Raw genomic sequence first — 230,249 nt, 5'->3', positions numbered from 1 at the left:
GACCGTCGCACGTCGTCGGATCGCCCGCCGCGCCGCGATGACGACTCCCGCCCGCGCCGCGCAGGTGGTGACGATTACAAGCGCCCGTCCTATCGCGACAACGCAGCCGGCGAAGGTGCGAAGCGCAGCTTCGGCGAGCGCCGCACGTCGTCCGATCGCCCGCCGCGCCGCGATGACGATGCGCGCCCGCGTCGCGCAGGCGGTGACGATTACAAGCGCCCGTCCTATCGCGACAACGCAGCCGGCGAAGGCGCGAAGCGCAGCTTCGGCGACCGTCGCACGTCGTCCGATCGCCCGCCGCGCCGCGATGACGATGCACGCCCGCGTCGCGCAGGTGGTGACGATAACAAGCGCCCGTCCTATCGCGACAACGCAGCCGGCGAAGGTGCGAAGCGCAGTTTCGGCGACCGTCGCACGTCGTCCGATCGCCCGCCGCGCCGCGATGACGATGCGCGCCCGCGTCGCGCAGCCGGCGACGACAGCAAGCGTCCGTCGTACCGGGACAAGGCAGCCGGCGAAGGTGCGAAGCGCAGTTTCGGCGACCGCCCGGCGCGTCCCGCACGTGACGGCGAACCCCGCGCGTTCGGCGCGGTAAAGACCGCTCAACCGGTCAAGCGCCCGGCGGCCGACATCGACCGTGGCGACGAAACAGGCCTGATGCGCCTGTCGAAGCGCATGTCCGAACTTGGCCTGTGCTCGCGCCGCGAAGCGGACGAATGGATCGAAAAGGGTTGGGTGCTCGTCGACGGCGAACGTATCGATACGCTCGGCACCAAGGTCCGTCCGGACCAGAAGATCGAGATCGACGAACGCGCCAGCGCCGCCCAGGCCGCACAAGTGACGATCCTGCTGCACAAGCCGGTCGGTTACGTGTCGGGTCAGGCGGAAGACGGCTACGAGCCCGCGGCCGTGCTGATCACGCGCGCGAACCAGTGGAGCGGCGACCGTTCGCCGATACGCTTCTCGCCGCAGCACCTGCATGCGCTCGCGCCGGCCGGCCGGCTCGACATCGACTCCACCGGCCTGCTCGTGCTGACGCAGAACGGCGTGATCGCAAAGCAGCTGATCGGCGAGCAGTCGGACATCGACAAGGAGTATCTGGTGCGCGTGCGTTTCGGCGACCGGCTGCTCGACATCGACCAGCACTTCCCTGCCGAATCGCTCGCGAAGCTGCGCCACGGCCTCGAGCTCGACGGCGCGCCGCTGAAGCCCGCGATGGTGAGCTGGCAGAACGGCGAACAACTCCGTTTCGTGCTGCGCGAAGGCAAGAAGCGCCAGATCCGCCGCATGTGCGAACTGGTCGGTCTCGAAGTGATCGGCCTGAAGCGCGTGCGAATGGGCCGCGTGATGCTCGGCGCGCTGCCGCAAGGCCAGTGGCGCTATCTGTCGCCCGACGAGACCTTCTGACGGCCGGCACGATGGCCAGCACGCGCCTCGTGCGTCGCAATGAAAAAGCCCGCGCGAGCGGGCTTTTTCATTGCCGATACGGCGACAAGTACGACGATGCCGCCGGTCAGTCGTCGTCGGCCGGATCGAGCCCGGGGAACAGCACCTCGGTGAAACCGAAGCGCGTGAAGTCGGTTATCCGCATCGGATACAGCTTGCCGATCAGGTGATCGTATTCGTGCTGGACGACCCGCGCGTGGAAGCCTTCGGCGACGCGGTCGATCTTCGCGCCGAACTGGTCGTAGCCGCTGTAGCGCACCTTCGCATAGCGGCTGACGACGCCGCGCATGCCCGGCACCGACAGGCAGCCTTCCCAGCCCTCCTCCATGTCCGGCGGCATGTACTCGAGCTTCGGGTTGATCAGCACGGTCTCGGGCACGGGCGGCGCATCCGGATAGCGGTTGTTGCTGCCGAAGCCGAAGATGATGATCTGCAGCCCGATGCCGATCTGCGGCGCGGCGAGCCCCGCGCCGTTCGCATGGTGCATCGTCTCGAACATGTCCGCGACGATCTCGTGCAGGTCGGGGGTATCGAACCGCTCGACCGGCGCGGCGACTTCGAGCAGGCGCGGGTCGCCCATCTTCAGGATCTCGCGAATCATGGCGTGTTGCCCTCCAGGAGTTGGTGCAGTCCGTCTTCGTCCAGCACAGGGATACCGAGTTCCTCGGCCTTCGCGAGCTTGCTGCCGGCTTCGGCGCCCGCGACCACGTAATCCGTCTTCTTCGATACCGAGCCCGCGACTTTCGCGCCGGCCGCTTCGAGCATCTCCTTCGCCGCGTCGCGCGTGAGGTTGGGCAGCGTGCCCGTCAGCACGACGGTCTTGCCGGCCAGCACGCCCTGCGGCGCCTTCGGCGCGGGCGGACCTTCCGGCCACGTGACCTTGCCGGGCGCGCGCAGCTGCTCGATCACCGTGCGGTTGTGCTCTTCCGCGAAGAACTGGTGGATCGACTCGGCGACGATCGGCCCGACGTCGTTCACTTCGAGCAGTTCCTCGATCGACGCGTCCATGATCGGCGTCAGCGACCCGAAATGCTTCGCGAGATCCTTCGCGGTCGACTCGCCGACATGGCGGATCCCGAGCCCGTAGATGAAGCGCGCGAGCGTCGTGTGCTTCGCCTTCTCGAGCGAGTCGAGCAGGTTCTGCGCGGATTTCTCGGCGAACCGGTCGAGCTCCGCGAGCGTCGCGAAACCGAGATTGAACAGGTCGGCCGGCGTGCGCACGAGATTCAGTTCGACCAGCTGATCGATGATCTTCTCGCCGAGCCCGTCGATGTCGAGCGCGCGGCGCTGCGCGAAGTGCCACAGCGCCTGCTTGCGCTGCGCCGGGCAGAACAGCCCGCCCGTGCAGCGCGCGATCGCCTCGTCCGGCAGGCGCTCGATCTTCGAGCCGCACACCGGACACTCGGTCGGCATCACGAATTCGGCCGCATCGTCGGGCCGGCGCTCGAGCAGCGCGCCAACCACTTCCGGAATCACGTCGCCCGCGCGCCGCACGATCACGGTGTCGCCGATCCGGATGTCCTTGCGGCGTACTTCGTCCTCGTTGTGCAGCGTCGCGTTGGTCACCGTCGCACCGCCGACGAACACAGGATCGAGCCGCGCCACCGGCGTGATCGCGCCGGTGCGACCGACCTGCACGTCGATCGCGACGAGCCGGGTCAGCGCTTCCTGCGCGGGGAACTTGTGCGCGAGCGCAAAGCGCGGCGCGCGCGACACGAAGCCGAGGCGATCCTGCTCGTCGCGCCGGTTCACCTTGTAGACGACACCGTCGATGTCGTACGGCAGCGACTCGCGCTTCTCGCCGACCTTGCGGAAGAAGCCGAGCAAGCCGTCGGCACCGTGCACGACCGCGCGCTCGCGGTTCACCGGCAGGCCGAGCGACGCGTACCAGTCGAGCAGCGCGCTGTGCGTGTCGGGCATCGGCATCCCGTCAAGCACGCCGATCCCGTACGCGAAGAACGACAGCGGGCGCTGCGCGGTGATCTTCGGATCGAGCTGGCGCAGGCTGCCGGCCGCCGCGTTGCGCGGGTTCGCGAATTCGCGCTGCTCGGCCGCGCGCTGGCGTTCGTTCAGGCGTGCGAAATCGCGCTTGAACATCAGCACCTCGCCGCGTACGTCGAGCAGCGCCGGCACGTGCGCGCCCTTCAGCTTCAGCGGGATGGAACGGATCGTGCGCACGTTCTCCGTCACGTCCTCGCCGGTCGTGCCGTCGCCGCGCGTCGCGGCCTGCACGAACACGCCGTTCTCGTAGCGCAGCGAGATCGCGAGCCCGTCGAACTTCAGCTCGCACGCGTATTCGACGGGGTCCGTGACCGAGCCGGCGAGATCGGTCGTCTTCGCGAGTGCGTCGGCGACGCGCTTGTCGAATGCGGCGATGTCCTCGTCGGCGAAGCCGTTGTTCAGCGACAGCATCGGTGCGTCATGAACGACCGGCGTGAAGCCGCTTGCCACTTCGCCGCCGACGCGCTGCGTCGGTGAATCGGGCGTCACGAGTTCGGGATGAGCGGTTTCGAGTTGCTGCAGCTCGCCGAACAGCCGATCGTATTCGGCGTCGGGCAGATCCGGCTGGTCGAGCACGTAGTAGGCGTAGTTCGCCCGCTCGAGTTGGTCGCGCAGCCACGCGGCACGCGCGTCGGGCTGGCTGGCTGGCGGTTCGGCTTGGGTTCGGGCCATGCTGGCGGCAGAGTCGTTCTGAAAAATCGGATGTTCGATTATCTCAGTTTGACGCCGCGCCGGGGGCACGCGAATGCGCGCCGCGCAGGCCCGCTGCAGCGCATGCACGCGGCGTGTGTGCACTGCAGCAGCGACGTGCGGCGGCAACGAAGGCCGCCGCATTCGACACGCGTTACTGGCTGAACAGGCGCCGAGTGACCGGCGAACCGGCCGGGATGCCGGCTTCCTCGAGCTTCGCGTACAGCTTCATCAGTTGCTGGTCGATCGCGACGAGCGTCGATTCCGGCAGCGGCCGGCGCGAATCGTCGACGACCCGCGCGCCGATCCGCTCGGACAGCGACTTCGCGTAATCGCACATCAGCCGGAACGGCAGGATGTCCTCTTCGGCGACCGGCACGTCGAGCACCAGCGTGATCATGTTGCCGCCCTTGTACGTCAGGTCGTCGCGCAGGAAGTTCGTGTCGCCGAACTGCAGCATGAACACGGGGTTCTGCTTCGCGTCGAGCTTCACGAAGCGCGTGCCGTCGCGCGACAGCAGCAGCCCGTCCTGGGAAGCGACGGCCTGCACGTAGTTCGCCGACCACGGCGCGCCGTCCGACATCACATTGATCGACAGCTGCGCATCGCACTGCGCGGCGAAACCGTCGAGCTCGCGCGCCATCGCGACCGTTTCCATCATGTCCGGGAATTCCGGCGCGCCGTCGATCGCGTCGGCGAACTGCTGGACGCCCGTCACGAACTCGGAGAACTCGAGCTCGTTCAGCGCGCCGCTGCGGTTCGCCAGCTGCGCGGCCGCGCGCAGTTCTTCATAACGCACGCCGTTCTGCAGCAGCTCCCACTTGCCGCCCTCCGGCTTGCCCTCGATATGCACGGGCTTGCTGCCCGCACGACGCAGCCGCTGCGCGACCGGCAGGATCTTGTCGCCCGGCAGCGATGCGCCGAGGCGAATCGGCACGATGCAGTCGATCCGGCGATCGACGATCGCGGGCGGCGCCGACGAGATCGTCGTCGCGGCCGGCAGCACGGGTTCGGCGGGCTCGTGGTTCGCTGCGTCGGCAGCCGGCGCGTCCTGCGCTGCGGCAACCGACCCTTCGTCGACGGCCTGCTCGACCGCACCGCTCGATTCCGACGGCGTGTCGGCCCCGGTGGCCTCGGCCTGCAGATCGGCCGGCATGTCGGCAGGCGCGGCGCCACCCGAGGCGGCTCCGCCGAAGGTCGGCTCGACGCGCGCGGCTTCGGCCGACGCACTCGCGGTGGCAGCAGCACCGGCCGGCGCCGCAGCCGTTGCGGCGGGTTCGCGGCGCACGGGCTGGCGCACCGGCTCGATGAACGGCCGTTCATCGTCGCGTTCGGGGCTGCGATTCATCGCCTCGACCGCCTCTTCAGGCATCGGGCGCGGCATCCTGCGCCGCACCTTCGCGCCCTGCCATGCGTTGTAGACCACGACGCCGCCCACCACGACGGCACCCGCGCCGATCAAACCGAGTGTCAACTCGTCCATGCACGCTCCATCAGCAATTCTTTGTCGTCGGAACCGCGAACGGGCGCCCATGCGCCGCGCGAACGCGGTCCGGTTTCGTCAAACGTCAATTCTGGGCAAAACCCGCGGCGGTTTCCATGTCCACCGCGACGATCCGCGACACACCCTGTTCCTGCATCGTCACGCCGATCAGCTGCTGCGCCATCTCCATCGCGATCTTGTTGTGCGAGATGAAGAGGAACTGCGTCTTGTCGGACATCGCGCGCACGAGGTTCGCGAAACGCTCGGTGTTCGCGTCGTCGAGCGGCGCGTCGACCTCGTCGAGCAGACAGAACGGCGCCGGATTCAGCTGGAACATCGCGAACACCAGTGCGGTGGCGGTCAGCGCCTTCTCGCCGCCCGACAGCAGGTGGATGGTCGCGTTCTTCTTGCCCGGCGGCTGCGCCATCACCTGCACGCCCGCGTCGAGGATTTCGTCGCCCGTCATGATCAGCTTCGCCTGGCCGCCGCCGAACAGACGCGGGAACAGATCGCTGAAGTGACGGTTGACCTCGTCGAAAGTGCCCTGCAGCAGCGTGCGGGTTTCCTGGTCGATCTTGTGGATCGCGTCCTCGAGCGTCGTGATCGCGTCGGTCAGGTCGGCCGACTGCGCATCGAGGAACACCTTGCGCTCGCTCGCGGCCTTCAGTTCGTCGAGCGCGGCCATGTTGACCGGGCCCAGCGCATTGATCGCGTTGTTCAGGCGTGTGACCTCGCCCTGCAGGTACGACGGCTTCAGGTCCGGCGTCAGTTTCTCGCGCAGCGCTTCCTCGTCGACCTCGGCCGCCGTGAGCTGCTCGGCGAACTGCTCGACGGCCAGGCGCGCGGCCTGTTCCTTCAGCTGCAATTCGGTGATGCGGTCGCGCAGCGGCTGCAGCGAACGCTCGGCGACGAGACGCTGCTCGTCCGACGCACGCAGCTTCGCGGTCAGGTCGTCGAGTTCGATCCGCGCGGCCTGCAGCGCTTCTTCCTTCACCGCGCGAATTTCGAGCGCGTCCTGCAGGCCCGTGTGCGCGGTCTGCTCGTTGATCGTTTCGAGTTCGGCGCGCGCGTCTTCCAGCGATGCCGCAACGCGCTCGCTCTGCTCGTGCGCGACCTGGATGCTGCGCTTGAGCTCGTCGATTCGCGTGACCGCATTGCGCGCGGCGAAGCGCGCGTCGTTCGCAGCGCGCTCGAGGTCGCGCGCTTCCTGGCGCGCCTGCGTCAGCGATTCGTCGAGCGCCTCGAACGCGAGCTGGTTGTCTTCGAAGCGCGCCTGCAGTTCCGCGAGTTCGCCGTCGAAACGTTCGAAGTTCGCTTCCGATTCCGCGCGCAGCGCACGCTGTTCGTCGATCTGCGCGCCGATTTCCTCGAGCTCCTCGCGGATCTGCGTGCTGCGCTGCGTGTAGCGCTCATGCGCCTGCGCAAGCTTCAGCACGTCCATCTGCAGCGCGTGCACGCGCTGCGTCGCGCGTTCGGCCTGCGCGCGCACGTCGCCGAGCGCCTGCGCGGCCTGCGTGTGCGCGGCTTCCGCCCGCACGGCGGCGGTGCGCGCGTCGTCGGCGAGGAGCGCCTGCGCACGCACCTGGCGCGTGAGGTTTTCGATTTCCTGCTGGCGGGCCAGCATCCCGGCCTGCTCCGAATCGGCCGCGTACAGCTGCACGCCGACGCGCGTGACGATATGGCCTGCCTTCACGACGAATGCGCCGCCTGCCGGCAGTTGCGCGCGCGTCGCGAGCGCCTGCGCGATGTCGTCGGCGACGTACACGTTGCCGAGCCAGTCGTTCAGCACCGCACGGATGCCCGCGTCGTCGATGCGCACGAGCGACAGCACCGGACGCAGCCCGGCCGGCGCGGCCGGCGCTTCGCCGGCCGGCGGCGGCGCGTAGAACGCGAGCTTCGCAGGCGGCGCATCGGTCGCGAACGCCTTCACCCAGTCGAGATTCGACACTTCGAGCGCCGCGAGCCGCTCGCGCAGCACGGCCTCGAGCGCCGCTTCCCAGCCGGCTTCGACGTGCAGCTTCTTCCACAGCCGCGGCAGCGCGCCGAGCTCGTGCTTGTCGAGCCACGGCTGGATCTTGCCTTCGGTCTGCACGTTCTCCTGCAGCTGCTTGAGCGCGGCGAGGCGCGCCTCGAGCTGGTGGATCTGCGCGCTCTCGGCCTGCACGCGCTCCTGCGCGGCGCGGCGTTCGCCGTCGAGGCGCGGCAGCGTTTCCTGTGCGTCGGTGAGGCGTGCCTGCGCTTCGGCGAGGATTTCTTCCTGCTCGGCGAGCTGCATGCGCAGCTCTTCGAGCTGCGCTTCGTCCGGCGCGTCGAGCCCGCCCGCCTCCGACTTCAGGCGCTCGTGGCGCTGCTGAAGCTGCTGGAGCTGCTGGTCGGCGTTACGCTGGTGCGCGGCCTCGAGCTTCAGCGACTGTTCGGTCTGCGCGATCCGCGCGCGTTCTTCGTTGAGCTGCGCCTGCGCATCGCGCCACTTTGCTTCGAGCGCGGGCAGCGCGTCGTGCTTCGCGGCTGCGTTGTCTTCGGCGAGCGCGGCCTTCTCGTCGGCCATCGCGCGCGCCTCTTCGGCTTCCTCGAGCTCGTCCTGCGCCTTCTCGGCCTGCGCGCGCCATTGCTCGCGCTGCGCGTTCAGCGCGGCGATCTGCGCCTGCACGCGGTTGCGCGATTCGACGATGAACTTGATCTCGGCCTCGAGGCGGCTCACTTCGGCGTTCGCCTCGTAGAGCGCGCCCTGCGCGCCCTGCATCGCGTCGCTCGCCGAGTAATGCGCGACCCGCAGCGTCTCGAGCTGCGACTCGACTTCGCGCAGCTTCGCCGTCTGCGCCTCGAGGTCGATCTGTGCCTGCTCGATCGCGCGCTGCTGCTTCTGCTGCTCGCCCGCGGCCTCGTTCTTGCGCAGCAGCCACAACAGGCGCTGCTTCTCCTCGCCGTCGGCGACGAGCTCCTTGTATTTGGTCGCGACAACCGCCTGCCCCTGGAGCTTCTCGAGGTTCGCGCTCAGTTCGCGGACGATGTCCTCGACGCGCGTCAGGTTCTCGCGCGTGTCGTGCAGGCGGTTCTCGGTCTCGCGGCGGCGTTCCTTGTACTTCGACACGCCCGCGGCTTCCTCGAGGAACACGCGCAGCTCTTCCGGCTTCGCCTCGATGATGCGCGCGATCATGCCCTGCCCGATGATCGCGTACGCACGGGGCCCGAGGCCCGTGCCGAGGAAGATGTCCTGGATGTCGCGGCGGCGCGCCGGCAGGTTGTTGATGTAGTAGCTCGACGTGCCGTCACGCGTCAGCACGCGCTTCACGGCGATCTCGCCGTACTGGCCCCACTGCCCGGCCGCGCGGCCGTCGGAGTTGTCGAAGATCAGTTCCACGCTTGCCCGGCTGCCGGGCTTGCGGGCGGTCGAGCCGTTGAAGATCACGTCCTGCATCGACTCGCCGCGCAACTCGGACGCGCGCGACTCGCCGAGCACCCAGCGCACGGCATCGATGATGTTGGACTTGCCGCATCCGTTCGGGCCGACCACGCCGACAAGCTGGCCCGGAACCTGGAAATGCGTGGGATCGACGAAGGATTTGAAGCCAGCGAGTTTGATCGAGCTCAGACGCACGGCGGTATCGGATGTGAAGAAGGTGTGAAACGGACGGGGCCGCGACGCGCGGGGCCGGACGGCCCGTGTGCGCGGTGCGCCCCGGAATTCAAAAGCGGGGCCGCGCGCATCTCAAGCGTTGGGCCCCGCAAACGGCTTCCATCATACCATCGCGCGTGCGCCGTCCCGCCCGTCGCCGGGTTTGCCCGGTGCCGGCGCGGCACGATGGACCCGGCTCGACAGCAGCGTCGCGAGCACGATGCACGCACCGCCCGCCCACTCGCGCGCGCTCGGCAGTTCGTTCGCGAACACCCACGCGGACAGCGCGGTGATCACGATCTCGAACAGCATGATGATCGACGCGCGGTTCGCCGGCACGCGCGCGAGCCCGTATTGAACGAGCAGGTTGTTCGCGGCCATCGTCACGCCGATCGCGGCGACGATCAGCGCGGCGACGCCCAGCGACCCGCTTGCCGGCACGGGCGGCAGCCCCTCGAACAGCGACGCGATCGCGCCGAACACCGCCGCGCCGCCGAATAGCGTCGCGGTACGCATCTCGGCACGCAGGTCCGGCAGCTCGCGGCTCGCCTTGATCACCAGCACGTTGCTCATCGCGAAACTCAGCCCGGCCGCGAGCCCCGCCCATTCGGCCGGGTTGGCCGGCAGCGGCACGCCGAGCGTCGGCGACCACAGCATCAGCATCGCGCCGCCAATCGACAGCGCCGCGAGCCCCGCGCCGGCCCAGGTGAGCCGCTCGCGCAGCAGGAAATGCGCGTAGATCGCGGTCCAGGCCGGCGTCAGGTAGAACAGCAGCATCACGCGCAGCACCTCGCCGTGGATCGTGCCCCACACGAAGCCGAGGTTGGTCACGCCGGCCGTGATCGCGATGCCCGGCAACACCCAGTGCCAGCGCAGCGTCGCGATCGTGCGGTGCCGCACGACGATCACGAACAGGAACGCGACGACGCTCGTCAGCGCGCTCGCCAGCGTGCCGGTGAGGCCGAGCGACGCGAGGATCCGCAGCGGATACCAGATCAGGCCCCATACCGAAGCGCCGATCAGGATGGCGAGCGTCGGCAGGCTGCCGCGTACCGCGTTATTCATTTGGTTCGATACCCTTTATTGCACCGGCCCGGCCGCCGTTCCGGCAGGCCGTGACCGCATTGCGTCACGCTATAATCGTCCGTTGCGACCCGCGCGCCGTCGGCGCCCGTTCGCAGCCGTGCGGCAGCTGCGCCGCCCCTTTCGCTCCAACCGGCCGCGATGGCCGCTTCGCCCGTGAACCCACGACTCGACTCGCTCCAGCCCTATCCCTTCGAAAAGCTGCGCGCCCTGTTCAAGGACGTGACGCCCTCTGCCGACCTGACACCGATCAGCTTCGGCATCGGCGAGCCCAAGCACCCGACGCCGGCATTGATCCGCGACGCCGTGGTGGGCGCGCTCGACGGCCTCGCGTCGTACCCGGCCACAGCCGGCTCCGACGCGTTGCGCACGTCGATCGCGCACTGGCTCGAACGCCGCTACGGGCTGCCGGCGATCGATCCGGCCACGCAGGTGCTGCCGGTATCGGGCTCGCGCGAGGCGCTGTTCTCGCTCGCGCAGACGGTGATCGACGCGCGCCCGAGCGCGGACGGCAAGAAAGCGATCGTACTCTGTCCGAATCCTTTCTATCAAATTTACGAAGGCGCGGCGCTGCTGGCCGGTGCCGAACCCTATTTCGCGAACAGCGATCCGACGCGCAATTTCGCGTGCGACTACGCGGCCGTGCCCGATGAGGTCTGGGCACGCACCCAGCTGCTGTACGTGTGCTCGCCGGGCAACCCGACCGGCGCCGTGCTGACGCTCGACGACTGGCGCGAGCTGTTCGCGCTGTCCGACCGCCACGGTTTCGTGATCGCGTCCGACGAGTGCTATTCGGAAATCTATTTCGACGAAGCGGCGCCGCCGCTCGGCGGCCTCGAGGCCGCGCATCGCCTCGGCCGCGGCTTCGAGCGGCTCGTGATGCTGTCGAGCCTGTCGAAGCGCTCGAACGTGCCGGGCATGCGCTCGGGCTTCGTCGCCGGCGACGCCGCGCTGCTGAAGAAATTCCTGCTGTACCGCACGTACCACGGCGCCGCGCTGTCGCCGGTCTGGCAGCACGCGAGCATCGCCGCGTGGAACGACGAGGCGCACGTGCGCGAGAACCGCGCGCTGTATCTGCAGAAGTTCAACACGGTCACGCCGCTGCTCGCCGACGTGATCGACGTGAAGCTGCCCGACGCCGCGTTCTACCTGTGGGCCAACGTCGCGCGCACCGGCCTGTCGGACACCGAGTTCGCCCGCCGCCTGTACGCCGACTATAATGTGACGGTTCTGCCCGGCTCGTACCTGGCGCGCGACGCGCACGGCACGAATCCGGGCCGCGATTTCATCCGGATCGCGCTCGTCGCGGGCACCCCCGAATGCGTCGAGGGCGCGCAACGCATCGTCGATTTCTGCCGCTCTCTCGCGCGGTAAGACATCCATCCCGATCAATTCCATTCATCTCCTGCGAAAACGAACATGTCGCAACAACTTCAGCAAATCATCGATACCGCCTGGGAAAACCGCGCCGAGCTGTCGCCGAAGGCCGCGCCCGCCGACGTCCGCGAAGCCGTCGCTCACGCGATCGAGCAGCTCGACAAGGGCGCGCTGCGCGTCGCCGAGAAGATCGACGGCAACTGGACCGTGCACCAGTGGCTGAAGAAGGCCGTGCTGCTGTCGTTCCGCCTGGAGGACAACGCACCGATGCCGGCCGGCGGCTACTCGCAGTTCTACGACAAGGTGCCGTCGAAGTTCGCGAACTACACGGCCGAAGACTTCGCCGCGGGCGGCTTCCGCGTCGTGCCGCCGGCCATCGCGCGCCGCGGCTCGTTCATCGCGAAGAACGTCGTGCTGATGCCGTCGTACACCAACATCGGCGCATACGTCGACGAAGGCACGATGGTCGACACGTGGGCGACGGTCGGTTCGTGCGCGCAGATCGGCAAGAACGTGCACCTGTCGGGCGGCGTCGGCATCGGCGGCGTGCTCGAGCCGCTGCAGGCGAACCCGGTCATCATCGAAGACAACTGCTTCATCGGCGCGCGCTCGGAAGTCGTCGAAGGCGTGATCGTCGAGGAGAATTCGGTGATCTCGATGGGCGTGTACCTCGGCCAGAGCACCAAGATCTACGATCGCGAAACGGGCGAAGTCAGCTACGGCCGCATCCCGGCCGGCTCGGTCGTCGTCGCCGGCAACCTGCCGTCGAAGGACGGATCGCACAGCCTGTACTGCGCGGTGATCGTGAAGAAGGTCGACGCGAAGACCCGCGCGAAGGTCGGCCTGAACGAACTGCTGCGAGGCGACTGATGGCCAAGCCGCACACCGTGGTCGTCTACGGCATTCCGAACTGCGACACCGTGAAGAAGGCCCGTGTGTGGCTCGACGATCACGGCGTCGAGTTCGAGTTCCACGACTTCAAGAAGCTCGGCGTCAGCGCACCGCTCGTCGAGGACTGGCTGAAGGACGTGTCGCTCGACGCGCTCGTGAACAAGCGCGGCACGACGTGGCGCGGCCTGGACGACGCCATGAAGGCCGCCGCGGAAACGAAATCCGGCGCGGTCGCGCTGATGATCCACAAGCCGTCGGTCATCAAGCGCCCGGTGCTCGTCGTCAACGGCCGCGTGAAATCGCTCGGCTTCGTGGCCGATCAGTACGCGGCGCTGTTTGCCGCCTAGGGCCGCCCGCGCCGCGCCCGCGCTGCGCACGACGCCTCATCGCTGCCGGCCACCGCGCCGGCATTTTTTATCGAAAGTGGTCCGAACCATGTCCGCCACCCTAGCCCTTACCGAACAGCTGATCGCCCGCGCGTCCGTCACGCCCGACGATCAGCACTGCCAGCAGATCATGACCGAGCGCCTCGCCGTGCTCGGCTTCGAATGCGAGACCATCGCGTCGCACGGCGTGACCAACCTGTGGGCCGTCAAGCGCGGCACCGACGGCCGCGACGGCAAGCTGCTCGCGTTCGCGGGCCACACCGACGTCGTGCCGACCGGCCCGCTCGAGCAGTGGACTTCGCCGCCGTTCATTCCCGCGCATCGCGACGGCAAGCTGTACGGCCGCGGCGCGGCCGACATGAAGACGTCGCTCGCGGCGTTCGTCGTCGCGTCCGAGGAATTCGTCGCGGCCCACCCCGACCACCGCGGCGCGATCGCCTTCCTGATCACGAGCGACGAGGAAGGCCCGGCCACCGACGGCACCGTGAAGGTCGTCGAACTGCTCGAAGCACGCGGCGAGCGCCTCGACTACTGCATCGTCGGCGAGCCGACGTCGACCGCTGAGCTCGGCGACGTCGTGAAGAACGGCCGCCGCGGCTCGATGTCGGGCGAACTGGTCGTCAAGGGCGTGCAGGGCCACATTGCGTACCCGCACCTCGCGAAGAACCCGATCCACCTGCTCGCGCCGGCGCTCGCCGAGCTCGCTGCCGAGCAGTGGGACGAAGGCAACGAATACTTCCCGCCCACCACGTGGCAGGTGTCGAACCTGCACGCGGGCACCGGCGCGACCAACGTGATCCCCGGCCACGCCGACCTGATGTTCAACTTCCGCTTTTCGACGGCGAGCACCGTCGAGGGCCTGCAGGCCCGCGTGCACGCGATCCTCGACAAGCACGGCCTCGAATACTCGCTGAAGTGGTCGGTGAGCGGCCTGCCGTTCCTCACGCCGCGCGGCGAACTGTCGAACGCGCTGGAGCACGCGATCCGCACCGAAACCGGCCTCACGACCGAGCTGTCGACGACGGGCGGCACGTCCGACGGACGCTTCATCGCGCGCATCTGCCCGCAGGTGATCGAGTTCGGCCCGCCGAACGGCAGCATCCACAAGATCGACGAGCACATCGACGTACGTTTCATCGACCCGCTGAAGAACGTGTATCGCGGCGTGCTTGAACAACTGATCGCCTGACGGAGCCTCGCATGACGACACCTTTTGCAACTGTTCGCGATCTGCTGCGCTACGCAGTCACGCGCTTCTCGAAGGCGAAGCTCGCGTTCGGCCACGGCTCGGACAACGCTTACGACGAAGCCGCCTACCTCGTGCTGCGCACGCTCGACCTGCCGCTCGACACGCTCGAACCGTTTCTCGATGCGCGCCTGCTGCCCGATGAAATCGCGGCCGTGCTCGCCGTGATCGAGCGCCGCGCGACGGATCGCGTGCCGGCCGCGTACCTCACGCACGAAGCGTGGATGCACGGCCACCGCTTCTACGTCGACGAGCGCGTGATCGTGCCGCGCTCGTTCATCGGCGAGCTGCTCGACGACGGGCTGCAGCCGTACGTTGCCGACCCCGAGCAGGTCGGCGCGGTGCTCGAGCTGTGCACGGGCTCCGGCTGCCTCGCGATCCTCGCGGCCAGCGCGTTCCCGAATGCCGAGATCGACGCGGTCGACCTGTCCGACAAGGCGCTCGAAGTCGCGGAGATCAACGTGCGCGACTACGGCCTCGACGATCGCATCACGCTGCATCGCGGCGACCTCTACGCGCCGCTGCCCGCGTTCCGCGCGGAACCCGACGCGCGCTACGACGTGATCCTGACGAACCCGCCGTACGTGAACGCGACGTCGATGGCGGCGCTCCCGCCCGAGTACCGGCACGAGCCGGAGATGGCGCTCGCGGGCGGCGCCGACGGGATGGACATCGTGCGGCGGATCATTGCTGAAGCGCACAAATGGCTGCACGACGATGGCGTGCTCGTCGTCGAGATCGGCAACGAGCGCGAGAACGTCGAAGCGGCATTCGGCGGCCTCGAACTCACGTGGCTGCCCACCAGCGCCGGCGACGACACCGTGTTCCTGATCCAGGCGTCGGACCTGCCGCGCAAGGCCTGACGGCGCGCCGCAATCGAACCGTGCGGTACGGCTCACCGCTCGTCCGCACGGTTGGGTAAGATGCGCGTACGCGGCCGTCGCGCCGCACGACTTCAGGAGTCCGTCACGCGCCCATGACCCTCGACTGGCTACATCTCGGTACCCTGATCCTGGCCGTCCACGTGCTCGGGATCATCGCGGCATGTCACGCGCTCATGAACACGCGCACGTCGCAGGGTGCGATCGCGTGGGCCGTGTCGCTCACGGCGATGCCGTACCTGACGCTCATCCCCTACCTGTTCCTCGGCCGCAGCAAGTTCTCGGGCTACGTCGACGCGCGGCGCCACGAGATGGAAGCGCTGCGCACGCACACGCAGCGCGCACGCTGGCTCGATGCGGACGCAACCGACGGGCTGGCCGCCGACGCGATCGGCCGGGCCGCCGTGCTCGCGCTCACGCGGCTCGGCGGCATGCCGTTCGTCGGGGGCAACGCGGTGCGCACGCTCGTGAACGGCGATGCGACCTTCGCGGCGATCCTGTCGGCGATCGACGCCGCGCGCGATTACGTGATCGTCCAGTTCTTCATCGTGCGCGACGACGCGCTCGGCGAAATGCTTCGCGACGCGCTGCTCGCCCGCGCGGCAGCCGGCGTGCGCTGCTACGTGCTGTACGACAGCATCGGCAGCTTCGACCTGCCGCACCGCTACGTCGACGCGCTGCGCCGCGGCGGCGTCGAGGTCTCCCCGTTCGCGACGCACCGCAAGTTCGTCAACCGCTTCCAGCTCAACTTCCGCAACCATCGCAAGATCGTCGTCGTCGACGGCAATCGTGCGTTCGTCGGCGGACACAACGTCGGCGTCGAGTATCTCGGCGCGAACCGGCGCCTGTCGCCGTGGCGCGACACCCATATCGAGATCCGCGGCCCGGTGGTCGCCAGCATCCAGTACGTGTTCGCCGAAGACTGGCACTGGGCCACGCAGACGCTGCCGCCGCTCTCCGCCCCGCCGCCCGCGCTGCCCGACGACGCGATGCATTGCCTCGCGGTGCCGATGGGGCCGGCCGACAAACAGGAAACCGGCTCGCTGTTCTTCGTCGAGGCGATCAACGCCGCGCGCGAACGGGTGTGGATCACGACGCCGTATCTCGTGCCCGATGAAGCGGTAGTCGCCGCACTGAAGCTCGCGGTGATGCGCGGCGTCGACGTGCGGATCCTGATCCCGTGCCGGCGCGACCACTACGTGGTGTTCGAGGCGTCGAAGCTCTATGCGCGCGACCTCGTCGACGCGGGCGTGAAGGTGTTCCGCTACCGGCCGGGCTTCCTGCACCAGAAAGTCGTGCTGATCGACCGCATCGCGGCCGCAGTCGGCAGCGCGAACCTCGACAACCGCTCGTTCCGGCTCAACTTCGAGATCATGGTGCTGACCGTCGACCGCCCGTTCGCCGACGAGGTCGAAGCGATGCTCGACGCCGATTTCGCGCAGGCATGCGAGGTCGATGCGAACGAGTATCGGCACTCGCCCGCGTGGCGGCGCATCGCGATGCACGTCGCGCGCCTGTTCGCGCCGATCCTGTAGCGGCAGCGGTAACGCGAGCGGCCGCCCGCGCCGCCGGCATGGCGACACACGGTTGCCCGCCGTTCGGCCCGGCGCTGCCGACGCGGCCGGCTCGATCCGACACGCCCGCGCGCCGTTTCAAACGCTCAAAGCAGCTTGTCGATATCCGCGGCGATTTCCTCGGGCTTCGTCGACGGCGCGTAGCGCTTGACGATCCGCCCGTCGCGGTCGATCAGGAATTTCGTGAAATTCCACTTGATCGCCTTCAGGCCCAGGATGCCGGGCGCCTCGTCGGTCAGGTAGCGGTACAGCGGATGCGCGTGATCGCCCTTCACGTCGATCTTCGCGAACATCGGGAACGTGACGCCGTAGTTGCGCTCGCAGAACGCGCCGATCTGCGTGGCATCGCCCGGCTCCTGCTTGCCGAACTGGTTGCACGGGAAGCCGAGCACGAAGAAGCCGCGCGCCGCGTACTGGTCGTACAGCTTCTGCAGCCCCGCGTACTGCGGCGTGAAACCGCACTCGCTCGCGGTGTTGACGATCAGCAGCACGTTGCCGCGATACACATCGAGCGAAACCGGCTGGCCGGCGAGCGTCTCCGCGCTGAACGAATACAGGGTGGACATCGGGCACTCCTTTTACGAAACCGGATCGACGTGGAGTCTAGGCGAAATCGGGCCGTTACGGCACCTGCCGAACGGCCGATATCCGGCGCGACGCGCGCGCAGTCTAGAATAACGGTTTTCGCTAGTCATTCCCGCCGTGATCCGTTTCAATCAGTTCAGTCTTGCGCGCGGCACCAAGCCGCTGTTCGAGTCAGCCTCGTTCGTGCTCAATCCCGGTGAGAAGGCCGGCCTGATCGGCGCGAACGGCGCCGGCAAATCGACGCTGTTCTCGGTCCTGCGCGGCGAGCTGCATTCCGACGCCGGCGATTTCTCGATGCCGCCGTCGTGGCGGATCGCCCACGTGTCGCAGGAAACGCCCGCCGTCGACCGCTCGGCGCTCGACTACACGCTCGACGGCGACACCGCGCTGCGCGAGATCGAGGCGCGCATCGCCGCCGCGTCGGCGGCCCATGACGGCGCGGCCGAAGCCGACGCGCACGCGGCGTTTGCCGACGCCGACGGTTATACGGCCCCCGCGCGCGCCGAAGCGCTGCTGCTCGGCCTCGGCTTCACGCTCGCGCAGACGCGCGAATCGGTCGCCAGCTTCTCCGGCGGCTGGCGCATGCGCCTGAACCTCGCGCAGGCGCTGATGTGCCGCTCCGACTTGCTGCTGCTCGACGAACCGACGAACCACCTCGACCTCGACGCGATCGTCTGGCTCGAAGACTGGCTGCACCGCTACGCCGGTACGCTCGTCGTGATCTCGCACGACCGCGAATTCCTCGACTCGATCTGCAACGTCACGCTGCATCTGGAAAATCGCCAGGTGAAGCGCTACGGCGGCAATTACTCGCAGTTCGAAGTGCTGCGCGCCCAGCAGCTGGCGCTGCAGCAAAACGCGTACGAAAAGCAGCAGAAGACGATCGAGCATCTGCAGAGCTTCGTCGATCGCTTCAAGGCCAAGGCGACCAAGGCCAAGCAGGCGCAAAGCCGGATGAAGGCGCTCGAGAAGATGGAGCTGATCGCGCCCGCGCACATCGCGTCGCCGTTCACGTTCGAGTTCCGCACGCCCGACGCCGCGCCGAACCCGATGATGGTGATGGAAGACGTCCGTTGCGGCTACCACGGCGACGACGGTGCGGAGATCCCGATCGTCGAACGGGTCGCGCTGTCGATCCAGAACGGCCAGCGCATCGGCCTGCTGGGCGCGAACGGCCAGGGCAAGTCGACGCTGATCAAGACGCTGGCCGGCACGCTCGCGCCGCTGTCGGGCCACGTGCGCGACGGCAAGGGGCTGACGATCGGCTATTTCGCGCAGCACCAGCTCGAAACGCTGCGCGAGGACGATTCGCCGCTCGCGCATCTCGCGCGGCTCGCCCCCGATACGCGCGAGCAGGAACTTCGCGACTTCCTCGGCGGCTTCAATTTCTCCGGCGACATGGCGACGAGCCCGGTCGGCCCGTTCTCGGGCGGCGAGAAGGCGCGGCTCGCGCTCGCGCTGATCATCTGGCAGAAGCCGAACCTGCTGCTGCTCGACGAACCGACCAACCACCTCGACCTCGAGACACGGCACGCGCTGACGATGGCGCTCGCGCAGTTCGAAGGCACGCTGATCCTCGTGTCGCACGACCGCCACCTGCTGCGCGCGACCACCGACCAGTTCATGCTGGTTGCGAAGCACCGCCTGCAGCCGTTCGACGGCGACCTCGACGACTACCGCGACTGGCTGCTGCAGCACGCCGCCGAGCAGCGCGCAGCCGCGAAGGCCGACAGCGCGGCCGCCGCGGGCGCCGATCCCGGCGTGAACCGCAAGGACCAGAAGCGCCAGGCGGCCGAGGAACGCCAGCGCCTGTCGCAGCTGAAGAAGCCGCTGCAGAACCGCATCACGAAGCTCGAAAAGGAAATGGAAACGCTGCACGCCGAGAAGGCGCGCCTCGACGCGTTCGTCGCCGATCCGGCGAGCTATGAAGCCGCGCGCAAGACGGAGCTGACCGAAGCGATCCGCAAGCTGGGCGAGGTCAACGCGCGGCTCGAGACGGTCGAGGCCGACTGGCTTGCCTTGCAGGAAGAGCTCGAGCAGATCGGCTGAACACGGCCCCGGGTGCCGTCCGCCGATCCATTCATCGGCTGCCTCGCGGCTCGGGGCGATCAACGGCCGCGCGAACCGGTCACGCCACGCCGGGCCCGGAAACGACAAGGCCGGGCGCCCTGGCCCGGCCTCGTTGCTTCGCTGAATTCGACGGTGTTGCGCCGGCCGTCTGCCAGCCATCTGCCAGTCGTCTGCTGGCCGCGCTACCGCTCAACGCCGCGGCAACGTATCGCGCGGCATCTGCTCGTCGTCGCCCATCAGGTGACGCCGCCCTTCGGGCGGCCGGCGGATCGCCGCGGCGACCTCCGCTTCGGTCACGTCCTCGGACACGACCCGGCGCGCCAGGCGCCCTTCGTCGTCGATCCATTCGACGATCCGGCATCCGCCGCCCCACGGCTGGACGATCGGCTCCGATACGCGGCAGCCGCGCAGGTTGTAAAGGCGTCCGCTCGGCGCTTCCCCATACTGTTTCAACATAGGTTCCCTTCGCATTGCGCGGTTCGACAATCGCCAAAGGATAGGGAAAAGCGATGTCCGGCGGGTTACAGCAGCCTACATATTCTTTACAGTCAATTACGCGACAGATCACCGCGAGCCGGCGCGCGGCGGAGCGCGCCACGCGTGGTCATTCGAGATCGCGCACGCGGTCGATCGCCTGCTCGAGCCGCTCGACGGCCATCACGTTCAGCCCTTCGATCGGCTGCTTCGGCGCATTCGCCTTCGGAATCAGTGCGGCGGTGAACCCGAGCTTCGCCGCCTCGCGCAGCCGCTCCTGGCCGCGCGGCGACGGCCGGATTTCACCGGCCAGCCCCACTTCGCCGAACACGATCAGGCCCTTCGGCAGTGCCTTGTTGCGCATCGACGAATGAATCGCGAGCAGCACCGCGAGGTCGGCAGCCGGTTCGGTGATCTTCACGCCGCCCACCGCATTCAGGAACACGTCCTGATCGAAACACGCGATGCCCGCGTGCCGGTGCAGCACCGCGAGCAGCATCGCGAGCCGGTTCTGCTCGAGGCCCACCGCCAGCCGGCGCGGGTTCGGCACATGCGCGGTATCGACGAGCGCCTGGATCTCGACCAGCAGCGGACGCGTGCCCTCCTGCGTGACGAGCACGCACGAACCCGGCACGACCTGCTCGTGCTGCGACAGGAACAGCGCGGACGGATTCGCGACGCCGCGCAGCCCGCGCTCGGTCATCGCGAACACGCCGAGCTCGTTTACCGCGCCGAAGCGGTTCTTGAACGCACGCACGAGCCGGAACGACGAATGGGTGTCGCCCTCGAAGTACAGCACGGTGTCGACGATGTGTTCGAGCACGCGCGGGCCGGCGAGGTTGCCCTCCTTCGTCACGTGCCCGACCATGATGATCGCGGTGCCCGACTGCTTCGCGATGCGCGTGAGCTGCGCCGCGCATTCGCGCACCTGCGCGACCGAGCCGGGCGCCGACGTCAGCGCTTCGGAATAGACGGTCTGGATCGAGTCGATGACGGCGACGTCCGGCCGTTCCGCGTCGATCGCGGCCTGGATCTTCTCGAGCTGGATTTCGGCGAGCAGCTTCAGTTCGGCCGCCGGCGCGCCGCCGTCGAGCAGCGCGAGCCGTTGCGCGCGCAACGCGATCTGCGCGGCCGATTCCTCGCCGCTGATATAGAGGGCGCGCCGCACGCTCGCGATGTCCGCGAGCGACTGCAGCAGCAGCGTCGACTTGCCGATGCCCGGATCGCCGCCGATCAGCACGACGCCGCCCGGCACCAGCCCGCCGCCCAGCACACGATCGAATTCGCCGATGCCGGTCGAGAAGCGCGGCACGTCGGCCGCCTCGATGTCGACGAGACGCTGCACGGGCGCCCGCTTCGCGAGCGACTGGAAGCGATGGGCGGCCGGCGACTCGGCGACCGATTCGACGAGGGTGTTCCAGGCCTGGCACGACGGGCATTGCCCTTGCCACTTCGGGGTTTGTCCGCCGCACTCGCTGCAGACGTAGACGGTTTTCTGTTTCGCCACGCGTGCTGCCCTTATTCCGCGCGCACCGGCACGCGGCCGGCGACCGCGCACATCAGTTCATAGCCGATGGTCCCGCAATGACGCGCGACGTCGTCGATCGGCAGTGCATTGCCCCACAGCTCGACCCGAGCGCCGACGCCGGCCTGCGGGCACGGGGTCAGGTCGACGGTGATCATGTCCATCGACACGCGGCCGACGATCCGCGTGCGGATGCCGTCGACGATCACCGGCGTGCCTTCGGGCGCGACGCGCGGATAGCCGTCCGCGTAACCGCATGCGACCACGCCCACGCGCATCTGCGCGGGCGCGGAGAACGTCGAGCCATAGCCGATCGCCTGCCCCTTCGCGATCGTCTGCACGGCGATCAGCTCGGACGTGAGCGTCATCGCGGGCTTGAGCCCCGTGTCGGCGATATCGGCCGACAGCCCCGACGGCGATGCGCCGTACAGCACGATCCCCGGCCGCACCCAGTCGAAGTGCGTATCCGGATGCCACAGCACGGCCGCCGAATTCGCGAGGCTGCGCGCGCCCGCGATGCTTTCCGCGCCGCGCTCGAACGTCGCGAGCTGCTCGGCGACGCCGCGCTCGTTGTCGGCGTCCGAAAAATGGGTCATCAACGTGATCTGGCCGATGCCGGGGCACGCACGGGCGCGCTCCCACGCGGCGCGGTATTTTTCCGGCGTATAACCCAGCCGGTTCATCCCGCTGTTCATCTTCAACTGCACGTTGACGGGCTTCGACAGCCGCGCCGTCTCCAGCATCCGCATCTGCTCGTCGTTGTGGACGGTGGTCGTCAGGCTGTAGCGGTCGATCACGTCGATGTCGGTCGAGCGGAAGAACCCTTCCAGCAGCAGGACCGGGCCGGCCCAGCCGAGCTCCCGCAGCTTCACGGCCTCGTCGAGGTCGAGCAGGCCGAAGCCGTCGGTGCCGCGCAGGCCGGGAAAGACGCGCGCGAGACCGTGGCCGTACGCGTTGGCCTTGACGACCGCCCAGACCTTGGACGGGCCGGCAAAGCGGCGGACGACGGAGAGATTGTTCGCGAGAGCGGCGGTATGGATGGTGGCGGAGATCGGGCGCGGCATGGGAAATTTACGTAAAGACGCTTGCGAATCATCAGCTTACCGCGCCTTTTGAGCACCGAAGCCGACAATTTGCGGAACGATCGGGGAATCTTGCTAGTCCGAATTGCTGTATTTTCGTGTTATAAAGCCGTGCGCACAACCCATTTCGAACGGAATAAGCCGATCGCATACCAGGCGGCCTACGCGGCCCTGCCGCAGCGACGAAAGCATCGCATCAGATGAAAAAAGGTTTTTACACCATCATGGCCGCGCAGTTTTTCTCGTCGTTGGCCGACAATGCGCTTCTCATCGCCGCCATCGCCCTGCTGAAAGACCTCCACGCCCCCAACTGGATGACACCGCTGCTCAAGCTGTTCTTCGTGTTGTCGTATGTGGTGCTGGCGGCTTATGTCGGTGCGTTCGCCGATTCGCGCCCGAAGGGGCGCGTGATGTTCATCACCAACACGATCAAGGTGGTCGGCTGCATGATCATGCTGTTCGGCGCTCACCCGCTGATCGCATACGGGATCGTCGGGTTCGGCGCCGCGGCCTACTCGCCCGCGAAATACGGGATCCTGACCGAACTGCTGCCGGCCGACCGGCTCGTCGCCGCGAACGGCTGGATCGAAGGCACGACCGTCAGCTCGATCATCCTCGGCACCGTGCTCGGCGGCGCGCTGATCAGCCCGCACATCGCGTCGCACGTGATCGCGCACACGCCCGCCTGGATCGGCACGCCGGCCGAAGCGGCGATGGTGATCATCATGGCGATCTACGTGATCGCCGCGATCTTCAACCTGCGGATTCCCGATACCGGCGCGCGCTACCCGAAGCAGGAGCGCGGCCCGGTCAAGCTCCTCACCGATTTCGCCGACTGTTTCATGGTGCTCTGGCGCGACAAGCTCGGCCAGATCTCGCTCGCGGTCACGACGCTGTTCTGGGGCGCCGGCGCGACGCTGCAATTCATCGTGCTGAAGTGGGCCGAAGTCTCGCTCAACATGTCGCTGTCCGAAGGCGCGATCCTGCAGGCGGTGGTGGCCGTCGGCGTCGCGGGCGGTGCGATCGCCGCCGCCGCGCGGATCCCGCTGAAGAAGTCGCTCTCGGTGCTGCCCGTCGGCATCATCATGGGTATCGCGGTCATGCTGATGGCGTTCTACACGCGCGACCTGTTCCCCGCGCACTGGGCCGTGCACTTCGGCCACCTCCGCCTGCCGGCGTACCTGATCGTCGCGTACATCTTCCTGATCGGCGTCGGCGCGCTGTCCGGCTACTTCGTGGTTCCGATGAATGCGCTGCTGCAGCATCGCGGCCACGTGCTGCTGTCGGCCGGCCACTCGATCGCGGTGCAGAACTTCAACGAGAACCTGTCGGTGCTCGTGATGCTGTGCCTGTATGCGGTGCTGGTGTGGCTCGACGTGCCGGTCGGCGTCGTGATCGTGCTGTTCGGCACGTTCGTGTGCCTGACGATGTGGCTCGTGATGCGCCGCCACCAGGCGAACCAGCGTCAGTTCGACTCGGTTGCGCTGATCGGCGAATCGCGCCACTGACGCTACACTTGCCGTTCCTTCCGCTTCCGTCCGTCGGCGCCGGTCTTCGAACCGGCGCGTTGCCATCATGACGCACCCGATACCCAACGTCCTGACGATCGCCGGCTCCGACTCGGGCGGCGGCGCAGGCATCCAGGCCGATCTCAAGACCTTCTCCGCGCTCGGCGCGTATGGCGCGAGCGTGATCACCGCGCTGACCGCGCAGAACACGCGCGGCGTGACCGGCGTGCACGCGCCGGACGCCGCGTTCGTGACCGCGCAGCTCGACGCGGTGTTCGACGACATCCGCATCGACGCGGTGAAGATCGGCATGCTCGCGAACGCTGCGATCGTGCACGCGGTAGCCGACGCGCTGCGGCGTTACACGCCGCGCTTCGTCGTGCTCGATACGGTGATGATTTCGAAGAGCGCGCATGCGCTGCTCGCGCCCGACGCGGTCGATGCGTTGCGCGACGCGCTGCTGCCGCTCGCGACCGTCGTCACGCCGAACCTGCCCGAAGCGGCGGCCCTTCTCGGCGACACGCCCGCGACGACCGAAGACGACATGGTCCGGCAAGGCCACGCGCTGCTGAAGACCGGCGCGCGCGCCGTGCTGATGAAAGGCGGCCACCTGCCCGACACGGCCGCGAGCCCCGACTGGCTCGTCGATGCCGCGCATGCGGTGCGGCTCGACGGCGCCCGCGTGCCGGTCAGCAATACGCACGGCACGGGCTGCACGTTGTCGTCGGCCATTGCGGCGCTGCTGCCGCAGCAACCCGATCTCGACAGCGCGGTGCGCGAAGCGAAGGTCTACCTGACCGGTGCGATCGCCGCGAGCGGCCAGCTCGACGTCGGCCGCGGCGTCGGCCCCGTCCATCACTTCCATCGCTGGTGGTAAGCGCCGGCTGACGCGGCGTCAGTGGTCCTGCGCGGCGAACGCCTGCGCGCGCGCCGGCCAGTCGTCCGGCACGATGAAGCCGCGCGCCGTCTCCCGCCATACACCGTCGCCGTCCTGTCGGTGCACGCCGATCAGCGCCGGCGCCTGGCGCGCGGTCAATACGGACGGCAACGCAAGCGCATCCGCCAGCGGTTCGGGCGTGCCATCGGCCGCGGCGCGCCGCGGCGCGAGCCACGCGAGCCGCGCCAGCACGTTCCACCCCGCACCTTCGGGCTGAGCGGCCGCCCAGGCCGGCCACTGCGCGTGCGTGAGCCAGAAGCCGCGCGGATGATCGGCCGCGATTTCCGCTGCCACCGGCGGCAGCGGCACGCCGTGCGGATAGAACAGCCAGCCCTTGATGAACATTTGCGCATCGGACGGCGCGCCGTAGCCGAGCAGCGCGAACCCGTGGCGATCGCTCAGCCGCAGTTGATGCTCGAGCAGCCGGCTGCGCTTGCGGTCCAGGCGATCGACGAGATTCGGGCCGACGAAATCCGCGAGCGATGCATCGCCCGCCACCGGCGCGCACAGATAGCACTTCACCGCGAGTTCCCAGTGCAGGCGCTGCCCGCCCGGCGCATCGACGAGGAAATCGACTTCGCCGAGCGTCTTGCCGTTGGTGCGCAGCGGCAGATTCGCGGCGACGAGCCGCAGCGACGGCCCGTGCGTGAGGAAATATTCGAGCAGGCATTCGGCATAACGGCCGAGCCGCACAGGGCGCAAGCCGTCGAGCGCGCGGTGCAGCGGCTCGGGTGCGGCATCGAGCGCGGTGAGCCACGCTTCGACGGCCACGCGCTCGACCGCGTCCGACCACGGATGCGCGAGCGGTGCGCCGGGGGCGGCAGTGAGCAGGCTCGGGCTCGCGAGGAGCCAGCCCAGATCGCGAACCGCGGCATCGCGCAGCGTATCGACGAACGCGCACGCCGCGCCGTGCGTCATTGTCCGGCCGGCCCGTTCGTGTCCGCGTCACCGGCCCGCCGGAACGTATCGCGCGCCAGGCACAGGTCGGCCCACGCCTTCGACTTGTCCTGCAGGCTGCGCAGCAGGTACGCCGGGTGGTACGTGACGATCACCGGCACGCCTTCGTACGTGTGCACGCGGCCGCGCAGCGATGCGATGCTCGCGTCCGTCTTCAGCAGCGTCTGCGCGGCGAAGCGGCCGAGCGCGACGATCAGCCTGGGCTTCACGAGCGCGACCTGGCGCTGCAGGTACGGCTCGCAGCGCGCGACCTCGTCGGGCTCCGGATTGCGGTTGCCGGGCGGCCGGCACTTGATCACGTTCGCGATGTAGACGTTCTCGCCGCGCTGGAGCGCGAGCGACTGCAGCATGTTGTCGAGCAGCTTGCCGGCCTGGCCGACGAACGGCTCGCCCTGCTTGTCCTCGTTCTCGCCCGGCGCTTCGCCGATCAGCATCCAGTCCGCTTCGCGATCGCCGACGCCAAACACGGTATTGGTGCGCTTCTCGCACAGTCGGCAGCTCGTGCAGTCGGCAACGCGTGCGGCGAGCGCATCCCAGTCGAGCATCGCGACCGGTGTCGCGGCAGGACGCGCTTCGTCCGGCAGCGGATCGCCGGGCGGCGCCGCGTCGAACCACGCGAAATCGTCTTCGGTGACGGGCGGCATGTCGTCCGCGGCAGCGGCCGGCGCGGGACGGACCGGTGCACGATCGTCGTCGATCGCGGCACGCGGTGCGCTGCCCGCTTCGCTGCCGGTTTTGCCGCCGGTTTCGCCGGCCGTTTCGCTGCCCGTTCCGCCGGCCAGCGCCTCGTCGCGTGCGGCTCCGTCAGCCGGCAACGTATTGCCGCGCGGAGACGTTCGGGTAGGCGGCTGCGTATTGCGCGGCGGCTCTGCCGCCGGGCGCGACGCTGGCGTTGCCGCGACGGTTGCGGCCGCAACGGCCGGCACATCGTCCGCCACGCCCGATCCCGCAGCGGGCGCCGCGTTCGCCCCGCCCGCTTCACCGCCTTGCGCGTGCTGCCCGCGCCGCACCCAGACCTGCGCGAGTCCCATTTCCTCGAGCGCTGCTTCAGCCCACGCCATGCGCGTCCCCTTCGTCCTTGTTCAGCGTCAGACGCATCACGATCGCGTCCTCCCGGCTGCGATGCCGCGCCGGATAGTAGTTCTTGCGCCGGCCGATCGTCACGAAACCGAAGCGCTCGTACAGATGAATCGCGCGCGGATTGGACGGCCGCACCTCGAGCAGCACGCCGTCGAGCCGTTCCGCGCGCGAGATGCGCACGGCTTCGCGCAGCAGCGCGAGGCCGGCGCCCGACTGCTGCGCGGCCGGCGCCACGCACAGGTTCAGCAGGTGCATCTCGTCGACCACCGGCATCAGCACGCAATAGCCGACGAGCGCGCCCGTCACGTGCCGCAGGCATACGCCGAAATAGCCGTTGCGCAGCGAATCCTCGAAGTTGCCGCGGCTCCACGGGAATTCGTACGCGACCTGCTCGATCGCGACGACTTCGTCGAGATCGGTGTCGGTCATCGGCGACAAATAGCGGTCGCTCAACAGTACGCCCGTCATCCTTGCGCTCCGCCCTTCTGCACGGCGCGCGCCGCGATGCGTTCGGCGGTGGTCTGCGCGACCTTGTCGCGCACGTATTCGGGCGCGGCCTGGTCGGCCGGCACCGTCCGGCCGGCGCGGAACGCCCGCAGCGCCGCATGCGCGACGGCCAGCGCATGCGGCAGCGCTTCGCCGTCGATCACGGCCGCGGCCGCGGCGGCCGGCAGCTGCGCGCCGAACGCGGCGGCCGCGTTGCCGGCGAGCGTGAACGGCGCGTCGGGCACGCCGACGGCAGCCGGTGCATCGAGCGACGCCGGATGCACGGTGCGCCAGTCGCCCGCCGCGTCGTCCCATGCGAAGTCGGCCCAGTACGCTTCGTCCATCCGCGCGTCGAGCGCGGCCAGCACGCGGGTCGTGCCCGGCGCGCGCAGCCGCGCATGCTCGGCGCATGTCAGCAACGTGCCGACCGGCACGACCGGCAGCCCGCGCCCGAACGCGAGCCCCTGGGTGATGCCCGTCGCGGTGCGCAGCCCGGTGAACGAGCCGGGGCCGGCGCCGAACGCGATCGCGTCGCAGTCGGCGAACGTGAGGCCCGATTCGGCGAAGAGTTCCTGGATGGCCGGCAGCACGCGGGTGCTCGACACGGCGCCCGTGAGCTCGTGGCGGACCCAGGTTTGCAGGGTTGAAACGGCGTCATCGGCCGGAGCCGAGCGCAGCAGCGCGACCGAGCAGTATTCGGTCGACGTATCGATGGCGAGGAGCACTGTTTGCGTCATGGCCGACATTGTAATGCGGCGCCCCGCTCCCACGGGCGATCGGACCGGATCGCGATGCGCGCGCCGCGCACGCGGCGGTTTGGAAGGATCGCTCGACCCCGCGCGGCGCGGCGCTTGTTAAGATCGCCCGACCTGAAACCCTTACGGAGACACACGATGAGCGAACTCACTACCCAATTCGACCAGGCCCAGGTCGACGTCAAGCAACTGACCGAGCGGCCGGGCAACCTGACGCTACTGCGTCTGTACGCGCTGTTCAAGCAAGCGACCGACGGCGACGCGCACGGCGACAAGCCGGGCTTCACCGACATCGTCGGCAAGTACAAGTACGATGCGTGGGAAGCGCTGAAAGGCACGTCGCAGGACGCGGCGAAGCAGCAATACATCGAACTCGTCGAATCGCTGAAGAACGGCACGGCGTCCTGATCTGCCCCTCCCGCCGCACCCGGCACGCCCCCGGTGCGCCCCCGGTGCGCAATAGGCAATCAAATCAGTGGCGCGGCGCAGCAAATCTCTTTATAATGCTCGCTGCGTCACCTCCCGCGCTCGGCTCGAAGCCGTTCCGGCCTGACGCCTCGTAGCGTTAAGCTCCAATCCGGTTTAGAACCTGTCCCCTCCTGCTTCGACCCTCGCGGTCGTCAACTAGGCTGGCGGCCTCGCTCCAGAAAGCGCGCCGCACCCAAAACAGCTTCTAATGCCTCATCCGCCGAAGGTTCGGCGGATTGCACCCGTTTCCCGATTTGCTCGCTGAATCCGACGACTTGGGTATGCGCGATTGGCGCCGACGTTTCACCCACTGTGTTTCAAGGATTGTTATGACTTCGAGCATCAACACCAGCCCGCTCAACGCGATCGCCGACCAGGCGCTCGGTCTCGACGACGCCGCCGTACCGGCCGCGGTCGAACCGGCGTCGGACGAGCCGACTTTCGCGTCGCTCGGGCTGTCGCCGGAGATCGTCTCCGCGCTGCAGGCCGCCGGTTACGCCAAGCCGACGCCGGTCCAGCAGCGCGCGATCCCGGCCGGCATCGCCGGTCGGGATCTGCTGGTATCGAGCCCGACCGGTTCGGGCAAGACCGCCGCATTCATGCTGCCCGCGATCGAACGTTTCGCGCAGGAGCAGAAGGCGCAAGCGCAGCAACCGCGCGCGCCGCGTGAACCGAACCAGGGCGACCGCCGCGTGCGCCGCCCGCAACCGGTCGCCCGCCCGGGCCTGCTCGTGCTGACGCCGACCCGTGAACTCGCGATGCAGGTCACCACGGCCGCGTCGACCTACGGCAAGCACCTGAAGCGCCTGCGCACGGTCAGCATCCTCGGCGGCGTGGCCTACGGCCAGCAGCTGATGCTGCTCGCGAAGAACCCCGAGATCCTGGTCGCCACGCCGGGCCGTCTGCTCGACCACCTGGAGCGCGGCCGTATCGACCTGTCCGAGCTGAAGATGCTCGTGCTCGACGAAGCCGACCGCATGCTCGACATGGGCTTCATCGACGACATCGAGACGATCGTCGCCGCCACGCCCGCGTCGCGCCAGACGATGCTGTTCTCGGCCACGCTCGACGGCAAGATCGGTTCGCTGACGAGCCGCCTGCTGAAGGATCCGGAACGTATCGAAATCCAGCAGCGCCTCGAATCGCGTGCGAACATCGCGCAGACCGTGCATTACGTCGACGACCGCGACCACAAGGATCGCCTGCTCGATCACCTGCTGCGCGACGATGCGCTCGACCAGGCGATCATCTTCACGGCGACCAAGATCGATGCCGACCAGCTCGCAGGCCGCCTGGCCGATGCCGGCTTCGAATCGGCCGCGCTGCACGGCGACCTGCCGCAGGGCGCGCGTAACCGCACGATTCGTGCGCTGCGCGAGCGCCGCGTGCGCGTGCTGGTCGCGACCGACGTCGCGGCCCGCGGCATCGACATCCCGGGCATCACGCACGTGTTCAACTACGACCTGCCGAAGTTCGCGGAAGACTACGTGCACCGTATCGGCCGCACGGGCCGTGCCGGCCGTTCGGGCACCGCGGTGAGCCTCGTGCACCACGCCGAACAGGGCGCGCTCAAGCGCATCGAGCGTTTCGTGCGCTCGCCGCTGCCGGTCAACGTGGTCGAAGGGTTCGAGCCGCGCAAGGCGGCCCCGCGCAACGATCGCGGCACCGGCGGCCGCGGCCGTCCGGGCGGCGGTAACGGCGGTCGTCGTTTCGGCGGCAAGCCGGGCGGCGGTTATGGCGCCAACGGCGGCGGCAATGGCGGTCGCAGCTACGGCGGCGGCAATGGCGGCGGCTGGAGCGGCAAGCCGAGCGGCAGCCGTGACGGCGGCCCGCGCCGCGACGGCCAGCGCAGCGGCGGCCCGCGTCGCAGCAATTCGGCGTCGTAAGCACGCCCGGGCGGCCTCGGCCGCCCCGCCCATCCGGCAGACCGGCGCATCCGCGCCGGTTTTTTTTCGTTCCGACGCAGATTTCACAATGCGGAAAATTTTTTGCGTCGTAAAAAATCATGCTGCGCGGCACAAGCCGACAATTGCGAGATGGGAAAAACCGTTTCTTATTGCGAAACGAAAACGCCAATACATTGATTAATAACGATTAAAATTTCTCGAACTTCCTGAGCGAACCCCTGTTTCGCGTCGACCGGTTTGCCTAGACTCTTATACAAGACCTCACGAAACGACCCGCAACGCGCGCCGGGTTCGTGAACGGCATCAGCACCGTCCGATTCGACTCACCAGGCAATACACCGCATCAAGGAGCTCATCATGTCGCGACAGCAACAGGCACAGGAACTGCAGCAGCAATGGGAAACCGATCCGCGCTGGAAGGGCGTCAAGCGCAGCTACACGGCTGAGGACGTGGTCCGCCTGCGCGGCTCGATCGCCGTCGAGCACACGCTCGCCAAGCGCGGCGCCGAAAAGCTGTGGAACCTTATCAACGAAGAGCCGTTCGTCAACGCGCTCGGTGCGCTGACCGGCAACCAGGCGATGCAGCAGGTGAAGGCCGGCCTGAAGGCGATCTACCTGTCCGGCTGGCAAGTGGCCGGCGACGCGAACGTCGCGGGTGAAATGTATCCCGACCAGTCGCTGTACCCGGCGAATTCGGTGCCGCTCGTGGTCAAGCGCATCAACAACACGCTGACGCGCGCCGACCAGATCCAGTGGTCGGAAGGCAAGAACCCGGGCGACGAAGGCTACGTCGACTTCTTCGCACCGATCGTCGCGGACGCGGAAGCCGGCTTCGGCGGCGTGCTGAACGCGTTCGAGCTGATGAAGGCGATGATCGAGGCCGGCGCATCGGGCGTCCACTTCGAGGACCAGCTTGCGTCGGTGAAGAAGTGCGGCCACATGGGCGGCAAGGTGCTCGTGCCGACGCGCGAAGCGGTCGCGAAGCTGTCGGCGGCGCGTCTCGCGGCCGACGTGATGGGCACGCCGACCGTGCTGGTCGCGCGGACCGACGCCGAAGCGGCCGACCTGATCACGTCCGACGTCGACGACAACGACAAGCCGTTCCTGACGGGCGAGCGCACGGTCGAAGGGTTCTTCCGCACGAAGCCGGGCATCGAGCAGGCGATCTCGCGCGGCCTCGCGTATGCGCCGTACGCCGACCTCGTCTGGTGCGAAACGGGCAAGCCGGATCTCGAGTACGCGAAGAAGTTCGCGGAGGCGATCCACAAGCAGTTCCCGGACAAGATGCTGTCGTACAACTGCTCGCCGTCGTTCAACTGGAAGAAGAACCTCGACGACGCGACGATCGCGAAGTTCCAGAAGGAACTCGGCGCGATGGGCTACAAGTTCCAGTTCATCACGCTGGCCGGCTTCCATGCGCTGAACTACTCGATGTTCAACCTCGCGCACGGCTACGCCCGCACGCAGATGAGCGCGTTCGTCGAACTCCAGCAGGCCGAGTTCGCGGCCGCCGACAAGGGCTTCACGGCCGTCAAGCACCAGCGCGAAGTCGGCACCGGCTACTTCGACGCGGTCACGCAGACGGTCGAGCGCGAAGCGTCGACCACCGCACTGCATGGCTCGACCGAAGACGAACAGTTCTTCGACGGCAAGAAGGTCGCGTAACACATCGGCGCGCGAGCGCGCCGCGCCGATGCCGGCCCGTCACGCGACGACGCGGCATCGGCCGCACAAGACAAAAATCAGGGAGGAGACGGAAGGCGCGCGGCGATCCGCGCGACCCGCCGCGCGGCTTACGGCCGCCTGCAACGACGCGCGCCGGCTTCGTCCGGCGCGCCCTTTTTTCAGCGGCGCTGCCGCGCCGCCGCTCGCGCGGCCGCACACGGCGCCGCGTCTACCGATAGACGATCACCGGAATTTTCGTATGGGTCAGCACGCGCTGCGTTTCGCTGCCGATCAGCAGGCTGCCGAGCCCGCGGCGTCCGTGCGACGCCATGAAGATCACGTCGCAGCCGCCGCGCTCGGCCGCCTCGATGATGCCGAGGTACGGCGACGGATGCACGCTCGTCCAGCTGTCGCAGACGACGCCGGCCGCCTTCGCGGCCGCCTGCACGTCGTCGAGGTGCGCGCGCGCCTCGCGCTCGCTGCGCGCCCGGAAGTCGGCGGGCGGCTCGATGATCACTTCGGAAAACGGCGAGTACGGATACTGCGGCAGGCACGCATAGGCGGTGACCTGCGCGCCGACCGCGCGCGCCAGGTCGATCGCACCGTCGACCGCCTTCTGCGACAGTTCGGAACCGTCGGTTGGAACGAGGATGTGCCGGAACATCGCGCCCTCCTGCGTCAGTCGCACCGCGCGCGCCACGAACCCATGCGGGCCGGCCCCGGCGCGTCGCGCATGCCAGCTTCGATTGTAGTGCGCGAATCCGGGCGGCCGCAGCCGGCAGCGGGTTCGCCCTCATATCGGAAACACGCGGGCGAGCGCGCGCTGTTCGCCCCGCTCTTCGTCCCGTTCTTCGCCCCGCTACTCGCCCCAATATCCGGGCTGCTCGTACGTATGTTTCAGGTAATCGAGAAACAGTCGCACGCGCAGCGGCAGGTGGCGGCGCTGCGGAAACACCGCGTGGATGCCGATCGGCGGCGCCGCGAACGCGTCGAGCACGCTGACGAGACGGCCGGCGGCAATGTCGTCGCCGACCTCCCACCACGAGCGCCATGCGAGCCCGTAGCCTTCGAGGCACCACTCGTGCAGCACCGCGCCGTCCGAACATTCCATCGTGCCGTTCACGCGGATCGACACGACCTTGTCGTCCTCCTGGAACGTCCAGCCGCGCTGCTGGTTCGCGTTCGCGGCAAGCGCGAGGCAGTTGTGGCGCGCGAGCTCGGCGAGCGTCGCGGGTGTGCCGCGCCGCTCGAGGTAGGCGGGCGACGCGACGCACACACGCCGGTTCTCGCCCAGTTTCAGCGACACCAGCGACGAATCGGGCAGCTCGCCGAGCCGCACCGCGCAATCGAACCCTTCGTTGACGAGATCGACCATCCGGTCGGACAAGTCGAGCGTGACCGACACGTCCGGATGCGCGCCGCTGAATTCGGGCACGAGCGGCGCGACGTGGCGCCGTCCGAAGCCGGCCGGCGCCGAAATGCGCAGATGGCCGCTCGCCTTCACGCCGCCCGCGGACACGCTCGCCTCGGCGTTCTGCATGTCGTTGATGATCCGCTGGCAATCCTCGAGGAAGGCCGAGCCCTCGAAAGTCAGCGTCAGCTTGCGCGTCGTGCGCACCAGCAGCTTGACGCCGAGCCGCTCCTCGAGCGCGTCGAGGCGGCGGCCGATGATCGCCGGCGCGACCCCTTCCGCGTGCGCGGCCGCCGACAGGCTGCCCTTCGCCGCGACGGCGGCGAACGTTTCGATCTGTTTGAACCGGTCCATGACTCGTCGGGGCGGCGCTGCGCCCTTCAAAAAGCTTAAACCGGTCAAGATTAGGTATATGAAAGTAAAAGATCAAGTGATGATTAGCGTCTTTTTTAGCACCTGCGATCACGAATAGAATCCGCTTGACCTCTGAAACTGGAGCGCAAGGCTATGTCGGCCACAACGACACTCTCCTCTCCCGACGCAATCCTCTTCGACGCATTCGGCACGTTGTTCGACGTGCGTGCGGTGCTGGCCGCGGCGGAGCAGATGTTTCCCGGCCACGGGGAACGGTTGTCGCAGCTGTGGCGACGCAAGCAGATCGAATACTCGCAGTTGCGCACGCTCGCCGATCCTTCCGGCGCCCGCTATCGCCCGTTCCGCGACATCACGCTCGACGCGCTGCGGTTCGCCGCACGCCGGCTCGGCCTGACGCTGAACAGCGCGGCCGAAAAGCGGTTGATGGACGAATACGCGTGCCTGTCCACCTATCCCGACACGGTGCCGGCGCTGCGCAAGCTGCGCGCGCTCGAACCACGGCCGCCGCTCGCGATCCTGTCGAACGGCACCCCGCAGATGCTCGACATCGCGATCAAGAGCGCCGGCATGACGGGCCTGTTCGACCGCGTGCTGTCGGCCGACGCGGTGCGCGCGTACAAGCCGAGCCCGGTCGCGTACGCCCTCGGCACAGCCGCGTTCGGCGCGCATCCGCGCGACATCGTGTTCGTATCGTCGAACGCGTGGGACGTCGCGGGGGCCGCCTGGTTCGGCTACACGACGTTCTGGCTCAACCGCACGGGCGCGCCCGCCGAAGAACTCGGCGTGCCGCCCGACGGCACCGGCAGCGGCATGGCCGACCTGCTCGCATTCCTCGCCACCCCGGCTCCGTCCGGCAAACCCGCGAACCGCGCGCGCCCCGGCCCGGGCGCATGAGGTTCGCAGCGTTGCCGCCTTCCCCCTTCACCGAAACCGCAACTGACCGACCAAGGAGATGAGACTCATGAGCACCCCGATCACGCTGCCGCAAGGCATGACGATCACCGGCGAAATCAAGCCGGGTTACGAAGCGATCCTGACGCCTGAAGCGCTCGGACTCGTCGCTGCGCTGCACCGCACGTTCGAGCCGCGCCGCCAGGCGCTGCTGCAGGCCCGCGTCGAGCGCACGAAGCGCCTCGATGCCGGCGAACGCCCGGATTTCCTGGCCGACACGAAGGCGATCCGCGAAGGCGACTGGAAGGTCGCGCCGCTGCCCGCCGACCTGCAATGCCGCCGCGTCGAGATCACCGGCCCCGTCGAGCGCAAGATGATCATCAACGCGCTGAACTCGGGCGCCGATTCGTACATGACGGACTTCGAGGATTCGAACGCGCCGAACTGGACGAACCAGATCGACGGCCAGATCAACCTGAAGGACGCGGTGCGCCGCACGATCTCGCTCGAGCAGAACGGCAAGTCGTACCAGCTGAACGACAAGGTCGCGACGCTGATCGTGCGTCCGCGCGGCTGGCACCTCGACGAGAAGCACGTGACGGTCGACGGCCAGCGCGTGTCCGGCGGCATCTTCGATTTTGCGCTGTTCCTGTTCCACAACGCGAAGGAACTGATCGCACGCGGCTCGGGCCCGTACTTCTACCTGCCGAAGATGGAAAGCCATCTCGAGGCGCGCCTGTGGAACGACATCTTCGTCGCGGCACAGGAAGCGGTCGGCGTGCCGCGCGGCACGATCCGCGCGACGGTGCTGATCGAGACGATCCTCGCTGCATTCGAGATGGACGAGATCCTGTACGAGCTGCGCGAACACAGCTCGGGCCTGAACGCCGGCCGCTGGGACTACATCTTCTCGGCGATCAAGAAGTTCAAGAACGACCGCGACTTCTGCCTGGCCGAGCGCTCGAAGATCACGATGACGGTGCCGTTCATGCGCGCGTATGCGCTGCTGCTGCTGAAGACCTGCCACAAGCGCAACGCGCCCGCGATCGGCGGGATGAGCGCGCTGATCCCGATCAAGAACGATCCGGAAGCGAACGACAAGGCGATGGGCGGCGTGCGCTCGGACAAGCAGCGCGACGCGACCGACGGCTACGACGGCGGCTGGGTTGCGCACCCGGGCCTCGTGCCGATCGCAATGGAAGAATTCGTCAAGGTGCTCGGCGACAAGCCGAACCAGATCGCGAAGCAGCGCGACGACGTGCAGATCGAAGGCAAGAACCTGCTCGACTTCCAGCCGGAAGCGCCGATCACCGAAGCCGGCCTGCGCAACAACATCAACGTCGGGATCCACTATCTCGGCGCGTGGCTCGACGGCAACGGCTGCGTGCCGATCCACAACCTGATGGAAGACGCGGCGACCGCCGAAATTTCCCGCTCGCAGGTGTGGCAATGGATCCGCTCGCCGAAGGGCGTGCTCGACGACGGCCGCAAGGTGACCGCGGAACTCGTGCGCGAATTCGCGAAGGCCGAGCTCGACAACGTGAAGCGTTCGGTCGGCGGCAACACGCAGCCGTACGAGCGCGCCGCGGCAATCTTCGAACAGATGTCGACGTCGGAAGGCTTTACCGAATTCCTGACGCTGCCGCTGTACGAGGAAATCTGACGTCGACGACCCGGTCCAGCCGGACCGGGTGATCGACTCCCTGCCCGCCGCCGGTCGTTCGACACGGCGGCACGAAAAAAGCGCCCCGCGGGCGCTTTTTCCTTTGCTGCGCGGCGGTGTGCCGCGCGCGCTTACGCGGCTTCCCGCTCGCGCCGGTGCTGGACCCAGTCACCCGATGCGATGCGCGGGCGGTCGGCTGCCGCATGCGCGGCGACCGGATAGTAGACGCACGCGTACGCACGCCCGCCGAGCTCGACCGTGACCGGCTCCTGTCGGAACAGCGTGTCGACACCCGGATAGATGCGCTCGATTTCGTCGAGCACCGGCATCAGCTGCTCGTCGATTTCGTAGACGTCGCCCCACACGAGCGACCGGCCGGCCGATCCTGCGATCATGCCCGGATACGTGCCGAAATCGTACAGTTCGCCCGGCAGCGCGGCCGCCCCGAGCAGCGTCGGCGCGGCGATCCCGTGCCGCGCGGCCACCTGGCCGATGTCGTTGGCTTCTCCCGCTCTCAATGTGCCGTAGACGAATACGTAGCGCATCGTGGTTCTCCTCTTCACTTCAGGTGTTGCCGTGCCGTCGCGGCTGCACCGCTCGCGCGGCGACTCACCCGCATCGCCGGACTGCGTCGGAGTGCGCCGGCGGTCCGATGGTTCCGTTCGGCACACGGTGTCATGCAGACGCCGGTTCGGGCCTCGACCAGCGCCGGCCGAATTCCGCGCGGCCCCATACAAAGTTCATTTGAACGGTGCATTATCGGCCGAAAAACCGCCGCATGCGCCCGCGCGGCGCCTTCTAAAATAACGGCATCGCCGCCGCGCCGACCCAATCGTCCATGAATCCGCCTGCCCAAGCCGACGCATCGAACCCCTACGACGTCATCGACATCCCGCCCGAGTTCGCGCCGACGCGCGTCCACCCGATGCGCGTCCGGGCGCGCCAGGTCGACGCCGGCCGCCGGATTCCGCTGCACACGCACGCGTGGGCGCAGCTCGCGTATGCGTCGCGCGGCGTGCTGCGCGTCGCGACCACCGGAACGACATGGATGGTGCCGCCGTCGCGCGCGATCTGGGTGCCGCCGCACGTCACGCACGAGGTCGTGATCGTCGAGGACGCGTATCTGCGCACGCTGTATATCGACGAGTCGATCGTGCCGGACGGGCTCGACGCATGCCGCGTGGTCGAGGTGACGGGCCTGTTGCGCGAACTGATCGTCGCGCTCGACGCGCGCGACCTGAGCGACGCCCGCGAACGGCTGCTGTGCGGGCTCGTGCTCGACGAGCTGAGCCACGCCGAACCGCTGCCGCTCGCGGTGCCGATGCCCGACGAAAAACGGCTGCGCATGTTGTGCGAGGCGGTGCTCGCGCAACCGGCGCATTCGGAATCGCTCGAACACTGGGCGAGCGAGGTCGGCGCGAGCACACGGACGATCTCGCGGCTCTTCAAGCAGGAACTGGGCGTGAGTTTTTCGCAGTGGCGGCAGCAGGCGCTGCTCGCGCGCGCGATTCCGCTGCTGAATCAGGGGCGTCCGCTGTCGCATATCGCGCGCGAACTCGGCTACCAGAGCCAGAGCGCGTTCTCGGCGATGTTCCGGCGCGCGTTCGGCGAAAGCCCGCGCGCGTTCATGCTGCGCGGCTACGAGCATCGCGGCGCGGATGACAGCCTCGCGACCGACGAAGTGCCCGACGACGATCTGCCCGACGACGACGCGCTCGGCGTGGCGCGCTGACCGTCGCCGTGTAGCGCCCTGCGTCATGCCCCGCGTTGTACGGTCACGCACTCAGACCGCGCACACCATGTGACGGATCGATCCAAGCTGCGCGAACTTCGGCCCGGTGATGCGGTAACCCATGCGCTGGTAGAGCCGCGCAGCCGGATTGTCGACGAACACGCGCAACTGCAGTTCGTGCAGCCCGCGGGCGCGTGCCCAGCGGCGGGACATGTCGAGCATGTAGGTGCCGGCGCCCTGCCCGCGATGGCCGGCCGCGATCTGCACGTCGCGGATATGCAGCGAATCGCCCTCTTCGGTCACGCGCAGCACGCCGATCCGCTCACCGTCGGCTTCCAGGATGAAGTTCTCGGATTCACGCCAGCTCGCATAGAACAGGTCGCTGCGCCAGACGAGCCCGTGGCGCTTGTAGTAGCCGCCCATGTTGCCGTGCGTCAGCGCCTCGGCAAACGGAAAATCGCCAGGCTCCGCGGGCCGGAGCTGATACAGCAGTCGCAGGTCGGTCGGATCGAGCATCGCGCGGGGGTCAAGTACGCATCCCGCCACGATAGCGCAGTCGCGCCCGGATGCAATCGCGGATTTCTCGTAGCGGCGCAGGCAGAGGCAGGAAGCGGCGACACAAATGAAAAAGCCCGCACAAGGCGGGCTTTCTCATTTCTGGCGGAGCGGACGGGACTCGCCTACATCCCGCAGGCCGCGGTTGCGCGTGCACGCGCAACCCTTCTCGTCCCACCGGAAGCCGCGCAGGCGGCTTCCTCCGCTCCGCAGTCATGCGCACGCAAGCGAGCGCAATGGACGATACAAATGAAAAAGCCCGCACAAGGCGGGCTTTTTCATTTTTGGCGGAGCGGACGGGACTCGAACCCGCGACCCCCGGCGTGACAGGCCGGTATTCTAACCGACTGAACTACCGCTCCATTCTTGCTTCTTGCCTGGCAGGCGTCGGTTACTTCCTGCCGGCGCATCGTTTGTTCGAACGACGCCGAAATCTGGCGTCCCCTAGGGGATTCGAACCCCTGTACTCACCGTGAAAGGGTGATGTCCTAGGCCTCTAGACGAAGGGGACAACGTACTGCTTACATCCTTAATACAAAAGCCCGCTCAAAAACGTCTTGAACGGGCTTCGTTCTGGCGGAGCGGACGGGACTCGAACCCGCGACCCCCGGCGTGACAGGCCGGTATTCTAACCGACTGAACTACCGCTCCAATTCCTGCACCGTTACCTGCAGGACGTCGGTTACGTTCCTGCAAGCCTCGCGACACTTCTATGAAACGCCGCTGAATCTGGCGTCCCCTAGGGGATTCGAACCCCTGTACTCACCGTGAAAGGGTGATGTCCTAGGCCTCTAGACGAAGGGGACATGATCTTTTCAGATCCGTCTGACTTTCGCTATTCACTTAACGTCAACAGCGAAGGCCGAAATTCTAACTGCTTTAAATCATTTTGTGAAGCATTTATTACTACTACCACTGCTTCGCAAATCAATCTTTTTGTTCTGATGGTGGAGGTAAGCGGGATCGAACCGCTGACCTCTTGCATGCCATGCAAGCGCTCTCCCAGCTGAGCTATACCCCCTTGCAGAACAGAAATGAGATTATATGGACCGAATTTGAACTTGTAAATACCCTTTTTGCGATTCGAGCGAAATTTTTTGCGAAGCCGCCGCGACATCACGCACGGACGGCCCCGCACCGCCCCAACCTCAGGCCAACGCTGCCTCGATACGCGACACCACGGCATCGCGACCGAACAGCACGAGCACCGCATCGATCGACGGCGTGTGCGTCGTACCGGCCACGAGCAGGCGCACCGGCATCGCGAGCTGCGGCATCTTCAGCTTGTGCGTCGCGAGCGTCGCCTTCAGCGCGGCGGACACCGCCTCCTTCGTCCAGTCGGCCGCCTTCAGCGCGGCAACGAGATCGGCCAGCGCCGGGCGCACCACGTCGGTCACGTGCTGCGCGAGCGCGTCGGCGTCCGGCGCCGGCACGCGATAGAACATCGCGGCGCCTTCGGCGATTTCCTTCACCGTCGTCGCACGGTCCTTCATCAGGCCGACCACCGCATCGAGTGCCGGGCCCGTCGCGATTGCCGTGTCGTCGACACCGAGCGCATCGAGGAACGGCTTCGCGAGCGCGGCGAGGCGCGCGTTGTCGGCTTCCTTGATGTAGTGGGCGTTCAGCCAGCTCAGCTTGCTGTGGTCGTACTGCGCGGGCGACTTGCCGAGGTGCTCGAGGTCGAACCATTCGACGAACTGTTCGCGCGAGAAGATTTCGGCATCGCCGTGCGACCAGCCGAGACGCGCGAGATAGTTGACCACGGCCTCCGGCAGGAAGCCCGCGTCGCGATACGCCATCACGCTCATCGCGCCATGCCGCTTGCTCATCTTCTCGCCCTGCTCGTTCAGCACGGTCGGCAGGTGCGCATAGACGGGCGGCTCGCCGCCGAGCGCGCGCAGGATGTTGATCTGGCGCGGCGTGTTGTTCACGTGGTCGTCGCCACGGATCACGTGCGTGATGTTCATGTCCATGTCGTCCACGACCACGCAGAAGTTGTAGATCGGCGTGCCGTCCGGACGCGCGATCACGAGGTCGTCGAGCTCCTCGTTCGAGATCTCGACGCGCCCCTTCACGGCGTCTTCCCACACGACCGTGCCGGTCAGCGGGTTGCGGAAACGCAGCACCGGCTTCACGCCGGCCGGCGGCTCGGGCAGCACCTTGCCCGGCTCCGGACGCCACGTGCCGTCGTAGCGCGGCTTGAGGCCGGCCTCGCGCTGGCGTTCGCGCAGCGCGTCGAGTTCCTCTGCCGACATGTAGCACGGGTACGCGAGGCCCTGCTCGAGCATCTGCGCGAGCACCGCGCGATAGCGGTCCATGCGCTGCATCTGGTAGATCGGGCCTTCGTCGAAATCGAGGCCGAGCCACTGCATCCCTTCGAGGATCGCGTCGACGGCTTCCTGCGACGAACGTTCGACGTCGGTATCCTCGATACGCAGCACGAACGTGCCTTTCATCTTGCGGGCGAACGCCCACGGATAAAGCGCGGAGCGGATGTTGCCGAGGTGGATGAAGCCGGTGGGACTCGGCGCGAAGCGGGTACGGACAGGACGGGTCATAAACGGTAACTCGAACGCCTGGGGCGCATGAATGATTCGACGCGGGATCGACGGCGACAGCCCGGACAGCAAGGGGCCGGCCGCGCCCGGGACGGGAAAGAAGCCGGAATTATACTCGCGCCGGTCATCGCGCCAAGCGCGCCGCTTGCTTTATGATGTGCGCGCCGCGGCCGCCAGCCGGCGCCGCGCCGGCCGCCCGGATCCCGCCGCACGGCCGCACGGAACCTATCGCCGCCGCGGGCCGCACGACCCGCCGCCAAGCCGCCGGAGAACCATTCGATGTCGTCCCCTCGCCTGTCGCGCCGTCACTTCACGATCGCGTGCGCGTCCGCCAGCCTCGCCGCCTGCACGTCGTTCGGCGACAAGTCCCGTTCCGACAACGCCGCGAATTCCGCGCAATCGCACGAGAAGCCGGTGAAGATCGGCATCGCGCTCGGCGGCGGCGCCGCCCGCGGTTTCTCGCACATCGGCGTGCTGAAGGCGCTCGAGGCGCGCGGCATTCCGGTCGAGATCGTCGCGGGCACGAGCGCGGGCTCGGTGGTCGGCGCGCTGTACGCGTCGGGGATGACCGGGCTGCAGATCAACAAGATCGCGCTCGACATGGACCAGGCGGCGATCAGCGACTGGGCGCTGCCGTTCCGCTCGCGCGGACTGCTGCAGGGCGTCGCGCTGCAGAACTTCCTGAACAAGACGCTCAGCAACCGGCCGATCGAAAAAATGGCGAAGCCGCTCGGCGTCGTCGCGACCGACCTGCAGAGCGGTCAGCCGATCCTGTTCCAGCAGGGCAACACGGGGCTCGCGGTGCGCGCGTCGTGCAGCGTGCCGTCGGTGTTCGAGCCGGTGAAGATCGGCAACCGCGAGTACGTCGACGGCGGCCTCGTGAGCCCGGTGCCCGCGTCGTTCGCGCGCAAGATGGGCGCGAGCTTCGTGATCGCGGTCGATATCTCGTCGCGGCCGGACGGCGCGGCGACCAGCAACCCGATCGAGATGCTGCTGCAGACCTTCACGATCATGGGCCAGACCATCAAGACGTACGAACTCGACAAATACGCGGACGTCGTCATCCGTCCGAACCTTGCCGCGATGGGCGGCAGCGACTTCAACCAGCGCAATGCGGCAGTCCTCGCGGGCGAGGAAGCCGTCGCGCGCATCATGCCGGAACTGCAGCGCAAGCTCGCGGCGGCCCGCGGCGTCGCGGCCGCGTAAGCGGACAGAAAACGGGGCGAAGCGGTGCGTGGCGCGTCACCGCGCGCCACCAATGACAGCCTACCGCGCGCCCCAAAACAAAAAAACCCTGCCGCCTTTCGGTGACAGGGTTTTCTTGATCCGGCCGATCGCCGGCGAGCGTCAGTTGCTGCCGTTCGCCGCGTCGTCGCCGAGCGTCGCGCGCACGCGCTGGCGCAGGTCGTCGGCCTTCATCGGAAACTCCGATTCGAGGCGGCGCGCGCCGGTGAAACGCTTTTCCCAGTAGCCGCTGTCGAGATCGTCGACGCGAATCGTGCTGCCCGTCGACGGCGAATGCACGAACTTGTTGTCGCCGATGTAGATGCCGACGTGCGAGAACGTGCGGCGCATCGTGTTGAAGAACACGAGGTCGCCCGGCTTCAGGTTGCTCATGCTCACCTTCTCGCCGACGCGGCTCATTTCTTCCGCGCGACGCGGCAGCGACATGCCGAGGGTGTCCTGGAACACGTAGCGGACGAAGCCGCTGCAGTCGAGGCCCGAATCCGGCGAGTTGCCGCCCCAGCGGTAACGCACGCCGATCATGTTGAGCGCGCCGACGACCACGTCGCCTGCCTTGCCCGCCATGCCGGCGAGGAACGACTTCGCGCCGCCGCTCGACGGCTGCGCAGTGGTCTGCTGGAGGGAGGAAGCCGACCCGATTTGAGTCGAATTCGTGACATTCTGGTTAAAACTGCTGACTTCGTCGGCGAACGCGCCGGGAGCTGCTGCGAACAGGGCGCCGATGAACAGCCCGGCGAGGGTGCGCGCGCATGCCTGGGTCAGGGATCGATGCTGCATTGGTCGATGGAATGTGCTTAAAAATCAGCTGATTGGCGGAAAATTTCGGTCGATACTAGCCAGCGCGTAATCGTTTGTCAAAACAAATTAATAAATACAATCGAGATGGTCAGACCATTGGACGCCTATCACGCTTTCCAGACCGCTTTCAACAGCTTTTGTGTGTAAGGATGTGACGGCTTCGCGAAGATATCGGCCACCTCCCCGGACTCCACGATCGCCCCGTCCTGCATGACCGCGACGCGGTGCGCCATCGCGCCGATCACCTCCAGGTCGTGGCTGATGAATACATAGCCGAGGTTGTATTTCTGTTGCAAATTCGCGAGCAGCTTCAACACCTGCTGCTGGATCGACACGTCGAGCGCGGACGTCGGTTCGTCGAGGATCAGGATGCGCGGCTCCAGCACGAGCGCGCGCGCGATCGCGATCCGCTGACGCTGGCCGCCCGAGAATTCGTGCGGATAGCGATGCAGCACCGTGCGGTCGAGGCCGACTTCGCGCAGCACGGCCAGCGACTTCGCACGGCGCGCGTCCGGGCCCAGCTCCGGGCGATGCAGTTCGAGCCCCTCGCCGACGATCCGCTCGATCGTGTGGCGCGGCGACAGCGAGCTGAAGGGATCCTGAAAGACGACCTGCATGTTCGAGCGCAGCGCGGTTTGCTCGCGGCCGCGATAGGTCGACAGCGCGCGCCCCTGGAATTCGATTTCGCCGTGCGCCGTCTTCTGGAGCCCGAGCAGCGCCATCGCGAGCGTCGACTTCCCTGAGCCGGATTCGCCGACGATCCCGAGCGTCTCGCCCTGCCGCACCGACACCGACACATCCGCGACCGCCGTCACCGGCACCGTGCCGAACCAGCCCGCGAAACCCGGCCGCTTGCGCGCGAACTGCACGCTGACGTGGCGCGCATCGAGCACGACGGGCGCGATCGGCATCACCGGCGCGACCGCGCGCTGCGGCCGACTGTTCAGCAGCCGCTGCGTATACGGATGCTCCGGCTCCGCGAAGATCCGCTCGACCGGCCCGCTTTCGACCAGCTTGCCGCGCTCCATCACCGCGACCCGCTCGGCGAAGTGCCGCACGAGGTTCAGGTCGTGCGTGATCAACAGCACCGCCATCCCGCGCTTTGCCGCCTCCTCGCGCTGCAGTTCGAGCAGCAGGTCGACGATCTGCGCGCGGATCGTCACGTCGAGCGCGGTCGTCGGCTCGTCCGCGAGCAAGAGGCGCGGCCGGCACGCGAGCGCCATCGCGATCATCGCGCGCTGCCGCTGCCCGCCGGACAACTGGTGCGGGTAGCTGTCGACGCGCCGCTCCGGCTCCGCGATGCCGGTGCGCGCGAGCAGCGCGATCGCGCGCTTGCGCGCGTCGGCCGCCGTCACGCCGTCGTGCAGCACGATCGTCTCGCCGATCTGCGCGCCGATCGTATACAGCGGGTTCAGCGCGGTCATCGGCTCCTGGAAGATCATCGCGATGTCCGAGCCGCGCAGCCCGCGCATCTCGCGCTCGCTCTTGCCGGCGAGGTCGTGCCCGGCAAAGCGGATCGTGCCGCTCACGTCGGCGTCGCGCAGCAGCCGCAGGATCGACAGCGCGGTCACGCTCTTGCCCGAGCCCGACTCGCCGACGAGCGCAACGCGCTCGCCGCGGCCGATCGCGAGCGTCACGTCGTCGACGGCCACCGTGTCGCCGAAACGCACGTGCAGATGCTCGAGCGACAGCAGCGGTTCGCCCGGGTTCGCGTTCGCTACGATCGGCTCGCTCATCGCTGGCCTCCCGCCGCGCGCACCGAATCGGCAATCCGCGTGTCGAGCGCGTTGCGCAGCGCGTCTCCCATGAAGGTCAGCAGCAGCAGCGTCGCGACCAGCACGCCGAACGTCGACAGCGAGATCCACCACGCGTCGAGGTTGCCCTTGCCCTGCGCGAGCAGCTCGCCGAGGCTCGGCGTCGGCGGCGGCACGCCGAGCCCGAGGAAGTCGAGGCTCGTCAGCGCCAGGATCGCGCCGCTCATCCGGAACGGCAGGAACGTGATCACGGGCGTCAGGCTGTTCGGCAGCACGTGGCGCCAGATGATCTGCCAGTTCGTGAGGCCCATCGCGCGGGCCGCGCGCACGTAGTCCTGCGTGCGATTGCGCAGGAATTCGGCACGCACGTAGTCGGCCAGGCCGATCCAGCCGAACAGCGACAGCAGCACGATCAGCAGCAGGAAGCTCGGCTCGAAGATCGACGCGAAGATGATCAGCAGGTAAAGCTCGGGCAGCGAACTCCAGATCTCGATCAGCCGCTGCCCGACGATGTCGATGCGCCCGCCGAAGAAGCCCTGCACCGCGCCCGCGGCGATCCCGAGCAGCGTGCCGATCACCGTGAGGATCAAGCCGAACTCGACGGACACGCGGAACCCGTACACGAGCCGCGCAAGCAGGTCGCGGCCCTGCGCGTCCGTGCCGAGCCAGTTCGCGCGTGACGGCGGCGCCGGGTTCGGCACGGTCGAGAAGTAGTTCAGCGTGTCGTAGTAATAGCGGTTCGGCGGATAGACGACGAAGTTGCCGGGCGCCTCGAGCCGCTTGCGCACGTACGGGTCGAGATAGTCGGCCGGCGTCGGGAAATCGCCGCCGAAGTTCGTCTCCGGGTACGCATGGAACATCGGGAAATAATACTGGCCGTCGTAGCGCACGACGAGCGGCTTGTCGTTCGACCATAGCGGCGCGGCGAGGCTCGCGGCGAACGCGACGACGAAGATCACGAAGCTCCAGTAACCGAGGCGCTGCTGGCGAAAGCGCTGCCAGACGCGGCGCGCGGGCGACGGCGACACGCGCGCACGCGCGGCGTCGATGCGGGACGACACGACGGCCCGGTTCATCGCGTACCTCGCCCGGCGAGCGCGGGCATGCAGATGAACATGCCGGCGAGCAGCGTGCGGACGGACGGTTTCATGTCAGCGCTCCAGGTTGTCGAATTGAATGCGCGGGTCGACCCACACGTAGCAGAGGTCGGAGATCAGCTTGGTCGCGAGCCCGATCAGCGTGAACAGGTACAGCGTGCCCAGCACGACCGGATAGTCGCGCCGCACCACCGACTCGTACGACAGCAGCCCGAGGCCGTCGAGCGAGAACAGAGTCTCGATCAGCAGGCTGCCGGTGAAGAACGCGCCGATGAACGCGGCCGGGAACCCGACGATCAGCGGCAGCATCGCGTTGCGGAACACGTGCTTCCACAGCACCGTGCGCTCGGCGAGCCCCTTCGCGCGTGCGGTCAGCACGTATTGCTTGCGGATCTCGTCGAGGAACGCGTTCTTCGTGAGCATCGTGACGACCGCGAAGCTGCCGACGACCGACGCCGTGATCGGCAGCGCGATATGCCACAGATAGTCGAGCACCTTCCCGATCAGCGACAGCTGCGCGAAGTTGTCCGACGTGAGCCCGCGCAGCGGGAACAGCTGCCAGAACGAGCCGCCGCCGAACAGCACGAGCAGCAGCACGCCGAGCACGAAGCCCGGAATCGCATAGCCGACCAGCACGACGAGGCTCGTCGCGACGTCGAACGGCGAGCCGTTGCGCACGGCCTTCGCGATGCCGAGCGGCACGGAAATCAGATAGGTGATGAAGAACGTCCACAGCCCGATGCTGATCGACACCGGCAGCTTCTGCACGATCAGCGACCACACGCTCTGGTGGCGGAAGTAGCTATCACCGAGATCGAAGCGCGCGAAGCGCTTCAGCATCAGCCAGTAGCGTTCGAGCGGCGGCTTGTCGAAGCCGTACAGCGCCTTGAGCTGCGCGAGCTGCTGCGCATCGACGCCCGTATGCGCGCGCATCCCGAACGGCGTCGCCCCCTGCTCCGTCGCGCCCTTGCGCAGTTCCTGCACGGCCTGTTCGACCGGGCCGCCCGGCACGAACTGGATCACGGCGAACGTGAGCGTGAGCACGCCGACGAGCGTCGGGATCATCAGCAGCAGGCGTTTGAGGATGTAGCTCCACATAGGGCGGCGACTCGCGATCGATAGGCTGGATTGAACGAAGGGCCGGCAGGCTTCAGTGACCGGGATTGGCCCACCAGGTCGACACGACCCAGCCCTCGGCCGAATAGTACAGCGGCAGCGTCTGCGGATAGCCGAGCGTGCGCTTGTATGCGATCCGGTGCGTGGTGCTGTACCACTGCGGGACCGCGTAGTAGCCGTGCATCAGCACGCGGTCGAGCGCATGCGTCGCATCCAGCAACTCCTCGCGCGTCTGGGCGGTGCCGAGCGCGTGCAGCAGCGTGTCGACCGCCGGCGACTTCAGGCCGATCAGGTTGTCGGAGCCCGGTTCGTCCGCGAACTTGCTCGCGTAGCGCGAGTATTGCTCGGCGCCCGGCACCTGCACGCCCGGCAGCCGGACCGTCGTCATGTCGTAGTCGAACGCGTCGAGCCGCTTTTGCAGCAGTGCGTAGTCGGCCGTGCGAAAGCGCGCGTCGATGCCGAGCTTCGCGAGATTGCGCTGATACGCGGTCACGATCCCTTCCATCGCCGCGCCCGAGTCGTCGAGGATCTCGAACGTGAACGGCTCACCTTGCGCGTTGCGCAGCGCGCCGTCGCGGTAGGTCCAGCCGGCCTGCGCGAGCAGCGTCCGCGCCTTCAGCAGGTTCGCGCGCAGCGAGCCGGGCGGGTTCGTGCCCGGTTGCGTGACCATCGGGCCGAACACGGCCGGGTCGAGCTGTGCGCGCAGCGGTTCCAGCAGCTTCAGCTCGCCGGGGCCGGGCGTGCCGGTCGCCTGCAGGTCGGTGTCGGCGAAATAGCTGTCGAGGCGCGTGTATGCGCCGTAGAACAGCTGGCGGTTCAGCCATTCGAAGTCGAACGCGAGATCGAGCGCCTCGCGCACGCGCACATCGCGAAACAGCGGCCGGCGCTGGTTCATGAAGAAGCCCTGCATGCCCGCGCCGTTGTGCTGGCGGAATTCGCGCTTGACGAGCTCGCCGCTGTCGAAGCGCTTGCCGACGTCGCGCCGCGCCCAGTTGCGCGCGATGTATTCGACCAGCACGTCGTATTCGCCGGCCTTGAACGCCTCGAGCCGCGCGACGCCGTCGCCGTACAGCTTGTAGACGATCCGCTCGAAATTGTGGGTGCCGACCCGCACCGGCAGGTCGGCACCCCAGTACGCGGGATTGCGCCGGTACGTGATGGTGCGGCCGTTGTCGTAGCGCTCGATCTGGTACGGGCCGCTGCCGATCGGTTGCTCGAACGCGAGCTGGTCGAACGGAATCCGCGAGCCGTCCGCGCGCAGCCCCCACTTGCGCGAGAACACCGGCATGCCGCCGGCGATCAGCGGCAACTCGCGGTTCGTGCTGCGGAATTCGAAGCGCACGGTCGAACGATCGATCACCTCGGCCTTCGCGATATCGGCGAAATACGCACCGAATTGCGGCGCGGCCTGCTTGCTCTTCAGCGTATCGAACGAAAACTTGACGTCGTCGGCCGTGACCGCGTCGCCGTTCGAGAAGCGCGCGCGCGGGTTCAGGTGGAACGTGACCGAGCGGCGGTCCGGCGCGATCGCGATGTCGTCGGCGAGCAGCCCGTACGCGGACGCCGGTTCGTCCGAGCTGCCGGTCGCGAGGCTCTCGAACAGCATGTCGATGCCGGGCGCGGGGTTGCCGCGCATCGTGAACGGGTTGAATTTATCGAACGACGTCAGCCGGCTCGGGTTCGCGAGCACGAGCGTGCCGCCCTTCGGCGCATCCGGGTTCACGTAATCGAAATGCTTGAAGCCCGGCGGATATTTCGGCTCGCCGTACTGCGCGATCGCATAAGCCGCGTGTGCGGCGGTCGCGGCCAGTACCGCCTGCAGTGCCCATACCGCCGCGATGCGGCCGGCGGCCCGTGCCGCATGCGCGGCGCCGAAGCGGATGCGTGCGGCGGTGGTCCGGGGCGAACCCTTGGTCATAGAGTAGAGGCTCTGTCGGTCGATTGAGGGATGGAACGTGGGTCGATTCTACCCATTCAATTCGACGTCGAGCCAACTCGCGGGTTTTCATGCGTGGCGCCCGCGCGTCGCGCCCGCTGCCTCTCACCCGCGCAGGCAAAAGAAAACCGCCACGCGGGCGGTTCTCTTTCACTGCGCGCACGCGTCGGGCGTGCGCCGCGTGCCGGTCAACGCCAGCCGTTATGGCGGCCGTTATCCCAGTGACCGCGATCGCGATCGCCGCCCCAGCCGCGGCCATGATGACGATACCAGTCGTCGCGGCCCCAGTAGCGGCGGCCGTCCCAGTAGCGATCGCCGTGCCAGCCGATCACGATCGCCGGTGCCGGCGCATAGACGGGCGCCGGTGCATAGACAGGCGCCGGCTGGTAGACGACCGGCGGCGGCGGCGGCGCATACACGGGCGCAGGTGCGACGTAGACCGGAGCCGGCACGCCGACGTTGATCCCGACATTGACTCCCGCCATTGCTGCGCCCGACACGAGCAAGGCCGTCATACCGGTCAAGAGCGAGGCAACACGCAAAGTCTTCATGGATTCCTCTTCGAGTTGTTTCATGTGTGATTCGACTATAGCGGCAAGCACCGGCCCCGCATATTTCAAGTTTGTAAGAACTGATGCGCGGCATCGCAACCGGAAGGGTGCGCTAACGTCTTGTAACAATTGGCGGCCCGGAGCGGAGGCTGCAGCCTCTCCCCGCCGCCGCGCCTTGGCGTTCGGGCCTGACGCGCCGCTCGAATGCGTGCTCGCCGCGCCGCATCATACTGCTTCCGGCCGGTTCGTCGCGTCCGTAGGCCAACGCCGTCGAAGGTGCGCGCCGGGATCCCGCGGACGAAAAAAAAGCGGCACGTGCGTGCCGCTTCTACATGACCGGCGCATCGCGCCGCGACGCCGCTCAACGCGACATCATGTTCATGCTGACGTTGTGCATCACCCACAGCGTGCCGACGATCAGGATCGCCGCGGTGAGCACGGTGTAGCTGAACGCCATCACGTTCCAGCGCTGGCCGGACGAAGCGTTCATGTGCAGGAAGTACACGAGGTGCACGACGATCTGCACGAACGCGAGCGCGGCAAGCGCGATCAGCGACGCGTGCGGCGACAGCACGCCGCCCATCACGAGGCCGAACGACGCGGCGGTGAGCAGCACCGACAGGATGAAACCGGCGACATAGCCGCCGACGCTGCCGTGCCCTTCTTCGAGTTGAGACGAATGCGAATGGGCCATTTAGATCACGCTCGCGAGATAGACAAAGGAAAACACGCAGATCCACACGATGTCGAGGAAGTGCCAGAAGAGGCTCAGGCACGTGAGGCGCCGCAGGTCGCGATCGGTCAGGTCGCCGCCGCGCATCACGATCTGCCCGGCGAGCACGAGCATCCACAGGAGACCTGCCGTCACGTGCAGCCCGTGCGTGCCGACCAGCGTGAAGAACGCCGACAGGAACGCGCTGCGCTGCGGGCCCGCGCCTTCCGCGATCAGGTGCGAGAACTCGCGCAGCTCCATCGCGAGGAACGCCGCGCCGAGCACGAACGTCACCGCGAGCCATGCGAGCAGCGCACCGCGCCGCTGCTTGTATGCGGCAAGCATCGCGAAGCCGTAGGTGATGCTCGACAGCAGCAGCGCGGCGGTTTCCACCGCGACGCCCGGGATGTCGAACAGGTCCTTCGCGGTCGGCCCGCCCGCGTACTGGCTGCCGAGCACCGCGAAGGTCGCGAACAGCGCCGCGAAGATCACGCAGTCGGTCATCAGGTACAGCCAGAAGCCGAACACCGAGTGCGACGGCGGATGGTCGTCGTGCTCGAGCAGGGTTGCACTCAAGGTTTTCTGCAACATCAGTTGGCCTCCAGTTCCACGTCGTCGACATGCGTGGCCACGCGCGCCGCCGGTTGCTTCTCTTCGATCTTGCGCACCTTCGTCGCCGGGATGTAGTAGCCGTCGTTGTCACGCGAGCTGTAGACCACCAGCGTCGCGACGATGCCGACCAGCCCGCCGATCGCCATCCACCAGATGTGCCACACCAGCGCGAAGCCGAGCACCAGGCTGAAGATCGCGACCACGAGGCCCGCACAGGTATTCGACGGCATGTGGATGTCGCGGATCGCCGCCGGGTTCGGCCGGCCGTCGCCGCGCGCCTTCATGTCGGCGTACGCGTCGAGCGTGCGCACGTGCGGAATCACCGCGAAGTTGTAGTCGGCCGGCGGCGACGAAGTCGCCCATTCCAGCGTGCGGCCGCCCCACGGATCGCCCGTGGTGTCGCGGTATTCCGGCAGGTTGCGGTTGCGGATGCTGACGACCAGTTGCAGCAACTGGCACGCGATGCCGATCGCGATCAGCACGGCGCCGAACGCGGCGACCAGCAGCCACGGATGCCACGCCGGGTTGTCGTAGTGGTTCAGGCGCCGCGTCATGCCCATGAAGCCGAGCACGTAGAGCGGCACGAACGCGACGTAGAAGCCGACCTGCCAGAACCAGAACGCCGCCTTGCCGAGCTTCTCGTTCAGCTTGAAGCCGAACGCCTTCGGGAACCAGTAGTTGAAGCCCGCGAGATAACCGAACAGCACGCCGCCGATGATCACGTTGTGGAAGTGCGCGATCAGGAACAGGCTGTTGTGCAGCACGAAGTCCGCGCCCGGGATCGCCATCATCACGCCCGTCATGCCGCCGAGCGTGAACGTGACCATGAAGCCGATCGTCCACAGCACGGGCGTCGTGAATTCGATCCGGCCGCGGTACATCGTGAACAGCCAGTTGAACACCTTCACGCCGGTCGGGATCGCGATGATCATGGTCATGATGCCGAAGAACGCGTTCACGTTCGCACCGGAACCCATCGTGAAGAAGTGATGCAGCCACACGAGGAACGACAGCACCATGATCGCGCAGGTCGCGTACACCATCGTCTTGTAGCCGAACAGCGGCTTCTTCGAGAACGTCGCGATGACTTCCGAGAAGATGCCGAACGCGGGCAGGATCAGGATGTACACCTCCGGATGGCCCCACGCCCAGATCAGGTTCAGGTACAGCATCGCATTGCCGCCGGCTTCGTTCGTGAAGAAGTGCATGCCGAGGTAACGGTCGAGGCCGAGCAGCGCGAGCGTCGCGGTCAGGATCGGGAACGACGCCATGATCAGCACGTTCGTGCACAGGGCCGTCCACGTGAACACCGGCATCTTCATCAGCGTCATGCCGGGCGCGCGCATCTTGATGATGGTCACGAAGAAGTTCACACCGGTCAGCAGCGTGCCGACGCCCGAGATCTGCAGCGCCCACAGGTAGTAGTCGACCCCTACCCCCGGGCTGAATTGCAGCTCCGACAGCGGCGGATACGCGAGCCAGCCCGTCTGCGCGAATTCGCCGATCACGAGCGAGATGTTGATCAGGATCGCGCTGACCGCCGTCATCCAGAACGACAGCGAGTTGATGAACGGGAACGCGACGTCGCGCGCGCCGATCTGCAGCGGCACGACCAGGTTCATCAGGCCGACCATGAACACCATCGCCATGAAGAAGATCATGATCACGCCGTGCGCCGTGAAGATCTGGTCATAGTGGTGCGGCGGCAGGTAGCCGGGCGCGTTGTACGCGAGCGCGAGCTGCATGCGCATCATGATCGCGTCGGCGAAGCCGCGCAGCAGCATGATCAGCGCGACGATGATGTACATCACGCCGAGTTTCTTGTGGTCGACCGTCGTCAGCCATTCCGTCCACAGCCACTTCCACCGGCCGGTGATCGTCAGCGCGGCGAGAACGCCCAGCACGGCCAGCCCCATGAAGGCACCGGCCACCATGATGATGGGCTGATCGAACGGGATCGCCGCTAATGTGAGTTTGCCGAACATGCGTTACCCCTTCGTGCCGCAGGCGGCGTCCTTCAGATCGAGGACGTGGCCATCGTTGTATTTCGCGATGATGTTGTGGAAGAGCCGCGGGTCGACCGACGAGAAGTAGCGCACCGGCGCCTTCTCGCTCGGTTGTGCGACGGTGCCGTACGCGGTCGCGTCGAGCCGGTCGGGCGAAGCCTTGACCTTCTGCACCCATGCGTCGAACTGCTCGCGCGGCTCGGCGAGCGTGCGGAACTTCATGTCGGAGAAGCCGCGGCCGCTGAAGTTGGCGGACGTGCCCGCGTAGTCGCCGGCTTCGTCGGCGATCAAATGCAGGCGCGTCTGCATGCCGGCCATCGCGTAGACCTGGCCGCCGAGCTGCGGAATGAAGAACGAGTTCATCACCGAATCCGACGTGATGCGGAAATTCACCGGCGTGCCGACCGGAATCGCGAGCTGGTTCACCGACGCGATGCCGAGTTCCGGATAGATGAACAGCCACTTCCAGTCGAGCGCGACGACCTCGACGTCGATCGGCTTCACCGACGACTCCAATGGCTTGTACGGATCGAGCTCGTGCGTGGTCTTCCACGTGAGCACGGCGAGGAACAGGATGATCAGCGTCGGCACCGTCCAGATCACGACTTCGATCGCGGTCGAGTGCGACCAGTTCGGCGCGTAGGTGGCGTTGCGGTTCGATGCGCGGTAACGCCACGCGAACCACAGCGTGAGCAGGATCACCGGCACGACGACGATCAGCATCGCCCATGTCGAGGTGGCGATCAGCGCCTTTTCGGCGGCGCCTATGCTTCCTTTCGGATTTAGTACATCTAAATTACAGCCTGACAGGCTCAGCGCCGCGCCGATCGACATCAGCGCCGTACAGCCTCTTGAAGCTCTTCTTTTCATCACACAGCCCGAGGGTCATTGAATCCGTTTGCGTATGCCCGATGCGCATTCGATCCACGAAAGTGGCCGAATCATACGTCGCGCGGGCGCGATGAAAAACCGGCGACTGCGGCAAATCATCATTGCAAAATCTGCTGTGAGACAGATTGTCGCGGGGCGATTTCACGCAGCCAAAAGATGGCCGCAAGCCGGCCGCAGATCAGCTGCCGGCGGGATCGCGTCTGCCCCGCCCCGATGCAGGTGCGCGACGACGGCCGCATCGGCGCGCGATGCGACCCGACGTGCGCGACGTCACGCGATCAGCCGTGCACCGCTGCCATGAACGCCGGCTGCGCGGGGGCGTCGGCGTCTCCGACCGGCACCTTCGAATGGCTCGCGTCCTGGATCAGCCGTCCGACGGTCGGATCGATCGCATCGGTGAACGGCTTCGGATCGACGCCGACCATCAGCACGATCAGCGCGAGCGACGCGAACATCACGATCTCGCGGCGACTCAGGTCGGCCAGCTTCGCAACACGCGCGCTCGCGACCTTGCCGAACACCACGCGCTTGACCATCCACAGCGTGTACGACGCGCTGAGGATCAGCGTCAGCGCGGCGATCGCGCCGATCCAGAAGTTGAAGCGGATCGCGCCCATGATGACCATGAACTCGCCGACGAAGCCCGACGTGCCCGGCAGGCCGACGTTGGCCATCGCGAACAGCACCGCGAACGTCGCGAAGCGCGGCATCACGCCGGCCACGCCGCCGTACGCGGCGATCTCGCGCTGCTTCGTGCGATCGACCAGCACGCTCACGCACAACAGCATCGCGCCCGCGACGAAGCCGTACGACACGAGCTGCACGATCGCGCCTTCGACGCCGATCCGGTTGAACAGGAACAGCCCGAGCGTGACGATCCCCATGTGCGCGACCGTCGAATACGCGAGCAGCTTGCCGAGGTCGGTCTGCGCGAGCGCGATCAGGCTCGCGTAGACGATCGCGAACAACGACAGCGCGATCACGGCCGGCGCGAAGAAGTGGCTCGCGTCCGGGGTGATCGGCAGCGCGAAGCGCAGGAAGCCGTAGCCGCCGAGCTTGAGCATCGCGAGCATCAGCGCGGCGCCCGTCGGGCCGTCCGTGTAGACGTCGCGCAGCCATGTATGAACGGGCCACATCGGCACCTTGACCGCGAACGCGGCGAAGAAGCCGAGGAACACCAGCAGTTGCGGCGCGAAGCCGAGCTGCAGCGTGCGCCATGCGTTCATGTCGAACGTATGCGCCTTCGCGAACAGGTACAGCATCGCCATCAACAGCAGCAGCGAACCCGCGAACGAGATGAAGAAGAACTTCACGGCCGCGTACACGCGATGCTCCCTGCCCCACGTGCCGATCAGCAGGTACAGCGGAATCAGCGTCGCCTCGAAGAAGATGAAGAACAGCAGCCCGTCCTGCGCGACGAACACGCCGACCATCAGCCCCGACAGGGTCAGGAACGACGCGTAGTACTGCGCGACGCGCACGGTGACCGATTCCCACGACGCGATCACGACGATCAGCGTCGTGAATGCGGTCAGCACGACGAGCCAAAGCGACGCGCCGTCGATTCCGACGCGCCAACCGGCACTGAAGGCCGCCAGCCAGTCGCGCGTTTCGACGAACTGCATCGCGGCCGAGTGCGAATCGAAACCCGTGATGAGCGGCACGACCGCGGCGAGGCCGGCGAGCGCGCCGACGAGTGCGAGCAGTCTCGTGCGCCGCGGATGACGGTCGGAACCGGCACGCAGCAGGCACGCGCCGAACAGGATCGGAACCCAGATCGCCAGGCTCAGAAAGGGAAAATCATGCATGTCAACAGGCCTTGAGAAGGTCGCGCACTGCATCGGGAACAGGCGTGACGAAGGGAACGAAATCAAATCGACAGATAGATTTCGTGGATCGCCAATGTTGGCAAAATGTAAAGCGGAATCAGGGCAAACCTTGACGCCGCTCAAGCGCAATCGGGTTAACCAGCATACGGCGATCGAATATTTTTTGCAGCGCAGCAGGAGTTCATTTTGCACCGCGTAGCTAGACCAATGATTTTTATGCGTAATTTTTTGTATTGGTCAATGCTGCCGTTGGTATAAATCGGTGCAACGCCGCATTTTTTTCTGAGGGGTCGCTACGGCGGGCGCAACGACAGAATGTGGGGAGCGATGACGAGAGCGATTTAAACCTTACATTGATACTTTCGTTTTTATTGCAATGCGCATCGATCGCCGCGATTCCGGACTTCGGAAATCGCGGCACCCTCTGCGTTCAATCCATTAGCGGTCATGGCTCAACCGGTCCCACACGCGCATCGTCACCGCACGATAGTGGTTGTGTTGCGCGGGGAAATGGACGAAGCGGCTGTCGCGCGTTGCATAGACCGGCGACGAGGCGAGCGACATCGCGTCGACGATGTAGCGGGCGTCGATCATGCCCGCGTCCAGCAGTTCGACATAGATCGCCTGCTGGTCGCCGCCGCTCGCGTAGACCGACGATCGATCGTCGAAGCTCTCGATGCGCGCGCAGATGCGCTCGACCAGTTCGCGCATCGGCGCGACATTGCGCACGCCGATCATGCAGGAGTTGATCGCCCACGCCGTGTGATCCGTGCCGATCACGAAATCGCGACCGTCGATCACGCTGTCGACCGTCTGGCGCTGGTCGATCGCCAGGATGTCCGCGTCGACCCAGAACACGAACGCGTGATCCGCTAGGTGCGCGCGGATCAGGTGCAGCTTCGCCCAGTTCGCATCGACGCCGGCCGGCAGGAACGCGGGCGGTTCGCGATACGCGTGGTACGCATAGCCGTGTCGCGTGCAGTAGCGCACGAAGTTCTCTTCGTGAAGGTCGCCGTAGCCGGCAATGTGCGACGTGTGCAGGCTCACGAATGCGATGTCCGCATCCGGGTTCAGATGCCGCGCCGGCTCGCGCATGCGTTGTTGCGCGGCGCGCCAGTCGTCCATTGCGCGCGGCTGATCGCCCCGCCGCACGCGCGTCGCATCGTCGACGAGCGCGACCACGTAGCGAAAATCGTAGTCGGGCGTCGGCGCCCACACGCCGTCGACGTGCCGCCATTCGGGCGCCTGATGCGCAACGAGCGGCCGCGCGTCGACGACCGCGTCGATCGCATGACCGTCGCCCCACACCGTCTGGGCCGATGCGTAATACCCGTTCGCGAGCGGCTGGTCGAACGGCAGCGGCGGAAAGGTCTCCGCCAGCAGCGTCGCTTCGCACCCGTGCTGCCGCTCGGGCACGCGCATCGCCCATTTGCCCAGCTCGAGCGCCAGCGTGCGCAGGCGTTCGCGCACGTCGGGCACGTTGCGAAAGATCATGCCGCTCGCCGCGGGCAACGGCGACTTCGACGTCTGCGTCGTGACGATCGCGTCATAGCCGTGCGCGACATCCGGCAACGCATGCTCGCCGAACACGACCGAGAACGGATCGAGTACGAGCAGCAAAGCGCCCTGCTTCATCGCGGCGAGCTGCGCGATGATCGCGTGGTACTTGTGCAGCACCTGCTGGCGCTCGCCGTAGACGTGCGTGCCGTCGACGATCGCGTGCCGGTAGCCATGCTCGTGCGCATAACGCGCGTGATTGTCGACGAGCCCGTCGACGGGCCGATGCGAAAGAATGGTCAGGACGGAATGCATGCGTGCCGGAACTCCAACGTGAGCCGCGCGAGGCGATACGCCTATTTAGCGCATGCGCGTCGCTGAAGTCGAGCATTGATTGGCTGTGCGGACGAAGCGTGGCACCGCGCGAGCGGCGAGTGGGAAACGGCGGCGGAAAAAGAAAAAGCCCCGCAAGTCCGAGAACTTGCGGGGCTTTGTCACCGCTTTTGGCGGAGACGGAGGGATTCGAACCCTCGATCCAGGTTTTGGCCCAGATGCTCCCTTAGCAGGGGAGTGCCTTCGACCTCTCGGCCACGTCTCCCAAACTTTCGCTCGCACCAGGGAGGCAGTGCGACGAGAACGAGATAATATAGGGTTTCGAACCGTGCGTCAATTTCCGTGATGCATTTTCTTCAATGCATCACGAGCAAGTTCACGCGGGCTGGTCGAGCTCGAATGCCTTGTGCAGCGCGCGGACGGCCAGCTCCATGTATTTCTCGTCGATCAGCACCGAAATCTTGATTTCGGACGTCGAGATCATCTGGATGTTGATGCCCTCTTCCGACAGCGTGCGGAACATCTTGCTCGCGACACCGACGTGCGAACGCATGCCGACGCCGACGACCGACACCTTCGACACCTTCGGGTCGCCCTGCACGCGCTCGGCGCTCACATGGCCCTGCACCTGGTTGGTGAGGATGTCCATCGCCTTCTGGTAATCGCCGCGACCGACCGTGAACGTGAAGTCCGTCTTCCCTTCGACGCTCTGGTTCTGGATGATCATGTCGACGTCGACGTTCGCGTCGGCGACCGGGCCGAGGATCTGATACGCGATGCCCGGCTTGTCGGGCACGCCCATCACCGCAATGCGTGCTTCGTCGCGCTGGAACGCGATGCCGGAAATGACTGCCTTTTCCATGGTCTCGTCTTCTTCAAAAGTAATCAGGGTGCCCGAGCGCATTTCTTCGTCGAGCGCAATCAGCGGATCGGTCAGGCTCGACAGCACACGCGTCTTCACCTGGTATTTGCCGGCGAATTCGACCGAGCGGATCTGCAGGACCTTCGAGCCGAGGCTGGCCATTTCCAGCATTTCCTCGAACGTCACGCGATCGAGGCGTCGCGCCTCTTCGACCACGCGCGGGTCGGTCGTGTAGACACCGTCGACGTCCGTATAGATCAGGCACTCTTCGGCATCCAGCGCGGCCGCGACCGCCACCGCCGACGTGTCCGAGCCGCCACGGCCCAGCGTCGTGATGTGGCCGTCGGGATCGACGCCCTGGAAGCCCGTGATAATCACGACCTTGCCGGCGTTCAGATCGGCCTTCACGCGCTCGTCGTCGATCGAGTGGATGCGCGCCTTCGTGAACGCGCTGTCCGTCTTGATCGGTACTTGCCAGCCGGCGTAGCTCACGGCCTCGACGCCGATTTCCTGCAGCGCGATCGACAGCAGGCCGACGCTGACCTGCTCGCCGGTCGACGCGATCATGTCGAGCTCACGCGGGCTCGGCTGGCTCGAAATCTCTTTCGCGAGACCGAGCAGACGGTTGGTTTCGCCGGACATCGCGGACGGCACGACCACCATCTGGTGCCCGGCCTGATGCCATTTTGCGACGCGTTTCGCGACGTTCTTGATGCGCTCGACCGAGCCCATCGAAGTGCCGCCGTATTTGTGTACGATGAGTGCCATTGTCGTTCTGAACTGGAGGAGAAGCCGCACGGGCGCGCTGGGCAGGCCGCGTTGCCGTTCGGTCACGCGGCTTGTGGCTGTGGACGGACGACGAGGGGGACGGCTGGGACGCAACACGCAAGCGTGACGGATTTTGCCCGGAAGGCCGATCAGGCCGCGCAAACCGGGTACGTCACGCGGAAAACCTGCACAAAACGCTCAAAAATCGAGCCGAGCAAACGTCCGAGCGTACCCGATAGAGGCCCGCTTGACAAGCCGCTCGCCGGTTTGGCAGGCGTTCCGGCGCTGTTTACCAAATGGTGAAAACCGGCGCACGATCGTGCTGCCGGAAGCGCGACGCCGCTACGCGATCAGCAGGTCGGGACGCCATTCGATCCGCCGCCACCCGCCTTCGCCGGATTGCCCGTCGCCGGTAAGCCCGTCGCCGGCAAGCCCGTCGCCATGGTTCACACCGAGCCGCGGCACGTAGACGAGCCGCTCGCCCGCGAACAGCAGCGGCACGTCACGCTGCCAGGCCGGCACGCCGCGCTCCTGGAACAGGTTCTTCAGCGTACGGCCCGGGCCACCGGGCGACGTGCGCAACCGTTCGCCGCCCGCGCGGGCGCGCGCAACGAGCGCCGCGCCGCGCAGCAGCGCCTCCGGCACCGCGCCGGCGCTGCCGGCCTCGGCCGGCGCGAACACGAAGGTGCCGCGCCATGCCGGCACGTGCCAGACTTCCTGTCCGTCCCATGCCAGCGAGGACTCGGGATGCGGCGAGCCGGTGCCGTCGTCGGCCGGCTCGGCACTGTCGCCCGCTTCCCAGTACACGGTATCGCGATAGAGCCGCAGGCACTGCCCCGCGTGATCGACGCGCAGCGCATGCGCGTCGTGCGCGGCGCGCAGTTGCCGCATCATGTTTGCAAGCCGGCCGGCCGATGCGCTCGGCAAGCCGAGGCGGCGCATCCAGAACCGCAGCAGGTTCGCGCCGCGCGTGTCGTCGAACGCAACCAGCGCATCGCGCGACAGCGCGCGGCCGTCGTCGCGCGCGGCGCCGGCGAAATCCAGTTCGGCGAGATCGTCAAGCAGCCGCTGCGCGGCGGCCGCGTGCTGGGCCGCGCGGCCGAGTGCATCGCGAAAGCCCGGGAAATGCACGGCGAGCGTCGGCAGCACGTCGATGCGCAACGCGTTGCGCGCATAGCGCGTGTCGCCGTTCGATTCATCGTCGATCCACGCGAGCTCGCGCTCGGTCGCATAGCGTTCCAGTTGCGCGCGCAACAATCGCAGCAGCGGTCGCACGCGCTCGATGCGCGCGCCGTCGGGCCGATAGCGCGGCGCCATCGCGGCCAGGCCCGCGATTCCCGCGCCGCGCAACAACTGCAGTAGCACGGTCTCCGCCTGGTCGTCCGCATGCTGAGCGACCCAGAGCGCGGCCACGCCGTGGCGCTCGCCCATCGCATCGAGCGCCGCATAGCGGCGCTCGCGTGCGGTCGCCTCGACGCCGAGCCCGCTGTCGCGCGGCACGTCGACACGCTCCGACTCGAACGCGACGCCGAGCCGTTCGGCCGTAGCCTGCGCATGCGCGACCCATGCGTCGGCGTTCGCGCTCAGGCCGTGATGCACGTGCAGCGCGACGCAACGCGACGCACCGGCCACGCGCACGGCCGCGTCGAGCAGCACCGTCGAGTCGAGGCCGCCGCTGTACGCGATCGCAATGCGCGCATCGGCCGGCAGATCGGCAAGCGCGACGCCGACCGCATCGAGTACGACGCGGTCGGCGGAGAATTCGGTCGGGGGGATCACGAGAGAAGCGCGCGCCGGACGGCGCGCGATGAGAACACGCCGGTCATGCGCCGGGCGTGGTTTCCTTGAACTTGCCGTAGGCCATCAGGCGCTCGAAGCGGCGCTCGCGCAGCGCATCGATGCTCATGCCCTGGAACTGGCGCAGCGAATCGGCGAGCGCGCGACGCAGCAGCGCGGCCATGCCCTTCGGATCGCGGTGCGCGCCGCCGAGCGGCTCGTTGATGATCTTGTCGATCAGGCCGAGCGCCTTCAGGCGATGCGCGGTCAGGCCCAGCGCTTCCGCGGCCTCGGGCGCCTTCGCGGCGCTCTTCCACAGGATCGACGCGCAGCCTTCCGGCGAGATCACCGAGTAGGTCGAGAACTGCAGCATCATCACGGTGTCGGCCACCGCGATCGCGAGCGCGCCGCCCGAACCGCCCTCGCCGATCACGGTCGTGATGATCGGCGTCTTCAGCTCGGCCATCACGTACAGGTTGCGGCCGATCGCTTCCGACTGGCCGCGCTCTTCCGCGCCGATGCCCGGGTACGCACCCGGCGTATCGACGAACGTGAAGATCGGCAGGCCGAACTTCTCGGCGAGGCGCATCAAACGTTCGGCCTTGCGATAGCCTTCCGGACGCGGCATCCCGAAGTTGCGCGCCGCGCGTTCCTTCGTGTCGCGGCCCTTCTGATGGCCGATCACCATGCACGGATGGCCGCCGAAGCGCGCGAGACCGCCGACGATCGACACGTCGTCCGCGAACGCGCGGTCGCCATGCAATTCGTGAAAGTCGGTAAACAGTTCCGCGACGTAATCGAGCGTGTACGGGCGCTGCGGATGCCGCGCGATCTGCGAGACCTGCCACGGCGACAGGTTCGCGTAGAGGTCCTTCGTCAGTTGCTGGCTTTTCTTCGAAAGCCGCTCGATTTCTTCCGAAATATCGACAGCCGAGTCGTCCTGCACGAACCGCAGCTCTTCGATCTTGGCCTCGAGTTCGGCGATCGGCTGTTCGAAATCCAGAAACGTGGTCTTCATGTGTTCGAATCCTTGGGTCTTGCGGCAGCGCGTATTCTACCCGCGCGGACGATGCGCAAGACCGGTTCTCAACTATTGATGTTTAAAACCCGATAGCCGTCAATCGGCGTCGGCGTCGGACGCGTCGAGGCTGCGCCACATGTACCAGGTCGCGACGGTACGCCACGGCTCCCAGTTGGCGGCCACTTCGCGCGCCTCGCTGCGCGTGACGGGCTCTCCGCTGAAATAATTGACGCTGATCGCGCGGATCAGGCCCGGATCGTCGAGCGGCAGCACGTCCGGCCGCGACAGGTTGAAGATCAGGAACATCTCCGCCGTCCAGCGGCTGATGCCGCGGATCTGCGTGAGTTCCGCGATCACGTCCTCGTCGTCCATCGACGTCCATTTGTCGACGTGCAGCGCGCCGGACACGAAGTGCTGCGCGAGATCGAGAATATATTCGGTCTTGCGCTTCGACAGTCCGCACGCGATCAGTTTGTCGGCGCCGAGCCGGATCACCGGCTGCGGCGCGAGTTTCGGACACGCATCCTCGATGCGCGCCCACAGCGCCTGCGCCGACGGCACCGATATCTGCTGGCCGACGACCGATCGCGCGAGCGTGACGAACGGGTCGCCGCGCTTCACGAGATGCGCGGGGCCGAACTTCGGGATCAGCTTCTTCAGGATGCGGTCGCGCTTGACGAGATCGGCGCATGCCTTGTCCCAGTATGCGGGACGCACGACATCATCCGCGCCGTCGCCGGGCGCATCGGCTGCCCGCACCTTGCGGGCCGCGTCGGCAGCCGCCATCGCGACCTCCGGCTGCGCCGCGTCCGCGCCCTTCGTGCGCGCGGGCTTCGCATGACCGTTGAGCGCGCCATTCGGCACGGCGCGCGCCGCGTCCGCCTTCGCCGCTGGCGCGCGCTTGCCTGCCGGACGCGCGGCGAGCGGAGTCGCACGCCTGACCGGCGCTTTTCTGGCCGTTGCCATCTTGCCTCCTACCTGACGGATCGGTCAGTGGAACGCGCCGCGCTCATACGCGACGCCATTCGGTCGATCCGCCCGGTTTGTCTTCAAGTGCGATACCGGCGTCGAGCAGTTCCGCCCGGATCCGGTCCGCTTCGGCATAGTCCTTCGCTTGTTTCGCCGCAACGCGCGCGGCGATCTTCGCTTCGATTTCGTCGGCTGCGAGCCCGCCCACCTGCGCGGCACCGGTGCCTTGCTGCAGGAACGCGCGCGGTTCGCGGCCAAGCAGGCCCAGCAGGCCTGCCAGTTGTTTCAGTTGCCTCGCGAGCGACGCATCGCCCGTGCGATTGACTTCGCCCGCCAGCTCGAACAGCGTCGCCACCGCGACCGGCGTGTTGATGTCGTCGTTCATCGCGGCCGCGAAACGCTGCGCGTGCGGCTCGTTCCAGTCGAGCGCGAGCGTGTCGGGCGCGACATCCTTCAATGCCGTGTACAGACGCGTGAGCGCCGCGCGCGCATCGTCGAGGTGCACGTCGCTGTAGTTGAGCGGCGACCGGTAGTGCGTGCGCACGATGAAGAAGCGCATCACCTCGCCGTCGTACCGCTCGAGCACTTCGCGGATCGTGAAGAAGTTGCCGAGCGATTTCGACATCTTCTCGTTGTCGATCTGCACGAAACCGTTGTGCATCCAGTAGTTGACGAACGTCTGGCCGGTCGCACCCTCGCTCTGCGCGATCTCGTTCTCGTGGTGCGGGAACTGCAGGTCCTGCCCGCCGCCGTGGATGTCGAAATGCTCGCCGAGCAGCGTGCAGCCCATCGCCGAGCATTCGATGTGCCAGCCCGGCCGGCCCGTCCCGTACTTCGACGACCACGACGCACCGTCGGGCTCGCCTTCCTTCGCGCGCTTCCACAGCACGAAGTCGAGCGGATCCTGCTTCGCATCGTTTGCGGCAACGCGCTCGCCCGCGCGGAGGTCGTCGAGCGACTTGCCCGACAGCTTCCCGTAGTTCGCGAACTTGCGCACCGAGTAATTGACGTCGCCGTCGCTCGCCTGGTACGCGTAGCCGTTCGCCTCGAGCTTCTCGATCATCCCGAGCATCTGCGGAATGAATTGCGTCGCACGCGGCTCGAGGTCGGGCCGCTGGATGCCGAGCGCCGCTTCATCTTCGTGCATCGCGTCGATGAACCGGTCGGTCAGCGACTTGATCGTCTCGCCGTTCTCGACCGCGCGGCGGATGATCTTGTCCTCGATGTCGGTGATGTTGCGCACGTACGTGACCCGATAGCCGATCGCACGCAGCCAGCGCTGGACGAGGTCGAACACGACCAGCATGCGCGCGTGGCCCACGTGACAATAGTCGTAGACGGTGATCCCGCATACGTACATCCGCACTTCGCCGGACTGGCGCGGCACGAAAACTTGCTTGTCACGCGCGAGCGTGTTGTAGATGCGCAGTGATTCCATAGAGATGAACCGTGAGCCGAAGGAAACCGCCCTGGCGAAGCTCGCCCAGCATGCGAAACGGACGGACCACCTGCTACGGCACGACGCCGCGCGTCCTCGGTATCACATGGGGCGGTCAGGCTGCAAGCACAGCGGTGACGGCCACGAGAGGCAAAGAAAGACTGTCTGACGCTCGCCGGAACGCGCAGACGTTTTGTTAGAATGGCTCGGAGTATAACATTCCGATTTACGCCTATGAAACCTCATCGCGGCCGCGCGCCGAGCGCTGCGACCCTCGTTGCGACCGCCGTCATGGGCGTCGCACTGACGCTTTTCGCGGCCCCCGCGGCGCATGCGCAAAAGGCCCCGGCCACCGCCGACGGCACGCCCGAACTCGACGCGTCGATCGCCGGCAAGCAGTGGAAACAGGCGCTCGCGCAACTCGACGCGCGCATCGCGGCGAATCCGCACGACGTGCAGGCGCAGTTCAAGCGCGGCACCGTGCTCGCCCGCCTGAACCGCGACGACGACGCGATCCAGCAGTTCGTCGCGATCACGCAGGCCTACCCCGAACTGCCCGAGCCGTACAACAACCTCGCGGCGCTCTACGCGAAGCACGGCCGCTACGACGAAGCGCGCAGCGCGCTCGTCACCGCGACGCAATCGAACCCGAGCTATTCGCTCGCGTACGAGAACCTCGGCGATCTCTACCTGCGCCTCGCGGCCGAATCGTACAAGCGCGCGCAATCGCTCGGCCGCACGAGCGGCGCGACCGCGCAGCGCCTCGCCGATCTCCAGAAGATCGTGTCGCCGCCCAAGTCGGCCCCGAACGCGCGCGCCGTCACGCCGGCCACGCGCGCGTACACCGATCGCGCCGCCGCGAACGTGAGCACCACCACGCTGCCGATGTCGCCGACGTTCCAGTTCAGCGGTCCGTCCGGTGCATTGACGGCGCCGTACGTCGCGCCGTCGCAGTAAGAAGTAAACGGCGCAACCTTCCTTCTCTCCCAACCTGAGGATCGCAATGAAACGTCTGTTGCTGGCGCTTGGCGGCGCCGCCCTTCTCGCGACCGCGCCCGCGTTCGCGCAATCGGCTACCGCGCACCCCGTCGTGCAGCTGAAGACCTCGCAGGGCGACATCCGCGTCGAGCTCTACCCGGAGAAAGCACCGAAGTCGGTCGCCAACTTCCTCGATTACGTGAAGGCCGGCCAGTACAACGGCACGATCTTCCATCGCGTGATCAAGGGCTTCATGATCCAGGGCGGCGGCTACAAGACCAACTTCGAGGAGAAGCCGACCCGTGCGCCGATCCCGCTGGAAAGCCGCAATGGTCTGAAGAACCTGACGGGCACGATCGCGATGGCGCGCACCAGCGATCCGAACTCGGCCACCGCGCAGTTCTTCATCAACACGGTCGACAACAGCGGCCTCGACTACCCGAACCCGGACGGCAACGGCTATGCGGTGTTCGGCAAGGTCGTGTCGGGCCTCGACGTCGTGAAGAAGATCGAAGGCGTGGCGACGACCTCGCGCGGCCCGATGCAGGACGTGCCGGCCCAGCCGGTCGTGATCGAATCGGCCAGCATCGTCTCGAAATAAGCACCTGCCGGCATGTCCGGCGACACACGCGGCCGCGTCCTACGACCGGCCGCGTGCCATTTAAACCGCCTTACCGAAGGAATTCATCATGGTTGAACTGCACACGAACCACGGCGTGATCAAGCTCGAACTCGACGCCGCGAAGGCACCGAAGACGGTCGAGAACTTCCTCAACTACGTGAAGAAGGGCCACTATGATGGTACGGTGTTCCACCGCGTGATCAACGGCTTCATGATCCAGGGCGGCGGCTTCGAGCCGGGCCTGAAGCAGAAGCCGACCGACGCGCCGATCGACAACGAAGCGAACAACGGCCTGAAGAACGACAACTACACGGTCGCGATGGCGCGCACGAACGATCCGCACTCGGCAACCGCCCAGTTCTTCATCAACGTGAACGACAATGACTTCCTGAACCACTCGTCGCCGACGCCGCAGGGCTGGGGCTACGCGGTATTCGGCAAGGTCGTCGAAGGCCAGGACGTGGTCGACAAGATCAAGGCCGTCAAGACGGGCAACGCAGGCTTCCATCAGGACGTGCCGGCTGACGACGTCGTGATCGAGAAGGCCGTGGTGGTCTGACGCATAGTCCATAGTCGTTACGGAGGCACTTCGATGTTGCAGGAGAGTCCGCCGCGAAGCGTCTCCGCGGGCGTGCCGGGCGAGCGCGAATACGCGCAAGCCGCACGCCCGTTCCTGTTTCTCTCCGATCTGCATCTGAGCGACGCGATTCCGAAGACGGTCGCGGCATTCGAGCATTTCGTGAAATACACCGCCGACAGCGCCGACTCGGTGTTCATCCTCGGCGACCTGTTCGAATACTGGATCGGCGACGACATGCTCGACGACGATCCGTTCGCGGTGCGCATGGCCGCGCTGATGCATACGTTTTCCGAGCGCGGCATCGCGCTCTACGTGATGCACGGCAACCGCGATTTCCTGCTCGGCCGGCGCTTCATGAAGGCGGCCGGCGCGATGCTGCTGCCCGACCCGGCGCTGATCATGGCGTTCGGTCAGCGCATCGTGCTCGCGCACGGCGACGCGCAATGCACGGCCGATCGCGGCTATCAGATCTTTCGGCGGTTCGCGCGCAATCGCGTCGCGCAGGCGCTGTTTCTCGTGTGGCCATTCCGCTGGCGCCGCGCGCTCGCGCAGCGGATGCGCTCGAACAGCGAAGCAGGCCGGATGCGCCCTGCTTCCGCGGTCTACGACGTCACGCGTGAAGGCGTGGCGGCGCTGTTCCGCAAAAGCCGCGCGAGCGCGATCATTCACGGCCACACGCACCGCCCCGCGCGCCACCTCGAACCGGGCGGGATTCGCTGGGTACTGCCCGACTGGGATCTTGATCACGGCCAGCCGCGCGGCGGCTATCTGCGCGTCGATGCCGAAGGCATCCATGCGATGCCGCTCGACTGACGCGGTCGCGGCAGCCACGGCGATCGCCGCGGCCGCCTACATCCGCCGCCTGCGCCACCTTACGACTGGCGCTCGACCGCCTTGCCTTCCAGCACCGCCGACAGCCTGCGCAGGTCGAGACGCGCGGCGTCCGCACCCTGCAGCGTTTCCAGATGCGTGCCGAGCCGCTCGAGCGCCGCGACGATCTCGTCGACGCGGCGGCTTTCCTTCGCCGCATGATCGATCAGGCCGTGAACCGCGAGCGACATCGGGTCGTCCGCGTTCGGCGTGATCCCGTACGCGCAGAACGCCGCACGTTCGGCCTGTGGCTTCGGTTGCGCCGGCATCACGATGCGTGCCGGATTGCCGACCGCGGTGCCGCCCGCCGGCACCGGCTTCACGACGACCGCGTTCGAACCGATCTTCGCGCCCGCGCCGACCGTGAAGCCGCCGAGCACTTTCGCGCCCGCACCGACGATCACGCCAGCCTCGAGCGTCGGATGGCGCTTCGCGCCGCGCGTGAGCGACGTGCCGCCGAGCGTCACGCCCTGATAGATCGTGCAGTCGTCGCCGATGATCGCGGTCTCGCCGATCACGACACCCATCCCGTGATCGATGAATACGCGCCGGCCGATCGTCGCGCCCGGGTGAATCTCGATTCCCGTCAGAAAGCGCCCGGCCTGCGACGCGAAGCGGGCGAGCCAGTAGCGTTTCGCCCGCCAGCACGCATGCGCGAAGCGATGCAGCACGAGCGCGTGCAGCCCCGGATAACAGGTCAGCACTTCCCAGGCACTGCGAGCGGCGGGATCCCGCTCGCGAATCGTCGCAACGTCTTCGCGCAGTCTAGTAAACATGATCTGGTCTGGGCTGGGGAAAAGGCCGGCGCGCCCCGCCGGCATGGGCCGGCCGTTATCGTGCCGGGTAATTTGCTTATGACGTCCGGCGATTGTAGGGCCACTCGCGCACGGCCGCACAACGTCGCGCGTTCACCCCGCCGGCGGCACGGGTATTCGCGCGGAGGTGCTTGACGGCGGCCGCGCAGCCATCCGGCGAAGCGGCGCGAATCCGGCCGCGATCCGTCGGACGGCCGGTATGCCGCGGCTGCGTGCAGGCGACGGCGCAACCGCCGAGCGCCCGAGCGCCGGCACCCGCGCACGGGCTGCTTACGAATCGCCGTCGGCCGTGCCGGACTTCAGCAGGATATGCTTCGCAATGCCGCGCAGGATGTTGACCTCCTCGCGCTCGAGGCCGGTGCGCGCAAACAGGCGTCGCAGCCGCGGCATCAGCTTCTTCGGATTGCGCGGATCGAGAAAATCGAGCGCGACCAGCGCGTTCTCGAGGTGCGCGTACATCCGCTCGATCTCGTCGCTCTGCGCGAGCGTGCCGACGTCGGCCTGCGGCTCGTGCGACGAATCGCTGCCCTGCTCGAGGAACGCGACGCGCAATTCATACGCGAGCACCTGGATCGCCTGCGCGAGGTTGAGCGAACTGTAGGCCGGATTCGCCGGGATATGCGCGAGCGCGCTGCACTGCTCGACATGCTCGTTCGCGAGGCCCGTGCGCTCGTTGCCGAACACGAGCGCGATGTCGCCGCTGCCGACCTGCGCGCACGCCTGCTCGGCTGCCGCGCGCGGCGCGAGGCGCGGCGGCCCGTATTCGCGCGTGCGCGCGGTGAGCGCGATCGACCAGTGGACGCCGGACAGCGCGTCGCCCAGCGTGGGCACGACATGGGCGGACGCCAGCACGTCGTCGGCGCCGCTCGCCATTGCGATCGCGTCGGGGTCGCTCTGCACGTGCGGCACGCGCGGCGCGACCAGCACGAGCCTCGTGAAACCCATCGTCTTCAGCGCACGGGCGGCCGCTCCGACATTGCCGGGATGGCTCGGCTCGACGAGCACGAAACGGGTGGACGTAAAGCCGCCGGACGGCGGCAAGGACGAGGCGGCGCCCGATTCGGACGGTGCGGCGGGGTTCTGCGGAGTTTCCACTACATGAGGCTCGGTTCATCGGAATGGCCGTATGGTATCGCCATCCCCGCGGCAAACCCACTCCTCCGGATGGCCAGCGGGGGTTTTCCCGTATTCCGAACCCCGAAACGCTCGAAAATCGGGTAAAATCATGCGTTTACGCGTCGCATCCCGTGCGGCGCGGTCGTACCCCGCTCTTTGTCAATTCGCGTCTCATTTCGCCCGGCACGTTTGCGCCAGTCCGGGCGGTGTGTTCCACTTCGTGGCGGCCCGTGCCGCCGGCTACAGGATCCAGGCTCATGCATCCCATGCTCAACATTGCTGTCAAGGCTGCGCGCCGCGCCGGACAGATCATCAATCGCGCGTCCCTCGACCTCGACCTGATCGAGATTCGCAAGAAGCAGCAGAACGACTTCGTCACCGAAGTGGACAAGGCCGCCGAAGAGGCGATCATCGAGACGCTGAAGACCGCCTACCCCGACCACGCGATTCTCGCGGAAGAATCGGGCGAATCCGAGAACGAATCGGAATTCAAGTGGATCATCGATCCGCTCGACGGCACGACCAACTTCATCCACGGCTTCCCGTACTACTGCGTATCGATCGCGCTCGAACACAAGGGCGTCGTCACCCAGGCTGTCGTCTACGATCCGAACAAGAACGACCTGTTCACGGCCACCCGCGGCCGCGGTGCGTACCTGAACGACCGCCGCATCCGCGTCGGCCGTCGCGACCGCCTCGCGGACGCACTGGTCGGCACGGGCTTCCCGTTCCGCGAAAAGGACGGCCTCGACGCGTACGCGCGCCTGTTCACCGAAATGACCCAGGCGTGCACGGGCCTGCGCCGCCCGGGCGCTGCCGCGCTCGACCTCGCGAACGTCGCGGCCGGCCGTCTCGATGCATTCTTCGAGCAAGGCATCAACGTGTGGGACATGGCAGCTGGCAGCCTGCTGATCACCGAAGCCGGCGGCCTCGTCGGCAACTACACGGGCGACGCCGACTTCCTGCATCGTCACGAGATCGTCGCGGCGAACCCGAAGATCTACGCGCAGATGATCCCGATCCTGAATCGCTACACCCGCGTGCATCCGGCCGCGGAGTAAGCCCGGGCCGCGCCCGCGCGGCGCGGCTTTTGCATCCGCCGCTCGGCGATACCGTCATGATGGAGCGCTCGCGGCCTTCCGGTTGTCCGGGCGGCGCAGTAATCTTCTCCATGCAGCGGGCGCTTCAGGCGCCCGACGTGACAGTGCCCGAGCGGTCCGGCCCGGCCGGTGTGCCGCCGCGCTTGCACAAGCCTGATGAACCGGCTTGCGCAATGCCCGCGCAGCGTGCGACACCGCCGGCATGCCGGCCCCGCCCGTTTCAACACCGCCACGGCTTCGTGGCGACCGTATCCGACCATTCATGTTACGGCTAAGCGAACTTAAACTCCCGCTCGACCATCCCGAGAGCGCCCTCGAAGCCGCGATTCGCGCGCGCCTCGAGGAGCTTGGCGTGGCGGCAGACGGGCTCCTCCGTTACACGGTGTTCCGCCGCGCGCACGATGCGCGCAAGCGCTCCGACATCAAGCTCACGTATATCGTCGACGTAGAAGTCAAGGACGAAGCCGCCGTGCTTCCGCGACTCGCCGGCACGCCGCATTGCGCCGTGACGCCCGACATGGCGTATCACTTCGTCACGAAGGCACCCGAGCACGGCAACTTCCTGCGCCCGGTCGTGATCGGCATGGGGCCGTGCGGCCTGTTCGCCGGGCTGATCCTCGCGCAGATGGGCTTTCGCCCGATCATCCTCGAGCGCGGCAAGGCCGTGCGCGAACGCACCAAGGACACCTTCGGCCTGTGGCGCAAGAGCGTGCTCAATCCCGAGTCCAACGTGCAGTTCGGCGAAGGCGGGGCCGGCACGTTCTCCGACGGCAAGCTGTACAGCCAGATCAAGGATCCGCACCACTACGGTCGCAAGGTGCTCGACGAATTCGTCAAGGCCGGCGCGCCTGACGACATCCTGTACCTGAGCCGGCCGCACATCGGCACGTTCCGCCTCGTCAGCATGGTGGAAAAGATGCGCGCGACCATCCACGAACTGGGCGGCGAGGTGCGCTTCGAAACCCGCGTCGAGGACATCGACATCGATCAGGGCAAGGTGCGCTCGCTGAAGCTGTCGAACGGCGAAACGCTCCGCTGCGATCACGTCGTGCTGGCCGTCGGTCACAGCGCGCGCGACACGTTCCAGATGCTGCATGATCGCGGCGTCTACGTCGAAGCGAAGCCGTTCTCGCTCGGTTTCCGGATCGAGCATCCGCAGGGGCTGATCGATCGCAGCCGCTTCGGCAAGTTCGCGGGGCACAAGCAGCTCGGCGCGGCCGACTACAAGGTGGTCCACCACTGCAGCAACGGTCGCGCGGTGTACAGCTTCTGCATGTGCCCGGGCGGCACGGTGGTCGCGGCGACCTCCGAGCCGGGCCGCGTGGTCACCAACGGGATGAGCCAGTATTCGCGCGCCGAGCGCAATGCGAACGCGGGCATCGTCGTCGGCATCACGCCGGAAGACTATCCGGGCGGCCCGCTCGCGGGCATCGCGTTCCAGCGCAAGTGGGAAGAGCGCGCGTTCGAGCTCGGCGGCGGCGACTACAGCGCGCCGGGCCAGCTCGTCGGCGACTTCATCGCCGGCCGGCCGTCGACGTCGCTCGGCTCCGTGGTGCCGTCGTACAAGCCGGGCGTGCGCCCGACCGACCTCAGCACCGCGCTGCCCGACTACGTGATCGAGGCCATTCGTGAAGCGCTGCCGCAGATCGACAGGAAGATCGCCGGCTTCGCGATGCACGATGCGGTGCTCACCGGCGTGGAGACGCGCACGTCGTCGCCGATCCGGATTCGTCGCAAGGACGATTACCAGAGCGTGAACACCGAGGGGCTGTATCCGGCCGGCGAAGGCGCCGGGTATGCGGGCGGCATCTATTCGGCCGCCATCGACGGGATCGAGGTCGCGCAGGCGGTGGCGCTCGACATGATGGCGACGCTCGCGTCCTGATCTGCATATGGCGAGACTCGGCGCACGGCAGTCCGTGCGCCGGGTGAAGCCGGCCTTTTTCATACCTGCCCGGGAACGTGACCGGATCATCGTGTCGGGCCGGCAGTCGCCGGTTGCGATCTCCGGCAACTGGCCGAACGGCGAACTTCGCGCTTGTGCACCGAAGCCACTGGTAAACTCGGGCAACTCAAGCAACAACTTTACGCCGGATCTATGACCACGCTGTCGCCCGAGGCCTTTGCTGGCCACACTCCAATGATGCAGCAGTACCTGCGCATCAAGGCCGATCACCCCGACACGCTCGTCTTCTACCGGATGGGCGACTTCTACGAGCTGTTCTTCGAAGACGCGGAGAAAGCCGCCCGCCTGCTCGACCTGACCCTCACGCAACGCGGCGCGTCGGCCGGCACCCCGATCAAGATGGCCGGCGTCCCGCATCACGCGGTCGAACAATATCTGGCGAAGCTCGTGAAGATGGGCGAGTCGGTCGCGATCTGCGAGCAGATCGGCGACCCGGCCACGTCGAAGGGCCCCGTCGAGCGCAAGGTCGTGCGGGTCGTCACGCCCGGCACGCTGACCGATGCCGCGCTGCTGTCCGACAAGAACGACGTCTATCTGCTCGCGATGTGCACGGGCCACAACAAGCGTGGTGTCGCGGTCAACATCGGCCTCGCGTGGCTGAACCTCGCGAGCGGCGCGCTGCGGCTCGCGGAAATCGAACCCGACCAGCTCGGCGCCGCGCTCGAGCGCATCCGTCCGGCGGAGATCCTGACCGCGGACGGCGCAACCGACGCCGTGCCCGCAGGCGCCGGCGCGATCAAGCGCGTGCCGGCCTGGCACTTCGACATCGCCTCGGGCACGCAGCGCCTGTGCGACCAGCTCGACGTCGCGGGCCTCGACGGCTTCGGCGCACACTCGCTGACGAGCGCATGCGGCGCGGCGGGCGCGCTGCTGCTGTACGCAGCGGCCACGCAAGGCCAGCAACTGCGTCACGTACGCAGCCTGAAGGTCGAGAACGAAACGGAATACATCGGCCTCGATCCGGCCACCCGCCGCAATCTCGAACTGACCGAAACGCTGCGCGGCACCGAATCGCCGACGCTGTATTCGCTGCTCGACACCTGCTGCACGACGATGGGCAGCCGCCTGCTGCGTCACTGGCTGCATCACCCGCCGCGCGCGTCGATCGCCGCGCAGTCGCGCCAGCAAGCGATCGGCGCGCTGCTCGACGCGCCCGCGAATGCGAGCCTCGACGCACTGCGCAGCGCGCTGCGGCAGATCGCCGACGTCGAGCGGATCACCGGTCGTCTTGCCCTGCTGTCCGCGCGGCCGCGCGACCTGTCGAGCCTGCGCGATACGTTCGCCGCGCTGCCGGCATTGCGTGAGCGCATCAGCGCGATCGTCGCGAACGCGGATGCGCTCGCGCGCGTCGACGCGGCGCTCGCGCCGCCGGCCGAATGCCTCGACCTGCTGACGAGCGCGATCGCACCCGAGCCGGCCGCGATGGTGCGCGACGGCGGCGTGATCGCGCGCGGCTACGACGCGGAGCTCGACGAGTTGCGCGACATCTCCGAGAACTGCGGGCAGTTCCTGATCGATCTCGAAGCACGCGAGCGCACGCGCACGGGCATCGCGAACCTGCGCGTCGAATACAACAAGGTGCACGGCTTCTACATCGAGGTCACGCGCGGCCAGACCGACAAGGTGCCCGACGACTATCGCCGCCGCCAGACGCTGAAGAACGCCGAGCGCTACATCACGCCCGAACTGAAGACCTTCGAGGACAAGGCGCTGTCCGCACAGGAACGCGCGCTGGCCCGCGAGCGCGCGCTGTACGACGGCGTGCTGCAGGCCCTGCTGCCGTTCATTCCCGAGTGCCAGCGCGTCGCATCGGCGCTCGCGGAGCTCGACGTGCTCGCCGCGTTCGCCGAGCGTGCGCGCACGCTGGACTGGGTCGCACCGACCTTCACCGACGAAATCGGCATCGAGATCGAACAGGGTCGCCATCCGGTCGTCGAAGCGCAGGTCGAGCAGTTCATCGCGAACGACTGCCGGTTCGGCACCGAACGCAAGCTGCTGCTGATCACCGGCCCGAACATGGGCGGCAAGTCGACGTTCATGCGACAGACGGCGCTGATCGCGCTGATGGCGTACGTCGGCACCTACGTGCCCGCGAAGTCGGCCTGCTTCGGCCCGATCGATCGCATCTTCACGCGGATCGGCGCGGCCGACGATCTCGCCGGCGGCCGGTCGACCTTCATGGTCGAGATGACCGAAGCCGCCGCGATCCTCAACGATGCGACGCCGCAAAGCCTCGTGCTGATGGACGAAATCGGCCGCGGCACGTCGACGTTCGACGGCCTCGCGCTCGCATGGGCCATCGCGCGCCACCTGCTCGCGCAAAACGGCTGCTACACGCTGTTCGCGACGCACTACTTCGAACTGACGCAACTGCCGGCCGAATTCCCGCAGGCGGCGAACGTGCATCTGTCGGCCGTCGAGCACGGCCACGGCATCGTGTTCCTGCACGCGGTCAACGAAGGCCCGGCGAACCAGAGCTACGGGCTGCAGGTTGCGCAGCTCGCGGGCGTGCCGGCGCCGGTAATCCGCGCGGCGCGCAAGCATCTCGCGTATCTCGAACAGCAGTCGGCCACGCAGCACACGCCGCAGCTCGACCTGTTCAGCGCGCCGCCGGCCGCGGCCGACGAACTCGAATGCGCGGATGCGCCGGCGCCCACCGCCGCCCCGCACCCGGCGCTCGACAAGCTGCGCGACATCGACCCCGACGATCTCAAGCCGCGCGACGCGCTCGACCTGCTGTACGAACTGCGCACGCTCATTCGCTCGCACGATGCCGACGGGCACGCCTGAACGCCGCCGGTCGGGCCGCCCGGCCCGCGCCGCCGCCGCGCTGGTCGCGGCGGTGCTCGCGCTGGCCCAGGCCGGCGCGTTCGCGGCGCCGCCCAAGCGCGCGGCCGCACCCTACTCGTTCGCGATCGTATCGAACGTCATCAATGTGCCGGCCGACGAGCCGGCCGCGCAACGGCTGTTCGAATCGATCGCGCGCGAGCGCAATATGGCCTTCGTCGTCTATGCAGGCGGCATCAAAGGCGCGAAGGAAGCGTGCCGCGACACGCTGTACACGCAGCGCGGCGCGATCCTGGACGCGTCGCGCGTGCCGCTCGTGTTCGTTCCCGGTCATGACGACTGGGTCACGTGCAACACGCCGGCGGGCGGTGGTTACGACCCGGTCGAACGCCTGGATTTCCTGCGCCAGACGCTGCTGGCCGACGCCGCGCTGCCCGACGCGGGCGCGTTGCCGATCACGCGCGAAAGCGAAGTCGCACGGTTCCGTCCGTATCGCGAAAACGTGCGCTGGATGCATGACGACGTCGTGTACGTCGCGCTGAACGCTCCTGCGCCGAACAACCACTATCTGACGGCCGGCGGCCGCAACGGCGAATTCGAGGACCGCATCGTCGCGAACGGGTTCTGGATCGACCACGCGGCCGAATATGCAAAGCGGCGCGAAGCACGTGCGATGGTGGTGATTGTCGAAGGCGATCCTCAATTCGATCGCTATGAGCGCGCGGAGCGCTTTGCGTGGCTGCGTTTCAACCGGCCGCGCAACCGCGACGGCTTCCGTGAACTGAAACGCACGCTGGTGAAGGCGGCGGCGACCTTCCGCGGCCCGATCCTGGTGATGCACGCGAGCAGCGAACCGCTTGCGAACGGTTTCCTGATCGATCGCCCGCTGCATGCGGACGATGGGGTACTCGTGGGAAATGTGACGCGCGTCGCGATCGGACCGCGCCATCCGGCGAATCAGTGGGTAAAGGTGAATGTGTCGCCGGCAAAACAGACGATCTTCAACGTGAGCCTGCAGGAGGTTCCGAAGAACCTGCCGGTTCCGCCGGCGCTGCCGGCCGCGCCGCGCGACGAGGTCCCGCTGCCTCAGATGCCGGAGATTCCGGCGATACCGGCCCTGCCCGATTCGTCGTCGGTCGCGCCGCCGCTGCAAGGCGACGGCACGACGCCAGGCGGCGCCTCGTGGCCCGCGCCGCCCGCTGCTTCAGGGCCGGCGCCTGGCCTGCCCGCCAGTTCAGTGCAGGGTACGCCCTGACGGCGTGTCGCCGTCGCCGTCCTCGTCATCATCCTCGTCGACGATTTCGAGGCCTTCCGCGCCGTGTGCGTGCTCATGCTCGATCTCGTCTTCGGTCGCTTCGCGCACGTCCTTGACCGTGAGCGCGAAGCGCAGCGCCATGCCCGCGAGCGGATGGTTGCCGTCGAGCACGACCTTGTCTTCGGCAATGTCGGTGACCGTATAGATCAGCGAATCGACTTCCTCGTCGCCGTCTTCCGGCGTGCCTTCGAACTGCATGCCCACTTCGATCGGCTCGGGAAAACGATCGCGCGGCTCGATCTTCACGAGTTCGGGATCGTAGTCGCCGAACGCGTCCTGCGGCTCGAGCTGAACCTGCGCCTCGTAGCCGGGCTCGTGGCCGTCGAGCTGTTCCTCGATCTTGGGGAACGTGCCATCATAGCCGCCGTGCAGATAAACCATCGGCTCGTCGCTTTCCTCGATCAGATTGCCCTGCGCATCCGACAGCTTGTAAGCGACCGACACGACGGTGTTTTTTGCGATTTTCATCCAATTCTCCCAAATACAAGTCTCATTATACGATGCGCAACCGGTCTCAAGCCGAACCGCGGGATGCCGCTCCCGCCCCGCTCGGCGCGCCGCCCTCCGATCTTCCCACGCCGCTGCTTGGCGGCCTCACGCCGGCGCAATTCATGCGCCGTTATTGGCAGAAGAAGCCGCTGCTGATCCGCCAGGCAATTCCCGGCGTGAAGCCGCCGGTCACGCGCGACGCGCTGTTCGAGCTGGCAGCCGACTATGACGCCGAATCGCGACTGATCACCCATTTTCGTAACAGGTGGCAACTCGCGCACGGCCCGTTCGAACCGGGGGCGCTGCCCGCCGTGTCGCGCAAGTCCTGGTCCTTGCTCGTGCAGGGACTCGACCTGCACGTCGATGCGGCACGCGCGCTGCTCGACCGCTTCCGTTTCGTCCCGGACGCGCGCCTCGACGACCTGATGATTTCGTACGCGACGGACGGCGGCGGCGTCGGCCCGCACTTCGACTCGTACGACGTGTTCCTGCTGCAGGTCGAAGGCCGGCGCCGCTGGCGCATCGGCGCGCAGAAGGACCTGTCGCTGCAGCCGGACGTGCCGCTGAAGATCCTCGAGCATTTCGAACCGAGCGACGAGTGGGTACTGGAACCGGGCGACATGCTGTACCTGCCGCCGCACATCGCGCACGACGGCGTGGCCGAAGGTGAATGCATGACCTGCTCGATCGGTTTCCGTGCACCGTCGGCCGGCGAGCTCGGCGCGCAATTCCTGTATTACCTGGCGGAACGCGGCGGGCTGCGTGACGAGCGCGGCGACACGCTCTACCGCGATCCGAAGCAGCCGGCCGTCGACGCGCCCGCGCAACTGCCGCCGGCGATGGTCGAGCGCGTCGCGGAGATCGTCGACGCGATCCGCTGGCGCAAGCGCGACGTCGCCGAATTCCTCGGCTGTTACCTCAGCGAGCCCAAATCGAACGTCGTATTCGAACCGCCGGCGCGTCCGCTGTCCGAGGACGCGTTCGTCGCGCAGGCGTCACGCCGTGGCGTGTATCTCGACAGAAGGGCCGCATTGATGTATAACGCGCGCTCGTACTTCATTAATGGCGAGGAAGAACCGCTCGAGCAGGCCAGCGAATGGCTGCCCGAATTGGCGAATCTGCGTCACATGGAGGCGAAACGGTTTGTAACACTATCCCGGGTTCCCTCAATGACAGCCTTACTGCACGAGTGGTATTGTGCGGGCTGGATACGGGTCGGAAGCCGGATTTAGTGAATCGCCCCGTATGCCCGTACGGATCAAATTCTGTATGGGAAAGACAACGTATTGACCCCGCATTTGTCGACGGTCGATAGGAAAGTGCATATAATTTCCGCCCAAGCCGTAGGGAAGATTCACGCTCTAGAAGTGCGTCTCCACCAGCGGCCCAGGTCGGTGTTGGAGCACATTACCGGTATTGTTTCGCGCTGTTGCTTACCTTTAACCATAAAAGGACGTGATCATGAAGAAATCCCTCCTCGTAGCTTCCCTGTTGGCTGCTGTTGCACTGGCTGCTTGCAACAAGAGCGCTGATCAAGCTGCTTCGTCGGCTGCTAGCGACGCATCGGCTGCTGCTTCGTCGGCTGCTTCGGCAGTTGCTGGTGCTGCGAGCGACGCTTCGGCTGCAGCTTCGTCGGCTTCGGCTGCTGCGAGCGATGCAGCTGCTGCTGTGGCGTCGGCTGCTTCGGCATCGACGGCTGCTCCGGCTTCGGGCGCAAGCCAGTAAGCCTCAGCATCAGCTGAAAAAAAACCGGCCCTTTGGGCCGGTTTTTTTATGCCTGTCGGTTGTGTGCATCGCGCCCGACGGCCAGGCCGGCCGAAAGCCGCCCTGCTCCTCCTTCTGCGCCCGCTCAGCCGAGCGTCAGCCAGTCGAAGCCCGCGTCCTGCGTGGCCACGACGACTTCCGCCCCATCCGTTCCCAGCACGCCGGCCAACGCCTGGCGGGCCAGTTCGGGCCGATTGTTCTGCTGGCTCAGGTGGGCCGCGACCAGGTGCTGCAGACGGCTGCGTTCGAGCGACGCGAGGATGCCGGCAGCGGCATCGTTGCTCAGGTGGCCGTGATTGCCGCCGATCCGCGCCTTCAGCGACTGCGGATAGCGGCTCCCGGCGAGCAGCGCGGTATCGTGATTGGATTCGAGCACCAGCGCGTCACAGCCGCTCAGGACGGTCGTGATGTGCGGCGTGGCCATTCCGACGTCGGTCAGCACGCCGAGCCGGCGGCAACCGTCCATGAAGACGAACTGAAGCGGTTCCCGCGCGTCGTGGGGCACCGTATAGGGCATTACGGCCAGATCGCGTATCGCGACCGTCTCGTCGCCCCACAGCACGTGGAGATCGACGTCGGCGTCGTCCGCGCCCACCGCGCGTGCCGTGCCCCAGCTCATGTAGAGCGGCAGCGAGCCGCGCCGCGCGAGCGTCAGCGCGCTGCCGACGTGATCGCTGTGTTCGTGGGTGACGAGGATCGCATCGAGATCGTCGATGCCGAGATTCAGGCGGCCGAGCCGACGCTCGACCTCCTTCGCTGAAAAACCGCAGTCGAGCAGCACGCGGGTGGTCGTCGTGCCATTCGAGACCTCGACGACCAGCGCATTGCCTTCGCTGCCGCTACCGAGGCTGGCGAAGCGCACGCGTTCAGTTCAGCTGCGCGTGCAGCAGCGAAATGATCCGCTGCGCTTCCGACGAGTTGTCGACCTGGCCGTTCGCGTCGACCACCGCGACCTGCGTGCCGCCGTTGCCCTGCGCGCGCACGTTGACCAGGTATTCCTTGCCCGGCTTGGCCGCCGCCGGGCCGCCGTAGAACAGCTTGCCGAACAGACCGTCGCGCTTCAGCTCTTCCATCGTGTTCGCGTAGCGGACCGTGTACAGGCCTTTCTCGCGGTCGCGATTGTCGACCGCGAAGTTGGTGCGGTCGAGTGCGAGACCGACGCGCAGCCATGCGCGGTCGAACGACTCCGCCAGCTGCAGCGTCGCGGCGCCGCCGCTCGTGTCGCCCACCTGCGCCGGTGCCGTCGCGGGACGCGCATCGGTCAGCAGCTGCTTCGCCTGCGCGTCGCTCAGGCCGAACTTCTGCATCAGCTTCGACAGGAACACGGCCTCGAGCACCGGGTTGCGCGGCCGCTCTTCCCAGCGCGACGACGTGCCGCCCTGCGGGCCGACCATCATTTCTTCCATCGCGCTGTGCGTGATCGAGATGTCGGTGTTGCCGTTCGCCGTGCGGTTCACGAGCGTACGGAAACGGTCGCGCGTGCCGGACGAATACGCGAAGTCGATGACCTTGCCGATCGTGCGGCGGAACCAGTCGTCGGGAATGTTCGCGCGGTTCTCGGCCCAGTCGGTGGCCATGATGCCGGTCGACGGCGCGTCGGTCTTCAGCGAGAAGCCGTTCTCCTGCCAGAACTCCTTCAGGATCGGCCACAGCTGCTCGGGCGTGCGGCCGTCGACGACGAGCCAGCGGCGGTCGCCGTCGCGCTCGATGTGCATGCCGAGCGGATCCTGCGCGCTCGGCACACCGTCGGTCGCGTTGCCGGCGGCCGTCGTCGCCCGCGGCGGCAGCGTGCCGAGGCCGGCATTGCTCGGCGGCGCGACGAACTGCTGGGTCGTCGGCACGGCCTTCAGGTCGCTCGGCACCGCGAGCGGCGGCGCCGAACCCGTGTTCTTGTAGTTGACCCGGTCAGGAGCCAGATAATCGTTCAGCGTATCGCAGCCGGCGAGCGCGCCCAGCGCCAGCGCCACCACCGAAACCTGGATGGCGCGAGAGGAAAAGGCGAAACGTTTCATGAAATCCTTCGTCTTGCTAGAACGCTCGTCAGGAGCGGCGCCGGACGGAGCCGGCCGGTGCGGGTTGATGAGGGGTCGAGCCGGCGGCCGCAGGACGCGGCCGCCAAGGCATCAGAGGACGCCGGCCTCGACGAGGGCCGAACGCACGACATCGTGGCAGCGCTCGTCGAGCGGCGTAAGCGGCAGGCGGATGCCGCCCTGCATCTTGCCCATCGCCTGCAGCGCCCACTTCACCGGAATCGGGTTCGCCTCGATGAACAGGTTCTTGTGCAGCGACAGCAGCTTCATGTGCAGCTCGCGCGCCGTTGCGACGTCGCCGGCCAGCGCAGCGCGGCACAGGTCGCTCATCGCGCGCGGCGCGACGTTCGCCGTCACCGAGATGTTGCCGTGGCCGCCGAGCAGCATCAGCGCGATCGCGGTCGGATCGTCGCCGCTGTAGATCGCGAAATGCTTCGGCGCGGCCTTGATCAGGTGCGCGGCGCGATCGATGTTGCCGGTCGCTTCCTTCACGCCGATGATGCCCGGCACCTGCGCGAGGCGCAGGGTCGTCTCGTGCGCCATGTCCGCGACCGTGCGGCCCGGCACGTTGTACAGGATCACCGGCAGGTCGACCGCTTCGGCGATCGTCTTGAAGTGCCGGTACATCCCTTCCTGCGTGGGCTTGTTGTAGTACGGCACGACCTGCAGCGTCGCATCGGCGCCGACGGCCTTCGCGTGCTTCGTCAGCTCGACCGCCTCGGCGGTCGAATTGCCGCCCGCGCCCGCGATGATCGGGATGCGTTTCGCCGCATGTTCGACCGCCGTGCGGATCATCAGGATGTGCTCTTCGACGTTGAGCGTGGCCGACTCGCCGCTCGTGCCGACCACGACGATTGCGTCGGTGCCTTCAGCGATGTGCCAGTCGATCAGTTTGCGAAACGCCGGCAGGTCGAGACTGCCGTCTTCGAGCATCGGGGTGACGATCGCGGGGATGCTGCCGCGGATTTGAATGCCGTCTTGGGTGCCGTTAGCCATGAAACGCGATTGATTGATGTACCGGTAAACGTTGAGATTGTAGCGGATTAGCCGGGCAGTTCGTAACGTGGAATTCCCGCCCCCGCCGTCGGGGTCGCGCCCTCGCGTACTGCACAGATGCGCTGCACGAATGCCTCGCGCGGCGCGGCGACGAATCCGTCCTCGTATGCGACCACCCGCAGATGGCCGCGCACCGCGTCCAGCAACTCGCCCGGGGCGAGCAGGAACGCGGGGTTGGACGGTTTGCCGACCGTTTCGTTTCCTCGCGCGAAGGTTTCGTAGATCAGCACGCCGCCCGGCGCCACTGCATCGAGCAGATGGGGCCAGAGCGGACGATGCAGATAATGGGTGACGATCACGGCCGCGAACGCGGCGCCCGCCGGCAACGGCCACGGCGCGCCCTCGAGATCGGCGTCGCGCGCGTCGACGCCGGGAATCGCGCGCAATGCGGCCAGCGCGTCCGGATCGCGTTCGAGCGCGACGACCGGATGCCCATGCGACGCAAACCAGCGCGCATGGCGGCCGCCGCCCGCGGCGACGTCGAGCACCGCGCCGCCCGCCGGGACGAGCCGCGACCAGCGGGTGACCCAGCGCGACGGTTCGGTCTGGGCGACGTGGCCGCCCGCGGCGGCAAGGACAGGTTCGCGCATGCCGTCAGGTCAGGTGTACGACAGGCCCATCGCGTCGCGCACGTCGCGCATCGTCTCGACCGCGTGCTTGCGCGCCTTGTCGCAGCCGTCCGCGACGATCGCGCGCAGCAGCGACGGATCGTCCATGTACTTCTGCGCGCGCTCGAGCATCGGCTGCTGTTCGCGCAGGATCCCTTCCACGACCGGCTGCTTGCAGTCGAGGCAGCCGATACCCGCCGTGCGGCAGCCGTTCTGCACCCACTCGTGCGTCGTTTCGTCCGTATAGACCTGGTGCAGCTGCCACACCGGGCACTTGTCCGGGTCGCCCGGATCGGTGCGGCGCACGCGCGCGGGATCGGTCGGCATCGTGCGGACCTTCTTCGTGATCGTCTCCGCGTCTTCGCGCAGGCCGATCGTGTTGCCGTACGACTTCGACATCTTCTGGCCGTCCAGGCCCGGCATCCGGGACGCTTCGGTCAGCAGCGCCTGCGGCTCGACCAGGATGATCTTGCGCGCGCCTTCGAGATAGCCGAACAGGCGCTCGCGGTCGCTCATCGACAGGCTCTGCGACTCCTGAAGCATCGCGCGCGCCTGTTCGAGCGCCTCGTCGTCGCCCTCCTGCTGGTACGCATTGCGCAGCTCGTGATACAGCTTCGCGCGCTTGCCGCCGAGCTTCTTCGCGGCTTCGAGCGCCTTCTCCTCGAAGCCCGGCTCGCGGCCGTACAGGTAGTTGAAGCGGCGCGCGATCTCGCGCGTCATCTCGACGTGCGGCACCTGGTCTTCTCCGACCGGCACGAGCGAGCCGCGATACAGCAGGATGTCGGCCGCCATCAGCACCGGGTAGCCGAGGAAGCCGTAGGTCGACAGATCCTTGTCCTTCAGCTTCTCCATCTGCTCCTTGTAGGTCGGCACGCGTTCGAGCCAGCCGAGCGGCGTGCTCATGCCGAGCAGCAGCGCGAGCTCCGCATGCTCGGGTACCTTGCTCTGGATGAACAGCGTCGCCTGCGCCGGATCGATGCCGGACGCGAGCCAGTCGATCAGCACGTCCCACACGTTCTTCTCGATGACCTCGGGCGTTTCGTAGTGCGTCGTCAGCGCATGCCAGTCGACCACGCAGAAGAAGCACGGGTACTCGGACTGCAGCTTCACCCAGTTTTTCAGCACGCCGTGGTAGTGGCCGAGGTGCAGCGACCCCGTGGGTCGCATGCCGGAGAAAATACGATCTGGGAACATGATTGTCGTTAGAAAAGCGAGGCGAAGGGAGACAGGATGGCGCTCAGCACGCCGGCTGCGGCGTTCACGAGCGGACGCAGCCAGAAATTCGTCAGCACGCCCGTCGTGACCAGCACGAGGACGATGATGAAACCGTACGGCTCGATGCGCGACAGCGCGATCGATTGCTTCGGCGGCAACAGCGCCGCCAGGATGCGGCCGCCGTCGAGCGGCGGCAGTGGAAACAGGTTCAGCACGCCGAGCACCAGGTTCGCGCTGACACCGGCATAGGCCATCCGCGTGAAGAACGGTTCGTCGACGCCGGCGGCGGGCAGCACGATGCTCAGCACGCCCCACACCAACGCCTGCACGAAGTTGCAGGCCGGCCCCGCGAGCGCCACCCACAGGCTGCCCCAGCGCGGATTGCGCAGGTTGCCGAACGAAACCGGCACGGGCTTCGCATAGCCGAACAGGAAGGCGCCGCCGGTCAGGAAATACATCGCGAGCGGAATCGCGATCGTACCGAGCGGATCGATGTGGCGCATCGGGTTGAACGACACGCGCCCCATCATGTAGGCGGTGTTGTCGCCGAGCAGGCGCGCGGCATAGCCGTGCGCGGCCTCGTGCAGCGTGATCGCGAAGATCACGGGCAGCGCGTAGACGGCGATGGTCTGTATCAGGGAAGCATCCATATCGCGTTATTGTAACAAGCGCACTCGCGCAAAAATGAATGACGCTTACGCGACCGAAAGCCCGAACGGTTCGAGCGCGCCGCGCCCCGGCCGCACGAGCTGCGGCTCGTCGCCCGTCAGGTCGATCACCGTCGACGGCTCGCGCGGACACGCACCGCCGTCGATCACGAGGTCGACCTGCTTCTCGAGCCGCGCGCGGATGTCTTCGGGATCGTTGAGCGGCTCGTCGTCCGGCGGCAGGATCAGCGTCGTGCCGAGCAGCGGCTGGCCGAGCGCCTCGAGCAGCGCGAGCGTGATCGCGTGATCGGGCACGCGCAGCCCGATCGTCTTGCGCGACGGGTGCGACAGCCGGCGCGGCACCTCCTTCGTCGCCTGCAGGATGAACACGTACGGGCCCGGCGTCACCGACTTGATCTGCCGGTACTGGCGGTTGTCCACCATCGCGAAGTTGGCGAGTTCCGACAGATCGCGCACCAGCAGCGACAGGTGCTGCTTCTCGTCGAGACCCCGGATGCGGCGCACGCGTTCGACCGCGTCCTTGTCGTCGAGGTGGCACGCGAGCGCGTAGCTCGAATCGGTCGGCATCGCGATCACGCCGCCCTTGCTGACGATGTCCGCGGCTTGCTTGATCAGGCGCGGCTGCGGATTATCCGGGTGAATCCTGAAGAACTGGGACATGGAAGCAAGTAAAGAGGGGGAATTCGGATGCGTACACCGGCGGCGACGCGAACGGCAAGCGCGCGGGGCGCGTCAGAGCCAGCGCTCCCAGACCGGTTTCAGGTCGGGCGGCAGCGCCGGCAGGCTGCCGAGCTCGATGCGGCCCTCGCCCGGCGCATGGAAATCCGAGCCGCGCGACACTTCGAAGCCGAAGCGGCGCGCGACGTCCGCGTATTCGCGGTACTGGTCGGGCGTATGGCTGCCCGTGATGACCTCGATCGCGCGACCGCCGAGATCGATGAATTCGCCGAAGAATGCGTCGAATTCGACCGGCGTATAGCGATAGCGGCCCGGATGCGCGACCACCGCCTCGCCGCCGGCTGCGCGAATCCAGCTGACGGCGTCGGACAGCGTCGCCCAGCGGTGCGGGACGAAGCCGGGCTTGCCGTCGCCGAGCAGCCGGTCGAACACGTCGGAAGTGGATTCGGCGTGGCCATTTTCGACCAGGAAGCGCGCGAAGTGGGTGCGCGAGATCAGGTCGGGATTCGAGACGTACTTCAGCGCGCCTTCGTAGGCGCCGGCGATGCCGAGCGTCTCGAGCTGCGCGGCGATCGCGTGTGCACGCGCGGCACGGCCGTGGCGCGTGCGATAGAGGCCGTCGACGAGCGCCGGGTTCGACGGATCGATGTGCAGCCCGACGATGTGCACGGTGCGCGATGCCCACGTGACCGAGATCTCGACGCCGCTCAGGTAGCGCATCCCGAGCGCTTCCGCCTCGCTGCGCGCCGCCGCCTGGCCGCCGATCTCGTCGTGGTCGGTCAGCGCCCACAGGGTCACGCCGCCGGCATGAGCGCGGCGCGCGACGTCGGCAGGCGACAGCAACCCGTCGGAAACATTGGAATGGCAGTGGAGATCGGCGTTCATTGTCGGTATGGCAGGTGAAGCTTCATTCTACTGCAATGCGGCAATTCCGCCGCCTGCCCTGGCCCCACCGCCGCCGGCCTACGCGCAGAACGCCTCGATCAGCGCCGCGATCTGCTCCGGCTGGTCGTGATGGACCATGTGGCCGGCATCCTCGACGAGCTTTTCGCGCCAGTCTGGGAACGCGTCGAAGCGGGCCTTGAACTCCGGCAGCGGGATCTCGCCTGCGATGTACGCGAGCGTCGGCGAATTGACGGCCTCCACGTGCAGCACCTTCGCGCGCACCTGCTTCCAGACCGCCATCACCTCGTCGAGCCGGTACAGCATCGGGCCCGCCATCTTGTGCGCGGGGTCCGCCAGCAGGTGGTAGAGGCCGTCGTCGCCGCGCTTGGACCAGTGCGCGGCCAGAAACGCGGCGCGGTGCGGATCGAGCCGCGGATTGGTCTTGATCAGCCGCGCCGCAACGTCGTCGAGCGATGCGTACGGACGCAGCGCCGGCGGCTCGCGCAACTCGTCGAGCCAGCCGCGCAGCCGGCGCGGCGCCTGCTCGGCCCGCGCGGGCGCAAGCCCGAACCCTTCGAGATCGACCACGCGCCGCACGCGCTCGGGCCGCGCGCCCGCGTACAGGCACACGACGTTCGCGCCCATGCTGTGCCCGACCAGGTTGACTTCGCCGGTCGGCGCGTAGTGGTCGACGAGCGCGTCGAGATCGGCCAGGTACTCGTGGAACCAGTAATGGCCGCCGCCCTGCCGTGCGACCGGCCAGTCGGACAGGCCGAAGCCCCGCGCATCCGGCGCGATCACCTGCCAGTCGCCCGCGAGCGCATCGACGACGAACTGGAACGATGCCGCGACGTCCATCCAGCCATGCAGCATGAACAGCGTCGGCGCATCGGGCCGGCCCCAGCGCCGTACGTGCAGCTTGACGCCGCGCACAGTGACGAAATCGGAAACGGAACTCGAGGCACTCATTGAAGCCGCCAGAAAAAAGAATGGTCGTTCGATTATAGCGATCGCGCGTCGGTTCCGGCGGCCGGCAGTCGAGGCAGTTCTCTAGCGGCAGGCCGGCGACCGCGCACAGAACCGGCGCGGTGCGCGCCCAACGATATGCGGCCGGTCAGTCGCAGGGGTCCGCTGCCCCCCGCTGCTCCAGCTGTTGCGCCGCAAGCCCGGCGCGTAGCCGCGGCGATCCGGCGCCCTAGCCCGCCGCCTTGCCGTCCGCTGCGTCCTGCGCGGCGAGTTCATCCAGTTCCGCCTGCTCGAATCCGGCGGTCCGGCGTGCATCGAAATTGAACGGCCCGCGCAGGCGCGGCGCGTGGTACTGCTCGGCCAGCTCGCGATAAGTCGGTACCGGATCGCGGTTCGCCGCGTCGCACAGATGCCGGAACCAGCGGTTCCCGATCGCGACGTGGCCGATTTCGTCGCGCAGGATCACGTCGAGGATCGCCGCCGATGCGTGATCGCCCGCCTGCACGAGGCGCGCGCGGATCGGCGGCGACGCGTCGAGCCCGCGCGCCTCGAGCGTGCGCGGCACGAGCGCCATCCGCGCGAGCACGTCGGCACGGGTGCGCTCGCACATCTCCCACAGCCCGTTGTGCGCGGGAAAATCGCCGTACGCATGCGCGAACCCGTCGGCGAGCCGGTCGGACAGCAGCGTAAAGTGATAGGCCTCCTCGGCCGCGACCTTCAGCCAGTCCGCGTAGAACGCGTCCGGCATCCCGGCGAAGCGCCACACGGCGTCGAGCGCGAGGTTGATCGCATTGAATTCGATATGCGCGAGCGCGTGCAGCAGCACCGCGCGCCCTGCTGGCGAGCGCATGCTGCGGCGCTCGAGCTGGCGCGGCTCGACGAGCGGCGGGCGCGCGGGACGACCGGGCAGGTCGGCCGGTTCGTCCAGCGCGAGCGCCGGCGCGATTACGGCCTGCCCGGCGAGCAGCGCGTCGTATAGCGCGCGGACCCGCGCGGCCTTCGCGGCCGGCTCGGACAGTCGCAGCGCGTCGAGCGCCGCGCGCCGCACACAGACCGGCGCGGCGGTGAAAGAAGAAGACTCCATGCTCATCGAACCAGGTACCGCCCGCGCGCATCGCGGGAGCGCATGCACGCGACGGTTTACAATATGCGTTTGTGCCGCGACACACCTGCGCACGGCACGCCAGACGCGCCATTCTACCGGCGCCCATCATCGAAGAGACCAGGAGACTCCGTGACGATCTACAAACTGGGCGAAACGGCCCCGACGATCCACGAAAGCGTGTTCGTCGCCGATACGGCGGCCATCATCGGCAAGGTCGTGCTCGAGGAAAACGCGAGCGTATGGTTCGGCGCGACGATTCGCGGCGACAACGAGACGATCACGGTCGGCGTCGGCAGCAACGTCCAGGAAGGCGCGGTCCTGCATACGGACCCCGGTTTTCCGCTGACGATTGCCGAAAACGTGACGATCGGGCACCAGGCGATGCTGCACGGCTGCACGATCGGCGAAGGTTCGCTGATCGGGATTCAGGCGGTGGTCTTGAATGGAGCGGTCATTGGCCGCAACTGTCTGGTTGGTGCCGGCGCGGTCGTGACGGAAGGCAAGACGTTCCCGGACAATTCGCTGATCCTCGGCGCCCCGGCGAAAGTCGTGCGCGAGCTGTCGGCGGACGACATCGCGCGGCTGCGCGCAAATGCGAAGACGTACGTCGAGCGGCGTGCGCATTTCAAGGAGCAACTCGTGCGAATCGGGTGATTCGCGCGGATTTCAAGGAAGAAGAGTGAGCGACCAGTTACAGAAATTCATGTTCAATTCGGCACCCGTGCGCGGCGAGATCGTGTCGCTGCGCAACACGTGGCAAGAGGTGCTTTCCCGCCGTGACTACCCTGCCCCGGTGCGCGCGGTGCTCGGCGAGATGATGGCCGCGTGCGCGCTGCTGTCCGCGAACCTGAAATTTCACGGCACCCTGATCATGCAGATCTTCGGCGACGGGCCGGTCCAGATGCTGGTCGTCCAGTGCAGCTCGGACCTGTCGATGCGCGCGACGGCCAAGTTCGCCGGCGATGCGGCGCAGACGATCGGCGACGACACGCTGTTCGCGGCGCTCGTCAACGCGAGTGGCCACGGCCGTTGCGTGATCACGCTCGACCCGGCCGAAAAGCTGCCGGGCCAGCAGCCGTACCAGGGCATCGTGCCGCTGAACGGCGTCGACGGCCCGCTCGAATCGGTGTCGCAGGTGCTCGAGCACTACATGCACCATTCGGAGCAGCTCGATACGCGCCTGTGGCTCGCGGCCGATCGCGACCGCGCGGTCGGCATGCTGCTGCAGAAGCTGCCCGGCGACGGCGGCATCGTGCCGCGCAACGCCGAGACCGACATCGACACGTGGGAACGCGTGTGCACGCTCGGCAGCACGCTGTCCGCGAAGGAACTGCTCGAGGTCGAGCCGGAAGTCGTGTTCCGCCGGCTCTTCTGGCAGGAAAACGTGCAGCACTTCGAGCCGGCCGGCACGCGGTTCCAGTGCTCGTGCTCGCGCGAGAAGGTCGGCGCAATGCTGCGCATGCTCGGTCGCGAGGAAGTCGACAGCGTGATCGTCGAGCGTGGCCACGTCGAGATCCACTGCGAGTTCTGCAACCAGCGCTACGAGTTCGATCCCGTCGACGTCGCGCAGTTGTTTGCCGCGCCGGAACTGGCCACCGGCATCACGCCCGCGACCGAACAGCGTCACTGAGCCGCGCGCCGGCGTCCGTGCCCGCGATGCGGGCGCGGGCGCATAATGACGCACAAGCGTCGCCCGCACGGCTCACGCACCGCAGGCCCGCGGCTTCGGTGCACGCGGCCTGCCGCGGTCGGCGCGCTGCTGGAGAGACACATGAATCGCTCGTTCCGTACCCTCGTCCTCACCGGCGTCGCCGCCGGTATGCTGGCCCTGGCGGGCTGCGCGGTACCGCCGCCTTCGTCGACGATCCTGAGCCGCCTGCCCGAACCGGGCGTATCCGGCGGCCAACCGCCCGCGCTATCGAGCGCGGAGCGCAAACGCTACGACGAGATCGACCGGCAGGTACTGCGCGAACAGAACGATGCAATGGCGGCCGAGGCCGCCGCACGCGCATGGACGTATTACTCGCCGCCACCGGTGACCGTCTACGGCGGCTATTACGGCGGTGGCTGGGGCAACCGGTGGGGCACCGGCATCGGATATGGCTATGGCTATCCGGGCTGGTGGTGGTGATGCTTCAGCGCATCGCCCTGCCCGATTGAACACCGGCAGGAAATAAAAAAGCGCGGCATTTCCCGCGCTTTTTCAATGGTTCGGACTGCCGCATTCAATGATGCGCGGCCTTCCCCTTCTCGCCGCCGTGATGCCGCGACGGCTTCGCGATCGACTGCGGGTTCGGCACGACACGCACGGGCGCCGCGGACACCGCACCGCGCGTCGACGTGTTCGACGGCGTGTTGTTGTTCAGCGGCACGGCCGGTGCATTCGGCGACACGAACTGCACGAATACTTCGCCGTCCTTCACCATGCCCATCTCGTAGCGCGCCCGCTCCTCGATGGCTGCGGTACCGCTTTGCAGGTCCTGCACTTCGCCCGCGATCCGCTCATTGCGCAGCTTCTCGTCCGCATTCTTCTGCAGCTGATCGCCGAGCTGCTGGCGCAATTCGTGCACCCGCAGCCAGCCGCCGTGTCCCCACCATAGGGGGTACTGAATGAGCGCCAGCAAGGCAATCAGGACGACAGTGACAAGCCGCATGTAAGAGACGCAGATATAAGAAGCGCCGCTCCGCGCGACATGCACAGAGCGGCGTTGAGATGACGAACCCGATAGTAGCGCGTTAGCGCAGGTTATAGAAAGCCGATTTGCCCGGGTAGCTGGCGATGTCGCCGAGATCTTCCTCGATGCGCAGCAGCTGGTTGTACTTCGAGATGCGGTCGCTGCGCGACAGCGAACCCGTCTTGATCTGACCGGCGTTCAGGCCGACCGCGATGTCCGCGATCGTCGAATCTTCCGTTTCGCCCGAGCGGTGCGAGATCACGGCCGTGTAGCCCGCGCGCTTCGCCATTTCGATTGCCGCGAACGTTTCGGTCAGCGTACCGATCTGGTTGATCTTGATGAGGATCGAGTTCGCGATGCCCTTCTCGATGCCTTCCTTCAGGATGCGCGTGTTCGTGACGAACAGGTCGTCGCCGACGAGCTGGACCTTCTTGCCGAGGCGCTCGGTCAGCAGCTTCCAGCCGTCCCAGTCGCCTTCGTGCATGCCGTCTTCGATCGACACGATCGGGAACTTGTCGGCGAGCGTCGCGAGGTAGTCGGTGAATTCGGCCGACGACAGTTGCAGGCCTTCGCCCGCGAGCTGGTACTTGCCGTCGTGGTAGAACTCGGATGCCGCGCAGTCGAGCGCGAGCAGCACGTCTTCGCCCGCACGGTAGCCGGCCTTCTCGATCGCTTGCAGGATCGTCGACAGGCACTCGTCGTTGCTGCCGAAGTTCGGTGCGAAACCGCCTTCGTCGCCGACTGCCGTGCTCATGCCGCGGTCGCTCAGGATCTTCTTCAGTGCGTGGAACACTTCCGCACCGCAACGCAGGGCTTCACGGAACGTCGGCTGGCTCACCGGGACGATCATGAATTCCTGGATGTCGAGGCTGTTGTTCGCGTGCGCGCCGCCGTTGACGATGTTCATCATCGGGACCGGCAGCTGCATCGCGCCCGAGCCGCCGAAGTAACGGTACAGCGGCAGGCCGGCTTCTTCAGCGGCTGCCTTCGCGACGGCCATCGACACGGCCAGCATCGCGTTCGCGCCGAGGCGCGACTTGTTGTCGGTGCCGTCCAGCTCGAGCAGCGTCTTGTCGAGGAACGCCTGTTCCGACGCGTCGAGGCCCATGATGGCTTCGGAGATTTCGGTGTTGATGTGCTCGACGGCCTTCAGCACACCCTTGCCGTTGTAGCGGCCGGCTTCGCCGTCGCGCAGTTCGATCGCTTCGCGCGAGCCGGTGGACGCGCCCGACGGCACCGCCGCGCGGCCCATCGTGCCCGATTCGAGCAGCACGTCGCATTCGACGGTGGGGTTGCCGCGCGAATCCAGAATCTCGCGGCCGATGATATCTACGATTGCACTCATGGGTTTCCTCTGAGAATGACGATGGATTCTTTCAAACTGCGACGGCACGCGTGCCGCAACTGCTTTCGCTACTGACGCGCGAAGCCGCCGCAAGGTTCATTCGATCTTTAGCTGAAATCGTTTTCCAGGAACGGATGGCGCTTCACCGCCTGGTCGAGCGTGACGAGAGTCTCCAGCAGCGCACCCATCCGGTTCAGCGGCACCGCGTTCGGGCCGTCCGACTTCGCTTCGGCCGGATTCGGATGCGTTTCCATGAACAGGCCCGCGACGCCCGTCGCGACCGCGGCACGCGCGAGCACCGGCACGAATTCGCGCTGGCCGCCCGAGCTCGTGCCCTGCCCGCCCGGCAGCTGCACCGAGTGGGTCGCGTCGAACACGACCGGTGCGCTCGTCTCGCGCATGATCGCGAGCGAACGCATGTCGGACACGAGGTTGTTGTAGCCGAACGAGACACCGCGCTCGCACGCCATGAAGCGGTCTTCCGACAGGCCGGCTTCACGCGCCGCGTCGCGCGCCTTGTCGATCACGTTCTTCATGTCGTGCGGCGCGAGGAACTGGCCCTTCTTGATGTTGACGGGCTTGCCCGAGCGCGCGCAGGCGTGGATGAAGTCGGTCTGGCGGCACAGGAACGCGGGCGTCTGCAGCACGTCGACGACCGACGCGACCTGTTCGATCTCGTCGATCGAATGCACGTCGGTCAGCACCGGCAGGCCGAGCTGACGCTTCACTTCGCCGAGGATCCGCAGGCCTTCGTCCATTCCGAGGCCGCGAAACGACTTGCCCGAGCTGCGATTCGCCTTGTCATAGGACGATTTGTAGATGAACGGAACGTTCAGCTTCTCGCAGATCTCCTTCAGGCGGCCGGCCGTGTCGATCGTCATCTGCTCCGATTCGACGACGCAGGTACCCGCGATCAGGAAGAAAGGCTGGTCGAGACCGACCTCGAAATCGCACAGCTTCATGCTTTCACTCCGCGCGCTTGCTTGTTGGCGAGCGCGGCTTCGACGAACGACTTGAACAGAGGATGGCCGTCACGCGGCGTCGACGTGAATTCCGGGTGGAACTGGACACCGACGAACCACGGGTGCATCGAACGCGGCAGCTCCATCATTTCCGGTAGATCCTCGCTCGGGGTACGGGCGCTGATGATAAGGCCGCCGGCTTCGAGCTGGGGCACGAAGCGGTTATTGACTTCATAACGGTGGCGATGGCGCTCGTTCACGTCCTTGCCATAGATCTCTTCGGCCATCGTGCCGGGCTTGATCGGGCAGCGCTGCGAGCCGAGGCGCATCGTGCCGCCGAGATCGGATTCCTCGGTGCGCGTCTCGACCTTGCCTTCGCGGTCGTACCACTCCGTGATCAGCGCGACCACGCGTTCCGGCGTGTCCGCGTCGAATTCCGTGCTGTTCGCCTGCTTCAGGCCGACGACGTCGCGTGCGAATTCGATCACCGCGAGCTGCATGCCGAGGCAGATGCCGAGATACGGCACCTTCGACTCGCGCGCGTAGCGAACCGCGGCGATCTTGCCTTCCGTGCCGCGACGGCCGAACCCGCCCGGCACCAGCACGGCGTCGAGATGCTTCAGGCTGTCGACACCGTTGGTCTCGAGCTCTTCGGAGTCGATGTATTCGATGTTGACCTTGGTCGACGTGTGGATCGACGCATGGCGCAGCGCCTCGATCAGCGACTTGTACGACTCGGTCAGGTCGACATACTTGCCGACCATGCCGATCGTCACTTCGTGCTTCGGGTTCTCGAGCTTCTCGACGAGTTCCGACCACATGCTCAGGTCGGCGTCCTTCGGCGACAGCTTCAGTTCCTCGCAGATGATCCGGTCGAGGCCCTGGTCGTGCAGCATCTGCGGAATCTTGTAGATGCTGTCGGCGTCCCACACCGAGATCACCGCGTCTTCCGGCACGTTCGAGAACATCGAGATCTTCTTCGATTCGTCGTCCGGGATGCGGCGGTCCGCACGGCACAGCAGCACGTGCGGCAGGATGCCGATCTCGCGCAGCTTCTGCACGCTGTGCTGGGTCGGCTTCGTCTTCAGCTCGCCGGCCGTCGCGACGTACGGCACGAGCGTCAGGTGCACGAAGCACGCGCTGTTGCGGCCGAGACGCAGGCTCATCTGGCGTGCTGCCTCGAGGAACGGCAGCGACTCGATGTCGCCGACCGTGCCGCCGATCTCGACGATCGCGACGTCCGGCTCGCCGCAGGTGGCCGATGCCGCCCCGCGCTCGATGAACGCCTGGATTTCGTTCGTGATGTGCGGGATCACCTGCACGGTCTTGCCGAGATAGTCGCCGCGGCGTTCCTTGCGGATCACCGATTCGTAGATCTGGCCGGTCGTGAAGTTGTTGGCCTTGCGCATCTTCGTACTGATGAAGCGCTCGTAGTGGCCGAGGTCGAGGTCGGTCTCCGCTCCGTCTTCCGTCACGAACACTTCCCCGTGCTGGAATGGGCTCATCGTGCCGGGGTCGACGTTGATGTAGGGATCGAGTTTGAGGAGGGTGACTTTCAGACCGCGCGATTCAAGGATCGCGGCGAGGGAGGCGGCGGCAATACCCTTGCCGAGGGAAGAAACTACGCCGCCGGTGACGAAAACATATTTGGTCATCGCTGGATGCTCGCGGGAAAAACGGATTATACCGTAAAGCCCGCCCTTCTCTCAGCATTAGCGCGATGATCGCGCCCTTTCGCACTGTGCCGCGCCGGCCGTGCGCAGCCGGGGCGAACCGGCCGCCCGGCCGGTGCAACCGCGCGTGCGCGGCGCGGTGCACCCGTTCGATCCGTCAGGCGCTTTTCGCGAGCGCCGCGCTGTCGAGCGGCACGCCGCCCTCCGCCGCCTTCAGCGAATTCAGCATCCGCTGCAATGCGCGGGCCGTCTCGATCGGCCGCTCCATCGGGAACAGATGGCTGCCCTCGAGCCATTCGATGCGCCCGCGCGCCGCCCGGCGCGTCGCGTCGAGCCCGACCTGCCGCACTTCGCGCGAGCGCGTGCCGGCGAGAAAACCGAGCGGCACCGGCGCGCCGTGCGCGAGCCGCGGGCCGAGCGTGTGCGGCAACGTACGGTAGATCAGGTATTCGACCTGCCGGTCGAAGGCGAGCACGCGTTCGCCGTCGGCGCCCGCCTGCGGGATGCCGTGGTCGATGTAGTCGGACAGCATGCGCTCGTCCCAGCGCGCGAATGCCGGCTTCTCGTGGAAGTGCCGCCAGGCTTCGTCGCGGCTCGCCCAGCGCGTGCGCCGGTTGCGCGTCGCGGCCGCCGGCGACAGCCGTTCGTCGAGTCCGGCCCACTGGCTCGCGCGCAATGCGCCGGCGCGCCATCCGGCGATGATCGGCGAATCGATCATCACCACGCCGCGCACCCATTGCGGCTTTTTCAGCGCGGCCATCAGCGACAGGTAGCCGCCGAGCGAATGGCCGACCAGCCAGACCGGGCGCTCGTAGCGTCTGCCGATGTCGTCGAGCAGCTGCTCGACGAGATGCGGCCAGTCGCGCGTCACCGGGTAGCGGCGGTCGTGACCGATGCGCTCGATGTAGCGCAGGTCGTAGTCGTCTGCCAGCTCGGCGAAGATCGTCCGGTACGTCGAGGCCGGAAAGCCGTTCGCATGCGAGAAGTGGAGGATGTCCTTCAAACGCCGATGTCTCCTTTGTCGGTCCCGTCTTTTCTTTCTTGCCGCGTGCCGGCGCGCCGCTCACTGGTCCATCCAGTAGCGGCGCTGCGCATCGCGATAGCGCTCGAATTCGAAACCGCCGGCCGCCGGCGCGACGTCGAACCGCACGGCCCCGTCGCGATCGGTGCGCGGCAGCGGAATCCCGCGTGCGTCGTAGCGCGCTAGGACCGTCCGGTGCGGATGCCCGAAGCGATTGCGATAGCCTACAGGAAATACCGCGACGCGCGGCCCGACCGAATCGAGGAAAGGCTCGACCGACGACGTGCGGCTGCCGTGATGCGGCACGACCAGAATCTGCGCGGCCAGTGCGTCGCGCGCGTCGGCCACGAGCCGCCGCTCGGCACGTGCCTCGATGTCGCCCGTCAGCAGCGCCGACGTGCCGCCCGCGTCGATGCGCAGCACGCACGATCGCTCGTTCGAAGGGCCCGCGCCCGCCACGCGCGGTGGCCACAGCATCGTGAACGCGACGCCGTCCCAGGTCCACCGCTGCCCGGCCGCGCAATGCAGCCGATCGGCCACGCCGGCCGCCTGCGCGTCGCGCCACAGCCGATGCGCGGGCGCAATGCCGGCGAGCAGCTGGCGCACCTCGGCGGCCGCATAGACGGCCGCCGCGCCGCCCGCGTGATCGGCGTCCGCATGACTGAGCACGAGCGCATCGACGGTCCGGATTCCACGTGCGCGCAACGACGGCGCCACGATCCGCGCCCCGGCATGGGTCGACTCCTCGCCCGGCCCCGCATCGAACAGCAGCGTATGTCGCGCGGTCTCGACCAGTACCGACGCGCCCTGCCCGACGTCGAGCACGGTCAACCGGAAGCCACCCGGCGGCGGCGCATCGGGCGCCGGCGCGATCAGCGGCAGCCATGTGATCGGTGCCGCCCAGCGCAACGGCCAGCCGCGCGGCATCAAGATCCATACGACACCGACGCATGCGAGCGCCAGCACCGGCCAGTCCGGCATGCGCAGCCAGAATACGCCGGCCGGCCAGTCGGCGAGATGCCGCAGCAGCGTCATCATCGGTTCGAGCGCCGCGTGCGCGAGCCGGAATGCATACGCGTCGAGCGGCGCGGGCAACCCGATCCCGGCGAGCACGATCGGCGTCACGACGGAGCTGACCCACGGAATCGCGAACGCATTGCCGAACGGGCCCGATACGGAGATCTGCGCGAACCACGCGGCCGTCAGCGGCGCGAGACCGATCGTCACCGCGTACTGCACGCGCGTCGCTTCCTCGATACGACGCCAGGCACGCCGGCACCGCGTGCGCAGCCAGCGCCAACGGTCGATCGGGTCCGCGCCGTCCGCCGCACTGCCGCCGCCGTCGTGGCCTTCGCCGCCGTCGAATTCGCGCACCGCGCGCCAGCCCGCCACCGCCATCAGGATCACGGCGACCGCGCCGAACGACAGCCAGAACCCCGCCGACAGCACCGCCCACGGATCGGCAAGCAGCACGCCGCCGAGCGCCGCGCACAGCACCGCGGACGTCGGCACGCTGCGTCCGGCCAGGTACGCTGCCGCACCGGCCGCGATCATCCACCACGCGCGCTGCGCCGGCACGTTGAAGCCGGCCAGCGCCGCGTAGCCGGCAGCGGCCGCCAACGCCGCAAGGGAAGCCACGTAGGGCGCCGGCACCATCAGCGCGGCCGCACGTGCGCGCCAGCGCAGACGCCGCCAGACCATCGACGCGATCCCGCCCGCGAGCGCGCCGACGAGCCCGACGTGCAGGCCCGAAATCGCGACCAGATGGCTCGTGCCGGTGTTGCGCAACACGCGCCAGTCGTCGTCGCCGATGCCGGATTGATCGCCGACCGCGAGCGCGGTCACGATGCCGCGATGGCGCGCGGTGCCGCCGAGCGCGGCGCCGATCCGCGTGCGCAACGCGTCGCGCAGCCGATCGACCGACGCGCGCCATCCCGATGCGCGCGCATCGAGCAGCGCCGCGCGCTCGGGCGCGACGACATAGCCGATCGCGCGAATGCCCGCGGCGAGCCATGCAGCCTCGCTGTCGCGCACGCCGGGATTCGCCTCGGCATGCGGGCGCTTCAGGCGCACGACGAGACGCCAGCGCTGCCCCGCGCGCCAATCGGGCATCGCGTCGCGCGCGGCGGGCGCACGGTACGCGCGCCACGACAACCGGATCACGGGAGGAAAACGGGCCAGCCGCGCGTCGTTCGATTCGACCGCGAACAGCAGTCGCGCACCGGTGTCGTCGATCACCGGCAACCCGCGGATCACGCCGGTGACGACGATGTCGCGCCCTTCCCGTTCGACGGGCAGGCTGTCACGCAGCCGCCATTCGGCACGCGCGGCCGCGTAGCCGAAGCCGATCGCACCGGCGACGCTTGCGCACAGCATCCAGCGCAGCACGACGATCGCGCGGGTTCGCGCGCGCCGCGCACACCATGCGAGCAGCACCCCACATCCGGCCAGCACGGCCGCCCCGCCCAGCCAGCCGCCCGCGCCCGGCAACGCCGCCTGCCGCTGCAGCACGACGACGCCGAGCGCGAACGCGATCCACCACACGCGCATCGCGCCTCCTCGTCGACCTGGCGCCGTCGTGATCGAGACGGCGCCTTCCGGCAACGATTATGCGGACGAAAGTGCGAGACGCGGCAGCGCGGCGCGCGCGTTAGCCGTTGTGGATAGGGACAGCGCGTGCGCGTCGATCCCGCGCAGTTCCGCGAGAACGGTGCCGATGCGCGGCACCTGGTCGGGCGCGTTGCGGGATTTGTACGCCCACTCGGGCGCGATGTCGGGGGCGTCCGTCTCGACGACGATCGCATCGAGCGGCAATTGCTCGGCGAGCCGGCGAATCTGCCGCGCGCGTTCGAACGTCACGTTGCCGCCGAAACCGAGATGCAGCCCCTGCGCGAGATACGCGTCGGCCTGCTGGAAACTGCCGTTGAATGCATGCGCGATACCGCGCCGCACGCCGAAGCGGCGCAGCCCGGCGAGCACGCGATCCTGCGACTTGCGCACGTGGCACAGCACCGGCAGGTCGAATTCGCGCGCGAGCTTGAGCTGCCCCTGATAGAAGAATTGCTGCCGTTCTTCGTCGAGCCCCGGCACGAAGTAGTCGAGCCCGATCTCGCCGATCGCGACGAAGCGCGGATCGTCGAGGCTCGCCTCGATCTCCATCCGCAGCCGGTCGAGATCCTCGTCGCGCGCATGCGGCGTGAAGAGCGGATGGATGCCGAGCGCATAGACCGCGCCCGGCGTGCGCTGCGCGAGCTCGCGCACCGTCGTGAAGTTGTCGCGCCCGACGCTCGGGATCACGATGCGCGACACGCCGGCCGCGCGCGCCGCCTGGGCGACCGCGTCGCGATCGGCGTCGAACTCGGCGGCATCGAGATGGCAATGCGTATCGATCCACATGTCGGCTTTCCTCACCCTCGCGGCGCGCCCGGGCATGGCCGGGTAGCGCGGCGAAGGCGTTGGTTCACACCGGCAGCGCCGGCTCCTCGTGCAGCACGCCGTCGCGCAGGCGCATGATGCGGTCGCAGCGCGCGGCGAGCTCGGGATCGTGCGTGACGATCACGAAGCTCGTTTCGAGCGTCTCGGACAACTCGAGCATCAGGTTGAACACCGTGTCGGCCGTCGTGCCGTCGAGGTTGCCGGTCGGCTCGTCGGCAAGCACGCAGGCCGGCTTCGTCACCAGCGCGCGCGCGATCGCCACGCGCTGCCGCTCGCCGCCCGACAGCTCGCCCGGCCGATGCTTCGCACGCGGACCGAGACCGACACGTTCGAGCATCGCTTGTGCCTGCTCGCGTGCATCCTCGGTCGTCATCCGGCGGATGCGCAGCGGCATCGCGACGTTGTCGAGCGCGGTGAACTCCGGCAGCAGGTGGTGGAATTGATAGACGAAGCCCAGCGCGCGATTGCGCAGCTCGTTGCGCTCGCGCTCGGCGAGCTGCGTAAACGGCTTGCCGAGCAGCGATACTTCGCCCGCGCTCGGTTCGTCGAGGCCGCCCAGCACGTGCAGCAGCGTGCTCTTGCCGGAGCCCGACGCACCGACGATCGCGAGCTTTTCGCCGCGCCGCACCGTCAGCTCGGCGTTGTTGAGCACCTGCACGTTGAAGCCGCCCTGCACGAAGGCCTTCGTGATCCCGCGCGCCTGAAGCACGTATTCCTGCATACCTGCCGAATCCTGTCTGATGGGTTGTCGTGTATCCGCGAATGCGGTCGCGCGGTCATTCATAGCGCAGCGCCTCCGCCGGCTTCACCTTCGCGCCGCGCCAGCTCGGATAGAGCGTCGCCACAGCCGACAGCACGAACGCGATCAGGCCGATCTTGATGACATCGCCCGCGACGAGCTCGGACGGCAGCTCGCTGATGAAGTACACCGACGGCGGCAGGAACTGCACGCCGAACAAATGCTCGATCATCGGGATCAGCCACGGGATGCTCCACGCGATCAGGCAGCCGAGCGCGACGCCCGACGCGGTGCCGACGAAGCCGATCGTCACGCCCTGCACGACGAAGATCGTCATGATCGAGCCCGGCTGCGCGCCGAGCGTGCGCAGGATCGCGATGTCGGCCTGCTTGTTGGTCACCGTCATCACGAGCGACGACACGAGGTTGAACGCGGCCACCGCGATGATCAGCGTGAGGATGATGAACATCATCCGCTTCTCGATCTGCACGGCCGAGAACCACGTCTTGTTCTGCTGGGTCCAGTCGCGGATGTACAGGCTTCCCGACAGCGTATGCGACAGCTCGATCGCGACCTGCGGCGCCTTCTGCATGTCGGTGAGCCGCAGCCGCACGCCGGTCGGCGCGGACATCCGGAACAGCGCCTCGGCGTCGCGGATGTTGATCATCGCGAGCGTGCTGTCGTATTCGTAGTGGCCCGATTCGAACACGCCGACGACCGTGAACTGCTTGAGCCGCGGCATCATCCCGGCCGGCGTGATCGTGCCTTCGGGCGCGACCAGCGTGACCTTGTCCCCGACCGTCACGCCGAGGTTGCCCGCGAGCGCGTCGCCGAGCACGATGCCGAACTGGCCCGGCACGAGCGCCGCGAGCTGGCCGCCCTTCATGTCCTTGCCGATGTCCGACACCTGCGGTTCGAGCGACGGCTCGACGCCGCGCAGCATCACGCCGCTCACCGCGTCCTGGCGCGTGAGCAGCGCCTGCGCGTCGACGTACGGCGCCGCGCCGGTCACCGACGGATTGCGGCGCGCTTCCTGCGCGGTCAGTTGCCAGTCGGGCATCGAGCCGGTCGGCGAGAACACCTCGACGTGCGCGAGCACCGACAGCATGCGGTCGCGCACCTCCTTCTGGAAGCCGTTCATCACGGACAGCACGACGATCAGCGCCGCGACGCCGAGCGCGATGCCGAGCATCGACACGAGCGCGATGAAGGAAATGAAGCCGTTACCGGTCGTGCGTTTGCCGGCGCGCGTATAGCGCCAGCCGATCTGCCATTCGTACGGAAGTTTCAAGCGAATCCTTTCTGCTGGTTACGGCGGGGATGGCGGCCTGCGGCCTGCCGCCCGGGCGCGGTCCAAAAAAGCGGTCGCCGGACGCGGGCAGGCCCGATCTGGCTCGATCGCACCGGCCCGGACCGTCAGCCGGCCCGATCACGCGCGCAGTTTGCCATACAATGCGCACCATCATGCACGACCGACGCCTCCATTTTCTCGTTCCGTTCGCGCTGCCGTCGGCGGCCGATGCGGGCTCGTCCCTGCACACGCTGGACAGTCCCGCGCTCGAAAAGTTGCTCGCCCGCGCGAGCCTCGTCGAGCGCGTGGCCGGCGAGGACTTCCAGCGCACGCTGCCGCACGAGCGCTGGCTGGCCCGCCAGTTCGGCGCGACCCAGGGCAACGCCGCCGACGAGGCGCCGCTCGCGCCCTACATGCTGCTGGCCGACGGCGGCGAGCCCGGCACGCAGGCCTGGGCGTGCGTCGAGCCCGTTCACGTGGAAATCGCGCACGATCACCTCGTGCTCGTCGATCCGGCAAGCCTCTCGCTCGACGACGGCGACGCCGCCGCGCTGCTCGCGGTCGCGCGCCCGCTGATCGAAGAGCTCGGCGTGCGGCTCGAAGCGCCGCAGCCGGCGCGGTGGTACCTGTCCAGCGAGCAGCTCGCCCGCCTCGCCGGCGCCGCGCCGCTGCGCGCGAGCGGGCGCAACATCGAAATCTGGCTGCCGCACGAGGCGCACACCGGCGAACGTTCGCGGATGTGGATGAAGCTGCAGAACGAAGTGCAGATGGCGTGGTTCCAGCATCCGGTCAACGAGGCGCGCGAAGCGCGCGGGTTGCCGGCCGTCAATTCGATCTGGTTCCATGCGCAAGGCACGCTGAAACCGGTCGGCAAGCCATTCGCGCGCGTGCTGTCCGCGTCGCCCGCGGCGCTCGGCCTCGCGCGCGCCGCGCAGGCCGAGGCCGGCGCGGTGCCGGCCGCGTTCGGCGCGCTGCCGGCCGCCGCCGGCGCGACGCTGGTCGAGCTGCCGGCGCTGTCCACCCCGTTCATCGAACAGGACTGGGCACGCTGGCACGATGCGCTCGCCGCGCTCGAGCGCGACTGGTTCGCGCCGTCCCTCGCCGCGTTGCGCAACGGCGAGCTGGCCGGCGTCGACTTCACGCTGTGCGGCGACACCAGCTCCGTGACGCTGCACGCGACGCGCGGCGACCTGCGCAAGTTCTGGCGCCGCCGCGCGCTGGCATCCCTGTTCGAATAACCCGACCTGTATGACCCGGATAGTTACCCGCCCCGTCGCGCCCGCCGACGCCGAAGTGCTCGCGCGCCACGGCCTGCATCCCGTCCTCGCGCGCCTGTATGCGTCGCGCGGCGTGCAGTCCCCGACCGACATCGAAACCGCGCTCGCGCGCCTCGTGCCGCCCACCGAACTGAAGGGCTGCGCGGACGCCGCGACGCTGCTCGCCGACGCGATCGCCGACCAGCGGCGCCTGCTGGTCGTCGCCGACTACGACTGCGACGGCGCGACCGCCTGCGCGGTCGCGGTGCGCGGCCTGCGGATGTTCGGCGCGCAGATCGACTACCTGGTGCCGAACCGCTTCGAATACGGCTACGGGCTCACGCCCGAGATCGTCGAACTCGCGGCCGCCCGCAAGCCCGACCTGCTGATCACCGTCGACAACGGGATCGCAAGCGTCGCGGGCGTCGACGCCGCGAACGCGCGCGGCATCGACGTGCTCGTGACCGACCACCACTTGCCCGGCGACGCGCTGCCCGCCGCGCGCGCGATCGTCAACCCGAACCAGCCCGGCTGCGCGTTCCCGAGCAAGCACATCGCCGGCGTCGGCGTGATGTTCTACGTGCTGCTCGCGCTGCGCGCCGAGCTGCGCCGCCGCGGCGCGTTCGCGAGCAAGGAAGCCGAGCCGCGCCTCGACGGGCTGCTCGACCTCGTCGCGCTCGGCACCGTCGCCGACGTGGTGCGGCTCGACGGCAACAACCGCGTGCTCGTCGCGCAGGGCCTGCAGCGCATTCGCAACGGCCGCATGCAGCCGGGCATCGCCGCGCTGTTCCGCGCCGCCGCCCGCGACGCGCGCACCGCGTCCGGCTTCGACCTCGGTTTCGGGCTCGGCCCGCGCCTGAACGCCGCCGGGCGGCTCTCCGACATGTCGCTCGGGATCGAATGCCTGATCACCGACGACATCGGCCGCGCGTGGGACCTCGCGCAGCAGCTCGACGTGATGAACCGCGAGCGCCGCGAGATCGAAGCCGGCATGCAGCAGCAGGCGCTCGCCGATCTCGCCGACGTCGACCCGGCCGACGCCTGCACGATCACGCTGTTCAATCCCGAATGGCACCAGGGCGTGATCGGCATCGTCGCGGGGCGGCTCAAGGAGAAATTCCACCGCCCGTCGTTCACGTTCGCGCATGCGGACGAAGCCGGCACGCGGGTCAAGGGCTCGGGCCGCTCGATTCCCGGCTTCCACCTGCGCGATGCGCTCGACCTCGTGTCCAAGCGCGAGCCCGACCTGATCGTCGCGTTCGGCGGCCACGCGATGGCGGCCGGCCTCACGCTCGACACCGACAACGTGCCGCGCTTCGCAACGGCGTTCGAGGCGGTTGCGCGCGAGTGGCTGTCCGACGACGCGCTCGCCCGCGTGATCGAAACCGACGGCGAACTCGAGGAAGCGTATTTCACGCCGCAGTTCGTCGGGCTGCTCGACGAAGCCGTCTGGGGCCAGGGCTTTCCGGCCCCGCTTTTCTCCGGCGAGTTCGACGTCGTGTCGCAGTCGCTCGTGAAGGAGAAGCACCTGAAGCTGCAGCTCGCGCGCGGCCGCCAGCGCTTCAACGCGATCTGGTTCAACCACACCGAGCCGCTGCCCGCGAGCGCGCTGATCGCGTACCGCCTCGTGGCCGACACGTGGAACGGCGTGACGCGCGTGCAACTGGTCGTCGAGCACGCGGCCGGCTGAGGGTCGGCCCGCAAGCCGACCGGCCGTCCGGCCGCTCAACCACCCCGCCCGCCACGTGCGCGGGCCGCATGCGCGCCGCCCCGACGGGGCCGCGGCGCGCATGCAAGCACACTCCGCGTCACCGGGAAACCCCGCCGATCGGCTATAATTCCGCTTTTTTACGAAGCAAGAATAGCGAACGATCATGGAAGCGGAACGTCTCAACGCGATCGAAAGCTCCCTGCTCGACCTGCGCACGCGCGCGGGCGAGCTCCGGGGGTATCTTTGACTACGACGCCAAATCTGCGCGTCTGATCGAAGTCAACAAGGAACTCGAAGACCCGAACGTCTGGAACGATTCGAAGAACGCCCAGGCACTCGGCCGCGAGAAGAAGCTGCTCGAAGGCGTCGTCACGACGCTGACGGCGCTCGATAGCGACCTGCGCGATGCGCTCGACCTGTTCGAGCTCGCACGCGAGGAAGGCGACGAAGACACCCTCATCGCGTCGGAAGAAGACGCCGCGAAGCTCGAGGCACGCGTCGGCGACATCGAGTTCCGCCGGATGTTCTCGAACCCGGCCGACCCGAACAACTGCTTCATCGACATCCAGGCCGGCGCCGGCGGCACCGAGGCGTGCGACTGGGCGTCGATGCTGCTGCGCCAGTACCTGCGCTACTGCGAGCGCAAGGGCTTCAAGGCCGAAGTGCTGGAAGAATCCGACGGCGACGTCGCCGGCATCAAGAACGCGACGATCAAGGTGTCGGGCGAATACGCGTACGGCTTCCTGCGCACCGAGACGGGCATCCACCGCCTCGTGCGCAAGTCGCCGTTCGACTCGTCGGGCGGCCGCCACACGTCGTTCTCGTCGGTGTTCGTGTATCCGGAAATCGACGACTCCATCGAAGTCGAGGTCAACCCGGCCGACCTGCGCATCGACACGTACCGCGCATCGGGCGCGGGCGGCCAGCACATCAACAAGACCGACTCGGCCGTGCGGATCACGCACATGCCGACCGGTATCGTCGTGCAGTGCCAGAACGACCGCTCGCAGCACCGCAACCGTGCCGAAGCGATGGCCATGCTGAAGTCGCGGCTGTACGAAGCCGAGATGCGCAAGCGCCAGGCCGAACAGGACAAGCTCGAATCGAGCAAGACCGATGTGGGCTGGGGCCACCAGATCCGCTCGTACGTGCTCGACCAGAGCCGCGTGAAGGACCTGCGCACGAACGTCGAAATGAGCAACACGAGAGCCGTCCTCGACGGCGATCTCGACGACTTCATCAGCGCGAGCCTCAAACAGGGCGTGTAAGCGCCGCGGCGCGGCCTCTCCGGCCGCGCCGCCGTTCCCGTTGAGTTGCCGCACCTACTCCGCGCACCTACTCCGAATTCCGACCATCATGACCGAATCGACCCAAACGCAGCCCGCCGTCGCGGCGGACGAAAACCAGATCATCGCCGAGCGCCGCGAGAAGCTGCGCGCGTTGCGCGAGCAAGGCATCGCCTATCCGAACGATTTCCGGCCGACGCACCACGCCGCCGATCTCCAGGTGAAATTCGCCGACTCGGACAAGGCCGCGCTCGAAGCAAACGAGGTCGAGGTGTCGGTCGCCGGCCGCATGATGCTCAAGCGCGTGATGGGCAAGGCGAGCTTCGCGACGGTGCAGGACGGTTCGGGCCAGATCCAGTTCTTCGTGACGCCGAACGACGTCGGCGCGGAAACCTACGACGCGTTCAAGAAGTGGGACCTGGGCGATATCGTCGCCGCCCGCGGCGTGCTGTTCCGCACCAACAAGGGCGAGCTGTCGGTCCAGTGCAAGGAGCTGCGCCTGCTGTCGAAGGCGCTGCGTCCGCTGCCGGACAAGTTCCACGGCCTCGCCGACCAGGAAATGCGCTATCGCCAGCGCTACGTCGACCTGATCGTCACGCCGGAAACGCGCGACACGTTCCGCGCACGCACCAAGACCATCGCGTCGATCCGCAAGTTCATGGACAACGCCGAGTTCATGGAAGTCGAGACGCCGATGCTGCACCCGATCCCGGGCGGCGCCGCGGCCAAGCCGTTCGTCACGCATCACAACGCGCTCGACATGCAGATGTTCCTGCGTATCGCGCCGGAGCTGTACCTGAAGCGCCTGATCGTCGGCGGCTTCGAACGCGTGTTCGAGATCAACCGCAACTTCCGGAACGAAGGCGTGTCGCCGCGCCACAATCCGGAATTCACGATGATGGAGTTCTACGCCGCGTACACCGATTACCGCTGGCTGATGGACTTCACCGAGCAGCTGATCCGCCAGGCGGCGATCGATGCGCTCGGCACCGCGACGATCCAGTACCAGGGCCGTGAGCTCGACCTCGCGAAACCGTTCCACCGCCTGACGATCACGCAGGCGATCCAGAAGTACGCGCCGCAGTACACCGACGGCCAGCTGTCGGACGACGCGTTCCTGCGTTCCGAACTGAAGCGCCTCGGCGTGGACGTGTCGCAGCCGGCCTTCCTGAACGCCGGGATCGGCGCACTGCAGCTCGCGCTGTTCGAGGAAACCGCCGAATCGCAGCTGTGGGAGCCGACCTACATCATCGACTACCCGGTCGAGGTGTCGCCGCTCGCACGCGCATCGGATACGGTGCCGGGCATCACCGAGCGTTTCGAGCTGTTCATGACCGGCCGCGAGATCGCGAACGGCTTCTCGGAGCTGAACGATCCGGAAGACCAGGCCGCGCGCTTCAAGAAGCAGGTCGAACAGAAGGATGCCGGCGACGAGGAAGCGATGTTCTTCGACGCCGACTACATCCGCGCGCTCGAGCACGGCATGCCGCCGACCGGCGGTTGCGGGATCGGCATCGACCGCCTCGTGATGCTGCTAACCGACAGCCCGACGATCCGCGACGTGCTGCTGTTCCCGCACCTGCGCCGCGAAGACTGACGGCCGGATCCGCGTGCGCGCCGCCCCCTTGCGGCGCGCACGCGTTCAGCTTTGTAACCACGCGTAAATCCCGCCAGCCGGCGCTCTCCGGCTTTCGATCCTCCCCCGTTTTATTCCCTCGTCGCGACGGCCTCCTGCGGGTTTTCCCCGGGTTTTCCCGGTAGCAAGCGCCGCTCCCGCGCTGCAATTCGTTACACCTTGATACGGCACCGCCCTCGCCCGTGAACGACACTCCTGTTGCGTCACCACGCATGACAACGGGACCAGAACGCGGCGCAGGAACGCCAAGTCTGCTCGCTCCCGAGCGTGGGATCCGGCCCGCGCCACCCGGCGAAACCGGATCGACACCGGAGAACAAAATGGACAACCAGAATCAGACCACGCCGCAAAAGCAACGCCTGCATCCGCTGATCGCCACCGCGGCAGGCGCCGTCATCGTCGCGAGCCTCGCGGCCACCGCCGCGATCACGGGCATCTTCCCGAAGGCCAGCAGCAACAACGCGCAGAACGGCCAGACCCAGGCCGCGCTGATCGCGTCGCAGCCGGCCGTCGATACCGCCGCAGCTGCCAGCGCCGCGCTCGCCGCGCAAGCGCAGCAACAGGCGGCAGAACAGGCCGCGCAGCAGAAACTGGCAGCCGAGAAAGCCGAGAAGGCGGCCGCCGCGCAGGCCGAACCGAAGCCCGCGCCGCGCCCGGTGCACCGCCGCCATACGCCGGCGCCGCAGCCTCCGCAATACGCTCAACAGCCGTCCGCGCCCGCGCAGCCGACCTATTGCCAGAACTGCGGCACGATCGTCGCGATCACCCAGTCGCGTACGCCGGGCCAGAGCTCGGGGATCGGCGCGGTCGGCGGCGCAGCGGCCGGCGGCCTGCTCGGCAACCAGTTCGGCCACGGCAACGGCCGCACCGCGATGACGATCATTGGCGCGCTCGGCGGCGGTCTCGCCGGCAACCAGGTCGAGAAGCAGGTACGCGCGGAAACCGACTACGAGGTGCAGGTCCAGATGGAAAGCGGCGCGACGCGCACGTTCACGTACCACAACCCGCCGCCGTTCGGCCAGGGCCAGCGCGTGCGGATCGAGAACGGCACGCTGGTCGGCGCGTAACCGCGCAACACGACTTGCCGGGCGGTCACTGCACCGCACCGGCGGAAATGAAAAAGGCTCGTGACGCGTCACGAGCCTTTTCTTTATGCGGGAACCCGGCGGGCGCCGGCGCGAACCTCAGTCTTCGTCGTCGAAATCGGATTCGTCGATCCAGTGGGCCTGGATTGCTTCGAGAATCTTCTCGCCCGAGTGAGCCGGATCGTCGGTAAAGCCGTCGAGCTCGATGACCCACTGGCGCAGGTCGACGAAATTGATCCGCTGCGGATCGACGTCCGGATGCTTGTCTGCCAGCGCGATGGCGATCTCGCGCGAATCGGTCCACTTCATGGCCTGCTCTCCCGTGTAGTCGACGAGCCCGTCGAGCGCGGCGCGTGTCGTGCGCGCCGCCCGACCCGCCGATCCGTCAGTGATTTTCCTTCGCGTGGTTGATCGAGTACTTCGGGATCTCGACCACCAGGTCCGAATCTTCCTTCACGATCGCCTGGCACGACAGACGCGACGTCGGCTCGAGGCCCCATGCCTTGTCGAGGAGGTCGTCTTCGTCCTCCTCGGACGGCGTGAGATCGTTGAAGCCCTCGCGGATCACCACGTGGCAGGTCGTGCATGCGCACGACTTCTCGCATGCATGCTCGATCTCGATGCCGTGATCGAGCAGGTTGTCGCAAATACTCTTGCCGGGCGTCGCGTCGATCACTGCGCCGTCCGGGCACAGTTCGACGTGAGGCAGCACCACCAGTTGAGGCATGTCCGTTCCGTCAGTCAGGTGCGGCGGCTCGCGCCGCACGGTTCAATATCGCGCGGGCCGTCGCCGGCCCGCGTGTACGTCGTTCGTTCAGATCTCGTCGAGCCGGCGGCCCGACAGTGCGCGCTTGATGCTCTTGTCCATCCGGCGCGCCGCGAATTCGTCGGTGCCGTCGGCCAGCGCCTTGGTCGCCGCTTCGATCGCGTGCGCGTCGTCGCCCTGGGCGATCGCGCGCAGCGCCGCGACCAGCGTGTCGACCTGCGTACGCTCGGCGTCGTCGAGCAGTTCGCCGTCGGCCGCCAGCGCGGCCTGCGTCGCCTCGATCATCCGCTCGGCCTCGACCTGCGCTTCGCGCAGCGCGCGTGCGCGCATGTCGATCTCGGCGGTCTTGAAGCTGTCCTCGAGCATCTTCGCGATGTCGTCGTCGGCCAGGCCGTACGACGGCTTCACGACGACCGACGCCTCGACGCCCGAATGCTGTTCGCGCGCGAACACCGACAACAGCCCGTCCGCATCGACCTGATAGGTCACGCGGATGCGCGCCGCACCGGCCGTCATCGGCGGGATGCCGCGCAGCTCGAAGCGCGCGAGCGACCGGCAGTCGGCGACGAGCTCGCGCTCGCCCTGGACGACGTGGATCGCCATCGCGGTCTGACCGTCCTTGAAGGTCGTGAATTCCTGCGCGCGGGCGATCGGAATGGTCGAATTGCGCGGAATGATCTTCTCGACGAGGCCGCCCATCGTCTCGACGCCGAGCGACAGCGGGATCACGTCGAGCAGCAGCCAGTCGTCGCCGCTGCCGCGATTGCCGGCGAGCAGGTCGGCCTGGATCGCCGCGCCGAGCGCGACGACCTGGTCCGGATCGAGATTGACGAGCGGCGGCTGGCCGAAATGCTTCGCGACGGCCTCGCGGATCACCGGCATGCGCGTCGCCCCGCCGACGAGCACGACACCCTTGATGTCGGCCGGCGTGACCTGCGCGTCGCGCAGCGCCTTGCGGGTCGGCGTCAGCGTACGCTGCACGAGCGGCTCGACGAGCGTGGCGAACGTGTCGTGCGAGATCGTCTGCACGAGGTGCGCACCGCTCGACAGCGTCACGTCGAGCGACGCCTGCGGCGCCGACGACAGCGCTTCCTTCAGCACGCGCACGCGATCGAGCAGCAGACGCACGTCTTCGGGGGCGAGCGCGTTCGCGTCGATACCGGCCTGCGCGAGCACGTGATCGAACAGCGCATGGTCGAAATCGTCGCCGCCGAGCGCGGAATCGCCGCCCGCGGCGAGCACTTCGAACACGCCCTTCGTCAGCTTCAGGATCGACAGGTCGAACGTGCCGCCGCCGAGGTCGTACACCGCGTAGAGGCCTTCGGCCGCGTTGTCGAGACCGTAGGCGATCGCGGCGGCGGTCGGTTCGTTCAGCAGGCGCAGCACGTTCAGGCCCGCGAGCCGCGCGGCGTCCTTCGTCGCCTGGCGCTGCGCATCGTCAAAGTACGCGGGCACCGTGATCACCGCGCCGACCAGCTCGTCGCCGAGCGTGTCTTCCGCGCGGTAACGCAGCGTCGCGAGAATCTCGGCCGACACTTCGACCGGGCTCTTCACGCCGTCGATCGTGCGGATCTGCACCATGCCCGGCGCATCGACGAATTCGTACGGCGCGTTCGCCGCGCCTTCGACCTCGGCCTTGCCGCGGCCCATGAAGCGCTTGACCGACACGATCGTGTTGCGCGGATCGGTCGCGGCCTGCTCCTTCGCTTCGTGACCGATGCGGCGGCCGCCCTTCTCCAGATAACGGACCACCGACGGCAGCAGCGCGCGGCCCGCCTCGTCCGGCAGCACTTCGGGCACGCTGTTGCGCACGGCGGCGACGAGCGAGTTCGTCGTGCCGAGATCGATCCCGACAGCGAGTCGCCGCTGGTGCGGCGCCGGCGCCATGCCCGGTTCGGAAATTTGCAGTAAAGCCATCTTGGTTGGTTCGGGCGCTCGGCCCGTTTGCTGCGCGTGCCGCGAGGCACGCGGTTAAGTTTCGAGGCGCTCGATCTGCGCGCCCACTTCCGACGCGACCCGTTCGATGAACATCAGCTGGCGCACGGCTTCGGCAGCGGCCTGGTCGGCGGCGCTGTCGAGCAGCGTGCCGAGGCGCTCGAGGCGCACGCGCTTTTCGTCGCGCAACTCGGCGAGCAGCGCATCGAGCGCATCGACGTTGCGGGCGGCCGCGGCATCCTCGATACCTTCGCGCCATTCCATCTGCTGCATCAGGAACGCCGGCTCCATCGCGGTGTTGTTTTCCGCACCGATGTCGACGCCGCGCAGCGCCAGCAGATAGGTCGCGCGCTTCAGCGGATCGCGCAGCGTGCGATAGGCTTCATTCGCACGCGTCGCCCATTGCATCGCGATGCGCTTTTGCGCGTCGCCGGCCGCCGCGAAGCGGTCGGGGTGCACCTGCGTCTGCACCGTGCGATACGCGCTGTCGAGCGCCGCCTCGTCGAGCGCGAATTGCGCCGGCAGGTGAAACAGGTCGAAGTGGCTGTCTTTCAGCGAAACCATCGTCGCGTTCAATTCCGGTTCGTCGCGCGGCAAACGCCGCACATTAAAAAGGCGGCCCGTGCCGCCTCTTGCCCGCATCGCGCGGAAGCCCGCGTCACACGCGGAACGATTCGCCGCAACCGCACTCGTCCTTCACGTTCGGGTTGTTGAACTTGAACCCTTCGTTCAGGCCTTCGCGCGCGAAATCGAGCTCGGTGCCGTCGATGTATGCGAGGCTCTTCGGGTCGACGATGACCTTCACGCCATGGCTCTCGAACACCTGATCCTCGGGAGCCAGCTCGTCGACATACTCGAGCTTGTACGCGAGTCCCGAGCACCCGGTCGTGCGAACGCCAAGCCGCAGGCCCATACCCTTGCCGCGACGGACGAGGTATTTCTGCACGTGCTGTGCTGCTTTTTCGGTCAGTGTAATTGCCATGATGTCCTTGCCGCGGCGCGCCCACAGGGCCCGCCGCGTTCCTTCACAAGCCGCTCGATGCGTCAGGCAGCTGCCTGGTCGCCTTCCTTGGTGTCGTGGCGCTTCTTGTAGTCGGCCACGGCTGCCTTGATCGCGTCTTCCGCGAGAATCGAGCAGTGAATCTTCACCGGCGGCAGGGCCAGCTCTTCGGCGATCTGCGTGTTCTTGATCGACAGCGCCTCGTCGAGCGTCTTGCCCTTCACCCATTCGGTCACGAGCGAGCTCGACGCGATGGCCGAACCGCAGCCGTACGTCTTGAACTTCGCGTCTTCGATCACGCCGTCCGCACCGACGCGGATCTGCAGCTTCATCACGTCGCCGCAGGCCGGCGCGCCGACCATGCCCGTACCGACCGCATCGTCGTCTTTCGCGAACGAACCGACGTTACGCGGGTTTTCGTAGTGATCCAGAACCTTGTTGCTGTATGACATGACTCAAACTCCTTGACTCGTTACGTCTGCGTGCGCAAATCCGCCCGCGAATGTATTCAATGCGGTGTTCAGTGTGCGGCCCATTCGATCGTCGACAGATCGATGCCTTCCTGGTGCATTTCCCAGAGCGGCGACAGTTCGCGCAGCTTTGCGATCTTGCTGTTCAGCAGGTTGATCACGAAGTCGACGTCCTGCTCCGTCGTGAAACGGCCGACCGTGAAGCGGATCGAGCTGTGCGCGAGTTCGTCGTTGCGGCCGAGCGCACGCAGCACGTACGACGGCTCCAGCGACGCCGACGTGCACGCCGAACCCGACGACACCGCGACGTCCTTGATCGCCATGATCAGCGACTCGCCTTCGACGAAGTTGAAACTGATGTTCAGGTTGTGCGGGACACGGTGCTCCATGTCGCCGTTCACGTACGTTTCCTCGATCTGCGACAGGCCGCGCAGCAGCTTGTCGCGCAGCATGCGGATGCGCTCGTTTTCGGTCGCCATTTCTTCACGCGCGATGCGGAACGCTTCGCCCATGCCGGCGATCTGGTGCGTCGCCAGCGTGCCCGAGCGCATCCCGCGCTCATGACCGCCGCCGTGCATCTGCGCTTCGATGCGCACGCGCGGCTTGCGGCGCACGTACAGCGCGCCGATGCCCTTCGGGCCGTAGGTCTTGTGCGCCGAGAACGACATCAGGTCGACCTTCAGCTTCGCGAGGTCGATCTCGACCTTGCCGGTCGATTGCGCGGCGTCGACGTGGAAGATGATGCCCTTCTCGCGGCAGATTTCGCCGATCGTCTCGATGTCCTGGATCACGCCGATCTCGTTGTTCACGTGCATCACCGACACGAGGATCGTGTCCGGGCGCAGTGCGGCCTTGAACACGTCGAGGTCGATCAGGCCGTCTTCCTTCACGTCGAGATAGGTGACTTCGAAACCGTCGCGCTCGAGCTCGCGGCAGGTGTCGAGCACGGCCTTGTGCTCGGTCTTCACCGTGATGATGTGCTTGCCCTTGCCCTTGTAGAAGTTCGCGGCACCCTTGATCGCGAGGTTGTCCGATTCCGTTGCGCCGGACGTCCAGATGATCTCGCGCGGATCCGCGTTCACCAGCGCGGCCACCTGCTCGCGTGCTTCCTCGACCGCGCGTTCCGCGTCCCAGCCGTACGCGTGGCTACGCGAGGCCGGGTTGCCGAACTGCTCGCGCAGGTACGGCACCATCTTGTCGACCACGCGCGGGTCGACCGGGGTCGTCGCGCTGTAATCCATGTAGATGGGCAGGTGGAGAGTCTCTTGGGTCATCTGTCGCTCCGGGAATTCTGTGCAGGGACTGTGTGCGTTATGGGGTATGCGGCGCGGGTGCGCGGCGCGTTCGCGTTCACGAACTCGCGATGTTGAACACCGAATTGGGACCGAGCGGCATCGTGCGCACCGGTTCGGCCGGCGCCGCGACGGGCTCCGGCGCGCGCCGGTCGCGCAGCACCGCAGGCGCGCCCTCGCGTGCGCGCTGCTGATCGACGAGATCCTGCAGCGACACCGAATCGAGGTATTCGACCATCTTCTGGTTCAGGGTCGACCACAGCTCATGCGTCATGCAATGGCCGTCGGGCTGCTTCGAGCCGTCGCACGTGCCTTTGCCGCCGCACTGCGTGGCGTCGAGCGGTTCATCGACCGCGATGATGATGTCGGCAACGGTGACGTCCTGCGCGCGGCGCGCGAGGTTGTAGCCGCCGCCGGGGCCGCGCACGGATTCGACGATTTCATGCCTGCGCAGCTTGCCGAACAGCTGTTCGAGATACGAGAGCGAAATCCGCTGGCGCTGGCTGATGCCTGCAAGCGTCACCGGGCCCTGCTCCTGGCGCAGTGCCAAGTCAATCATCGCCGTGACGGCGAAACGGCCTTTGGTGGTGAGTCTCATGGTGTCTAGGGGACTGCAATCTTGACGATTTTGGTCAAGTATAAATATTTGACGTTTTTAGTCAAGTATCCATGTCTGCGGCAGGGTATTCGCAGCACGCTGAATACCTTGCCGCGCTCAGCGTCCGGTACGGCTCCGGAGCGTGTCCAGCAGGCCTGCGCACGCGCGCTCGACCTGGTCGAGCACCTGTTCGAAGCCTTGCACGCCGCCGAAATAAGGATCGGCCACCTCGGTTTCGGCTACGCCCGGCGCATATTCCATCAGCAGGCGCACCTTGTCGCGATGCTCGGGCGGGCAGCGCCGGCGCAATTCCGCGAGATTGGCTTCGTCCATCGCGAGCAGCAGGTCGAAACGCTGGAAATCCGCCGCGCTCACCTGGCGTGCCCGCAGCGCCGACAGGTCGTAGCCGCGCGTACGGGCCGCCGCCTGCGCGCGCGTGTCGGGCGGCTCGCCGACGTGCCAGTCGCCGGTGCCAGCCGAATCGATCTCGATCCGGTCGGCCAGCCCGGCCGCATCGACCTGGTGGCGCATCACGCCTTCGGCCGTGGGCGAACGGCAGATATTGCCGAGACAGACGAAACAGATTGCAACGCGGGTCATCGCACTATCGGGAACGCGCGGCGAGCCGCGAGGGAGAAGAACACGCCATTATACAAAGGCGCCCGGAATCGCGCCGCCGCGCGAAGCGACGGCGGCGTGCCTTACAGCGCCTTGGGTGCGGCCAGCACCACGTCGGCGGTGGCCGCCGGCAACGGCGTCGCCGTGTCGCCGACCAGCCCGAGCGACACCGCACGCGCAAGTTCGGCCGACGCCTGATGAACGGCGATCGGGCCACGCGACGGCGCGTCGGCCATCGCATGCAGATAAGCCGCCGCGGCGAGCGGAACGACGATTGCCAGCGGCCAGTACATCGATATTGTCTTTTTCATGATGCGGCTCCTTGACCTCATTCCCCGAAACCACTTTCGGAGACTACAGGCCAGATTCTATAGACCGCATCTATCGGGATAAATACGTAAATAGTGAATGCACTGTTGCCGCCCGATGAACAGTCGTCAGCCGAGGTGGCTTTGCGATGCCGCGTAGAGTTCGCGGAACGTGCGGCCGGTCGGTGTCGGCATGTCGCGGGTATCCATCCAGCCGCCCATCATCGGCAGGCGCCGCAGCGTGCCGCCATTGCCGCCCAGCCGCTCCAGCACGCGCACCGCCAGCTTGGTCGTCAGCGCGTACAGCATCGGCCGGCGCGCGACAAAGCCCCACGTGGCGAGCGCGGCCCGCTCGCGCCACGGCCGCAGATGCCGCTCGACCTGCTTCTCGCGCAGCGTGCGCAACAGGTGCGACAGCGGGATCCCGGCCGGGCACACGCTGTCGCATTCGCCGCATAGCGTCGCGGCCTGCGGCAGGTCGAGTGCACGGTCGATGCCGACATAGCTCGGCGTCAGCACCGACCCCATCGGGCCCGGATAGACCCATCCATAGGCGTGGCCGCCGACCTTCTGGTACACCGGACAATGGTTCATGCACGCGCCGCAGCGGATGCAGCGCAGCATCTCCTGGAACTCGCCGCCGATCAGGCCCGTGCGGCCGCCGTCGACGAGCACCACGTAATTGTGCTCGGGGCCGTCCTCGTCGCCAGGGCCCCGCGGGCCCGTGAGCAGCGAAAAGTAGTTCGACGTCTTCTGGCCGGTTGCCGAGCGCGGCAGCAGGCGCATCGCGGTCGCGAGATCCTCGAGCGTCGGCAACACCTTCTCGATGCCCGTCACCGCGACGTGCACGCGCGGCATCACCGTGCACATCCCTTCGTTGCCTTCGTTCGTGACGACCGCGACCGATCCCGTCTCGGCGATCACGAAATTGCCCCCCGTCACGCCCATGTCGGCCGACAGGAAATGCGGGCGCAGCACCTCGCGCGCCTCGCGCGTCATGTCGGGGATCTCGGTCAGCCGCTCGCGCTGGTGCGTGCGTGCGAACAGGTCGGCGATCTCGTCCTTGTCCTTGTGCACGACGGGCGCAATGATGTGGCTCGGCGGCTCGTTGTCGTTGATCTGCAGGATGTATTCGCCGAGGTCCGTCTCGATCGACTGCACGCCCATCTCGGCGAGCACCGCGTTCAGGCGCATTTCCTCGGACACCATCGACTTCGTCTTGATGACCTTCCTCACGTCGTGGCGCCGCGCGATGTCAGCGACGAGGCGCGCCGCGTCGGCCGTCGTTTCCGCGAACAGCACCGTCGTGCCGCGCCGGGTCGCCTCGCGCTCGAACGCCTCGAGCCACACGTCGAGGTTTTCCAGCGCCCGGTTGCGGCGCGCCTTCAGCGCGGCGCGCGTCGCCGGAAAGTCGATCGCGGTCATCGCGTCGGCGCGCGCGGACACGAACTTCGTCGACAGCTTCTTCAGGTTCTGCTGCAGGCGCTGGTCGGCCAGCTTCTGGCCGGCGCGCGCCTTGAAATGCATCGATTGAACTTGCATCGCGGTATCGGGGAAAAGTGAGCGGAACCGGGCGTCAGACGTCGCCCGCCAGCACCTGCGCGACGTGCAGCACGCGCGTGTCGCGGTCGCCCGTGCGGCGCAACCGCCCTTCGATGTTCAGCATGCAGCCGAGATCGCCGAGCACGACGGCGCCTGCGCCGGATGCGCGCACGTTCGCGCATTTTTCGTCGGCAATCGCCGCCGAAATGTCGCCGTACTTGACCGCGAACGTGCCGCCGAAGCCGCAGCAGTGCTCGCAGTCCTTCATTTCGGTGACGGCCACGCCGCGCTGCGCGAGCAGCGCGCGCGGCTGCGCCTTCACGCCGAGTTCGCGCAGGCCCGAGCACGAGTCGTGATAGGTGACGGGCCCCGCGAATTCGCCGGGTGCGAGCGTCACCTTCGCGACGTTCGCCAGGAAATCGGTCAGTTCGTAGACCTTCTGCTGGAACCGCGTGTAGCGCCCCATCAGTTCGGGGTCGTCGCGGAACAGGTCGCCGTAGTGCGCGCGGATCATCCCGCCGCATGAGCCGGACGGCGCGACGACGTAATCGAACTGCTCGAACTCGCGAAGCGCCTTTTCCGCCAGGTCGCGCGCGAGCGCGCGGTCGCCCGAGTTGTAGGCCGGTTGGCCGCAGCAGGTTTGCGCGGGCGGCACGAATACCTCGTAGCCGGCGTCGCGAATCAGTTTCAGCGCGGAAAAGCCGATTTCCGGACGCATCAGGTCGACCAGGCAGGTCACGAACAAACCGACTCGCATACGCGCTCCTTCGAGAAAACGGCTCTCATTATCCGCCGTTTGGCCGGCAAGACCAACGCCGGCGCGCACGCAAGTGCGCACGCCCCGAAACGAGGACTTCCTCGAACAGCGTTCGCTTTTTTCACGATACGAGATACAATCGACGCAACACCGCTTGACGCGTCAACCGATTCTCCCCCGACATGAGCCAACCCACCCCGGATTCCAAAACGTCGATCCAGGTGATCGAACGCATGATGCGGTTGCTGGACGCGCTCGCCGCGCACAGCGACCCCGTCAGCCTGAAGGAGCTTGCGCAGCGCACGGAACTGCATCCGTCGACCGCGCACCGTATTCTCAACGACATGGTGACCTGCCGTCTCGTCGACCGCTCCGATCCCGGCACGTACCGGCTCGGCATGCGGCTGCTCGAGCTCGGCAATCTCGTGAAGGCGCGCCTGTCGGTTCGCGACGCGGCCCTGATGCCGATGCGCGAGCTGCACCGCCTGACCGGCCAGACCGTGAACCTGTCCGTGCGCCAGGGCGACGAGATCGTCTATATCGAGCGCGCGTATTCGGAGCGCTCGGGGATGCAGGTCGTGCGGGCGATCGGCGGCCGTGCGCCGCTGCACCTGACGTCGGTCGGCAAGCTGTTTCTCGCGGTCGACGAAACGTCGCGCGTGCGCGCCTACGCGACGCGCACCGGGCTCTCCGGCCATACGCAGAACAGCATCACCGACATCGCGAAGCTCGAGCGCGAACTGACGCTCGTGCGCCAGCAATCGTGCGCGCGCGACAACGAGGAGCTGGAGCTGGGCGTGCGCTGCATCGCGGCCGGCATTTACGACGACTCGGGCAGGCTCGTCGCGGGCCTGTCGCTGTCGGCGCCGGCCGATCGGCTGCAGGATGCGTGGCTCGGCCAGTTGACCCGCACCGCGCTGACCATCTCGGAATCGCTCGGCTACCGCCCCGCCCCCGCGAAGGACACGGAAGGCTTGCAACGGCACGGATGAGTTGCGCCGCCCGCCGTACCGCGCCACATGAAAAAAGCCCCGCGATTGCGGGGCTTTTGCTTTGCGGCGACCGGTACGGCGGCGAACCGCCGGGGCGCGATCAGGTGCCGCCTGTCGCGGTGTTGGCTGCCGTCAGGCGCTCGCCGCCGCCGGCATCGAGCCAGTTGCGCAGGCGCGCCGCGTCGGCGAAGCGCGAATACTTGCCGAACGAATCCAGCAGCACCATCACCATCGGGCGGCCGTGGATCGTCGCCTGCATCACGAGGCATTCGCCCGCCTCGTTGATGAAGCCGGTCTTCTGCAGGCCGATGTCCCATGAGCCGTTGCCGCGGATCAGCGCGTTCGTGCTGTTGTAGACCAGCGTGCGCTTGCCCGTATTGACGTCGTACGTGCGATCGGTCGAGAACTGACGAATCGTCGAATACTGGTACGCCGCGTTGACCATCTTCACGAGGTCGCGTGCGCTCGACACGTTCGAGCTCGACAGGCCCGTCGAGTTCTCGAAGTGGGTGTCGTTCATGCCCAGCGCCTTCGCCTTCGCGTTCATCGCGGCGATGAACGCCGGACGGCCGCCCGGGTAGTAGCGCGACAGCGCGGCCGCGGCACGGTTTTCCGATGCCATCAGCGCGATGTGCAGCATGTCCTCGCGCGACAGGATCGAGCCGACCGACAGGCGCGAGCCCGTGCCCTTCTCGTAGTCGCGATCTTCGTCGGTGACCTCGATCTGGTCGGTCATCGGCGCCTTCGAGTCGAGCACGACCATCGCGGTCATCAGCTTCGAGATCGACGCGATCGGCACGACGGCGTGCGAATTCTTGTCGAACAGCGGCTCGCCGGTGTTCTGGTCAACGACGTACGCGACGCTCGAGCGCAGCGCGAGCGCGTCCGGCGTATCGTGCAGGCCGAACGCCTGGCCGACCGTCGGGCGGCGCGGCTGGAACGCGACCTTGCGCACCGCGCCGTGGTGCCCGTGCACGTTCGCTGCGAGCGTCGCGCGTTTGCGCGATGCCTTCGCACGCGGTGCATCGTCCGACGCGACGTTGGCGGACGCGGCCTTCACCGTTTTCTTCGCGGACGAAGCGGAAGCGGCTTTCTTGGCGGCGTGGTGGGTCTTCGCAGTGGCGGCAAAGGCGTCAGCGGGCGTGACGGACGCGGCGGTCGCGAGCAACGCGACGGCGACCGACACAGCCGTGCCGAGCGTCATGCTCTGCAACAATCTGCGCGGTGAAAACGATTCGGCTTTCATTGGGGTCTGGACAAAGCGGGCGGGAGGTTCCCGCAAGTGTAGTTAAAGCTGAAAAAAAGAGCAATATTAGGCACTTACCGATCGTCGTTAAACCGGAATGTAAGAGTTGCCCTGCAATAAGACAATCAACCCTCCCGCACCCATCGAAAAAATCGATGAGCTGCGCTGCCCGACAGTACCCGCCTCCCGATTACCACACGGTTAATTGAGATAACGTCACTTTGGCGACAAATTAAAGCGGGGAAAGTACGTATCCGGCCCTCGGCGTGCCTCAGGCACCGGTCTCGACCGCGGCGGCGGCACACCGCCACGGCACGCGCATTGAAACGGCGCGCTTTTCGACAGGAACCCAAGCATAACGTTCCACATGCCTGTCAGGTTTACCTGGGAATGATCATGGTGCGCCGCGCCTTCCCCGGCGTGGTGCGCACCATGTGGGAACCGGCGTGAAACCGATTCCGAACGGCCGCGATAACTTGTTGTTTTATCGATAATTTGTCGTGATTGTGCGGCGCACAAAAAATGCTTGACAAGACTTTTCTGTGCCCTAAAATATGACTCATTGCTGCGTTGCACAAAGCACGCGGCTTCCGTGGTTCCCCAGCGTAGTGCCCTTTATCCCCTGCGATCGACGTGATCGCTTTTCAGGAGCTTGACATGTCCTTGCTGACCCCCGAGCAAATCGCCGCCGCCCAAAAAGCCAACCTCGAAAGCCTGTTCGGTCTGACGACCAAGGCATTCGAAGGCGTCGAAAAGCTGATCGAACTCAACCTGCAGGTCGTGAAGTCGTCGCTGACGGAAAGCCAGGAAAACGCACAGCGTCTGCTGTCGGTGAAGGACGCACAGGAACTGATCGCGCTGCAAGCGAGCCTGTCGCAGCCGGTCGCGGAAAAGGTGCTGTCGTACAGCCGTCACCTGTATGAAATCGCGTCGTCGACGCAAGCCGAGTTCGCGAAGGTTGCCGAAGCGCAATTCGAAGACCAGAACAAGAAGATCCAGGCCCTCGTCGACAACGTCGCGAAGAACGCCCCGGCCGGTTCGGAAACGGCTGTCGCCGCACTGAAGTCGGCACTGAACGCTGCGAACACGACGTACGAAACGGTTCAGAAGGCTGCGAAGCAAGCCGTCGAGATCGCCGAAACGAACTTCAACGCGGCTGCCGCTGTCGCGACGAAGGCTGCCACGGCTGCTGCATCGCGCCGTGCGAGCAAGCCGGCCGCGTAAGCGTCCCCTGCTCCTGAAAAGCCGCGCACTGCGCGGCTTTTTTGTTTCTGGCGCCGGAACGCCCGGCCGTCGCGTCGCCATCGGTGCATTGCGCGGGTCGCCGTCAGCCCCGGGCAAACAAAAACGCCGCCGCCCGGAATCCCCGGGCGGCGGCGTTTTTGCGTGACCGGCACGAAGCCGGCCGTGCCGATCGCGCTACTTCTTGCGTTGCGGCGGCAGGTCGGTACAGACGCCTTCGTACAACTCGGCGGCCATGCCTACCGATTCGCCGAGCGTCGGGTGCGGGTGGATCGTCTTGCCGATGTCTTCCGCGTCCGCGCCCATCTCGACCGCGAGACAAACTTCGCTGATCAGGTCGCCCGCGTTCAGGCCGACGATCCCGCCGCCGATCACGCGATGCGTTTCCTCGTCGAAGATCAGCTTCGTGAAGCCTTCGTCGCGGCCGTTCGCGATTGCGCGGCCCGATGCGGCCCACGGGAACACTGCCTTGCCGTACTTGATGCCTTCGGCCTTGCACTGGTCTTCCGTCTTGCCGGCCCACGCCACTTCCGGATCGGTGTACGCCACCGACGGGATCTGCAGCGCGTCGAAGTATGCCTTCTCGCCGTGGGCGGCCTCCGCTGCGACGTGGCCTTCATGCACGGCCTTGTGCGCAAGCATCGGCTGGCCGACGACGTCGCCGATCGCGAAGATGTGCGGGACGTTCGTGCGCATCTGCTTGTCGACGTCGATGAAGCCGCGCTCCGTGACCGCCACGCCGGCCTTGTCGGCACCGATCTTCTTGCCGTTCGGGCTGCGGCCCACCGCGACCAGCACGAGGTCGTAGCGCTGCGCTTCCGCCGGGGCCTTCTCGCCCTCGAACTTCACGTAGATGCCGTCTTCCTTCGCTTCCGCGCCGACCGTCTTGGTCTTGAGCATCACGTTGCCGAAGCGCTTCGCGTTGTACTTTTCCCAGACCTTCACGAGATCGCGGTCCGCGCCCATCATCAGGCCGTCCATCATTTCGACGACGTCGATTTCGGTACCGAGCGTCGAATACACCGTCGCCATTTCGAGGCCGATGATGCCGCCGCCGATCACGAGCATGCGCTTGGGCAGCTGGCGCAGTTCGAGTGCGCCCGTCGAATCGACCACGCGCGGGTCTTCCGGCATGAACGGCAGCTTCACCGCTTGCGAGCCGGCGGCGATGATCGCCTGCTTGAACTTGACGACATTCTTGCCGTTTTCGCCCTGCACTTCCATGTGATACGGATCGACGAACGCGCCGACGCCGGTGACCACTTCGACCTTGCGCGCCTTCGCCATGCCGGCGAGCCCGCCCGTGAGCTTCTTGACGACGCCCGACTTGAAGTCGCGCAGCTTGTCGAGATCGATCTGCGGCTTGCCGAAGGTGATGCCGTGCGAGCCGAGCGCTTCCGCTTCGTCGATCACGAGTGCCGTATGCAACAGCGCTTTCGACGGAATGCAGCCGACGTTCAGGCACACGCCGCCGAGTGTCGAATAGCGTTCGACCAGCACCGTCTTCATGCCGAGGTCGGCGGCGCGGAATGCGGCCGAGTAGCCGCCGGGGCCCGCGCCGAGCACGAGCATGTCGCACTCGATGTCGGCGGCACCGCTGTAGCTGCCGGCTTGCGGCGCGGGTGCCGGAGCGGCGGCGGCCGGAGCCGGAGCAGCGACGGCGGCCTTCGGCGCTTCGGGGGCTTTCGCCGGAGCGGGAGCGGCTGCACCTGCCGATGCTTCGACGATGGCGATGACCGTGCCTTGCGAGACTTTCTCGCCGGCTTTGACCTTGACTTCCTTGACTGTGCCGGCGACGTCGCTGGGCACTTCCATGGAGGCTTTATCGGATTCGAGCGTGATGAGCGTTTGCTCTTTTTCGATTACGTCGCCAGGTTTGACGTTGACTTCGATGACATCGACGCCGCTGAAATCGCCGATATCCGGAACCTTGACTTCGATGAGACTCATGACTGTCCCCTTCTTGATTAGCTGCAGAGAGAGAGGGAGGGACGGCGGAAAGACGGAACCTGCCTACATGCGGCCTGACGAGAGAACGCGAACCTGGGCAGGACCACCTTTGCCGTCCGCCCAAGGACGCGCCTTTCTTTTGGTTACTTTTCTTTGGAAGACAAAGAAAAGTGACCGCCGCCCCGCGCAGGGGCGACGCTAGCAGACCGTTAGCGAAACAGGTTCAACGACAAGGCGTGGAGAATCGACACAAAACCACGCGACAAAAACCCACGCCCCCGCGAGCCCCTCATCTCATCAAAGAATGATGCGACGGAAATCGGCAAGCAACGCGCCGAGATACGCATTGAACCGCGCGGCTTCCGCGCCATCGATGACGCGATGGTCATACGACAGCGACAGCGGCAGCGTGAGGCGCGGCACGAACTGCTTGCCGTCCCACACCGGCTTCATCTGGCCGCGCGACAACCCGAGGATGGCGACTTCCGGCGCGTTGATGATCGGCGTGAAGTTGGTGCCGCCGATCCCGCCGAGCGACGAGATCGAGAAGCAACCACCTTGCATCTGGTCCGGCTTCAGCTTGCCGTCGCGCGCGGCCTTCGACAGCTCGGCCATTTCCTTCGCGATATCGACGAGGCCCTTCTTGTCCGCATCGCGGATCACCGGCACGACGAGACCGTTCGGCGTATCTGCCGCGAAACCGACGTGGTAGTACTGCTTGAACACGAGGTTGTCGCCGTCGAGGCTCGCGTTGAAGGTCGGGAACTTCTTCAGCGCCGCGACGACCGCCTTGATCACGAATGCGAGCATCGTGAACTTCACGCCGGCCTTCTCGTGCTCCTTGTTCAGCTGCACGCGCAGTGCTTCGAGCTCGGTGATGTCCGCTTCGTCGTTGTTCGTGACGTGCGGGATCATCACCCAGTTGCGATGGAGGTTCGCGCCCGAGATCTTCTTGATGCGCGACAGCGGCTTCGCCTCGAACGGGCCGAACTTCGAGAAGTCGACCTTCGGCCACGGCAGCAAGTTCAGCTCGCCGCCGCCTGCCGGCGCGGCTGCCGCGGCAGGCGCTGCGCGCTGGCCCGTCATCACGCCCTTCACGAAGCCCGTGATGTCTTCCTTCGTAATGCGGCCCTTCGGACCGCTCCCCTGCACGCGTGCGACTTCGACGCCGAGTTCGCGCGCGAACTTGCGCACGGACGGCGATGCGTGGCTCGCGCGGTACTCGCCCGACGCAGCGGCGGCCGGTGCGGCAGCGGCCGGCGCCGGTGCAGCCTTCGCGGGTGCCGGTGCGGCAGCGGGCGCCGGAGCAGCGGCGGCCGGCGCCGGAGCGCTTGCCTGCGGTGCGGCTGCAGCCGGTGCGCCTGCGGCTTCGAGCAGCACGATCAGCGTGCCTTCCGATACCGAGTCGCCCACCTTGACCTTGATTTCCTTCACGACGCCGGCGGCCGGGCTCGGCACGTCCATCGTCGCCTTGTCCGACTCGAGCGTGACGAGCGATTGCTCCTTCTCGACCGTATCGCCGACCTTCACGCCGATCTCGATCACCGGGACGTCCTTGTAGTCGCCGATGTCGGGCACCTTCACTTCGAGCGTGCCGCCCGACGCGGCCGGTGCTGCGGCCGGTGCCGCGGCAGCCGGCGCGGCTGCTGCCGGTGCCGGTGCTGCCGCCGGAGCCGCGGCTGCTGCAGGTGCGGCAGCGCCGTTCACCTGCGCGCCGGCACCGCCTTCGAGCAGGACGATCAGCGAGCCTTCCGACACGGAATCGCCCACCTTGATTTTCACTTCCTTGACCGTGCCGGCTGCCGGGCTCGGGACGTCCATCGTCGCCTTGTCCGACTCGAGCGTGACGAGCGACTGCTCGGGCTCGACCGTGTCGCCCACCTTCACGAGCACCTCGATGACGGGCACGTCCTTGTAATCGCCGATATCCGGCACCTTCACTTCGATCGCTTGACTCATCTTTTTGTGTCTCCATGGCCGCGCGCGCCCCTCCCGGAAGCGGCGCGCGGCATCACACGGCGCGTGTGCGTTAAACGGTCATCGGGTTGGGCTTCGACGGATCGAGGTTGTACTTGGCAATCGCGTCCGCGACCACCTTGCGCTCGATCGTGCCTTCGTCGGCCAGCGCGTTCAGCGCGGCGACGGTGACCCAGTGACGGTCGACTTCGAAGAAGTGACGCAGCTTCTCGCGGGTGTCCGAACGACCGAAGCCGTCCGTGCCGAGCACGACGAAGCGGCGATCGATCTGGCCGCGGATCTGGTCGACCAGCGCGCGCACGTAGTCGGTCGACGCGATGACCGGACCCTGCGTGTCCTTCAGGCACTTCTGCACGTGCGACAGGCGACGCTCTTCGGTCGGATGCAGCAGGTTCCAGCGCTCGATTTCGTGGCCTTCACGCGCGAGTTCGGTGAAGCTCGGCACGCTCCACAGATCGGCCGCGACGCCCCAGTCGTTCTTCAGCAGGTCGGCGGCAGCGATCACTTCGTTGAAGATCGTGCCCGCGCCCAGCAGCTGGACGCGCGGCGCCTTCTGGTCGGCGTCGGCCTTCTTGAACGAGTACATGCCCTTGATGATGTCGGCCGCCACCTGCTCGCCCTGCGGAATCGCCGGGTGCTCGTAGTTCTCGTTCATCACCGTGACGTAGTAGTACACGTCTTCCTGCCCCTGCACCATGCGGCGCAGGCCGTCCTGGATGATCACCGCGAGTTCGTAGCCGAACGTCGGGTCGTAGCTCACGCAGTTCGGCACCGATGCCGCCCACAGCAGCGAGTGACCGTCTTCGTGCTGCAGGCCTTCGCCGTTCAGCGTCGTGCGGCCCGCGGTGCCGCCGAGCAGGAAGCCGCGCGAACGCATGTCGCCCGCCGCCCATGCCAGGTCGCCGATCCGCTGGAAGCCGAACATCGAATAGAAGATGTAGAACGGCACCATGATCTCGCCGTGCGTCGAATACGACGTCGCCGCCGCGATCCAGTCGCACATGCCGCCCGCTTCGTTGATGCCTTCCTGCAGGATCTGGCCGGTCTGCGATTCCTTGTAGAACATCAGCTGGTCGGAATCTTCCGGCACGTACTTCTGGCCTTCCTGGTTCCAGATACCGATCTGGCGGAACAGGCCTTCCATGCCGAACGTGCGCGATTCGTCCGGGACGATCGGCACGACGCGCTTGCCGAGCGCCTTGTCCTTCAGCAGGATGTTCAGGATCCGCACGAACGCCATCGTCGTCGAGATCTCGCGGCCTTCGCCCGTGCCCTTCAGCAGCGGCTCGAATGCGTCGAGCGCCGGCACCGGCAGCGACGTCGCCTTCTCGCGGCGATGCGGCAGGTAGCCGCCGAGGTCCATGCGCTTCTGGCGCATGTATTCGAGTTCCTTCGAGCCTTCCTCGAACTTCAGGTACGGCACGTCGGCGATCTGCTCGTCGGTGATCGGCAGGCGGAACTGGTCACGGAACTTCTTCAGTTGCTCGACCGGCAGCTTCTTCTGCTGGTGCGTGATGTTCATCGCCTGGCCCGACTCGCCCATCCCGTAGCCCTTGATGGTCTTCGCGAGGATGACGGTCGGCGCGCCCTTCGTGTTGGTCGCTTCGTGGAACGCCGCGTAGATCTTGTGCGGATCGTGGCCGCCGCGGTTCAGCGCCCAGATGTCGTCGTCCGACCAGTCGGCGACGAGTGCCTTCAGTTCAGGCGAGTTGAAGAAGTGTTCGCGAACGTACGCGCCCGACTCCGACTTGTACGTCTGGTATTCGCCGTCGACGCATTCCATCATGCGGCGCATCAGCGCGCCCGTCTTGTCGCGCGCGAACAGCGCATCCCAGCGGCTGCCCCAGATGACCTTGATCACGTTCCAGCCGGCGCCGCGGAATTCCGATTCCAGTTCCTGGATGATCTTGCCGTTGCCGCGCACCGGACCGTCGAGACGCTGCAGGTTGCAGTTGATCACGAACACGAGGTTGTCGAGCTTCTCGCGGCTCGCCATGCCGATCGCGCCGAGCGATTCCGGCTCGTCGGTCTCGCCGTCGCCGAGGAACGCCCAGACCTTGCGGCCTTCCGTCTTCGCGATGCCGCGCGATTCCAGGTACTTCATGAAGCGTGCCTGGTAGATCGCCATGATCGGGCCGAGGCCCATCGACACGGTCGGGAACTGCCAGAAGTCCGGCATCAGCCACGGGTGCGGGTACGACGAGATGCCCTTGCCGTCGACTTCCTGGCGGAAGTTGTCGAGCTGCTCTTCCTTCAGGCGGCCGAGCAGGAACGCGCGCGAGTACACGCCCGGCGACGAGTGGCCCTGCACGAACACGAGATCGCCGCCGTGCTGGTCGGACGCCGCGTGCCAGAAGTGGTTATAGCCGACGTCATAGAGCGTCGCCGCCGACGCGAACGACGCGATGTGACCGCCGACGTTCGTGTCCTTGCCCGCGCGCAGCACCATCGCCAGCGCGTTCCAGCGCGTGTACGAACGGATGCGGTGCTCGATGTCCTGGTCGCCCGGAATCTTCGCCTGGGCTTCGACCGGAATCGTGTTGATGTACGGGGTATTGGCGGAGAACGGCAGGTGTTCGCCGTGCATGCGCGCGAATTCGATCTGCTTTTCGATCAGGTAATGCGCACGGCCGGTGCCCACGGAGGAGATCACGCCGTCGAGCGACTCGAGCCATTCGACGGTTTCTTGCGGGTCGTCGTCACGTTCGGCGGCGACATATTTCATCACTTCGTTCGGTACAGCGGACATTCTCGTCTCCTGGGTCCTGGAATGTGAGGATCGCTCTCGTGCAGACGACGCGGCGCGACCGGCTGCGGGCAAGCTCCGACGGATTGTAATGAGCGTGGATGGCCCCGTGCAACACAATTTTCGAATTATGAGATCTTTTCTCGTAATGCGAAATATTGCTGCGGCGCACCCATCTTTCGGGGCTCTCCGGCACGCGCTGCGCAGACAAATTCGTTTCCGTTCAACATATCCGGTACCGGTTTTCCATGTATTGCGCTGCGCTACAATCCTGCCATGTTGACCGATCGGCTTTTCGCACGCTCGGCGCGACCGTCGGGCCCGCCGGCGGAGTCGCAGCCGTCCCGCTGGCACCACGGACCGTGGTGGTCCAATTCCTATCTGCTGACGCCGCTGCTGTCGATCCTGGTGTTCCTCGTGGTGATGAGCCTGATTCTGTGGAGCCTCAATCGCCGCGAACAGCAGCAGCAGGAAGACACGCTGTTCCGTAACGTCGCGTGGGCGCAGCAGCAGATCCGCCTGTCGATGACGGGCGCGCAGGAACAGCTGCAGGCGCTGTCGCGCGATCTCGCGGCCGGCCGCCTCGACCAGAACGCGTTCCAGATGGCCGTCGCGGACGTGATGCAGACGCATCCGGAAATTCTCTACCTGAACTGGTACACCGCGCCCGGCGTGCAGCGCTGGCCGACCGTGCATCCGCCGCTGCTCGGCCAGCGGCTCGCGAAGCCCGGCGACGCGCAGATGCAGGACGCCGTGCGCGGCGCGTACGACGAAGCGCGCAGCACGCGCCGCCAGGCTTATTCGCCGCTGATCTACGACGACTTCGGCAACGGCTTCATCACGCTGCAGACGCCCGTGATGCGCGGCGACCGCGAATATCTCGGCTCGCTCGCCGCGGTGTTCTCGGTCGAAGGGATCCTGAAGCACGACATCCCGCAGGAGCTGTCGTCGAAGTACAAAATCTCGATCACCGACTCGAACAACCGCGAGCTGTCGTCGACGTCGACGCGCCCGCGCCTGCCGCGCGACTCCCACTACGACCTGCCGCTCGATCCGCCCGGCCAGGGGCTGACCGTGCGCGTGTACGCGTTCCCGCAGCTCACGAACCTCACCAACAACACGCTCGTGTGGCTCGTGGCCGGCCTGTCGTGCTTCGTGCTGTGGAGCCTCTGGAGCCTGTGGAAGCACACGCGCCAGCGCTTCGAGGCGCAGCAGGCGCTGTACGCGGAAGCGTTCTTCCGCCGCGCGATGGAAAACTCGGTGCTGATCGGCATGCGCGTGCTCGACATGCACGGCCGCATCACGCACGTGAACCCCGCGTTCTGCCGGATGACCGGCTGGGACGAGACCGACCTCGTCGGCAAGGTCGCGCCGTTCCCGTACTGGCCGCGCGACGCGTACCCGGAAATGCAGCGCCAGCTCGACATGACGCTGCGCGGCAAGGCGCCGAGCTCGGGCTTCGAACTGCGCGTGCGGCGCAAGAACGGCACGCTGTTCCATGCGCGCCTCTATGTATCGCCGCTGATCGACAGCTCGGGCCGCCAGACCGGCTGGATGTCGTCGATGACCGACATCACCGAGCCGAAGCGCGCACGCGAGGAACTCGCGGCCGCGCACGAGCGCTTCACGACGGTGCTCGAAAGCCTCGACGCCGCGGTGTCGGTGCTGGCCGCCGATGAAGCCGAGCTGCTGTTCGCGAACCGCTACTACCGCCACCTGTTCGGGATTCGTCCGGACGGCCACCTCGAGCTGTCGGGCGGCGGCTTCGACCGCGCCCAGGCATCGTCCGACTCGATCGACATGGTCGATGCGTTCGCGGGCCTGCCGGCCGCCGCGCTGACGAGCAGCACGGCCGATGCGCAGGAGGTGTACGTCGAGAGCATCCAGAAGTGGTTCGAGGTGCGGCGCCAGTACATCCAGTGGGTGGACGGCCACCTCGCGCAGATGCAGATCGCGACCGACATCACGACCCGCAAGAAGGCGCAGGAACTCGCGCACCAGCAGGAAGAGAAGCTGCAGTTCACGAGCCGATTGATGACGATGGGTGAAATGGCGTCGTCGATTGCTCACGAATTGAATCAGCCGCTCGCCGCGATCAACAATTACTGCTCGGGCACGCTCGCGCTCGTGAAGAGCGGCCGCGGCACGCCCGAGACGCTGCAGCCCGCGCTGGAAAAGACCGCGCAGCAGGCGCTGCGCGCGGGGATGATCGTCAAGCGGATCCGCGAATTCGTGAAGCGCAGCGAGCCGAAACGCCAGCCGGCGCGGGTCGCGGACATCGTCGCGGACGCCGTCGGGCTCGCCGAAATCGAGGCCAGGAAGCGCAGGATCCGGATCGTCACGGAAATCCTCGCAAGAATGCCTATTATTTATGTCGACCCCGTGCTGATCGAGCAGGTGTTGATGAACCTGATGAAGAACGCGGCCGAGGCGATGGCCGACGTGAAGCCGGCGTCGGCGGACGGCGTGATCCGTGTGGTCGCCGACATCGATGCGGGTTTCGTCGACATCCGCGTGATCGACCAGGGTCCGGGCGTCGACGAAGCGAGCGCCGAACGCCTGTTCGAACCGTTTTACAGCACCAAGTCCGATGGCATGGGCATGGGGCTGAACATCTGCCGTTCGATCATCGAATCGCATCGGGGGCGTCTGTGGGTGGTCAACAATGTCGAACCGGACGGCCGCATTTCCGGCGCGACATTCCACTGCAGCCTGCCCATTGGGGAACCCGCTGATCTCGGCCAAGGGGGGCGCGAGGCATCGGCATCACATACCGTTACGGGAGAACTATGAATAGCCCTGTCACCACCACTCAGGAAACTGTCTTCGTCGTCGACGACGACGAAGCCGTACGGGACTCGCTGCGCTGGCTGCTGGAGGCGAACGGCTATCGCGTGCAATGCTTCTCGAGCGCCGAGCAGTTCCTCGATGCGTATCAGCCGGCGCAGCAGGCCGGCCAGATCGCGTGCCTGATCCTCGACGTGCGGATGTCGGGCATGAGCGGCCTCGAGCTGCAGGAGCGCCTGATCGCCGACAACGCCGCGCTGCCGATCATCTTCGTCACGGGCCACGGCGACGTGCCGATGGCGGTGTCGACGATGAAAAAGGGTGCGATGGACTTTATCGAGAAACCGTTCGACGAGGCCGAGCTGCGCAAGCTCGTCGAGCGGATGCTCGACAAGGCCCGAAGCGAAAGCAAGAGCGTCCAGGAACAGCGCGCCGCGAGCGAACGCCTGTCGAAGCTGACCGCGCGCGAGCAGCAGGTGCTCGAGCGGATCATCGCGGGCCGTCTGAACAAGCAGATCGCCGACGATCTCGGGATCAGCATCAAGACGGTCGAAGCGCACCGCGCGAACATCATGGAAAAGCTCAACGTCAACACGGTCGCCGACCTGCTGCGCCTCGCGCTGTCGAAGAAGCAGGCCTGAACGTTGCGCGCGGCCGCGGGGCACCAGCCCCGGCCGGCTGCGCCCGCAACCTTGCCGTGCCGCGCGATGCGGCCCACTCGCGCGGCATGGCGCGGCGCTTCCTCCCGGGGCGCCGGCACCGCCGCCATGACGCTTTCCTTGTATTCGCTGTCGGACGACAGCAGGCGCCCGGTATAATTGCGTGCTTTGCTGCGGCGTTTCGTGCGCCGCACACCCGCATTCCAACTTCCCGGCAGGACCACCACCATGACAGCCCTCCTCATCGACGGCAACGCCCTCTCGAAGACCTTGCGCGCGCAGGCCGCCGAACGCGCCGCCGCCCTGACCGCACGCGGCCACCAGCCCGGTCTCGCGGTGATCCTCGTCGGTGCCAATCCGGCGAGCGAAGTCTACGTACGCAATAAGATCAAGGCGTGCGTGGACAACGGTTTCTTCTCGCACAAGGATACGTACCCGGACACGCTGTCGGAGGCCGACCTGCTCGCGCGCATCGACGAACTGAACCGCGACCCGAAGATCCACGGCATCCTGGTCCAGCTGCCGCTGCCCGCGCACATCGACAGCCACAAGGTGATCGAGGCGATCGCGCCCGAGAAGGACGTCGACGGCTTCCACGTCGCGAACGCCGGCGCGCTGATGACGGGCAAGCCGCTGTTCCGCCCGTGCACGCCGTACGGCGTGATGAAGATGTTCGAAGCGCATGACATCCCGCTGCTGGGCGCGAACGCGGTCGTGATCGGCCGCTCGAACATCGTCGGCAAGCCGATGGCGATGCTGCTACTCGAAGCCGGCGCGACCGTGACGATCTGCCACAGCAAGACGCGCGACCTCGCCGCGCACACGCGCCAGGCCGACATCGTGGTCGCCGCGGTCGGCAAGCGCAACATCCTGACGGCCGACATGGTCAAGCCCGGCGCGACGGTGATCGACGTCGGCATGAACCGCGATGACGCGGGCAAGCTGTGCGGCGACGTCGACTTCGCCGGCGTGAAGGAAGTGGCCGGCCACATCACGCCGGTGCCGGGCGGTGTCGGCCCGATGACCATCACGATGCTGCTGATCAATACGATCGAAGCCGCCGAGCGCGCCGCCGCGGCCGCCTGAGCGCCGCCCGATCGCCCTGCCCGTCGAGCCGGCGCGCGCCTTCGTGCGCCGGCGCCCCGCCGGCCGCGTCGACGGCCGCGTCGACGGCCGCATCGTCACACCGCCGCGCCGTCCGGCACCCGCCCGTATCCGACCCCGCCGCACCCGCATCGAGCGCCGCCAATCGCTTCGTTAGAAACTAACGATTGGAAAGCGCGCGATGCGCCCCAATAATGTCGATATCGGGCGCCGCAGCAGCGCGCCTCACCCTTTTCACCCCGGTTCATCCGGCAACAGACAGGGAGTCTTAATGTCCGCCAGCGCCAATACCAATCCGCTTCTCGATTTCTCCGGCCTGCCCCGTTTCGGCGAGATTCGTCCGGAACACGTGACGCCCGCGCTCGACACGCTGCTCGATGCCGCCAACCGCGCGGTCGACACCGCGAGCGCACCCGCGACGCCGGCGACCTGGGCCACGATCGTCGAGACGGTCGAGCAGGCGACGGAGCCGCTCGGACGCGCATGGGGTGTCGTCGGCCATCTGAACGCCGTCGCCGATACGCCGGAGCTGCGCGCCGCGTACGGCGAAAACCTGCCGCGCGTGACCGAATTCTGGTCGAGCGTCGGCCAGAACCTCGCGCTGTACGAGAAGTACAAGGCGATCGCCGCGAGCGCCGAATACGCGACGCTGTCCGCCGAGCGCAAGAAGATCCTCGACAACGCGCTGCGCGATTTCCGCCTGTCGGGCGCCGAACTGCCCGAAGACCAGAAGCCGCGCTTCGCGGAGCTTCAGGAGCAGCAGGCCGCGCTGTCGAAGGCTTTCTCCGACCACGTGCTCGACGCGACCAACGCGTATGCGTATTTCGCGCAGGACGAAGCCGAACTCGCCGGCCTGCCGGGCGACGCGATCGAAGCCGCACGTGAAGCCGCGCAGAAGGACGGCAAGGAAGGCTGGAAATTCACGCTGCACTTCCCGTCCTACTTCCCGGTGCTGCAGTACGCCGAGAACCGCGCGATGCGCGAGACGCTGTATCGCGCCTATGCGACGCGCGCGTCGGAACTCGGGCCGCAGTACGGCGGCGGCAAGGCCGAGTGGGACAACACAGCGATCGTCGCCGACGAACTGAAGCTGCGCCGCGAAGAGGCGCAGATGCTCGGCTACCGCAACTTCGCCGAAGTGTCGCTCGCGCCGAAGATGGCCGAGTCGCCGCAGCAGGTGATCGCATTCCTCGAGGATCTCGCCACGCGTGCGCGCCCGCATGCCGACAAGGACTGGGACGAGCTGCGCGCGTTCGCCGCGAAGGAGCTCGGCCTGACCGAGCTCGCGCCGTGGGACGTCGCGTTCGCGGCCGAGCGCCTGCGCCAGCAGCGCTACGCGTTCTCGGAAAACGAGGTCAAGCAGTACTTCCCGGAACCGGCGGTGCTGAAGGGCCTGTTCACCGTCACCGAAACGCTGTTCGGCGTGCGGATCAAGCCGGACGATGCGCCGGTGTGGCACAAGGACGTGCGCTTCTTCCGCGTCGAGAACCGCGACGGCTCGCTCGTCGCGCAGTTCTATCTGGACCTGTACGCACGCGAAGGCAAGCGCGGCGGCGCATGGATGGACGATGCGCGGGCACGCGCGAAGCGCGGCGACGCCGTGCAGACGCCGGTCGCGTACCTGACCTGCAACTTCTCGGCGCCGGTCGGCGGCAAGCCCGCATGCTTCACGCACGACGAAGTCATCACGCTGTTCCACGAATTCGGCCACGGGCTGCATCACATGCTCACGCGCGTTGACGAGCTCGGCGTGTCGGGCATCAACGGCGTCGAATGGGACGCGGTCGAGCTGCCGTCGCAATTCATGGAAAACTTCTGCTGGGAATGGGACGTGCTGTCGTCGATGTCGTCGCACGTCGAGACGGGCGCCACGCTGCCGCGCGAACTGTTCGACAAGATGATCGCCGCGAAGAACTTCCAGAGCGGCCTCGGCACGCTGCGCCAGATCGTGTTCTCGATGTTCGACATGCTGCTGCACGTCGACTTCGATCCGGCCGGTGCGACCGGCGTGAACGCGTTCGCGCGCGAGATCAACGAGCGCTACCACGTGATCCCGCAGGCCGCGTTCTCGCGCTGGCCGAACACGTTCAGCCACATCTTCGCGGGCGGCTATGCGGCCGGCTACTACAGCTACAAGTGGGCCGAGGTGCTGTCCGCCGACGCGTACGCGGCATTCGAGGAAGCGGCCGCCGCCAGCGGCAGCGTGCTCGACGCAGCGACCGGCACGCGCTATCGCCGTGAAATCCTCGAAGTCGGCGGCAGCCGTCCGGCGATGGATTCGTTCAAGGCGTTCCGCGGTCGCGAGCCGGAAATCGACGCGCTGTTGCGTCACAACGGCATGGCGGCAGCCGCGCACTGAGCGCACTCCCCGGCCTCATCCGGCTGCATCGACAGGCACCGCTTCGGCGGTGCCTTTTTTATGGCGCCGGGGTTTCGTCGCCGGGGTTGTCGGGGTTGCCGGCGCCGCCGGTGTCGTCCACGTGCCGGGCTTCATCGTCGAACAGCGAGAACTGCCCATGACGCTCGGCGGTGTCTTCGTCGATGCGCACGCCGACACCCAGCAGCCGCACGGCCTGCGCACGCCGCTGCAGCCCCTTCGCGAGCAGCGTGACGGCCGTCTGCGCGTTCGTCGCGTCGGCCACGCATTCGACCGTCGTGCGCTGGAAATCGGCGAAACGGATTTTCACGTACAGCTTGCGAATCGAGCGTGCGGCCCCCGCGCGCGCGATCCGCGCATCGAGCTGCACGACGAGGCGGCGGATCTCGTCCGCGCACTGTTCGAGCGTCGTCAGGTCGGTCACGTAGGTCGTCTCGACGCTGACGGACTTGCGCTCCTGGTCGGCCTGCACCGGCCGTTCGTCGATCCCGCGCGCCAGCTGGTACAGCCGCCTGCCGAATGCACCGAATTCGCGATGCAGGTCGATCAGCGACCAGTCGCGCAATTGCGCGCAGGTCTGGATGCCGAGCCGGTCGAGCCGCGTGGCCGTCACCTTGCCGACGCCGTGCAGCTTGCGCACCGGCAGCGCGGCCACGAACGCATCGACTTCGTGCGGGCGCACGACGAACAGGCCGTCCGGCTTGTTCCAGTCGGACGCGATCTTCGCGATGAACTTGTTCGGCGCGACACCGGCCGACACCGTCACGCCGACCGTGTCGTACACGCGCTGGCGGATCTCCCGCGCAATAAGCGTCGCGCTGCCCTGGCACAGTTCGGAACCGCTGACGTCGAGATACGCCTCGTCGAGCGACAGCGGCTCGACGTCGTGCGTGTAATCGCGATAGATCGCCATGATCTGCCGCGACGCGGTGCGGTACTTGTCCATCGCGGACGGCAGGATCAGCAGGTCCGGACACTTGCGCATCGCCAGCGCCGACGACATCGCCGAATGCACGCCGTAGCGCCGCGCCTCGTAGTTGCACGTTGCGATCACGCCGCGCTGGTCGGGCCGGCCGCCGACCGCGATCGGCCGGTTGCGCAACGACGGGTCGTCGCGCATCTCCACCGACGCATAAAAGCAGTCGCAGTCGCAATGGATGATCTTGCGCACGCGCGGCGGTGCGTCGCCGGGTAGCGGCCCGCGCGGATCGGCGGGCGGGATGATGGTCGGGTTCACGGTGCCGATACTGTACAAAAACACAGTGGCCGTTTCAACTGTCGCGTGCTGCCGTGTGCCGCCGTCGCCGGACACCGCCGCGCCCATCGGCCGCCCCGCTCCGGCCATCTCCACGCGGCAGCACCGTACCGGCCCGCTTCGCGCGGATCGTACCGCCGCGCGCACGGCCCGGCCCCTATACTCGCCTGCCACGACATACGAAACGCACAGGTGACGGATGAAGACGATCGGACTGATCGGCGGGATGAGCTGGGAATCGTCGGCCGAGTATTACCGGATGATCAATCGTCATTCGAAGGCGCTGCACGGCGGCCATCACAACGCGAAGAGCGTGCTGGTCACGGTCGATTTCGCGGAGATCGAAGCGCTGCAGCGCGCGCAGGACTGGGCCGCGCTCGGCGAACGGATGGCCGCTGCCGCGCGTCAGCTGGAAGCGGCCGGCGCCGATCTCGTCGTGCTGACGACCAACACGATGCATCGCGTGCACGATGCGATCGAAGCGGCGGTGCCGCTGCCTTTCCTGCACATCGCCGACCCGACCGGCGCCGCGCTGCGCGCCGCGGGCGTCGAGCGCGTCGCGCTGCTCGGTACGCGCTACACGATGGAGCTGCCATTCTATGCAGAGCGCTTGCGTAGCAGGTTCGGCCTCGACGTGCTGGTGCCCGACGAATCCGCGCGCGGCGACGTGCACCGGATCATCTACGACGAGCTGTGTCATGGGGTGATCGACGCCGGGTCGCGCGCGACCTACGTGGCGATCATCGAAGAACTGGCGAAACGCGGCGCGCAAGCCGTGATACTCGGCTGCACGGAAATCACGCTGCTGATCGGCGCGGAGGATTCGCCGCTGCCGGTGTTCGATACGACCGCGCTGCATGCGAAGGCGGCGGTCGAGTGGGCGGCGGGCTGAACGACGTGAGTCGTCGCGCGCCGCGTGACGGCCGAGCACGGATGCCCGCATCGCCAACTGTCGCGCGATGCCGCGGCCGCATTGTCCCGTTGAACACAAATAACTATCCCGGGCCACACCCCTCCCCCTACTCCCGATTCTCCGCTCTCGCCCGCCGCACGGGGCGCGGCGGAAAGCGACCCGCGCGTCATGCGTTCACGTGATGCGGGCCGCCGATGCGGGTGGTCAGCCATTGGTCATAAAGTGACCGCACATTGGTATGCGAGCGGCGTCGCTGCAATCGACGCTGCTCGTCGCGGTCTCTTTTCCACGAACTGGGGTACAGGAACATGAAAAGGCTCAACTCCGCGATCGGTGCGTTGCTCGCCGTGTCGACCATGCTCAACGCGCACGCCGATCCCAACATCACCGCATCGGCCACGACGACACCGAAAGGCGGTTTCGACCGCATGGCATGGGACATCAGGCCCGAAGTCGTGCCGACCAACGTCAACCGCAGTTACTACTGGGCCAACCAGTTGTCGTCCGAACATGGCGGGCACCCGATCTACACCGGCATCCAGCCGCGCACCCAGGGCAGCAACCTCGTGATCTTCAGCGCATTCGGCACCGGCACGACGCCGCTGTCCGGGAATTGCCGCAGCGGCGCTGACGGCGGCGCGGGAACCTCGTGCTCGCTCGCCTACGCGTGGAAACCGGGCCGCGCATACCGGCTGCAGATCACGCATACGCAGGCCAATCGCAGCGATGGGCGCTCGACCGTCGAGGGTTACATCACGGACGTCGCCACCGGCGTTACCACGCCGACCGGCAGCATCGCGGTGCCGGCGGACTGGGGCGGCCTGGCGAGTTCGGCTTACCTGTTCGACGAATACGTCCCGTTCAACGGCGCGTCGAAGGATCCGCTGCAGCGGCCGTGCGTGCCGTACGTGCGCTACACGACGTCGCTGCCGCATTTCTATCTGAAGGGGGTCGACTATCCGACGGTCGAACGTTCGATCCGGCTGGATACGGGGAAGGACAAGTGCGCGGTGCTGGCCGGTGCGCCGAATGGGCGGGCCACGCTCGTCAACACGACGACTTATCTGATCGAGAACGGCTTCCTGCCTGGAAGCCCCGGCGCGCCGAAATGACGTTCGGGCGCTGAAAACAAAAAACCCGGCACGGGGCCGGGTTCCTGTCGACGAAGCGCGCATCGGTCAGTTGCGCTGCACATCGTCTGGTGTGCTTGGTTGCGGGGGTAGGATTTGAACCTACGACCTTCGGGTTATGAGCCCGACGAGCTGCCAGACTGCTCCACCCCGCGTCAGAGAAATAAATTATAGGGTGAGGGAGTACTCACGTCAACACTTTTGTCACATTTTCTTCGCAAGCCGTCGAGATCGAGACGCGTGTCGCGTGCGTTCGCGCCCCGTGCTCGCGGTAAGATGGCGGCCTTCGCATTCACCCGCCACGCATTCCCGTTCATGAAAATCGCCACCTGGAACGTCAACTCGCTCAACGTCCGCAAGCAGCACGTGCTCGACTGGCTCGTGCACAGCGGGACCGACGTGCTGTGCCTGCAGGAACTGAAGCTGCCGGACGAGAAGTATCCGCGCGCCGATCTCGAGGCCGTCGGCTACCGCAGCTGGTTCACGGGCCAGAAGACCTACAACGGCGTCGCGATCCTCGTGCGCGACACGCTCGCCGTGGACGAGTCGGACGTCGTGCGCAACATCCCCGGCTTCGACGATCCGCAACAGCGCGTGGTCGCGGTGACGGTCGAAGGCGTGCGCATCGTGTCCGCGTATTTCCCGAACGGCCAGTCGCCCGGCTCCGACAAGTTCGTCTACAAGATGCAGTGGCTCGATGCACTGCATGCGTGGTTGGCCACCGAGATGCAGCGCCATCCGAAGCTCGCGCTGCTCGGCGACTACAACATCGCGCCGGAAGACCGCGACGTGCACGACCCGGCGAAATGGGAAGGCCAGAACCTCGTGTCGCCGCAGGAGCGCGCGCACTTCGCGAAGCTGATCGAACTGGGCTTCGTCGATGCATTCCGCCGCTTCGAACAGCCCGAGAAGACCTTCACGTGGTGGGACTACCGGATGCTGGCGTTCCGCCGCAACGCGGGGCTGCGCATCGATCACGTGCTGCTGTCGCCGGCGCTCGCCGACACCTGCACGTCGTGCGAGGTCGATCGCCTGCCCCGTACGTGGGAACAGCCGTCCGACCACACGCCTGTCGTCGCGATCGTCGGCTAAGCCACCCCGCCGCTCTCGCCCGCGCCGGCGCCCGCGCTCAAGCGCGCGGGCGCCGGCCCGAGATGGGCCCACAGGAAGCCGAATTCCGCCGCATCGGATTCCGCGCGTTCCAGATCGTCAGCGCTGCCGTGCCCGCCGTCGGTGTTCTCCCAGTACCACACCCGTTCGTGCCCGAGCGCATGCATGCGCGCGGCCATCTTGCGCGCGTGCGCGGGATGCACGCGATCGTCGCGCGTCGACGTCGTCAGCAGCAGCGGCGGATACATGACGCCTTCACGCACGCGGTGATACGGCGAATAGGCGGCGAGCGCCGCGCCCTCGCGGGCGTCGTCCGGGTCGCCGTATTCGTCGAGCCACGCGGCGCCCGCATGCAGCTTCGGATAGCGCTGCATGTCGAGCAGCGGCACGCGGCACAGCACCGCGCCGAACAGCTCCGGACGCTGCACCATGCACGCGCCGACCAGCAGCCCGCCGTTGCTGCCGCCTTCGATCCCGAGCTGCGCGGCCGTCGTCACGCCGGTGCGGATCAGGTCCTCCGCCACCGCGATGAAATCGTCGAACGAACGCTGCCGATGTTCGCGCTGCGCGTCGACGTGCCAGCCGGGCCCGAATTCGCCGCCGCCCCGGATGTGCGCGAACGCCGCGACGCCGCCGCGTTCGAGCCACGCGATGCCGAGCGCATCGCTATAGCCCGGCAGGTTCGGAATCGCGAAGCCGCCGTAGCCTGACAGCAGGCACGGCCGCGCGACGCGAGCGCCGCCATCGGGCCGGTCCGGCCCATCGAGCGCGTCGCGCGGCCCGATCAGCGTGTACGGCACGAGCGTGCCGTCGCGCGAGCGCGCAGTCGCACGACGCACGACGAGCCCCGCCGCATCGAACCGCACCGGCGGCCGGTCGAGCAGCACGCGGCGCGACGGCGCATCGGCCGCGCGATCGTTCAGATCGGCGAGCCAGCATTCGGGCGGATCGAGATAAGTGTCGACGTCCACGTACACGTCGTCGTTCAGCGTCGACTCGACCGGCTCGACGTCGATCTGTGCATCGCCCGGCCACTCGAACGGCCGCGCGGTCCAGGTCCACGCGCCGTCATCGCCCTGGCGCGGCTGCCACAGCATCGTCCGGTTGTGCACGTCGTCGAGCCAGCTCGCGATCAGCATCGTGCGCGTGTGTGTCCACGTGCACGCGGACGTCGAGGGCCGCGGTTCGAACAGCGTCGTGAGTTCGCGCGACCCGGCGAGGAATGCCTGCTCGCGAATCGCGAGCAGCGAGCCGCCCGCGTGATGCACGCCGCCGCAGTCCCAGTCGAGCCGCGGCTCCAGCACGAGCCAGCCTTCCCAGAAGCCGACCTCGACATGCGTCGGCACGTCGTAGCGCGACCACTCGCCAGCGTCGGTCAGCCAGTACGCATGCGCGTCGAAGAAATCCACGCTGCGCCACGCGACATGGCGGCCGTCGATCGGATCGAACGCCGCGCCCGCGCTGATGTCGTCGGGTTCACCGCGAAACACGACCGGCGCATCGGCGAGCGACGTGCCGCGCACCCAGCGGCGCGCATCGTACGGATAGCCGGCCGCGGTCGCATGCGCTTCGCCGCGATCCCAGCTCACGTAGACGGTATCGCGATCGATCCAGCCCACCGTGTGATGGCCCGGCTCGTCGATCGTGAAACCGCCGTCGACGAACCGGCGCTCGACGAGATCGAACTCGCGCACGACGACCGCATCGGCACCGCCCGGCGACAGCGACAGCAGCGCGCGGTCGCCGTCCGGGTACAGGATCGCGTCCTGCTCGAACACCCACGACTCGCCCTCTTGCGCACCGAGCGCGTCGACGTCGAGCAGCGTTTCCCACTCGGGCCGGCCGGCACGCCAGTCGTCCCAGCGCGCGCGGCGCCACAGGCCCTTCGGATGGAGATCGTCCTGCCACAGGTCGTACGCCCAGTCGCGCCAGCGGGTCGGAATCACCGGGCGCTCGCGCGGCAAATACGCGTGCGCGAGCCGCGCGGTGAGCGCGCGATACGCATCGTCGTCGCGCAGTGCGGCACGCGTGCGCGCGTTCTGCTCGTCGACCCACGCACGGGCGCGCTTGCTGTCGAGCGCTTCGAGAAAACGGAAGGGATCGGCCTCGGCGGGCCAGCGGCAGGAATCGGACATGACGGAAGCGTACGTGACGGCAAACCGCGATTATGTCCGATCGCGGCACGCGCGATGCGCGCGCATGCCGCGAGGGAGTAGCTTACGGCTCCAGATGCAGTTCCTGGATCTTGCGCGTGATCGTGTTGCGGCCAATGCCGAGCCGCTCGGCCGCCTCGACCTTGCGGCCGCGCGTGAAGTCGAGTGCCTCGCGGATCACGGCCGCCTCGAAGCGGCGTGCGAGCTCGTCCATCACGTCGGACGAATTCTCGCGCAGCAGCCGCGCGACTTCGGTGCGCAGCCCGCTTTCCCACATCGGATAGCCGGCCGGCGCGCTGCCGTTCGGCGCAGCCGCGACGGGTGCGGACGTCAACGACACCGCACCGGCCGGAGATTGCGCGCGCACGATATCACCCGCACCGCCCCCGACACCGTTACCGCTCCCGGCGTCGTCGGACGTCGCCGTCACCGGCGCGCCGGTCGGCACGAGATCGGGCGGCAGGTCCTTGATCTCGACCGTCTGCGCGGGCGCCATCACGGTCAGCCAGTTCGCGAGGTTCTCGAGCTGCCGCACGTTGCCCGGAAACGGAAGCGACGTCAGATACGCGAGCGCCTCGTCGGACACGCGCTTCGGCTCGACGCCGAGATCGCGCGCACTCTTTTGCAGGAAGTGGCGCGTGAGCAGCGCGATGTCCTCGCTGCGTTCACGCAGCGGCGGCAGCCGCAGCCGGATCACGTTGAGCCGGTGGTAAAGGTCTTCGCGGAACAGCCCTTGCCGCACGCGCGCCTCGAGATTCTGGTGCGTCGCCGCGATCACGCGCACGTTCGCGCGCAGCGGGTTGTGGCCGCCGACCCGATAGAACTGCCCGTCCGACAGCACGCGCAACAGGCGCGTCTGCAGATCGAACGGCATGTCGCCGATTTCGTCGAGGAACAGCGTGCCGTTCTCGGCCTGCTCGAAGCGGCCCTGGCGCGTCGTCTGCGCGCCGGTGAACGCGCCGCGCTCATGACCGAACAGTTCGGATTCGAGCAGGTCCTTCGGAATCGCCGCGGTGTTCAGCGCGATGAACGGGCCGTTCGCCCGCGGGCTGTGACGGTGCAGCGCCCGCGCGACGAGCTCCTTGCCGGTGCCCGACTCGCCGGTGATCAGCACGGTCGCGGCCGAATGCGACAGCCGGCCGATCGCGCGGAACATGTCCTGCATCGCGGGCGCCTGGCCGAGCATCTCGGGCGCTTCGGCCACGCGCTCGTCCTGCGGCGCGCCGGCGCGCAGGCTTTCCTCGACCGCGCGGCGAATCAGCTCGACGGCCTTGTCGACGTCGAACGGCTTCGCCAGATATTCGAACGCGCCGCCCTGGAACGCCGCGACGGCGCTGTCGAGATCGGAGAACGCCGTCATGATGATGACGGGCAGGCCCGGCAGGCGCTCGTGCATCGCCTGCAGCAACTCGAGGCCGGAACCGCCCGGCATCCGGATGTCGGACACCAGCACCTGCGGCGTCTCGTGGTCGAGCGCGGCGAGCGCGTCGCGCACGTTCGCGAAGCTCTTCGTCGCGAAGCTATCCCGAGCGAGTGCCTTTTCGAGCACCCAGCGGATCGATTGGTCGTCGTCTACTATCCAGATCGGCTTCATAGGTCGGTCAGAGATTGGTGAATCCGGTGAATCGCCATGCCGCGGCTCAATGGTCGAGCGGCAGCAGGATCTGAAATTCGGTACGGCCGGGCCGGCTCTCGACCTCGATCATCCCGTCGTGCTGCTGCACGAAGGTCTGCGCGAGCGTGAGGCCGAGGCCGCTGCCGTCGTCGCGCCCGGACACGAGCGGATAGAAGATCCGGTCGCGGATCTCCTCCGGTATGCCGGGCCCGTTGTCGACCACGTGCAGCGCCAGTGCCAGCTTGTACAGGCGCTTTGCGATCGTTACCTTGCGCGCGACGCGCGTGCGCAGCTCGATCTTCGCGTCGCCCTGCGCGATCCGTTCGCGCAGCGCCTGCGCGGCATTGCGCACGATGTTCAGCAGCGCCTGGATCAACTGCTCCTTGTCGCCGCGCAGGTCCGGCACGCTGACGTCGTAGTCGCGCTCGATCGTGAGCCCGCGCGGAAATTCCGCGAGCATCACCGCGCGCACGCGTTCGCATACTTCGTGAATGTTCACGTCGCCGACGATATGCGGATGCCGATGCGGCTCCAGCAACCGGTCGACGAGGGTCTGCAGGCGGTCGGACTCCTTGATGATCACCTGCGTGTATTCGCGCAACTCGCCGCGCTCGCGCTCGCTCAGCTCGAATTCGAGCAGCTGGGCTGCGCCGCGAATGCCGCCGAGCGGGTTCTTGATCTCGTGCGCGAGGTTGCGAATCAGCTGCTTGTTGACCGCGGTCAGGTCGTGGATACGCTCCTCGCGATCGGTGCGCGACTGCCGTTCGTTCTCGAACAGCTCGACGAGCACGAAATCGGGCGCGGTCTCGAGGAAGCCGACGATCGCATGCACGTGCAGCGGTTCGCGGCCGGGCCGGTCGAGCACGGTGTCGAGATGCGTCGCGTGAAAGCGCTCCTGGCCGATCGCGGTGATCGTCGACGCGAGTTCGTTCGCGTTCGGGAAAATCTCGCCCCAGGGCCGCTGCGCGAGCTGCCGGCGCGAGATGTCGAGCATCGCTTCCGCAGACGGGTTCGCGAACGCGACCCGGAGCGTCTTGCGGTCGAGCACGATCACGGCCGTCGGTAGCGCCTCCAGCCCGGCAAGCAGGCCCGAGCGCATCAGCCGCTCGTCTTCCGTCAGTCGCTCGGGCTGCCCCGTTCTCGCCTTGATCAGATTCTTCAGAGCCATCTTGCGTGCGTATCGCGCCTCACCGGGTCGAAAAACGAAAATTTTCGGAACAAAAAAGGGACGGCTGGACGCCGTCCCCTTTCAGACTCCGCGGTTCCCGCCGCAAGCCGCGCGACGGGAACGAACCGGCATGACGGCGCTGATTCGAAGCGCCATCGCCGATTACAGCGAGTAGTACATCTCGAACTCGATCGGGTGCGTCGTCATGCGGAACTTCGCCAGCTCCTGCTCCTTCAGCGCGAGGTACGCGTCGAGCATGCTGTCGGTGAACACGCCGCCGCGGGTCAGGAACTCGCGATCCTGGTCGAGCGCTTCCAGTGCCTGGTCGAGGCCTGCGCAGACGGTCGGGATCTTTGCATCCTCTTCCGGCGGCAGGTCGTACAGGTTCTTGTCGGCTGCTTCGCCCGGATGGATCTTGTTCTGGATCCCGTCGAGGCCTGCCATCATCAGTGCCGAGAACAGCAGGTACGGGTTCGCCATCGGATCCGGGAAGCGCGTTTCGATACGGCGGCCCTTCGGGTTCGACACGTGCGGAATGCGGATCGATGCCGAACGGTTGCGTGCCGAGTAGGCGAGCTTGACCGGTGCTTCGAAGTGCGGGACCAGACGCTTGTACGAGTTCGTCGTCGGGTTCGTGATCGCGTTCAGCGCGCGAGCGTGCTTGATGATGCCGCCGATGTAGAACAGCGCGAGTTCCGACAGGCCGGCGTAGCCGTTGCCTGCGAACAGGTTCTGGCCGTCCTTCCAGATCGACTGGTGAACGTGCATGCCCGAACCGTTGTCGCCGACGACCGGCTTCGGCATGAACGTTGCCGTCTTGCCGTACGAGTGCGCGACGTTATGGATGATGTACTTCGACCATTGCGTCCAGTCGGCGCGCTGAACCAGCGTCGAGAACTTCGTGCCGATTTCGTTCTGGCCCTGGCCCGCCACTTCGTGGTGGTGCACTTCGACCGGGATGCCGAGCTGTTCGAGCAGCAGGCACATTTCCGAACGCATGTCCTGGAACGTGTCGACCGGCGCGACCGGGAAGTAGCCGCCCTTCGTGCCCGGACGGTGACCCGTGTTGCCGCCTTCGAATTCCTTGGCCGACGACCACGGTGCTTCTTCCGAGTTGATCTTCACGAAGCAGCCCGACATGTCCGTGTTCCACTGGACCGAGTCGAAAATGAAGAATTCGGGTTCCGGACCGAAGTAGGCCGTGTCGCCGATGCCCGTGCTCTTCAGGTACGCTTCGGCGCGCTTCGCGAGCGAACGCGGGTCGCGCTCGTAGCCCTTGCCGTCGGCCGGCTCGACCACGTCGCAGGTCAGCACCAGGGTGGACTCTTCGTAGAACGGGTCGACGAATGCGGCGGTCGGATCCGGCATGAGCAGCATGTCCGACGCCTCGATGCCCTTCCAGCCGGCGATCGACGAACCGTCGAATGCATGGCCGCTCTCGAACTTGTCTTCGTCAAACGCCGAAACCGGCACCGACACGTGCTGTTCCTTGCCGCGCGTGTCCGTGAAGCGGAAATCGACAAACTTGACGTCCTCGTCCTTCACGAGCTGCATGACGTCGGCGACGGTTTTACTCATAACCTCTTCTCCTGATTGAACAATTCCGGCGGACTGGGAACCGCCTCGTTTATCGAGCTGCCCGGAGTCTGGCTTTGGCGCAGCGCGCTCCGGGTCGACCGAATTCTATATAGCAGCTTCCGTGCCAATCATCGCAAAACCGACGTGAATCGCGCCAGAGCGCGCCGCAGCGGGGCCCGACTGCGCGATTCCGGGGCCGGCGGCCGCATCGCCCCCCGCTCCGTCGCACCGCGTTGGTGCAATCGAGCGGATGCGCCGGCGCGACGGATTCATTCTGGTGCATGCACGCCATTCTGCACTTTTTTGGTGAGCGCGTGGGCGGTGCATGCGCGGCCGGCCCGCTCGATCATCCGCGCGACGGCACCGCGCTAGAATGTTCGTTTGACCGCTACGGAGACCTCCTGCCATGAGTACGCTCGACCAGCTTTACGCGAAGGCCGAAGAACGCCGCGCCCAAGGCGCGCTCAACTATGCCGGCGCGCTGGCGCCGGTCGAGGCATTCGAACTGCTGCAGCTCGACCCGTCCGCGCGCCTCGTCGACGTGCGCACCCGCGCCGAGCTCGACTGGATCGGCCGCCCGCTCGTCGGCGACGGCCAGTACCTGCACGTCGAATGGACGCGCTACCCGGGCGGCGTGCCGAACGCCGAATTCGTCAACGAACTGAAGGCGGCCCTCCCGGCCGATACGCCGATCCTGTTCCTGTGCCGCAGCGCCGCGCGCTCGAAGCTCGCCGCGGTCGCGTCCGCGCAGGCCGGCTTCACGAAGGCGTTCGACCTGCTCGAAGGCTTCGAGGGCGGCAAGGATGCCGAAGGCCACCGCAAGACGGTCGACGGCTGGTGCTTCCGGAAACTGCCGTGGATCGGCGCCTGACCGCGCGTTCGTTCCCACACGCCCGACTGCGACATCGTCGAGCCGGGCGATGACATCCCGATGACGGGCCGCGTTGCGCGGCCCGTGGTGTTTGCGCGGCCAGCGTGCCGGGTCGCGCGACCGATGCGCAACCGATGTCCGGCCGCTCAGGCGCGCGGCGCGTCCGGTTCGACGACGTCGCCGCCGAGCAGGTGCACGCCTTCGCGCAGCTTCACGAACGCGGCCGCGACCGCTTCCGGCTCGCCCTTCACGCCGAGATCGATATGCCGGCGCGCGTAGATTCCGCCGCGCTCGGCGTCGCCGACGCTCGGCAGGCTGAACACGCGCACGCCCGGGAAGTCGCGCTCGATCTTCTCCATCAGCGGCGTGAGCGTCGACTCCGGAAGCTCGAACACGTACAGCGAGCGCTCCGCGTGCGGCGTCGCGTGATGCAGATGCGCGTATTTCGTGTCCAGCACCCATTCGATCATCGGCCATGCCATCACCGGGAAGCCCGGCACGAAATGGAGATCGCCGACCGAGAACCCGGGAATCCGGTTATAGCCGTTCGGGATGATCGTCGCGCCCTTCGGGAACACGCCCATGTTGAAGCGGTGCTGGTTTTCCGGCGACTCGAAGTCGACCGGCGTGGCCGGATCGGTGTGTGTCTCGCGGATGCGCTCCGAGATCAGCGCCTTCGCTTCCGGATGCAGCTCGAGCGGCACGCCGAGCGCGGCGGCCGCGCACTGGCGCGTGTGGTCGTCCGGCGTGGCGCCGATCCCGCCGGTGGAGAACACGATGTCGCCGGACGCGATCGCGCGGGCGAGCGTCGCGGTGATGCGCGCCGGATCGTCGCCGACGTATTCGGCCCAGTCGAGCGCGAGGCCGCGCGCGCCGAGCAGCTCGACGACCTTCGCCAGATGCTTGTCCTGCCGGCGGCCCGAAAGGATTTCGTCGCCGATGATGATGATGCCGATGCTCATGCCTGCCCCATGTCGATTGCGGTGGCGCGCGATTTCGCGCGCAGGTCGTCCAGCGCGCGCAGGCAATAGTGCCCGAACCACAGCGCCGAGAAGACGAGGATGAAAGCGTAAACCCAGATCATGGCCGCCGCCACGAACGGAAACAGCACCATCATCCAGACCGACGATACCCACACGAAGGTCGGCACGGTGCCGAGCAGCCCGGTCGCGACGCCGATGCCGATCAGCGGCCAGCGATGCTGCCGCACGAGCGCGCGGCGTTCGTCGCGGCTCGCGTGCTGCGCGAGCGCGTCGTAGGTCATCACGCGGTAGGTGAGCCAGCCCCAGATCACGGGCGGCAGCAGAGCGAAGAACGGCGGAATCAGCCACAGCGGGATCGTGACGACGAGCAGCACGACGCCGACGATCGCCGCGCCCAGCGAATTGGCAACGCTGCCGAAGAACGTGCCGCCCCGCTTCGCCTCGAGCGCGGCGAACTGGCGGTTCGACAGGTGCTTGATCACGACCGGCATCGAGATCGTCGCGATCAGCAGCAGCACGGTCAGCACGATCAGCGGGATTGCGAGCGACACGACGACGAACGGCGCGACGACCGCATGCAGCTGCGACATGCCGACCGCGTCGAACATGCGGTACAGCGCGGCCGTCAACACGAAGCCGTCGAGCGCGCCGCGCGCGGCGTCGATCAGCGTCTGCCACGAGAACCACAGCACGACGCCCCACAGCAGCGCCGAGACGACGAACGGCATCAGGGTGAGCCACAGCATGCGCGGATGCAGCGCGCTGGCGAATGCCCGGACGAAGGAGCGCAGCAAGTCGTTCATGCGGACCTGTATCGATGGAGAAAAACGGGGAAAGCATAAACCACACGGCCCGCATGCGCCAAAGCGCATACGGGCCGTGTCGGAAAGCCTTTCAACGGAACGGTGACGGGTCAGGCGGACGCCGCGCCGGCCTTCGCGGGAACGAGGCGGCGGAAGATCCGCACGAATGCGAGGCCGTGCTGCGCCCAGAAGCCTTCGCCGTAGGACACGCCTTCGACCTGCTCGCGGATGCCGGTCGGCTCGACCGTGCGGTTCCACGACGCGGTGCCGAACATCATGTCCCACCACGGGAACAGCACGCCGAAGTTGCAGCCGTACTTGGTGCCTTCGTGGCCGTAGCCGACCGCGTGGTGGCGGCGATGGAAGGTCGGGCTCACGAGCAGGCGCTCGCCGAGCCGGCCGTACGACAGCCGCGCGTTCACATGCTGGATGCTCTGCAGGAAGTTGGTGACCGCGGTCAGCACGACGAACTGCGACGGCGTGACGCCGATCACGAGCGCGATCGCCGCGAAGAAACACGATTGCAGCACGTCGTCGAGCAGGTGGTTGCGGTCGTCGCACCACAGCGACATCTGCCGCTGGCTGTGATGGACCGCGTGGAGTTCCCACCAGATGCCGAACTTGTGCTGCCAGCGGTGATACCAGTAACCGGCGAAATCGAGCACGACGAGGTAGATCGCGAACGCGACGATCGGCTGCGAGGTCACGCCCGGCCACAGATAGTCGAGGTTGACGTTCGACACGCCGTGCAGGCGCAGCGCGGCCTGGAACCTGTCGAACACCGGCTGCAGCGCGAAGAAGAAGAACAGCGTGTAGATGCCCAGCTTCGAGATCGCCGTGTAGAGCACGTCGACCCGCACCGCGCGGCGGTTCTTCCAGCGCTCGACGGGCGCGAGCGCCTCGAGCGGGCGCAGCAGCGCGAACATCAGCACCATCTGCAGCGCGCCGATGATCACCCAGTACAGCGCGTCGTAGGTGTCCTCGTCGTAGTCCATCAGGTTGAACTTGAAGAGGAGCGGCTGCACGACGTCGACGTACAGCCAGGTCTGGATGTTCGACACGAAGGTATCAATCAGGTGCAGCATCGCCGGTCTCCGTCCGTTACGCGCCGTTCGCCGCCTTCCACGGCGCGCGGTCGTAGAAGTAGATGCCGTGCGGCGAGCGGCCGACGGAGATCGTCTGCACCAGCTTGCGCGATGCCAGATCGATGATCCCGACCTTCTTCGCGAAGCGGAACGTCACCCACAGCGTCTTCTTGTCGGCCGACAATTCCATGTCGTCCGGGCCCGGCAGCAGGCCGGTGATGTCGCCGACCTTGGTGAGCGTGATCTCGTCGATGATGCTGATCGTGTTCGCCACCCGGTTCGTGATCGCGACGTGCGTGCCGTCGGCGAGCGAGCGGAAGTTGTGCGCGCCCTTGCCGGTCTGGATCGTCTTCACGACCTTCTGATTGCGCCAGTCGACGACCGCGATGTAATCGGCGCCCGTCATGCCGACCAGCAGGTATTTGTCGTCCGGCGTCATCCACAGGCCCGCCGGCACCTTGCCGACCGGCATCTTCCACGTGACCGTCTGCGTCGCGAGGTCGACCGCCGCGATCTCGCCGGACACCTGCAGCGACACGAGCACGGTCTTGCTGTCCTTCGTGAACGCGATGTGGCTCGGCATCACCGCGAGCGGCAAGCGCTTCACGAGATGCAGGTCGTGGCCGTCGTAGCTGTAGATGTCGAGCCGGTCGAGGCGCAGCCCGGTCGACACGAACCATTTTTTATCGGGCGAGAAGCCGAGCTGGTACGGATCCTCGATGCCTTCGACCGTGCGCTGCAGCTTGCCGGTCTTCGGATCGACGAACATCAGGCTGTTCGAGACCGAATTGGCGACGATCAGCGACGAATTGTCGGGCGTCGCCATCAAATGGTGCGGTTCCTTGCCGGTCGGCAGCGTGGACACGACCTCGCGGGACTGCTGGTCGATCAGGGAAAGCGTCGCTTCGGCCGAGTTGAGGACGATCACGTTGTTCGCGTGTGCGGCGGGCGCCAGCACGGCGGCGGCCAGCGCAAGCGTGCGGCCGAGGGAAAGGAAAGTGCGCATGAAGACTCACGTCGTGGAACAGCAGTCATTGTTAAACGTTCGGCGGGCCCCGCCGGTTGACGCGAGCCGGCATTGCGCCGGTTCGACGCATGCCGCGGCGGCGGGGCCAGAGCGCGCCGCCGCCATGGGCCTGGACGACCGATGCAACACTAGCGCTGCATCGACTCCCAGACCTTGTGCAGACGCTTGACAGAGACCGGCATCGGCGTGCGCAGTTCCTGCGCGAACAGCGAAATTCGCAATTCCTCCAGCAGCCAGCGGAATTCCGCGAGCCGCGCATCCGCGACGCCGCCGCGCTGCGACACCGCGCGCTGGTACTGCTGCACGAGCGGGATCAGCTCGGCGGACTGCTTCGCGTCGCGCGCCGGGTCGGCCTTCAGCTTGTCGATCCGCAGCGCGATGCCCTTCAGGTAGCGCGGGAAGTGTGCAAGCTGCGCGTAAGGCGTATCGATCACGAAGCGCTTGCCGACCAGCGCACCGAGCTGCTGCTGCAGATCCGCATGGGCCTGCGCGAACGGCTTCGCCTGCGTGAGCTTCTTCGCGAGCCCCGCGTACTCGGCAAGGATCTGCCCGACGAGCCGCGCGATCTCCTGCGCGAGCAGGTTCAGGCGGCTGCGGCCCTCGTCGCGGCGCGCGTGGAAGCTCGCGTCGTCGTCGGGCAGCGGATCCTGCAGGCACGCGCGGTCGAGCGCGGTGTCGATCAGCTGGTCGCGCAGCTCGTCCTGGGTGCCGAGCGACATGTACTGCATCGCCATCTCGCGCAGCCCCGGTAAATTCTTCTCGAGGAACTTGATCGGCTCCTTCAGCTGCAGCGCGAACAGCCGCCGCAGCCCGGCCCGGTGGATCCGCGCGGCCTCCTCCGGCGAGTCGAACACCTCGACGTCGCAATGCGTGCCGCGATCGACGAGCGCCGGGTAGCCGTACAGCGTCTGGCCGCGCCGGCGGATCTCCAGCAGCTCGGGGAGCTTGCCGAAGTTCCACGTCGTCAGGTTCTCGTACAGCGCGGTCGCGCCGGTTTCGGCCGCAGCCGTCGTTTGCGGTGCCGCGCCCTTGGCCGGCTTGCCGCCCTTTGCCGTCGAACCTGGCGAACCCGCCGGCCCCGGCGTGGCGCGCGCCGCCGGCGCACCGCCCGCCACGTCCGCGCCGGCTTCGCCGCCGGGCGCGATCGTCGATGCCGCCGCGATCTTCTGAAACTGCTGCTGCGCCTGCGCGCCGAGTTCCTGACGCAGCTGCGCGAGATTGCGCCCCATCGCGAGCTGGCGGCCGTGCTCGTCGATCACCTTGAAGTTCATGAACAGGTGCGCGGGCAGCGTCTCGAGCTTGAAGTCGGCCGTCTTCATCGCGACCTGCGTCTCGCCGCGCACGTCGGCGATCAGCGCCTCGACGAGACCGCCCGCACCGAAGCGCTCGCGGCCCGTGCGCTCGACGAAGCCGGCCGCGTACTCGGGCAGCGGCACGCAATGCCGGCGCAGTTTCTGCGGCAGCGACTTCAAGAGCAGCTGCACCTTTTCCTTCAGCATCCCCGGCACGAGCCATTCGCAGCGGCGCGCGTCGACCTGGTTCAGCGCGAAGAGCGGCACCGCGAGCGTCACGCCGTCGCGCGGCGTGCCGGGCTCGAAATGGTAGGTCAGCGCCATCTCGACGCCGGCCATCGTCGCGCGCTTCGGGAACAGCTCCGTCGTCACGCCGGCCGCCTCGTGGCGCATCAGGTCGTCACGCGACAGGTACAGCAGCCGCGCCTTGTCCTCCGCTTGCCCGCCCTTCTTCACCTCGTCGCGATACCAGCGCTCGAACGCCGCGCCCGTGTGGATGCCCTCCGGAATCGCGTGGTCGTAGTACGCGTAGATCAGCTCGTCGTCGACCAGCACGTCCTGCCGGCGCGACTTGTGCTCGAGCTGCTCGATGTCGGCGAGCAGCTTGCGGTTGTGCGCGAAGAACGGCAGCTTCGTGTCGAACTCGCCTTCGACCAGCGCGCCGCGGATGAACAGCTCGCGCGCGCGCGCCGGATCCTGCTGGCCGAACGCGACGCGCCGGCGGTGGTAGATCGGCAGCCCGTACAGCGTCGCGCGCTCGAACGCGCTGACCTGTGCCGGACGCTTCTCCCAGTGCGGCTCCGACAGCGATTTCTTCAGCAGGTGCGCGCCGATCTTCTCGACCCACTCCGGCTCGATCTTCGCGAGGCAGCGCGCGTACAGCCGGCTCGTCTCGACGAGTTCGGCCGCCATCACCCAGCGGCCCGCCTTCTTCGCGAGCGCGGAGCCCGGCCACAGGTAGAACTTGATCCCGCGCGCGCCGAGGTAGTGCGGATCGTCGTCGGCTTTCATCCCGAGGTTGCCGAGCAGGCCCGTCAACAGGGCCAGATGCACCTGTTCGTAGGTCGCCTCGACCTCGTTCAACCGCCAGCCGTGCTCGCGCACGACCGTCAACAACTGCGAATGAACGTCGCGCCATTCGCGCAGCCGCAGGTGCGACAGGAAATTCTGCCGGCATGCGTCGATCAGCTGGCGATTCGATTTCTTGTGCGCGACGGCCTCTTCGAACCACGCCCAGATCTTCAGCCACTGCAGGAATTCGGAACGCTCGTCGGCGAACCGGCGATGCGCCTGGTCGGCCTGCTCCTGCGCTTCGATCGGACGGTCGCGCGGGTCCTGCACCGACAGCGCGCTCGCGATGATCAGCACCTCGCGCAGCGACTGCTGGTCGCGCGCGGCGAGAATCATCCGGCCGACGCGCGGGTCGAGCGGCAGCCGCGCGAGTTCGCGGCCGAGCGGCGTCAGCGCGTTGTCGTCGTCGACCGCGCCGAGTTCGTTGAGCAGCTGGTAGCCGTCCGCGATCGCGCGGCCGGGCGGCGGCTCGAGAAACGGGAACGATTCGATCGCGGTCAGGTGCAGCGACTTCATCCGCAGGATCACCGATGCGAGCGACGAGCGCAGGATTTCGGGATCGGTGAAGCGTGCGCGCGCCTGGTAGTCGCTTTCCTCGTACAAGCGGATGCACACGCCGTCGGCCACGCGGCCGCAGCGGCCCGCGCGCTGGTTCGCGGCGGCCTGCGAGATCGACTCGACCTGCAGCTGCTCGACCTTGTTCCGGTACGAATAGCGCTTCACGCGCGCGAGACCGGTGTCGACGACGTAGCGGATGCCCGGCACCGTCAGCGAGGTTTCGGCCACGTTGGTCGCGAGCACGATGCGGCGCGCGTTCGACGCCTTGAACACCTTGTCCTGGTCGGCCGCCGACAGCCGCGCGAACAACGGCAGGATCTCGGTATGCGGCGGATGGTGCTTGCGCAGCGCTTCAGCCGCCTCGCGGATCTCGCGCTCGCCGGGCAGGAACACCAGCACGTCGCCGGGGCCTTCGCGACACAGCTCGTCGACCGCGTCGACGATCGCGTCCATCAGGTCGCGTTCGGCTTCGCGCGCGGTCTTCACGCGATCGCGGCCGCCCGTGCCTTCCGCGTTCTTCACGGCCGGGCGATCCTCGGCCACCGGCCGGTAGCGCATCTCGACCGGATACAGCCGCCCGCTCACCTCGATCACGGGCGCCGGACGCTCGTCGCTGCCGAAATGGCGCGCGAAGCGGTCGGCGTCGATCGTCGCGGACGTGACGATCAGCTTCAGGTCCGGCCGCCGCGGCAGGATTCCCTTCAGGTAGCCGAGCAGGAAGTCGATGTTCAGGCTGCGCTCGTGCGCCTCGTCGATGATCAGCGTGTCGTACGCCTTCAGCAACGGATCGGTCTGCGTCTCGGCGAGCAGGATGCCGTCCGTCATCAGCTTGACGGACGCGCCCGGCGCGAGATTGTCGGTGAAGCGCACCTTGTAGCCGACCACTTCGCCGAACGGCGTGCCGAGCTCCTCGGCGATCCGCCGGCCGGTCGACGACGCGGCGAGGCGCCGCGGCTGCGTATGGCCGATCAGGCCCGTGCCGCCGGCGCCGAGACCGCGGCCGAGATCGAGGCAGATCTTCGGCAGCTGGGTGGTCTTGCCCGAGCCCGTTTCGCCGCAAACGATGACGACCTGATGACCGGCGATCGCGCGCGCGATCTCGTCGCGCTTGCCCGACACGGGCAGGCTTTCGGGGTACGTGATCGGCGGAACCGGATTCGGTGCGACAGCCGCGCGCGGCGGACGCTCGCGACGCGGCGCGCGCTCGCCGGTGGCCTGCGGCGCGTCCTTCGCGGCCGGCTGGCCTTGCTGACCCTGCTGACCATCGTTGCGGCGCCGGTCGTCGCCGCGCGGTCCGCGCGGCGGCTTGCCCGCCTGCTGTTGCTGGTGCTGCTGCTGGCGCGGCTCGCCCTGCTGCCGGCGCGCATCGGCTGCACCTTCCGGGTGCTTCGCCGACGGCGCTTTGGCCCGCGTCGGCGCGGGACTTTTAGGTACATTCGACATGGGGGCGCATTATAATCCCGCCCATGAATTCCCAAACCGACCTCCCTCCCGCCCAGACCGGCGCCGCGACGCCGCCGGCCGCCGACGATTCGGCCGCCAGCCACGCGCAGTTCGTCGACTGGATGCGCTCCGTCGCGCCCTATATCCACAAGTTCCGCAACAGCACGTTCGTCGTGGGGTTCGGCGGCGAAGTGGTGCAGCAGGGGCTGCTGAACGCGCTCGTGTCCGACATCGCGCTGTTGCAGGCGATGGGCATCCAGATCGTGCTGGTGCACGGCTCGCGGCCGCAGGTCGAGGAGCAGCTGAGCCTGCATGGTGTCGAATCCGAGTTTTCGCACGGGCTGCGCATCACCGATGCGCGCGCGCTCGAATCCGCGAAGGAAGCGGCCGGCGAAGTCCGTCTCGACATCGAAGCCGCGATCAGCCAGGGTCTGCCGAACTCGCCGATGGCGCATGCGCACATCAGCGTCGTGTCCGGCAACTTCGTGACCGCACGGCCGGTGGGGATTCTCGACGGGGTCGATTTCGCGCACACGGGCATCGTGCGCAAGATCGACGCCGAATCGATCCGTCATTCGCTCGCGAGCCGCAAGCTCGTGCTGCTGTCGCCGCTCGGCTTCTCGCCGACCGGCGAGGCGTTCAACCTGTCGATGGAAGACGTCGCATCCGCCGCCGCGATCGCGCTGCGCGCCGACAAGATCATCTTCCTGACCGACGGGCCCGGCATCGTCGACGACGAAGGCGAGCTCGTGCGTGAAATGTCGCTCGACGCGGCGGCCGAGCTGCTCGATTCCGGCAACATCCAGGGCGACGACGGGTTCTTCCTGAAGCATTCGATCCGCGCATGCCGCGGCGGCGTGACCCGCGCCCACCTGATTCCGCAATCGCTCGACGGCAGCATGCTGCTCGAACTGTTCCTGCACGACGGCGTCGGCACGATGATCTCGTACGAGAACCTCGAGAGCCTGCGCGAGGCGACGCCGGACGACGTCGGCGGGATCCTGTCGCTGATCGAGCCGCTCGAGTCGGACGGCACGCTGGTGCGGCGCGGCCGCCACCAGATCGAACGCGACATCGACCACTTCTCGGTGATCGAGCACGATGGCGTGCTGTTCGGCTGCGCGGCGCTGTATCCGTACCAGCAGGAAAAGATCGGCGAGATGGCGTGCCTGACGGTGGCACCCGAAGCACAGGGCTCGGGCGACGGCGAACGCCTGCTCAAGCGCATCGAGCAGCGCGCCCGCGCGCGCGGCCTCACGCACATCTTCGTGCTCACGACGCGCACCGAGCACTGGTTCCTCAAGCGCGGCTTCGTCAAGGTCAGCGTCGACGACCTGCCGGAAGACCGCCGCAAACTCTATAACTGGCAGCGCAAGTCGCTCGTGCTGATGAAGCAGCTCTGAGCGCAGGCACGACTGCCCTTCCCCCCAGACCGATTACAGGAGAAGTACACGATGGCTCGAATGATCCAATGCGCGAAACTCGGCAAGGAAGCCGAAGGTCTCGATTTCCCGCCGCTGCCGGGCGAACTCGGCAAGCGCATTTACGAAAGCGTGTCGAAGGAAGCCTGGCAAGGCTGGCTCAAGCAGCAGACGATGCTGATCAACGAGAACCGTCTGAACATGGCCGATCCGCGCGCGCGTCAGTACCTGATGAAGCAGACCGAGAAGTACTTCTTCGGCGACGGCGCGGACCAGGCGTCCGGCTACGTGCCGCCGACCGAAGGCTGAGCGCCGCGGCGCGCGACGGCCGGCCGGGCCGGCTTCGTCGCGAAGTGAAGTGACGTTGCGTAAATGCAGACGGCACCGTGTATCGCACGGTGCCGTTTGCTTTTGGGATGCGTGAGTTGGGACGCGCGATTGGGCGCGAGTCGAGGCCATGCGGCGCGCGATCCGTGCGGCGCCCGGTGCCGCCGGAGCGGCCGGAGCGGCCGGAGCGGCCGGAGCGGCCAATTATCGCCTCCCCGCATCACCGCGTACCCGCCTCACCGCATCACCGCATCACCGCATCACCGAATCACCGACTCGCCAGCGTGCTGAATCACGCCGGCCTGCCCGGCTCACCCCGCCGGTTTCAACGTGCCGCGGTCGTCCGGCTGCGCAGCCTCGCCGGCCGCATTGTCGGCGTTGGCGGCTTCAGTACCCCATTCGGCCGCATCGCTGCGCTCCGCCGTCGACAACTCGTCCGCGCGATAGCCGGTGCGATTGAGCAGCGCGAGCATGCATGCGAGCGACACGAGCGCATAGAGCCCCGACGCGATCGCGACGCCGACGATGCTGCCGGTCGCGTTCAGGATCGCCTGCGCGAGCACCGGCGTGCCGCCGCCGACGACGAGCGCGCTCAGCTGATACGCGAGCGACAGCCCCGTATAGCGGATATTGGCCGGGAACACGCGCGCGAGCACGCCGCCGACCGCGCCGTAGAACATCGCCGACGGGATCGTCGAGATGCACATCCCCGCGACGGCGACCCAGTACGAACGCGTCGCGAGCGCATGAAACATCACGGGCATCAGCACGATCTCGGGAATCAGGATCCAGCACATCGCGCGGCGCATGTCGACCTTCGACACGAACCACGCGCCGACCGGCTGCATCAGGAACTGCACGACGAGCGAGATCGACAGGATGCCGAGGAACGTGCCCTGCGCGTAGCCGAGCGTCTTGGTTGCCCACGACAGCGCGAACGTGCTGCGGAAATACGTGACGTTGATCACCGGCAGCGTGCCGGCCGCGAGCAGCACGACCGGCCAGTGATCGCGCACGACGTCGCGCAGCGGCAGCTTCACCGTGCGCTTGCGCGCGAGCACGCGCTGCATGTCGATCGACTCCTCGAGCCGCAGCCGGATCACCATCCCGATGATCACGAGCACCGCCGACAGCAGGAATGGAATGCGCCAGCCCCACATCAGGAACGACGGCGTCGGCAGCGCGCTCAGCGCGAAGAACGCGGCGGTGGCGAGCAGGTTGCCGGTGGGCGAGCCCTGTTGCGCGAATGCCGCGTACAGGATGCTGCGATGCTTCGGCGCGTTCTCGCTCGCGATCAGTACCGCGCCGCCCCACTCGCCGCCGACCGCGATGCCCTGCAGCACGCGCAGCACGACGAGACCCGCGGGCGCCCACACGCCGATCGACGCGTAGCCGGGCAGCAGGCCGATGCCGGTCGTCGCGAGCCCCATCATCACCAGCGTGATCACGAGCGCGGTCTTGCGGCCGACGCGATCGCCGAGATGCCCGAACACGATCCCGCCGAGCGGCCGCGCGGCGAAGCCGGCCCAGAACGTGACGAACGCGAGCAGCGTCGCGACGCCGGGATCCATCGTGCTCGAGAAGAACACCTTGCCGAACACGAGTGCGGCGGCGGTGCCGTAGATGTAGAAGTCGTACCACTCGATCGTGGTGCCGACGAACGCCGCCAGGGCGGCGCGGCCGGGCCGCGGCTGCGCGGCGGACGAGGATTGCGGACGGCTCATCGATGTCTCCATGTTTGTGATCGGCGGCGCGACTGTCGCGCGCGTTGCCGGATGGCCGGCCTTGCGCCGCCGGCTGGCGGGGGTGCTTCACGTTGCGTTGCGTTGCTCTGCGTTACGTTGCGATCGGGCGGCTCGGGACGCCGACCTGCGCGCGCCCTCGGCCGGTCATGTCGGGTCCGGCGCGACTGTCAGCACGCCTGCGTCGAGCAGTTGCTGCTGGAGCGCGGGATCGACACCGAGGCGGTCGAGCACCGCGCGCGTGTCGCGGCCGAGCGCGGGCGGCGGCGAGCGGTAGGTCGCCGGCGTGCGCGACAGCTTCACCGGCGACGCCGTTCCGCGATACGCGCCGATCTCGACGAACAGTTCGCGATGCAGCGCGTGCGGATCGCGCGCGACGTCGGCGACCGTGCGCACCGGCCCGCACGGCACGCCTGCCGCCATCAGGTCGCGCGCGAGCGGCTCGCATGGATGGGCAGTCAGCCGCACCTCGAGCTCGACCTTCAGCTCGGACCGGTGCGCGCAGCGGCTGCGGTTGTCGACGAAGCGCGGATCGTTCGCAAGCGCCGGCGCACCGAGATGCGCGACCAGGCGGGCGAACTGACGATCGTTGCCGACCGCGAGGAAGATCGGCACGGTCGCCGTGCGATAGCTGTCGTACGGTGCGATGTTCGGATGTGCGTTGCCGCTGCGCTCGGGCACGCGCCCGGAGCCGAAGAAGTTCGGCAGGTGCGGATGCAGCAGCGACACGCCGCAGTCGTACAGCGCGATGTCGATCGACTGGCCCTGCCCGCTCTTCTCGCGCTCCGCGAGCGCGAGCAGGATGCCGGCGAGCGCGTTGAGGCCCGTGACCATGTCGACGATCGGCAGCCCGATGCGCGTCGCGGCGCCGTCGCGCTCGCCGTTCACGCTCATCAGCCCGGCCATCGCCTGGATCACCGCGTCGTAGCCCGGCAACCCGCCGAGCGGGCCGTCGTCGCCGAACCCCGTCACCGCGCAGTGGATCAGGCGCGGGAAACGCGGCTGCAGGTCGCGTGCATAGTCCATCCCCCAGCGCGCGAGCGTGCCGGGCTTGAAGTTCTCGACGAGCACGTCGGCGTCTTCGAGCAGCCGCCACAGGATCGCGCGCCCTTCGTCGCGGGACAGGTCGAGCGCAAGCCCTTCCTTGTTGCGGTTCACGCCCATGAAGTACCACGCGGTGTCGCCGAGGAACGGTGGGCCCCAGCCGCGCGTCTCGTCACCGTCGGGCGGCTCGATCTTGATCACCGTCGCGCCGTGGTCGGCGAGTGCCTGCGTGCAGTACGGGCCGCCCAGCACGCGGCTCAGGTCGGCGACCTTCAGGCCGTCCAGTGCGCCGCGCGTGGTGTTTGCCGTATTCGGCGTATTCGCCGTATTCGCCGTATTCGCCGTATTCGCCGTATTCGCCGTGTTTGCCGTGGTCGCCGGTTCAGTCGCCGTCGCCGCTTTGGTCGCCGTCGTAGCTCTCGTCGCCATCGTCACGCTGGTCGCGCTCATCGCTCGACCTCCGGCAGCAGGTCGAGCGCCATGTCGAGCGGCACCGGCGCACCGCGCACCAGCGCGTCGAACGCCGCCGCTTCGTCGTCGCGCGACGCGGGCGCGAGCGGATCGACCGGCAACAGCTTGTGGCGCACGATCAGGTGCGCAAGCGCGAGGCGCCGGTAATCGGGCGCGAGTTGCACACCCTCGCACGCCATCAGCACGGCCGCGCTCGCGTAGTACAGCGCCGACGCGGCCTGCCGCACGCACGCGTCGTCGCCGTCCGCCGCGACCCGCGCGAGCGCATCGCATGCGCGCGAGAGAATGCGCCGCAGTGCCGCGCGGCTCGCGTCGGGCAGCGGCGCCGCGCCGAGCCGATCGGCGAGAAACGTGCGCAGTGCGTCGAGCGCCTGCTCGCGCTGCGCGGCGCGTGCGACGTCGAGCGCGACGATGTTGCTCGTGCCCTCCCAGATCGAACCGAGATGCGCATCGCGCACGAGCCGCGCATCGCTCCATTCCTCGATGTAGCCGATGCCGCCGCGCACTTCCATCGCGTCGCCCGTCACGCGGCGCGCATCGCGGCACGCGCGGAACTTGATCAGCGGCGTCAGGATGCGCACGCAGCGCGCGGCCTGCGCGTCGCCCGCATCGGCCTGCGGCAGCAGCAGCGCGATCTGCATGAACATCGCGCGCGCGGCCTCGGCGGGCAGCAGCATCTTCATCAGCTGGCGCTGCATCAGCGGCATCTCGATCAGCTTGCGGCCGAACGCGGCACGGTGTGCGGCGACGTGCAGCGCCTCGTTCAGCGCGCGCCGCATCAGCCCCGCCGCGCGCACGCCGTTCGACAGCCGCGACATGTTGATCATGTCGGCCATCTGGTGAAATCCGCGGCCGATCTCGCCGATCAGGTACGCCTGCGCGCCTTCCAGCGCAATCTCGCCGCTCGCCATCGAACGGCTGCCGAGCTTGTCCTTCAGCCGCACGATCCGGTAGCGGTTGCGCGTGCCGTCCGGCAGCGTCTTCGGCAGCAGGAACAGCGCGAGCCCCTTGATGCCGTCCGGTGCGCCGTCGGGCCGCGCGAGCACCATCGCGAGGTCGGCGTCCGCGTTCGAGCAGAACCATTTGTCGCCGTACAGGCGCCATACCGTGCCGCCCTGTGCGTCCGTTTCGCGCACCGCGCGCGTCGCGATGCGTGCGACGTCGGAGCCGGCTGCCTGCTCGGTCATGAACATCGCGCCCTGGAACAGCGTGTCGAAATCGCGCGACGCCAGCCTCGGCAGATAGTGTTCGACGAGTGCCGGCTCGCCGAAACGGCGCAGCGTGCGCGTCAGCGAATCGGTCATGCTGACCGGGCAGCACAATCCGAATTCGGCCTGCACGAACAGGAACGTCAGCGCGTACTTCACGAGCGGCGCCACCGCCTCCGATTGGTGGCTCAGCGACGCGAGCCCGAGCTCCGCATACGCGACGCGTTCGAGCGCGACATACGCGGGATCCTTGTCAATGCGCTGCACGGCTTCGCCGCGCCGGTTGCGATGTTCGAGCACAGGCGGATGCTTGTCGGCGCGCGACGCCCATTCGTCGAGTTCGCCCGACACGCGCTCGCCGAGCGCATGCAGTCGCGGTTCGAGTTCCGCGTAAAGTGCGGCGCCGAGGTGCAGCTTCAGCAGCGCGCCGAAATCGGGGTCGGCCCTGAAGAAATTGATGCCGCGGCTGTCGGGGATGTTGTTGGCTGCGCCGAGGTCCGGCGTGCGGGCGGTGTCGTTCATGCATGCGTCTCCGTGATGGCCCGGCTGTCGATCGGTGGCCGCCCCGTGGCAGCGCGGCCGGTCGTGCCAGGCGTTCAGCAGAGCGTAGGCGCGCGATCGATAAGCGTCCAATACAGGATTTATCCGGTACGATAGACAGCGCTTATCGATGCCGATGCCCGGGAGGAGACACCATGGAACTGAGGCAGTTGCGCTACTTCGTGGCGGTCGCCGAGGAACTGCATTTCGGGCGCGCGGCGAAGCGCCTGTTCATCTCGCAGCCGGCGCTGAGTTTCGACATCCGCAAGTTCGAGGAAGCGCTCGGCGTGCAGCTCTTTGCGCGCACCAACAAGACCGTCGCGCTGACCAACGCGGGCGCGGTGCTGCTCGGCGAAGCGCGCCGGCTGCTGCTGCAGGCGGCCGAGGCCGAGCGGCTCACGGTGCGTTCGGCGTCCGGTCTCGCCGGCCGGCTGCGGGTCGGCTTCGTCCATTCGATGCTGTATCGCGGGCTGCCCGATGCGGTGCGGCGCTTCGAGGCCGACTATCCGAGCGTCGAAGTCGTGCTCAGCGAAATGAACACGCAGGCGCAGGTTCAGGCAATCCAGCGCGGCCAGATCGATCTCGGCTACGCGCACTGGGGCCACTGCCCGCCCGAGGTCGAATCGGCGCCCGTGTACGCGGAGCCGTTCGTGTGCTGCGTGCCGGCCGCGCATCCGCTCGCGCGGCGCCGCCAGGTCGCGCTCGCCGCGCTGGCGGCGGAACCGTTCATCCTGTTCCCGCGCGACGCGGCGCCGCACTATCACGACCTGATCATCGCGCAATGCGTGAACGCGGGTTTCAGCCCGCTGATCCGTCACGAGGCGCGGCTGTGGCAGACGATCCTGTCGATGATCGAGTTTGGAATGGGCATCGCGCTGGTGCCGCGCGTGCTGCAGCAGGTGAAGAGCGACCGGCTCGCGTTCCGGCCGCTGAAGGATGCGTCGCTCGAATCGCGTACGCTCGAACTGAAGCGCAGCGGTACGGCCGAACCGGTCGCGCTGCGCTTCGCCGACTACGTGCGCGCATCGATCGACGCGCTGCCCGCGCTCGCGGGCTGAGCTGGCGCGTCGTTACTGCGCGCCGGTACTTCGTCGTGACTTCTCCACTACTTCGCTTCGGGCTGCAGCACCGGCTGCGCGCGCCGGTACCACACCGCATACACGACCGACAACGCAATCAGGAACGGAATGCCGAAGATCAGCGTCATGTGGAATTCGGCCGTGAAGTAGGTCGTCACCATCACCGCGAGCATCAATGCCGCGCCGAGCAGCGTCAACACCGGAAAGCCGCGCATCCGGAACGCGGGCGCCGGCAGGCCGAGCGCCGCACGGCGCCGCCGGAAGCAGTAATGCGTGACGAAGATCATCATCCACGTGAACAGCGCGCCGAACATCGACACCGCCATCATGATCGTGAACGACGCGTCCGGATACAGCACGCTCAGCACCGTCGCGAGCGCGATGCCGAGCGTCGACAGCAGCAGCGCGCCGAACGGCACGCCGCGCGCGTTCACTTCGCCCAGTGCCTTCGGCGCATGACCCGCGCGCGACAGGCTGAACATCATCCGCGTCGTGATGTAGAGCTGGCTGTTCATCGCGGAGAGCGCGGCGATCAGCACCACGAAGTTGATCAGCCCGGCCGCGCCCGGCAGGTGGATCGCCTCCATCACCTTCACGAACGGGCTTTCGTCGCGCCCCGCCGACGTCCACGGCACGATCGCGAGCATCAGCGCGAGCGTGACGAGGTAGAACAGCACGAGCCGCACGATCGTCGAGCGGAACGCGCGCGTCACCGCACGCTCGGGATCTTCCGCCTCGCCGGCCGCCACCGCGATCATCTCGATGCTCAGGTAGCTGAAGATCGACACGATCACCGCGACCCACATCCCCCACATGCCCTTCGGAAAGAAGCCGCGGTGATCGACGTAGTGGTGAAAGCCTGCCCGCGCCGCGCCGTCGCCGACCAGCGCCGGATCGACGAATACCACATACGCGCCGAGCACGATGAAGCCGACGATCGCCGCGATCTTCACGACCGAGAATCCGTATTCGACCGCGCCGAACACGTCGACGCTGCGCGCATTGACGAACACGAGCAGCGCCGAGAACCCGACGATCCACAGCCAGCCCGGCACGCCCGGGAACCAGTACTTCATGTACAGCGCGATCGCGGTGACTTCGGTGCCGACCGCGAGCACGATGCACGCCCAGTACGCATAGCGCACGAGAAAACCGGCCCATGGGCTCACGTAATGTTCGGCGTACGCGCCGAACGAGCCGGAGGTCGGATGCGCGACCGTCATCTCCGCGAGACAGCCCATCAGCAGCAGCGAGATGAATGCACCGATCGCGTAGCTCACGAGCACGCTCGGGCCTGCGAAGCCGATCGCGAACCCGCTGCCGAGAAAGAGACCGGTGCCGATCGCCCCGCCGATCGCGATCATCGCCATCTGCCGTGCGGAAAGCGTGCGGCGGAGCCCCTGTTCGCGCGCCGCGATGTGCTGGAATTGCCCTTCTGATTGCATCGAATGACCTCGTTCGAAAGCGTGGATCCGGTCGAAACGTCGACGGCGCACGGGCCGGTGCCGGACCGCACCGGCCACCGCGCGCCGCATGCTTAGAACAAGTGGCGCAAGCCGGCAGCGACGCCCGTCTGGTTGCCGCGTCCGGGCATTTCGGTGAACGCGCCGCCGGTCACCCGGTTGTAGTCGACCGTCGCGTACACCTGCGTGGCCTTCGACAGCGCGTACTCGGCCTCGAGCACGCCCGTATAGCGCTTGCCGCCGTTACCGGCGATGCCGTTTGCGTTGCGGATGTCGTCGTAGTACGCGACGCCCGTCACCGATATCGCCGGCGTGACCTGCACGCTCGCGCCGGTATAGAAGATCGCGTCGCGGCGCGGGTTGTCGGCGAACGAACCGTAGGTCACGTCGCGGCCCGGCGCGTTCAGCAACTGCCGGTCGAGCACGCCCGTGCGGTCGATGCCGCCGAGATAGCCTGCGTACAGCGTCGCCGCGCCGAACGCGTAGCGTGCGCCCGCGCCCCACGCCTGCTGCGCGCGGCTCGTCAGGTCGCGCACCTGCTGGTAGGTCACGCCGACCATCAGCCCGCCGAGCGTATACGACACGTGCGTGCCCCAGTACGCATTCGCGCCGAGGCTGCCGGCGACGCCGCCGAAACCGTAGCTCGCGCCGACGTTCAACCCGCCGAACGTGCCGTCGTAGCTCACGACGTTGCTCGCGCGGCCCTGCGTGAGGAAGTACGGCCACATGTTGGCCGTGTAGTTGCCGACCGTCAGCGGATCGAGATCGCCGAACAGGTTGAACGCCTCGGTCGCCTGCCGGCCAAGCTTCACGGTGCCCCAGTCGCTCGCGAGGCCGACATACGCGTAGCGGCCGAACAGCGCACCGTCGAGCTGCCCGTTCTGCGGCTCGAAGCCGCTCTCGAGCCGGAAGACGGCCTTCAGCCCGCCGCCGAGCGCCTCGCTGCCCTTCAAGCCCCAGCGGCTGTTGGTGATCGCGCCGTTGGTCATCTGCACGCTCGCATCGTTCGACGCGTTCGCATGCGTCGTGTAGCGAATGCTCTGGTCCACGATGCCGTAAAGCGTCACGCTGCTCTGCGCCATCGCGGCGCCGGCGGCGAGCAGGCCCGCCATCGTCGGTAGTGCGAATCGACTGATGCACTTCATCTTCGTCTCCATCCTTGTCTCGTTTGTCGATGTTGGTTGATGTTCGTTGTTGATCGTGGGTACTGCAATCCGCGCGCGGCGGCATGCGTGCTAGTCGCGCGTCGCCGGCAGCGCGACGTACGCGACGAGTTCGACGCGCATGTCCGGATGCGCGAAGCCCTGCACGCCCACGCACGTGCGGTTCGGGTACGGTTCGACGAAATGGCGCCGGTATTCGGCGTCGAATTCGGGCATCGCCTTCACGTCGGACAGGTAGACGAGCACCTGCGCGACGTCGTCCATCGACGCGCCGGCCGCCGCGACGGCTTTCGCCAGATTGCCGAGCGTCACGCGCGCCTGCTCGGCCATCGTGTCGCCGACGATCGCGCCGGACGCGTCGACCGGCCCGTGGCCGGTAAACATCAGTCCGCCCGCGCGGGTCGCCCACGAGAACGGCTGCCCGAGTTGCGGCAAGTCGACCGGGATCGTGTCTGCCATCGTGTCCTCCTTCGGTTCGGGATCGGTCGTTTGGATCGTTTGGATCGTTTGGATCGTTTGGATCGTTTGGGCCGCTCAGGCAGCCTGGCGCGACGTGCCGCCGAGCACGTCGGCGATCGCGTTCGCGACGTGGTCCACGTTCGCGTCGTTCAGCCCCGCGATGCACAGGCGGCCGGAGCGCAGCAGATAGACGCCGTGCGACGCGCGCAGTCGATCGACGTCGGCCGCCGCGATGCCCGTGTAGCTGAACATCCCGCGCTGCGTGACGAGCGCATCGAACGCCGGCGTGGGCAGGCGCGCGTCGAGACGCGCCTTCAGCGCGCCGCGCATCCGCTTGATGCGCGTGCGCACCTGTGCCACCTCGTCTTCCCAGCGCGCCCGCAGCGCGTCGTCATTCAGCACCGTCGACACGAGCTGCGCGCCGAACAGCGGCGGGCTCGAATAGGTGCGGCGCACGCCGGCCTGCAACTGGCTCAGCACCGTCGCCGCTTCACCCGCGCTCGCGCAGACGATCGACAGCCCGCCGACGCGCTCGCCGTACAGCGAGAAGTTCTTCGAGAACGAGTTGCTGACGATCGCCGGCAGTCCCGCTTCGACGATCGCGCGCACGGCCCATGCATCGTCGTCGAGCCCGTCGCCGAAGCCCTGGTACGCCATGTCGACGAAGGGAATCAGCCCGCGTCGCACGAGCACGTCGATCACCGCGCGCCACGCATCGCGGCCGGGATCGAGGCCCGTCGGGTTGTGACAGCACGGCTGCAGCAGCACGACGCTGCGCGCGGGCAGTGCCTCCAGCGCCGCGAGCATCGCGTCCACGCGCAGGTCGTTGCGCGCTTCGTCGTAGTACGGATACGTGTGCACGTCGACGCCGGCCGCCGAGAAGATCACGCGATGGTTGTCCCACGTCGGATCGCTGATCCAGATCGCGCTGTCGGGGAAATAGCGCTTCACGAATTCCGCGCCGAGCCGCAGCGCGCCCGAGCCGCCGAGCGTCTGCAGCGTCGCGATACGGCCTTGCGCGAGCGCCGCGCAGTCGGCACCGAACACGAGGCGCTGCACGCCCTGCCGATACGCGGCAAGCCCTTCCATCGGCAGATACGTATGCGGCGCGCCGGCTTCGCGCTGGCGCTCGGCCGCGATACGCGTGCTTTCCAGCACCGGGATGCGGCCCGCGTCGTCGTAGTAGAGACCGATGCTGAGGTTGACCTTGTGCGGATGCGCGTCCTGCTGGAACGCCTGGAACAGCGACAGGATCGGGTCGCCCGGATAGGCGGGAATATGGTCGTACATGGCGGAATGACGTCAGGAGTTGAAGGCGCGGCGAGCCGGCCGGCGGCACGACATCGCGTCGCGCCGGGCGATCGAGGCATGGAGCGCATGTTATCGAGGACGAAATAGAATGAGCTTCACTTTTCGATGACGAATCACGCCGATTGCAGTAGAGTCTGCGCCTACCATCTCAAAATTCACGGGATTCTGCGAAATGACCCTCGATAGAACCGACATGCGGATCCTCCGGCACCTCGAGACGGACGGCCGCATCAGCAACCAGGACCTCGCGAACGCGGTCGCGCTGTCGCCGTCCGCATGCCTGCGGCGCGTGAAGCTGCTCGAGGAACGCGGCGCCATTTCGGGCTACCGCTGCACGATCGACCCGAAGAAGGTCGGCGTCGCGTTCGAGGCGCTGGTGCACGTATCGATGCGGCCGGACGTGCCTGAGTGGCACGACCGGTTCGTGGAGGCGATCCGGCAATGGCCGGAAGTCATTGCCGCGCAGATCGTGACGGGCGGCTCGAACTACGTGCTGACGGTGCGTGCACGCGACCTCGATCACTACTCCGACTTCGTGATCAATCGACTGCACCGCGCGACGGGCGTGATGTCGATCAATTCGAGCATCGTGCTCGCGACGCTCAAGCGCGACGGCTCGATCCTCGATCTCGTCGAGGCGTCGACGGCCGGCTGACGCACTGTTTGCGTGGGCCTGAAAAATATTTGAAGAAAGTACTTTACGAACCCCGAAAACCCTGACATAATCTTTTCTTCTTTGGGCGGTTAGCTCAGCGGTAGAGCACTGCCTTCACACGGCAGGGGTCACTGGTTCGATCCCAGTACCGCCCACCAAAGAATTCAAGGGCCTGCGTCTCACGACGCAGGCCCTTTTCGTTTTGCGGTCGCGCTTCTGCGGCCCGCCTCCCCTGCCGCTTCCTTACGCGCGTGCCCGGCGCGGCGAATGACGACACTTCGACCATCCGCAATCGAAGCGTCGCGCGTCACTACCGTGCCCGCCCCACCCGTTCCGCCGTCGCATCGAATGCGCGCTTCGCCTTGTCGACGATCTCGTCGACCTCCTGCTCGCGGATCACGAGCGGCGGCGACAGCAGCATCCGGTCGCCGGTCGCGCGCATGATCAGATTGCCGTTGAAGCAGAAGTCGCGGCAGATCGTGCCGATATCGACGCTGCCATCGAACCGCTCGCGCCGTTCACGATCGCGCGCGAGCTGAACGCCGGCGACCAGCCCTGCCCCCGCGATCTCGCCGACGATCGGATGATCGCCGAGCGCTTCCCGCAGCCGGCGCTGGAAATACGGCCCGATGTCGCGCTTCACGCGCTCGACGATCCCTTCGTCGCGCAGCAGCTTCAGGTTCGCGACCGCGACGGCCGCCGCGACCGGATGGCCCGAGTACGTGAGGCCGTGATTGAATTCGCCGTTGTCGATGATCGGGCGCGCGATGCGCTCGTGAATGCCGACCGCGCCCATCGGCACGTAGCCCGACGTGAGGCCCTTCGCCATCGTGATCAGGTCCGGCTCGAAACCGAAGTGCTGATGCGCGAACCATTCGCCGGTACGGCCGAAGCCGCCGATCACTTCGTCGGCGACCAGCAGGATGTCGTACTTGCGGCAGATCCGCTGGATTTCCGGCCAGTACGTCGACGGCGGGAAGATCACGCCGCCCGCGCCCTGGAACGGCTCGCCGATGAACGCGGCGACGTTCTCCGCGCCGAGCTCGAGGATCTTCGCTTCGAGCTGCTGCGCACGCGCGAGGCCGAACGCTTCCGGCGTTTCGCCGGCCTGGGCTTCGCCGAAGAAATACGGCTGGTCGATATGCACGATGTGCTCGACCTTCGACGGCATCTGCTCGTGCATGTAGCCCATCCCGCCGAGCGTGCCGCCGGCGATCGTCGAGCCGTGGTAGCCATTCTTGCGCGAGATCACATATTTCTTCTGCGGCTTGCCCTGCACGCGCCAGTACTGATGCACGAGGCGCAGCACGGTGTCGTTGCCTTCCGAGCCGCTGTTGCAATAGAAGAAGTGGTTGAAGCCGGCGGGCGTCACTTCGGCCAGCAGCGCCGACAGCTCGATCACCGGCGGGTGCGTGGTCTTGAAGAACGTGTTGTAGAACGGCAGCTCCTGGAGCTGGCGATACGCGGCGTCGGCGAGTTCCTTGCGGCCGTAGCCGACGTTCACGCACCAGAGGCCGGCCATCCCGTCGATCACCTTGTTGCCGTCCGAGTCCCACAGATACACGCCGTCGGCCTTCACGATCACGCGGCTGCCCGCTCGATTCAATGTCCCCATGTCCGAGAACGGGTGGATGTGGTGCGCGGCGTCGAGCGCGCGGTATTCGGCGGTCGGCCGTGCGGCGACGGATTCGTTTCGTTCGGTCATGTTGCCTCCGCTAGTCGGTGCCGCACGTTCAAACGTGCAGAAGAAGATGGCGGCGCTCCCACGAGCTGATCACGCGGAAGAACGCTTCGTATTCGGTTTCCTTCAGCGCCAGATACGCCTTCACGAACTTGTCGCCGAGAATGCCGGCGAGCGGCGTGCACGCGGCCATCAGCGAGATGCCCTCTTCGAGATTGCGTGGCAGCTGGTACGGCAGGTTGTAGCCGTCGGACGCGATCGGCTCGGTCGGCGCGAGCTGCTGCGTGAGACCGAGATAGCCGGCCGCGAGCGTTGCCGCGAACGCAAGATACGGATTGCAGTCGACACCCGGAATCCGGTTCTCGATGCGCCGCGCAACCGGCGTCGACTGCGGAATGCGAAAGCCGACCGTGCGGTTGTCGTAGCCCCACTGCACGTTGATCGGTGCGGCCATGAAGCGCGACAGCCGGCGATACGAGTTGATGTACGGCGCGAAGATCGGCATCAACGCGGGCGTGTATTTCTGCAGCCCCGCGAGATAGCTCTGGAACATCGGCGACACGACACCGCCTTCGTCGGCGAACAGGTTGGCGCCGGTGCGCGCATCGGCAAGGCTCTGGTGAATGTGCATCGCGGAGCCCGGCTCGTTCTCCATCGGCTTGGCCATGAAGGTCGCGTACATGTTGTGACGCAACGCCGCCTCGCGCACCGTGCGTTTGAACAGAAATACCTGGTCGGCGAGCGACAGCGCATCGCCGTGTACGAAGTTGATCTCCATCTGCGCGGCCCCAACCTCATGGATCAGCGTCTCGATGTCGAGGCCCTGCATCTCGCAATATTCGTAGATGTCCTCGAACAGCGGATCGAACTCGTTGACGGCCTCGATCGAATACGACTGACGGCCGGTTTCCGCGCGGCCCGTGCGCCCGACCGGCGGACGCAACGGCAGATCGGGATCGGCGTTCATGTCGACCAGATAGAACTCGAGCTCGGGCGCGACGACGGGCCGCCAGCCCTTCTCCTCGTAAAGATCGAGCACGCGGCGCAGCACGTAGCGCGGCGAGATCTCGACCGGCGAGCCGTCGAAATGCACGCAATCGTGGATCACCTGCGCAGTCGGGTCGACGGCCCACGGAATCAGGCAGATGGTCGACGGATCGGGCACGCACACCATGTCGGGATCGGTCACGCCGGTCAGCGTGCCGTCCTCCGGATAGTCGCCGGTGACGGTCTGCACCATCACGGCCTGCGGCAGGCGCATCGATTCGCCGGACTCGAACTTGTTGCGCGGAATGATCTTGCCTCGCGCGATGCCGGCCATGTCTGGAATGATCGCCTCGACTTCGGTGATGCGGTGCTGACGCAGGAATTCGCTCAGTTCGGGTTGCATGATCGGCCTCGTTCAGTCGATGTCGGATGCGGCCGGCGACGGCATGGTGCCGCCGGCCGCATGAATGCGGTGAGTCATGTGTGCGCGGCACGCCGCGCCGAATGCCGCGAAGAGGTCGCGCGACAGCGGATGTTCCGCGTAGCGCCATTCGGGATGCCACTGCACGCCCAGCGCGAATGCGCGCGCGTCGCACACGCTGACGGCCTCGATCAGCCCGTCGGGTGCGCTCGCTTCGACCGCGAGCCCCGCGCCGAGTCGCGCGATGCCCTGGTCGTGCAGCGAATTGACCATCGCGTGGGGCGCGCCGCGCGCGATCCGTCGCAGCAGGCCGCCCGGCGCCAGCTGCACGCGGTGCGCGGGGCCGTACTGCCGCTCGAGCGGATCGTCGTCGCGCTCGCGATGATCATGGAAACCGGCGCTCGCATGCAGCCGCTGATGCAGCGTGCCGCCATACGCGACGTTCAACTCCTGCATGCCACGGCAGATCGCGAGCACAGGCACGCCCGCGTCGATCGCCGCGCGAATCAGCGGCAGCGCGGTCGCATCGCGCGCGGGGTCGTGCAGCGTGTCGGGCGCACTCGCCGGGCCGCCGTAGTGATGCGGCTCGACGTTCGAATAGCTGCCGGTCAGCAGCAGCCCGTCGATCGACGCGACGATCGCGTCGACCGGCTGACGCGCGCCCAGCGCGGGCAACACGAACGCGAGCGCGCCCGCGCCGTCGGCCAGCGCGACGAGATACTTCTCCCCCGCCGTGTGGTTCGGGTGGGCTCCGCGCATGATGCGGTCGGCGGTGACGGCTACGATCGGGCGCGGTCGCATGATCGCCTCCGCAATGAGCGCGCGACGCGTGCGGACGCGCGAGACGATGGACGCCCGCGGCGACGCGGCGCGCGCGCAAGCGGAATCGTGCCGCGCGAGCGGCGCGGCAATGGGCGGTGCAACCCGATGCGAAAGCGGAAAAGGACGCTAGGGCAACAACGACGCGCTGCCGTCGCACTGCACCGCGCTGAACACGTGCGCGATAACGAGGTTGAAGCGGCGCAGGCCGCCATGGGACACAGCGAAGAAACGAGGCTCGCGTATGAGGGCGGCGCGCGTGCCGCGATCAGCATGCCGGATCGGCCCGGCCTGAGGCGGCGCGCCCGCCGACGGACTTCGGGTCCGGCGTATCGATGGGCTGGCGGCTTTCACGATCGTACTCGACTGACTGATGAAGGCAGGACACGTGTCGCGATGAAACGGACGCGGCAATGCCGCGCGGCGACACGTCGGAAAGGTGTCACGCAGCGGATTTCGGCGCGGTGCGGCGCTGATCGACGCCGTCGCAGCCGGTGCGCGCGTGACGACTTCCTGACATTCAGCTTATATCACCTAAAAATTGCGTCAAATTTTCAGGTGTCGATCGCGGCATCGCTCAGACGAAAAAAACGGCATCGCCCGGTGGGGTCGATGCCGTTTTGTGCGCTGCGTCGGTGTGCGGCTCATGCACCCGCCCGCCGCGGCGCGAGGCCACGCTGCGCTGCCGCGTGCCGAGCGCCTCGTGCCGGCGAATCAGCGATGCGCGAGCGCCGTTTCGACGAGCGACTGCAGCAGCGGCACGATCTGCGCGGCGCGCGCTTCGTCGTACGCGTACGGACGCGTCTCTTCCATGTAGGTGATCTGCGACAGCTCGAGCTGCACGGCTTCGACGCCGGTGCTGGGCACGCCGTAGTGGCGCGTGATGTAGCCGCCTTTGAAACGCCCGTTGGCGGCCGCCGTATAGCCACCGTGCGCGGTCACGCGTGCGGCCAGCGCCTCGGCAAGGCCGGGCGCGGCGCTCGCGCCGCTCGACGTGCCGAAGTTGAAGTCGGGCAAGCGGCCTTCGAAGAAACGTGGCACGTGCGAGCGGATCGAATGCGCTTCCCACACGAGCACGCGGCCGTGCTCGCGCTTGAGCCGTGCGATCTCGGCTTGCAGCGCATCGTGGTACGGGCGCCAGTAGCGATCGCGGCGGCGCATGATCTCGTCGTCGCCCGGCAGCGCGTCGGCCGGGTACAGCGGCGCCTTGTCGAACGTGTCGACCGGCACGAGCCCGGTCGTGTCCTGCCCCGGATACAGGTTCTCGTTATCGGGCGGACGGTTCAGGTCGACGACGTAACGCGCGTGCGACGGCACGAGGATCGACGCGCCGAGCGCCGCCGCGAACCCGTACAGCCGCTCGAGGTGCCAGTCGCAATCGTCGACGAAGCGCGCGTCGGGCGTCATCGTCGCGGCGATGTCGTCGGGAATGTAGGTGCCTGCGTGCGGAATCGAGATCAGCAGCGGCAGCGTGCCCTGCTTCAGCGTGAATACAGCCGATTGTTCAGTCATGTCGCATCACCGTAAGAGTCTGCCGGCGCACGCGCGCGGCGTGCGCCGGGGGCCGCGCGTTCAGCGCAGCAGTTGCGCCAGCGCGGCGCGGTAGTCCGCATACGCAGCGGTTTCGTCGCGATGGCGGCGGCCGGTCACGACGCGCTCGCCGCCGGTGTAGACGTCGAGCACCGGCGTATCGCCGTGCTCGGCGAACACCGTGCCCGACAGCCAGGACGCGCTGTCGTGCTCGGCGATCGCCGGATGATCGGGATCGAGCACGAGCCAGTCGGCGCGGCAGCCTTCGCGCAGCGCGCCGATGCGCCGCCCGCTTGCCTGCGCGCCGCCCGCGAGCGACGCGTCGAACAGGCGATCGGCCACGTGAGCCTGCGTGTCGCTCGCGAGCACGTTGCGCGCGCGATGCACGAGCCGTTGCCCGTATTCGAGCAGACGCAGCTCCGAGCGCCAGTCGACCGACGCGTGGCTGTCCGAGCCGACGCCGATCACGCCGCCCTGCGCGAGATAGTCGACGGCCGGGAACACGCCGTCGCCGAGGTTCGCTTCAGTGGTCAGGCACAGGCCCGCCACCGCGCGACGCTTCGCGAGTGCCGCCGTTTCGGCCGCATCGACGTGCGTCGCGTGCACGAGGCACCAGCGCGTATCGACGTCGAAGCGATCGAGCAGCCATTGCACGGGGCGCGCGCCGTACGCACGCACGCAATCGTCCACTTCGGCCGTCTGCTCGGCGATATGGATGTGCACCGGCGCATCGTCGGGCAAGCCTTCGAGCAGCACGCGCAGCCCGTTCTCGGACACCGCGCGCAGCGAGTGCGGCGCGACGCCGTAGCGCAGGCCGCCGTGCTCGGGCGCGACGCGACGCATCGCGTCGAGCAGTTCGAGCAGGCCGTCCGGCGTGTTGATGAAGCGGCGCTGGTCGTCGCGCGGCGGCTTGTTGCCGAAGCCGGCGAACTGGTACGACACCGGCAGCATCGTGATGCCGATGCCGGCCGAACGCGCCGCGTCGACCACGCGCGTGCCGAGCTCCGCGATCTGCGGATAGCGCGAGCCGTCCTGCGTGTGATGCACGTAGTGGAATTCGCACACCGACGTGTAGCCGCACTTGAGCATCTCGACGTACAGCCAGCGCGCGATTGCCGCGAGCGCGTCGGGCGTGATCTTCAGCGCGAAGCGGTACATCAGGTCGCGCCAGCTCCAGAAGCTGTCGGCTGGATTCGCGCGGTATTCGGTGAGCCCCGCCATCGCGCGCTGGAACGCGTGCGAATGCAGGTTCGGCATGCCGGGCAGCACCGGCCCGGCCGCCCGCGCGACGCCTGCCGGCGCATCGGTGTCGGGTGTCACGTCGGTCAGCGTGCCGGCCGCGTCCCAGCGCAGCAGCACGTTGCGGCGCCAGCCACCGGGCAGGTAGGCATGGTCCGCGAACAGCGTCATTTGGGTCATGGTGAGTCTCGTTTCCTGCAAGGCTAGCCGTTGATCCGGCGAAACACCGTCGCACCGCCGCGCACCACCTGCTCGCACAGCGGCCGGCCGATCCAGTACGCAAGCTCCGACAGCGAGCCGACCGACCAGACCGCGAAATCGGCCTGGCGGCCGGCCTCGAGCACGCCGTGCCGATCCGCGCGGCCCAGCGCCGCGGCCGCATGGCGCGTCACGCCCTGCAGCACCTCGGGCACCGTCATCCGGAACAGCGTGCAGCCCATGTTCATCGTCAGCAGCAGCGATTCGAGCGGCGACGTGCCCGGGTTGTGATCGGTCGCGAGCGCGATCGGCACGCCATGCTTGCGCAGCAGCTCGATCGGCGGCAATTGCGTTTCGCGGATGAAGTAGTACGCGCCGGGCAGCAGCACGGCAACCGTGCCGGCCGCCTTCATCGCCTCGATACCGGCTTCGTCGAGAAATTCGAGGTGATCGGCCGACAGCGCGCGATAACGCGCGGCGAGCGCGGTTCCGCCCGCGTTCGACAACTGCTCCGCGTGCAGCTTCACCGGCAGGCCGCGCCGCGTCGCGGCCTCGAACACGCGCTCGGTCTGCCCGAGCGAGAAGCCGATGCGCTCGCAGAACACGTCGACCGCGTCGACGAGGCCTTCGTCGGCCAGCGCCGGCAGCATGCGTTCGCACACTTCGGTGATGTATTCATCCGCGCGGCCCGCGTATTCCGGCGGCAGCGCGTGCGCGCCGAGGAACGTCGTGTAGACCGTCACCGGGAAGCGCTCGCCGAGCTGGCGCGCGACGCGCAGCATCTTGCGCTCGGTCGCGAGGTCGAGCCCGTAGCCCGACTTGATCTCGATCGCGGTCACGCCTTCGGCGAGCAGCGGTTGCAGGCGCGCGGCGGCCTGCACGAACAGCGCCGTCTCGTCGGCCGCGCGTGTCGCACGCACCGTCGACACGATCCCGCCGCCCTGCCGCGCGATCTCCTCGTAGCTGACGCCGGCAAGGCGCTGCGCGAACTCGTCCGCGCGCGTGCCGCCGTACACAAGGTGCGTATGGCAGTCGACGAGGCCCGGCGTCACCCACGCGCCGTGCAGGTCTTCGCGCTGCCAGTGCGCATAACCGTGCGGCAGCGCGGAGAACGCGCCGAGCCACACGATCGTGCCGGTTTCGTCGACGGCGATCGCCGCATCGTCGATCGTTTCGTCGGGATGGCCGTGCGGACACAGCCTCAGGTGATGCCAGACAGTCGGTTTCATACGTTCAGTCTCGTTCGCCGACGGCGAGCGATACGGCAAGCAGCGCGCCGCCCCCGCTCACGACGACGTCAAACGCACGCTGCAGCCCGTCGAGCCGCAGCGTGTCCATTTCCTGCAGTGCGTAATGCATGCCGTCGATCTCGACGCCGACCGCGCCCGTCGCGCAGAACAGCAGCACGGTATCGGCGCGCTCGATGCGATGCGTGCCTTCGGGCCACACGTCGAGCGTCCCGCGCGCGGCCGAACGGCGCGTCATCAGGTTGAAGTCGCGCGTCGCACCGTCGTGCAGCGTCGCGTCGATCGCCGTTTCGCCGGCGAAATCCGCACGGGCGAGCGGTGCGTCGAGCACATGGCGCGCGCCGCCCGCTTCCGCGAGCGTCATGCCCGCGCCGGACAGCAGCACGAGCGTGCGGTCGACGCCGTCGAAACGCGAGAACGGCCCGGCCGCGGCGACGTCCGCGACGCTCACGCGCCATGCGAATGCGTCGAGCGCGGCGCCGACGGGGAACGCGCCGATTTCGCGCGTCACGCCGCCGCCGTTCTTCCACGGCGACGCAACGAGATCCGCCGCGCGGATCAGCGCGGCGGCCAGCGTTGCGTTCACCGGCGCCTGGTCGAGCGCCGTCATGCTCAGCGGCCGAGCATCGGCAGCTTCAGGCCGGCTTCGCGAGCCGTCTGCTGCGCGAGTTCGTAGCCGGCATCCGCGTGGCGCATCACGCCCGTCGCCGGATCGTTCAGCAGCACGCGGCCGAGACGCTCGTGCGCATCGGCGGTGCCGTCGGCGACGATCACGACGCCCGAGTGCTGCGAGAAGCCCATCCCGACGCCGCCGCCGTGGTGCAGCGACACCCACGATGCGCCGCCCGCGGTGTTCAGCAGTGCGTTGAGCAGCGGCCAGTCGCTCACGGCGTCCGAACCGTCCTTCATCGCTTCCGTCTCGCGGTTCGGGCTCGCGACCGAACCGGTGTCGAGGTGGTCGCGGCCGATCACGATCGGCGCCTTCAGTTCACCGTTCTTCACCATCTCGTTGAATGCCTGGCCGAGGCGATAGCGATCCTTCACGCCGACCCAGCAGATCCGTGCCGGCAGGCCCTGGAACGCGATGCGCTCACGTGCCATGTCGAGCCAGTTGTGCAGGTGCGGATCGTCGGGGATCAGCTCCTTCACCTTCTGGTCGGTCTTGTAGATGTCTTCCGGATCGCCCGACAGCGCGACCCAGCGGAACGGACCCTTGCCTTCGCAGAACAGCGGACGGATGTAGGCCGGCACGAAGCCCGGGAAGTCGAATGCGTTCTCGACGCCCATTTCCAGCGCCATCTGGCGGATGTTGTTGCCGTAGTCGAGCGTGGCCGCACCGCGTTCCTGCAGGTCCAGCATCGCGCGCACCTGGACGGCCATCGACTCCTTCGCGACCTTCACGATGCTCTGCGGATCGACCTTCTGCGCTTCGCGCCATTGCGCGACGGTCCAGCCTTGCGGCAGGTAGCCGTTGATCGGGTCGTGCGCGCTCGTCTGGTCGGTCACGCAGTCCGGCGTGATGCCGCGCTTGACCAGTTCCGGGAACACGTCGGCCGCGTTGCCGAGCAGGCCGATCGACACCGGCTTGCCGGTGCGCTTCGCTTCCTCGATCATGCCGAGCGCTTCGTCGAGCGTCGTCGCCTTCTTGTCGACGTAGCGCGTCTTGAGGCGGAAGTCGATGCGAGTCTCGTCGCATTCGACCGCGATCATCGAGAAACCCGCCATCGTCGCGGCCAGCGGCTGCGCGCCGCCCATCCCGCCGAGGCCGCCCGTCAGGATCCAGCGGCCCGACGGATCGCCGTTGAAGTGCTGGTTCGCGACCGAGAAGAAGGTTTCATAGGTGCCCTGCACGATGCCCTGGCTGCCGATGTAGATCCAGCTGCCGGCCGTCATCTGGCCGTACATCATCAGGCCCTTGCGGTCGAGCTCGTGGAAGTGATCCCAGGTCGCCCAGTGCGGCACCAGGTTCGAGTTCGCGAGCAGCACGCGCGGCGCATCCTTGTGCGTGCGGAACACGCCGACCGGCTTGCCCGATTGAATCAGCAGCGTTTCGTTTTCTTCGAGATCCTTCAGCGATGCGAGGATCTGGTCGTAGCATTCCCAGTTGCGCGCCGCACGGCCGATGCCGCCGTACACGACGAGCGCATGCGGGTGCTCGGCGACTTCCGCGTCCAGGTTGTTCTGGATCATCCGGTAGGCCGCTTCGGCCAGCCAGGTCTTGCAGACCTTCTCGCTGCCGCGCGGTGCGCGGATCGTGCGCGTCGGATCGAGACGGGGATCGATGTGTTTCGGATGGTTCATGACGACAGCTCCCGAAGGAAAGTGAATATCAATAAGGAATCAGAAATGCCCGGTGAAGCGATAACGGCTGCCGGGATGCCACAGATTCGCCACCGAGGCGACGACGCCCTGCGACCAGGTGCGTCGATGTAAAACCAGACACGGCTCGACGTCGTCCATCCGCAGCTGCTCGCGCCGCTCGGGCGCGGGCGCCGCCGCTTCGATCCGGTACTCGACGCGCTGCAGCGGTGCCGCGCGCATCAGGTACAGGTTCGGCGTCGTGTTCGTGAAATCCTGCTCGGCATAATCCGGCGCGACCGCCGGATTCACCCACCGTTCTTCGAGCTGGACGGGTTCGTCGTTCTCGAAGTGCAACACCTGCGAATGAAACAGCTTCGCGCGCACGGCCACCTGCATCTCGTCGGCGAGCGCCTCGTCGGCGCGGATCGTCTCGAGGCCGAGCACGCTGGCGCGATACGCATGCCCGCGCGCGTCGACTTCCTCCGAGATGCTGCGGATCGCCACCAGCGTCGACTCGTACTTCGGCCGCGCGACGTAGGTGCCGGCGCCCTTCATGCGCGTCAGCACCTGCTCGGCCGTCAACTCGCGCAGCGCGCGGTTGACGGTCATGCGCGCGACCTTGAACTCGCGGGCCAGTTCGTTCTCGGAGGGCACCTGGTCGCCCTCCGCCCACTCGCCGGCGTGAATGCGGCCCAGGATGAAATCCTTGATCTCCTGGTAGACCGGCGCGTTCATGGGCTTACTGTTCCGATGCGAACGAGAACGGCGCGACCTTCGCGAACGCCCGCTCGCCGACCAGCTTCGCGACCGCCGCGATGTCCGGTGCGAAGTAGTGGTCGAGCTCGTAGTGCGCGACCTTGCTGCGGATCGTTTCCATCACCGGCGCGAGCTTCGGGCTCGTGTGGTACGGCGCGCGCAGGTCGACGCCTTGAGCGGCGGCCAGCAGTTCGATCGCGAGGATGTGCTTCGTGTTGTCCGCGATGTCGGCCAGCTTGCGCGCGGCGAACGTCGCCATCGACACGTGGTCTTCCTGGTTCGCCGACGTCGGCAGCGAGTCGACCGATGCCGGGTGCGCGAGCGTCTTGTTTTCCGATGCCAGCGCGGCAGCCGTCACGTGGGCGATCATGAAGCCCGAGTTCACGCCGCCGTCCCTCACGAGGAACGGGGGCAGGCCCGACAGCGTCGCGTCGATCAGCAGCGCGATGCGGCGTTCGGCCAGCGCGCCGATTTCCGCTGCGGCGAGCGCGAGGTTGTCGGCCGCGAATGCGACGGGTTCGGCGTGGAAGTTGCCGCCCGACAGCACTTCGCCGGTATCCGGGAAGATCAGCGGGTTGTCCGACACCGCGTTCGCTTCGATCAGCAGCACGTCGGCCGCGTGGCGCATCTGGTCCAGGCACGCGCCCATCACCTGCGGCTGGCAGCGCAGGCTGTACGGATCCTGCACCTTGTCGCAGTCGCGGTGCGACTGGTTGATCGGCGAGCCTTCGAGCAGGTCGCGATACGACGCGGCTGCGTCGATCTGGCCTTGATGACCGCGCAGTTCGTGGATGCGCGCGTCGAACGGCTTCACCGAGCCGGCGGCCGCGTCGACCGACAGCGCGCCGGCGACGAGCGCCGTGCGGTACAGGTCTTCGATCGCGAACATGTTGTCCAGCGCCAGCGCGGTCGATGCCTGCGTGCCGTTCAGCAGCGCGAGGCCTTCCTTCGCCTGCAGCGTGAGCGGCGCGAGGCCGGCCACGCGCAGACCGTCGAGTGCGCTCGCGCGCTCGCCGCGGATGAACACTTCACCGACGCCGAGCAGCACGGCCGACATGTGGGCGAGCGGTGCGAGGTCGCCCGATGCGCCCACCGAGCCCTTCACCGGGATCAGCGGCAGCACGTCGGCGTTGAACAGCGTGATCAGCGCGTCCATCACTTCACGGCGGATGCCCGAGTGGCCGCGGCCGAGGCTCGACAGCTTCAGTGCCATCAGCAGGCGCACCGACGAGCGTGCCATCGGCTCACCCACGCCGACTGCGTGCGAGAGCACCAGGTTCTTCTGCAGCAGTTCGAGCTGGTCGTGCGGGATGTGCGTGCTGGCCAGGCGGCCGAAGCCCGTGTTGATGCCGTATGCCGGCTCGCCCTTCGCGGCGATGTCGGCGACGGCCTTCGCGCCGGCGTCGATCTTCGCGAAGCTCGCCGGGTCGAGCTTGAGCTGCACCGCTTCGCGAGCGATCTTGCGCAGTTGCGGGAGGGTCAGGTGGCCGGGGGTCAACGTAATCATGTGAGCAATCCTGTCTAGACAAGTTCGGGATGGATTGCAGTGTAGCCATCGGAACTTGTCTAGACAACCCCGTTTTTCATGATTTCGACTTGGGAGTTTCCCTGATGTCCGGTGCGGGCCGCCGGATCGGGCTTGCAGGCTTTTCGGTTAACAAACGTTGCTGTTTTTGTATTTTTGGCAACACGGAAATCGGAGTTCTCCCTTTATCCGCTTGCGGAGACCGGCGATGGCGATCCCGCCCCGAAAGGGGCGCATGACCCCGATGTTGCAGACGGAAGCTTTGCGTTGCGCTGCCCGATGCGCGACGTGACCAGGGCGCGCTGCGCGGGGCGGAACGACGGGCCGCTCGAGCGAGCGGCAACGAGTGAAGTCAGCTCAGCGTGTCCATGCGACGCACGCCGCGTAGCCGGGCGCCGCGTCGAGCCACGCTGCGTCGAACGCGGCGACGCCGGCGGCGGGCGCCGCCGGGTCGACGATCGTCGTAGCGGGCGTCGCCGCGTCGCGCGGCGGCACGACCGCGAACGCGCGCAGCCCGCCGACGATGCCGGTGCCGAGCGCCTTCAGCAGCGCCTCCTTCGCGGACCAAACGCGCATGAAGGCGTCCGCACGTGCGGCGAGCGGCAGGCCGTCGAGATACGCGGCCTCGATGGATGCGCATACTTCGCGCGTCAGCGCACGCCAGTCGGTCGTGCGGTTGCAGCTTTCGATATCGACGCCGACGCGCCCTTTCCCGGCCCATGCGATGAGCGCGTGGTCGCCCGCGTGCGACACGTTGAAGTCGAGCGATGCGCGATGCGCGGGATCGAGCGACGGCCGTCCCGATGCGTCGACGACGATCCCGACCTGCCGCGGCGCGATAGCGAGCGCCGCGCCGAGCACGTCGCGCAGCGCGGCGCGCGTCGCGGCGCTGCGCACTGCATCGTCGTGGCGCAGATAGCGCGCGGCGCGCGCACGTTCGACGTCGCTCAGCGCCGCATAGGCGGGTGACGCAAGCGGCACGCGCCAGTCGAAATCGATGCGCACGACCTGCACGCCGGCACGCGACGCGGCAGTCGGCACGTCGAGCGGTTGCACGCGCCACGCGGGGGACAGGCCGGCGGACATCTCGGAATCGGGTGGAATGGATAGCATCGGTGCGCAGCAGCCAGGCGAATCAAACGTCCGATGTTAATCGATCGCATCGGGGGAGACCGATGCGCGGCGACAGCGATCGGCGGTCGGCGGTCGGCGGTCGGCAGCAGCCGTGGCCACGCGACCGCTTGGGCACTTGGGCACTTGGGCACTTGGGCACTTGGGCACTTGCGCGCTTGGGCGCTCGGCTGCTCGGCTGCTCGGCTGCTCGGCTGCTCGGCTGCTCGGCTGCTCGGCTGCTCGATCGCTGCGCCGCAGCCGCGCCGCACGTGTGTGCGGTTACCCGTGCGCAAGCGCACCGGGCACGCCGCTGCCCGCAAGCCCTCCACGCTGCGCCGGATGGCGCGCATGGACATGGCCCGGCGCATCGGCCGGCAATGCGCCGTGTTGCAGCCAGTACAGCGCGACGGGCCACAACGATTCGGTGAAGCGGCTGTGGAAGAACGCGAAGTGGCCGATCGCATCGACGCCGATGTCGCGCGGCGCAATTCGCAGGTGCGTGACGTCGCTGCCGGTGTAGTAGCCGATCAGCCGCTCGATCGCATCCACCGTGCCGAATTCGTCGTCGTCGAGGCCGATCGCGAGCATCGGCGCCGACAGCCGCGCGAAGCGGCCCGGCAACGCGGCGCGGCTCGCCGCGGTTTCGGCGAGCGGGCCGTGCGTGTAGGCGTCCTCGAAGCGCGGCTGAGCGCGCACCCACGACAGCGCGACGCCGCGCGGCGTGTCCTCCATCCAGCCGAGCCGCTTCGCGGGCACATAGCCGAACACGGCCGCGAGCGCCGGCATCGCGACGTGCCACTTCCACCACATGCGCCGCCGCTCGTGCCCCCGATAGTCGCGCCAGTACGCATACTGCGCGCCGACGGTCACCACGTGGCGCACGTGCGCATTCGATGCCGCGAGACCGAGCAGGCAGCCGCCGATGCTGTGCGCGACGACGTCGACCGGCTGACCCGGAAACGCATCGCGCGCGTATTGCAGCGCGGCCTCGCAGTCGAGCCGCCCCCAGTCGAGCCAGTTCGCGCGCAGCGTCGCGAGCCGCGCGGGGCGCGATCCGCCAATCCCGCGATAGTCGTAGACGAGCACGTCGCGCCCTTGCGCGAACAGCCAGGCCGCGAAGCGGAAGTAATAGTCGCAGCGCACCGACGTCGCGCAATTGACGACCGTCACCGGCCGCGCGGCGCCGCCGCCGCGATGCCGCCACACGTAGCCACGCAACACGTAACCGTCGGCCGCGGTCAGCGTCACCGGCTCCGGCGGCAACGCATCCGCCGGGCGCGCGGCCGCTTGCTCCGGCGCACGACTCGTCTCCCCTGCTTCGTTCGAAATCGTCATCCTGTCTCCTGTGCGGCGCCGCATCACGCGGCGTCCGCCCGATCGGCCAGCCTCCATTGAACTTGACGCGCCCGGCGTTCTCAACCAATCTTGCTGCTCCGTTCGCATGAGCCCTACGCATGTCAACGCCGCTCGTCCGTCTCCCGTCGCTCGACCTCGTGCGCGGCTTCGTCGCCGTCGGCCGCCGCATGAGCATCACGCTCGCCGCGCAGGATCTGTGCGTCACGCAATCGGCGGTCAGCCGTCAGGTGCATGCGCTCGAAGCGCATCTCGGCGTCGCGCTGCTGCGGCGCGGCTATCGCAAGATCGCGTTCACGCCCGAGGGCGAGCGGCTTTTCCGCGCCGCCGATGCGGCGCTGCTCGCCCTGCAGGACACCGTCGCGTCGCTCGCCGCCGCGCGCGAACGGCAACCCGTCACGATCACCGCGAGCATCGGCGTCACCGCGCTGTGGCTGCTGCCGCGACTCGGCCGCCTGCAGGCGCGCCTGCCCGACATCGACTTGCGTGTGGCCGCGAACGACAAGGTACTCGATTTGCGCGCGGAAGGCATCGACCTCGGGATCCGCTACTGCCCGCGCGAACGCGCGCCGGCCGGCGCGCTGCATCTGTTCGACGAGATCGTCGTGCCGGTCGCGCACCCCGCGCTCGCCAATCGGCCCGTCACCGACGCGGCCGCGATCGCGGACCATGTCCTGCTCGAATTCGACGGGCCGCCGCAAACGCAGTTGCAGTGGCGTGCGCACCTGCACGCGGCCGGGCTCGGCGACGCGCGCCCGAAAGGCGTGCTGCGCTTCAACCAGTACGATCAGGTGATCCACGCGGCGATCGGCGGCCAAGGCGTCGCGCTCGGCCGGCTCGCGCTCGTCGCGCCGATGCTCGCCGACGGCAGGCTCGCGGTGCTCGGCCCGCACTCGCACGCGTTGTCGGACGCGTACGGCTACTGGCTGTTCCGGCACGATCCGGCACCGCGCCGCGAGGTCGCCGACGTGCGCGACTGGATCGTCGCGGAAGCGGCCGAGTGCGACGCGGCGATGCGGGCGTACGACCCAACGCAGCCGTAAGTCGGGCGCGATGTCGCCTCGCATTCCCGCCAGGCATGCGAACCCGACCGAATGATCGCTTGAGCGGCACCGCGACGGGAGCGTCTAATCGGATCGAACGCGGCCGTCGTGCCGCGCGCATTCATCCGGAGACACGCATGACCCCGATCGAACAAGACGCCCGGCGCCGCTGGCTGCCGGTGCTCGCCGGCGGCCTGATCATGGGCGCCGCGCTCGGCATCCGCCACGTGCAGGGATTGTTCCTCGCCCCCGTCACGCTCGACCACGGCTGGTCGCGCGAAGCGTTCGGCCTCGCGCTCGCGCTGCAGAACCTGGTCTGGGGCGTCGCGCAGCCATTCACCGGGATGATCGCCGACCGCTGCGGGTCGGTGCGCGTGATCGTCGTCGGCATGTTGCTGTACGCAGCCGGGCTCGTCACGATGGCGCTGGCCGCGTCGACCGGCGTGTTCACCGTCGGCGCGGGGCTCGTGATCGGCATCGCGCTGTCGGGGTCCGCGTTCGCGTCGATCTACGGCGCACTGAGCCGGCTGTTTCCGCCCGACCGGCGCAGCTGGGCGCTCGGCGTCGCCGGCGCGCTCGGCGGGCTCGGCCAGTTCTGCATGGTGCCGGTCGCGCAGGTGCTGATCGGCGGCATCGGCTGGCAGCATGCGTTCGTCGCGCTCGCCGTCGTCGCGGCACTGCTCGCGCCGCTCGCCTGGCTGGTGCGCGACCGGCCCGCGCAGGCCGCGCGTCGCATGGAAGAGGCAGACCAGTCGCTCGGCGCGGCGATGCGCGAGGCGTTCGCGCATCGCGGCTTCTGGCTGCTGAATGCGGGGTTCTTCGCGTGCGGGTTCCAGCTCGCGTTCATCGCGACCCACCTGCCCGCGTACCTGCTCGATCACGGCCTGCCGGCGCGCCACGCCAGCGTCGCGCTCGCGCTGATCGCGCTGACGAACGTCGCCGGCACCTACGCATGCGGCCATCTCGGCGGGCTGCTGCGGCGCAAGTACGTGCTCTCGGTGCTGTATCTGGTGCGTGCGCTGGCGATGGCCGCATTCGTCGCGGCGCCGCTGTCGCCCGCGAGCGTCTACGTGTTCGCGGCGGTGATGGGCTTCACGTGGCTCGGCACGGTGCCGCTGACCAACGGCGTGATCTCGCAAGTGTTCGGCGTGCGCTACATTACGACGCTGTTCGGCTTCGTGTTCTTCGGACACCAGCTCGGCAGCTTCTTCGGCGTGTGGCTCGGCGCGCTCGTGTACGACGCGACGCATTCGTACCTGCCGCTGTGGATCGGCTCGATCGCGCTCGGCGTGCTGGCCGCGCTGCTGCACCTGCCGATCGACGATGCGCGCGTCGTGCGGGCGGCCCCGGGCAAGGCCGCATGGGCGTGATGCGTACGGCGCTCGCGGCCGGCTTGCTGACGTTCGTCGCGTTCGTCGTGTGGTGCGGCGCAAGCTACTTCGATCCGAGCGTCGCGCTTGCGCTGCTCGAGCACGCGGCATTCTGCAACTGACGCGGCGAGCGGCGAGCGGTACCGCGGCATCTGCCACGCCGATCGCCGGCGCGCGGCGACGCCTAGTGACGCTTCGGCAACGTAGCCAGCGCATCGAGCGCACGACGGCGTGCGCCGTCGTGATCGACGATCGGCGCCGGATAGTCGACATCGAGCCGCACGCCGGCCGCCGCGAGTTCCACCGGCGACGCTTCCCACGGCGCATGGATCGTCGCCGCGTCGAGGCCCGCGAGTTCCGGCACCCAGCGGCGCACGTACGCGCCCTGCGGGTCGAACTTGCGGCCCTGCGCGACCGGATTGAAGATGCGGAAATACGGCGCGGCGTCGGCGCCGCAGCCGGCCACCCATTGCCAGTTCGCCGGGTTGTTGGCGGCGTCCGCGTCGACGAGCGTGTCGTGGAACCAGCGCTCGCCCGCGCGCCAGTCGATCAGCAGATGCTTGACCAGGAACGACGCGACGACCATCCGCACGCGGTTGTGCATCCAGCCGGTCGTCCACAGCTCGCGCATCCCCGCATCGACGAGCGGATAGCCGGTCAGCCCGCGCTGCCACGCGCGCAGCGCGGCAGGATCGTCGCGCCAAGGCATCGCGTCGAACTGCGCGCGGAAGTTGTCGGTCGCGAGCGCCGGGAAGTGATACAGCAGCACGTGGCTGAATTCGCGCCAGCCGAGCTCGCTCAGGAATTTCTCGGCGCCAGCCGCGCACGCCGCGCCGCGTGCCTGGGCGGCGCCTTGCACCGCCTGCCACGCCTGGCGCGGCGACACGTTACCGAAGCGCAGGTACGGCGACAGCCGGCTCGTCGCGGGCTGGTCGGGCCGATCGCGCCTCTCGGCGTAGCCGGCCAGCAATTCGTCCGTGAACGCGTCGAGCCGCGCTTGCGCGCCGGCTTCGTCGGGCGCCGGCCATGCATCGCGCAGGCCGCCCGCCCAGTCCGGCGCATGCGGGCGCAGCGCGAGCGCGTCGACTGTCAGCGCGCGTTCGCGCACGCCGGCCGGCCATGAATGAAACGCGATCCGCTCCGGTTCCGGCAGCGGCGCCGCCACCGTGCGGTCGCGCCGCACCGCGCGCCAATACGCGGTGAATACCTGGAACGGCGCGCCGGCGCCCGTCAGCACTTCCCACGGCTCGTTCAGCAGGCTGCCGTTGCTGCTCTCGACGTCGACGCCGCGCGCCTTCAGCGACGCCTTCAACGCCGCATCGGCATCGCGTTGCGGCTGCGCATAGCGGCGATTCCAGTACACGGCCGCTGCGCCCGTATCGTGCACGACGCGTTCGAGCTCGCGCTGCGCATCACCGCGCAACAGCAGCAGGCGGCCGCCATGACGCGCGAGCGCCGCGTCGAGTGCGGCGAGCGACCCGTGCAGCCACCAGCGCGCGGCACCGCCGAGCGCGCAGCCCGCACCTTCACCCGTGTCGTCGACATACACGCAGATGAGCGGCCGGCCCGACGCGACCGCGCGCGTCAGCGCGGGCTGGTCGGTCACGCGCAGATCGTCGCGGAACCATACGACGGCAGGAGCAATGGACAACTTGGCAGGCACGGGCACCTCGAGCGGGAAACGGAAACGTGACCCGTATTGTCGCGGCGGGGTTGCGCGATGTCGATGTGCGGAATGCAGGCTGTGCCGACTCCTGCACCGGGCAACGGCACCATGGCGTGATCGCCTGATCGCCTGATCGCCCGATCGCCCGATCGCCCGATCGTTGAATCAGCGGCCCCGTGAAATGCCTTAGTCCGTTCCGACGATTCTTCGCCGCATGCACCGGCCTACGCTCGATGTCGGGTTCGCCTCGCCGCACGGCCGGCGCCGGCGGCCGCTGGCCGCTGGCCGACGCTGCATATCGCGCGACGCATCCGCCGTACCAGCAAGCGCCAGCGCGCAACGTTCCGCCCGCTACGGTGCGCCCGCAGCGGCGCCCTCCCTTACTTACCCTCACTCTCACCCGATACCGCCATGACCAAACCAGCCAATCTCGTCACGTCGATCACCGTCGCGATCGACGCCCCCGCTTCCGTCGTCTGGGAAGTGCTGACCGACTTCGCGCGCTACGGCGAATGGAACACGTTCTGCGTCGGCCTCGACACGACCGGCCGCATCGGCGACTTCGTGCACATGCAGGTGCGCATTCCAGGCACGGACACGGTGATCCCCGTCAATGAAATCCTCGTCGCGTGCGAGCCGGAACGGCTGCTGTCGTGGGAACAGCGTCCGACCGACGACAACAAGGACGCCGCGCGCCGCGACCAGTACGTCGAAGCCGACGGCGCCGAGCGCTGCCGTTATTTCACGACCGACCAGTTTCTCGGCATCAACGCCGAAACGATCATGCGCGAGCACGGCGGTTGGGTGAAACAGGGATTCGACCAGTGCGCGCGCGACGTGAAGCAGCGCGCAGAAGCGCTGTACGCTCCGCGCCGGCGCAAGCGCGCGTGACTGAGCGCGGCCGATGCCGCTTGAAGCGGCACGCCGCTCACACCGCCCAACGCGCGCACGTCGCATCGCCGCACGGCGCGCGCGTCGCGGACGCTGCGATCAGTCGAGTCAGTCGAGGCGGAACGCCGCTTCGAAACGCTCGACGAACGCGTCGAACTCGGCTTCCGGCAGATGGTTGATGCCGCCCGCCCGCTTGCGCCCGCCGCCGGTCGGAAAACCGCGGCAGAACTCGTCGGCGCCGAACGGCCGGCCGTCCGGCACGCGCACGCTGACCACGAAGCCGCCCTGCGCGCGCGGCGACAGCACCGCCAGCGCCGCATGCGGCGCATTGCGCATCCGTTCGTTCGCGAGCATCCCCGTCGCGCGCCGCGCCCACGGATGATCCGGCATCCTGATCAGCATCGCGCCCGGCACGTCGCGCAGCGGCACGAGTGCGCGGGCAAGCGCCATGTCGTCGCGGTAGCCGTCGCGCAGCGCGGCGAACACCGGCGTGTCGCGCACGAAGTCGAGCGGATCGACGCACGGCAGCATCGCGTCGGCCAGTACCGCCGGATCGAAATGCAGATCGCCGACGCAGTCGCCGTACGCGTTGTAGTTCAGGTAGAGCCCGAGTTCGGCGAGCGTGCGGCGTTCGGCTTCGTCGATTGCGTATTCGCGTGCGAGCGCATCGCCGAGCAGCGGCAGTTCGTCGCCGAATGCCGCGACGATCGCCCAGCGCACGTGGCGGCCGCCGAGATAGCGGTTCACGAGCGCGCTCGTGCAGACCTCCGCGGCCGTGTCGATATACGCGTCGAAACGCGGATCGCCCGGCAGCTCGCCCGCGAAGTGATGGTCGAAGTAGCGCACGGCCGCGCCGTCGCGCAGCAGCCGCGCGCACGCGTCGCGGTTCTGGTCGTGCGACACGTCGAGCACGGTCACGCGCTCACCGGCCCGCGCGTCGATTCGCTCGAGCAGCTTGATGTCGCGCTTCACGCCGGTCACGAGCGTGCCGCGTTCGCCCTCCGCGAGCCGCAGTTGCTGCAGCGCGCAGAGGCCGTCCGCATCGCCGTTGAACGCGAAGAAATGCCGCGCGTTGTGGTTGTCCCGCATGATCCGTTACTCCGTCCTCAGGGCATGAAATCGCCGCCGTTCGCATCCAGCGTCGCACCGGTCACCGCGTTCGCGTAGTCCGACGCGAGGAACAGCGCCGCGCGCGCGCAGTCGTCGTCCGTCGGCAGCTTCGCGAGCGCGAGGTTCGACGCGATCGGCGCGACGATCTCCTCCTCGGTCACCCCGTATTCGGCGGCCGCCTGCCGGAAATACGTCTGCGTCGGCACGCCCCACATCCAGCCCATGTGGATGCTGTTCGCGCGAATCCCGTGCACGCCGAGCTCGCGTGCCAGGTATTTTGCCGCAACCGCGAGCGCGCCCTTCGATACAGCGTAGCCCGCTTCCCCTGCAAATGGCTTGCGGGTTGCCTGCGTGTTGATCATCACGATCGCGCCGCGCTTCTGCCGCTTCATCTGCGGGACGATTTCCTGCGTGAGCGTCATCGTGCCGAACACGTTGGTGTCGAACACCGCGCGCCAGCCGTCGAGATCGGCGTCCTCGACCGCCTCCGGAAACGTGCCGTGCACGAACGCGCTGTTCACGAGCGCGTCGATCCGTCCGAAGCGCTCGACCGCCTGCGTCGCGAGCTGCCGGCACTGCGCGCGATCGGCGATGTCGGTCCGCACCTTCAGCACGTCGCACGCGACGCCGAGCTCGCGGATTCGCACCTGCGCATCGTCGAGTTTTTCCATCGTACGCGCCGCGATGACCACGCCGCGCGCGCCCTCGCGCGCCGCTTCGACGGCGAGCTTCACACCGAGCCCCGGCCCGATGCCGGAAATCACGACGATCTTGTCCTTCAGCAACATGGGTTGTCTCCTGGTTGTCGTTCTGGTTTTCGTTCGTGCTACCCGCGTGCCGTCAGCCGGCTGCCTGCAGGTGCCGCGCGCGATACGCGGCGAAGTCGTGCGCCAATTGCGCATCGGTGAAGCCGAAGCGTGCGATCGAGTAGTCGTGCGCGGCGCGCTTGTCGCGGCCGTTGCGCGCGATCCAGTCCGTCATCGCCGCGCGCTGCCGCGCATCGACCGACATCCCCGCGAAGCGATACACGGCTTGCGCGACGCCGAGCGGATCGGACACGGTGTCCTCGAACCGCACGTCGAGAAACCGCTCGGCCGGCAGCGCGTCGCGCGCCGCCATCGCCGCGCCGATCGCGCGCGCCATCCCCGCGTTCCACTGCGCACCGACCGTGCGCGGGTCCGGGTCGTCCGCATACATCTGCCACAGCGTGTGGGCCATGCTCGCCATCGACGGAATCGTCTGCGCCGGATCGCGATGCGTGAGCACCACCTGCGCGCGCGGGAATACGCGGCACAGCACGTCGAGCGCATGCAGGTGCTGCGGCGTCTTCAGCAGCCACCGCCGGCCCGGCGCGATGCCGCGCCGCGCCTTCTGCCACTGCAGGAACTGCAGCATCCGCTTCAGGTACGTATAGACCGGCGTCAGGTCCTGCTGCGCGAGCCATGCCGTATAGCGCGGCACGTTCGCGTACGAATCCATCGCGCATACGAACGAATGCTCCATCAGCATGAACTCCTCGTCGGCGAGCATCGCGTCGAGCGGATGGATCGCCAGGATCTGCGGAATGCAGTCGATCATCGTCGCGACCTCGGCCTGCGCACGCGCGATGCGCACGGTCGGCGCGTCGAGCGTCTCGCCGGCGAGCGGCGCCGGATAGCGCGTTTCCCACCATGCCGCCGAATGAAAACGCGGATCGACGGCGAGCAGCCGCTGCAGCAGCGTCGTGCCGGTGCGCGGCAGCCCGACGATCACGAGCGGATCGTCGATCTCGATGTCGGCGATCTCCGGATGACGGTGGAAGTAGTCCTCGATGACGAGCCGGTTCACGAGCTGGCCGACGAGCTTCTCGCGCATCATCTGCGCACCGCGCGCGGACAGCTTCGCTTCGTCGATCAGCGATGCGCACATCACGTCGAGCGCATCGCGGTACGGACCGTCGCCGAACGCGATGAGTCCGCCCGCCCGCGCCACGGCTTCGGCGATCAGCCCGTCGGGGTCGAGTTGCGTGCGGATCGGATCGAGCGGCGCGTTCATGCGGCCTCCTTCAGCGTGGCGAGCTTGACGACGCGCGTGCGCGGATGCACCGGCTGCGCGGCGCCGACCCAGCGCCAGCAGATCGTGCCGCTGCGATGGCCCGCCGTATCGAGCCAGTTCGCGTCGCCCGGCCGCGCTGCGGCGACCACCACCGTCACGCCGCCGTCGGCATTCAGGCGCGCGCTGTGCTTGTTCACGCAGATGTCGAAGTGCCGGTAGTCGAGCGACTCCATCCAGTAGTTGTTGAGTTGCACGTTCCAGAAATCGCAGTCGGGCACCGTGTCGACATCGATCACGAGCGCCTCGTCGTCGGCCAGCGACCAGCACGAGTGGTAGTAGTAGATGTTCGGATCGCCGCCGACCGACTGGCACAGCGCCTGGTCCGCGGGCGGCAGCGCGTTCACGTGCGACGCGTAGCTCGCGGCCCAGTCGGCGAACAGCTTCGACGTCTGCTCGACGAACCGCGCGGCGCGCATGAGGCCGCGCTCCAGCACGAGCGGGTCGAGCGGCGCGGGCCGGTCGTGCGCGCCGATGCGCTCGATCTTCAGTTGCGCGGGCGTCTCCGCGCGCCGGTCGAGGAAAGTCTGGCGCACCAGCAGCGCGTTCGTGCCGGGCTCCATGCGCACCCAGTTGCCCGCGCGCGGCGTTTCGCTCAGCACGATCTCGAAGCTGCCGTCCGGCGCAATCTCCAACTGCTTCGCATCGAGAAACCCCGTCTGCAGCATCTTGCCGTCCGTCTCGTAGCCGCCCTTCTGCGTGCCGAAGCTCAGGTACGCGACCGTGCCGCGCCGCCCCGTCACGCGATATTCGCAGCGGCCGTCGATGCGCGCGTACTGGTACAGGTTGTCGGGATTGTCGGCGCCGATCTTCGCGGTCTCGTGCGACGGCGAGAAGAAGCCGGGCCACGCGCCGTCCGCGAACTCGACGTGCATTTCGAGCGCGATGCGCATCAGCCGGCTCAGGTAGCGGAATCCTTCCGCCCGCGTGAGCGGATCGTCCGGCGCGTCGGCACGCAGGATCTGCTCGCCGCTGCGTTTCAGGGTGTCGCAGAAATCGGCCCAGGTCTGGCCCGAAAGCAATTGCGTGGCACGTGTGTCGTCCGTCATGTGTCGTCTCCGCCGATGGTCGAGCGCTCACCTTAAGCGCCGCCGCCGCGCGCCACTTCGTCCGGGTGGACTAAGGAAAGATCCGCTGCCCGGCGTCACCCGGTGTTAGTCCACCCGGACGAAGAGCGCCACCGCGCTCGCTCGATACCTTGAGGTCATGCACGAAACGCCGCACATGTCGCGCGGCGCCGGCATGAAACAAGGAGACGAACGATGTTGACCCACTTGGAGCGACTGGAGGCCGAAAGCATCCACATCATGCGCGAGGTGGTCGCGGAAAGCGAAAACCCGGTGATGCTCTATTCGATCGGCAAGGACAGCTCGGTCATGCTGCATCTCGCGATGAAGGCGTTCTACCCGGCAAAGCCGCCCTTTCCGCTGCTGCACGTCGATACGACGTGGAAGTTCCGCGAGATGATCGCGTTTCGCGACGCGACGGCCAAGCGGCTCGGCCTCGACCTGCGCGTGCACGTGAACCCCGACGGCGTGTCGAACGGCGTCAATCCGTTCACGCACGGCTCGGCCGTGCACACCGACGTGTGGAAGACGCTGGGCCTCAAGCAGGCGCTCGATCACTACGGTTTCGACGCCGCGTTCGGCGGTGCGCGCCGCGACGAGGAGAAATCGCGCGCGAAGGAGCGCATCGTGTCGCTGCGCTCGGAACAGCATCGCTGGGACCCGAAGCGCCAGCGTCCCGAACTCTGGTCGCTGTACAACGCGCGCAAGCGCAACGGCGAAAGCCTGCGCGTGTTTCCGATTTCCAACTGGACCGAACTCGACATCTGGCAATACATCCGGCTGCACGACGTTCCGATCGTGCCGCTCTACTACGCGAAGGAGCGCCCGGTGGTCGAGCGCGACGGCGCGCTGATCATGGTCGACGACGAACGCCTGCCGCTGCGCGAAGGCGAAGTGCCGCAGATGCGCAAGGTGCGCTTTCGCACGCTTGGCTGCTATCCGCTGACGGGCGCGATCGACAGCGATGCAAGCTCGCTCGACGACATCCTGCAGGAGATGCGCGACACGCGCACGTCCGAGCGTCAGGGGCGGCTGATCGACAGCGATTCGGCCGGTTCGATGGAGAAGAAGAAACAGGAGGGCTATTTCTGATGGCACACGTACTCACCACGCCCGAGGCATTCGCGCACCCGACGCCCGCCGCGCACACCGACGACACGCAAACGAAGGACCTGCTGCGCTTCATCACCTGCGGCAGCGTCGACGACGGCAAGAGCACGCTGATCGGCCGCCTGCTCTACGAGTCGAACATGCTGTTCGACGACCAGCTGACGCAGCTCGAAGTCGACTCGAAGAAGGTCGGCACGCAAGGCGGCGAGCTCGATTTCGCGCTGCTGGTCGACGGTCTGTCGGCCGAGCGCGAGCAAGGGATCACGATCGACGTCGCGTACCGCTTCTTCGCGACCGCGCGACGCAAGTTCATCGTCGCCGATACACCGGGCCACGAGCAGTACACGCGCAACATGATCACCGGCGCGTCGACCGCCGATCTCGCGGTGATCCTGATCGACGCGCGCAAGGGCGTGCTCACGCAGACGCGCCGCCACAGCCATCTCGTCGCGCTGATCGGCATCAGGCGCGTCGTGCTCGCGATCAACAAGATGGACCTGGTCGACTACGACCGCACCGTGTTCGAGCGCATCGACGCCGACTATCGCGCGTTCGCGGCCGAGCTTGGTCTCGCCGAAATCGTCAGCATTCCCATGTCGGCGCTGCGCGGCGACAACGTGATCGCGTCGAGTGCGCGGATGCCGTGGTACGCCGGCCCGACGCTGATGCAGCATCTCGACACCCTGCCGCTCGTCGAGCGCGTGACGCGCAACGAGCCGTTCCGGCTGGCCGTGCAATGGGTCAACCGTCCGCACCTGAACTTTCGCGGCTATGCGGGCAGCATCGCGTCGGGCGAAGTGCGCGTCGGCGAACGCGTGCGCGTGCTGCCGTCGGGCAAGGAAAGCCGCGTCGCGTCGGTGATCACGCCGGCAGGCGACGCCGACGTCGCGCGCGCCGGCGAAGCGGTGACGCTCACGCTCGCCGATGAAATCGACATCAGCCGCGGCGACATGATCGCGCGTGCCGACGCACCGCCGGAGGTGGCCGATCAGTTCGAGGCGACGCTCGTGTGGATGCACGACGAACCGCTGCTGCCCGGCCGGCCGTATCTCGTGAAGCTCGGCACACAGACGGTCGGCGCGACCTGCACGACGCCGAAGTACAAGATCGACGTGAACACGCGCGAGCATCTCGCCGCGCGCACGCTCGCACTGAACGAGATCGGCGTGTGCAACCTGAGCTTCGACCGGCCCGTCGCGTTCGATCCCTACGACAAGAATCGCCACACCGGCGGCTTCATCGTGATCGACCGCTTCACCAACGACACGGTCGGCGCGGGAATGCTGCACTTCGCGCTGCGCCGCGCGCACAACGTGCACTGGCAGGCGGTCGACGTCGACCGCGATGCGCGCGCGGTGCAGAAGGCACAGACGCCGCGCATCGCGTGGCTGACCGGCTTGTCGGGCGCGGGCAAGTCGACGATCGCGAACCTCGTGGAGCGACGGCTGCATGCACTCGGCAAGCACACCTACCTGCTCGACGGCGACAACGTACGGCACGGGCTCAACCGCGATCTTGGCTTCACCGAAGCCGATCGGGTGGAGAACATCCGGCGTGTGGCCGAAGTCGCGCGGCTGATGCTCGATGCGGGGCTCATCACGCTCGTGTCGTTCATCTCGCCGTTCCGCGCGGAGCGCGACATGGCGCGTGCGATGGTCGGCCCCGACGAATTCGTCGAAGTGTTCGTCGACACGCCGCTCGCGGTCGCCGAGGAGCGCGATCCGAAGGGCCTGTACAAGAAGGCGCGCAACGGCGAGCTGAAGCACTTCACCGGCATCGACTCGCCGTACGAGCCGCCCGCGCAGCCGGAGCTGCGCATCGATACGGTGGCCGAGTCGCCGGAGGCGGCGGCCGATCGCATCGTCGCGTACCTGCTGCGCGAGCGCGCCGCATAAGCGGCACGAAGGCAGCACCAAGGCGGCACGAACGCCGCACGAACGCGGCGCACGCCGCGTCGCACCGGCACGGCTCGCGGCGTCTACTCCGTTCGGATGACGCGGGCCGCTGGCCGGCCGGTATGCTGGATCGGGAGCATTCACCCCGACCCAGGAGAACACGAGCATGCGCACCGCGCTGGAGCCCGAGGACCCGGCCGCGCACGACGGCTTCGACGACGCGGCATGGACAGCCCGCGAACTCAGCGCGTGGCTCGGGCTCGTCTATCAGGGCACGTCCGAAACGACGCCGTGGGCCGGCTTTCTCGAAGCGCTGCGCGTGCGGCTCAACGCGAGCTTCACGACGCTCGTGCTGCGCAGCCCCGGCGGCTCGCGGCGCGGGCTCATCATCAACGCGTCGACCCACGGCCCGCTGCTGCCCGGCGAGCCGTCGTACAGCGAGCAGTTCTACGCGCTGTGCCCGTTTCTCGACCAGCCGCCCGGCCACGTATTCACCGCCGACGCGCTGTTCGGCGCGACGCGCTGGTGCGCGCACGATTTCTACCGGCAGTACCTGCAGCCGCTCGACCTGCGCTTCATCCTCGGCGCGAACTTGCGCGGCGAACGCGGCGTCGAGTGCGCGCTGTTCGTGAGCCGCCCGCACCACGCGCGCGATTTCGACGCGGCCGAACGCGCGCAGGTCGCGACGCTGCTGCCGCACCTGCAGCGCGCAGTCGAACTGCACGCGGCGCTCGACGTGCTCGACGCCGAGCGCGCGTTGTATGCGGGCACCGTCGACCGGCTCGACGTCGGCACCGCGATCCTCGACGAGGATGGCCGCGTGATCAAGCACAACCGCATCGCCGAGCGGCTGATCGAGCAGCAGGACGGCCTATGCCTGCGCCAGGAGCGGCTCCATGCATCGTGCCCGCTCGACGAGCGCCGGCTGCAGAAGGCGCTGCAGGCCGCGCTCGAGCATTTTCGGGCGGGCGCACTTGCGCGCATCGAGGCCACCACGCTGTCACGCCCCGGCGGCGCGATGCCGTTGAACGTGCTGCTGCGCCCGCTCGCGCCCTATCGCGGCGCGGAGGACCGCCAGCACCGGCCGGCCGTCGCGGTGTTCGTCCGCGATCCGGCGTCGTCGCCGCATACGTCGCGCGACATGCTGCACCGGCTGTTTCGCCTCACGCCGATGGAAACCGAGATCGCACTGCTGCTCGTCGACGGCCTCACGCTCGACGAGGCCGCCGCCGCGACCGGTATCACGAAGAACACCGCGCGCGCGCATCTGCGCGGGATCTTCGCGAAAACGGGCGCGACGCGACAGGCGGTGCTCGTGAAGACGCTGCTGAACAGCGTCGTGTCGATGGCGTAGCGGCGCTCGCGCGGGACGCTGGCTCACCGCCCCCCCGGCAAATCCTTCGGCGGTCGGCAGCGGAGCGACGCAGCGCACATGCCCATTGGCCATGCACGTCATACGTCATCAGATGTTATGAGACGCGCTGCCTCCCTCCTGATATTCCCCAATATTTGGGCTAATTTCGGGTAAACCCACGACGTCATCGCCACGTCTCCAGCGTACTATGTTGTACGACGACATACTACCTACATCGCCATCTCGGCATGAACGCGGCGCGCTGCCCCGTTCGCCGCCCGACCGGAGACTCCCGTTGACCTCACCCGCCCTGCCCGGCCGCGATCCGCTCGCGTCCGCCGTCTCGAAAGTGAAGTGGCACGTGCTGCCGCTCGTGCTGATCATGTTCATCGCGAACTACATCGACCGTGTGAACGTCGGCTTCGTCGACCGTCACCTCGAAGCGTCGATCGGTATCGGCGCGGCCGCGTACGGGCTCGGCGCCGGCTTGTTCTTCGTCGGCTACGCGCTGTTCGAAGTGCCGTCGAACCTGCTGATGCAGCGCTACGGCGCGCGCATCTGGCTCGCGCGGATCATGGCGACGTGGGGCATCGTCGCGGCCGCGATGGCGTTCGTGTGGAACGACACGTCGTTCTATGCGCTGCGCTTCCTGCTCGGTGCGGCCGAGGCCGGCTTCTTCCCCGGCGTCGTGCTGTATCTGTCCCAATGGCTGCCGCCGCAGGAACGCGGCAAGGCGATGGCGATCTTCCTCGGCGGTTCCGCGTTCGCGTCGGTGCTGTCCGGTCCCGTGACCGGCGCGCTGCTGTCGATCCACGGCTTCGGCCTGCAGGGCTGGCAGTGGATGTTCCTGATCGAAGGGCTATTCTCGGTCGCGCTGTGCGGCGCGGCCTGGCTGCTGCTGAAATCGCACATCCGCGATGCGACGTGGCTCACCGCCGACGAGCGCGCGGCGCTCCAGAATGCGCTCGACGAAGAACGTGCGACCCGCGACGTGCGCTCGAAGGTGCGCGTATCGGCGGCGACGCTGCTGCGCGACCCGCAGATCGTGCTGTTTTGCTTCCTGTATTTCGCGATCCAGCTGACGATCTACGCGGCCACCTTCTGGCTGCCCACCATCATCCGCAAGATGGGCGGGCTCACCGACTTCCAGGTCGGCCTCTACAACACGATTCCGTGGATGATCGCGATCGGCGCGATGTACGGCTTCGCGGTGCTGTCCGCGAAGTGGAAGCATCCGCAGCGCTGGCTGTCGTTCGCGCTCGTGCTCGCCGCGTGCGGGCTGTTCGCGTCGACGTCGCACGATCCCGTGTGGTCGTTCGCATCGATCTGCTTCGCCGCGCTCGGCTTCAAGGCCGCGTCGTCGCTGTTCTGGCCGATCCCGCAGGGCTATCTCGACACGCGCGTCGCCGCGGCCGTGATCGCGCTGATCAACTCGATCGGCAACCTCGGCGGGTTCGTCGCGCCGACGGCCTTCGGCTATCTGAAGCAACATACGGGTTCGATCACGGGCGGCCTCTATGCGCTCGCGATCGCGTCCCTCGTCGCCGCGGTGGCCGCGCTGTTCGCCCGCACGCACCGGCGCAGCGATCCGCCGCGCGGGCTGCCGGCCGACGAGTCCTTCACGCACCCCTCGATGCTCCGCCATGCCGAACACTGACCGCCTCACCGTCGTCGTCTCGAATGCCGCCGACGGCGACCTCGCCACGTTCTCGCTCGCCGGCGACGGCACGCTCGCGCCGCTCGCCCGCTACCCGGCCGGCGACGCCGCGATGCCGATCGCCGTGCAGCCCGATCGCGCGCGGCTCTATGTGGCGACGCGCGGCGAGCAGCCGACGATCGTCGCGTTCCGCGTCGCACCGAATACCGGCGCATTCGCCCGCATTGGCGCGACCGCGGTCGACGCGAGCCATGCATACCTGTCGCTCGACCGCAGCGGTCGCTGGCTGCTCGGCGCGTCGTACGGCGGCAGCTCGCTGAGCGTCTACGATGCCGCGCGCGTGCGCGAAGGCGACAGTACGCCGCTGCAGGTCGTGGACGGCATCGCGAACGCGCATGCCGTGATCGTGTCGCCGGACAACCGGTTCGCGTACGTGAGCTCGCTCGGCTCGGACCGGATCTTCACGTTCGCGCTGATCGAGGATGCCGGCGGCCTGCGCGCGGTCGAGCACGGCGAAACGCGCGTGCCGGCCGGCTTCGGGCCGCGCCACCTGCGCTTCGCGCGCGACGGCCATGCGCTCGTCGTGGTCAGCGAATTCCAGGCAACGCTCGCGACGTTCGCGCGCGATGCCGACAGCGGCCGCCTCGGCGATGCTCAGGTCAGTGCGCGCCATCCTGCGATCGCCGACCTCGCGCAAGGCCATGCCCGGCCGCCCGCGCCGACCGAGCCGGCCGTATGGGCCGCCGATTTGCATCTGACGCCCGACGAGCGGTTCGCGTATGTCAGCGAACGCACGTCAAGCCAGTTGCTCTGCTATCGGCGCGCGGCGGACGGCACATTGGAACCCGCGCACGCAATCACCACGGAGACGCAGCCGCGCGGCTTCGCGATCGATCCGTCGGGACGCTGGCTCGTCGCGTGCGGCGAGCGGTCGGAATATGTGTCGGTCTACGCGATCGCGCCGGACGACGGCACGCTCACGTTACACGCACGGGTGGCGGGTGGGCGCGGGGCGAACTGGATTGCAGTCGTCTGATCGTCCGATGGTCGACGGATCGGCTGATCACCCGATCGCTTGACCGCCTGACCGCTTGACCGCCTGATCGCCTGCCTGACCGCCTGACCGCCTGACCGCCTGACCGCTTGATCGCCTGATTGCTTGATCGATGCCGGGCGAACGACGGGCAGCGCCCCACCGCGCTCGGCCTCGGCCCCGGCTCGCCGTCAGCGCCGCTGGCTCGGCGCGACGCCGGTCCAGCGCTTGAACGCCCGCGTGAAGTTCGCGCGGTCCGTGTAGCCGACCCGCGCCGCGATCTCGTCGACCGGCAACTGCGTGCCCTCGAGCAAGCGCAGCGCATCGCGCAGCCGGATCTCGTCGAGCAGTGCCGAATAGGTCGCGCCGAATTCCGCGAGCTTGCGCTTCAACGTGCGCGCCGACACGTGCAGCTCGCGCGCGACCTCGTCCACCGACGGATAACCGGCGTCCGCGCAGATCAGCAAATTGCGCACGCGCTCGACGATGCTTTCCGCATAGCCGAGCCGCGCGAGTTCGGCCTCGCATTGCTGGACGATCATCTGCGCGGTCTGCGCGTTCGCGGTGCCGATCGGCTCGTCGAGCAGCGCGGCGTCGCAGCGGATGCGGTTCGCGCTCGCATCGAAATGACAGCGCGGCAGCCGCGTGCGATAGCGCTCGAACCACGGCGGCTCCGGCCATTCGAAATGCAGCTCTGCGCGCGACTGCAGCGTACGCCCCGGCGCCGGATCGAGCAGCGAGTTGAACAGCATCGCCGTCTCGACCACGAAGTTCTCCACCGCGAACTGGCGCAGCCGGCCGAGCGGAAATGCCTCGAGCACGTCGATGTCGACGATCCCGTCGAGCTGCGCGAGCCGCACCGAGAAGAACGGCACGCGCGTCGGCAGGTAGCGGATGCCAAGTGCGATCGCTTCGCCGAGCGTCGCGCAACTCATCAGCCCGAAGCCGATCAGCCCGGACTTCGTGAGGCTGCTGCGCAGGCCGATCTCGATCGCGATCGACGGATCGTTCGTCGCGTCGAGCAGGTTGAACACGATCGCCGCCTGCTGCAGCGGCGTGATGCGCGCGTCGGGCCGCGCGAGCCGGTCGCGCTCGAGGCCCGAGCCGGCGAGAATGCGGCCGCCGTCGATGCCGCGTTCCTCAGCCAGCATCAGCATGAACAACGCATACGCGGACGATACCGTCGCCTTGTTCAGCTGGCGCGCGGCATCCGGGACGGACAGGGCCATGCGGCGGACTCCGGAGCGGTTTCGGCGGATTGTAGCGTCGCTGGCCCGCAATGACACCACCGCGGCCCTCTAGCCGCGCCGCCGCATCGGAAGCCGCTGCATCGGCCACCCTGGCCCGAAATGACACCATCATTGGCACCGGCGGCCCTCGTGTGCGCGACGGCGCGCGCCTATGCTTGTCACATCGGCATTGCGCCCCGCTGCCCCACTCTTTCCGCACGGATTCCGGTCGATGAGCCAACCCGCACGAACCGTCTTTCGCCACGACGCCGACAAGGTCGCGTATGTGCGCCGCGAGGTCAACGCCGCGAGCGACGCGATCCGCGCGCGCTTTCCGCTGCTCGACAACCAGAACCTCGTCGGCGGCACCGTGATGGCCGTGTCCGTGAGCGCGATGCTCGCGATCGCGTGGCTGTATGCGCGCGGCGCGCTCGCATGGTACGTCGCGCTGCCGCTCGCCGCGTTCGTCACGTCGCTGATCCATGAGCTGGAACACGACCTGATCCACCTGATGTACTTCAAGAAGACGCCTTGGGTCCATCACCTGATGATGGCGCTGTGCTGGCTCGCGCGACCGGGCACGATCAACCCGTGGACGCGGCGGCGCATGCACCTGCATCACCACAAGGTGTCGGGCGGCGAATCGGATCTCGAGGAATTCGGCATCACCAACGGTGAACGCTGGGGCGTGAAGCGGCTGCTGATGATCGCGGACGGGATGCTCGCCGTCGTGCTGCGGCCCGCTGCGATGCGCCGCAAGGTCAAGCAGTATGTCGCTGCGCAGCCGGTGCAGGATGCGGCCGAACGTGCGCAGTTGCGCGTCGAGCAGGTGTCGTCCTACATGCCGATCGGGCATGTGTATTACGCGCTGTGGCACGCGTTCATCGTCTATCACGTCGGCCTGTTCGCGCTGCATGCATTCGGCGTCGCGGTGACGGTGCCCGTCGTCGTCGAGCGCGTGATGCGCGTCGTCGATTTCCTCGCCGTGGTGTGGCTCGGGCCGAACTTCCTGCGCAGCTTCTGCATCAACTTCGTCAGCTCGAACATGCATTACTTCGGCGACATCGATTCGCGCAACGTGATCCAGCAGACGCAGGTGCTCAACCCGTGGTGGATGCTGCCGTTCCAGCTGTTCTGCTTCAACTTCGGCAGCACGCACGCGATCCATCACTTCGTGGTGCGCGATCCGTTCTACATCCGGCAGTTGACCGCGCGCACCGCGCATGCGGCGCTGCGTGAGGTCGGTGTGCGGTTCAATGACGTCGGCACGTTCAGGCGCGCGAATCGCTGGGGTGCATATCGTCCGGTGCGCCGTACGCGCGGCGTGCAGCAGGCCGACGCGTAGCGGCGGATGCGTGGGCGGGCGCGGCGCGCATCGGCACGCCGTTCCCGTCAGACCGTCAGTTCATCAGTCGCCGATCGGCAGCAGCGGTCCGTGCCCGCGAATCCACGCGTGGTTCGCGAGTTCGGCCATCTCCTTGTCGCCGCGGCTGTCGCCGTACGCGAACAGCTTCGCCGGCGGCCGCTTGCCCCACCAGCCGCGCAAGCGCACGACCTTCTGCGGCCCCCAGCAGTTCTCGCCGTTCAGCCGCCCGGTGAACGCGCCGCGCTCGAATGCGAGCCGCGTCGAGAGCACCGTATCGATGCCGACGGTCTTCGCCCACTTCTCCAGATACAGCGACGGCGACGCGCTGACCAGCACGACTTCGTGCCCGCGCGCCTGATGCTCGCGCACGCGTTCCAGCATGTCCGGACGCACGAGGTTCGGCAGGTAATCGGCGACGAAGCGGCGCGCCAGCGCGTCGAGCGCCTCCTCGCGGATCGGGCCGAGCGCGAACCACGCGAACTTCGCCTTCGCATCGCCGCGCGACAGCAAGCCGGCCTTCATTGCGACGAGCCAAGGCAGCGCGCGCAGGCCGGCCCACGCGAAGCGCGGTGTGCCGACCGCGTAGCGGACGAAATGACGGAAGCTGTCGGTGGTCGTGATGGTGCCGTCGAAATCGAAGGCGGCGACGATGCGGTCGGTCATGGAAGTCGGGGAAGCGATGAGATGCCCGGGAAGATAGCAGAGTCGGGGCCGCGTGCCGCTGTTGCCGAGATGCGCCGCGTCGGCTCGAGCGCTTCCGATTCAACGCGACATGCCCTCCAAAGCGGGATTTCGGGCCAGAGTCGCTCGATCGTCGAAGGGAGTGGCGGGCCGCCGCCAGAGTTTGCTATACTCTCGGTCTTCCGGAGAGATGGATGAGTGGTTTAAGTCGCACGCCTGGAAAGCGTGTATAGGTTAATCGCCTATCGGGGGTTCGAATCCCCCTCTCTCCGCCAGAATTCAAATGCCCGCGCCAGCGGGCATTTTCATTTGTGTGCCGGCCGGCCCGCTCGGGTTCCCGACCCGCCTGTCGCGGGCCTTCCCAACCCGCCGCCGCCCCGCATCACGGATGCCGAATGTAATCCACCAACGCCCGCGTATACTCATCCGGCTGCCGATCAACGAGGCTGACGACGATCGCCACCGCGAACCCCGCCGGCACCCCGAACACGCCTGAACTGATCGGCTCGATGCCGAACCACGTGCGCCCGGCGAACCCGGTCAGTTGCGTGAAGAACGGATAAGTCGACACGATGTAGTACACGCACACCGCCAACCCCGTCACCATCCCGGCGATCGCCCCCCGTGTCGTCGTGCGTTTCCAGAACACACCGAGCACGAGCACCGGAAAGAAGCTCGAAGCCGCAAGCGAAAACGCAGCCCCGACCAGAAACAGAATCTTCCCGGTATTGAGCGACGCGACATACGACGCGAACAGCGCAACGCCGAGCAGCAGCACCTTCGAAATCGTCACGCGCCGCTGGCTCGACGCATCCGGCGCTACCATGCAGTAATAGACGTCGTGCGACAACGCATTCGCGATCGTCAGCAGCAACCCGTCCGCGGTCGACAGCGCCGCAGCCAACGCGCCCGCCGCGATCAACCCCGACACGACATACGGCAACCCCGCGATTTCCGGCGCGGCCAGCACGACCATGTCCGGCTGCATCTGGATTTCGGACCAGTGCACGATGCCGTCGCGAATCACTTCGACCACGCTGATCAGATCGGGCTCGAAGTGATGCCACTGCGTGACCCACGCGGGCAGTTCGGCGATCGGCCGCCCGACGAGGTTCGCGAGAATCTCGTACTTGATCATCACCGCGAGCACCGGCACGCTCAGATAAAACAGCGCGATGAAGAACAGCGTCCAGCCGACCGAGCGCCGCGCGGACGCCACCGACGTCGTCGTGTTGTAGCGCGTGAGGATGTGCGGCAGGCTCGCGGTGCCGAGCGACAGGCACAGCAACAGCGCGAGAAAATTCCGCTCGCGCGGCTTGCGCTCGTCATCGTTCGCCGCGGGAAACGGCTCATGCATCGGCACGGGCGGCTCGGCCCGCGCGAGCAGATCGTCGCGCACTTGCGTCCAGGTCACGCGCGCTGCCGTCGGGTCGCGCGGAAAATCGGCCAGTTCGCGCTCGCGCTGGTTGATCTCGCGCAGCGGCCCGTTGTGACGCCGCAGGTCCGCGAGCTGGTCGACGAGTTTCCTGCGCGCGTCCGCATACGATCCGGGCAAGCGATCGAGCTGCGTCTGCACGAGCGCGGCCTGCCGACGATACGCATCGCGCACCTGCTGCTCCTCGGCCGCGTCGCGCACCTGCGCCTCGCGCGCCGCCACGCGCTCCATCAGCTTGCCGTAATTGAATTGCGGCACCGGCCCGAGCCCGTTCTTCATCGCGATCAGCGACACGGGGATCAGGATCGCGCTGATCAGGATGATGTACTGCGCGACCTGCGTCCACGTGACCGCGCGCATCCCGCCGAGGAACGAGCACACGAGAATGCCCGCGAGCCCGCAGAAGATCCCGATCGCGAAGTCGACGCCGATGAAGCGCGTCGCGATCAGTCCGATCCCCTGGATCTGCGCGACCAGATAGACGAACGAACACAGGATCGCCGCACCGGCCGCGAGCGCGCGCACGGCGGTGCTCGAAAAGCGCGTGCCGAGAAAATCGGGAATCGTGTAGCGCGCGAGCTTGCGCACATACGGCGCGAGCAGGAACGCGACGAGGCAGAAGCCGCCCGTCCACCCCATCACGTACGCAAGCGCATCGTAGCCGGTTGCATAGAGCGAGCCGGCGAGACCGATGAACGACGCCGCCGACAGCCAGTCGGCCGCCGTCGCCATCCCGTTGAACGCGGACGGCACGCGCCGCCCGGCCACGTAGTATTCGACGAGATCGGACGTGCGCGACAGCAGCCCGATCACCGCATACACGGCGATCGGCACGAACAGGAACACGTAGCCGATCCACACGCCGGAGCCGGCTGCGCGCTCGATCCGCCACAACAGCAATATGAAGCCGAGAAAGCCGAGCGTGTAGAGCGCGTACGCGCGAATCAATCGATGCGTCAGCATGGATCAGCGCGCATGGTGCACATCGCCGGTCTGCGCGGCATGGTCGTCGTACGCGCGCCGCAGCGTGCGGTCCGCCCGCTGCATCAGGCCGATGTACACGACGATCAGCACGAGATACACGAGAATCGCGCCCTGCGCGCCGACATAGAACGGCAGGCTGAAGCCGGCGAAGCGGATGCCCGCGAGCGCGGGCGCGAAGAACGGCACGACGAACGACACCGTGAAGCCGATCGCCATCAGCACCAGGATCAACGCGACGTTGAAGCGCCAATAGCGCGCATGGGCACGCGCGAGCGGTTCGGGTACGGGCGGCGGCGCAGCAGGCGCCGGACGGGACGGAACGGTCATGCCGTTATTTAGCAAAAAGCCCCTGCGCGGGCAATCGGGATTGCCGCGCAGGGGCTCGTGTGCACGACGTGCACAACAGGCGCGATCAACGCACTTCGGCGAGCTGGTCGAGGATCGCCGGGTTCTCGAGCGTGGACGTGTCCTGCGTGATCGCCTCGCCCTTCGCGAGCGAACGCAGCAGGCGTCGCATGATCTTGCCCGAGCGCGTCTTCGGCAGGTTGTCGCCGAAGCGGATGTCCTTCGGCTTCGCGATCGGCCCGATCTGCTTGCCGACCCAGTCGCGCAGCGTCTTCGCGAGCGCCGCCGCTTCCTCGCCTTCCGGGCGCGAGCGCTTCAGCACTACGAACGCGACCACCGCTTCGCCGGTCGTATCGTCCGGCCGGCCGACCACCGCCGCTTCGGCCACCAGCTCGTGCGACACCAGCGCCGACTCGATCTCCATCGTGCCGAGCCGGTGGCCCGACACGTTCAGCACGTCGTCGATGCGGCCCATGATCGTGAAGTAGCCGGTGTCCTTGTCGCGCACCGTGCCGTCGCCGGCGAGGTAAAGCCGGCCACCGAGTTCCTCGGGGTAGTAGCTCTTCTTGAAGCGCTCCGGGTCGCCCCAGATCGTGCGGATCATCGCCGGCCACGGACGCTTGACCACGAGAATCCCGCCTTGCCCGTTCGGCACGTCCTGGCCGGTTTCATCGACCACCGCGGCCATGATGCCCGGCAGCGGCAGCGTGCACGAACCGGGCACCGTCGGCGTCGCGCCCGGCAGCGGCGTGATCATGTGGCCGCCGGTTTCGGTCTGCCACCACGTATCGACGATCGGGCAGCGCTCCCGGCCGACGTGCTTGTGGTACCACATCCACGCTTCCGGATTGATCGGCTCGCCGACCGTGCCGATGATGCGCAGGCTCGACAGGTCATAGCTCTTCGGATGGACCTTGTCGTCGGCTTCGGCCGCCTTGATCAGCGAACGGATCGCGGTCGGCGCGGTGTAGAACACCGTGACCTTGTGATCGCCGATCATCTTCCAGAAGCGCCCGGCGTCCGGATAGGTCGGCACGCCTTCGAACACGACCTGCGTGCCGCCGCACGCAAGCGGCCCGTACGTGATGTACGTGTGGCCCGTGACCCAGCCGATGTCGGCCGTGCACCAGAACACGTCGGTGGGCTTCCAGTCGAAGGTCCACTTCATCGTCTGCGCGGCCCACAGCAGGTAGCCGCCGGTGCTGTGCTGCACGCCCTTCGGCTTGCCGGTCGAACCCGACGTATACAGGATGAACAGCGGATGCTCGGCGCCGACCCATTCCGGTTCGCAGGTGTCGGACTCGCCGTCCGTCAGTTCGTGCATCCACAGGTCGCGCTCGGCGTGCCAGTCGATCTTGCCGCCGGTGCGGCGATAAACGATCACGCTCTTCACCGCTTCGCAGCCGCCCATCGCGATCGCTTCGTCGGCGATGCTCTTGAGCGGCAGCGTCTTGCCCCCGCGCGCCTGCTCGTCGGCGGTGATGAGCGCGACCGCGCCGACGTCGACGAGCCGCTCGTTCAGCGATTTCGCGGAGAAGCCGCCGAACACGACCGAGTGCGTCGCGCCGATGCGCGCGCAGGCCTGCATCGCGACGATGCCTTCGATCGACATCGGAATGTAGATGATGACGCGATCGCCCTTGCCGATCCCGCGTTTCTTCAGCGCATTCGCGAAGCGCGACACGCGTGCGAGCAGGTCGGCATAGGTGACGCGCGTGACGGTGCCGTCGTCGGCTTCGAAGATCACCGCGACGCGCTCGCCGTTGCCGGCTTCGACGTGACGGTCGAGGCAGTTGTACGACGCGTTGAGCTCGCCGTCGTCGAACCACTTGTAGAACGGTGCGTCGCTCTCGTCGAGCACCTTGGTGAACGGCTTGTGCCAGCTGAGGCCCTCGCGCGCGAGACGCCCCCAGAAGCCTTCGTAATCGCGCTCGGCTTCGGCTGCCAGTGCGCGGTAGGCCGGCATGCCGGAGATGGTTGCCGCCTTCTCGAGCGCCGCGGGCGGCGCAAATTGACGGGTTTCGTGAAGAACCGATTCAATCGCAGACATCGACTACCCCTTGGTGAACATGAATCCTCTGGCGGCGCGATCGTGTGCGCCGCGTGTCTTGGCCGGCGCATGTGCGCCGCTGTCTCCTACCCACCCGCGCGCGGCCCGCAGGCTGCGCGCGATGCTGCGCCGCACCACGTCACGCGACGGTGAAGGTACGGCCCGACGATTTCCACGATAAGCGCTCGAACTTACCCGTCACTTACGCGGCACGCCGTTTCGCACGCCGCGCCACTCAACGGTCGGCGCTTTACAGTCTGCGCTTTACAGCCTGCTTTACGCTGTTACAAACGCGACCCTACAATCCTAACTGAACTCGCCCCCCGGACTCCAGCTTGAATCGCTACGCCCTCTTCCTCATCCTGTCGATGCTGTTTGTCGGCAGCAACGTCGGTATCGGTAAATCCATCGTCGTCTTCGTCCCGGTCGCCATCCTCGCCACGCTGCGCTTCGTGATCGCGATCGCCGTGCTGTGGCCGCTGTTCAGTCCGGTGAAGATGCGCGCGGTCCGGCGCGCGGAATGGCTGAACCTGTTCCTGCAGGCGTTTTTCGGCACCTTCATGTTTACGCTGCTGATGCTCAATGGCGTGCAGCGCACGAGCGCGGTCGCGGCCGGCGTGATCACGAGCACGATCCCGGCCATCGTCGCGCTGTTCGCGTGGCTGATCCTGCGTGAAAAACCGAACGGCCGTGCGCTCGTGTCGATCGCGCTCGCGATCGCCGGCGTCGTGACGATCAACCTCGCCAATGGCACCGCAGCGCACGGCGCCGGCGGCACCGCGTCCGGCTCGCTGACCGGCAACCTGCTGATCCTCGGCGCCGTATGCTGCGAATCGATCTACGTGATCCTGTCGCGCCGGCTCACGCAGACGCTCGCGCCGATCGACATCTGCGCCTACACGCATTTGTTCGGTCTATGCCTGATGCTGCCGCTCGGCGCGACCGCGCTGTGGCATTTCGATTACGCGAGCGTGCCGGCCGGCACGTGGGCGCTCGTCGTCTGGTACGGGCTGTCGGCCAGCATCTTCTCGTTCTGGCTGTGGATGAAGGGCATCCGCCATGTGCCGGGCAGCCTTGCCGGCGTGTTCAGCGCGGTGCTGCCGGTCGCGGCCGCCGCGTACGGCATCGTGTTCCTCGGCGAACGACCGACGCTCGCGCACGGCATCGCGCTCGCGTGCGTCGTTACCGGCATCGTGCTCGCGAGCCTGCGCGTGAAGCGCGTGCCGGCCGCCGCATCCTGATCCGGCCCCGGCAGTCCCGGTGCGTCGCTGCAGCCGCGCCGGCCGACGCGTTACAATAGCGCGCCTTTTCAAGATTACCCCCCGATACCTGCGCACCACACCCGTTCCATCATGACCGCCCCGCATTCGCTCGGCCGCCCCGCGCGTCGCCCGCTCCGCCCGCTGCCCGCGCTGATCTTCATGAGCCGCTGGCTCCAGGTTCCGCTTTATCTCGGCCTGATCGTCGCGCAAGCCGTCTACGTATTCCTGTTCCTGAAGGAAGTCTGGCATCTGCTGTCGCACGCGACGAGCCTCGACGAAATCAGCGTGATGCTCGCGGTGCTCGGCCTGATCGACGTGGTGATGATCTCGAACCTGCTGATCATGGTGATCGTCGGCGGCTACGAGACGTTCGTGTCGCGCCTCGGCATCGAGGGCCATCCGGACGAGCCCGAGTGGCTCGACCACGTGAACGCGGGCGTGCTGAAGGTCAAGCTGTCGATGGCGCTGATCAGCATTTCGTCGATCCACCTGCTGAAAACCTTCATCAACCCCGACCAGCACACGACGCACGCGATCATGTGGCAGGTGATCATCCACGTATCGTTCCTCGTGTCGGCGCTCGTGATGGCGTGGGTCGACCGCCTGACGACGCACACCCACCCGGCCCATTTCCACGAGACGCACGCGCCTGCGGCGTCCCGGCAGGCGGCCTGAACCGCCGGCAACGCATTCCCCACAGTCCCCACAGAGTCTCAGCCATGACCGTCATCAAACAGGAAGACCTGATCCAGAGCATCGCGGATTCGCTGCAGTACATCAGCTACTACCACCCGCTCGACTACATCCAGGCCCTCGGCCGCGCGTACGAGCTGGAAGAGAGCCCGGCCGCGAAGGACGCGATCGCGCAGATCCTCACGAACAGCCGCATGTGCGCGGAGGGCAAGCGCCCGATCTGCCAGGACACCGGCATCGTCACGATCTTCGTGAAGGTCGGCATGGACGTGCGCTGGGACGGCGCGACGATGGGCCTCACCGACATGATCAACGAAGGCGTGCGTCGCGGTTACACGCACCCGGACAACGTGCTGCGCGCATCGATCGTCAACCCGCCGGAAGGCGCCCGCAAGAACACCAAGGACAACACGCCGGCCGTGATCCACTACGAGATCGTGCCGGGCGACAAGGTCGACGTGCAGGTCGCGGCGAAGGGCGGCGGCTCGGAGAACAAGTCGAAGTTCGTGATGCTGAACCCGTCGGACTCGATCGTCGACTGGGTGCTGAAGACGGTCCCGACGATGGGCGCGGGCTGGTGCCCGCCGGGCATGCTCGGGATCGGTATCGGCGGCACCGCTGAAAAGGCGATGCTGATGGCGAAGGAATCGCTGATGGAGCCGATCGATATCCAGGAAATCATCGCGCGCGGCCCGAAGGACTGGGTCGAGGAACTGCGCGTGGAACTGCACGAGAAGGTCAATGCACTCGGCATCGGCGCACAGGGCCTCGGCGGCCTCGCGACCGTGCTCGACGTGAAGATCATGGCCGCGCCGACGCATGCCGCGTCGAAGCCGGTCGCGCTGATCCCGAACTGCGCGGCAACGCGTCACGCGCACTTCGTGCTCGACGGCTCGGGCCCCGCGAAGCTCGAGGCGCCGTCGCTCGACGCGTGGCCGAAGGTCCAGTGGGAACCGAACACGGAAACCAGCAAGCGCGTCGACCTGAACACGCTGACGCCGGAAGAAGTCGCGAGCTGGGCGCCGGGCCAGACGCTGCTGCTGTCGGGCAAGATGCTCACGGGCCGCGACGCCGCGCACAAGCGCATCGCCGACATGCTCGCGATGGGCGAGAAGCTGCCCGTCGATTTCACGAACCGCGTGATCTACTACGTCGGCCCGGTCGATCCGGTGCGTGACGAAGTCGTCGGCCCGGCAGGCCCGACGACGGCCACGCGGATGGACAAGTTCACCGAGACGATGCTCGCTCAGACGGGTCTGATCTCGATGGTCGGCAAGGCCGAACGCGGCCCGGTCGCGATCGAAGCGATCAAGAAGCACAAGGCCGCGTACCTGATGGCGGTCGGCGGTGCGGCTTACCTCGTGTCGAAGGCGATCCGCGGCGCGAAGGTGCTCGCATTCGAAGATCTCGGCATGGAAGCCATCTACGAATTCGACGTGCAGGACATGCCGGTGACGGTGGCCGTCGATTCGTCGGGCACGTCGGTGCACCAGACCGGTCCGAAGGAGTGGCAAGCGAAGATCGGCAAGATCCCGGTCGCAACCGCTTAAGCGCGAGCGCACGAAAGGCCGGACGACAGTCCGGCCTTTTTACTTCTCATTCTCGTTATTGAGCGCGGCCGGTTCTGCAAGGCTGCTTCTCATTACACGCAAAAGGCAGGCCCGACAAGGCTTCGAGGCTTGGCTTTTCTCGTTCGAGCGATTATCGTTCGGTTTCTGAAGGCCCATTGAACAAGGAACAGCCATGCAAGGCGACAAGAAAGTCATCGAATTCCTGAACGCCCAACTGAAGAACGAACTCACGGCGATCAACCAGTACTTCCTGCATGCGCGCATGTACAAGCACTGGGGCCTCGACAAGCTCGGCAAGCATGAATACGACGAATCGATCGGCGAAATGAAGCATGCGGACTGGCTCATCGAGCGCGTGTTCATGCTCGACGGCCTGCCGAACCTGCAGGACCTGCACAAGCTGCTCGTCGGCGAGGAAACCGAAGAGATCTTGAAGTGCGACCTGAAGCTCGAACAGATCTCGCAGTCCACCTGCAAGGAAGCGATCGCCTACTGCGAATCGGTGCGTGACTACGTGTCGCGCGAGATCTTCGAAAAGATCCTCGACGACACCGAAGAGCACATCGACTGGCTGGAAACGCAGATCGACCTGATCGGTAAGGTCGGCCTGCAGAACTACCAGCAGACGATGATGGGTTCGCCCGAGTAATCGCAACGACCGCAAGAACCGCGATAACCGCAATAACCGCCAGAACCCGCGCAACCGCCACGCTCGCCGCCGCGCCGTCCGCATGACGATGATGAACTCGCCCGCCGCTTCCGGAGTCCACCCCACCGCCCCCGTCGGTATCTTCGATTCGGGGCTCGGCGGCCTGTCGGTGCTGCGCGCCGTGCGCGCGCACCTGCCCGGTGAGTCGTTCATCTACGTCGCCGATTCGCAGCATGCGCCGTACGGTCCGCGCGACGAGGCGTTCATTACGGAACGCACGCTGGCGATCGGCGAGTGGCTCGCCCGCGAAGGAGCGAAAGCGCTCGTCATCGCATGCAACACCGCCACGGCGCGGGCGATCGCGGCCATTCGCGAACGCCTTTCGATTCCGCTCGTCGGCGTCGAGCCGGGCATCAAGCCGGCCGCCGCGCTGTCGTCGACCGGCGTCGCGGGCGTGCTCGCCACGCAATCGACACTGAACAGCCCGCGCTTCCAGGCCCTGCTCGACCGCTATGGCGCGGACCGCCGCTTCATCTGCCAGCCCGGCCACGGGCTCGTCGAAGCGATCGAACGCGGCGACACCAATTCGCCCGCGTTGCGCGCGCTGCTCGAGCGTTACCTGCAGCCGATGCTCGACGACGGCGCCGATACGCTGGTGCTCGGCTGCACGCACTACCCGTTCTTCACAGAAACGATTCGTGACCTTGTCGGCGACCGCCTGACGATCGTCGACACGAGCGATGCCATCGCCCGGCAGTTGGCGCGCGTGCTCGACGAACGCGGCCTGCGCGCGCCGGCCGGCACGCGTGCCGCGCCGCCGCGCTTCTGCTCGACGAGTGACGGCCTGCAACTGCGCGCCCTCGCGTCGACGCTGCTCGGCCTCGACGCACCGGTCGAATCCGTCACCATTTCCTCGCCCAACGCGCGCGCTTGCGCGACCACCTGACGCAGGCCGGCACACCGCCGCCACGCGCGCTCCCCCCGCCCCTTCCCGCTTCAAGGGTCCGATGACCTTAAAAAAAGCCGCACCCGCACTTGTCAACACCCGCAAATTTAATGATAATAATTCGCATTAACGTTAGCTATCGCAACTCATCATGATCGTCTGCGTGTGCAAGTCAGTTTCCGATCGCAAGATTCGCGCGTCCCTCGCCGAGGGCGTGAACTCTTTCGATGAACTCCAGTTCGAGCTCGGCGTCGCCACGTGCTGCGGCAAGTGCGAGGAGTCCGTGCGCGACCTCATGGCCGAGCAAGGCGTCTGTGCGAGCCGGTGCGGTGTCGAGCACCACGCTCACCCGATCCCGGTTACCTTCTACGACCGCAAGGCCGCCTGAACGGCACCCGGCGTGCGCATGCGGCCGCGGCCGCATTTTTGATGTCTGACCGTCAGCAAGCCACCTTCCGCGCGAGCCAGCGGCTTACCTGCCAAGGAGCCTGTCATGGAATTGCTGATCGGATTTGTGACCACCGTGTGCATCTCGCTGCTGATCTTCCGCAAGTGATACCGATTCACCCGCCGCGCCCCGGGTGCGACGTCGTTCTTTCAAGCTAACATGCAGGCTTCGCAATCCGCTCCCGCCGGTATCTTGCCGGCTGCTCCACGTATGAATCCCCGGGTCATCGCCGTCGCGGTCGGTGTGCTTGCCGCACACGCGATCATGCTGGCGGCCGCGTGGCTCCATCGCAACGCGCCGCCGCCGAAAGCGGTCGAGGTGCAATCGATCACCGCGCAACTCATCACGCCTGCGCCGATCGCGCAGCAAGTCGCGGCCGAATCGATCCCGCAGCCCGCGCCGCCCAAGCCTACCCCGCACGTCAAGCCGAAGGTCGAGCCGAAGCCGGTGCAGAAGGCCGCGAAGCCCACGCCGCAGCCGGTGGCACCGTCGCCTGCGCCGTCGCCCACACCCGCGCCGGCCGCCGACCCGTCACCCGCTCCCGCCGCGCCGGCGGCTGCCGCACCGGCCGCCACCCCCGGCCCGGCGCGTGAAACGATGCAGGTCAGCGCGCCGAAGAACGTGCCGACGCTCCAATGCAACTTCGTGAAGCCCGACTACCCGTCGATGTCGCGTCGCCGCGGCGAATCGGGCACGGCCTATGTTCACTTCGTCGTCGGCGTGACGGGCAAGATCGAAAGCGTCGAGTTGGAGAAGAGCAGCGGTTATCCGCGCCTCGACGATGCCGCACGCGACGCGATGCGCGCGAGCACCTGCCGTCCGTACATCGAGAACGGCCAGGCGATCCGCGCCGCACGCACGCAGCCCTACAACTTCGGGCTCACCGACTAACTTGCCTCATCCGGAAGATTCAAAGGAAACAAAAATGCAAAGCTACGGTATCGCGCACGTCTGGGCGCAAGGTGATTTCGTCACGCGCGCCATCGCGATCACGCTGCTCGTGATGTCGGTCCTGTCGTGGATCGTGATCATCGTCAAGGGCTGGAACGTGGTTCGCCTGAACCGCCTCACGAAGAATGCCGAACAGGCGTTCTGGCATTCGGACGATTTCGACGACGGCATCAAGAAGCTGGGCCTCGCGGCGTCCACGCCGAGCGACAACCCGTTCCTCGCGCTCGCGCTGTCGGGCAAGGAAGCCGCCGATCACCACCATCAGACGCAACCGCACCTGCACGATCGCATGGACGTGTCCGACTGGGTCACGCGCTGCCTGAAGGACACGATGGACGAAGGCATTTCGCGCATGCAGGCCGGCCTCGCGATTCTCGCGTCGATCGGCAGCACCGCGCCGTTCGTCGGCCTGTTCGGCACGGTGTGGGGCATCTATCACGCGCTGCTCGCGATCGGCGCGACCGGCCAGACGTCGATCGACCAGGTCGCGGGGCCGGTCGGCGAATCGCTGATCATGACCGCCTTCGGCCTGTTCGTCGCGATTCCCGCGGTGCTCGGCTACAACGCGCTGACTCGCGCGAACAAGGGTGTCGTCAGCAAGCTGCGCCGCTTCGCACACGGTCTGCACGCCTACTTCGTGACGGGCGCGCGCCTCGCATCGTCGTCGCCGCGCGACGGCCTGCGGCTTGCCTCGCGTGCCAGCTGAGACGAGGTGAACCATGGCAATGAACACCGGCTTCAGCGATGACGACGACGATGGCGTGATGAGCGAGATCAACATGACGCCGCTCGTCGACGTCATGCTCGTACTCCTGATCATTTTCCTCGTGACGATCCCGGCCATGCAGCACGCGGTGAAGATCGACCTGCCGCACGCAAGCAGCCAGCCCGTCGACGAGAAGCCGCAGACGGTCGACGTCGCGATCCAGGGCAACGGCACGATCCTGTGGAACGACCAGACGGTCACGCGCGAGCAACTGCAGGCGCACATTGCGGAAGCGGCACAGCGTCAGCCGCAACCCGAGTTGCACCTGCGCGCCGACCGCAAGGTGGCCTACGAACGGGTAGCCGAAGTGATGTCCGATGCGCAGGCCGGCGGGCTGACGAAGCTCGGCTTCGTGACGGAGCCGACCGCAAAGGCGAAGTAACGCGCGCGCGTTTGGGGCGACAGCCGCTTGCTGCTCAGCGGGCCGCGCTTGGCTGGCTGGGCTTGGCTGGCTGCACCGAGTGGGCCGCATCGGTACCGCCGTGCCTCTCCGGCCACACCTCGCCGGGCGCCTCTCGCCGGGCGCCTCTCGCCGGACACCCCTGGCCGGGCGCCCCTAGCCGGGCGCCCCCAAAGTAAAAGGCCTTCATCGCCAGATGAAGGCCTTTTTTCATGCGCACGCGGGCGCCTTCGGGCGGCGGGCTCTTCGGCGGTATCGGTTGCGCCTCGAGCAACGCAAATGCGGCTACCGTGGTCTGCACGGACTGCGCGTTCTGCCCTATCTGGCTCGCAATATATGCGGCCACCTGATCCCGCTCAGAACTTCCTTCGCGAAATGGGATTTCAATATAGGCCCGCGCGCGAACGCATTCAAGGCCCCGGCGATTGAAACTTGCGATTGCAGGCGGCGCTTCAATGACAAAACAAATTTGCCACGATGCGCATCTTGCATTCAGGTGGCCGAAGCATCGGCCGCCGCTGCCGCGTCCTTTTTCTCACGCTCGGGGCAGCCCGGCTCCTTGTAATCGCCGTGGTCAAGCTTCTCGACCAGATAGTCGACGAATGCCCGGACCGCCGGCGGCATCCCCTGTCGCGACACGAAGACCGCATAGAGCTGCGGCACCGGCAGTGTCCAGCCCGGCATCACCGGCGACAACTGCCCCGCGCGCAATGCGTTGCCGTACATCATCTCCGGCAGCGCCGCGATGCCCAGGCCATCGAGCACGGCCTCGCGGATCGTCATCAAGTCGGCCGTCACGAGCCGCGGATCGTGCTCGTGCAAGTGACGCGTGCCGTCAGGCGCGATCAGGCTGAATACGTGCCGACCGTCGACGCTGGGCGTATCGAGCGTCTCGAAGTGCGCCAGATCGTCCGGCACGAGCGGCGGCGCATTCTGGTTCAGCAGGCTCGGCGCACCCACCAGCATCTGCTCGGTCCGCCACAGCGGCCGCACGACGATGTTCGCGTTCTGCGGCGGCTCGGAGCGCACGCGCAACGCGACGTCGACCGAATCCTCGAAGAGGTCGATCACGCGATTCGTCACACGGATGTGCACCTTCACCTCGGGATAGCGGTGCAGGAATTCGGGGAGGAGGCGCGACAGCATCGTCTGCGACAGCGTAACCGGCACACTGACGCGCACCGAGCCGCGCGGCGACGCGCGCAGCTGCTGCACGGCATTCATCGCGGCCTGCGCTTCGGCGAGCATCGCCTGGCAGTGCTGGTAGAACAGCTCCCCCGCCTCGGTCAGCGCCAGCTTGCGCGTGGACCGCTGCAGCAGTCGCACGCCGAGCGCCGCCTCGAGTTCGGTCAGGCGCCGCGACAGGCGCGATTTCGAGATACCCAGCACGCGCTCCGCCGCCGAGAATCCGCCATGCTGGACGACCTGCGAAAAGTACATGAGGTCGTTCAGGTTGTGTGCATCGATGTTCATGTCATCGTTCCAATTTCAGAACAATCCATTGCGAACCGCCGCAAATCGGCCGGTAAAACGCCCAATATAATAGCGCTATGTTTCAAAAATAACGCTATTCCGATGATTTCGAGGGCTACTGCATGACGACCACCGCTCGCTCGCTTGACCGCACGTACCCCGCGCTTCGCACGACCGAAGGCGGCGGCTTCGTGGTTCACCGCCCGTTCCCGACCCGGCTGCTGATGGATTTCGATCCGTTCCTGCTGCTCGATGAAATGGGCCCAGTCGACTATGCCCCGGGCGAAGCCAAGGGCGCGCCCGACCATCCGCACCGCGGCTTCGAGACCGTCACCTACGTGCTCGGCGGGCGCTTTCGCCATCGCGATTCGGCCGGCCATGCCGGCACGCTCGGGCCCGGCGACGTGCAATGGATGACGGCTGGCGCCGGCGTCGTGCACAGCGAAATGCCGGATCCCGAATTCGAGCAGGCCGGCGGACGCTCGCACGGCTTCCAGCTGTGGGTCAACCTGCCGCGCCGCGACAAGCTGATCGCACCGCGCTACCAGGAGATTTCGGCCGATCGCATCCCGAGCGCCACGTCGCCGGACGGCCGCGCGCAGGTTCGCGTGATCGCCGGCGAAGCGTTCGGCGTTCGCGCGGCGATCGAGACGCGCACGCCGATCCTGTACCAGCATTTCACGCTGCAACGGGGCGCAGCGGTCACGCAGCCGGTGCCGGCGGGGTATCGCGTATTCGCCTATCCGATCGACGGCGCGGGTCGCTACGGGCCTGACAGGCAGCTCGTCGAGGCACGGCACATGATCGTCTACGGTGACGACGGCGACGCGGTGACATTCGAGGCTGGCGACACGCCGCTCGACCTGTTGCTGATCGGCGGCGTGCCGCTCAACGAGCCGATCGTCCGTTATGGCCCGTTCGTGATGAATACCGAGGAAGAGATCCGGCAGGCCGTCGTCGATTACCAGTCGGGCCGCATGGGTTGCATCGAAGCGTGATGTCGGATCGCGGCCGCGGGGGGCCGCGAAACGGCTCGTTTTGCGTCACAATGACTTCTTGAACCACGTGGCTGCACGCCACCAGAAGGAACCCGTCCCCTTGAACTTCGAACATCTGATCCAGATCAACTCCGACGATCCGGCCGTGCCGTCCCTGACCCGCGAACAGCTCTGGGAGGGGCTCGTGCTGCGCGCCGAACAGCCGCAGCTGTTCGTGATCGGCCTCGACAGTTGCGTCGTCCACGAACGGACGGACACGACGCTCGAACGCGAACTGCACTACGGGCATGCGACCGTGCGCGACCGCGTGACGTTCACGCCCAACCAGCAAGTGCGCTACGACATCCATGCGGCCGGCGGCGAAATCGGCGGCTCGCTGACGATGACGATCGAAGAGCGCGACGATCACGAGCTGTTCCTGCGCTTCGAATACCGCACGACACTGACCGTCACGGACGACAGCGAGGAAGCGCGTCAGACGCACGGCATCGTGAAGGAGGCGTATCGCACGTCGGACATCGACACGGTGCGCCTGATCCGCGAATACGCGCAGGGGCGCAAGGACCCCGATCCGCTCCACTGAAGTCGACGGCGGCCTACGGGCCGCCTCTTTAATTCAACCTATCGGATTTTCTGCATCGATCGATAAAGATTTTTTGTAAATGGGAATAGTTATCATTTAGAATTCATTCCATCGTATCGACAGTCACCGATCAACCGAATGACCGACACCACGCGCCCGACCACGCTGAGCTTGCGCCGCCCGACCGGCACCGCAAGTGCAAACCGTCAGAAGACGGCAGCGGTCACGACGCCGGCGAAACCCGCCGGAAGCCGCGATGCCGGCACGCGGACCCTCAGCAGCGATGCGCTGCTGCAAGGTCACAGCCACATCAGCATCGCGCATAACGGAGAGACATATCAGTTGCGTGCCACCCGGCTCGGCAAACTGATCCTGACGAAGTAACGACCGAGTATTGTGGGGACCACCTCCCTGAGAGGTGTTGGGCAGTAGCCAGCGTAACGGCTTGCACGCGAGATCTAGACCCCTTCGTGCAAACACACTCAAGCAGCCGTTGCAGCAAGCCAAGCCACTTTTTTGGTTCTCGCAGATGGAAGAAAAAAAGCGACACGTCTTTCGACGTGTCGCTTTTTTGTTTGGTCACCCGTATCCGTGCAAAGGGACGGCCATCGTGACGGTCGGCCCGGCGGCTTCGGCATGCGCCGCAGCCCGACAGCGAAACACCGTTGCCTGCGGCTCCGGAGCGCGGCCACAAAGCCGTCAATCCGGCCTCAGAACCCCCAGAACATCAACCACCATGCGCTGTCGATGACGGCCAGGCCGGCCGCGAACCACGCGAATGCGGCCAGCCGGCGCGGCCATCCCGCATAACGGCCCGTGACATTCCAGGCGAGCCACGCGCTCCATGCGTTCGCGCAGACGAGAATCGCGATGCGCACGTCGGTCGCCCAGCCAAGCGGTACGTGCTCGGCCCGGAGCAGCGACAGCGTCGTTGCCGACAATCCGAGGAACACGCCTGCCCCCGCGATCGGAATCAACGCCTGCGCGAGATGGTGGAGACGCACGCGATCGAAGCGGCCGAGCATCAGCGTCGCGCCGGCCAGCAGCACGAGCAGCGCGGTGCCGTACACGAGCCCCGTGCCGACGATGTAGCTGACGATCAGCCCGCCGTCGAGCCACGAGAACACGTCGTTGCGATCCGGATAGTGCGTGAGCAGGAACCACGGCGCATTGGTCTCGAGCGGCCACGTGATGTCGTGATCGATCAGCCAGCCCGCGAGCCATTGCTTGATCTGCACGAACCACGGGCTGACCGTCCAGTGGAACGCACCGATCGCGACGCCGAGCAGGCCGTACAGGATCAGCGCGGTATCCCACGGATTCGCCTGCTGCTCGCCGAGGTTCACGACCTCATCGGACGGCGAGCGCCACGACAGCGCGATCGCGTCGCGGTGCCCGCTGCAGCGGCCGCACATGTGGCATGCGGCGGCGCCCTTCATGTTGCGCAACGGCACGAGCGGCGCGCAATTGATCGGGATCACGCGATGCCCGTGCTCGCCGTTCTTGTACGAACGGCGCCACGCATCCTCGTCGACCTTGTAGCGCATCGGCGCGAGTCGCGACAGCAATCCGAACACGCCGTTGACCGGGCACAGGTACTTGCACCACACGCGCTTCTCGCGACCGTACAGCAGGCCGATCACGATCGCGCCGACGGTCGAGCCGCCGAGCACGAACAGCACCGCGAGCGGATACTGGTACACGCTGACCATCTGCCCGTAGATCGTCGTGAGCCCGAACGCGACGAACGGCCAACCGCCCCACCGCATCCAGCGCGGAATTGCGCGGCCGCGCCCGAACTTGCTCGCGTATTCGGTCAGCGCGCCTTCCGGACACAGCACGCCGCACCAGACGCGCCCGAGCATCACCATCGACAGCAGCACGAATGGCCACCAGATGCCCCAGAACACGAACTGCGCGATCAGTGTGAGGTTGTTCCACAGGTGCGCGGAATCGTCCGGCAGCGGCAACACCGCGGGCACGATGATCAGGAACGCATAGACGGCGACGACGACCCACTGGATGCCGCGGATCACCGCGCCGTGACGCTGCATCCACTGGCCCGCCTGCGCGAGCCAGCCCGGCTTGGCGGTGGCGACAACACTCATGCCGCGCGACCCGCAGGCACGGCCGGACGGCGGCTCGCGCGCTTCATCAGCAGCCAGACGACCGCCCAGTACACCGCATAGGCGATCAGGTTGGTCAGCGCCGGGTGCGCGCGATAGCCGGTGAGCGTCGCGACGAGCGAACCGAACGTGCCGGAATCGTCGAGGATCGCCGACGTGTCCCACACCTGCGAGATGCCAAGCGGCAGGATTTCCTTGTCGATCAGCTTGTCGACGCCCGTCTGGAACAGGCCCGCGCCGAGAAACAGCAGCATGATTTCGGTCACGCGGAAGAAATGCCGCCACGAGAAGTACTTGCCGCCGAGCTGCAGCAGATAGAACGTGAAGAATGCGAGGCCAAGGCCGATCACGACCGCGAGCATCTGGCTGCCGTCCACGTGCCCCGACTGGCCGAATCCGAGGCCGTACAGGAAGATCACCGTCTCGCTGCCCTCGCGGGCGATCGCGAGCGCGACCAGCACCGCAACGCCCCACCAGTTCGAATCCCGCGTGCTCTGCTGCAGCGACTGCTCCATGTCACGCTTGAGCGTGCGGCCATGGCGGCGCATCCACAGCACCATCTGCACGATCAGCACGCACGCGATCAGCACCATCGCGGTCTGGAAATAGTCCTGCGCGTCGCCGGACAGCACTTCGGTGAAGCCGACCAGTGCGGCGCCCAGGCCGACGGCCATCAGCAGGCCGACTGCAACGCCCGTCCACAGAAACGGCAGGCCGCGGCGTGCATCGTCGTCGCCGTTCTTCAGCCATGCATAGAGGATGCCGACGACGAGCAGCGCTTCGACGCTCTCCCGCCAGACGATGAACAAGATCTGACCCATTGAATCCTCCTGACGTGCGGGGCACGGTACTCATGTGCCCGCACGCAGATAAAACGCGTTACTTCGCGACGATCACGCCCTGCGCCTGCTGGTGGAAATCGTCGAAAAACTTGTATTCGCCCGGCGACAGCGGGGCGACAACCACGAACGAATCGGCGCCCGGCGCAAGCACCTTCTCCTTGCGCAATTGCACGCTCTCGAATTCCGCGGCACCCTTGCCGGTATTCCTGATCTCGATCTTGAAGCGCTGACCGGCCGGCACTTCGATGCGGGCGGGATTCAGCTTGCCGTCCGTCATCTCGAGCTTGAACGTCGGCAGATCGGCGGCATGCGCCGCGCCGGCGAGCCACAGCGCGGCGGCTGCGGCGACGATTTTCTGGGGAAGTTTCATTCTGGGATCCCTACGCCGACGGCGCACCGAAGCGCGCCGTCCGTGATGCCACCGATCAGTACCCGCCCTTCTTGCCGATGCCGGCGAACGGGAAGTCGTATTCGAGGGTGATGGGCTTGAACCACGCGCCCACGCCCGTTTCCTTGTCGACGTGACGGCCGAACGCCATGTGACCCGACTGCATCGGCGGCTTGACGGTCATCGTCAGGTGGTACTTGCCCGGGCCGGCGAGCTTCACGTTGTCGCCGTAGTGCGGGCCGTCGCTCGCGACCATGCCCATCAGGTCGCCTTCCGCCTTCCACTTCGTGTCGCCCTGCTTCGTCAGCTTGTACGTGACCTGCAGGTACGGCATCCAGTCGCCTTCCGCGAAACCCGTCGGGTTGTTCTTGACCGCGTGGATGTCCGCTTCCAGGTGGATGTCGGAATCCGACGCCTTGCGCATCATCCCTTCCGGATCCATCGTGATCGGCTGCAGGTACACCGCGCCGATTTCCATGCCGCCCTGGATCTGCTGCTTGCCGATCGGATATTCGGCCGCCGAGGCCGACATCGCGGCAAGCGCCGCGGCTACCGCAACCGACGTGCGGATGAACGAAGAACCCAACATGGACACTCCTTGTTATTTGTCTGACACGCTGCGCGCCACCCTCCGGGACGGCCCGCCGAAAACACTAACGCAATGAAGAACGCTAATGCGAACTATTCTCAATACTTGCGGAGTTTAGCACCGAACCGGCTTCGGAACAAACGAGACACCGTGTAAACCCCTGATGCGACAAGGCTTACAACGGTGTTACTCGGAGGTTTCTGTGACGTTTGGAAAGATTTACCGGCCGCCGCTGACGTGGTCGCCCACGTTCGCGCCGAACACGCGCTCACGCAGCAGGGCAAGCTGGTCGCGGGTGGCCGCGGCCTTTTCGAACTCGAGGTTCTTCGCGTAGTCGGCCATCTGCTTTTCGAGACGCTTGATCTCTTTCGCGATCTGCTTTTCCGACATGTCCTCGAACTTCGCGCGTTGCTGCGCCTCCTTCAGCTCGGCGCGCGCGTCGTCGGCGTTGTAGACGCCGTCGATGATGTCCTTGATGCGCTTCACGACGCCGCGCGGCGTGATGCCCATCTTCTCGTTGTGCGCGATCTGCTTCGCGCGGCGCCGCTCGGTCTCGCCGATCGCGCGCTTCATCGACTCCGTCATGTTGTCGGCGTACAGGATCGCCTTGCCGTTCACGTTACGCGCGGCGCGGCCGATCGTCTGGATCAGCGAGCGCTCGGCGCGCAGGAAGCCTTCCTTGTCCGCATCGAGAATCGCGACGAGCGACACTTCCGGAATGTCGAGACCCTCGCGCAGCAGGTTGATCCCGACCAGCACGTCGAACGTGCCGAGCCGCAGGTCACGGATGATCTCGACGCGCTCCACGGTATCGATGTCGCTGTGCAGGTAACGCACCTTGACACCGTGGTCGGCCAGGAACTCGGTCAGCTGCTCGGCCATCCGTTTCGTCAGCACGGTGATCAGCACGCGCTCGCCGGCATTCACGCGCGCGTTGATCTCGGTCAGCACGTCGTCGACCTGCGAGCTGGCCGGACGCACCTCGATTTCCGGATCGACGAGCCCGGTCGGCCGCACCACCTGCTCGGCGATCTGCCCGGTCACGCGCTGCTCGTAGTCGGCGGGCGTCGCCGACACGAACACCACCTGGCGCATCTTGCGCTCGAACTCGTGGAACTTGAGCGGCCGGTTGTCCAGTGCCGACGGCAGCCGGAATCCGTAGTTCACGAGGTTTTCCTTGCGCGCGCGGTCGCCGTTGTACATGCCGTTCAACTGACCGATCAGCACGTGCGATTCGTCGAGCAGCATCAGTGCGTCGGGCGGCAGGTAGTCGACGAGCGTCGGCGGCGGCTCGCCGGGCGCCGCGCCCGAGAAGTGCCGCGAGTAGTTCTCGATGCCCTTGCAGAAGCCGAGCTCCTGCAGCATCTCGAGATCGAAACGCGTACGTTGTTCGAGGCGCTGCGCCTCGACGAGCTTGCCGTCGCGGTGGAAGAACTCGAGGCGCTCGCGCAATTCGTCCTTGATCGTCTCGACCGCCCGCATCACGGTGTCGCGCGGCGTCACGTAGTGCGACGACGGATACACGGTGAAGCGCGGAATCTTCTGCCGCACCCGCCCGGTCAGCGGGTCGAACAATTGCAGCGTCTCGACCTCGTCGTCGAACAGCTCGACGCGCACGGCCATCTCCGCGTGCTCGGCCGGGAAGATGTCGATCGTGTCGCCGCGCACGCGGAACGTGCCGCGCTGGAAGTCCTGTTCGTTGCGCGAATACTGCATCGCGATCAGCCGCGCGATCACGTCGCGCTGGCCGAGCTTGTCGCCCGTGCGCAGCGTCAGGATCATCTGGTGGTATTCGGACGGGTTGCCGATACCGTAGATCGCCGACACCGTCGCGACGATCACCACGTCGCGGCGCTCCATCAGGCTTTTCGTCGCCGACAGGCGCATCTGCTCGATGTGCTCGTTGATCGATGAGTCCTTCTCGATGAACAGGTCGCGCTGCGGCACGTACGCTTCCGGCTGGTAATAGTCGTAGTACGAGACGAAGTACTCGACCGCATTGCGCGGGAAGAACTCGCGGAATTCCGCGTAGAGCTGCGCGGCGAGCGTCTTGTTCGGTGCGAACACGATCGCCGGGCGGCCGAGCCGCGCGATCGTGTTCGCCATCGTGAAGGTCTTGCCCGAGCCGGTCACGCCGAGCAGCGTCTGGAATGCGAGGCCGTCGCCGATCCCTTCGACGAGCGTCTCGATCGCGGTCGGCTGGTCGCCTGCGGGCGGATATGGTTGGTACAACTGGAACGGCGACCCTTCGAAGGTCACGAATTTCGATTCGTCGAGCGCGTCGCCGACTTCGGCGTGATGTTCGGACATGGAGTGCGGCCGGAGCGAGGGCAAAAAAACTATTCTAGCGCTTCGCGGCGTTGCGAACCGCTGACGGCTCCTGACGTGCCGTGATGCGCGGCAACCGTCCGAAATCGCAATTCGCCGCGCAATCGCCGCCTCCGGCAGCGTGAATTCGCTACAATGTCAGGCTGCTGCGCTTTCCGGCGCCGTGCCGTTGGCGCGCGGTCCGCTGCGCCCGCCCCGCCGGCTGAAAGCCTGACCCTCTTTTCACTACTGCCGAATCATCATGTCGCTCTTCTCCGCTGTCCAGCTTGCTCCCCGCGACCCGATCCTGGGCCTGAACGAAGCCTTCAACGCCGATGCGCGTCCGACCAAGGTCAACCTCGGCGTCGGTGTGTACACGAACGAAGAAGGCAAGATTCCGCTGCTGCGCGCGGTTCGCGAAGCGGAAAAGGCGCGTGTCGACGCCGGCCTGCCGCGCGGCTACCTGCCGATCGACGGGATCGCCGCGTACGACGCAGCGGTGCAGAAGCTGCTGCTCGGCAACGATTCGCCGCTGATCGCCGCGGGCCGTGTGGTTACCGCGCAGGCACTGGGCGGCACGGGCGCACTGAAGATCGGCGCCGATTTCCTGCGCACCGTGAACCCGAACGTGAAGGTTGCGATCAGCGATCCGAGCTGGGAAAACCACCGCGCACTGTTCGAAGCAGCCGGCTTCGAAGTCGTTGCGTACCCGTACTACGACGCCGCCACCAACGGCGTGAACTTCGAAGGCATGCTGTCGGCGCTGAACGGCTATGCGGCCGGCACGATCGTCGTGCTGCACGCGTGCTGCCACAACCCGACCGGCGTGGACCTGACCGAAGCGCAATGGCAGCAGGTCGTCGACGTCGTCAAGGCGCGCAACCTCGTGCCGTTCCTGGACATCGCATACCAGGGCTTCGGCGAAAACGTCGAGGCCGATGCCGCTGCGGTTCGCCTGTTTGCCGCAGCCGATCTGAACGCCTTCGTGTCGTCGTCGTTCTCGAAGTCGTTCTCGCTGTACGGCGAGCGCGTCGGCGCGCTGTCGATCATCACGTCGAGCAAGGAAGAAGCAACGCGCGTGCTGTCGCAACTGAAGCGCGTGATCCGCACGAACTACTCGAACCCGCCGACCCACGGCGGCGCCGTCGTCGCGGCCGTGCTCGCGTCGCCGGAACTGCACGCTGCGTGGGTGCAGGAACTCGGAGAAATGCGCGACCGCATCCGCGCGATGCGCAATGGCCTCGTCGAACGCCTGAAGGCGAGCGGCGTCGATCGCGACTTCAGCTTCATCAACGCGCAACGCGGGATGTTCTCGTATTCGGGCCTGACCTCGGCGCAGGTCGATCGCCTGCGTGAAGAGTTCGGCATCTACGCGGTCGGCACGGGCCGGATCTGCGTGGCAGCGCTGAACACGCGCAACCTCGACGCGGTTGCGAACGCAGTCGCAGCGGTCCTGAAGTAAGTCGGCGTCAGCGGGCGGCAGCCGTCACCGGCCGCCCTGCCGAAACAAGAAACGCGCTCCGAGGAGCGCGTTTTTTTATGCCGTCCTGCGGGACTGGGCGGCGAATCTTCGCACGAGCAGCGCGGTGTCGCGGCCGCCCGTGCCGGCGCCCGTCACTGCGTCACTGCATGAACCAGCCGTGGCTGACGACGAACGACTGGCCCGTGAGCGCGGCGCTCGGGAACGCCGACAGGAACAGCACCGTCTGCGCGACGTCCTGCACCGTCGTGAACACGCCGTCGACCGTGTTGCCGAGCATCACCTTCTTGATCACTTCCTCTTCGCTGATGCCGAGCTCCTTCGCCTGCTCCGGAATCTGCTTGTCGACCAGCGGCGTGCGCACGAAGCCCGGACACACCACGTGCGAACGCACGTTGTGCTTCGCGCCTTCCTTCGCCAGCACGCGCGCAAGCCCGAGCAGCCCGTGCTTGGCTGTCACGTACGCCGACTTCAGCGGCGACGCTTCGTGCGAGTGCACCGAACCCATGTAGATCACGACGCCGCCGCGATCGTCCTTGTACATGTGCTTGAGCGCGGCCTTGGTCGTCAGGAATGCGCCGTCGACGTGGATCGCCTGCATCTTCTTCCAGTCGGCGAACGAATAGTTCTCGATCGGGTTGACGATCTGGATGCCCGCGTTCGACACGAGGATGTCGACCGAGCCGAACGCCTCGGCCACTTTGTCGATGCCGCTGTTCACGGCGTCTTCATTGGTCACGTCCATCGCGACGCCGATCGCCTTGCCGCCGGCCTTGTTGATCTCGTCGGCAACCGCATTCGCGCCGTCCTGGTTCAGGTCGGCGATCGCGACCGCCGCGCCCGCCTTCGCGAGCTCCAGTGCGATTTCCTTGCCGATGCCGCTTGCGGCGCCCGTGACGACTGCGGTCTTGCCGCTCAGATCTGCTGCCATGTCCGTCTCCTTCCGTTATCGGATCGAAAAAGCGCGCCCCGCTGCATCTGCCTTCGTCGCGCGGACGTGCAGGCGGGCCAGCCGCTATTGTGCACGATCGGCCCCGCCGCTCGCGCGTAAAACGTCTAAGCTTAAGGTCGGTTCCGAGTCGCGGGAGATTCTCATGCACTATCGACGGCTAGGCCGCTCCGGCCTCCAGATCAGCGAGCTTTCGCTCGGCTCGTGGGTGACCTACGGCAACCAGGTCGATCAGCGTGTCGCCCGCGAGAGCCTCGCGGCGGCGCGCGATGCGGGCGTCAATTTCTTCGACAATGCCGAGGTGTATGCGGGGGGCAAATCCGAGGAAATCATGGGCCAGGCGCTCAAGTCGCTCGGCTGGCCGCGTGTCAGCTACCTTGTGTCCACGAAGTTCTTCTGGGGGCTCGCGGAAGCGCCGAACCAGTACCACACGCTGAACCGCAAATACCTGTTGAACGCGATCGACGGCTCGCTGCGCCGACTGCAACTGGACTATGTCGATCTCGTCTACTGCCATCGCCCCGATCCGAACACGCCGATCGAGGAAACCGTCTGGGCGATGAGCGACATGATCGTGCGCGGCAAGGCGCTGTACTGGGGCACGTCCGAATGGAGCGCCGACGAGATCCGCGCCGCTTGTGAAATTGCCGAGCGGCACCATCTGCACAAGCCGGTCGTCGAGCAGCCGCAATACAACCTGTTCCACCGCATGCGCGTCGAGCACGAGTATGCGCGGCTCTACGACGACTACGGCCTCGGCCTGACCACCTGGAGCCCGCTGGCATCGGGGCTCCTGACCGGCAAATACCGCAACGGCGTGCCGGCGGGCAGCCGTGCGCAACTGCAGGGCTACGACTGGCTCCGCGACCGGCTGACGGACGCGGCCAGCAACGATGTGGTCGAACGGCTCGGCGGGATCGCGTCCGAGCTGGGCTGCAATACCGCGCAGCTTGCGATCGCATGGATACTCACCAATCCGCGCGTGAGTTCGGTCATCACCGGCGCGTCGCGGATCGAGCAGATCGAAGACAACATGCGCGCGCTCGAGGTCGCCGCGAAACTGACGCCGGAGGTCAAGCAGCGCATCGAGGAAACCGTCGGCGACGCATACGAGTAAGGCGCCTCGCGCCCACTCGCGTACAATACGCGGCCGCATTGGCGCCCGGTCCGACGGCCGCGCGCGAGCGTCCGTTTTCATCGATTCACCCTTCGTTTCAGGCAGCCAGCCATGCTCAGTTATCGTCACGGTTTTCACGCAGGCAACCACGCGGATGTGCTCAAGCACGCCGTCGTCGTTCAGCTGCTGCGCTACCTGAACAAGAAAGACAAATCGTACTGGTACATCGACACCCACGCGGGTGCCGGTGTGTATTCGCTGCGCGACGGTTATGCCGCCAAGACCGGGGAATTCGACACCGGCATCGGCCCGTTGTGGAACGAAAAGAATCTGCCCCAGGCGCTCGGCGATTACATCGACGAGGTACGCGCGCTGAACGATGACGGCGAACTGCACTACTACCCGGGCTCGCCGTATCTCGCATGGCGATCGATGCGCGAGCAGGACCGGATGCGCCTGTTCGAAATGCACACGACGGAAATCGACGTGCTGCGTCACAACTTCCGCGATGCGGGGCGACGCGCGATGATTTTCGCCGGCGACGGCTTCGAGGGCATCAAGGCGCTGCTGCCGCCGCCGCCGCGACGCGCGCTCGTGTTGATCGATCCGTCCTATGAGGACAAGAAGGACTACGCACGCACGGTGACCTGCGTGACCGAATGCCTGAAGCGTTTCGCGACCGGTTGTTACGCGATCTGGTATCCGCAGGTTGCGCGGGTGGAATCGCAGCGGTTTCCGGAGCAGCTCAAGCGCCTGCAGCCGAACAACTGGCTGCACCTGACGTTGACGGTATCGAATCCGCCGGCAGACGGCCTGGGCCTTTACGGCAGCGGCATGTTCATCCTGAATCCGCCGTACACGCTCGCGCAGAGCATGAACGAAGCGCTGCCCTATCTCGTCGAACGCCTGGGACAGGACAGCGGCGCCCGCTGCCAGATCGAACAGCGCGGCAACTGAGCGGGCCGCTTGCCGTTACGGCTGCAGCCTCGGCGCAGGTCTCGGCTGGTTGCCTTGCGACCCGCCCCACCCCGGCACATTGATATACGGCGCGACGAACACCGGGACCGACGAATTCGGTCCCTGTCCGGCCGGCGTTCGCATGCCCGCGGGTTCGACGATCGGCTCGGACGATAGCGGAGCCGTCTGCAACACCAGGCCGCCCTTGCCGTCCTGGATCCCGCGTTGCGTATCGAGAATCAGCGGCCTGGACGAAGTCGCAGCGCCGGCCGCTGCTGCGTGAACGAGCACTGCCATAGCCAGGATGAGATGCGGGCGGGCAACGTGACGCACATCGAGACGCAAGCGCATGGTGGTGTTTTTCCGGTTGAAAAGCAGGTCCATACCATAGCGCCGCGCCTGCGATTGCGCCAGATCCGGCGCACAAAAAAACAAAGCCCCGTCAATACGGGGCTTGCTTTTCGTTCGGTGCCACGTGGCACCTGACGGCGACTCCGATTACAGCGAGTAGCCGTTGGTTTCGAGCGAACGGATGCGGCGCTCGAGCTGGACGATGTCCGACGACGTGGCGAGGTAAGCCTCACGGCGCTCACGCTCTGCGGATTCGAACCAGTTGCTCAGCTTTTCAACGATGTAGGCGATCATGATGTGCTCCAAGGATGGGGAACCCTGGCGAATCAAGATTCAGGGATTTCCCGTATAGGGTTATCCCGAATTATAGCGATGCCGCACCAAGATGCTAGTGAAATACTTGCATGGAAGGCATTCCGATTTGGAATGGATCGTGAAGCATCTTCCGCAACTCTTTGAATATTAACGACATTGAATTGAGGGTCGCTTTCCGCCTCGAGGACGTGCACTAATCTGGTTCACCGATGGGATCGGCGAGGCGCGCCAAAATCGGGCATTCGGGCCGACCGTCGCCATGACAGTGCGCGGCCAGATCGGCGAGCGTATCGCGCATGTCGCTCAATTCCGCGATCCGTTTGTCGAGTTCGGCCACGTGCTCGAGGGCGATCGACTTCACTTCGGCGCTGGCGCGGGAGCGGTCCTGCCAGAGCATCAGCAGCTTTCGGATATCCTCGACGAGAAAACCGAGCCGCCGTGCCTGACGGATGAAGCGGAGGGTATGGACCTCGTCCGAACCGTAGATTCGATATCCGGCGTCGCTACGCTTGCTCGGCGCAAGGAGGCCGACCTGTTCGTAGTAGCGGATCATTTTTGCGCTGACGCCGGATTCGCGCGACGCGTCGCCGATATTCATTCCCTGCCCCTCGCTCCATCAAGCACTGGTTCGAACATGAGTGTCGACACTGGTCGCCGTCGACGACACTTCGATCGTATCAAATCGCGTGATTTCGTTCTGGCATGGAGGGCGACTGCGGTCGCCCCTTTCCGGCGCCCCAAATGCAAAAACCCCCGCCTTTCGGGCGGGGGTTCTTGGCTTAGGGAGCCTGACGATTACCTACTTTCACACGGGAATCCGCACTATCATCGGCGTAGAGTCGTTTCACGGTCCTGTTCGGGATGGGAAGGGGTGGGACCGACTCGCTATGGTCATCAGGCAAAGAGGGTTGTTGCGCTGGCTTCGCAGCGCAACCAATCT

At 67.1% G+C, this 230,249-nt stretch carries 195 protein-coding genes, 9 tRNA genes, 1 rRNA gene and 1 pseudogene; 75 read left to right on the top strand and 131 right to left on the bottom strand.

The features are described from left to right. A partial coding sequence (locus tag C7H84_RS14035; RefSeq protein ID WP_162999277.1) for a pseudouridine synthase occupies positions 1–1,407 on the top strand: 1,407 nt, incomplete at its 5' end. 106 nt (positions 1,408–1,513) lie between these two features. On the opposite strand, the gene def is transcribed toward C7H84_RS14035, so the two are convergent. From def to C7H84_RS14010, 5 genes are all read right to left on the bottom strand, one after another. Further along, complete coding sequence (def, locus tag C7H84_RS14030; protein WP_121859343.1) at positions 1,514–2,047, bottom strand: peptide deformylase; 534 nt, start codon at positions 2,045–2,047, stop codon at positions 1,514–1,516. Next, positions 2,044–4,119, bottom strand: coding sequence for an NAD-dependent DNA ligase LigA (gene ligA, locus C7H84_RS14025; RefSeq protein WP_121859342.1), 2,076 nt, complete (start codon positions 4,117–4,119; stop codon positions 2,044–2,046). The genes def and ligA overlap by 4 nt, the downstream gene beginning before the upstream one ends. A gap of 172 nt (positions 4,120–4,291) precedes the next feature. Beyond that, positions 4,292–5,620 carry a cell division protein ZipA C-terminal FtsZ-binding domain-containing protein gene (locus C7H84_RS14020; RefSeq protein ID WP_121859341.1) on the bottom strand — a complete coding sequence of 443 codons (1,329 nt, stop codon included), beginning with the start codon at positions 5,618–5,620 and terminating at the stop codon, positions 4,292–4,294. An 85-nt stretch (positions 5,621–5,705) separates the two neighbouring features. After that, positions 5,706–9,218: a chromosome segregation protein SMC gene (gene smc / locus C7H84_RS14015; RefSeq protein ID WP_121859340.1), complete on the bottom strand. Its 3,513-nt coding sequence runs from the start codon at positions 9,216–9,218 to the stop codon at positions 5,706–5,708. Between the two features lie 141 nt (positions 9,219–9,359). Next, entirely contained in the window at positions 9,360–10,301 is a 942-nt protein-coding gene (locus tag C7H84_RS14010; protein ID WP_121859339.1) for a DMT family transporter, read from the bottom strand. 159 nt (positions 10,302–10,460) lie between these two features. Between C7H84_RS14010 and dapC the strand changes: the two genes are divergently transcribed. The 6 genes from dapC to cls all read left to right on the top strand — a co-directional run bounded on the left by dapC (position 10,461) and on the right by cls (position 16,635). Further along, positions 10,461–11,693, top strand: coding sequence for a succinyldiaminopimelate transaminase (gene dapC / locus C7H84_RS14005; RefSeq protein WP_121859338.1), 1,233 nt, complete (start codon positions 10,461–10,463; stop codon positions 11,691–11,693). 45 nt (positions 11,694–11,738) lie between these two features. Further along, entirely contained in the window at positions 11,739–12,566 is an 828-nt protein-coding gene (gene dapD, locus C7H84_RS14000) for a 2,3,4,5-tetrahydropyridine-2,6-dicarboxylate N-succinyltransferase (RefSeq protein ID WP_006478479.1), read from the top strand. After that, a complete protein-coding gene (locus C7H84_RS13995; protein ID WP_121859337.1) occupies positions 12,566–12,934 on the top strand; it encodes an ArsC family reductase in 369 nt (122 codons plus the stop codon). Before dapD ends, C7H84_RS13995 begins: the two co-directional genes overlap by 1 nt. A gap of 88 nt (positions 12,935–13,022) precedes the next feature. Beyond that, positions 13,023–14,162: a succinyl-diaminopimelate desuccinylase gene (gene dapE, locus C7H84_RS13990; protein WP_121859336.1), complete on the top strand. Its 1,140-nt coding sequence runs from the start codon at positions 13,023–13,025 to the stop codon at positions 14,160–14,162. A gap of 11 nt (positions 14,163–14,173) precedes the next feature. Then, positions 14,174–15,082: a 50S ribosomal protein L3 N(5)-glutamine methyltransferase gene (gene prmB, locus C7H84_RS13985; protein WP_121859335.1), complete on the top strand. Its 909-nt coding sequence runs from the start codon at positions 14,174–14,176 to the stop codon at positions 15,080–15,082. 113 nt (positions 15,083–15,195) lie between these two features. Next, positions 15,196–16,635, top strand: coding sequence for a cardiolipin synthase (cls, locus tag C7H84_RS13980; protein WP_121859334.1), 1,440 nt, complete (start codon positions 15,196–15,198; stop codon positions 16,633–16,635). 125 nt (positions 16,636–16,760) lie between these two features. Here cls and C7H84_RS13975 read toward each other — a convergent pair whose 3' ends face one another. Continuing rightward, entirely contained in the window at positions 16,761–17,240 is a 480-nt protein-coding gene (locus tag C7H84_RS13975; protein ID WP_121859333.1) for a glutathione peroxidase, read from the bottom strand. Positions 17,241–17,376: 136 nt separating this feature from the next. On the opposite strand from C7H84_RS13975, the gene C7H84_RS13970 reads away from it, so the two are divergent. Continuing rightward, the gene (locus tag C7H84_RS13970) at positions 17,377–19,308 is read left to right on the top strand and encodes an ATP-binding cassette domain-containing protein (RefSeq protein WP_121859332.1); all 1,932 of its coding nucleotides are present in this window, start codon (positions 17,377–17,379) and stop codon (positions 19,306–19,308) included. Positions 19,309–19,518: 210 nt separating this feature from the next. Here C7H84_RS13970 and C7H84_RS13965 read toward each other — a convergent pair whose 3' ends face one another. The 3 genes from C7H84_RS13965 to alr form a co-directional block, all read right to left on the bottom strand. Continuing rightward, positions 19,519–19,785 carry a DUF2866 domain-containing protein gene (locus C7H84_RS13965; RefSeq protein WP_121859331.1) on the bottom strand — a complete coding sequence of 89 codons (267 nt, stop codon included), beginning with the start codon at positions 19,783–19,785 and terminating at the stop codon, positions 19,519–19,521. Between the two features lie 148 nt (positions 19,786–19,933). Further along, complete coding sequence (gene radA / locus C7H84_RS13960; RefSeq protein ID WP_121859330.1) at positions 19,934–21,310, bottom strand: DNA repair protein RadA; 1,377 nt, start codon at positions 21,308–21,310, stop codon at positions 19,934–19,936. A gap of 11 nt (positions 21,311–21,321) precedes the next feature. After that, positions 21,322–22,392: an alanine racemase gene (alr, locus tag C7H84_RS13955; RefSeq protein WP_121859329.1), complete on the bottom strand. Its 1,071-nt coding sequence runs from the start codon at positions 22,390–22,392 to the stop codon at positions 21,322–21,324. A gap of 218 nt (positions 22,393–22,610) precedes the next feature. Here alr and lplT point away from each other — a divergent pair, with 218 nt between their 5' ends. Next, a complete protein-coding gene (lplT, locus tag C7H84_RS13950) occupies positions 22,611–23,918 on the top strand; it encodes a lysophospholipid transporter LplT (protein ID WP_121859328.1) in 1,308 nt (435 codons plus the stop codon). A 67-nt stretch (positions 23,919–23,985) separates the two neighbouring features. Then, positions 23,986–24,795: a bifunctional hydroxymethylpyrimidine kinase/phosphomethylpyrimidine kinase gene (gene thiD, locus C7H84_RS13945; RefSeq protein ID WP_121859327.1), complete on the top strand. Its 810-nt coding sequence runs from the start codon at positions 23,986–23,988 to the stop codon at positions 24,793–24,795. 18 nt (positions 24,796–24,813) lie between these two features. Here the strand turns inward: thiD and C7H84_RS13940 are convergent, their stop codons facing one another. Genes C7H84_RS13940 through tsaB form a run of 4 tightly spaced genes read right to left on the bottom strand, consistent with a single transcriptional unit; the run spans position 24,814 to position 28,124 of the window. Then, on the bottom strand, positions 24,814–25,773 hold the full coding sequence (locus tag C7H84_RS13940) for a DUF1853 family protein (RefSeq protein WP_121859326.1): 960 nt from the start codon (positions 25,771–25,773) through the stop codon (positions 24,814–24,816). After that, positions 25,770–26,873, bottom strand: a complete 1,104-nt coding sequence (locus C7H84_RS13935) for a uracil-DNA glycosylase (RefSeq protein ID WP_121859325.1) — start codon at positions 26,871–26,873, stop codon at positions 25,770–25,772. The genes C7H84_RS13940 and C7H84_RS13935 overlap by 4 nt, the downstream gene beginning before the upstream one ends. Further along, the gene (gene rimI, locus C7H84_RS13930) at positions 26,860–27,360 is read right to left on the bottom strand and encodes a ribosomal protein S18-alanine N-acetyltransferase (RefSeq protein ID WP_121859324.1); all 501 of its coding nucleotides are present in this window, start codon (positions 27,358–27,360) and stop codon (positions 26,860–26,862) included. Before rimI ends, C7H84_RS13935 begins: the two co-directional genes overlap by 14 nt. After that, the gene (gene tsaB, locus C7H84_RS13925) at positions 27,357–28,124 is read right to left on the bottom strand and encodes a tRNA (adenosine(37)-N6)-threonylcarbamoyltransferase complex dimerization subunit type 1 TsaB (RefSeq protein WP_121859323.1); all 768 of its coding nucleotides are present in this window, start codon (positions 28,122–28,124) and stop codon (positions 27,357–27,359) included. The genes rimI and tsaB overlap by 4 nt, the downstream gene beginning before the upstream one ends. Positions 28,125–28,271: 147 nt before the next feature. On the opposite strand from tsaB, the gene C7H84_RS13920 reads away from it, so the two are divergent. The 3 genes from C7H84_RS13920 to aceA all read left to right on the top strand — a co-directional run bounded on the left by C7H84_RS13920 (position 28,272) and on the right by aceA (position 32,173). Next, positions 28,272–28,541 carry an acyl-CoA-binding protein gene (locus C7H84_RS13920; protein WP_121859322.1) on the top strand — a complete coding sequence of 90 codons (270 nt, stop codon included), beginning with the start codon at positions 28,272–28,274 and terminating at the stop codon, positions 28,539–28,541. A gap of 389 nt (positions 28,542–28,930) precedes the next feature. After that, positions 28,931–30,487, top strand: coding sequence for a DEAD/DEAH box helicase (locus C7H84_RS13915; protein WP_121859321.1), 1,557 nt, complete (start codon positions 28,931–28,933; stop codon positions 30,485–30,487). Positions 30,488–30,865: 378 nt separating this feature from the next. Next, positions 30,866–32,173 (top strand): isocitrate lyase, encoded by a 1,308-nt coding sequence (gene aceA, locus C7H84_RS13910; protein ID WP_121859320.1) that lies wholly within the window; start codon positions 30,866–30,868, stop codon positions 32,171–32,173. A gap of 229 nt (positions 32,174–32,402) precedes the next feature. Here the strand turns inward: aceA and C7H84_RS13905 are convergent, their stop codons facing one another. Both C7H84_RS13905 and C7H84_RS13900 read right to left on the bottom strand, forming a co-directional pair. After that, the gene (locus C7H84_RS13905) at positions 32,403–32,837 is read right to left on the bottom strand and encodes a universal stress protein (RefSeq protein ID WP_121859351.1); all 435 of its coding nucleotides are present in this window, start codon (positions 32,835–32,837) and stop codon (positions 32,403–32,405) included. Positions 32,838–33,032: 195 nt separating this feature from the next. Then, entirely contained in the window at positions 33,033–33,938 is a 906-nt protein-coding gene (locus C7H84_RS13900) for a LysR family transcriptional regulator (RefSeq protein ID WP_121859319.1), read from the bottom strand. A gap of 153 nt (positions 33,939–34,091) precedes the next feature. Here C7H84_RS13900 and C7H84_RS13895 point away from each other — a divergent pair, with 153 nt between their 5' ends. Further along, positions 34,092–34,853 carry a haloacid dehalogenase type II gene (locus tag C7H84_RS13895; RefSeq protein ID WP_121859318.1) on the top strand — a complete coding sequence of 254 codons (762 nt, stop codon included), beginning with the start codon at positions 34,092–34,094 and terminating at the stop codon, positions 34,851–34,853. Between the two features lie 67 nt (positions 34,854–34,920). Then, entirely contained in the window at positions 34,921–36,513 is a 1,593-nt protein-coding gene (gene aceB / locus C7H84_RS13890) for a malate synthase A (RefSeq protein ID WP_121859317.1), read from the top strand. 131 nt (positions 36,514–36,644) lie between these two features. Here aceB and C7H84_RS13885 read toward each other — a convergent pair whose 3' ends face one another. After that, positions 36,645–37,058 carry a gamma-glutamylcyclotransferase family protein gene (locus C7H84_RS13885; protein WP_121859316.1) on the bottom strand — a complete coding sequence of 138 codons (414 nt, stop codon included), beginning with the start codon at positions 37,056–37,058 and terminating at the stop codon, positions 36,645–36,647. Positions 37,059–37,351: 293 nt separating this feature from the next. Here C7H84_RS13885 and C7H84_RS13880 point away from each other — a divergent pair, with 293 nt between their 5' ends. Then, entirely contained in the window at positions 37,352–38,245 is an 894-nt protein-coding gene (locus tag C7H84_RS13880; protein WP_121859315.1) for a helix-turn-helix transcriptional regulator, read from the top strand. Between the two features lie 51 nt (positions 38,246–38,296). Here C7H84_RS13880 and C7H84_RS13875 read toward each other — a convergent pair whose 3' ends face one another. The 7 genes from C7H84_RS13875 to gltX form a co-directional block, all read right to left on the bottom strand. Next, positions 38,297–38,761: a GNAT family N-acetyltransferase gene (locus tag C7H84_RS13875; protein WP_121859314.1), complete on the bottom strand. Its 465-nt coding sequence runs from the start codon at positions 38,759–38,761 to the stop codon at positions 38,297–38,299. A 324-nt stretch (positions 38,762–39,085) separates the two neighbouring features. After that, positions 39,086–39,162 (bottom strand) — tRNA-Asp (locus C7H84_RS13870). 73 nt (positions 39,163–39,235) lie between these two features. Then, positions 39,236–39,311 (bottom strand) — tRNA-Glu (locus tag C7H84_RS13865). Between the two features lie 63 nt (positions 39,312–39,374). Further along, a tRNA-Asp gene (locus C7H84_RS13860) sits at positions 39,375–39,451 on the bottom strand. 79 nt (positions 39,452–39,530) lie between these two features. Continuing rightward, positions 39,531–39,606 (bottom strand) — tRNA-Glu (locus C7H84_RS13855). Positions 39,607–39,745: 139 nt separating this feature from the next. Continuing rightward, a tRNA-Ala gene (locus C7H84_RS13850) sits at positions 39,746–39,821 on the bottom strand. 127 nt (positions 39,822–39,948) lie between these two features. Then, positions 39,949–41,358 (bottom strand): glutamate--tRNA ligase, encoded by a 1,410-nt coding sequence (gene gltX / locus C7H84_RS13845; RefSeq protein WP_121859313.1) that lies wholly within the window; start codon positions 41,356–41,358, stop codon positions 39,949–39,951. Positions 41,359–41,637: 279 nt separating this feature from the next. On the opposite strand from gltX, the gene C7H84_RS13840 reads away from it, so the two are divergent. Continuing rightward, positions 41,638–42,564, top strand: coding sequence for a patatin-like phospholipase family protein (locus tag C7H84_RS13840; protein WP_121859312.1), 927 nt, complete (start codon positions 41,638–41,640; stop codon positions 42,562–42,564). 141 nt (positions 42,565–42,705) lie between these two features. Here C7H84_RS13840 and C7H84_RS13835 read toward each other — a convergent pair whose 3' ends face one another. The 18 genes from C7H84_RS13835 to cysS form a co-directional block, all read right to left on the bottom strand. Then, a complete protein-coding gene (locus tag C7H84_RS13835) occupies positions 42,706–43,380 on the bottom strand; it encodes a C40 family peptidase (protein ID WP_121859311.1) in 675 nt (224 codons plus the stop codon). 128 nt (positions 43,381–43,508) lie between these two features. Beyond that, positions 43,509–45,137: a dipeptide ABC transporter ATP-binding protein gene (locus C7H84_RS13830; RefSeq protein ID WP_121859310.1), complete on the bottom strand. Its 1,629-nt coding sequence runs from the start codon at positions 45,135–45,137 to the stop codon at positions 43,509–43,511. Continuing rightward, positions 45,134–46,231 carry an ABC transporter permease gene (locus C7H84_RS13825; protein WP_121859309.1) on the bottom strand — a complete coding sequence of 366 codons (1,098 nt, stop codon included), beginning with the start codon at positions 46,229–46,231 and terminating at the stop codon, positions 45,134–45,136. Before C7H84_RS13825 ends, C7H84_RS13830 begins: the two co-directional genes overlap by 4 nt. A 75-nt stretch (positions 46,232–46,306) precedes the next feature. After that, positions 46,307–47,350, bottom strand: a complete 1,044-nt coding sequence (locus C7H84_RS13820; RefSeq protein ID WP_121859308.1) for an ABC transporter permease subunit — start codon at positions 47,348–47,350, stop codon at positions 46,307–46,309. A 52-nt stretch (positions 47,351–47,402) separates the two neighbouring features. After that, positions 47,403–49,286 carry an extracellular solute-binding protein gene (locus tag C7H84_RS13815; protein ID WP_121859307.1) on the bottom strand — a complete coding sequence of 628 codons (1,884 nt, stop codon included), beginning with the start codon at positions 49,284–49,286 and terminating at the stop codon, positions 47,403–47,405. 206 nt (positions 49,287–49,492) lie between these two features. Then, on the bottom strand, positions 49,493–49,855 hold the full coding sequence (locus C7H84_RS13810) for a hypothetical protein (protein ID WP_121859350.1): 363 nt from the start codon (positions 49,853–49,855) through the stop codon (positions 49,493–49,495). A gap of 361 nt (positions 49,856–50,216) precedes the next feature. Beyond that, positions 50,217–50,549 (bottom strand): cytochrome o ubiquinol oxidase subunit IV, encoded by a 333-nt coding sequence (gene cyoD / locus C7H84_RS13805; RefSeq protein WP_121859306.1) that lies wholly within the window; start codon positions 50,547–50,549, stop codon positions 50,217–50,219. Continuing rightward, positions 50,550–51,158 carry a cytochrome o ubiquinol oxidase subunit III gene (gene cyoC, locus C7H84_RS13800; protein ID WP_121859305.1) on the bottom strand — a complete coding sequence of 203 codons (609 nt, stop codon included), beginning with the start codon at positions 51,156–51,158 and terminating at the stop codon, positions 50,550–50,552. Beyond that, on the bottom strand, positions 51,158–53,164 hold the full coding sequence (gene cyoB / locus C7H84_RS13795; protein WP_121859304.1) for a cytochrome o ubiquinol oxidase subunit I: 2,007 nt from the start codon (positions 53,162–53,164) through the stop codon (positions 51,158–51,160). Before cyoB ends, cyoC begins: the two co-directional genes overlap by 1 nt. Before the next feature lie 3 nt (positions 53,165–53,167). Further along, entirely contained in the window at positions 53,168–54,055 is an 888-nt protein-coding gene (gene cyoA / locus C7H84_RS13790) for a ubiquinol oxidase subunit II (RefSeq protein WP_121859303.1), read from the bottom strand. A gap of 299 nt (positions 54,056–54,354) precedes the next feature. After that, positions 54,355–55,884 (bottom strand): NADH-quinone oxidoreductase subunit M, encoded by a 1,530-nt coding sequence (locus C7H84_RS13780; protein ID WP_121859301.1) that lies wholly within the window; start codon positions 55,882–55,884, stop codon positions 54,355–54,357. Positions 55,885–56,343: 459 nt separating this feature from the next. Then, positions 56,344–57,717, bottom strand: a complete 1,374-nt coding sequence (locus C7H84_RS13775; protein WP_121859300.1) for a hypothetical protein — start codon at positions 57,715–57,717, stop codon at positions 56,344–56,346. A 189-nt stretch (positions 57,718–57,906) separates the two neighbouring features. Further along, positions 57,907–58,000 (bottom strand) — tRNA-Ser (locus C7H84_RS13770). Between the two features lie 111 nt (positions 58,001–58,111). After that, positions 58,112–59,365 carry an aspartate kinase gene (locus tag C7H84_RS13765; protein ID WP_041490469.1) on the bottom strand — a complete coding sequence of 418 codons (1,254 nt, stop codon included), beginning with the start codon at positions 59,363–59,365 and terminating at the stop codon, positions 58,112–58,114. Between the two features lie 342 nt (positions 59,366–59,707). After that, the gene (gene tilS / locus C7H84_RS13760; RefSeq protein WP_121859299.1) at positions 59,708–61,144 is read right to left on the bottom strand and encodes a tRNA lysidine(34) synthetase TilS; all 1,437 of its coding nucleotides are present in this window, start codon (positions 61,142–61,144) and stop codon (positions 59,708–59,710) included. A gap of 43 nt (positions 61,145–61,187) precedes the next feature. After that, positions 61,188–62,159 (bottom strand): acetyl-CoA carboxylase carboxyltransferase subunit alpha, encoded by a 972-nt coding sequence (locus C7H84_RS13755; RefSeq protein ID WP_039364696.1) that lies wholly within the window; start codon positions 62,157–62,159, stop codon positions 61,188–61,190. A gap of 99 nt (positions 62,160–62,258) precedes the next feature. Then, positions 62,259–63,128: a DNA-3-methyladenine glycosylase gene (locus tag C7H84_RS13750; protein ID WP_121859298.1), complete on the bottom strand. Its 870-nt coding sequence runs from the start codon at positions 63,126–63,128 to the stop codon at positions 62,259–62,261. Between the two features lie 43 nt (positions 63,129–63,171). Next, a complete protein-coding gene (cysS, locus tag C7H84_RS13745) occupies positions 63,172–64,569 on the bottom strand; it encodes a cysteine--tRNA ligase (protein WP_121859297.1) in 1,398 nt (465 codons plus the stop codon). 234 nt (positions 64,570–64,803) lie between these two features. On the opposite strand from cysS, the gene C7H84_RS13740 reads away from it, so the two are divergent. The 4 genes from C7H84_RS13740 to C7H84_RS13725 all read left to right on the top strand — a co-directional run bounded on the left by C7H84_RS13740 (position 64,804) and on the right by C7H84_RS13725 (position 67,562). Continuing rightward, positions 64,804–65,526 carry a tetratricopeptide repeat protein gene (locus C7H84_RS13740; protein WP_162999276.1) on the top strand — a complete coding sequence of 241 codons (723 nt, stop codon included), beginning with the start codon at positions 64,804–64,806 and terminating at the stop codon, positions 65,524–65,526. A gap of 46 nt (positions 65,527–65,572) precedes the next feature. Further along, positions 65,573–66,148 (top strand): peptidylprolyl isomerase, encoded by a 576-nt coding sequence (locus tag C7H84_RS13735; protein WP_034188904.1) that lies wholly within the window; start codon positions 65,573–65,575, stop codon positions 66,146–66,148. Positions 66,149–66,236: 88 nt separating this feature from the next. Beyond that, the gene (locus C7H84_RS13730; protein WP_121859295.1) at positions 66,237–66,728 is read left to right on the top strand and encodes a peptidylprolyl isomerase; all 492 of its coding nucleotides are present in this window, start codon (positions 66,237–66,239) and stop codon (positions 66,726–66,728) included. A gap of 33 nt (positions 66,729–66,761) precedes the next feature. Continuing rightward, positions 66,762–67,562 (top strand): UDP-2,3-diacylglucosamine diphosphatase, encoded by an 801-nt coding sequence (locus C7H84_RS13725; protein ID WP_121859294.1) that lies wholly within the window; start codon positions 66,762–66,764, stop codon positions 67,560–67,562. Positions 67,563–67,621: 59 nt separating this feature from the next. On the opposite strand, the gene cysE is transcribed toward C7H84_RS13725, so the two are convergent. Together cysE and C7H84_RS13715 are read right to left on the bottom strand one after the other, a co-directional pair. After that, entirely contained in the window at positions 67,622–68,395 is a 774-nt protein-coding gene (cysE, locus tag C7H84_RS13720) for a serine O-acetyltransferase (protein ID WP_121859349.1), read from the bottom strand. A gap of 309 nt (positions 68,396–68,704) precedes the next feature. Next, complete coding sequence (locus C7H84_RS13715; RefSeq protein WP_121859293.1) at positions 68,705–69,529, bottom strand: RNA methyltransferase; 825 nt, start codon at positions 69,527–69,529, stop codon at positions 68,705–68,707. Between the two features lie 278 nt (positions 69,530–69,807). On the opposite strand from C7H84_RS13715, the gene C7H84_RS13710 reads away from it, so the two are divergent. The 4 genes from C7H84_RS13710 (at position 69,808) to C7H84_RS13695 (ending at position 76,658) form a co-directional block, all read left to right on the top strand. Continuing rightward, positions 69,808–70,611, top strand: a complete 804-nt coding sequence (locus tag C7H84_RS13710; protein WP_121859292.1) for an inositol monophosphatase family protein — start codon at positions 69,808–69,810, stop codon at positions 70,609–70,611. Between the two features lie 301 nt (positions 70,612–70,912). Beyond that, positions 70,913–72,535, top strand: coding sequence for an NAD(P)/FAD-dependent oxidoreductase (locus C7H84_RS13705; RefSeq protein ID WP_121859291.1), 1,623 nt, complete (start codon positions 70,913–70,915; stop codon positions 72,533–72,535). Positions 72,536–72,748: 213 nt separating this feature from the next. Continuing rightward, a complete protein-coding gene (mutS, locus tag C7H84_RS13700) occupies positions 72,749–75,406 on the top strand; it encodes a DNA mismatch repair protein MutS (RefSeq protein WP_121859290.1) in 2,658 nt (885 codons plus the stop codon). Next, complete coding sequence (locus tag C7H84_RS13695) at positions 75,387–76,658, top strand: hypothetical protein (protein ID WP_121859289.1); 1,272 nt, start codon at positions 75,387–75,389, stop codon at positions 76,656–76,658. Before mutS ends, C7H84_RS13695 begins: the two co-directional genes overlap by 20 nt. On the opposite strand, the gene C7H84_RS13690 is transcribed toward C7H84_RS13695, so the two are convergent. Next, the gene (locus C7H84_RS13690) at positions 76,638–77,186 is read right to left on the bottom strand and encodes a peptidylprolyl isomerase (protein ID WP_121859288.1); all 549 of its coding nucleotides are present in this window, start codon (positions 77,184–77,186) and stop codon (positions 76,638–76,640) included. The two genes, C7H84_RS13695 and C7H84_RS13690, sit on opposite strands and share 21 nt — an antisense overlap. A gap of 32 nt (positions 77,187–77,218) precedes the next feature. On the opposite strand from C7H84_RS13690, the gene C7H84_RS13685 reads away from it, so the two are divergent. Further along, positions 77,219–78,439 carry a cupin domain-containing protein gene (locus C7H84_RS13685; protein WP_121859287.1) on the top strand — a complete coding sequence of 407 codons (1,221 nt, stop codon included), beginning with the start codon at positions 77,219–77,221 and terminating at the stop codon, positions 78,437–78,439. Between the two features lie 320 nt (positions 78,440–78,759). Here C7H84_RS13685 and C7H84_RS36345 read toward each other — a convergent pair whose 3' ends face one another. The 11 genes from C7H84_RS36345 to C7H84_RS13625 form a co-directional block, all read right to left on the bottom strand. Continuing rightward, positions 78,760–78,942, bottom strand: coding sequence for a hypothetical protein (locus C7H84_RS36345; RefSeq protein WP_162999273.1), 183 nt, complete (start codon positions 78,940–78,942; stop codon positions 78,760–78,762). Between the two features lie 114 nt (positions 78,943–79,056). Next, positions 79,057–79,833, bottom strand: a complete 777-nt coding sequence (locus C7H84_RS13670) for an MBL fold metallo-hydrolase (RefSeq protein WP_121859285.1) — start codon at positions 79,831–79,833, stop codon at positions 79,057–79,059. Positions 79,834–79,837: 4 nt separating this feature from the next. Next, entirely contained in the window at positions 79,838–80,983 is a 1,146-nt protein-coding gene (bamC, locus tag C7H84_RS13665) for an outer membrane protein assembly factor BamC (protein ID WP_121859284.1), read from the bottom strand. Between the two features lie 111 nt (positions 80,984–81,094). Continuing rightward, positions 81,095–81,997 (bottom strand): 4-hydroxy-tetrahydrodipicolinate synthase, encoded by a 903-nt coding sequence (dapA, locus tag C7H84_RS13660; protein ID WP_121859283.1) that lies wholly within the window; start codon positions 81,995–81,997, stop codon positions 81,095–81,097. A 47-nt stretch (positions 81,998–82,044) separates the two neighbouring features. Then, on the bottom strand, positions 82,045–82,647 hold the full coding sequence (locus C7H84_RS13655) for a class I SAM-dependent methyltransferase (protein WP_121859282.1): 603 nt from the start codon (positions 82,645–82,647) through the stop codon (positions 82,045–82,047). 9 nt (positions 82,648–82,656) lie between these two features. Further along, on the bottom strand, positions 82,657–83,859 hold the full coding sequence (locus C7H84_RS13650; RefSeq protein WP_121859281.1) for a tryptophan--tRNA ligase: 1,203 nt from the start codon (positions 83,857–83,859) through the stop codon (positions 82,657–82,659). A gap of 8 nt (positions 83,860–83,867) precedes the next feature. Continuing rightward, positions 83,868–84,530, bottom strand: coding sequence for a site-2 protease family protein (locus C7H84_RS13645; protein WP_121859280.1), 663 nt, complete (start codon positions 84,528–84,530; stop codon positions 83,868–83,870). Between the two features lie 45 nt (positions 84,531–84,575). Beyond that, a complete protein-coding gene (locus C7H84_RS13640; protein WP_121859279.1) occupies positions 84,576–85,208 on the bottom strand; it encodes an L-threonylcarbamoyladenylate synthase in 633 nt (210 codons plus the stop codon). Between the two features lie 72 nt (positions 85,209–85,280). Next, entirely contained in the window at positions 85,281–86,111 is an 831-nt protein-coding gene (locus C7H84_RS13635) for a 3',5'-nucleoside bisphosphate phosphatase (protein WP_121859278.1), read from the bottom strand. 78 nt (positions 86,112–86,189) lie between these two features. Then, entirely contained in the window at positions 86,190–87,080 is an 891-nt protein-coding gene (locus tag C7H84_RS13630) for an alpha/beta hydrolase (protein ID WP_121859277.1), read from the bottom strand. A gap of 226 nt (positions 87,081–87,306) precedes the next feature. Beyond that, a complete protein-coding gene (locus C7H84_RS13625) occupies positions 87,307–88,167 on the bottom strand; it encodes a ferritin-like domain-containing protein (protein ID WP_121859276.1) in 861 nt (286 codons plus the stop codon). A 144-nt stretch (positions 88,168–88,311) separates the two neighbouring features. Here C7H84_RS13625 and C7H84_RS13620 point away from each other — a divergent pair, with 144 nt between their 5' ends. The 3 genes from C7H84_RS13620 to C7H84_RS13610 all read left to right on the top strand — a co-directional run bounded on the left by C7H84_RS13620 (position 88,312) and on the right by C7H84_RS13610 (position 90,313). Next, positions 88,312–88,836: a gamma carbonic anhydrase family protein gene (locus tag C7H84_RS13620; protein WP_121859275.1), complete on the top strand. Its 525-nt coding sequence runs from the start codon at positions 88,312–88,314 to the stop codon at positions 88,834–88,836. A 25-nt stretch (positions 88,837–88,861) separates the two neighbouring features. Beyond that, positions 88,862–89,812 carry an Hsp33 family molecular chaperone HslO gene (gene hslO / locus C7H84_RS13615; protein WP_121859274.1) on the top strand — a complete coding sequence of 317 codons (951 nt, stop codon included), beginning with the start codon at positions 88,862–88,864 and terminating at the stop codon, positions 89,810–89,812. Between the two features lie 141 nt (positions 89,813–89,953). Further along, entirely contained in the window at positions 89,954–90,313 is a 360-nt protein-coding gene (locus tag C7H84_RS13610) for a hypothetical protein (RefSeq protein ID WP_121859273.1), read from the top strand. Between the two features lie 94 nt (positions 90,314–90,407). On the opposite strand, the gene ftsB is transcribed toward C7H84_RS13610, so the two are convergent. The 9 genes from ftsB to C7H84_RS13565 form a co-directional block, all read right to left on the bottom strand. Beyond that, positions 90,408–90,836, bottom strand: coding sequence for a cell division protein FtsB (gene ftsB / locus C7H84_RS13605; protein ID WP_121859272.1), 429 nt, complete (start codon positions 90,834–90,836; stop codon positions 90,408–90,410). Between the two features lie 82 nt (positions 90,837–90,918). Beyond that, on the bottom strand, positions 90,919–92,202 hold the full coding sequence (gene eno / locus C7H84_RS13600; protein WP_011885396.1) for a phosphopyruvate hydratase: 1,284 nt from the start codon (positions 92,200–92,202) through the stop codon (positions 90,919–90,921). Positions 92,203–92,309: 107 nt separating this feature from the next. Then, positions 92,310–93,164 carry a 3-deoxy-8-phosphooctulonate synthase gene (gene kdsA, locus C7H84_RS13595; RefSeq protein ID WP_121859271.1) on the bottom strand — a complete coding sequence of 285 codons (855 nt, stop codon included), beginning with the start codon at positions 93,162–93,164 and terminating at the stop codon, positions 92,310–92,312. Next, positions 93,161–94,819, bottom strand: coding sequence for a CTP synthase (locus C7H84_RS13590; protein WP_121859270.1), 1,659 nt, complete (start codon positions 94,817–94,819; stop codon positions 93,161–93,163). Before C7H84_RS13590 ends, kdsA begins: the two co-directional genes overlap by 4 nt. 175 nt (positions 94,820–94,994) lie before the next feature. Continuing rightward, positions 94,995–95,840: an alpha/beta hydrolase gene (locus C7H84_RS13585; RefSeq protein WP_121859269.1), complete on the bottom strand. Its 846-nt coding sequence runs from the start codon at positions 95,838–95,840 to the stop codon at positions 94,995–94,997. Positions 95,841–95,900: 60 nt separating this feature from the next. Beyond that, positions 95,901–98,408, bottom strand: a complete 2,508-nt coding sequence (locus C7H84_RS13580; protein WP_121859268.1) for a DNA internalization-related competence protein ComEC/Rec2 — start codon at positions 98,406–98,408, stop codon at positions 95,901–95,903. Between the two features lie 57 nt (positions 98,409–98,465). Beyond that, the gene (locus C7H84_RS13575) at positions 98,466–99,254 is read right to left on the bottom strand and encodes a TatD family hydrolase (RefSeq protein WP_121859267.1); all 789 of its coding nucleotides are present in this window, start codon (positions 99,252–99,254) and stop codon (positions 98,466–98,468) included. Between the two features lie 64 nt (positions 99,255–99,318). After that, positions 99,319–100,014: a lipoprotein-releasing ABC transporter ATP-binding protein LolD gene (gene lolD, locus C7H84_RS13570; RefSeq protein ID WP_121859266.1), complete on the bottom strand. Its 696-nt coding sequence runs from the start codon at positions 100,012–100,014 to the stop codon at positions 99,319–99,321. A gap of 55 nt (positions 100,015–100,069) precedes the next feature. Next, entirely contained in the window at positions 100,070–101,323 is a 1,254-nt protein-coding gene (locus C7H84_RS13565; protein WP_121859265.1) for a lipoprotein-releasing ABC transporter permease subunit, read from the bottom strand. A 161-nt stretch (positions 101,324–101,484) separates the two neighbouring features. On the opposite strand from C7H84_RS13565, the gene C7H84_RS13560 reads away from it, so the two are divergent. The 5 genes from C7H84_RS13560 (at position 101,485) to C7H84_RS13540 (ending at position 108,279) form a co-directional block, all read left to right on the top strand. Then, complete coding sequence (locus C7H84_RS13560; protein WP_162999275.1) at positions 101,485–102,561, top strand: regulator; 1,077 nt, start codon at positions 101,485–101,487, stop codon at positions 102,559–102,561. A gap of 10 nt (positions 102,562–102,571) precedes the next feature. Next, complete coding sequence (recJ, locus tag C7H84_RS13555) at positions 102,572–104,269, top strand: single-stranded-DNA-specific exonuclease RecJ (protein ID WP_121859264.1); 1,698 nt, start codon at positions 102,572–102,574, stop codon at positions 104,267–104,269. A 184-nt stretch (positions 104,270–104,453) separates the two neighbouring features. Next, positions 104,454–105,558 (top strand): peptide chain release factor 2 gene (gene prfB / locus C7H84_RS13550; RefSeq protein ID WP_121859263.1). Its coding sequence is split into 2 segments (ribosomal slippage): positions 104,454–104,534 and positions 104,536–105,558, totalling 1,104 coding nucleotides; the frame shifts between segments, so codons are not numbered across the junction. Between the two features lie 88 nt (positions 105,559–105,646). After that, positions 105,647–107,173 (top strand): lysine--tRNA ligase, encoded by a 1,527-nt coding sequence (lysS, locus tag C7H84_RS13545; protein WP_121859262.1) that lies wholly within the window; start codon positions 105,647–105,649, stop codon positions 107,171–107,173. Positions 107,174–107,532: 359 nt separating this feature from the next. After that, positions 107,533–108,279, top strand: a complete 747-nt coding sequence (locus tag C7H84_RS13540; protein WP_121859261.1) for a glycine zipper 2TM domain-containing protein — start codon at positions 107,533–107,535, stop codon at positions 108,277–108,279. Between the two features lie 117 nt (positions 108,280–108,396). Here the strand turns inward: C7H84_RS13540 and iscX are convergent, their stop codons facing one another. From iscX to C7H84_RS13480, 12 genes are all read right to left on the bottom strand, one after another. Beyond that, complete coding sequence (gene iscX / locus C7H84_RS13535; RefSeq protein WP_040144569.1) at positions 108,397–108,606, bottom strand: Fe-S cluster assembly protein IscX; 210 nt, start codon at positions 108,604–108,606, stop codon at positions 108,397–108,399. 76 nt (positions 108,607–108,682) lie between these two features. Next, positions 108,683–109,024 (bottom strand): ISC system 2Fe-2S type ferredoxin, encoded by a 342-nt coding sequence (fdx, locus tag C7H84_RS13530; protein WP_006478392.1) that lies wholly within the window; start codon positions 109,022–109,024, stop codon positions 108,683–108,685. Between the two features lie 87 nt (positions 109,025–109,111). Further along, positions 109,112–110,980 carry a Fe-S protein assembly chaperone HscA gene (hscA, locus tag C7H84_RS13525; RefSeq protein WP_121859260.1) on the bottom strand — a complete coding sequence of 623 codons (1,869 nt, stop codon included), beginning with the start codon at positions 110,978–110,980 and terminating at the stop codon, positions 109,112–109,114. 54 nt (positions 110,981–111,034) lie between these two features. Beyond that, positions 111,035–111,562: a Fe-S protein assembly co-chaperone HscB gene (hscB, locus tag C7H84_RS13520; protein WP_121859347.1), complete on the bottom strand. Its 528-nt coding sequence runs from the start codon at positions 111,560–111,562 to the stop codon at positions 111,035–111,037. A gap of 94 nt (positions 111,563–111,656) precedes the next feature. Beyond that, the gene (gene iscA / locus C7H84_RS13515; RefSeq protein ID WP_012492710.1) at positions 111,657–111,980 is read right to left on the bottom strand and encodes an iron-sulfur cluster assembly protein IscA; all 324 of its coding nucleotides are present in this window, start codon (positions 111,978–111,980) and stop codon (positions 111,657–111,659) included. Positions 111,981–112,042: 62 nt separating this feature from the next. Next, positions 112,043–112,450: a Fe-S cluster assembly scaffold IscU gene (gene iscU, locus C7H84_RS13510; RefSeq protein ID WP_009691729.1), complete on the bottom strand. Its 408-nt coding sequence runs from the start codon at positions 112,448–112,450 to the stop codon at positions 112,043–112,045. 68 nt (positions 112,451–112,518) lie between these two features. Further along, complete coding sequence (locus tag C7H84_RS13505) at positions 112,519–113,742, bottom strand: IscS subfamily cysteine desulfurase (protein WP_121859259.1); 1,224 nt, start codon at positions 113,740–113,742, stop codon at positions 112,519–112,521. A 76-nt stretch (positions 113,743–113,818) separates the two neighbouring features. After that, positions 113,819–114,358, bottom strand: coding sequence for a Fe-S cluster assembly transcriptional regulator IscR (gene iscR, locus C7H84_RS13500; protein ID WP_006401955.1), 540 nt, complete (start codon positions 114,356–114,358; stop codon positions 113,819–113,821). Positions 114,359–114,475: 117 nt separating this feature from the next. Next, positions 114,476–114,958: a low molecular weight protein-tyrosine-phosphatase gene (locus C7H84_RS13495; protein ID WP_121859258.1), complete on the bottom strand. Its 483-nt coding sequence runs from the start codon at positions 114,956–114,958 to the stop codon at positions 114,476–114,478. A gap of 101 nt (positions 114,959–115,059) precedes the next feature. Beyond that, the gene (locus tag C7H84_RS13490; RefSeq protein ID WP_121859257.1) at positions 115,060–115,287 is read right to left on the bottom strand and encodes a hypothetical protein; all 228 of its coding nucleotides are present in this window, start codon (positions 115,285–115,287) and stop codon (positions 115,060–115,062) included. A gap of 126 nt (positions 115,288–115,413) precedes the next feature. Then, a complete protein-coding gene (locus tag C7H84_RS13485; protein ID WP_121859256.1) occupies positions 115,414–116,826 on the bottom strand; it encodes a lactate utilization protein B in 1,413 nt (470 codons plus the stop codon). A gap of 34 nt (positions 116,827–116,860) precedes the next feature. Further along, entirely contained in the window at positions 116,861–117,583 is a 723-nt protein-coding gene (locus C7H84_RS13480; RefSeq protein ID WP_121859255.1) for a (Fe-S)-binding protein, read from the bottom strand. A 182-nt stretch (positions 117,584–117,765) separates the two neighbouring features. On the opposite strand from C7H84_RS13480, the gene C7H84_RS13475 reads away from it, so the two are divergent. Beyond that, positions 117,766–118,575 (top strand): IclR family transcriptional regulator, encoded by an 810-nt coding sequence (locus C7H84_RS13475; RefSeq protein WP_121859254.1) that lies wholly within the window; start codon positions 117,766–117,768, stop codon positions 118,573–118,575. A gap of 100 nt (positions 118,576–118,675) precedes the next feature. Here the strand turns inward: C7H84_RS13475 and pbpG are convergent, their stop codons facing one another. Further along, positions 118,676–119,821 carry a D-alanyl-D-alanine endopeptidase gene (gene pbpG / locus C7H84_RS13470; RefSeq protein WP_121859253.1) on the bottom strand — a complete coding sequence of 382 codons (1,146 nt, stop codon included), beginning with the start codon at positions 119,819–119,821 and terminating at the stop codon, positions 118,676–118,678. 657 nt (positions 119,822–120,478) lie between these two features. Here pbpG and C7H84_RS13465 point away from each other — a divergent pair. After that, positions 120,479–121,045 carry a phasin family protein gene (locus C7H84_RS13465; RefSeq protein WP_121859252.1) on the top strand — a complete coding sequence of 189 codons (567 nt, stop codon included), beginning with the start codon at positions 120,479–120,481 and terminating at the stop codon, positions 121,043–121,045. A 195-nt stretch (positions 121,046–121,240) separates the two neighbouring features. Here the strand turns inward: C7H84_RS13465 and lpdA are convergent, their stop codons facing one another. The 3 genes from lpdA to aceE form a co-directional block, all read right to left on the bottom strand. After that, on the bottom strand, positions 121,241–123,013 hold the full coding sequence (gene lpdA / locus C7H84_RS13460) for a dihydrolipoyl dehydrogenase (protein ID WP_121859251.1): 1,773 nt from the start codon (positions 123,011–123,013) through the stop codon (positions 121,241–121,243). Between the two features lie 297 nt (positions 123,014–123,310). Continuing rightward, a complete protein-coding gene (gene aceF / locus C7H84_RS13450) occupies positions 123,311–124,972 on the bottom strand; it encodes a dihydrolipoyllysine-residue acetyltransferase (RefSeq protein ID WP_121859250.1) in 1,662 nt (553 codons plus the stop codon). Between the two features lie 70 nt (positions 124,973–125,042). Continuing rightward, positions 125,043–127,739, bottom strand: coding sequence for a pyruvate dehydrogenase (acetyl-transferring), homodimeric type (gene aceE / locus C7H84_RS13445; protein WP_121859249.1), 2,697 nt, complete (start codon positions 127,737–127,739; stop codon positions 125,043–125,045). Positions 127,740–128,012: 273 nt separating this feature from the next. On the opposite strand from aceE, the gene fixL reads away from it, so the two are divergent. The 4 genes from fixL (at position 128,013) to C7H84_RS13420 (ending at position 134,645) form a co-directional block, all read left to right on the top strand. Continuing rightward, on the top strand, positions 128,013–130,529 hold the full coding sequence (gene fixL, locus C7H84_RS13440) for an oxygen sensor histidine kinase FixL (protein WP_121859248.1): 2,517 nt from the start codon (positions 128,013–128,015) through the stop codon (positions 130,527–130,529). Beyond that, positions 130,526–131,164 (top strand): oxygen response regulator transcription factor FixJ, encoded by a 639-nt coding sequence (fixJ, locus tag C7H84_RS13435; RefSeq protein WP_006493245.1) that lies wholly within the window; start codon positions 130,526–130,528, stop codon positions 131,162–131,164. Before fixL ends, fixJ begins: the two co-directional genes overlap by 4 nt. Positions 131,165–131,410: 246 nt before the next feature. Beyond that, positions 131,411–132,268: a bifunctional methylenetetrahydrofolate dehydrogenase/methenyltetrahydrofolate cyclohydrolase FolD gene (folD, locus tag C7H84_RS13430; protein ID WP_121859247.1), complete on the top strand. Its 858-nt coding sequence runs from the start codon at positions 131,411–131,413 to the stop codon at positions 132,266–132,268. A gap of 289 nt (positions 132,269–132,557) precedes the next feature. Next, positions 132,558–134,645, top strand: a complete 2,088-nt coding sequence (locus tag C7H84_RS13420) for a M3 family metallopeptidase (RefSeq protein WP_121859245.1) — start codon at positions 132,558–132,560, stop codon at positions 134,643–134,645. A gap of 58 nt (positions 134,646–134,703) precedes the next feature. Here C7H84_RS13420 and dinB read toward each other — a convergent pair whose 3' ends face one another. After that, positions 134,704–135,924, bottom strand: coding sequence for a DNA polymerase IV (gene dinB, locus C7H84_RS13415; protein ID WP_240462028.1), 1,221 nt, complete (start codon positions 135,922–135,924; stop codon positions 134,704–134,706). A gap of 193 nt (positions 135,925–136,117) precedes the next feature. On the opposite strand from dinB, the gene C7H84_RS13410 reads away from it, so the two are divergent. After that, positions 136,118–136,810 (top strand): aspartate/glutamate racemase family protein, encoded by a 693-nt coding sequence (locus C7H84_RS13410; protein ID WP_121859244.1) that lies wholly within the window; start codon positions 136,118–136,120, stop codon positions 136,808–136,810. A gap of 329 nt (positions 136,811–137,139) precedes the next feature. Next, positions 137,140–137,943: a hypothetical protein gene (locus tag C7H84_RS13405; RefSeq protein ID WP_121859243.1), complete on the top strand. Its 804-nt coding sequence runs from the start codon at positions 137,140–137,142 to the stop codon at positions 137,941–137,943. Positions 137,944–138,039: 96 nt separating this feature from the next. On the opposite strand, the gene C7H84_RS13400 is transcribed toward C7H84_RS13405, so the two are convergent. Further along, positions 138,040–138,116 (bottom strand) — tRNA-Met (locus tag C7H84_RS13400). Between the two features lie 160 nt (positions 138,117–138,276). Between C7H84_RS13400 and xth the strand changes: the two genes are divergently transcribed. After that, positions 138,277–139,053: an exodeoxyribonuclease III gene (gene xth, locus C7H84_RS13395; RefSeq protein ID WP_205611424.1), complete on the top strand. Its 777-nt coding sequence runs from the start codon at positions 138,277–138,279 to the stop codon at positions 139,051–139,053. Here xth and C7H84_RS13390 read toward each other — a convergent pair. The 4 genes from C7H84_RS13390 to glnA all read right to left on the bottom strand — a co-directional run bounded on the left by C7H84_RS13390 (position 139,050) and on the right by glnA (position 145,585). Next, positions 139,050–141,206 carry a prolyl oligopeptidase family serine peptidase gene (locus C7H84_RS13390; RefSeq protein WP_121859241.1) on the bottom strand — a complete coding sequence of 719 codons (2,157 nt, stop codon included), beginning with the start codon at positions 141,204–141,206 and terminating at the stop codon, positions 139,050–139,052. The genes xth and C7H84_RS13390 overlap by 4 nt on opposite strands. Before the next feature lie 82 nt (positions 141,207–141,288). Beyond that, complete coding sequence (gene ntrC, locus C7H84_RS13385) at positions 141,289–142,818, bottom strand: nitrogen regulation protein NR(I) (protein WP_121859240.1); 1,530 nt, start codon at positions 142,816–142,818, stop codon at positions 141,289–141,291. Positions 142,819–142,864: 46 nt separating this feature from the next. Next, a complete protein-coding gene (gene glnL / locus C7H84_RS13380) occupies positions 142,865–144,007 on the bottom strand; it encodes a nitrogen regulation protein NR(II) (RefSeq protein ID WP_162999274.1) in 1,143 nt (380 codons plus the stop codon). 162 nt (positions 144,008–144,169) lie between these two features. Beyond that, positions 144,170–145,585 carry a type I glutamate--ammonia ligase gene (gene glnA / locus C7H84_RS13375; protein ID WP_121859239.1) on the bottom strand — a complete coding sequence of 472 codons (1,416 nt, stop codon included), beginning with the start codon at positions 145,583–145,585 and terminating at the stop codon, positions 144,170–144,172. A 406-nt stretch (positions 145,586–145,991) separates the two neighbouring features. Between glnA and C7H84_RS13370 the strand changes: the two genes are divergently transcribed. Further along, positions 145,992–146,456, top strand: coding sequence for a rhodanese-like domain-containing protein (locus tag C7H84_RS13370; RefSeq protein ID WP_121859238.1), 465 nt, complete (start codon positions 145,992–145,994; stop codon positions 146,454–146,456). 146 nt (positions 146,457–146,602) lie between these two features. On the opposite strand, the gene C7H84_RS13365 is transcribed toward C7H84_RS13370, so the two are convergent. The 5 genes from C7H84_RS13365 to hrpA all read right to left on the bottom strand — a co-directional run bounded on the left by C7H84_RS13365 (position 146,603) and on the right by hrpA (position 154,718). Further along, positions 146,603–147,418, bottom strand: coding sequence for a molybdopterin-binding protein (locus C7H84_RS13365; RefSeq protein ID WP_121859237.1), 816 nt, complete (start codon positions 147,416–147,418; stop codon positions 146,603–146,605). After that, positions 147,415–148,242: an EI24 domain-containing protein gene (locus tag C7H84_RS13360; protein WP_121859236.1), complete on the bottom strand. Its 828-nt coding sequence runs from the start codon at positions 148,240–148,242 to the stop codon at positions 147,415–147,417. The genes C7H84_RS13365 and C7H84_RS13360 overlap by 4 nt, the downstream gene beginning before the upstream one ends. Positions 148,243–148,352: 110 nt before the next feature. After that, a complete protein-coding gene (locus tag C7H84_RS13355; RefSeq protein ID WP_121859235.1) occupies positions 148,353–149,327 on the bottom strand; it encodes a sterol desaturase family protein in 975 nt (324 codons plus the stop codon). A 16-nt stretch (positions 149,328–149,343) separates the two neighbouring features. Beyond that, the gene (locus C7H84_RS13350; RefSeq protein WP_121859234.1) at positions 149,344–150,333 is read right to left on the bottom strand and encodes a beta-propeller fold lactonase family protein; all 990 of its coding nucleotides are present in this window, start codon (positions 150,331–150,333) and stop codon (positions 149,344–149,346) included. 149 nt (positions 150,334–150,482) lie between these two features. Beyond that, on the bottom strand, positions 150,483–154,718 hold the full coding sequence (gene hrpA, locus C7H84_RS13345) for an ATP-dependent RNA helicase HrpA (RefSeq protein ID WP_121859233.1): 4,236 nt from the start codon (positions 154,716–154,718) through the stop codon (positions 150,483–150,485). Positions 154,719–154,741: 23 nt separating this feature from the next. Between hrpA and argA the strand changes: the two genes are divergently transcribed. Both argA and C7H84_RS13335 read left to right on the top strand, forming a co-directional pair. Next, entirely contained in the window at positions 154,742–156,121 is a 1,380-nt protein-coding gene (argA, locus tag C7H84_RS13340; protein ID WP_027784893.1) for an amino-acid N-acetyltransferase, read from the top strand. A 51-nt stretch (positions 156,122–156,172) separates the two neighbouring features. Beyond that, positions 156,173–156,448: an oxidative damage protection protein gene (locus tag C7H84_RS13335; RefSeq protein ID WP_006478357.1), complete on the top strand. Its 276-nt coding sequence runs from the start codon at positions 156,173–156,175 to the stop codon at positions 156,446–156,448. Positions 156,449–156,777: 329 nt separating this feature from the next. Here the strand turns inward: C7H84_RS13335 and C7H84_RS13330 are convergent, their stop codons facing one another. The 3 genes from C7H84_RS13330 to C7H84_RS13320 form a co-directional block, all read right to left on the bottom strand. Further along, positions 156,778–158,190 carry an MFS transporter gene (locus C7H84_RS13330; protein WP_121859232.1) on the bottom strand — a complete coding sequence of 471 codons (1,413 nt, stop codon included), beginning with the start codon at positions 158,188–158,190 and terminating at the stop codon, positions 156,778–156,780. Positions 158,191–158,355: 165 nt separating this feature from the next. After that, positions 158,356–159,681 (bottom strand): CoA transferase, encoded by a 1,326-nt coding sequence (locus C7H84_RS13325; protein ID WP_240462029.1) that lies wholly within the window; start codon positions 159,679–159,681, stop codon positions 158,356–158,358. A gap of 17 nt (positions 159,682–159,698) precedes the next feature. Next, the gene (locus tag C7H84_RS13320) at positions 159,699–161,453 is read right to left on the bottom strand and encodes an acyl-CoA dehydrogenase family protein (protein WP_121859231.1); all 1,755 of its coding nucleotides are present in this window, start codon (positions 161,451–161,453) and stop codon (positions 159,699–159,701) included. 173 nt (positions 161,454–161,626) lie between these two features. Between C7H84_RS13320 and C7H84_RS13315 the strand changes: the two genes are divergently transcribed. Continuing rightward, a complete protein-coding gene (locus C7H84_RS13315; RefSeq protein WP_121859230.1) occupies positions 161,627–162,529 on the top strand; it encodes a LysR family transcriptional regulator in 903 nt (300 codons plus the stop codon). A gap of 47 nt (positions 162,530–162,576) precedes the next feature. Here C7H84_RS13315 and C7H84_RS13310 read toward each other — a convergent pair whose 3' ends face one another. The 4 genes from C7H84_RS13310 to C7H84_RS13295 form a co-directional block, all read right to left on the bottom strand. Then, on the bottom strand, positions 162,577–163,995 hold the full coding sequence (locus tag C7H84_RS13310; RefSeq protein WP_121859229.1) for an amino acid permease: 1,419 nt from the start codon (positions 163,993–163,995) through the stop codon (positions 162,577–162,579). A 92-nt stretch (positions 163,996–164,087) separates the two neighbouring features. Beyond that, on the bottom strand, positions 164,088–165,125 hold the full coding sequence (locus tag C7H84_RS13305) for a porin (RefSeq protein WP_205611425.1): 1,038 nt from the start codon (positions 165,123–165,125) through the stop codon (positions 164,088–164,090). 123 nt (positions 165,126–165,248) lie between these two features. Continuing rightward, the gene (locus C7H84_RS13300) at positions 165,249–165,635 is read right to left on the bottom strand and encodes a RidA family protein (protein ID WP_121859227.1); all 387 of its coding nucleotides are present in this window, start codon (positions 165,633–165,635) and stop codon (positions 165,249–165,251) included. 75 nt (positions 165,636–165,710) lie between these two features. After that, positions 165,711–166,925, bottom strand: coding sequence for an amino acid aminotransferase (locus C7H84_RS13295; RefSeq protein WP_121859226.1), 1,215 nt, complete (start codon positions 166,923–166,925; stop codon positions 165,711–165,713). A 193-nt stretch (positions 166,926–167,118) separates the two neighbouring features. On the opposite strand from C7H84_RS13295, the gene C7H84_RS13290 reads away from it, so the two are divergent. Together C7H84_RS13290 and C7H84_RS13285 are read left to right on the top strand one after the other, a co-directional pair. Continuing rightward, positions 167,119–167,601, top strand: a complete 483-nt coding sequence (locus tag C7H84_RS13290) for an Lrp/AsnC family transcriptional regulator (RefSeq protein ID WP_121859225.1) — start codon at positions 167,119–167,121, stop codon at positions 167,599–167,601. Between the two features lie 83 nt (positions 167,602–167,684). Continuing rightward, a tRNA-Val gene (locus C7H84_RS13285) sits at positions 167,685–167,759 on the top strand. 152 nt (positions 167,760–167,911) lie between these two features. On the opposite strand, the gene C7H84_RS13280 is transcribed toward C7H84_RS13285, so the two are convergent. From C7H84_RS13280 to C7H84_RS13220, 12 genes are all read right to left on the bottom strand, one after another. Beyond that, the gene (locus C7H84_RS13280) at positions 167,912–169,306 is read right to left on the bottom strand and encodes an aspartate aminotransferase family protein (RefSeq protein WP_121859224.1); all 1,395 of its coding nucleotides are present in this window, start codon (positions 169,304–169,306) and stop codon (positions 167,912–167,914) included. A 28-nt stretch (positions 169,307–169,334) separates the two neighbouring features. After that, the gene (locus tag C7H84_RS13275) at positions 169,335–170,672 is read right to left on the bottom strand and encodes a glutamine synthetase family protein (RefSeq protein ID WP_121859223.1); all 1,338 of its coding nucleotides are present in this window, start codon (positions 170,670–170,672) and stop codon (positions 169,335–169,337) included. A gap of 12 nt (positions 170,673–170,684) precedes the next feature. Next, positions 170,685–171,491 carry a gamma-glutamyl-gamma-aminobutyrate hydrolase family protein gene (locus C7H84_RS13270; RefSeq protein WP_121859222.1) on the bottom strand — a complete coding sequence of 269 codons (807 nt, stop codon included), beginning with the start codon at positions 171,489–171,491 and terminating at the stop codon, positions 170,685–170,687. Between the two features lie 732 nt (positions 171,492–172,223). Beyond that, entirely contained in the window at positions 172,224–173,021 is a 798-nt protein-coding gene (hutG, locus tag C7H84_RS13260; protein ID WP_121859220.1) for an N-formylglutamate deformylase, read from the bottom strand. A gap of 60 nt (positions 173,022–173,081) precedes the next feature. Continuing rightward, the gene (locus C7H84_RS13255) at positions 173,082–174,458 is read right to left on the bottom strand and encodes a formimidoylglutamate deiminase (protein ID WP_121859219.1); all 1,377 of its coding nucleotides are present in this window, start codon (positions 174,456–174,458) and stop codon (positions 173,082–173,084) included. Positions 174,459–174,481: 23 nt separating this feature from the next. Then, the gene (gene hutI, locus C7H84_RS13250; protein ID WP_121859218.1) at positions 174,482–175,705 is read right to left on the bottom strand and encodes an imidazolonepropionase; all 1,224 of its coding nucleotides are present in this window, start codon (positions 175,703–175,705) and stop codon (positions 174,482–174,484) included. 4 nt (positions 175,706–175,709) lie between these two features. Continuing rightward, entirely contained in the window at positions 175,710–176,333 is a 624-nt protein-coding gene (locus C7H84_RS13245; RefSeq protein WP_121859217.1) for a HutD family protein, read from the bottom strand. Between the two features lie 2 nt (positions 176,334–176,335). Next, the gene (gene hutU, locus C7H84_RS13240) at positions 176,336–178,024 is read right to left on the bottom strand and encodes a urocanate hydratase (RefSeq protein WP_121859216.1); all 1,689 of its coding nucleotides are present in this window, start codon (positions 178,022–178,024) and stop codon (positions 176,336–176,338) included. Positions 178,025–178,063: 39 nt separating this feature from the next. Continuing rightward, positions 178,064–178,759, bottom strand: a complete 696-nt coding sequence (gene hutC / locus C7H84_RS13235) for a histidine utilization repressor (RefSeq protein WP_121859215.1) — start codon at positions 178,757–178,759, stop codon at positions 178,064–178,066. A 4-nt stretch (positions 178,760–178,763) separates the two neighbouring features. Continuing rightward, positions 178,764–180,287, bottom strand: a complete 1,524-nt coding sequence (gene hutH / locus C7H84_RS13230) for a histidine ammonia-lyase (protein WP_121859214.1) — start codon at positions 180,285–180,287, stop codon at positions 178,764–178,766. A gap of 375 nt (positions 180,288–180,662) precedes the next feature. Then, a complete protein-coding gene (locus C7H84_RS13225) occupies positions 180,663–181,391 on the bottom strand; it encodes a 4'-phosphopantetheinyl transferase superfamily protein (RefSeq protein ID WP_240462027.1) in 729 nt (242 codons plus the stop codon). A 306-nt stretch (positions 181,392–181,697) separates the two neighbouring features. After that, positions 181,698–182,753, bottom strand: a complete 1,056-nt coding sequence (locus C7H84_RS13220; RefSeq protein WP_121859212.1) for an alpha/beta fold hydrolase — start codon at positions 182,751–182,753, stop codon at positions 181,698–181,700. A gap of 119 nt (positions 182,754–182,872) precedes the next feature. Between C7H84_RS13220 and C7H84_RS13215 the strand changes: the two genes are divergently transcribed. From C7H84_RS13215 to C7H84_RS37570, 3 genes are all read left to right on the top strand, one after another. Continuing rightward, positions 182,873–183,814: a LysR substrate-binding domain-containing protein gene (locus C7H84_RS13215; RefSeq protein ID WP_121859211.1), complete on the top strand. Its 942-nt coding sequence runs from the start codon at positions 182,873–182,875 to the stop codon at positions 183,812–183,814. 137 nt (positions 183,815–183,951) lie between these two features. Continuing rightward, positions 183,952–185,184 carry an MFS transporter gene (locus C7H84_RS13210; RefSeq protein ID WP_240462026.1) on the top strand — a complete coding sequence of 411 codons (1,233 nt, stop codon included), beginning with the start codon at positions 183,952–183,954 and terminating at the stop codon, positions 185,182–185,184. Further along, positions 185,175–185,306, top strand: coding sequence for a hypothetical protein (locus C7H84_RS37570; RefSeq protein ID WP_276208403.1), 132 nt, complete (start codon positions 185,175–185,177; stop codon positions 185,304–185,306). The genes C7H84_RS13210 and C7H84_RS37570 overlap by 10 nt, the downstream gene beginning before the upstream one ends. Positions 185,307–185,368: 62 nt before the next feature. Here the strand turns inward: C7H84_RS37570 and C7H84_RS13205 are convergent, their stop codons facing one another. Then, entirely contained in the window at positions 185,369–186,847 is a 1,479-nt protein-coding gene (locus tag C7H84_RS13205) for a deoxyribodipyrimidine photo-lyase (RefSeq protein ID WP_121859210.1), read from the bottom strand. Between the two features lie 414 nt (positions 186,848–187,261). Here C7H84_RS13205 and C7H84_RS13200 point away from each other — a divergent pair, with 414 nt between their 5' ends. Next, positions 187,262–187,741 carry an SRPBCC domain-containing protein gene (locus C7H84_RS13200; RefSeq protein WP_121859209.1) on the top strand — a complete coding sequence of 160 codons (480 nt, stop codon included), beginning with the start codon at positions 187,262–187,264 and terminating at the stop codon, positions 187,739–187,741. Positions 187,742–187,849: 108 nt separating this feature from the next. Here the strand turns inward: C7H84_RS13200 and C7H84_RS13195 are convergent, their stop codons facing one another. From C7H84_RS13195 to C7H84_RS13180, 4 genes are read right to left on the bottom strand one after another with little or no spacing between them, the layout of a single operon-like run. Beyond that, entirely contained in the window at positions 187,850–188,830 is a 981-nt protein-coding gene (locus C7H84_RS13195) for an acetyltransferase (protein ID WP_121859208.1), read from the bottom strand. A gap of 17 nt (positions 188,831–188,847) precedes the next feature. Then, a complete protein-coding gene (locus C7H84_RS13190; protein WP_121859207.1) occupies positions 188,848–189,639 on the bottom strand; it encodes an SDR family oxidoreductase in 792 nt (263 codons plus the stop codon). A 52-nt stretch (positions 189,640–189,691) separates the two neighbouring features. Continuing rightward, positions 189,692–190,885 carry a sulfotransferase gene (locus C7H84_RS13185; RefSeq protein WP_121859206.1) on the bottom strand — a complete coding sequence of 398 codons (1,194 nt, stop codon included), beginning with the start codon at positions 190,883–190,885 and terminating at the stop codon, positions 189,692–189,694. Next, positions 190,882–191,991, bottom strand: coding sequence for a DUF1214 domain-containing protein (locus C7H84_RS13180; RefSeq protein ID WP_121859205.1), 1,110 nt, complete (start codon positions 191,989–191,991; stop codon positions 190,882–190,884). The genes C7H84_RS13185 and C7H84_RS13180 overlap by 4 nt, the downstream gene beginning before the upstream one ends. Before the next feature lie 192 nt (positions 191,992–192,183). Between C7H84_RS13180 and cysD the strand changes: the two are divergent. From cysD to C7H84_RS13155, 5 genes and pseudogenes are all read left to right on the top strand, one after another. Then, positions 192,184–193,101 (top strand): annotated as a pseudogene (gene cysD / locus C7H84_RS13175) (sulfate adenylyltransferase subunit CysD); the annotation flags it as partial. Further along, a complete protein-coding gene (gene cysN, locus C7H84_RS13170) occupies positions 193,101–195,014 on the top strand; it encodes a sulfate adenylyltransferase subunit CysN (RefSeq protein ID WP_121859203.1) in 1,914 nt (637 codons plus the stop codon). The pseudogene cysD and the gene cysN, both read left to right, overlap by 1 nt. A gap of 166 nt (positions 195,015–195,180) precedes the next feature. Next, complete coding sequence (locus C7H84_RS13165) at positions 195,181–196,368, top strand: helix-turn-helix transcriptional regulator (protein ID WP_121859202.1); 1,188 nt, start codon at positions 195,181–195,183, stop codon at positions 196,366–196,368. Positions 196,369–196,663: 295 nt separating this feature from the next. After that, the gene (locus tag C7H84_RS13160; RefSeq protein WP_121859201.1) at positions 196,664–198,025 is read left to right on the top strand and encodes an MFS transporter; all 1,362 of its coding nucleotides are present in this window, start codon (positions 196,664–196,666) and stop codon (positions 198,023–198,025) included. After that, complete coding sequence (locus C7H84_RS13155; protein ID WP_121859200.1) at positions 198,012–199,061, top strand: beta-propeller fold lactonase family protein; 1,050 nt, start codon at positions 198,012–198,014, stop codon at positions 199,059–199,061. Before C7H84_RS13160 ends, C7H84_RS13155 begins: the two co-directional genes overlap by 14 nt. Before the next feature lie 188 nt (positions 199,062–199,249). Here the strand turns inward: C7H84_RS13155 and C7H84_RS13150 are convergent, their stop codons facing one another. Further along, positions 199,250–200,287 (bottom strand): AraC family transcriptional regulator, encoded by a 1,038-nt coding sequence (locus tag C7H84_RS13150; protein ID WP_121859199.1) that lies wholly within the window; start codon positions 200,285–200,287, stop codon positions 199,250–199,252. Positions 200,288–200,519: 232 nt separating this feature from the next. Here C7H84_RS13150 and C7H84_RS13145 point away from each other — a divergent pair, with 232 nt between their 5' ends. After that, on the top strand, positions 200,520–201,632 hold the full coding sequence (locus C7H84_RS13145) for a fatty acid desaturase (RefSeq protein WP_121859198.1): 1,113 nt from the start codon (positions 200,520–200,522) through the stop codon (positions 201,630–201,632). A gap of 63 nt (positions 201,633–201,695) precedes the next feature. On the opposite strand, the gene C7H84_RS13140 is transcribed toward C7H84_RS13145, so the two are convergent. Further along, positions 201,696–202,316: an HAD family hydrolase gene (locus tag C7H84_RS13140; RefSeq protein WP_121859197.1), complete on the bottom strand. Its 621-nt coding sequence runs from the start codon at positions 202,314–202,316 to the stop codon at positions 201,696–201,698. A 202-nt stretch (positions 202,317–202,518) separates the two neighbouring features. Between C7H84_RS13140 and C7H84_RS13135 the strand changes: the two genes are divergently transcribed. After that, positions 202,519–202,609 (top strand) — tRNA-Ser (locus tag C7H84_RS13135). A gap of 107 nt (positions 202,610–202,716) precedes the next feature. On the opposite strand, the gene C7H84_RS13130 is transcribed toward C7H84_RS13135, so the two are convergent. The 3 genes from C7H84_RS13130 to acs all read right to left on the bottom strand — a co-directional run bounded on the left by C7H84_RS13130 (position 202,717) and on the right by acs (position 207,148). Then, positions 202,717–204,732 (bottom strand): sodium:solute symporter family protein, encoded by a 2,016-nt coding sequence (locus tag C7H84_RS13130; RefSeq protein ID WP_121859196.1) that lies wholly within the window; start codon positions 204,730–204,732, stop codon positions 202,717–202,719. 3 nt (positions 204,733–204,735) lie between these two features. Continuing rightward, the gene (locus C7H84_RS13125) at positions 204,736–205,080 is read right to left on the bottom strand and encodes a DUF4212 domain-containing protein (RefSeq protein WP_121859195.1); all 345 of its coding nucleotides are present in this window, start codon (positions 205,078–205,080) and stop codon (positions 204,736–204,738) included. Positions 205,081–205,165: 85 nt separating this feature from the next. Beyond that, positions 205,166–207,148, bottom strand: coding sequence for an acetate--CoA ligase (gene acs, locus C7H84_RS13120; RefSeq protein ID WP_121859194.1), 1,983 nt, complete (start codon positions 207,146–207,148; stop codon positions 205,166–205,168). Positions 207,149–207,483: 335 nt separating this feature from the next. On the opposite strand from acs, the gene C7H84_RS13110 reads away from it, so the two are divergent. From C7H84_RS13110 to C7H84_RS13070, 9 genes are all read left to right on the top strand, one after another. Continuing rightward, positions 207,484–208,389 (top strand): DMT family transporter, encoded by a 906-nt coding sequence (locus C7H84_RS13110; RefSeq protein WP_121859193.1) that lies wholly within the window; start codon positions 207,484–207,486, stop codon positions 208,387–208,389. 111 nt (positions 208,390–208,500) lie between these two features. Beyond that, positions 208,501–209,085: a TIGR00645 family protein gene (locus tag C7H84_RS13105; protein WP_121859192.1), complete on the top strand. Its 585-nt coding sequence runs from the start codon at positions 208,501–208,503 to the stop codon at positions 209,083–209,085. Positions 209,086–209,129: 44 nt separating this feature from the next. After that, complete coding sequence (locus C7H84_RS13100; RefSeq protein ID WP_121859191.1) at positions 209,130–210,653, top strand: fumarate hydratase; 1,524 nt, start codon at positions 209,130–209,132, stop codon at positions 210,651–210,653. 193 nt (positions 210,654–210,846) lie between these two features. Next, positions 210,847–211,323: a bacterioferritin gene (gene bfr / locus C7H84_RS13095; protein ID WP_121859190.1), complete on the top strand. Its 477-nt coding sequence runs from the start codon at positions 210,847–210,849 to the stop codon at positions 211,321–211,323. A gap of 82 nt (positions 211,324–211,405) precedes the next feature. Continuing rightward, entirely contained in the window at positions 211,406–212,269 is an 864-nt protein-coding gene (murI, locus tag C7H84_RS13090; RefSeq protein WP_121859189.1) for a glutamate racemase, read from the top strand. Positions 212,270–212,420: 151 nt separating this feature from the next. Next, positions 212,421–212,657, top strand: a complete 237-nt coding sequence (locus tag C7H84_RS13085; RefSeq protein ID WP_006482749.1) for a (2Fe-2S)-binding protein — start codon at positions 212,421–212,423, stop codon at positions 212,655–212,657. Between the two features lie 219 nt (positions 212,658–212,876). Continuing rightward, positions 212,877–213,608, top strand: a complete 732-nt coding sequence (locus C7H84_RS13080; RefSeq protein ID WP_121859188.1) for an energy transducer TonB — start codon at positions 212,877–212,879, stop codon at positions 213,606–213,608. A gap of 34 nt (positions 213,609–213,642) precedes the next feature. Continuing rightward, positions 213,643–214,374, top strand: coding sequence for a MotA/TolQ/ExbB proton channel family protein (locus C7H84_RS13075; protein WP_044848999.1), 732 nt, complete (start codon positions 213,643–213,645; stop codon positions 214,372–214,374). A 13-nt stretch (positions 214,375–214,387) separates the two neighbouring features. Further along, entirely contained in the window at positions 214,388–214,816 is a 429-nt protein-coding gene (locus tag C7H84_RS13070) for a biopolymer transporter ExbD (RefSeq protein WP_121859187.1), read from the top strand. Positions 214,817–215,326: 510 nt separating this feature from the next. On the opposite strand, the gene C7H84_RS13065 is transcribed toward C7H84_RS13070, so the two are convergent. Beyond that, positions 215,327–216,307: a LysR family transcriptional regulator gene (locus C7H84_RS13065; RefSeq protein WP_121859186.1), complete on the bottom strand. Its 981-nt coding sequence runs from the start codon at positions 216,305–216,307 to the stop codon at positions 215,327–215,329. A 122-nt stretch (positions 216,308–216,429) separates the two neighbouring features. Between C7H84_RS13065 and C7H84_RS13060 the strand changes: the two genes are divergently transcribed. From C7H84_RS13060 to C7H84_RS13050, 3 genes are all read left to right on the top strand, one after another. Then, the gene (locus tag C7H84_RS13060) at positions 216,430–217,305 is read left to right on the top strand and encodes a pirin family protein (protein WP_121859185.1); all 876 of its coding nucleotides are present in this window, start codon (positions 216,430–216,432) and stop codon (positions 217,303–217,305) included. Between the two features lie 100 nt (positions 217,306–217,405). After that, complete coding sequence (locus C7H84_RS13055; RefSeq protein WP_121859184.1) at positions 217,406–217,888, top strand: SRPBCC family protein; 483 nt, start codon at positions 217,406–217,408, stop codon at positions 217,886–217,888. Positions 217,889–218,026: 138 nt separating this feature from the next. Next, positions 218,027–218,272, top strand: a complete 246-nt coding sequence (locus tag C7H84_RS13050) for a hemin uptake protein HemP (RefSeq protein WP_121859183.1) — start codon at positions 218,027–218,029, stop codon at positions 218,270–218,272. 326 nt (positions 218,273–218,598) lie between these two features. Here the strand turns inward: C7H84_RS13050 and C7H84_RS13040 are convergent, their stop codons facing one another. From C7H84_RS13040 to uvrB, 5 genes are all read right to left on the bottom strand, one after another. After that, positions 218,599–219,996, bottom strand: coding sequence for a 4Fe-4S binding protein (locus C7H84_RS13040; protein ID WP_121859181.1), 1,398 nt, complete (start codon positions 219,994–219,996; stop codon positions 218,599–218,601). Continuing rightward, a complete protein-coding gene (locus tag C7H84_RS13035) occupies positions 219,993–220,835 on the bottom strand; it encodes an FTR1 family protein (protein ID WP_121859180.1) in 843 nt (280 codons plus the stop codon). The genes C7H84_RS13040 and C7H84_RS13035 overlap by 4 nt, the downstream gene beginning before the upstream one ends. A gap of 58 nt (positions 220,836–220,893) precedes the next feature. Next, positions 220,894–221,226, bottom strand: coding sequence for a cupredoxin domain-containing protein (locus C7H84_RS13030; RefSeq protein WP_121859179.1), 333 nt, complete (start codon positions 221,224–221,226; stop codon positions 220,894–220,896). A 55-nt stretch (positions 221,227–221,281) separates the two neighbouring features. Continuing rightward, on the bottom strand, positions 221,282–221,833 hold the full coding sequence (locus C7H84_RS13025; RefSeq protein WP_057929472.1) for an iron transporter: 552 nt from the start codon (positions 221,831–221,833) through the stop codon (positions 221,282–221,284). Positions 221,834–222,052: 219 nt separating this feature from the next. Then, the gene (gene uvrB / locus C7H84_RS13020) at positions 222,053–224,143 is read right to left on the bottom strand and encodes an excinuclease ABC subunit UvrB (RefSeq protein ID WP_121859178.1); all 2,091 of its coding nucleotides are present in this window, start codon (positions 224,141–224,143) and stop codon (positions 222,053–222,055) included. A 259-nt stretch (positions 224,144–224,402) separates the two neighbouring features. Between uvrB and C7H84_RS13010 the strand changes: the two genes are divergently transcribed. Beyond that, entirely contained in the window at positions 224,403–225,602 is a 1,200-nt protein-coding gene (locus C7H84_RS13010) for an amino acid aminotransferase (protein ID WP_121859177.1), read from the top strand. A 160-nt stretch (positions 225,603–225,762) separates the two neighbouring features. On the opposite strand, the gene C7H84_RS13005 is transcribed toward C7H84_RS13010, so the two are convergent. Then, complete coding sequence (locus C7H84_RS13005) at positions 225,763–226,551, bottom strand: 3-hydroxybutyrate dehydrogenase (RefSeq protein ID WP_121859176.1); 789 nt, start codon at positions 226,549–226,551, stop codon at positions 225,763–225,765. A 163-nt stretch (positions 226,552–226,714) separates the two neighbouring features. On the opposite strand from C7H84_RS13005, the gene C7H84_RS13000 reads away from it, so the two are divergent. Together C7H84_RS13000 and rlmJ are read left to right on the top strand one after the other, a co-directional pair. Continuing rightward, a complete protein-coding gene (locus C7H84_RS13000) occupies positions 226,715–227,686 on the top strand; it encodes an aldo/keto reductase (protein WP_121859175.1) in 972 nt (323 codons plus the stop codon). Positions 227,687–227,797: 111 nt separating this feature from the next. Then, positions 227,798–228,643: a 23S rRNA (adenine(2030)-N(6))-methyltransferase RlmJ gene (gene rlmJ / locus C7H84_RS12995; RefSeq protein WP_121859174.1), complete on the top strand. Its 846-nt coding sequence runs from the start codon at positions 227,798–227,800 to the stop codon at positions 228,641–228,643. 15 nt (positions 228,644–228,658) lie between these two features. Here the strand turns inward: rlmJ and C7H84_RS12990 are convergent, their stop codons facing one another. The 4 genes from C7H84_RS12990 to rrf form a co-directional block, all read right to left on the bottom strand. Then, complete coding sequence (locus tag C7H84_RS12990; protein WP_121859173.1) at positions 228,659–229,027, bottom strand: hypothetical protein; 369 nt, start codon at positions 229,025–229,027, stop codon at positions 228,659–228,661. 114 nt (positions 229,028–229,141) lie between these two features. Then, the gene (locus C7H84_RS12985; protein WP_080970925.1) at positions 229,142–229,288 is read right to left on the bottom strand and encodes a DUF3563 family protein; all 147 of its coding nucleotides are present in this window, start codon (positions 229,286–229,288) and stop codon (positions 229,142–229,144) included. 214 nt (positions 229,289–229,502) lie between these two features. Next, entirely contained in the window at positions 229,503–229,907 is a 405-nt protein-coding gene (gene cueR / locus C7H84_RS12980; RefSeq protein ID WP_121859172.1) for a Cu(I)-responsive transcriptional regulator, read from the bottom strand. 188 nt (positions 229,908–230,095) lie between these two features. Continuing rightward, a 5S ribosomal RNA gene (gene rrf / locus C7H84_RS12975) occupies positions 230,096–230,208 on the bottom strand. Positions 230,209–230,249: the final 41 nt, after the last annotated feature.

The organism is Burkholderia sp. Nafp2/4-1b (genome assembly GCF_003635165.1).
Taxonomy (GTDB): Bacteria; Pseudomonadota; Gammaproteobacteria; order Burkholderiales; family Burkholderiaceae; genus Burkholderia.
Note: the sequence above shows the minus strand (reverse complement) of the source record. Positions and strands in the feature narration are given on the sequence as shown.

What these genes read in the sequence shown, in the direction of transcription:
- prmB (WP_121859335.1), top strand. Translation starts at nt 14,174, where the DNA reads ATGACGACACCTTTTGCAACTGTTCGCGATCTGCTGCGCTACGCAGTC.
- C7H84_RS13365 (WP_121859237.1), bottom strand. Translation starts at nt 147,418, where the DNA reads ATGAGCATCGGCATCATCATCATCGGCGACGAAATCCTTTCGGGCCGC.
- C7H84_RS13350 (WP_121859234.1), bottom strand. Translation starts at nt 150,333, where the DNA reads ATGCGCACTTTCCTTTCCCTCGGCCGCACGCTTGCGCTGGCCGCCGCC.
- recJ (WP_121859264.1), top strand. Translation starts at nt 102,572, where the DNA reads ATGACCCGGATAGTTACCCGCCCCGTCGCGCCCGCCGACGCCGAAGTG.
- rimI (WP_121859324.1), bottom strand. Translation starts at nt 27,360, where the DNA reads ATGACGGGCGTACTGTTGAGCGACCGCTATTTGTCGCCGATGACCGAC.
- C7H84_RS13710 (WP_121859292.1), top strand. Translation starts at nt 69,808, where the DNA reads ATGCATCCCATGCTCAACATTGCTGTCAAGGCTGCGCGCCGCGCCGGA.
- lplT (WP_121859328.1), top strand. Translation starts at nt 22,611, where the DNA reads ATGAAAAAAGGTTTTTACACCATCATGGCCGCGCAGTTTTTCTCGTCG.
- C7H84_RS13775 (WP_121859300.1), bottom strand. Translation starts at nt 57,717, where the DNA reads ATGCATTCCGTCCTGACCATTCTTTCGCATCGGCCCGTCGACGGGCTC.
- C7H84_RS13505 (WP_121859259.1), bottom strand. Translation starts at nt 113,742, where the DNA reads ATGACCCAAGAGACTCTCCACCTGCCCATCTACATGGATTACAGCGCG.
- C7H84_RS13210 (WP_240462026.1), top strand. Translation starts at nt 183,952, where the DNA reads ATGACCCCGATCGAACAAGACGCCCGGCGCCGCTGGCTGCCGGTGCTC.
- C7H84_RS13695 (WP_121859289.1), top strand. Translation starts at nt 75,387, where the DNA reads ATGCCGACGGGCACGCCTGAACGCCGCCGGTCGGGCCGCCCGGCCCGC.
- cyoD (WP_121859306.1), bottom strand. Translation starts at nt 50,549, where the DNA reads ATGGCCCATTCGCATTCGTCTCAACTCGAAGAAGGGCACGGCAGCGTC.
- C7H84_RS13405 (WP_121859243.1), top strand. Translation starts at nt 137,140, where the DNA reads ATGAAAAGGCTCAACTCCGCGATCGGTGCGTTGCTCGCCGTGTCGACC.
- C7H84_RS13320 (WP_121859231.1), bottom strand. Translation starts at nt 161,453, where the DNA reads ATGAACGACACCGCCCGCACGCCGGACCTCGGCGCAGCCAACAACATC.
- C7H84_RS13480 (WP_121859255.1), bottom strand. Translation starts at nt 117,583, where the DNA reads ATGCGAGTCGGTTTGTTCGTGACCTGCCTGGTCGACCTGATGCGTCCG.
- C7H84_RS13540 (WP_121859261.1), top strand. Translation starts at nt 107,533, where the DNA reads ATGGACAACCAGAATCAGACCACGCCGCAAAAGCAACGCCTGCATCCG.
- C7H84_RS13830 (WP_121859310.1), bottom strand. Translation starts at nt 45,137, where the DNA reads ATGAGCGAGCCGATCGTAGCGAACGCGAACCCGGGCGAACCGCTGCTG.
- ftsB (WP_121859272.1), bottom strand. Translation starts at nt 90,836, where the DNA reads ATGCGGCTTGTCACTGTCGTCCTGATTGCCTTGCTGGCGCTCATTCAG.
- fixJ (WP_006493245.1), top strand. Translation starts at nt 130,526, where the DNA reads ATGAATAGCCCTGTCACCACCACTCAGGAAACTGTCTTCGTCGTCGAC.
- C7H84_RS13625 (WP_121859276.1), bottom strand. Translation starts at nt 88,167, where the DNA reads ATGAGCATGGAGTCTTCTTCTTTCACCGCCGCGCCGGTCTGTGTGCGG.
- C7H84_RS13070 (WP_121859187.1), top strand. Translation starts at nt 214,388, where the DNA reads ATGGCAATGAACACCGGCTTCAGCGATGACGACGACGATGGCGTGATG.
- C7H84_RS13490 (WP_121859257.1), bottom strand. Translation starts at nt 115,287, where the DNA reads ATGAAAAAGACAATATCGATGTACTGGCCGCTGGCAATCGTCGTTCCG.
- C7H84_RS13740 (WP_162999276.1), top strand. Translation starts at nt 64,804, where the DNA reads ATGAAACCTCATCGCGGCCGCGCGCCGAGCGCTGCGACCCTCGTTGCG.
- C7H84_RS13940 (WP_121859326.1), bottom strand. Translation starts at nt 25,773, where the DNA reads ATGACGCACGGCGCGGCGTGCGCGTTCGTCGATACGCTGCGCGATGCC.
- C7H84_RS13895 (WP_121859318.1), top strand. Translation starts at nt 34,092, where the DNA reads ATGTCGGCCACAACGACACTCTCCTCTCCCGACGCAATCCTCTTCGAC.
- C7H84_RS13255 (WP_121859219.1), bottom strand. Translation starts at nt 174,458, where the DNA reads ATGACCCAAATGACGCTGTTCGCGGACCATGCCTACCTGCCCGGTGGC.
- C7H84_RS13050 (WP_121859183.1), top strand. Translation starts at nt 218,027, where the DNA reads ATGACCGACACCACGCGCCCGACCACGCTGAGCTTGCGCCGCCCGACC.
- C7H84_RS13065 (WP_121859186.1), bottom strand. Translation starts at nt 216,307, where the DNA reads ATGAACATCGATGCACACAACCTGAACGACCTCATGTACTTTTCGCAG.
- C7H84_RS13610 (WP_121859273.1), top strand. Translation starts at nt 89,954, where the DNA reads ATGAATCGCTCGTTCCGTACCCTCGTCCTCACCGGCGTCGCCGCCGGT.
- C7H84_RS13180 (WP_121859205.1), bottom strand. Translation starts at nt 191,991, where the DNA reads ATGACGGACGACACACGTGCCACGCAATTGCTTTCGGGCCAGACCTGG.
- C7H84_RS13975 (WP_121859333.1), bottom strand. Translation starts at nt 17,240, where the DNA reads ATGTCCACCCTGTATTCGTTCAGCGCGGAGACGCTCGCCGGCCAGCCG.
- ligA (WP_121859342.1), bottom strand. Translation starts at nt 4,119, where the DNA reads ATGGCCCGAACCCAAGCCGAACCGCCAGCCAGCCAGCCCGACGCGCGT.
- C7H84_RS13965 (WP_121859331.1), bottom strand. Translation starts at nt 19,785, where the DNA reads ATGTTGAAACAGTATGGGGAAGCGCCGAGCGGACGCCTTTACAACCTG.
- lpdA (WP_121859251.1), bottom strand. Translation starts at nt 123,013, where the DNA reads ATGAGTCTCATCGAAGTCAAGGTTCCGGATATCGGCGATTTCAGCGGC.
- iscR (WP_006401955.1), bottom strand. Translation starts at nt 114,358, where the DNA reads ATGAGACTCACCACCAAAGGCCGTTTCGCCGTCACGGCGATGATTGAC.
- C7H84_RS13875 (WP_121859314.1), bottom strand. Translation starts at nt 38,761, where the DNA reads ATGCTCGATCCGACCGACCTGCGACTGCTGTATCAGCTCCGGCCCGCG.
- C7H84_RS13575 (WP_121859267.1), bottom strand. Translation starts at nt 99,254, where the DNA reads ATGTGGATCGATACGCATTGCCATCTCGATGCCGCCGAGTTCGACGCC.
- C7H84_RS13820 (WP_121859308.1), bottom strand. Translation starts at nt 47,350, where the DNA reads ATGTGGAGCTACATCCTCAAACGCCTGCTGCTGATGATCCCGACGCTC.
- C7H84_RS13145 (WP_121859198.1), top strand. Translation starts at nt 200,520, where the DNA reads ATGAGCCAACCCGCACGAACCGTCTTTCGCCACGACGCCGACAAGGTC.
- hutG (WP_121859220.1), bottom strand. Translation starts at nt 173,021, where the DNA reads ATGACTGAACAATCGGCTGTATTCACGCTGAAGCAGGGCACGCTGCCG.
- C7H84_RS13150 (WP_121859199.1), bottom strand. Translation starts at nt 200,287, where the DNA reads ATGGCCCTGTCCGTCCCGGATGCCGCGCGCCAGCTGAACAAGGCGACG.
- C7H84_RS13040 (WP_121859181.1), bottom strand. Translation starts at nt 219,996, where the DNA reads ATGAGTGTTGTCGCCACCGCCAAGCCGGGCTGGCTCGCGCAGGCGGGC.
- C7H84_RS13295 (WP_121859226.1), bottom strand. Translation starts at nt 166,925, where the DNA reads ATGTACGACCATATTCCCGCCTATCCGGGCGACCCGATCCTGTCGCTG.
- thiD (WP_121859327.1), top strand. Translation starts at nt 23,986, where the DNA reads ATGACGCACCCGATACCCAACGTCCTGACGATCGCCGGCTCCGACTCG.
- gltX (WP_121859313.1), bottom strand. Translation starts at nt 41,358, where the DNA reads ATGACCCGTCCTGTCCGTACCCGCTTCGCGCCGAGTCCCACCGGCTTC.
- hutH (WP_121859214.1), bottom strand. Translation starts at nt 180,287, where the DNA reads ATGATTACGTTGACCCCCGGCCACCTGACCCTCCCGCAACTGCGCAAG.
- mutS (WP_121859290.1), top strand. Translation starts at nt 72,749, where the DNA reads ATGACCACGCTGTCGCCCGAGGCCTTTGCTGGCCACACTCCAATGATG.
- C7H84_RS13420 (WP_121859245.1), top strand. Translation starts at nt 132,558, where the DNA reads ATGTCCGCCAGCGCCAATACCAATCCGCTTCTCGATTTCTCCGGCCTG.
- C7H84_RS14020 (WP_121859341.1), bottom strand. Translation starts at nt 5,620, where the DNA reads ATGGACGAGTTGACACTCGGTTTGATCGGCGCGGGTGCCGTCGTGGTG.
- C7H84_RS13995 (WP_121859337.1), top strand. Translation starts at nt 12,566, where the DNA reads ATGGCCAAGCCGCACACCGTGGTCGTCTACGGCATTCCGAACTGCGAC.
- cyoC (WP_121859305.1), bottom strand. Translation starts at nt 51,158, where the DNA reads ATGTTGCAGAAAACCTTGAGTGCAACCCTGCTCGAGCACGACGACCAT.
- C7H84_RS13390 (WP_121859241.1), bottom strand. Translation starts at nt 141,206, where the DNA reads ATGTCCGATTCCTGCCGCTGGCCCGCCGAGGCCGATCCCTTCCGTTTT.
- C7H84_RS13330 (WP_121859232.1), bottom strand. Translation starts at nt 158,190, where the DNA reads ATGAGCCGTCCGCAATCCTCGTCCGCCGCGCAGCCGCGGCCCGGCCGC.
- cls (WP_121859334.1), top strand. Translation starts at nt 15,196, where the DNA reads ATGACCCTCGACTGGCTACATCTCGGTACCCTGATCCTGGCCGTCCAC.
- dapD (WP_006478479.1), top strand. Translation starts at nt 11,739, where the DNA reads ATGTCGCAACAACTTCAGCAAATCATCGATACCGCCTGGGAAAACCGC.
- C7H84_RS13370 (WP_121859238.1), top strand. Translation starts at nt 145,992, where the DNA reads ATGAGTACGCTCGACCAGCTTTACGCGAAGGCCGAAGAACGCCGCGCC.
- uvrB (WP_121859178.1), bottom strand. Translation starts at nt 224,143, where the DNA reads ATGTCCGAACATCACGCCGAAGTCGGCGACGCGCTCGACGAATCGAAA.
- argA (WP_027784893.1), top strand. Translation starts at nt 154,742, where the DNA reads ATGAATTCCCAAACCGACCTCCCTCCCGCCCAGACCGGCGCCGCGACG.
- acs (WP_121859194.1), bottom strand. Translation starts at nt 207,148, where the DNA reads ATGTCTGCGATTGAATCGGTTCTTCACGAAACCCGTCAATTTGCGCCG.
- murI (WP_121859189.1), top strand. Translation starts at nt 211,406, where the DNA reads ATGACGATGATGAACTCGCCCGCCGCTTCCGGAGTCCACCCCACCGCC.
- glnA (WP_121859239.1), bottom strand. Translation starts at nt 145,585, where the DNA reads ATGAGTAAAACCGTCGCCGACGTCATGCAGCTCGTGAAGGACGAGGAC.
- C7H84_RS13935 (WP_121859325.1), bottom strand. Translation starts at nt 26,873, where the DNA reads ATGGCGTGGGCTGAAGCAGCGCTCGAGGAAATGGGACTCGCGCAGGTC.
- hscA (WP_121859260.1), bottom strand. Translation starts at nt 110,980, where the DNA reads ATGGCTTTACTGCAAATTTCCGAACCGGGCATGGCGCCGGCGCCGCAC.
- C7H84_RS13485 (WP_121859256.1), bottom strand. Translation starts at nt 116,826, where the DNA reads ATGCAAGTTCAATCGATGCATTTCAAGGCGCGCGCCGGCCAGAAGCTG.
- cysN (WP_121859203.1), top strand. Translation starts at nt 193,101, where the DNA reads ATGGCACACGTACTCACCACGCCCGAGGCATTCGCGCACCCGACGCCC.
- C7H84_RS13915 (WP_121859321.1), top strand. Translation starts at nt 28,931, where the DNA reads ATGACTTCGAGCATCAACACCAGCCCGCTCAACGCGATCGCCGACCAG.
- C7H84_RS13885 (WP_121859316.1), bottom strand. Translation starts at nt 37,058, where the DNA reads ATGCGCTACGTATTCGTCTACGGCACATTGAGAGCGGGAGAAGCCAAC.
- C7H84_RS13780 (WP_121859301.1), bottom strand. Translation starts at nt 55,884, where the DNA reads ATGCATGATTTTCCCTTTCTGAGCCTGGCGATCTGGGTTCCGATCCTG.
- C7H84_RS13335 (WP_006478357.1), top strand. Translation starts at nt 156,173, where the DNA reads ATGGCTCGAATGATCCAATGCGCGAAACTCGGCAAGGAAGCCGAAGGT.
- fixL (WP_121859248.1), top strand. Translation starts at nt 128,013, where the DNA reads ATGTTGACCGATCGGCTTTTCGCACGCTCGGCGCGACCGTCGGGCCCG.
- C7H84_RS13025 (WP_057929472.1), bottom strand. Translation starts at nt 221,833, where the DNA reads ATGTTGGGTTCTTCGTTCATCCGCACGTCGGTTGCGGTAGCCGCGGCG.
- C7H84_RS13060 (WP_121859185.1), top strand. Translation starts at nt 216,430, where the DNA reads ATGACGACCACCGCTCGCTCGCTTGACCGCACGTACCCCGCGCTTCGC.
- C7H84_RS13410 (WP_121859244.1), top strand. Translation starts at nt 136,118, where the DNA reads ATGAAGACGATCGGACTGATCGGCGGGATGAGCTGGGAATCGTCGGCC.
- C7H84_RS13270 (WP_121859222.1), bottom strand. Translation starts at nt 171,491, where the DNA reads ATGCGACCGCGCCCGATCGTAGCCGTCACCGCCGACCGCATCATGCGC.
- C7H84_RS13880 (WP_121859315.1), top strand. Translation starts at nt 37,352, where the DNA reads ATGAATCCGCCTGCCCAAGCCGACGCATCGAACCCCTACGACGTCATC.
- lolD (WP_121859266.1), bottom strand. Translation starts at nt 100,014, where the DNA reads ATGCAGGAATACGTGCTTCAGGCGCGCGGGATCACGAAGGCCTTCGTG.
- tsaB (WP_121859323.1), bottom strand. Translation starts at nt 28,124, where the DNA reads ATGTCGGCCATGACGCAAACAGTGCTCCTCGCCATCGATACGTCGACC.
- C7H84_RS13815 (WP_121859307.1), bottom strand. Translation starts at nt 49,286, where the DNA reads ATGACCAAGGGTTCGCCCCGGACCACCGCCGCACGCATCCGCTTCGGC.
- C7H84_RS12985 (WP_080970925.1), bottom strand. Translation starts at nt 229,288, where the DNA reads ATGATCGCCTACATCGTTGAAAAGCTGAGCAACTGGTTCGAATCCGCA.
- C7H84_RS13810 (WP_121859350.1), bottom strand. Translation starts at nt 49,855, where the DNA reads ATGAAGACTTTGCGTGTTGCCTCGCTCTTGACCGGTATGACGGCCTTG.
- C7H84_RS13310 (WP_121859229.1), bottom strand. Translation starts at nt 163,995, where the DNA reads ATGCAATCAGAAGGGCAATTCCAGCACATCGCGGCGCGCGAACAGGGG.
- C7H84_RS13735 (WP_034188904.1), top strand. Translation starts at nt 65,573, where the DNA reads ATGAAACGTCTGTTGCTGGCGCTTGGCGGCGCCGCCCTTCTCGCGACC.
- C7H84_RS13465 (WP_121859252.1), top strand. Translation starts at nt 120,479, where the DNA reads ATGTCCTTGCTGACCCCCGAGCAAATCGCCGCCGCCCAAAAAGCCAAC.
- C7H84_RS13640 (WP_121859279.1), bottom strand. Translation starts at nt 85,208, where the DNA reads ATGTCCCAGTTCTTCAGGATTCACCCGGATAATCCGCAGCCGCGCCTG.
- C7H84_RS13010 (WP_121859177.1), top strand. Translation starts at nt 224,403, where the DNA reads ATGTCGCTCTTCTCCGCTGTCCAGCTTGCTCCCCGCGACCCGATCCTG.
- aceE (WP_121859249.1), bottom strand. Translation starts at nt 127,739, where the DNA reads ATGTCCGCTGTACCGAACGAAGTGATGAAATATGTCGCCGCCGAACGT.
- glnL (WP_162999274.1), bottom strand. Translation starts at nt 144,007, where the DNA reads ATGGCTCTGAAGAATCTGATCAAGGCGAGAACGGGGCAGCCCGAGCGA.
- C7H84_RS13195 (WP_121859208.1), bottom strand. Translation starts at nt 188,830, where the DNA reads ATGCGGGACAACCACAACGCGCGGCATTTCTTCGCGTTCAACGGCGAT.
- aceF (WP_121859250.1), bottom strand. Translation starts at nt 124,972, where the DNA reads ATGAGTCAAGCGATCGAAGTGAAGGTGCCGGATATCGGCGATTACAAG.
- C7H84_RS13355 (WP_121859235.1), bottom strand. Translation starts at nt 149,327, where the DNA reads ATGCTGCACCTGATTGATACCTTCGTGTCGAACATCCAGACCTGGCTG.
- dapC (WP_121859338.1), top strand. Translation starts at nt 10,461, where the DNA reads ATGGCCGCTTCGCCCGTGAACCCACGACTCGACTCGCTCCAGCCCTAT.
- C7H84_RS13085 (WP_006482749.1), top strand. Translation starts at nt 212,421, where the DNA reads ATGATCGTCTGCGTGTGCAAGTCAGTTTCCGATCGCAAGATTCGCGCG.
- C7H84_RS13765 (WP_041490469.1), bottom strand. Translation starts at nt 59,365, where the DNA reads ATGGCACTCATCGTACACAAATACGGCGGCACTTCGATGGGCTCGGTC.
- C7H84_RS13685 (WP_121859287.1), top strand. Translation starts at nt 77,219, where the DNA reads ATGCGCAACCGGTCTCAAGCCGAACCGCGGGATGCCGCTCCCGCCCCG.
- C7H84_RS13495 (WP_121859258.1), bottom strand. Translation starts at nt 114,958, where the DNA reads ATGACCCGCGTTGCAATCTGTTTCGTCTGTCTCGGCAATATCTGCCGT.
- C7H84_RS13635 (WP_121859278.1), bottom strand. Translation starts at nt 86,111, where the DNA reads ATGAACGCCGATCTCCACTGCCATTCCAATGTTTCCGACGGGTTGCTG.
- C7H84_RS13300 (WP_121859227.1), bottom strand. Translation starts at nt 165,635, where the DNA reads ATGGCAGACACGATCCCGGTCGACTTGCCGCAACTCGGGCAGCCGTTC.
- C7H84_RS36345 (WP_162999273.1), bottom strand. Translation starts at nt 78,942, where the DNA reads ATGCTGAGGCTTACTGGCTTGCGCCCGAAGCCGGAGCAGCCGTCGATG.
- def (WP_121859343.1), bottom strand. Translation starts at nt 2,047, where the DNA reads ATGATTCGCGAGATCCTGAAGATGGGCGACCCGCGCCTGCTCGAAGTC.
- C7H84_RS12990 (WP_121859173.1), bottom strand. Translation starts at nt 229,027, where the DNA reads ATGGACCTGCTTTTCAACCGGAAAAACACCACCATGCGCTTGCGTCTC.
- hutI (WP_121859218.1), bottom strand. Translation starts at nt 175,705, where the DNA reads ATGAAACCGACTGTCTGGCATCACCTGAGGCTGTGTCCGCACGGCCAT.
- C7H84_RS13560 (WP_162999275.1), top strand. Translation starts at nt 101,485, where the DNA reads ATGCGCACCATCATGCACGACCGACGCCTCCATTTTCTCGTTCCGTTC.
- C7H84_RS13705 (WP_121859291.1), top strand. Translation starts at nt 70,913, where the DNA reads ATGTTACGGCTAAGCGAACTTAAACTCCCGCTCGACCATCCCGAGAGC.
- C7H84_RS13900 (WP_121859319.1), bottom strand. Translation starts at nt 33,938, where the DNA reads ATGGACCGGTTCAAACAGATCGAAACGTTCGCCGCCGTCGCGGCGAAG.
- aceB (WP_121859317.1), top strand. Translation starts at nt 34,921, where the DNA reads ATGAGCACCCCGATCACGCTGCCGCAAGGCATGACGATCACCGGCGAA.
- C7H84_RS13755 (WP_039364696.1), bottom strand. Translation starts at nt 62,159, where the DNA reads ATGAAGACCACGTTTCTGGATTTCGAACAGCCGATCGCCGAACTCGAG.
- hutU (WP_121859216.1), bottom strand. Translation starts at nt 178,024, where the DNA reads ATGAACCATCCGAAACACATCGATCCCCGTCTCGATCCGACGCGCACG.
- fdx (WP_006478392.1), bottom strand. Translation starts at nt 109,024, where the DNA reads ATGCCTCAACTGGTGGTGCTGCCTCACGTCGAACTGTGCCCGGACGGC.
- lysS (WP_121859262.1), top strand. Translation starts at nt 105,647, where the DNA reads ATGACCGAATCGACCCAAACGCAGCCCGCCGTCGCGGCGGACGAAAAC.
- C7H84_RS13905 (WP_121859351.1), bottom strand. Translation starts at nt 32,837, where the DNA reads ATGTTCCGGCACATCCTCGTTCCAACCGACGGTTCCGAACTGTCGCAG.
- C7H84_RS13030 (WP_121859179.1), bottom strand. Translation starts at nt 221,226, where the DNA reads ATGAAACTTCCCCAGAAAATCGTCGCCGCAGCCGCCGCGCTGTGGCTC.
- aceA (WP_121859320.1), top strand. Translation starts at nt 30,866, where the DNA reads ATGTCGCGACAGCAACAGGCACAGGAACTGCAGCAGCAATGGGAAACC.
- C7H84_RS13185 (WP_121859206.1), bottom strand. Translation starts at nt 190,885, where the DNA reads ATGAACGCGCCGCTCGATCCGATCCGCACGCAACTCGACCCCGACGGG.
- cysE (WP_121859349.1), bottom strand. Translation starts at nt 68,395, where the DNA reads ATGTTTACTAGACTGCGCGAAGACGTTGCGACGATTCGCGAGCGGGAT.
- C7H84_RS13325 (WP_240462029.1), bottom strand. Translation starts at nt 159,681, where the DNA reads ATGGCGACGAGAGCTACGACGGCGACCAAAGCGGCGACGGCGACTGAA.
- C7H84_RS13155 (WP_121859200.1), top strand. Translation starts at nt 198,012, where the DNA reads ATGCCGAACACTGACCGCCTCACCGTCGTCGTCTCGAATGCCGCCGAC.
- C7H84_RS13035 (WP_121859180.1), bottom strand. Translation starts at nt 220,835, where the DNA reads ATGGGTCAGATCTTGTTCATCGTCTGGCGGGAGAGCGTCGAAGCGCTG.
- C7H84_RS13000 (WP_121859175.1), top strand. Translation starts at nt 226,715, where the DNA reads ATGCACTATCGACGGCTAGGCCGCTCCGGCCTCCAGATCAGCGAGCTT.
- hscB (WP_121859347.1), bottom strand. Translation starts at nt 111,562, where the DNA reads ATGGTTTCGCTGAAAGACAGCCACTTCGACCTGTTTCACCTGCCGGCG.
- cueR (WP_121859172.1), bottom strand. Translation starts at nt 229,907, where the DNA reads ATGAATATCGGCGACGCGTCGCGCGAATCCGGCGTCAGCGCAAAAATG.
- C7H84_RS13920 (WP_121859322.1), top strand. Translation starts at nt 28,272, where the DNA reads ATGAGCGAACTCACTACCCAATTCGACCAGGCCCAGGTCGACGTCAAG.
- C7H84_RS13165 (WP_121859202.1), top strand. Translation starts at nt 195,181, where the DNA reads ATGCGCACCGCGCTGGAGCCCGAGGACCCGGCCGCGCACGACGGCTTC.
- C7H84_RS13725 (WP_121859294.1), top strand. Translation starts at nt 66,762, where the DNA reads ATGTTGCAGGAGAGTCCGCCGCGAAGCGTCTCCGCGGGCGTGCCGGGC.
- cyoB (WP_121859304.1), bottom strand. Translation starts at nt 53,164, where the DNA reads ATGTTCGGCAAACTCACATTAGCGGCGATCCCGTTCGATCAGCCCATC.
- xth (WP_205611424.1), top strand. Translation starts at nt 138,277, where the DNA reads ATGAAAATCGCCACCTGGAACGTCAACTCGCTCAACGTCCGCAAGCAG.
- C7H84_RS13130 (WP_121859196.1), bottom strand. Translation starts at nt 204,732, where the DNA reads ATGCTGACGCATCGATTGATTCGCGCGTACGCGCTCTACACGCTCGGC.
- C7H84_RS13290 (WP_121859225.1), top strand. Translation starts at nt 167,119, where the DNA reads ATGACCCTCGATAGAACCGACATGCGGATCCTCCGGCACCTCGAGACG.
- C7H84_RS13225 (WP_240462027.1), bottom strand. Translation starts at nt 181,391, where the DNA reads ATGTCCGCCGGCCTGTCCCCCGCGTGGCGCGTGCAACCGCTCGACGTG.
- C7H84_RS13750 (WP_121859298.1), bottom strand. Translation starts at nt 63,128, where the DNA reads ATGGCAACGGCCAGAAAAGCGCCGGTCAGGCGTGCGACTCCGCTCGCC.
- C7H84_RS13360 (WP_121859236.1), bottom strand. Translation starts at nt 148,242, where the DNA reads ATGAACGACTTGCTGCGCTCCTTCGTCCGGGCATTCGCCAGCGCGCTG.
- C7H84_RS13245 (WP_121859217.1), bottom strand. Translation starts at nt 176,333, where the DNA reads ATGACGGCGCTCGACCAGGCGCCGGTGAACGCAACGCTGGCCGCCGCG.
- C7H84_RS13690 (WP_121859288.1), bottom strand. Translation starts at nt 77,186, where the DNA reads ATGAAAATCGCAAAAAACACCGTCGTGTCGGTCGCTTACAAGCTGTCG.
- ntrC (WP_121859240.1), bottom strand. Translation starts at nt 142,818, where the DNA reads ATGAAGCCGATCTGGATAGTAGACGACGACCAATCGATCCGCTGGGTG.
- C7H84_RS13220 (WP_121859212.1), bottom strand. Translation starts at nt 182,753, where the DNA reads ATGACGATTTCGAACGAAGCAGGGGAGACGAGTCGTGCGCCGGAGCAA.
- C7H84_RS13140 (WP_121859197.1), bottom strand. Translation starts at nt 202,316, where the DNA reads ATGACCGACCGCATCGTCGCCGCCTTCGATTTCGACGGCACCATCACG.
- C7H84_RS13840 (WP_121859312.1), top strand. Translation starts at nt 41,638, where the DNA reads ATGTCGTCCCCTCGCCTGTCGCGCCGTCACTTCACGATCGCGTGCGCG.
- C7H84_RS13825 (WP_121859309.1), bottom strand. Translation starts at nt 46,231, where the DNA reads ATGAACCGGGCCGTCGTGTCGTCCCGCATCGACGCCGCGCGTGCGCGC.
- C7H84_RS13190 (WP_121859207.1), bottom strand. Translation starts at nt 189,639, where the DNA reads ATGTTGCTGAAGGACAAGATCGTCGTGATTTCCGGCATCGGGCCGGGG.
- C7H84_RS37570 (WP_276208403.1), top strand. Translation starts at nt 185,175, where the DNA reads ATGGGCGTGATGCGTACGGCGCTCGCGGCCGGCTTGCTGACGTTCGTC.
- C7H84_RS13275 (WP_121859223.1), bottom strand. Translation starts at nt 170,672, where the DNA reads ATGCAACCCGAACTGAGCGAATTCCTGCGTCAGCACCGCATCACCGAA.
- C7H84_RS13200 (WP_121859209.1), top strand. Translation starts at nt 187,262, where the DNA reads ATGACCAAACCAGCCAATCTCGTCACGTCGATCACCGTCGCGATCGAC.
- cyoA (WP_121859303.1), bottom strand. Translation starts at nt 54,055, where the DNA reads ATGAAAAGAAGAGCTTCAAGAGGCTGTACGGCGCTGATGTCGATCGGC.
- C7H84_RS13730 (WP_121859295.1), top strand. Translation starts at nt 66,237, where the DNA reads ATGGTTGAACTGCACACGAACCACGGCGTGATCAAGCTCGAACTCGAC.
- C7H84_RS13835 (WP_121859311.1), bottom strand. Translation starts at nt 43,380, where the DNA reads ATGCAGCATCGATCCCTGACCCAGGCATGCGCGCGCACCCTCGCCGGG.
- bamC (WP_121859284.1), bottom strand. Translation starts at nt 80,983, where the DNA reads ATGAAACGTTTCGCCTTTTCCTCTCGCGCCATCCAGGTTTCGGTGGTG.
- alr (WP_121859329.1), bottom strand. Translation starts at nt 22,392, where the DNA reads ATGCCGCGCCCGATCTCCGCCACCATCCATACCGCCGCTCTCGCGAAC.
- iscX (WP_040144569.1), bottom strand. Translation starts at nt 108,606, where the DNA reads ATGAAGTGGACCGATTCGCGCGAGATCGCCATCGCGCTGGCAGACAAG.
- C7H84_RS13215 (WP_121859211.1), top strand. Translation starts at nt 182,873, where the DNA reads ATGTCAACGCCGCTCGTCCGTCTCCCGTCGCTCGACCTCGTGCGCGGC.
- C7H84_RS13100 (WP_121859191.1), top strand. Translation starts at nt 209,130, where the DNA reads ATGACCGTCATCAAACAGGAAGACCTGATCCAGAGCATCGCGGATTCG.
- C7H84_RS13125 (WP_121859195.1), bottom strand. Translation starts at nt 205,080, where the DNA reads ATGACCGTTCCGTCCCGTCCGGCGCCTGCTGCGCCGCCGCCCGTACCC.
- dapA (WP_121859283.1), bottom strand. Translation starts at nt 81,997, where the DNA reads ATGGCTAACGGCACCCAAGACGGCATTCAAATCCGCGGCAGCATCCCC.
- C7H84_RS13005 (WP_121859176.1), bottom strand. Translation starts at nt 226,551, where the DNA reads ATGGCAGCAGATCTGAGCGGCAAGACCGCAGTCGTCACGGGCGCCGCA.
- C7H84_RS13080 (WP_121859188.1), top strand. Translation starts at nt 212,877, where the DNA reads ATGCAGGCTTCGCAATCCGCTCCCGCCGGTATCTTGCCGGCTGCTCCA.
- C7H84_RS13580 (WP_121859268.1), bottom strand. Translation starts at nt 98,408, where the DNA reads ATGCGCGTGTGGTGGATCGCGTTCGCGCTCGGCGTCGTCGTGCTGCAG.
- C7H84_RS13590 (WP_121859270.1), bottom strand. Translation starts at nt 94,819, where the DNA reads ATGACCAAATATGTTTTCGTCACCGGCGGCGTAGTTTCTTCCCTCGGC.
- C7H84_RS13475 (WP_121859254.1), top strand. Translation starts at nt 117,766, where the DNA reads ATGAGCCAACCCACCCCGGATTCCAAAACGTCGATCCAGGTGATCGAA.
- C7H84_RS13305 (WP_205611425.1), bottom strand. Translation starts at nt 165,125, where the DNA reads ATGGCGGGCCTGCTCGCCGCCGGCGCCGCGATGGCGCAGAGCAGCGTG.
- folD (WP_121859247.1), top strand. Translation starts at nt 131,411, where the DNA reads ATGACAGCCCTCCTCATCGACGGCAACGCCCTCTCGAAGACCTTGCGC.
- C7H84_RS13650 (WP_121859281.1), bottom strand. Translation starts at nt 83,859, where the DNA reads ATGTTCCCAGATCGTATTTTCTCCGGCATGCGACCCACGGGGTCGCTG.
- C7H84_RS13105 (WP_121859192.1), top strand. Translation starts at nt 208,501, where the DNA reads ATGACCGCCCCGCATTCGCTCGGCCGCCCCGCGCGTCGCCCGCTCCGC.
- rlmJ (WP_121859174.1), top strand. Translation starts at nt 227,798, where the DNA reads ATGCTCAGTTATCGTCACGGTTTTCACGCAGGCAACCACGCGGATGTG.
- C7H84_RS14010 (WP_121859339.1), bottom strand. Translation starts at nt 10,301, where the DNA reads ATGAATAACGCGGTACGCGGCAGCCTGCCGACGCTCGCCATCCTGATC.
- hrpA (WP_121859233.1), bottom strand. Translation starts at nt 154,718, where the DNA reads ATGTCGAATGTACCTAAAAGTCCCGCGCCGACGCGGGCCAAAGCGCCG.
- C7H84_RS13280 (WP_121859224.1), bottom strand. Translation starts at nt 169,306, where the DNA reads ATGACCGAACGAAACGAATCCGTCGCCGCACGGCCGACCGCCGAATAC.
- C7H84_RS13645 (WP_121859280.1), bottom strand. Translation starts at nt 84,530, where the DNA reads ATGGATGCTTCCCTGATACAGACCATCGCCGTCTACGCGCTGCCCGTG.
- C7H84_RS13630 (WP_121859277.1), bottom strand. Translation starts at nt 87,080, where the DNA reads ATGAGTGCCTCGAGTTCCGTTTCCGATTTCGTCACTGTGCGCGGCGTC.
- cysS (WP_121859297.1), bottom strand. Translation starts at nt 64,569, where the DNA reads ATGGAATCACTGCGCATCTACAACACGCTCGCGCGTGACAAGCAAGTT.
- C7H84_RS13655 (WP_121859282.1), bottom strand. Translation starts at nt 82,647, where the DNA reads ATGCGCGAACCTGTCCTTGCCGCCGCGGGCGGCCACGTCGCCCAGACC.
- dapE (WP_121859336.1), top strand. Translation starts at nt 13,023, where the DNA reads ATGTCCGCCACCCTAGCCCTTACCGAACAGCTGATCGCCCGCGCGTCC.
- iscU (WP_009691729.1), bottom strand. Translation starts at nt 112,450, where the DNA reads ATGTCATACAGCAACAAGGTTCTGGATCACTACGAAAACCCGCGTAAC.
- pbpG (WP_121859253.1), bottom strand. Translation starts at nt 119,821, where the DNA reads ATGAAAGCCGAATCGTTTTCACCGCGCAGATTGTTGCAGAGCATGACG.
- hutC (WP_121859215.1), bottom strand. Translation starts at nt 178,759, where the DNA reads ATGAACGCGCCGGTCTACCAGGAGATCAAGGATTTCATCCTGGGCCGC.
- C7H84_RS13315 (WP_121859230.1), top strand. Translation starts at nt 161,627, where the DNA reads ATGGAACTGAGGCAGTTGCGCTACTTCGTGGCGGTCGCCGAGGAACTG.
- eno (WP_011885396.1), bottom strand. Translation starts at nt 92,202, where the DNA reads ATGAGTGCAATCGTAGATATCATCGGCCGCGAGATTCTGGATTCGCGC.
- iscA (WP_012492710.1), bottom strand. Translation starts at nt 111,980, where the DNA reads ATGGCAATTACACTGACCGAAAAAGCAGCACAGCACGTGCAGAAATAC.
- bfr (WP_121859190.1), top strand. Translation starts at nt 210,847, where the DNA reads ATGCAAGGCGACAAGAAAGTCATCGAATTCCTGAACGCCCAACTGAAG.
- kdsA (WP_121859271.1), bottom strand. Translation starts at nt 93,164, where the DNA reads ATGAAGCTGTGCGATTTCGAGGTCGGTCTCGACCAGCCTTTCTTCCTG.
- C7H84_RS13075 (WP_044848999.1), top strand. Translation starts at nt 213,643, where the DNA reads ATGCAAAGCTACGGTATCGCGCACGTCTGGGCGCAAGGTGATTTCGTC.